190 protein-coding genes, 1 tRNA gene, 3 pseudogenes and 1 riboswitch (2 of these 195 only partly in view) are annotated in these 230,686 nt (G+C 61.7%); of the genes and pseudogenes, 66 read left to right on the forward strand and 128 right to left on the reverse strand.

All coding sequences use genetic code 11. The features are described from left to right. The 3 genes from ABC383_RS05185 to ABC383_RS05195 form a co-directional block, all read left to right on the forward strand. On the forward strand, window positions 1–840 hold the 3' portion of the coding sequence (locus ABC383_RS05185; protein WP_413012304.1) for an alpha/beta hydrolase. Its footprint begins 72 nt before the window's first position; 840 of the gene's 912 nt are visible here — the last part of the coding sequence; the start codon falls outside the window, past its left edge; the stop codon is at window positions 838–840. Between the two features lie 124 nt (window positions 841–964). Beyond that, on the forward strand, window positions 965–1,321 hold the full coding sequence (locus tag ABC383_RS05190) for an FKBP-type peptidyl-prolyl cis-trans isomerase (protein WP_413012305.1): 357 nt from the start codon (window positions 965–967) through the stop codon (window positions 1,319–1,321). Further along, window positions 1,321–1,503 (forward strand): hypothetical protein, encoded by a 183-nt coding sequence (locus tag ABC383_RS05195; protein WP_413012306.1) that lies wholly within the window; start codon window positions 1,321–1,323, stop codon window positions 1,501–1,503. Before ABC383_RS05190 ends, ABC383_RS05195 begins: the two co-directional genes overlap by 1 nt. A gap of 59 nt (window positions 1,504–1,562) precedes the next feature. On the opposite strand, the gene ABC383_RS05200 is transcribed toward ABC383_RS05195, so the two are convergent. The 3 genes from ABC383_RS05200 to ABC383_RS05210 are packed head-to-tail and all read right to left on the reverse strand — an operon-like array spanning window position 1,563 to window position 4,246. Further along, window positions 1,563–1,841 (reverse strand): polyhydroxyalkanoic acid system family protein, encoded by a 279-nt coding sequence (locus tag ABC383_RS05200; RefSeq protein WP_413012307.1) that lies wholly within the window; start codon window positions 1,839–1,841, stop codon window positions 1,563–1,565. 2 nt (window positions 1,842–1,843) lie between these two features. After that, window positions 1,844–2,827 carry a 2-hydroxyacid dehydrogenase gene (locus tag ABC383_RS05205; protein ID WP_413012308.1) on the reverse strand — a complete coding sequence of 328 codons (984 nt, stop codon included), beginning with the start codon at window positions 2,825–2,827 and terminating at the stop codon, window positions 1,844–1,846. A gap of 6 nt (window positions 2,828–2,833) precedes the next feature. Beyond that, window positions 2,834–4,246, reverse strand: a complete 1,413-nt coding sequence (locus tag ABC383_RS05210) for a sodium:proton antiporter (protein WP_413012309.1) — start codon at window positions 4,244–4,246, stop codon at window positions 2,834–2,836. A gap of 287 nt (window positions 4,247–4,533) precedes the next feature. Here ABC383_RS05210 and fdxA point away from each other — a divergent pair, with 287 nt between their 5' ends. The 6 genes from fdxA to ABC383_RS05240 all read left to right on the forward strand — a co-directional run bounded on the left by fdxA (window position 4,534) and on the right by ABC383_RS05240 (window position 9,649). After that, entirely contained in the window at window positions 4,534–4,857 is a 324-nt protein-coding gene (gene fdxA / locus ABC383_RS05215) for a ferredoxin FdxA (RefSeq protein WP_194711304.1), read from the forward strand. 139 nt (window positions 4,858–4,996) lie between these two features. Beyond that, a complete protein-coding gene (locus ABC383_RS05220) occupies window positions 4,997–6,094 on the forward strand; it encodes an NAD(P)/FAD-dependent oxidoreductase (RefSeq protein WP_413012310.1) in 1,098 nt (365 codons plus the stop codon). Between the two features lie 408 nt (window positions 6,095–6,502). Beyond that, the gene (locus ABC383_RS05225) at window positions 6,503–7,732 is read left to right on the forward strand and encodes a polyhydroxyalkanoate depolymerase (protein ID WP_413012311.1); all 1,230 of its coding nucleotides are present in this window, start codon (window positions 6,503–6,505) and stop codon (window positions 7,730–7,732) included. A gap of 104 nt (window positions 7,733–7,836) precedes the next feature. Further along, window positions 7,837–8,529 carry an electron transport complex subunit RsxB gene (gene rsxB, locus ABC383_RS05230; RefSeq protein ID WP_413012312.1) on the forward strand — a complete coding sequence of 231 codons (693 nt, stop codon included), beginning with the start codon at window positions 7,837–7,839 and terminating at the stop codon, window positions 8,527–8,529. Beyond that, entirely contained in the window at window positions 8,526–9,176 is a 651-nt protein-coding gene (gene nth, locus ABC383_RS05235; RefSeq protein WP_413012313.1) for an endonuclease III, read from the forward strand. The genes rsxB and nth overlap by 4 nt, the downstream gene beginning before the upstream one ends. A gap of 41 nt (window positions 9,177–9,217) precedes the next feature. After that, window positions 9,218–9,649 carry a DUF1841 family protein gene (locus ABC383_RS05240; RefSeq protein WP_413012314.1) on the forward strand — a complete coding sequence of 144 codons (432 nt, stop codon included), beginning with the start codon at window positions 9,218–9,220 and terminating at the stop codon, window positions 9,647–9,649. A 95-nt stretch (window positions 9,650–9,744) separates the two neighbouring features. On the opposite strand, the gene ABC383_RS05245 is transcribed toward ABC383_RS05240, so the two are convergent. Together ABC383_RS05245 and ABC383_RS05250 are read right to left on the reverse strand one after the other, a co-directional pair. After that, the gene (locus ABC383_RS05245; RefSeq protein WP_413012315.1) at window positions 9,745–10,095 is read right to left on the reverse strand and encodes a c-type cytochrome; all 351 of its coding nucleotides are present in this window, start codon (window positions 10,093–10,095) and stop codon (window positions 9,745–9,747) included. Between the two features lie 10 nt (window positions 10,096–10,105). Beyond that, the gene (locus ABC383_RS05250; protein ID WP_194711399.1) at window positions 10,106–10,426 is read right to left on the reverse strand and encodes a c-type cytochrome; all 321 of its coding nucleotides are present in this window, start codon (window positions 10,424–10,426) and stop codon (window positions 10,106–10,108) included. 457 nt (window positions 10,427–10,883) lie between these two features. Here ABC383_RS05250 and ABC383_RS05255 point away from each other — a divergent pair, with 457 nt between their 5' ends. From ABC383_RS05255 to ABC383_RS05265, 3 genes are all read left to right on the forward strand, one after another. Beyond that, window positions 10,884–11,837, forward strand: coding sequence for an MFS transporter (locus tag ABC383_RS05255; protein ID WP_413012316.1), 954 nt, complete (start codon window positions 10,884–10,886; stop codon window positions 11,835–11,837). Then, on the forward strand, window positions 11,824–12,024 hold the full coding sequence (locus tag ABC383_RS05260; RefSeq protein WP_413012317.1) for a YbfB/YjiJ family MFS transporter: 201 nt from the start codon (window positions 11,824–11,826) through the stop codon (window positions 12,022–12,024). The genes ABC383_RS05255 and ABC383_RS05260 overlap by 14 nt, the downstream gene beginning before the upstream one ends. An 84-nt stretch (window positions 12,025–12,108) precedes the next feature. After that, complete coding sequence (locus tag ABC383_RS05265) at window positions 12,109–12,486, forward strand: hypothetical protein (RefSeq protein WP_413012318.1); 378 nt, start codon at window positions 12,109–12,111, stop codon at window positions 12,484–12,486. Between the two features lie 98 nt (window positions 12,487–12,584). Here ABC383_RS05265 and ABC383_RS05270 read toward each other — a convergent pair whose 3' ends face one another. Further along, the gene (locus ABC383_RS05270; RefSeq protein WP_413012319.1) at window positions 12,585–14,702 is read right to left on the reverse strand and encodes a preprotein translocase subunit TatB; all 2,118 of its coding nucleotides are present in this window, start codon (window positions 14,700–14,702) and stop codon (window positions 12,585–12,587) included. A 176-nt stretch (window positions 14,703–14,878) separates the two neighbouring features. Here ABC383_RS05270 and ABC383_RS05275 point away from each other — a divergent pair, with 176 nt between their 5' ends. The 8 genes from ABC383_RS05275 to parC all read left to right on the forward strand — a co-directional run bounded on the left by ABC383_RS05275 (window position 14,879) and on the right by parC (window position 28,130). Beyond that, complete coding sequence (locus tag ABC383_RS05275) at window positions 14,879–15,733, forward strand: AAA family ATPase (RefSeq protein ID WP_194711313.1); 855 nt, start codon at window positions 14,879–14,881, stop codon at window positions 15,731–15,733. Between the two features lie 7 nt (window positions 15,734–15,740). Further along, window positions 15,741–16,325: a GNAT family N-acetyltransferase gene (locus ABC383_RS05280; protein WP_413012320.1), complete on the forward strand. Its 585-nt coding sequence runs from the start codon at window positions 15,741–15,743 to the stop codon at window positions 16,323–16,325. 6 nt (window positions 16,326–16,331) lie between these two features. Further along, window positions 16,332–17,501: a vWA domain-containing protein gene (locus ABC383_RS05285; protein WP_194711315.1), complete on the forward strand. Its 1,170-nt coding sequence runs from the start codon at window positions 16,332–16,334 to the stop codon at window positions 17,499–17,501. Window positions 17,502–17,983: 482 nt separating this feature from the next. After that, window positions 17,984–20,293: a glutamate cyclase domain-containing protein gene (locus ABC383_RS05290; RefSeq protein ID WP_413012321.1), complete on the forward strand. Its 2,310-nt coding sequence runs from the start codon at window positions 17,984–17,986 to the stop codon at window positions 20,291–20,293. 191 nt (window positions 20,294–20,484) lie between these two features. Further along, window positions 20,485–22,749 carry a glutamate cyclase domain-containing protein gene (locus ABC383_RS05295; protein ID WP_413012322.1) on the forward strand — a complete coding sequence of 755 codons (2,265 nt, stop codon included), beginning with the start codon at window positions 20,485–20,487 and terminating at the stop codon, window positions 22,747–22,749. Between the two features lie 305 nt (window positions 22,750–23,054). Continuing rightward, window positions 23,055–25,043: a DNA topoisomerase IV subunit B gene (locus ABC383_RS05300; RefSeq protein ID WP_413012323.1), complete on the forward strand. Its 1,989-nt coding sequence runs from the start codon at window positions 23,055–23,057 to the stop codon at window positions 25,041–25,043. Beyond that, the gene (locus ABC383_RS05305) at window positions 25,043–25,810 is read left to right on the forward strand and encodes a lytic transglycosylase domain-containing protein (RefSeq protein WP_413012324.1); all 768 of its coding nucleotides are present in this window, start codon (window positions 25,043–25,045) and stop codon (window positions 25,808–25,810) included. Before ABC383_RS05300 ends, ABC383_RS05305 begins: the two co-directional genes overlap by 1 nt. Before the next feature lie 13 nt (window positions 25,811–25,823). Next, on the forward strand, window positions 25,824–28,130 hold the full coding sequence (parC, locus tag ABC383_RS05310) for a DNA topoisomerase IV subunit A (protein WP_413012325.1): 2,307 nt from the start codon (window positions 25,824–25,826) through the stop codon (window positions 28,128–28,130). A 254-nt stretch (window positions 28,131–28,384) separates the two neighbouring features. On the opposite strand, the gene ABC383_RS05315 is transcribed toward parC, so the two are convergent. From ABC383_RS05315 to ABC383_RS05330, 4 genes are all read right to left on the reverse strand, one after another. Continuing rightward, window positions 28,385–30,022, reverse strand: a complete 1,638-nt coding sequence (locus ABC383_RS05315; protein WP_413012326.1) for a hypothetical protein — start codon at window positions 30,020–30,022, stop codon at window positions 28,385–28,387. Window positions 30,023–30,146: 124 nt separating this feature from the next. Then, window positions 30,147–30,581 carry a hypothetical protein gene (locus ABC383_RS05320; RefSeq protein WP_413012327.1) on the reverse strand — a complete coding sequence of 145 codons (435 nt, stop codon included), beginning with the start codon at window positions 30,579–30,581 and terminating at the stop codon, window positions 30,147–30,149. Between the two features lie 653 nt (window positions 30,582–31,234). Then, window positions 31,235–32,428 carry an aminotransferase-like domain-containing protein gene (locus ABC383_RS05325; RefSeq protein ID WP_413012328.1) on the reverse strand — a complete coding sequence of 398 codons (1,194 nt, stop codon included), beginning with the start codon at window positions 32,426–32,428 and terminating at the stop codon, window positions 31,235–31,237. Window positions 32,429–32,463: 35 nt separating this feature from the next. Continuing rightward, the gene (locus ABC383_RS05330; protein WP_413012329.1) at window positions 32,464–32,922 is read right to left on the reverse strand and encodes a RidA family protein; all 459 of its coding nucleotides are present in this window, start codon (window positions 32,920–32,922) and stop codon (window positions 32,464–32,466) included. Window positions 32,923–33,165: 243 nt separating this feature from the next. Here ABC383_RS05330 and htpG point away from each other — a divergent pair, with 243 nt between their 5' ends. Both htpG and ABC383_RS05340 read left to right on the forward strand, forming a co-directional pair. Next, on the forward strand, window positions 33,166–35,079 hold the full coding sequence (gene htpG / locus ABC383_RS05335; RefSeq protein WP_413012330.1) for a molecular chaperone HtpG: 1,914 nt from the start codon (window positions 33,166–33,168) through the stop codon (window positions 35,077–35,079). Between the two features lie 243 nt (window positions 35,080–35,322). Then, window positions 35,323–35,715, forward strand: coding sequence for a GFA family protein (locus tag ABC383_RS05340; RefSeq protein ID WP_413012331.1), 393 nt, complete (start codon window positions 35,323–35,325; stop codon window positions 35,713–35,715). Between the two features lie 234 nt (window positions 35,716–35,949). Here ABC383_RS05340 and ABC383_RS05345 read toward each other — a convergent pair whose 3' ends face one another. Then, window positions 35,950–36,981 carry a 2-dehydropantoate 2-reductase gene (locus tag ABC383_RS05345; protein WP_413012332.1) on the reverse strand — a complete coding sequence of 344 codons (1,032 nt, stop codon included), beginning with the start codon at window positions 36,979–36,981 and terminating at the stop codon, window positions 35,950–35,952. Between the two features lie 215 nt (window positions 36,982–37,196). On the opposite strand from ABC383_RS05345, the gene ABC383_RS05350 reads away from it, so the two are divergent. From ABC383_RS05350 to ABC383_RS05375, 6 genes are all read left to right on the forward strand, one after another. Then, on the forward strand, window positions 37,197–37,631 hold the full coding sequence (locus tag ABC383_RS05350) for a DUF29 domain-containing protein (RefSeq protein WP_413012333.1): 435 nt from the start codon (window positions 37,197–37,199) through the stop codon (window positions 37,629–37,631). A gap of 104 nt (window positions 37,632–37,735) precedes the next feature. Beyond that, window positions 37,736–38,950, forward strand: coding sequence for an MFS transporter (locus ABC383_RS05355; protein WP_413012334.1), 1,215 nt, complete (start codon window positions 37,736–37,738; stop codon window positions 38,948–38,950). Between the two features lie 7 nt (window positions 38,951–38,957). Then, complete coding sequence (locus ABC383_RS05360; protein ID WP_413016244.1) at window positions 38,958–39,431, forward strand: DNA-deoxyinosine glycosylase; 474 nt, start codon at window positions 38,958–38,960, stop codon at window positions 39,429–39,431. A 6-nt stretch (window positions 39,432–39,437) separates the two neighbouring features. Further along, window positions 39,438–40,256, forward strand: a complete 819-nt coding sequence (locus ABC383_RS05365; protein ID WP_413012335.1) for a spermine/spermidine synthase domain-containing protein — start codon at window positions 39,438–39,440, stop codon at window positions 40,254–40,256. Continuing rightward, window positions 40,253–42,061 (forward strand): type IV pilus assembly ATPase TfpB, encoded by a 1,809-nt coding sequence (gene tfpB / locus ABC383_RS05370; protein ID WP_413012336.1) that lies wholly within the window; start codon window positions 40,253–40,255, stop codon window positions 42,059–42,061. Before ABC383_RS05365 ends, tfpB begins: the two co-directional genes overlap by 4 nt. 109 nt (window positions 42,062–42,170) lie before the next feature. After that, window positions 42,171–43,580, forward strand: a complete 1,410-nt coding sequence (locus ABC383_RS05375) for a sensor domain-containing diguanylate cyclase (protein WP_413012337.1) — start codon at window positions 42,171–42,173, stop codon at window positions 43,578–43,580. A 32-nt stretch (window positions 43,581–43,612) separates the two neighbouring features. Here ABC383_RS05375 and ABC383_RS05380 read toward each other — a convergent pair whose 3' ends face one another. Continuing rightward, a complete protein-coding gene (locus ABC383_RS05380) occupies window positions 43,613–44,659 on the reverse strand; it encodes a phospholipase A (protein WP_413012338.1) in 1,047 nt (348 codons plus the stop codon). Between the two features lie 166 nt (window positions 44,660–44,825). Next, window positions 44,826–45,863 (reverse strand): SDR family oxidoreductase, encoded by a 1,038-nt coding sequence (locus tag ABC383_RS05385; RefSeq protein WP_413012339.1) that lies wholly within the window; start codon window positions 45,861–45,863, stop codon window positions 44,826–44,828. Between the two features lie 229 nt (window positions 45,864–46,092). Here ABC383_RS05385 and ABC383_RS05390 point away from each other — a divergent pair, with 229 nt between their 5' ends. After that, window positions 46,093–48,267: an FUSC family membrane protein gene (locus tag ABC383_RS05390; protein ID WP_413012340.1), complete on the forward strand. Its 2,175-nt coding sequence runs from the start codon at window positions 46,093–46,095 to the stop codon at window positions 48,265–48,267. A 953-nt stretch (window positions 48,268–49,220) separates the two neighbouring features. On the opposite strand, the gene ABC383_RS05395 is transcribed toward ABC383_RS05390, so the two are convergent. From ABC383_RS05395 to ABC383_RS05430, 8 genes are all read right to left on the reverse strand, one after another. Further along, window positions 49,221–52,067, reverse strand: a complete 2,847-nt coding sequence (locus tag ABC383_RS05395) for a hybrid sensor histidine kinase/response regulator (protein ID WP_413012341.1) — start codon at window positions 52,065–52,067, stop codon at window positions 49,221–49,223. Between the two features lie 2 nt (window positions 52,068–52,069). After that, complete coding sequence (locus ABC383_RS05400) at window positions 52,070–53,272, reverse strand: ABC transporter substrate-binding protein (RefSeq protein ID WP_413012342.1); 1,203 nt, start codon at window positions 53,270–53,272, stop codon at window positions 52,070–52,072. A 142-nt stretch (window positions 53,273–53,414) separates the two neighbouring features. Continuing rightward, on the reverse strand, window positions 53,415–55,121 hold the full coding sequence (locus tag ABC383_RS05405) for a methyl-accepting chemotaxis protein (protein ID WP_413012343.1): 1,707 nt from the start codon (window positions 55,119–55,121) through the stop codon (window positions 53,415–53,417). A gap of 111 nt (window positions 55,122–55,232) precedes the next feature. Next, the gene (locus ABC383_RS05410; RefSeq protein ID WP_413012344.1) at window positions 55,233–56,513 is read right to left on the reverse strand and encodes an amidohydrolase family protein; all 1,281 of its coding nucleotides are present in this window, start codon (window positions 56,511–56,513) and stop codon (window positions 55,233–55,235) included. 38 nt (window positions 56,514–56,551) lie between these two features. Continuing rightward, window positions 56,552–57,175 carry a TetR/AcrR family transcriptional regulator gene (locus ABC383_RS05415; protein ID WP_413012345.1) on the reverse strand — a complete coding sequence of 208 codons (624 nt, stop codon included), beginning with the start codon at window positions 57,173–57,175 and terminating at the stop codon, window positions 56,552–56,554. Window positions 57,176–57,199: 24 nt separating this feature from the next. Then, the gene (gene upp, locus ABC383_RS05420; protein ID WP_194711343.1) at window positions 57,200–57,832 is read right to left on the reverse strand and encodes a uracil phosphoribosyltransferase; all 633 of its coding nucleotides are present in this window, start codon (window positions 57,830–57,832) and stop codon (window positions 57,200–57,202) included. A 17-nt stretch (window positions 57,833–57,849) separates the two neighbouring features. Continuing rightward, window positions 57,850–59,052: a URC4/urg3 family protein gene (locus tag ABC383_RS05425; protein WP_413012346.1), complete on the reverse strand. Its 1,203-nt coding sequence runs from the start codon at window positions 59,050–59,052 to the stop codon at window positions 57,850–57,852. Next, a complete protein-coding gene (locus tag ABC383_RS05430) occupies window positions 59,049–60,293 on the reverse strand; it encodes a GTP cyclohydrolase II (protein ID WP_413012347.1) in 1,245 nt (414 codons plus the stop codon). Before ABC383_RS05430 ends, ABC383_RS05425 begins: the two co-directional genes overlap by 4 nt. A 264-nt stretch (window positions 60,294–60,557) precedes the next feature. Here ABC383_RS05430 and ABC383_RS05435 point away from each other — a divergent pair, with 264 nt between their 5' ends. Further along, entirely contained in the window at window positions 60,558–61,580 is a 1,023-nt protein-coding gene (locus ABC383_RS05435) for a GGDEF domain-containing protein (RefSeq protein WP_413012348.1), read from the forward strand. On the opposite strand, the gene ABC383_RS05440 is transcribed toward ABC383_RS05435, so the two are convergent. The 11 genes from ABC383_RS05440 to ABC383_RS05490 all read right to left on the reverse strand — a co-directional run bounded on the left by ABC383_RS05440 (window position 61,565) and on the right by ABC383_RS05490 (window position 78,686). Then, window positions 61,565–63,436: a TonB-dependent receptor domain-containing protein gene (locus tag ABC383_RS05440; RefSeq protein WP_413012349.1), complete on the reverse strand. Its 1,872-nt coding sequence runs from the start codon at window positions 63,434–63,436 to the stop codon at window positions 61,565–61,567. The two genes, ABC383_RS05435 and ABC383_RS05440, sit on opposite strands and share 16 nt — an antisense overlap. Window positions 63,437–63,555: 119 nt before the next feature. Further along, window positions 63,556–63,810, reverse strand: a riboswitch (cobalamin riboswitch). Between the two features lie 43 nt (window positions 63,811–63,853). Continuing rightward, entirely contained in the window at window positions 63,854–64,681 is an 828-nt protein-coding gene (locus tag ABC383_RS05445) for an IclR family transcriptional regulator (protein ID WP_413012350.1), read from the reverse strand. Window positions 64,682–64,898: 217 nt separating this feature from the next. Further along, the gene (gene typA / locus ABC383_RS05450; RefSeq protein WP_413012351.1) at window positions 64,899–66,734 is read right to left on the reverse strand and encodes a translational GTPase TypA; all 1,836 of its coding nucleotides are present in this window, start codon (window positions 66,732–66,734) and stop codon (window positions 64,899–64,901) included. 139 nt (window positions 66,735–66,873) lie between these two features. Next, a complete protein-coding gene (gene truB, locus ABC383_RS05455) occupies window positions 66,874–67,800 on the reverse strand; it encodes a tRNA pseudouridine(55) synthase TruB (protein ID WP_413012352.1) in 927 nt (308 codons plus the stop codon). After that, window positions 67,790–68,179, reverse strand: a complete 390-nt coding sequence (rbfA, locus tag ABC383_RS05460; RefSeq protein ID WP_413012353.1) for a 30S ribosome-binding factor RbfA — start codon at window positions 68,177–68,179, stop codon at window positions 67,790–67,792. The genes truB and rbfA overlap by 11 nt, the downstream gene beginning before the upstream one ends. Window positions 68,180–68,415: 236 nt before the next feature. Beyond that, on the reverse strand, window positions 68,416–71,283 hold the full coding sequence (gene infB / locus ABC383_RS05465; RefSeq protein WP_413012354.1) for a translation initiation factor IF-2: 2,868 nt from the start codon (window positions 71,281–71,283) through the stop codon (window positions 68,416–68,418). A 46-nt stretch (window positions 71,284–71,329) separates the two neighbouring features. Beyond that, a complete protein-coding gene (gene nusA, locus ABC383_RS05470) occupies window positions 71,330–72,889 on the reverse strand; it encodes a transcription termination factor NusA (protein ID WP_413012355.1) in 1,560 nt (519 codons plus the stop codon). Beyond that, the gene (gene rimP, locus ABC383_RS05475; RefSeq protein WP_413016246.1) at window positions 72,886–73,371 is read right to left on the reverse strand and encodes a ribosome maturation factor RimP; all 486 of its coding nucleotides are present in this window, start codon (window positions 73,369–73,371) and stop codon (window positions 72,886–72,888) included. Before rimP ends, nusA begins: the two co-directional genes overlap by 4 nt. A 274-nt stretch (window positions 73,372–73,645) precedes the next feature. Then, window positions 73,646–75,061: a 23S rRNA pseudouridine(2605) synthase RluB gene (rluB, locus tag ABC383_RS05480; protein WP_413012356.1), complete on the reverse strand. Its 1,416-nt coding sequence runs from the start codon at window positions 75,059–75,061 to the stop codon at window positions 73,646–73,648. Window positions 75,062–75,086: 25 nt separating this feature from the next. Continuing rightward, window positions 75,087–75,800, reverse strand: coding sequence for an SMC-Scp complex subunit ScpB (gene scpB / locus ABC383_RS05485; RefSeq protein WP_413012357.1), 714 nt, complete (start codon window positions 75,798–75,800; stop codon window positions 75,087–75,089). Window positions 75,801–76,106: 306 nt separating this feature from the next. Further along, window positions 76,107–78,686, reverse strand: a complete 2,580-nt coding sequence (locus tag ABC383_RS05490; RefSeq protein ID WP_413012358.1) for a bifunctional diguanylate cyclase/phosphodiesterase — start codon at window positions 78,684–78,686, stop codon at window positions 76,107–76,109. 34 nt (window positions 78,687–78,720) lie between these two features. On the opposite strand from ABC383_RS05490, the gene ABC383_RS05495 reads away from it, so the two are divergent. After that, window positions 78,721–78,876, forward strand: coding sequence for a hypothetical protein (locus ABC383_RS05495; RefSeq protein ID WP_413012359.1), 156 nt, complete (start codon window positions 78,721–78,723; stop codon window positions 78,874–78,876). Window positions 78,877–79,117: 241 nt separating this feature from the next. On the opposite strand, the gene ABC383_RS05500 is transcribed toward ABC383_RS05495, so the two are convergent. Next, a complete protein-coding gene (locus ABC383_RS05500) occupies window positions 79,118–80,170 on the reverse strand; it encodes a DMT family transporter (RefSeq protein WP_413012360.1) in 1,053 nt (350 codons plus the stop codon). A 229-nt stretch (window positions 80,171–80,399) separates the two neighbouring features. On the opposite strand from ABC383_RS05500, the gene ABC383_RS05505 reads away from it, so the two are divergent. Next, window positions 80,400–80,789, forward strand: coding sequence for a YkvA family protein (locus ABC383_RS05505; protein WP_413012361.1), 390 nt, complete (start codon window positions 80,400–80,402; stop codon window positions 80,787–80,789). Window positions 80,790–80,848: 59 nt separating this feature from the next. On the opposite strand, the gene ABC383_RS05510 is transcribed toward ABC383_RS05505, so the two are convergent. Next, a tRNA-Met gene (locus ABC383_RS05510) sits at window positions 80,849–80,925 on the reverse strand. 104 nt (window positions 80,926–81,029) lie between these two features. On the opposite strand from ABC383_RS05510, the gene ABC383_RS05515 reads away from it, so the two are divergent. After that, complete coding sequence (locus tag ABC383_RS05515; protein WP_413012362.1) at window positions 81,030–81,602, forward strand: NUDIX hydrolase; 573 nt, start codon at window positions 81,030–81,032, stop codon at window positions 81,600–81,602. A gap of 27 nt (window positions 81,603–81,629) precedes the next feature. On the opposite strand, the gene ABC383_RS05520 is transcribed toward ABC383_RS05515, so the two are convergent. Beyond that, window positions 81,630–82,832: an ammonium transporter gene (locus ABC383_RS05520; RefSeq protein WP_413012363.1), complete on the reverse strand. Its 1,203-nt coding sequence runs from the start codon at window positions 82,830–82,832 to the stop codon at window positions 81,630–81,632. A 181-nt stretch (window positions 82,833–83,013) separates the two neighbouring features. Between ABC383_RS05520 and aat the strand changes: the two genes are divergently transcribed. From aat to ABC383_RS05540, 4 genes are all read left to right on the forward strand, one after another. Beyond that, on the forward strand, window positions 83,014–83,748 hold the full coding sequence (aat, locus tag ABC383_RS05525) for a leucyl/phenylalanyl-tRNA--protein transferase (RefSeq protein ID WP_413012364.1): 735 nt from the start codon (window positions 83,014–83,016) through the stop codon (window positions 83,746–83,748). A 68-nt stretch (window positions 83,749–83,816) separates the two neighbouring features. Next, window positions 83,817–84,545, forward strand: coding sequence for an arginyltransferase (locus ABC383_RS05530; RefSeq protein ID WP_413012365.1), 729 nt, complete (start codon window positions 83,817–83,819; stop codon window positions 84,543–84,545). 53 nt (window positions 84,546–84,598) lie between these two features. Further along, entirely contained in the window at window positions 84,599–85,642 is a 1,044-nt protein-coding gene (locus tag ABC383_RS05535) for a quinone-dependent dihydroorotate dehydrogenase (RefSeq protein WP_413012366.1), read from the forward strand. Window positions 85,643–86,342: 700 nt separating this feature from the next. After that, window positions 86,343–86,729 (forward strand): hypothetical protein, encoded by a 387-nt coding sequence (locus ABC383_RS05540; RefSeq protein ID WP_413012367.1) that lies wholly within the window; start codon window positions 86,343–86,345, stop codon window positions 86,727–86,729. Here the strand turns inward: ABC383_RS05540 and ABC383_RS05545 are convergent. The 11 genes from ABC383_RS05545 to ABC383_RS05595 all read right to left on the reverse strand — a co-directional run bounded on the left by ABC383_RS05545 (window position 86,701) and on the right by ABC383_RS05595 (window position 97,983). Next, entirely contained in the window at window positions 86,701–87,639 is a 939-nt protein-coding gene (locus tag ABC383_RS05545) for a CysB family HTH-type transcriptional regulator (RefSeq protein WP_413012368.1), read from the reverse strand. The genes ABC383_RS05540 and ABC383_RS05545 overlap by 29 nt on opposite strands. An 18-nt stretch (window positions 87,640–87,657) precedes the next feature. Continuing rightward, window positions 87,658–88,731, reverse strand: coding sequence for a sulfate/molybdate ABC transporter ATP-binding protein (locus ABC383_RS05550; protein ID WP_413012369.1), 1,074 nt, complete (start codon window positions 88,729–88,731; stop codon window positions 87,658–87,660). Window positions 88,732–88,736: 5 nt separating this feature from the next. Continuing rightward, window positions 88,737–89,633, reverse strand: coding sequence for a sulfate ABC transporter permease subunit CysW (gene cysW / locus ABC383_RS05555; protein ID WP_413012370.1), 897 nt, complete (start codon window positions 89,631–89,633; stop codon window positions 88,737–88,739). Then, complete coding sequence (cysT, locus tag ABC383_RS05560) at window positions 89,633–90,445, reverse strand: sulfate ABC transporter permease subunit CysT (protein WP_413012371.1); 813 nt, start codon at window positions 90,443–90,445, stop codon at window positions 89,633–89,635. Before cysT ends, cysW begins: the two co-directional genes overlap by 1 nt. A 268-nt stretch (window positions 90,446–90,713) precedes the next feature. Further along, a complete protein-coding gene (locus ABC383_RS05565; protein WP_413012372.1) occupies window positions 90,714–91,586 on the reverse strand; it encodes an ABC transporter permease in 873 nt (290 codons plus the stop codon). Further along, entirely contained in the window at window positions 91,583–92,440 is an 858-nt protein-coding gene (locus ABC383_RS05570; protein WP_413012373.1) for an ABC transporter ATP-binding protein, read from the reverse strand. Before ABC383_RS05570 ends, ABC383_RS05565 begins: the two co-directional genes overlap by 4 nt. Next, the gene (locus ABC383_RS05575; RefSeq protein WP_413012374.1) at window positions 92,440–93,480 is read right to left on the reverse strand and encodes an ABC transporter substrate-binding protein; all 1,041 of its coding nucleotides are present in this window, start codon (window positions 93,478–93,480) and stop codon (window positions 92,440–92,442) included. The genes ABC383_RS05570 and ABC383_RS05575 overlap by 1 nt, the downstream gene beginning before the upstream one ends. 32 nt (window positions 93,481–93,512) lie before the next feature. After that, window positions 93,513–94,406: a TauD/TfdA dioxygenase family protein gene (locus tag ABC383_RS05580; RefSeq protein WP_413012375.1), complete on the reverse strand. Its 894-nt coding sequence runs from the start codon at window positions 94,404–94,406 to the stop codon at window positions 93,513–93,515. 224 nt (window positions 94,407–94,630) lie between these two features. Beyond that, window positions 94,631–95,506 carry an EAL domain-containing protein gene (locus ABC383_RS05585; RefSeq protein WP_413012376.1) on the reverse strand — a complete coding sequence of 292 codons (876 nt, stop codon included), beginning with the start codon at window positions 95,504–95,506 and terminating at the stop codon, window positions 94,631–94,633. Between the two features lie 62 nt (window positions 95,507–95,568). After that, window positions 95,569–96,576 (reverse strand): sulfate ABC transporter substrate-binding protein, encoded by a 1,008-nt coding sequence (locus ABC383_RS05590; RefSeq protein ID WP_413012377.1) that lies wholly within the window; start codon window positions 96,574–96,576, stop codon window positions 95,569–95,571. A 150-nt stretch (window positions 96,577–96,726) separates the two neighbouring features. Beyond that, complete coding sequence (locus ABC383_RS05595; RefSeq protein WP_413012378.1) at window positions 96,727–97,983, reverse strand: MFS transporter; 1,257 nt, start codon at window positions 97,981–97,983, stop codon at window positions 96,727–96,729. Between the two features lie 699 nt (window positions 97,984–98,682). Between ABC383_RS05595 and ABC383_RS05600 the strand changes: the two genes are divergently transcribed. Further along, a complete protein-coding gene (locus ABC383_RS05600) occupies window positions 98,683–100,062 on the forward strand; it encodes an IS701 family transposase (protein ID WP_413012379.1) in 1,380 nt (459 codons plus the stop codon). A 322-nt stretch (window positions 100,063–100,384) separates the two neighbouring features. Next, window positions 100,385–101,437, forward strand: a complete 1,053-nt coding sequence (locus ABC383_RS05605; protein WP_413012380.1) for a sulfate ABC transporter substrate-binding protein — start codon at window positions 100,385–100,387, stop codon at window positions 101,435–101,437. Window positions 101,438–101,534: 97 nt separating this feature from the next. Here the strand turns inward: ABC383_RS05605 and cheA are convergent, their stop codons facing one another. The 12 genes and pseudogenes from cheA to ABC383_RS05665 all read right to left on the reverse strand — a co-directional run bounded on the left by cheA (window position 101,535) and on the right by ABC383_RS05665 (window position 115,123). Next, entirely contained in the window at window positions 101,535–103,532 is a 1,998-nt protein-coding gene (cheA, locus tag ABC383_RS05610; protein ID WP_413012381.1) for a chemotaxis protein CheA, read from the reverse strand. Between the two features lie 51 nt (window positions 103,533–103,583). Continuing rightward, entirely contained in the window at window positions 103,584–103,949 is a 366-nt protein-coding gene (locus tag ABC383_RS05615) for a response regulator (RefSeq protein ID WP_413012382.1), read from the reverse strand. A gap of 66 nt (window positions 103,950–104,015) precedes the next feature. Beyond that, complete coding sequence (locus tag ABC383_RS05620) at window positions 104,016–104,543, reverse strand: chemotaxis protein (RefSeq protein WP_413012383.1); 528 nt, start codon at window positions 104,541–104,543, stop codon at window positions 104,016–104,018. Between the two features lie 282 nt (window positions 104,544–104,825). Then, window positions 104,826–105,764: pseudogene (gene motB, locus ABC383_RS05625) on the reverse strand (flagellar motor protein MotB); the annotation flags it as partial. 24 nt (window positions 105,765–105,788) lie between these two features. Continuing rightward, window positions 105,789–106,649: a flagellar motor stator protein MotA gene (gene motA / locus ABC383_RS05630; RefSeq protein WP_413012384.1), complete on the reverse strand. Its 861-nt coding sequence runs from the start codon at window positions 106,647–106,649 to the stop codon at window positions 105,789–105,791. Window positions 106,650–106,825: 176 nt separating this feature from the next. After that, window positions 106,826–107,608, reverse strand: a complete 783-nt coding sequence (locus ABC383_RS05635) for a class I SAM-dependent methyltransferase (protein ID WP_413012385.1) — start codon at window positions 107,606–107,608, stop codon at window positions 106,826–106,828. A 13-nt stretch (window positions 107,609–107,621) separates the two neighbouring features. After that, complete coding sequence (gene flhC, locus ABC383_RS05640; protein WP_413012386.1) at window positions 107,622–108,167, reverse strand: flagellar transcriptional regulator FlhC; 546 nt, start codon at window positions 108,165–108,167, stop codon at window positions 107,622–107,624. 33 nt (window positions 108,168–108,200) lie between these two features. Beyond that, window positions 108,201–108,518, reverse strand: coding sequence for a flagellar transcriptional regulator FlhD (gene flhD, locus ABC383_RS05645; RefSeq protein WP_413012387.1), 318 nt, complete (start codon window positions 108,516–108,518; stop codon window positions 108,201–108,203). A 479-nt stretch (window positions 108,519–108,997) separates the two neighbouring features. Continuing rightward, window positions 108,998–110,182 (reverse strand): hybrid sensor histidine kinase/response regulator, encoded by a 1,185-nt coding sequence (locus ABC383_RS05650; RefSeq protein WP_413012388.1) that lies wholly within the window; start codon window positions 110,180–110,182, stop codon window positions 108,998–109,000. Beyond that, window positions 110,182–110,778: a chemotaxis protein CheB gene (locus ABC383_RS05655; protein WP_413012389.1), complete on the reverse strand. Its 597-nt coding sequence runs from the start codon at window positions 110,776–110,778 to the stop codon at window positions 110,182–110,184. The genes ABC383_RS05650 and ABC383_RS05655 overlap by 1 nt, the downstream gene beginning before the upstream one ends. Before the next feature lie 11 nt (window positions 110,779–110,789). Continuing rightward, entirely contained in the window at window positions 110,790–111,608 is an 819-nt protein-coding gene (locus tag ABC383_RS05660; RefSeq protein ID WP_413012390.1) for a CheR family methyltransferase, read from the reverse strand. Next, entirely contained in the window at window positions 111,605–115,123 is a 3,519-nt protein-coding gene (locus ABC383_RS05665) for a response regulator (protein ID WP_413012391.1), read from the reverse strand. The genes ABC383_RS05660 and ABC383_RS05665 overlap by 4 nt, the downstream gene beginning before the upstream one ends. Window positions 115,124–115,170: 47 nt before the next feature. On the opposite strand from ABC383_RS05665, the gene ABC383_RS05670 reads away from it, so the two are divergent. Further along, a complete protein-coding gene (locus ABC383_RS05670; protein WP_413012392.1) occupies window positions 115,171–115,518 on the forward strand; it encodes a hypothetical protein in 348 nt (115 codons plus the stop codon). A 522-nt stretch (window positions 115,519–116,040) separates the two neighbouring features. Further along, on the forward strand, window positions 116,041–116,259 hold the full coding sequence (locus tag ABC383_RS05675; RefSeq protein ID WP_413012393.1) for a hypothetical protein: 219 nt from the start codon (window positions 116,041–116,043) through the stop codon (window positions 116,257–116,259). Window positions 116,260–116,320: 61 nt separating this feature from the next. Here the strand turns inward: ABC383_RS05675 and ABC383_RS05680 are convergent, their stop codons facing one another. The 3 genes from ABC383_RS05680 to lptF are packed head-to-tail and all read right to left on the reverse strand — an operon-like array spanning window position 116,321 to window position 118,980. Further along, window positions 116,321–116,707, reverse strand: a complete 387-nt coding sequence (locus ABC383_RS05680; RefSeq protein WP_413012394.1) for a sirohydrochlorin chelatase — start codon at window positions 116,705–116,707, stop codon at window positions 116,321–116,323. After that, entirely contained in the window at window positions 116,708–117,856 is a 1,149-nt protein-coding gene (gene lptG, locus ABC383_RS05685) for an LPS export ABC transporter permease LptG (RefSeq protein ID WP_413012395.1), read from the reverse strand. Continuing rightward, entirely contained in the window at window positions 117,853–118,980 is a 1,128-nt protein-coding gene (lptF, locus tag ABC383_RS05690) for an LPS export ABC transporter permease LptF (RefSeq protein WP_413012396.1), read from the reverse strand. Before lptF ends, lptG begins: the two co-directional genes overlap by 4 nt. A 37-nt stretch (window positions 118,981–119,017) precedes the next feature. On the opposite strand from lptF, the gene ABC383_RS05695 reads away from it, so the two are divergent. Together ABC383_RS05695 and xth are read left to right on the forward strand one after the other, a co-directional pair. Next, window positions 119,018–120,529 (forward strand): leucyl aminopeptidase, encoded by a 1,512-nt coding sequence (locus ABC383_RS05695; protein WP_413012397.1) that lies wholly within the window; start codon window positions 119,018–119,020, stop codon window positions 120,527–120,529. An 88-nt stretch (window positions 120,530–120,617) separates the two neighbouring features. Then, on the forward strand, window positions 120,618–121,382 hold the full coding sequence (gene xth / locus ABC383_RS05700) for an exodeoxyribonuclease III (protein WP_413012398.1): 765 nt from the start codon (window positions 120,618–120,620) through the stop codon (window positions 121,380–121,382). 45 nt (window positions 121,383–121,427) lie between these two features. On the opposite strand, the gene ABC383_RS05705 is transcribed toward xth, so the two are convergent. Then, window positions 121,428–121,925: a pyridoxamine 5'-phosphate oxidase family protein gene (locus ABC383_RS05705; protein WP_413012399.1), complete on the reverse strand. Its 498-nt coding sequence runs from the start codon at window positions 121,923–121,925 to the stop codon at window positions 121,428–121,430. Between the two features lie 214 nt (window positions 121,926–122,139). Between ABC383_RS05705 and ABC383_RS05710 the strand changes: the two genes are divergently transcribed. Then, the gene (locus ABC383_RS05710; RefSeq protein ID WP_413012400.1) at window positions 122,140–122,835 is read left to right on the forward strand and encodes a dienelactone hydrolase family protein; all 696 of its coding nucleotides are present in this window, start codon (window positions 122,140–122,142) and stop codon (window positions 122,833–122,835) included. 109 nt (window positions 122,836–122,944) lie between these two features. Here ABC383_RS05710 and ABC383_RS05715 read toward each other — a convergent pair whose 3' ends face one another. From ABC383_RS05715 to ABC383_RS05730, 4 genes are all read right to left on the reverse strand, one after another. Continuing rightward, window positions 122,945–123,118 (reverse strand): hypothetical protein, encoded by a 174-nt coding sequence (locus tag ABC383_RS05715; protein ID WP_194712210.1) that lies wholly within the window; start codon window positions 123,116–123,118, stop codon window positions 122,945–122,947. Window positions 123,119–123,181: 63 nt separating this feature from the next. After that, window positions 123,182–123,496 (reverse strand): ElaB/YgaM/YqjD family protein, encoded by a 315-nt coding sequence (locus ABC383_RS05720; RefSeq protein ID WP_413012401.1) that lies wholly within the window; start codon window positions 123,494–123,496, stop codon window positions 123,182–123,184. A gap of 218 nt (window positions 123,497–123,714) precedes the next feature. Continuing rightward, window positions 123,715–123,975 carry a hypothetical protein gene (locus ABC383_RS05725; protein WP_413012402.1) on the reverse strand — a complete coding sequence of 87 codons (261 nt, stop codon included), beginning with the start codon at window positions 123,973–123,975 and terminating at the stop codon, window positions 123,715–123,717. Window positions 123,976–123,999: 24 nt separating this feature from the next. Next, entirely contained in the window at window positions 124,000–125,241 is a 1,242-nt protein-coding gene (locus tag ABC383_RS05730; protein ID WP_413012403.1) for a polyhydroxyalkanoate depolymerase, read from the reverse strand. 133 nt (window positions 125,242–125,374) lie between these two features. Between ABC383_RS05730 and ABC383_RS05735 the strand changes: the two genes are divergently transcribed. Next, window positions 125,375–126,031 carry a glutathione S-transferase family protein gene (locus ABC383_RS05735; protein ID WP_413012404.1) on the forward strand — a complete coding sequence of 219 codons (657 nt, stop codon included), beginning with the start codon at window positions 125,375–125,377 and terminating at the stop codon, window positions 126,029–126,031. Between the two features lie 71 nt (window positions 126,032–126,102). On the opposite strand, the gene ABC383_RS05740 is transcribed toward ABC383_RS05735, so the two are convergent. The 15 genes and pseudogenes from ABC383_RS05740 to ABC383_RS05810 all read right to left on the reverse strand — a co-directional run bounded on the left by ABC383_RS05740 (window position 126,103) and on the right by ABC383_RS05810 (window position 146,471). Continuing rightward, window positions 126,103–127,659, reverse strand: coding sequence for an amidohydrolase family protein (locus tag ABC383_RS05740; protein WP_413012405.1), 1,557 nt, complete (start codon window positions 127,657–127,659; stop codon window positions 126,103–126,105). Window positions 127,660–127,709: 50 nt separating this feature from the next. Beyond that, window positions 127,710–128,150: a CesT family type III secretion system chaperone gene (locus ABC383_RS05745; RefSeq protein WP_413012406.1), complete on the reverse strand. Its 441-nt coding sequence runs from the start codon at window positions 128,148–128,150 to the stop codon at window positions 127,710–127,712. A gap of 269 nt (window positions 128,151–128,419) precedes the next feature. Further along, window positions 128,420–128,779 carry an Hpt domain-containing protein gene (locus ABC383_RS05750; RefSeq protein WP_413012407.1) on the reverse strand — a complete coding sequence of 120 codons (360 nt, stop codon included), beginning with the start codon at window positions 128,777–128,779 and terminating at the stop codon, window positions 128,420–128,422. 11 nt (window positions 128,780–128,790) lie between these two features. After that, window positions 128,791–130,617: a chemotaxis protein CheA gene (locus ABC383_RS05755; RefSeq protein WP_413012408.1), complete on the reverse strand. Its 1,827-nt coding sequence runs from the start codon at window positions 130,615–130,617 to the stop codon at window positions 128,791–128,793. Further along, window positions 130,617–131,369 (reverse strand): protein phosphatase CheZ, encoded by a 753-nt coding sequence (locus tag ABC383_RS05760; protein WP_413012409.1) that lies wholly within the window; start codon window positions 131,367–131,369, stop codon window positions 130,617–130,619. Before ABC383_RS05760 ends, ABC383_RS05755 begins: the two co-directional genes overlap by 1 nt. Before the next feature lie 423 nt (window positions 131,370–131,792). After that, the gene (locus ABC383_RS05765) at window positions 131,793–134,948 is read right to left on the reverse strand and encodes an error-prone DNA polymerase (protein WP_413012410.1); all 3,156 of its coding nucleotides are present in this window, start codon (window positions 134,946–134,948) and stop codon (window positions 131,793–131,795) included. Continuing rightward, the gene (locus ABC383_RS05770) at window positions 134,945–136,393 is read right to left on the reverse strand and encodes a Y-family DNA polymerase (RefSeq protein ID WP_413012411.1); all 1,449 of its coding nucleotides are present in this window, start codon (window positions 136,391–136,393) and stop codon (window positions 134,945–134,947) included. Before ABC383_RS05770 ends, ABC383_RS05765 begins: the two co-directional genes overlap by 4 nt. Then, entirely contained in the window at window positions 136,344–137,075 is a 732-nt protein-coding gene (gene imuA, locus ABC383_RS05775; protein WP_413016248.1) for a translesion DNA synthesis-associated protein ImuA, read from the reverse strand. The genes ABC383_RS05770 and imuA overlap by 50 nt, the downstream gene beginning before the upstream one ends. Before the next feature lie 197 nt (window positions 137,076–137,272). Next, the gene (locus tag ABC383_RS05780; protein WP_413012412.1) at window positions 137,273–138,622 is read right to left on the reverse strand and encodes a hypothetical protein; all 1,350 of its coding nucleotides are present in this window, start codon (window positions 138,620–138,622) and stop codon (window positions 137,273–137,275) included. A 115-nt stretch (window positions 138,623–138,737) separates the two neighbouring features. Further along, the gene (locus tag ABC383_RS05785) at window positions 138,738–139,190 is read right to left on the reverse strand and encodes a hypothetical protein (RefSeq protein WP_413012413.1); all 453 of its coding nucleotides are present in this window, start codon (window positions 139,188–139,190) and stop codon (window positions 138,738–138,740) included. A 99-nt stretch (window positions 139,191–139,289) separates the two neighbouring features. Beyond that, on the reverse strand, window positions 139,290–139,754 hold the full coding sequence (locus tag ABC383_RS05790; protein WP_413012414.1) for a type III secretion system chaperone: 465 nt from the start codon (window positions 139,752–139,754) through the stop codon (window positions 139,290–139,292). Window positions 139,755–139,821: 67 nt separating this feature from the next. Further along, a complete protein-coding gene (locus ABC383_RS05795; RefSeq protein ID WP_413012415.1) occupies window positions 139,822–140,364 on the reverse strand; it encodes a hypothetical protein in 543 nt (180 codons plus the stop codon). Window positions 140,365–140,502: 138 nt separating this feature from the next. Beyond that, window positions 140,503–143,577: pseudogene (locus tag ABC383_RS05800) on the reverse strand (response regulator); the annotation flags it as partial. 305 nt (window positions 143,578–143,882) lie between these two features. After that, entirely contained in the window at window positions 143,883–145,715 is a 1,833-nt protein-coding gene (locus ABC383_RS05805) for a putative bifunctional diguanylate cyclase/phosphodiesterase (RefSeq protein ID WP_413012417.1), read from the reverse strand. Between the two features lie 159 nt (window positions 145,716–145,874). Then, complete coding sequence (locus ABC383_RS05810) at window positions 145,875–146,471, reverse strand: DUF924 family protein (protein ID WP_413012418.1); 597 nt, start codon at window positions 146,469–146,471, stop codon at window positions 145,875–145,877. 295 nt (window positions 146,472–146,766) lie between these two features. On the opposite strand from ABC383_RS05810, the gene cls reads away from it, so the two are divergent. Next, window positions 146,767–148,128 (forward strand): cardiolipin synthase, encoded by a 1,362-nt coding sequence (cls, locus tag ABC383_RS05815; RefSeq protein ID WP_413012419.1) that lies wholly within the window; start codon window positions 146,767–146,769, stop codon window positions 148,126–148,128. Between the two features lie 17 nt (window positions 148,129–148,145). Here the strand turns inward: cls and serA are convergent, their stop codons facing one another. Further along, window positions 148,146–149,342: a phosphoglycerate dehydrogenase gene (serA, locus tag ABC383_RS05820; RefSeq protein ID WP_413012420.1), complete on the reverse strand. Its 1,197-nt coding sequence runs from the start codon at window positions 149,340–149,342 to the stop codon at window positions 148,146–148,148. An 87-nt stretch (window positions 149,343–149,429) separates the two neighbouring features. Between serA and ABC383_RS05825 the strand changes: the two genes are divergently transcribed. Next, entirely contained in the window at window positions 149,430–150,212 is a 783-nt protein-coding gene (locus tag ABC383_RS05825) for a ferredoxin--NADP reductase (RefSeq protein ID WP_413012421.1), read from the forward strand. 962 nt (window positions 150,213–151,174) lie between these two features. Here the strand turns inward: ABC383_RS05825 and ABC383_RS05830 are convergent. The 9 genes from ABC383_RS05830 to ABC383_RS05870 form a co-directional block, all read right to left on the reverse strand. Next, window positions 151,175–153,253 (reverse strand): 3-hydroxyacyl-CoA dehydrogenase NAD-binding domain-containing protein, encoded by a 2,079-nt coding sequence (locus tag ABC383_RS05830; RefSeq protein ID WP_413012422.1) that lies wholly within the window; start codon window positions 153,251–153,253, stop codon window positions 151,175–151,177. Between the two features lie 209 nt (window positions 153,254–153,462). Next, window positions 153,463–154,707, reverse strand: a complete 1,245-nt coding sequence (locus tag ABC383_RS05835; RefSeq protein ID WP_413012423.1) for a branched-chain amino acid ABC transporter substrate-binding protein — start codon at window positions 154,705–154,707, stop codon at window positions 153,463–153,465. 117 nt (window positions 154,708–154,824) lie between these two features. Next, window positions 154,825–155,529 carry an ABC transporter ATP-binding protein gene (locus ABC383_RS05840; RefSeq protein WP_413012424.1) on the reverse strand — a complete coding sequence of 235 codons (705 nt, stop codon included), beginning with the start codon at window positions 155,527–155,529 and terminating at the stop codon, window positions 154,825–154,827. After that, a complete protein-coding gene (locus ABC383_RS05845; RefSeq protein WP_413012425.1) occupies window positions 155,526–156,293 on the reverse strand; it encodes an ABC transporter ATP-binding protein in 768 nt (255 codons plus the stop codon). Before ABC383_RS05845 ends, ABC383_RS05840 begins: the two co-directional genes overlap by 4 nt. After that, entirely contained in the window at window positions 156,290–157,597 is a 1,308-nt protein-coding gene (locus ABC383_RS05850) for a branched-chain amino acid ABC transporter permease (RefSeq protein ID WP_413012426.1), read from the reverse strand. Before ABC383_RS05850 ends, ABC383_RS05845 begins: the two co-directional genes overlap by 4 nt. An 8-nt stretch (window positions 157,598–157,605) precedes the next feature. Continuing rightward, window positions 157,606–158,553 (reverse strand): branched-chain amino acid ABC transporter permease, encoded by a 948-nt coding sequence (locus tag ABC383_RS05855; protein WP_413012427.1) that lies wholly within the window; start codon window positions 158,551–158,553, stop codon window positions 157,606–157,608. A gap of 344 nt (window positions 158,554–158,897) precedes the next feature. After that, window positions 158,898–160,550, reverse strand: a complete 1,653-nt coding sequence (locus ABC383_RS05860) for a 3-(methylthio)propionyl-CoA ligase (protein WP_413012428.1) — start codon at window positions 160,548–160,550, stop codon at window positions 158,898–158,900. Window positions 160,551–160,660: 110 nt separating this feature from the next. Then, on the reverse strand, window positions 160,661–161,257 hold the full coding sequence (locus tag ABC383_RS05865) for an HD domain-containing protein (RefSeq protein ID WP_413012429.1): 597 nt from the start codon (window positions 161,255–161,257) through the stop codon (window positions 160,661–160,663). 9 nt (window positions 161,258–161,266) lie between these two features. After that, a complete protein-coding gene (locus ABC383_RS05870; RefSeq protein ID WP_413012430.1) occupies window positions 161,267–162,043 on the reverse strand; it encodes a class II aldolase/adducin family protein in 777 nt (258 codons plus the stop codon). Between the two features lie 130 nt (window positions 162,044–162,173). On the opposite strand from ABC383_RS05870, the gene ABC383_RS05875 reads away from it, so the two are divergent. From ABC383_RS05875 to ABC383_RS05900, 6 genes are read left to right on the forward strand one after another with little or no spacing between them, the layout of a single operon-like run. After that, complete coding sequence (locus ABC383_RS05875; protein ID WP_413012431.1) at window positions 162,174–162,992, forward strand: Crp/Fnr family transcriptional regulator; 819 nt, start codon at window positions 162,174–162,176, stop codon at window positions 162,990–162,992. After that, window positions 162,976–164,481 carry a protein adenylyltransferase SelO gene (locus ABC383_RS05880; protein WP_413012432.1) on the forward strand — a complete coding sequence of 502 codons (1,506 nt, stop codon included), beginning with the start codon at window positions 162,976–162,978 and terminating at the stop codon, window positions 164,479–164,481. The genes ABC383_RS05875 and ABC383_RS05880 overlap by 17 nt, the downstream gene beginning before the upstream one ends. A gap of 21 nt (window positions 164,482–164,502) precedes the next feature. Beyond that, entirely contained in the window at window positions 164,503–164,919 is a 417-nt protein-coding gene (gene msrB / locus ABC383_RS05885; protein ID WP_413012433.1) for a peptide-methionine (R)-S-oxide reductase MsrB, read from the forward strand. Further along, window positions 164,916–165,536, forward strand: a complete 621-nt coding sequence (locus tag ABC383_RS05890) for a septation protein A (protein WP_413012434.1) — start codon at window positions 164,916–164,918, stop codon at window positions 165,534–165,536. The genes msrB and ABC383_RS05890 overlap by 4 nt, the downstream gene beginning before the upstream one ends. Then, a complete protein-coding gene (locus ABC383_RS05895; RefSeq protein WP_413012435.1) occupies window positions 165,533–165,811 on the forward strand; it encodes a BolA family protein in 279 nt (92 codons plus the stop codon). Before ABC383_RS05890 ends, ABC383_RS05895 begins: the two co-directional genes overlap by 4 nt. 58 nt (window positions 165,812–165,869) lie before the next feature. After that, window positions 165,870–166,646, forward strand: coding sequence for a peptidylprolyl isomerase (locus tag ABC383_RS05900; protein WP_413012436.1), 777 nt, complete (start codon window positions 165,870–165,872; stop codon window positions 166,644–166,646). 196 nt (window positions 166,647–166,842) lie between these two features. On the opposite strand, the gene ABC383_RS05905 is transcribed toward ABC383_RS05900, so the two are convergent. Continuing rightward, entirely contained in the window at window positions 166,843–168,066 is a 1,224-nt protein-coding gene (locus tag ABC383_RS05905) for an MFS transporter (RefSeq protein ID WP_413016249.1), read from the reverse strand. A gap of 109 nt (window positions 168,067–168,175) precedes the next feature. Here ABC383_RS05905 and ABC383_RS05910 point away from each other — a divergent pair, with 109 nt between their 5' ends. Together ABC383_RS05910 and ABC383_RS05915 are read left to right on the forward strand one after the other, a co-directional pair. Beyond that, on the forward strand, window positions 168,176–169,108 hold the full coding sequence (locus ABC383_RS05910; protein ID WP_413012437.1) for a LysR family transcriptional regulator: 933 nt from the start codon (window positions 168,176–168,178) through the stop codon (window positions 169,106–169,108). 359 nt (window positions 169,109–169,467) lie between these two features. Next, window positions 169,468–170,286, forward strand: coding sequence for an ankyrin repeat domain-containing protein (locus tag ABC383_RS05915; RefSeq protein WP_413012438.1), 819 nt, complete (start codon window positions 169,468–169,470; stop codon window positions 170,284–170,286). Here the strand turns inward: ABC383_RS05915 and purL are convergent. Continuing rightward, a complete protein-coding gene (gene purL / locus ABC383_RS05920; RefSeq protein WP_413012439.1) occupies window positions 170,283–174,305 on the reverse strand; it encodes a phosphoribosylformylglycinamidine synthase in 4,023 nt (1,340 codons plus the stop codon). The two genes, ABC383_RS05915 and purL, sit on opposite strands and share 4 nt — an antisense overlap. Before the next feature lie 406 nt (window positions 174,306–174,711). Between purL and ABC383_RS05925 the strand changes: the two genes are divergently transcribed. Both ABC383_RS05925 and ABC383_RS05930 read left to right on the forward strand, forming a co-directional pair. Further along, window positions 174,712–175,110 (forward strand): antitoxin Xre-like helix-turn-helix domain-containing protein, encoded by a 399-nt coding sequence (locus tag ABC383_RS05925; protein WP_413012440.1) that lies wholly within the window; start codon window positions 174,712–174,714, stop codon window positions 175,108–175,110. Continuing rightward, complete coding sequence (locus ABC383_RS05930; RefSeq protein WP_413012441.1) at window positions 175,082–175,819, forward strand: RES family NAD+ phosphorylase; 738 nt, start codon at window positions 175,082–175,084, stop codon at window positions 175,817–175,819. The genes ABC383_RS05925 and ABC383_RS05930 overlap by 29 nt, the downstream gene beginning before the upstream one ends. A 32-nt stretch (window positions 175,820–175,851) precedes the next feature. Here the strand turns inward: ABC383_RS05930 and ABC383_RS05935 are convergent, their stop codons facing one another. Beyond that, window positions 175,852–176,709 (reverse strand): SDR family oxidoreductase, encoded by an 858-nt coding sequence (locus tag ABC383_RS05935; protein ID WP_413012442.1) that lies wholly within the window; start codon window positions 176,707–176,709, stop codon window positions 175,852–175,854. A 208-nt stretch (window positions 176,710–176,917) separates the two neighbouring features. Between ABC383_RS05935 and ABC383_RS05940 the strand changes: the two genes are divergently transcribed. After that, on the forward strand, window positions 176,918–178,189 hold the full coding sequence (locus tag ABC383_RS05940; protein WP_413012443.1) for a cytochrome P450: 1,272 nt from the start codon (window positions 176,918–176,920) through the stop codon (window positions 178,187–178,189). A 32-nt stretch (window positions 178,190–178,221) separates the two neighbouring features. Here the strand turns inward: ABC383_RS05940 and ABC383_RS05945 are convergent, their stop codons facing one another. The 6 genes from ABC383_RS05945 to ABC383_RS05970 form a co-directional block, all read right to left on the reverse strand. Further along, window positions 178,222–179,535, reverse strand: a complete 1,314-nt coding sequence (locus ABC383_RS05945) for an MFS transporter (protein ID WP_413012444.1) — start codon at window positions 179,533–179,535, stop codon at window positions 178,222–178,224. A 296-nt stretch (window positions 179,536–179,831) separates the two neighbouring features. Further along, window positions 179,832–180,773: a hypothetical protein gene (locus ABC383_RS05950; protein WP_413012445.1), complete on the reverse strand. Its 942-nt coding sequence runs from the start codon at window positions 180,771–180,773 to the stop codon at window positions 179,832–179,834. 149 nt (window positions 180,774–180,922) lie between these two features. Then, window positions 180,923–182,359: an efflux transporter outer membrane subunit gene (locus tag ABC383_RS05955; RefSeq protein ID WP_413012446.1), complete on the reverse strand. Its 1,437-nt coding sequence runs from the start codon at window positions 182,357–182,359 to the stop codon at window positions 180,923–180,925. 5 nt (window positions 182,360–182,364) lie between these two features. Then, window positions 182,365–185,688 carry an efflux RND transporter permease subunit gene (locus ABC383_RS05960; RefSeq protein WP_413012447.1) on the reverse strand — a complete coding sequence of 1,108 codons (3,324 nt, stop codon included), beginning with the start codon at window positions 185,686–185,688 and terminating at the stop codon, window positions 182,365–182,367. Continuing rightward, window positions 185,685–188,792 (reverse strand): efflux RND transporter permease subunit, encoded by a 3,108-nt coding sequence (locus ABC383_RS05965; protein WP_413012448.1) that lies wholly within the window; start codon window positions 188,790–188,792, stop codon window positions 185,685–185,687. The genes ABC383_RS05960 and ABC383_RS05965 overlap by 4 nt, the downstream gene beginning before the upstream one ends. A 25-nt stretch (window positions 188,793–188,817) precedes the next feature. After that, entirely contained in the window at window positions 188,818–190,206 is a 1,389-nt protein-coding gene (locus tag ABC383_RS05970; RefSeq protein WP_413012449.1) for an efflux RND transporter periplasmic adaptor subunit, read from the reverse strand. A 288-nt stretch (window positions 190,207–190,494) separates the two neighbouring features. Between ABC383_RS05970 and ABC383_RS05975 the strand changes: the two genes are divergently transcribed. Next, the gene (locus ABC383_RS05975; protein WP_413012450.1) at window positions 190,495–191,028 is read left to right on the forward strand and encodes a DUF3617 domain-containing protein; all 534 of its coding nucleotides are present in this window, start codon (window positions 190,495–190,497) and stop codon (window positions 191,026–191,028) included. A 6-nt stretch (window positions 191,029–191,034) separates the two neighbouring features. Here the strand turns inward: ABC383_RS05975 and ABC383_RS05980 are convergent. Further along, a pseudogene (locus ABC383_RS05980) lies at window positions 191,035–191,481 on the reverse strand (SPFH domain-containing protein); the annotation flags it as partial. Between the two features lie 677 nt (window positions 191,482–192,158). Between ABC383_RS05980 and ABC383_RS05985 the strand changes: the two are divergent. Then, window positions 192,159–192,449 (forward strand): H-NS histone family protein, encoded by a 291-nt coding sequence (locus tag ABC383_RS05985; RefSeq protein ID WP_413012451.1) that lies wholly within the window; start codon window positions 192,159–192,161, stop codon window positions 192,447–192,449. A 161-nt stretch (window positions 192,450–192,610) separates the two neighbouring features. Here ABC383_RS05985 and ABC383_RS05990 read toward each other — a convergent pair whose 3' ends face one another. The 15 genes from ABC383_RS05990 to ABC383_RS06060 form a co-directional block, all read right to left on the reverse strand. Further along, complete coding sequence (locus ABC383_RS05990; protein ID WP_413012452.1) at window positions 192,611–193,141, reverse strand: Pycsar system effector family protein; 531 nt, start codon at window positions 193,139–193,141, stop codon at window positions 192,611–192,613. Between the two features lie 55 nt (window positions 193,142–193,196). Next, window positions 193,197–194,129 (reverse strand): TIR domain-containing protein, encoded by a 933-nt coding sequence (locus ABC383_RS05995; RefSeq protein ID WP_413012453.1) that lies wholly within the window; start codon window positions 194,127–194,129, stop codon window positions 193,197–193,199. Window positions 194,130–194,181: 52 nt separating this feature from the next. Continuing rightward, a complete protein-coding gene (locus tag ABC383_RS06000; protein WP_413012454.1) occupies window positions 194,182–194,697 on the reverse strand; it encodes a M67 family metallopeptidase in 516 nt (171 codons plus the stop codon). Beyond that, the gene (locus tag ABC383_RS06005; RefSeq protein WP_413012455.1) at window positions 194,694–196,397 is read right to left on the reverse strand and encodes a ThiF family adenylyltransferase; all 1,704 of its coding nucleotides are present in this window, start codon (window positions 196,395–196,397) and stop codon (window positions 194,694–194,696) included. The genes ABC383_RS06000 and ABC383_RS06005 overlap by 4 nt, the downstream gene beginning before the upstream one ends. Next, window positions 196,394–197,953, reverse strand: a complete 1,560-nt coding sequence (locus tag ABC383_RS06010) for an adenylate/guanylate cyclase domain-containing protein (RefSeq protein ID WP_413012456.1) — start codon at window positions 197,951–197,953, stop codon at window positions 196,394–196,396. Before ABC383_RS06010 ends, ABC383_RS06005 begins: the two co-directional genes overlap by 4 nt. A gap of 933 nt (window positions 197,954–198,886) precedes the next feature. After that, the gene (locus ABC383_RS06015) at window positions 198,887–200,113 is read right to left on the reverse strand and encodes a sodium:proton exchanger (RefSeq protein ID WP_413012457.1); all 1,227 of its coding nucleotides are present in this window, start codon (window positions 200,111–200,113) and stop codon (window positions 198,887–198,889) included. 74 nt (window positions 200,114–200,187) lie between these two features. Further along, window positions 200,188–200,685: a DUF6328 family protein gene (locus ABC383_RS06020; RefSeq protein WP_413012458.1), complete on the reverse strand. Its 498-nt coding sequence runs from the start codon at window positions 200,683–200,685 to the stop codon at window positions 200,188–200,190. Window positions 200,686–200,998: 313 nt separating this feature from the next. Then, window positions 200,999–201,328 carry a P-II family nitrogen regulator gene (locus ABC383_RS06025; RefSeq protein ID WP_413012459.1) on the reverse strand — a complete coding sequence of 110 codons (330 nt, stop codon included), beginning with the start codon at window positions 201,326–201,328 and terminating at the stop codon, window positions 200,999–201,001. Between the two features lie 84 nt (window positions 201,329–201,412). After that, complete coding sequence (locus tag ABC383_RS06030) at window positions 201,413–201,775, reverse strand: hypothetical protein (protein ID WP_413012460.1); 363 nt, start codon at window positions 201,773–201,775, stop codon at window positions 201,413–201,415. A gap of 192 nt (window positions 201,776–201,967) precedes the next feature. Further along, window positions 201,968–205,108, reverse strand: coding sequence for an efflux RND transporter permease subunit (locus tag ABC383_RS06035; protein WP_413012461.1), 3,141 nt, complete (start codon window positions 205,106–205,108; stop codon window positions 201,968–201,970). Window positions 205,109–205,119: 11 nt separating this feature from the next. After that, a complete protein-coding gene (locus ABC383_RS06040) occupies window positions 205,120–206,355 on the reverse strand; it encodes an efflux RND transporter periplasmic adaptor subunit (protein WP_413012462.1) in 1,236 nt (411 codons plus the stop codon). Window positions 206,356–206,367: 12 nt separating this feature from the next. Then, complete coding sequence (locus ABC383_RS06045) at window positions 206,368–207,693, reverse strand: TolC family protein (protein ID WP_413012463.1); 1,326 nt, start codon at window positions 207,691–207,693, stop codon at window positions 206,368–206,370. Window positions 207,694–207,774: 81 nt separating this feature from the next. After that, window positions 207,775–208,116, reverse strand: coding sequence for a hypothetical protein (locus ABC383_RS06050; protein WP_413012464.1), 342 nt, complete (start codon window positions 208,114–208,116; stop codon window positions 207,775–207,777). Window positions 208,117–208,170: 54 nt separating this feature from the next. Further along, on the reverse strand, window positions 208,171–210,111 hold the full coding sequence (locus ABC383_RS06055; RefSeq protein WP_413012465.1) for an FTR1 family protein: 1,941 nt from the start codon (window positions 210,109–210,111) through the stop codon (window positions 208,171–208,173). 260 nt (window positions 210,112–210,371) lie between these two features. Beyond that, complete coding sequence (locus ABC383_RS06060; protein WP_413012466.1) at window positions 210,372–212,798, reverse strand: heavy metal translocating P-type ATPase; 2,427 nt, start codon at window positions 212,796–212,798, stop codon at window positions 210,372–210,374. Window positions 212,799–212,896: 98 nt separating this feature from the next. On the opposite strand from ABC383_RS06060, the gene cadR reads away from it, so the two are divergent. Then, window positions 212,897–213,334 (forward strand): Cd(II)/Pb(II)-responsive transcriptional regulator, encoded by a 438-nt coding sequence (gene cadR / locus ABC383_RS06065; RefSeq protein WP_413012467.1) that lies wholly within the window; start codon window positions 212,897–212,899, stop codon window positions 213,332–213,334. Window positions 213,335–213,357: 23 nt separating this feature from the next. Here cadR and nadE read toward each other — a convergent pair whose 3' ends face one another. The 9 genes from nadE to ABC383_RS06110 form a co-directional block, all read right to left on the reverse strand. After that, entirely contained in the window at window positions 213,358–214,284 is a 927-nt protein-coding gene (gene nadE / locus ABC383_RS06070; RefSeq protein WP_413012468.1) for an NAD(+) synthase, read from the reverse strand. A gap of 765 nt (window positions 214,285–215,049) precedes the next feature. Next, on the reverse strand, window positions 215,050–215,331 hold the full coding sequence (locus tag ABC383_RS06075; RefSeq protein ID WP_413012469.1) for a hypothetical protein: 282 nt from the start codon (window positions 215,329–215,331) through the stop codon (window positions 215,050–215,052). Window positions 215,332–215,849: 518 nt separating this feature from the next. Continuing rightward, a complete protein-coding gene (locus tag ABC383_RS06080; RefSeq protein WP_413012470.1) occupies window positions 215,850–216,194 on the reverse strand; it encodes a MerR family transcriptional regulator in 345 nt (114 codons plus the stop codon). Window positions 216,195–216,218: 24 nt separating this feature from the next. Beyond that, window positions 216,219–216,575, reverse strand: a complete 357-nt coding sequence (locus ABC383_RS06085) for a copper-binding protein (protein ID WP_413012471.1) — start codon at window positions 216,573–216,575, stop codon at window positions 216,219–216,221. A gap of 23 nt (window positions 216,576–216,598) precedes the next feature. Then, window positions 216,599–217,105: a cupredoxin domain-containing protein gene (locus ABC383_RS06090; protein WP_413012472.1), complete on the reverse strand. Its 507-nt coding sequence runs from the start codon at window positions 217,103–217,105 to the stop codon at window positions 216,599–216,601. A 61-nt stretch (window positions 217,106–217,166) separates the two neighbouring features. Continuing rightward, a complete protein-coding gene (locus ABC383_RS06095) occupies window positions 217,167–218,555 on the reverse strand; it encodes a multicopper oxidase family protein (protein WP_413016251.1) in 1,389 nt (462 codons plus the stop codon). Window positions 218,556–218,584: 29 nt separating this feature from the next. Further along, on the reverse strand, window positions 218,585–219,994 hold the full coding sequence (locus tag ABC383_RS06100) for a TolC family protein (protein WP_413012473.1): 1,410 nt from the start codon (window positions 219,992–219,994) through the stop codon (window positions 218,585–218,587). Then, the gene (locus ABC383_RS06105) at window positions 219,991–220,398 is read right to left on the reverse strand and encodes a hypothetical protein (RefSeq protein WP_413012474.1); all 408 of its coding nucleotides are present in this window, start codon (window positions 220,396–220,398) and stop codon (window positions 219,991–219,993) included. The genes ABC383_RS06100 and ABC383_RS06105 overlap by 4 nt, the downstream gene beginning before the upstream one ends. Window positions 220,399–220,514: 116 nt before the next feature. Beyond that, on the reverse strand, window positions 220,515–220,970 hold the full coding sequence (locus ABC383_RS06110; RefSeq protein ID WP_413012475.1) for a hypothetical protein: 456 nt from the start codon (window positions 220,968–220,970) through the stop codon (window positions 220,515–220,517). A gap of 206 nt (window positions 220,971–221,176) precedes the next feature. Between ABC383_RS06110 and ABC383_RS06115 the strand changes: the two genes are divergently transcribed. The 3 genes from ABC383_RS06115 (at window position 221,177) to ABC383_RS06125 (ending at window position 224,664) form a co-directional block, all read left to right on the forward strand. Beyond that, window positions 221,177–223,867 carry a heavy metal translocating P-type ATPase gene (locus ABC383_RS06115; RefSeq protein ID WP_413012476.1) on the forward strand — a complete coding sequence of 897 codons (2,691 nt, stop codon included), beginning with the start codon at window positions 221,177–221,179 and terminating at the stop codon, window positions 223,865–223,867. A 129-nt stretch (window positions 223,868–223,996) separates the two neighbouring features. Next, window positions 223,997–224,425 (forward strand): helix-turn-helix domain-containing protein, encoded by a 429-nt coding sequence (locus ABC383_RS06120; protein ID WP_413012477.1) that lies wholly within the window; start codon window positions 223,997–223,999, stop codon window positions 224,423–224,425. Next, window positions 224,422–224,664: a hypothetical protein gene (locus ABC383_RS06125; RefSeq protein ID WP_413012478.1), complete on the forward strand. Its 243-nt coding sequence runs from the start codon at window positions 224,422–224,424 to the stop codon at window positions 224,662–224,664. The genes ABC383_RS06120 and ABC383_RS06125 overlap by 4 nt, the downstream gene beginning before the upstream one ends. Window positions 224,665–224,795: 131 nt before the next feature. On the opposite strand, the gene ABC383_RS06130 is transcribed toward ABC383_RS06125, so the two are convergent. Beyond that, entirely contained in the window at window positions 224,796–226,070 is a 1,275-nt protein-coding gene (locus ABC383_RS06130) for a type II restriction endonuclease (protein ID WP_413012479.1), read from the reverse strand. Between the two features lie 148 nt (window positions 226,071–226,218). On the opposite strand from ABC383_RS06130, the gene ABC383_RS06135 reads away from it, so the two are divergent. Next, a complete protein-coding gene (locus tag ABC383_RS06135; protein ID WP_413016253.1) occupies window positions 226,219–228,267 on the forward strand; it encodes a copper resistance system multicopper oxidase in 2,049 nt (682 codons plus the stop codon). Window positions 228,268–228,689: 422 nt separating this feature from the next. Continuing rightward, entirely contained in the window at window positions 228,690–229,595 is a 906-nt protein-coding gene (locus tag ABC383_RS06140; RefSeq protein ID WP_413012480.1) for a copper resistance protein B, read from the forward strand. Window positions 229,596–229,814: 219 nt separating this feature from the next. On the opposite strand, the gene arsH is transcribed toward ABC383_RS06140, so the two are convergent. Beyond that, window positions 229,815–230,531, reverse strand: coding sequence for an arsenical resistance protein ArsH (gene arsH, locus ABC383_RS06145; protein WP_413012481.1), 717 nt, complete (start codon window positions 230,529–230,531; stop codon window positions 229,815–229,817). A 9-nt stretch (window positions 230,532–230,540) separates the two neighbouring features. Then, window positions 230,541–230,686, reverse strand: partial view of an ACR3 family arsenite efflux transporter gene (gene arsB, locus ABC383_RS06150; RefSeq protein ID WP_413012482.1) — the 3' portion only. It continues 925 nt past the right edge of the window; only the last 146 of its 1,071 coding nucleotides appear in the window; its start codon lies beyond the right edge, outside the window; the stop codon is at window positions 230,541–230,543.

The following is a 230,686-nucleotide window of genomic DNA, read 5'->3' on the forward strand; positions in this document are numbered from 1 at the left end:
CTGGCCCTTAGCGTGCCGCTTGGCTTTGCCGGTTGCGGCCAGCTGGTGCAGAAGGAGCGCGAGCTGCTGTTTCGGGTTGTACCGGGCACCGCCAGCTGGTATGGCGGCATGCCGGACGGCGTGGTGGAAACCGACCTGCCGGTGGCCGCCGGGCGCAGCGGCGATGCCGGCGAGCATATCAATGCCTGGTGGTGGCCGGCGGCCAGTCCGGATGCGCCGGCGGTGCTGTACCTGCACGGCGCGCGCTGGAACCTGACCGGCCAGCTGTTTCGCATCGAACAACTGCATGATTTCGGCTTTTCCGTGCTCGCCATCGATTACCGCGGCTTCGGCAAGAGCAGCGGCGAATTGCCGTCGGAAGAAACGGTGTATGAAGACGCCCGGCTCGCATGGCAGCATCTGAAGACATTGCAGCCGGATCCGAAGAAGCGGCTGATCTATGGTCATTCGCTCGGCGGCGCGATCGCGATCGATCTTGCATCGCAGCCAGGCCAGCAGCAACAGGCGCGCGGCCTGATCGTGGAATCCACATTCACCACGCTGGCCGACATCGCGAAGTCGCTCAGCTATCCCTGGCTGCCGCTGCAGCTCCTGCTGTCGCAGAAATTCGATGCGGTCGACAAGATTGCGCAGGTCGGCATGCCGGTGCTGATCGTCCATGGCACCAGCGACCGCTATGTGCCGTCCCACTTCAGCGAGAAGCTGTATGCAGCGGCGCCGCAGCGCAAGAAGCTGCTGCTGGTGGAAGGCGGCACCCACAACAACAGCATGCGCATCGGCGAGTCTGCCTACCGGCGCGCCTTCAGGGAATTGTTTGGCCTGGACCCGGCTCCTGCATAGGGGGATGCGCAGGCAGGCAGCCCTTGACGCGTCGCCGTGCTTGCGCAGTGTTACAGCCCCGCCCGCTTCCCGGCCCTGCTACAATCCCGCACCCCCTTTTATCCCTGACAGCAAAGGTACATCCATGTCCACAGTCATGACAGCTTCCGGGCTGCAATATGAAGATATCCAGGCCGGCACCGGCGAAGAAGCCACCGCGGGCCAGTACGTCACCGTCCACTACACCGGCTGGCTGCAGAATGCAGACGGCAGCGCCGGCAAGAAATTCGACTCCAGCAAGGATCGCAACGATCCCTTCCAGTTTCCGCTGGGCGCCGGCAACGTGATCAAGGGCTGGGACCAGGGCGTGCAGGGCATGAAGGTTGGCGGCGTACGCAAGCTGATCATCCCGGCGTCGCTTGGTTACGGCGCGCGTGGCGCCGGCGGCGTGATTCCGCCGAACGCAACCCTGATCTTCGAAGTCGAGCTGCTGGGCGTCTGATGTCCCGCCTTGTCGCTCTCGTGGCTTGTGCGCTGCTGCTTTCCGCTTGCAGCGTGATATCGACCACGGCATCGGTCGGCGCTGCCGCGGTCTCGGTTGCCGGCACCGCGGTCAACGTCGGCATCGGTGTAGGCAGCGCGGCAGTGAGCGCGGTCGGTGCGGTGGCAGGCGCCGCCTTCTAAATCGCCGACCCGCCTCATCACGGCGCCGGCTGCCCATGCGCAGCCGGCGCCGTGTCATTTCAGGCGCCGAAAACCTTCTGCATCTTGCGCGCCAGCTTTTCCTGCACCATGGGCGCGAAGGCCTTCATCATCAGACCCAGCGTAATGTCGAGCCGGGCGTCCTTTTCGTTCACCACCAGCGTGCCGTCGACGCCGCTGCGTTCGAAACGCAGCACCGGCCCTTCCCAACGGCATTCCATGCCAAAGTCGGCCGCCACCTTGTCGGCCACTTCCTGCGCCGCCGCGCGGGCTTGTTCGGGTTGCATGTTGTGGGCCTGGACGATGCTGATATCCGCCATGGTCATTTTCCTTTCGTGGCTTCGGGATTCAAGAGATTGGGTGGCACGGCGCCCGTGAGCGCCGCGATCAGGTTGTCAGCAGCGCAGTTGGCCATGGCCAGCCGTGTCGCGACCGACGCGCTGGCGATGTGCGGCGTGAGCACCACGTTGGTCAGTGTCAAAAAATCCGGGTTGAGTGCCGGCTCGTTCTCGTACACATCCAGGCCGGCCGCGGCAATGCGGCGCTCGCGCAGCGCGCGGATCAGCGCGGCATCGTCGACGATGCCGCCCCGCGCAATATTGACCAGCACGGCCGTCGGCTTCATCAGCGCGATTTCCGCTTCGCCTATGGTGTGATGCAGCGCCGGGCTGTAGGGCAGCACCAGCACCACGTGGTCGGCCTCGCGCAGCAATTCCTCGCGGCCGACATAACGCGCATGGTTGGCCTGCGCCTCCAGTTCCGGCGCCAGGCGCGAGCGGTTGTGGTAGATCACCTGCATGCCAAAGCCGGTCGAGCGGCGTGCAATCGCCTGCCCGATCCGGCCCATGCCGATGATGCCCAGCGTGGCGCCATGCAGATCGGCGCCGACAAAGCTGTCGTAGCGCCATTTCTGCCATTTCCCGTCACGCAGCCACTGCTCGGCTTCGGTGATGCGGCGGGCCGCGGCCATCAGCAGCGCCCAGCCGAAATCGGCCGTGGTTTCATTGAGCACGTCGGGCGTGTTGGTCACGACCACGCCGGCGCGGCTGGCGGCGTCGACGTCGATATTGTTATAGCCGACCGCCATGTTGCAGACCGCCTTCAACTGCGGGCAGGATGCCAGCAGCGCCTGGTCGACCCTTTCGCTCAGCGTGGAGAACATGCCGTCCTTGCCCTGCAGCCGGGACGCCAGTTCGTCGGCGGTGTAGACCTTGTCTTCCTGGTTGTCTTCCACATCGAAATGCTGGCGCAGCCGTTCGATCACCTCGGGGAAGACTGCGCGTGCGACGAGTATGCTGGGTTTCATGGTGGCTTATCCGCGAAAGAAAATGAATGTCATCAGGATGAACAGCGGGATCAGGATCGCGCAAGACCATCCCATGTAGCCGAAGAAGGATGGCATCCTGATGCCGCGCTCCTCGGCGATGGCCTTGACCATCATGTTCGGCGCATTGCCGATATAGCTGTTGGCGCCCATGAATACGGCGCCGCAGGAAATCGCCGCCAGCGTCGAGGCGAAGGTGGTCATCAGATGCTGCGGGTCGCCGCCGGCGGTGTTGAAGAACACCAGGTAGGTAGGCGCATTGTCGAGGAAGGAAGACAGCAGCCCGGTGGCCCAGAAGTACATGCTGTCGATCGGCTGCCCCGAAGCACCTGTCACGGCCTGCACCACGGCGCCGAACGCGCCCGCCTCGCCGGCGCGCAGCATGGCGATGACCGGAATGATGGTGATGAAGATGCCGGCAAAGAGCTTGCCCACTTCCAGTATCGGCCCCCAGGAAAACTCGTTGCCGGCACGGGCAGCCGCCGGCGTGACGGCGAGGGAAACCAGAATCACCACCACCAGCGCGATGTCACGCATCAGGTTTTGCAGCGCCACCGGCGTTCCCATGACGTCGAACTCGATGCCAGGCTTCCAGAAGCCGCTCATCAGCACCAGCGCCACCACCACGCCGAGCAGGATGAAGTTGACTTTACCCTCGAACCAGATGCCGCTGTCAGGCGTTGGATCGACTGGCAGGACCTCCTCGCGCCTGTGGAAGTAATAGCTGTCGAGCACATAGAAGATCACCAGCAGCGCCACGCACAGGAAAGCGGTCTCGGGAAAGATATTCCTGAAGGTCCAGAAAAAATCCACGCCTTTGAGGAAGCCGAGAAACAGCGGCGGGTCACCCAGGGGCGTGAGCGAGCCGCCGGCGTTGGCGACCAGGAAAATGAAGAACACCACGATATGCGCCGCATGCTTGCGGTTGTCATTGGCGCGGATCAGCGGCCGTATCATCAGCATGGCCGCGCCGGTGGTTCCCATGAAGCTGGCCAGCACGGTGCCGATCGCCAGTATCGCGGTGTTGAGCCGCGGCGTGCCGTGCAAGTTGCCGCGCACGCAAATGCCGCCGGCCACCACGAACAGCGCGGTGATCAGGATGATGAAGGGAATGAATTCAGCCAGGAAGGCATGCACGGCGCCCGCCACCGCAGTGGACGGGCCGAGGAAGACTGCGCAGGGCAGCAGGAAGGCCAGCGACCACGCGGCGGCCAGCTTGCCGAAATGGCGATGCCAGAATTGCGGCACCAGCAAGGGACACAGCGCGATCGACAGCAGCAGGCCGGCGAAGGGAAGGCCCCACCATCCGGATAAACTGGCGCCGTTCAGGTCTGCCGCCGACGCAACCGCCGGCGCCAACAGCATGAAAAGGACCACGCCGACGCTGGTTTTGTTTTGCATTTATTCTCCCCGTCTTTTAAAAAGCGCGGCCATTCTAGCTTGGAAAGGCTGATGCACGACAGGCAATGGCACAAGCGCAATAACGCCGCGCAGGCGGATCGCCAAAGCGGACGGTATTTGCTTATGCCAATTCCGTATAACCGCGGTTTGTGAGAAAGCCTGATTTGTCTTAAAATACAAGGCTTTCCCAAGGGTTATGCCTTCTCTCGCCGCCGATTTCAGCGTTATTCGCCTCGGAGCCGTTTGCATAAACCCGGCACTTCCGCTTTTTTACAGATAGGACTGTTATGACCCACGTTGTGACCGAATCCTGCATCCGCTGCCGTTATACGGACTGCGTTGATGTATGCCCGGTAGATTGCTTCCGCGAAGGCCCGAATTTCCTCGCGATCGACCCGGATGAATGCATTGACTGCGCCGTGTGCGTCGCCGAATGCCCGGTCAATGCGATCTATGCCGAGGAAGACGTCCCGGCGGACCAGCAGCAATTCATCAAGCTCAATGTCGACCTGGCGCGCAAGTGGCCGTCCATCACCAAGACCAAGCCGGCGCTCCCGGAAGCCGAGGAATTCAAGGACGTCGCCGACAAGCTGAAGTATCTGGAGCACTGAGGCCGGCAAGACCTGCGCCCCGCGCTTGATAGCGCCACGCAACGCCCGCCCTTCGCCGCCGGCCTGGCCGGCGCGCCCGCTACTGCGGCTCGGTCCGCCCTACTAGCCTATTCACAAGAAACAGGAATCTGACAGTCGTATGGAAAACACCGCTGACTCATCCACCTCCAGCCAGAATGCCGCGCAGGCCGTGCCGCGCGAGCCGATCGAAGCCGATGCCGTCATCATCGGCGCCGGCCCGGTCGGGCTGTTCCAGGTGTTCGAACTTGGCCTGCTCGAAATCAAGGCGCATGTAATCGATTCGCTCACTGCGGTGGGCGGCCAGTGCGTGGAGCTGTATCCCGACAAGCCTATCTACGACATCCCGGCCGTGCCCGTCTGCACCGGTCAGGAACTGACCGACAACCTGCTCAAGCAGATCGAGCCGTTCGAGCCGACCTTCCATCTGGGCCAGGAAGTCACCGTGGTCGAGCGGCGCGACGACCATCGCTTCAATGTCGAGACCACCGCCGGCACCCGCTTCATCACCAAGACGATCTTCATCGCTGCTGGCGTGGGTTCCTTCCAGCCGCGCACACTGAAGGTGGAAGGCATCGAGCAGTTCGACAATTCCCAGTTGTTCTACCGCGTCCGCGATCCGGCCAAGTTCGAAGGCAAGAACCTCGTAATCTGCGGCGGCGGCGACTCCGCGCTGGACTGGGCGCTCAACCTGGCCGGCAAGGCCGAGTCGGTCGTGCTGCTGCACCGCCGCGACGAATTCCGCGCTGCGCCAGCCTCCGTCGCGAAGATGAAGGACATGTGCGAAAACTATGAAATGCAGTTGCTCATAGGCCAGGTTACCGGCTACGAAACCGAAGGCGACAAGCTGGCCGGCATCAAGGTCACCGGCGCCGACGGCGTTACGCGCCGCCTGCCGCTGGACCACCTGCTGGTGTTCTTCGGCCTGTCGCCGAAGCTCGGACCGATCGCGGAATGGGGTCTGGACATCGAGCGCAAGCAACTGAAGGTCGGCACCGAGCGGTTTGAAACCAATGTGCCGGGCATCTTCGCGGTGGGCGACATCAATACCTATCCGGGCAAGAAGAAGCTGATCCTGTCCGGCTTCCATGAAGCGGCCCTGGCGGCATTTGCTGCTGCGCCCTACATCTTCCCGGAAAAGAAAATTCACATGCAGTACACGACGACGTCGCCGAAGCTGCATAAAATCCTGGGCGTCGAGACGCCGGTATTCGACTGACAAGCTTCTCGACGAAAACTGCGTTTTACATGCGACACCCCACGCCATGCGTGGGGTGTTTCTTTTTTGCGACGGCAAACGATGGCGTTTTGTAGTGCATCAACAAATGACGGACAGTTGGAATTATCTTATGACTAGTCGTTAAACGCACAGCGTGGTGTCGAAAATTTGCGAACGGACGTGCGCCAACGAACCTAAGGATGCCAGTTAAATTGATTACGATGCACTCAGGATAGTGAATCCTAAACGTAACTGGTGCATTGGTTACATATTGCCAATGCAATGCAGCCAATTGCCGCCATATTAGAAGCAGGCGAAATATATTACATACTAGCCGGGTTATTGGTTATGATGCGCCTAGGAAATAGACGAAGTAAACATCGTCTAGTAGCGCCGGAAAGGGACACCATGCTTTATCAATTCCATGAAATAAACCGCACCCTGCTCAATCCGCTGGTTCAGTGGGCTGAAGCGACATCCAAACTGTTCAGCAATCCGGTGTCGCCACTCGCGCATACCCCGTTCTCGCAGCGGATAGCAGCTGGCTACGAACTGATGTACCGGCTCGGCAAGGATTATGAAAAGCCGCCCTTCGGCATTACCACCACGGTAGTGAACGGCAAGGAAGTGCCGATCCTGGAACAGGTCGCGGTCAATAAGCCGTTCTGCCGGCTGCTGCATTTCAAGAAGGATTTCCCGGCCGGTGGCGCTGTGGAGCAGCCGACAGTATTGCTGGTCGCGCCCCTGTCCGGCCATCACTCCACGCTGCTGCGCGAAACCGTGCGCGAGCTTGTGAAGCAGCATGACGTCTATATCACCGACTGGACCGATGCGCGCATGGTGCCGGTATCGGAAGGCCCGTTCCACCTGCACGACTATATCTACTACGTGCAGGACTTCATCCGCACGCTGGGGCCGGAAGTGCATGTGATTTCGGTCTGCCAGCCTACGGTGCCGGTACTGGCCGCCATTGCCCTGATGGCTACGGCCAAGGACCCCAGCCTGCCAAAGACCATGACCATGATGGGCGGTCCGATCGATCCGCGCCGCTCCCCGACCGAGGTCAACAACCTGGCAACCGAAAAGCCGTTCTCCTGGTTCGAGAACAATGTGATCTATTCGGTGCCGCCCACTTACCCGGCGTTCGGCCGCAAGGTCTATCCCGGCTTCCTGCAGCATGCCGGCTTCGTTGCAATGAACCCGCAGCGTCATGCGCAAAGCCACTGGGACTTCTACATGCATCTGCGCGCCGGCGACCATGATTCGGCCGAGGAGCACCGCAAGTTCTACGATGAATACAATGCCGTGCTCGACATGCCGGCGGAGTATTACCTCGAAACCATCAAGACGGTTTTCCAGGACCACTGCCTGCCGCGCGGCGTGTGGGAAGTCGAGGGCAAGCTGGTTCGTCCGCAGGACATCGAGTCGGTTGCGCTGTTCACGATCGAAGGCGAGCTCGACGATATTTCGGGCTCGGGCCAGACCGAAGCGGCGCATGATCTGTGCAGCAGCATTCCGGCCGGGAAGAAGCAGCACTTCGTGGCGCCGAAATGCGGCCATTACGGCATTTTCTCTGGCCGCCGCTGGCGCGAGATGGTTGCTCCCAAGATCGCTGACTTCATCCGCGCGCACGCCTGAACAAGGTTTGCCCGACCAGGCCGCCCGCTTTACACCGGGCGGCTTTTTCATTTGTGGCAGCCGATGTTGTCCGGGATAATGGCGGGATGCCCGAAACACACACCATGAATCCCTCAGCAAGCATGCTCGCGGACCAGCTCGAAGACCTGCTGCCGCAAACCCAGTGCACCAAATGCGGCTATCCGGACTGCCGCGCCTATGCGGTTGCCATCGCCAATGGCGAAGCGCTTTACAACCAGTGTCCGCCGGGTGGCGCGCAGGGCGTCGCGCGGCTGGCCACGCTGCTGGGCAAGCCTGTCATCCCGCTGAACCCGGTCAATGGGAACGAACGTCCTCGCCCGGTCGCCGTGATCGATGAATCCCTGTGCATAGGCTGCACTCTCTGCATACAGGCCTGCCCGGTCGACGCCATCGTCGGCGCGGCCAAGCAGATGCACACCGTATTGCCGCAGCTATGCACCGGCTGCGACCTGTGCGTGCCGCCCTGCCCGGTCGACTGCATCGCCATGGTCGAGGTCACGCCCGGCCGCACCGGCTGGGATGCCTGGTCGCAGCCGGACGCCGATGCGGCGCGGACGCGTTATGCGGCGCGCGGCGAGCGCCTGCAACGGGAACGCGAGGAAAACGATGCGCGGCTGGCCGCCAAGGCCGCCGCCAAGCTGCGCGAGGTGGAAGCGCAATCCGCCGCCACGCCGGATGAACAGGCCGAGCAGCAACGCAAGAAGGCCATCATCGCGGCAGCCATCGAGCGGGCCCGCATCAAGAAGGAAGAGATGGCCGCGCGGAGCAAGGCATGAACAATCTGAAACGCTATGCAATTTTCAGCCGCTTCCAGCATGCGAACCCGCACCCTACCACCGAGCTGGAGTACACCACGCCATTCGAACTGCTGATCGCGGTGATCCTGTCGGCGCAGGCGACCGATGTCTCGGTCAACAAGGCGATGCGCAAGCTGTTTCCCGTTGCGAATACGCCGGCGCAGATCCATGCGCTCGGCGTGGATGGACTGATCCCCTACATCCAAACCATCGGCCTGTACCGCAACAAGGCGAAGAACGTGATCGAGACCTGCCGCATGCTGGTCGAACTCCACGGCGGCGAAGTGCCGCGCAACCGCGAAGCGCTGGAGGCATTGCCGGGCGTGGGCCGCAAGACCGCGAACGTCATTCTCAACACGGCCTTCGGCGAGATTGCAATCGCGGTGGACACCCATATATTCCGGGTATCCAACCGCACAGGCATCGCCCCAGGCAAGAATGTGGACGAAGTCGAGAAGAAGCTGATGAAGTTCGTGCCGCCCGAATTCCGGATGGACGCCCATCACTGGCTGATCCTGCACGGCCGCTACACCTGCATGGCGCGCAATCCGCAATGCTGGAACTGCATGATCGCCGACCTGTGCGAGTACAAGATGAAGACACCGCGTCCCGACAAGGCTGTCTGATTCGCGCTGACCTTCAACCGCTGACCACTACAGGCAAACCCATGTTCAATCCTTCGCAGCACGATGTCCGCCGGTTCTTTTGCGAGGCTTACCGCAAGGACGGCGCCAGGGAAATCCTTACGCCGCTGGAGGCCGTCGCCCGCGACTGGATCGTCCAGCATCCGGAATACGCCGGCGACCTGGGCGACCTGGAACAGGCCCTCGCGTCCGACTACGGCGTCGAGCGCGGGCAGGCCAATCCCTTCCTGCACCTGTCCATGCACCTGTCGATTGCGGAGCAGATTTCCGTCGACCAGCCGCCAGGCATACGCGAAGCGGCGCGCGCGCTGACCCAGCGCCTGGGTTCGGAGCATGAGGCGCATCATGAAATCATGGAGTGCCTGGGGCAGATGATCTGGAATTCCCAGCGCAACGGCCTGCCGCCGGATGGTGCCGCTTACCTGGAATGCGTGCGGCAACGCGCGGGACGCTAGAGCGCTCTGCTCTTCAAGACGTGCCGACGACGCACCATAAATAAAAAAGCCACCTTGCGGTGGCCTTGTTTCATCTGTGATGCAGGCAGTGCTTGTTACTTTCGCAGCACCAGCGAGCCCGGCAGGCTGTTCAGGTATGCCGCGATATTGGTGATGTCCTGGCGCGACAATGGCTTGGCCTGGGCCGCCATGATCGCATTGCCGCGGCCGTTGGCGCCATCGGCGCCGCGCTGGTAAGCCACCAGCGCATGCTCGAGGTAATCGCGGTGCTGGCCAGCCAGCTTCGGATAACCGGGGTCGATCGGCGTGTTGTAGTCCTTGCCGTGGCAGGAGGCGCAGTTGTACTTCTCGGTGGCAGCCTTGCCGGCGGAGATGTCGCCGGCTGCATGCGCCGACAGCGACAGCGCGGACAACGCGATGAAGGAGGATATGGCGAATGATTTCATCGTGGCTCCCTTATTTCTGCTGCGCGTAATAGGCAGCGACGTCGGCGATGTCCTGGTCCGACAGGCTGGCGGCGATGCCGCGCATGGTGGGATGCTTGCGCTCGCCTTTCTTGTACGCGTTGAGCGCATTCTCGATGTACTTTGCCGACTGGCCGCCCAGCATGGGCACCTGGTACACCTCGGGGAACGATGCCTTGTAGCCTGGAATGCCGTGGCAACCGATACAGTTTGCAACCTTGTTTTCTGCCGTTGTCGTACTGCCTTTCGCGTCCGCGGCTGCGGCGATCTGGGCAATACCCGCAAGCGCGAGAAATGCTAGTAGTTTTTTCATGGTAGCTGGGTAGTTAACGCGAAACTGGCCGGCGCTGGAGAAAATATCCTTGCTTCGACGCACCGAGATGGATAACAAAATGTTGCCTGTCATGCCAAAACCGCTCGATTCTACCCGAAGAGTTTGGCAGCGTCCACGCTGTATCAACATGGTGCGCCGCAGGAAAAAGCCATGGCGCGACGGGCGCAAACCGGCTGGCGGCACATGTCTCTCATGCGCTGTCGTGCCCATGCGCCAGCGCTGAAACGGCGACTGCCAACCTCCCCCGGCCGACCTCTCCTATAATGGCCGGCATAAAAACGACATCATGGAGACAGCTGCATGCAGCCACCCATACCGCCACGCCCCGCAGGGCCGCGGTCCTCACCGCTTGCCCCGCCATACTTCCACCGCACTGCCAGGCCAGACCCGGGGCACCAGAAACAAAGGGAGCAATGGGAGCAATGGGAGCAACGGCATGGCGCCTGAACAGGCCGGCACACGATCCGCCATCATGAACAGCAATGACGGCATCAGCCGCCGCGGCTGGGCAATGATTGCCGCCGGGGCGCTGGTGATCATGGTGGTCGTGGTGTTTGCGCGGCTGGCTTATGGCTTCATTCTTCCCTTCATGCGCGCCGCGCTGGGTCTGAGCTATCAGCAGGCCGGCACCCTGGGCACGGCCAGCGCACTGGGCTACCTGGTGCTGATCATGGTGGCCGGCATGGCGGCCGCGCGCTGGGGCGGCCGCGCCGCCGTCCTGTGCGGCGTGGCAATGACGGCAGCCGGCTTCAGCGGCCTGGCGCTGGCTTCGGACTACCGCGTGCTGATCGGGCTGATGGCGCTGCTGGGCTTCGGCACCGCATTCAGCTATACCCCGGTAATCTCCCTGCTGGCCGGCTGGTTTCCGCAACGCCGCGGCGCCGTGATCGGCATTGCCAACAGCGGCGTCGGCCTCGGCCTGCTGATCACGGGCGCCCTGGTGCCCTACCTGAATACCGCGCTGGGCGAGAACGGCTGGCGCATGGCATGGGCTCTGTTTGCCGCCACTGCGCTGATGGCGCTGACGGCGGCGTTTTTCCTGCTGCGCAACCCGGCCTCCGCCAGCGCCGCCGGCAAGCAGCAGGTCGACAAGGCCCGCGTATTCCGCGACCGCCATGTGATTACCGTCGGCCTGCTGTACGGCGTGGTCGGCATCACTTACATCGTGCAGGCGGTGTTCATGTACAGCTTCGCGCTGGAAGCGGGCTTGTCCGCGCTGACCGCCGGCAAGCTGGCCGCGGCCAGCGGCATCCTGTCGATCTTTGCAAGCCCTTGCTGGGGCTGGCTGTCGGACCGCTACGGCCGCCCGGCTGTGCTGCGCATCTGCGTCAGCCTGACGCTTGTTCAGCGCCATCCTCGCCGCCTCCACGGAAACGGTGGCGCCGCATGAGGCGCCGCTGGCAGTGAGCTTCGTGACCCTGTTCTATGCGGTCGGCCAGTTTGCCGGCCCGGCGGCGGCCGGCCTGCTGATCGAGCATGCGGGCGGATTCCGGGCCGCCTTTGCCGCGACCTGCATGGTGCTGGCAGCGGGGGTCGTGCTGACGCTGCGGCTGGGCAGGAGAGAAGCGCGGCCATGATGCGCGCCATCAACCGCCAGGGCGGAATTTTACGGTTGCGCTGTGGCTCCAACCGGTGCTCATGCACAGATCAAGGAGAGGACCATGGCAATCAGCACCGCGCAATTGGAACAGATGACAGAAAGGCTGCAGGCGCTCAAGTCGTATCTTGCGCGCCGTGAGCAGTCGCCCGACGCGTCGATGGACATGAACGACCCGGCGGTGGAAATGGCGGCCGCCTGCGAATTTCCGCTGCCCGGCAAGCTGACCGGCCGCACGCTGGCGGAGGAAGTCGAGCGCAAGATCGCCAACGTCGACGTGCTGATGGCGCGCGCCCGTGAGCACGAGGCGCTGCCGCCGGAAATGCGCGCCGCCGCCGACCAGGAGAATCCATTGATGGTGGAAGACTACAAGGACGGCGGCGTTGCGGACGAGGCTAGCAACACCGATGACGCCAGCGACGTCGAGGACGGGAAGGCATAGTACCGACATAGCCAGCAGCCCAAGCCAGCCTGCGCCATGCACTGCATGAAGCCTGAAGCGATCAGGCGGCCAGGCTATCCGGCGAGCGGTGCAGGCCCTCAGCGCCGGCCGGTTTTGCGTTCTTCCTCATCGCGCTGCCCGGGCAAATCCGGCTTCGGCGCATCGGCTTGATGCCGGTCCGGCAGCAGATACGATCCGGGCGATGCCAGCAAGCGCCGCAGCACGGCGCCCGATACCCGCCGCCTGACCGCCGCCGGCACTGCGCGCGCATGCAATGCCAGGCCGAACGCGCAGGCGAATGCGACCGCCACATTCATCAGCCCCGACACAACGACCCCGGCTGCAGCCAGCCAGAACGCAGGCTCCGTCAATGCAGGCCAGCCCAGGCTGGCCACGGCCGCTGCGAGCGCTGCCGCATCCAGGGTGACATGCCGCACCTGGAATGGCAGGCCGAAGAAGGTTGCGAAAGCCGGAGCCAGCCCGAGCAGGGTCGCCAGTGCCAGGCTGCCCGCGATATCGGCCACGTGCCGTTCCAGCCAGCCTGCAAGCCGTTGCGTCCTGCCCGGTCCCAGCGCGTAGACCAGGCGGCGCTGGTGGGCCAGCGCATCGCGCAACCGGTGCAGCGCGAACCAGTTGTCGGCAAACCCCGACGCCAGTCCGGCCAGCCACAACAGCACGCCGGTACCAGCCGCATACAGCGGCGCCGGGCCGACCAGGCTGAGCCGCTCGATCAGGGCGCCCGCCCGTGCCATGGACATCAGCGGCGCACCGCTCAGGTAGCCGACGCCAGCAGCAAGCAGCAGCATGCCAGGCACCACAGCGGTGAGATTGCCGAGCACGCCGGCGGCTTGCGCACGCAGCAGGCGCGCCACCTGCGCCAACAGGCCACGCAAGCCTTCCACCGTGTCCAGCGCGCCCATTCTGGCGCCGAGCGCCGGCGTGGTGACGGCTGGCTGGCGCGCCCCGAACTGGCCGCCGCAGGCCGAGATGGCCAGCAGCCAGACGCCTAGCGGAATCGCAACCGACATCCCGCCAAGGAAACCGTCGAAGCCTGTCAGCGCGCCCGGCACGCCCTGCTGCAGCAGCACCAGCAAGGCCAGCAGCGCGCCGCCTGCAGCGCCTGATCGCCATGCCGCACGATACTGGCCGGCATTCTCGACCATGTAGCGCTCGCCATGCCTGCCTTGCCGCTCGACGATCTTGCGGCCCACCAGTGACAGGCTGCGGCTCGCCAGGCCGGTTACGGAAGGCCTATGGCCGTGCTGCGCGCATAGCAGGTCGGCCAGCATGGCCAGCAGCGCGGCGCCGCCCTGCCCGCCCTGCACGGCGCCGCGCAGCGCAATCAGGCTGGCCATGCGGTCGAGCTGCGAACGCATGCGCTCGACCTGGGACACCAGCGATACCGACACGCCGTGTTCATCGAGCTCGGCATAGATGCTGTCGGTCTGCGCGCGGCAGACCGCGATCAGCATGCGCACGCTGCGCAGCGCCGCTTCATCCTGTCCGGGCGCATGCAGATAACGTTCGAGTTCGCGCCGCAGCGCCATGAAAGGCGTGGCCTGAATTGGCATGCGCGGCGGCAGGCGGCGCCTGAATTCCGGGCCGGTGCCGGCTGCGATGACGGCCGTGGCCAGGTGCTGCATGGCCTCGTCGATCTGCTGCAGGTAGCCGTGGGAGATCGCGTCGTCGGCGATCAGGCGCCACAGGCGGGAAGCCGTCGCCGGGTCCAGTTCCCGTAGCAATAGCGCATCGGCCGGGCGGGGAAACATCGCGCACAGCAGCGCGCCCATGTCATGCCGTGCCGGCGGCCGCGGCAGCAGCATCTGCATACTGCGCGACGCCAGCTCGGCCAGCACGGCCGGCTCGCGCTGCATGCCGGTCTCGGCAAACAGCTCCGGACCGATCGCCTCGCGCAGGGTTTTCTGGATGGCCGTCTGCACCAGACGGCGCACGTCGCGGTGGCTGTCCAGCCAGTCCAGCAGGAACACCAGCCGGCCGTGGCCGTCGCCGTCGCGCAGCAGGCGGCGGCTGTCATGCCGCAGCCACTCGGCCACGTCGATCATCCAGTTGGCGCGCTCGCTCCAGCCGGCGAACGGATTGGCCCGCCGCATCAGCTGTTCCACCTGCACTGCGCGCCGCACACTGCGGTGACGCGAGGACGTGCCGCGGCGCAGCCTGCGCCATACAGCCCAGGCCCGCAATACAAACATCTTCATCAAACTCCCTGGTATTTCATGCAGCAGGAAGGCATGGCATCCGTTTCGGACCATGCCGGCAATAGCAGACCGATGCGCTCAACTGATGCGCACAGCGAGCGTTCGGTTGCCGGATACCTGCCAACTGTTTCTCGCTTATACTCGTCCCTATCTTTTTTTCATGACGACGAGACATCATGCGACCAGACACACGGTTCAAAGGTTCCCAGAACTATGTAGCCACCGACGACCTGAAACTTGCAGTCAATGCGGCCATGACGCTGCAGCGTCCGCTGCTGATCAAGGGCGAGCCCGGCACCGGCAAGACCATGCTGGCCGAGGAAGTGGCCGCCGCGCTGGACATGCCGCTGATGCAATGGCATATCAAGTCCACCACCAAGGCGCAGCAGGGTCTGTATGAGTACGACGCCGTGTCGCGGCTGCGCGATTCGCAGTTGGGCGACGAGCGCGTCAAGGACATCCATAACTACATCGTCAAGGGCGTCTTGTGGCAGGCCTTCACCGCCAACGAGCGCGTGGTGCTCTTGATCGACGAGATCGACAAGGCCGACATCGAGTTCCCCAACGACCTGCTGCGCGAACTCGACCGCATGGAATTCTATGTCTATGAAACCCGCGAGATGGTGCAGGCCAAGCACAGGCCGCTGGTAATCATCACTTCCAACAACGAGAAGGAACTGCCGGACGCCTTCCTGCGCCGCTGCTTCTTCCATTACATCAAGTTCCCGGACAAGGACACGATGGCCGAGATCGTCGAGGTGCATTTTCCGGACCTGAAGAAGGAACTGCTGGCCAAGGCGCTGGAGACCTTCTACGAAGTGCGCGACGTTGCCGGCCTGAAGAAGAAGCCATCCACCTCCGAATTGCTGGACTGGCTCAAGCTGCTGCTGGCCGAAGACATTCCACCGGAGGCATTGCGCGCCAAGGACCCGAAGAGCGCCGTGCCGCCGCTGCATGGCGCGCTGCTGAAGAACGAGCAGGACGTGCACCTGTTCGAGCGCCTGGTCTTCATGTCGCGCAACAACCGCTGAGGCAGGCATGGTTTTCATCGAGCCGGCGACGCTGTCGGGCCGTTACGTGCGGCTGGAGCCGCTGGCCATGAGCCACCACGACGCGCTCGTGGAAGCGGCGTCCGACGGCGAACTCTGGAAGCTCTGGTACACCTCGGTGCCGGCGCCGCAAGCCATGCGCGCCTGGATCGAGACGGCGCTCGCCATGCGCCGCCAGCATGCGCTGCCCTTCATCATCCGCGACACGCGCGATGAGACCATCGTCGGCAGCACCCGCTACTTCAATGTCGACCCGCATAACCGGCGGCTCGAGATCGGCCATACCTGGCATGCGAAGCGGGCGCAGCGCACCGGCATCAATACCGAGGCCAAGCTGCTGTTGCTGGGCCATGCCTTCGAAGCGCTGCAATGCATCGCAGTGGAGTTCCGCACCCACTGGATGAATCAACAATCGCGCGAAGCGATTGCGCGGCTGGGCGCGAAGCAGGATGGCGTGCTGCGGCAGCACCAGCGCATGGCCGACGGCAGCCTGCGCGACACCGTGGTGTTTTCCATCATTGACGCTGAGTGGCCGACCGTGAAGCGCCATTTGCACTACAAACTCGAACGGTAGGACACCATGCTGATCGATTTCTTTTTTACCCTCAAAGACGCCAAGATCCCCGTCTCCATCAAGGAATACCTGATCCTGATGGAGGCCATGCAGAAGCAGGTCATTGCGCCATCGCTGGACGAGTTCTATTACCTCTCGCGCATGACGCTGGTCAAGGACGAGGCGCATTACGACAAGTTCGACAAGGCCTTCGGCATGTACTTCAAGGGCGTCGACACCCTGTTCGAGAAGCATCCGGAAATCCCGCTGGACTGGCTGATGAAGCGCATCGAGCGCGAGCTCACGCCCGAGCAGCGCGCGGCCATCGAGAAGTTCGGCTATGACAAGCTGATGGATCGCTTAAAGGAACTGCTGGCCGAACAGAAGGAACGCCATGAAGGCGGCAACAAGTGGATAGGTACCGGCGGCACCTCGCCTTTCGGCAACGGCGGCGAGAACCCGGAAGGCATACGCATCGGCGGCGAAGGCGGCAAGCGCAGCGCTGTCAAGGTCTGGGAGTCGCGCGCCTTCCGCGATTACGACAGCGAACGCGAACTCGGCACCCGCAACATCAAGGTCGCATTGCGCCGCCTGCGCAAGTTCGCGCGCGAAGGCGCGGAGGAAGAACTGGCGCTGGACGACACGATACGCGCCACCGCCAACAATGCCGGCTATCTCGACATCAAGATGCAGCCCGAGCGCAAGAACAACATCAAGGTACTGATGCTGCTGGATGTCGGCGGCACGATGGACGATCACATCACCCGCACCGAGGAACTGTTCTCGGCGTCCAAGACCGAGTTCAAGAACATGGAGTTCTACTACTTTCACAACTGCGTCTACGACTACCTGTGGAAGAACAACCGGCGCCGCCATGCGGAACGTTTCCCGACCTGGGACGTGCTGCGCAAGTACACGCCGGACACCAAGCTGATCTTCGTCGGCGACGCCACCATGAGCCCGTATGAGATCCTGCAGCCGGGCGGCTCGGTGGAGTACAACAACGAGGAAGCCGGCGCCGAATGGCTGCAGCGCTTCACCCACATGTTTCCGAAGTTCATCTGGCTCAACCCGGAGCCGGAAGGCCTGTGGCAATACCGGCAATCGATCGCCGTGATCAGGCAGATTATGAATAACCGGATGTTTCCGCTGACCATCGATGGGCTTGAACGCGGCATGCGGCTGCTGAGCAAGTAAGGCAACAACCGCTCCCGCGCCGCCACGCCGGCCGGGAGCGCCCCCCTCTTTCAACGCGCGCATTCACTGCTCCGCACGCGCTTCCAGACTGAACTATCTTTTTTATTGCGGCACTACCGTGTCCATGTCGCCATGCTGGCGTATCGCAAGTGGAGCAATGAACTCTTGATGATGCGCAATAAGCTGCGGCATCGCCATGCCAAGGGCCAGCATTCCGCTATTCGATAACAGCACCGCTCAGCGGCCAATGCGCAAGGCTGGCTTGTGTTCAGGTGCAGCCTAGTGCAAGCGACGTCGCGTGCTGCAAGAGGAAGCGGTGGCTGGACGCCCACCAGACGCGGCATCAGATGCGTGAGCAACGCCTGCCTGCCGCGATACGCATCACAGGCTAGGCAGCGCTGACGAGCGCCTGGTGCAACACGAGCGCTTGCGGCATGGAGGCAAATTACGAATGCAGAAAACAACGACTTCCGGGAGCCATCATGTTAAAGACCATTGCTGCTAGAGCCGCCCAGCCCAGGCTGACTTACCACGGAAACTGCCTTGCGGCCAAGCTGCGCAACGGCCGTTTCTCGGTCAGGGCGCGCGGCGCGCCGTCCGCCTTTCCCGACTGGCGCGAACTGCGAAGTTCCGTGCCGCATCGTGCGTACTGGCGCAGCACTTTCGTCTCGTCGACGGCTGTTGCGGATTCAAGCGACAGCAGGAATAAGCAAGGGTCCATTAAGCTGGAGAAGGAGGACTTGAGGCGAATTGAAGAAAAAAAGGACATCTTTCCGCCGCCGGTTTTTGACGGAGAGGCATTGAACAAGAGATACCTGAACAAAGCGCCGGCGCAAAAACTGGTGAAAAGCTTTTCGAAGCTCATGACAGCGCCACAATCCCACAAACTCCACATCGTATCCGAGCAGTCTCTCTCCAGGCACTTGCTCGCCAGCGTCGACGCCCTGGCAGATGCCGACAAGGTGATGATCTTCTGCGGCAGAAACACCACGGAAGGCAAGCTGACGGCGGAGAGTGCGGTCAGTGCTGCGATCGCCGCCTATGCACTCCACCTTTGCTACAAGACCCCTATCATCGTTTGCGACGAACCGAACAGGCGGCTGATAGAAATGCTTTTGACCGCCAGGCATCCGGAATTTGGCCCATATGTGCGATACGTGCCCATTACGGAAGTCAATGGCCAACTGGTGAGGCGACTGCACAAGGAATTCAACCGGCATGCGCCCGACCTCTCGCTTTACATTGATGTACCAGGGCGCAATGGTGCCGGTGATTACCTGGATGCAGACGGCAGCAGCATCAGTCTGCTCAATGTCGCGCTCGACCAGGCCCTCAACATGCAGAACCTGATGAAGATTCCCTCGATTGCCATCTGCGGCAGCAGTGTCAATGCGGGTTTCCCGGCATTGAATTCGCTTGACGAACCGGAAGATTCCGCAGCGGTAATTCATGCCACCCACGCCCTGGTCGTACCCGATGTGGTGCAAGGCACGCTGGGGCTAATGGAGCTGCTCTGCAGCGCTTGCCTGGATTCGCAAGCCTACCAGCCCGACTGGCTTGCCACCGCCCTCGACACGGCAGTGACGATAACCGAAAACGGGGTATTCAAAGCGCCAGTACCACGGTCCGGCGCCCTTCAGCAAAGCACATGGACGCCGAAAGCCCATACGCCCATCACGAATGAGCACCCGACGCTTCGACAACTCTCTGCCTTCCACAAACTGACGGGGGGCCGGCGGATCACATGGACGGAATCGATAGAGAAGTCAAAGCTGGAGGGGCCCAAAGTCCGTCATGCCGTACTTTACGACTCCAGCGACGGCGTCCTGATTGCCGCCAATGACTTCATTCGTTATATCAGGGCGCGTTCCAATTTCGTCCTCAAGGTCGACGCCGTAGCCGACCATGCCAAGGCCTCCTACGGAAAGCATAGTCATGAACGCCTTTTTGAAATCGTGGTGGATGGCGTTGCCTTCTCTGCAAAACTCAAGGCGGACGTCATTGTCATGGTCTGCAACACTGCCTGCACGGTCGATCTCCACCTGGTGACGAAGGCGGTGAAGAACTGGCTGGAAGGCCACGGCATCCACGGCTACCAGGTTCACATCATCGATCTGGTCAAAACCGTCGCCGCAGCGGTGGTTGAACTCGGAGGATCAAAGCCGACGCTGCTCACGACCGAAGCCACCAGCGAGAGTGGCGCCTATCCCCGTGCGATCAACGTGGCTGCAGAAAATGCCGGAACGGACTTGCCCGAGATCACGGTCATCGGTTGCGGCAACAGGAATGCACGCCCCAACAAGGATCTGGCTCACCTGGTGAACAAACTGGCGCACCTGAAAGACAAGACAAGCATTGCTTATACCGAGTTGGAACGCGAAGTGGAACGCTATGTCGACCTCATCCCGTTGGATTCCACATCGGTCTGGCTTTGCTGCACGCACTTCCCGGCACTGCTAGAACTTTTCAGAAAGCATCTCAACAGGCGCCTCAAGGATGCGGGGCTGCCCGAGGACAGCATTCCTATCAGGGACCCGCTAGTTGCACAGGCTGAAGCAACCATCCGTTTCCTCGAGGAACAGCAACCGGTCGAAAACAAGGACTACCGGGCTATTCAGAATTTGCGCGTACTGACCACTGGGATCAAGGAAGAAGTGGCCGCTTCAACGCGCGTCCATATCGGAAAAGAGGGTGTGCCCCTGTTCACAGTCAACTTTCCGAACGTAACCATCCTGCCCGCTCCTTCGCCCAGAACACGGCCAACGCCGAAGGATGATCGAGGGGAAAACTGATGCCCACTGTGGACTTACCCATCGGGGTTCTGGCATTGACGCAGACGGCGGTTGCGACTGCGCCTATTCGTGCAACGGCTGTACGACGTTTTTTCAGCAAGGTGAATTCGCTTGTCCGCTGTTGCGTCATTCGACTGACGGCGCGGGCACATTACATGAACGCAGCACAACGCTAGATTCGAGGAATGCATATGCTAAGGACCATCATTGCAAGAGGCATCCATCCCATCCCGGCCTGCCGGAACCACTATCCGTCAACGATGCCGACTGCCGCCAGATTCCTGGCGCGGCCACGTAGCATTCCATCCGCCTTCACTGACCGGCGTGAGCTGGCGTCACCGGCTCCGAGACGCCAATTTCATTCAAGCTCATTAATCTATTCCGATACGCCAAAGGTTGATCTTGGCGAGGAAATACGAACCGCGATCCTGGAAAGGGGCGAAACATACCCACCGCCGGAAGCAAGCGACCACGAGCTTCCCAAAAAATACAAAAAGTCCGCCCAGACTTTGATCGAAGGGGTGGGAGAGCAACTTCTATCACGCCCTTTCCCTGTCGGGAAAGCGCACTTGAAGAAAGAGTGCGAAGCGTTACTGAAGAAGAATTTCTTGCCGATCTTTCACAGGATAGCGAATGCGGAAAAGGTGATGATATTTTGTGGCCGTAACACGGCCGAAGGAAAACTGACGGTTGAAGGTCCTGTCAGCGCAGCGATCGCGGCCTATACCCTTTACAAATGCCATAAGGTCGCGATCATCGTGAGCGACGAACCGAACAAGCGATTGATACAACTGCTGCTGACCGCACTCGACGAGAAATGCGGGAAATTTATGACCTACCTTCCCATCAATCAGGTCAACGGCACCCTGCTTTCCACCTTGTTCAGGCAGGTCACCAGCCGCAAGCCAGACGTGACCTTGTACATCGATATACCCGGACGCAATAGGGATGGTGATTATCTTGACGAGATGGGACGTCCGATTGCGCTATCGAATGTCGCATTTGATCAGGCTCTGAATCTCCAGAATGCGCAGAAAATGGAAGCCATCGCGCTCTGCAGCGGGATCAATAGCGCTGGCTATCCGGCGAATGAATCAGTGGCGAATTTCAGTCAGAAGGATGATGACCTTCGTACCACCGTGTCGGCGAGCCACTCACTGGTTCTGCCGGATGTCATTGCCGGAACGCTGTCGCTGATGGAACTGGTCAGCACGGCGTGCACAGATCTTGAAGCCTGTAGCACCGCGCAGGTGCAGCGGTTGCTCTCCATCGCTGCCGAAAAGATTGAAGACATGAAACTGCAAGCGCCTGTATTGCGCAAGATGAGCAAGCCACGCCCTCCCTGGCAGGCAGCCGCGCCTGCCAGGATCGCTGAGGACCATCCCACACTTCAGATCCTCAAATCGATCCATGATGTGATCGATGCCAGCCATGTGATGTGGCCGGCCTCGCTCGAGAAAATCAAGTTTTACGGCCCTGAAATCCGCCATGTAACCCTGTTTGATTCGAGCGATGGCGTTCTGATCGCAACGGAAGATTTTCTGGACTATATGAGGGCCCGTTCGAATTTTCATGTCAAGGTTCAGGCCGTGGCTGATCACGAGAAGCGCCCTTACGGCAGATTTTTACCCGACGAATTATTCAGCGTCGTCGTCAACGGGCTTGCCTTCTGTGCGTCTCTCCAGGGAGACGCAATCGTCATGGTGTGCAACACCGCCTGCACCGTAGGGCTGGATCGCGTCAAGGCTGTCGTTGAAAAATGGCTCGTCGAAATGGATTTGCATTACAAGGTTGAGATCATCGATCTGATAGCAACCGTGGCAGGTGCAATCCTCGATGAAGGCGGCGCCCGCCCCGTACTGCTTGCCACGCAGGCCACGGCTGAATCCCATGCCTATCCCCGGGCGATCGAGATCTTGGCCGAAAAGCAGGGAAAGGTAGCGCCTCTCGTCACGGTAATCGGGTGTGGCAACAGGGATAAAAGGCCCCAGGATGACTGGGCAACGTTTGTCAACAACGGCGCCCATGATCCCAACCATCCTGACCATGAGGCTTTTTTATTTGCGGTCAAAACCTACGCCTACCAAATTCCGCTGAACGCTAGTTCAATCTGGCTATGCTGCACTCACTTTCCTATCTTGGCAAAATTCCTCAGAAAATATTTGAACGAACGTCTGGTTGCCATTGGCATGGAGCCGGACTGCATACTGATCGTTGACCCCCTGTCCTATCAGGCGGACGCAACGATTGTTCACCTGAGTAAGAAGAAATCCACCAAGAGCAAGGATTATGCCTCCCTGCGCAATCTTGAAGTAGTGACAACTGGATCGCATAAGGAGGTCAGTGAGTCAGTAAAAAGATATTTCAAACATGAAAAGCCGCTGATATTTGAAGTTGCATTCCCCCACATATCGATCGACCAAGGAAAGGCTCCTCCTCCTTCACTGGGAACTTGAACCACAAGGCAACCCGACGCACGGGTTGCCGATTGCTTCTCCCAACCTTTTCGCCGGCCTTTCCAATCATCTAGCGTTGGTAAATTCATTTGCTTGCCTTCCTCCTTCGCACGTCATACACAACATACAACAGTTTTACTGTATAAAAGCACAGTCTTTTTGCTATAATTCCATTCTGGTACAACGCCGCAGCAAATTCGAAGTTCGCCCCAAGCCTTGTATTTCATTAGAATGCAGGCATTTTGCACCGGCAAGTCCAGTTCGCCGGACCCGGCGCTTCCCTGTCTTTCACTGCTTCCCACCGAATGGCAACCAAAAAGAACCAAATTTCCGACTACAGCGAATCATCGATCCGCGTCCTCAAAGGCCTGGAGCCGGTCAAGCAACGGCCCGGCATGTACACCCGCACCGAGAACCCGCTGCACATCATCCAGGAAGTCATCGACAACGCCTCCGACGAAGCGCTCGGCGGGCATTGCCGCAACATCGTGGTGACATTGCGTGCCGATGGCGGCATCAGCGTCGATGACGACGGTCGCGGCATTCCGGTCGGCCTGCATCCCGAGGAAAAGGTGCCAACGGTCGAGATCGTGTTCACCCGGCTGCATGCCGGCGGCAAGTTCGACAAGGGCAGCGGCGGCGCGTATGCGTTCTCCGGCGGTCTGCATGGCGTTGGCGTATCGGTCACGAATGCGCTGTCGTCGCGCCTGGAAATCACGGTCTGGCGCGAGGGCAAGGTCCATCAGCTCGCCTTTGCCGACGGCGACCTGGTCGAGCCACTGACCTCCCGTTCACCGACCCGCGAAGACAAGAAATCCGGCACCCGCGTCACCGCCTGGCCCAATCCCCAGTATTTCGACTCTTCCGCGATTCCGCAGGCCGAGCTGCAGCGCCTGCTGCGCTCCAAGGCGGTGCTGCTGCCTGGCGTGAAAGTCACGCTGGTTCACGAGCGCACCGGCGAGAACCAGACCTGGCAATACGACCAAGGCCTGCGCGGCTACCTGACCGAATCGCTGGCACAGGGCTCGAATGCGGAACTGGTGATCCCGCTGTTCGAGGGCGAGCAATACGCCGGCCGCGATGCCGAGGGCTTTGCCGAAGGCGAAGGCGCGGCCTGGGTGGTGGCCTGGACCGAGGACGGCAACGTGATGCGCGAGTCCTATGTGAACCTGATCCCGACGCCGGCCGGCGGCACCCATGAGTCTGGCCTGCGCGAAGGCCTGTTCGGCGCCGTGAAGAACTTCGTCGAGATGCATGCGCTGCTGCCCAAGGGCGTGAAGCTGCTGCCGGAAGACGTGTTCGCCCGCACCTCCTTCGTGCTGTCAGCCAAGGTGCTGGACCCGCAGTTCCAGGGCCAGATCAAGGAGCGCCTGAATTCGCGCGACGCGGTGCGCCTGGTGGCGGGCTTTTGCCGGCCGCCGCTGGAATTGTGGCTGAACCAGCATGTGGACTACGGCAGGAAGCTGGCCGAGCTGGTGATCCGCCAGGCCCAGACCCGGCTGCGCTCGGCGCAGAAAGTGGAAAAGAAGAAGTCCTCCGGCGTGGCGGTGTTGCCGGGCAAGCTGACCGATTGCGAGTCGAGCGACGTCTCCCGCAACGAGCTGTTCCTGGTCGAGGGCGACTCGGCCGGCGGCTCGGCCAAGATGGGCCGCGACAAGGAATTCCAGGCCATCCTGCCGCTGCGCGGCAAGGTGCTCAACGCCTGGGAGACCGAGCGCGACAGGCTGTTCGCCAACAACGAGATCCATGACATCGCCGTGGCGATCGGCGTCGACCCGCACGGCAAGCATGACAACCCCGACCTGTCCGGGCTGCGCTATGGCCGCATCTGCATCCTGTCAGACGCCGACGTCGACGGCGCCCACATCCAAGTGCTGCTGCTGACGCTGTTCTTCCGCCATTTCCCCAAGCTGATCGACCGCGGCCATATCTGCGTTGCGCGGCCACCGCTGTACCGGGTGGATGCGCCGGCGCGCGGCAAGAAGCCGGTGCAGAAGCTGTATGCGCTGGACGACGGCGAGCTGACGGCGATCGAGGACAAGCTGCGCAAGGACGGCATCAAGGAGGGCGGCTGGGCGATTTCACGCTTCAAGGGCCTGGGCGAGATGAATGCCGAACAGCTGTGGGAAACCACGATGAACCCGGACACCCGGCGCCTGCTGCCGGTGTCGCTGGGCGACTTCGACCTGGAGGCTTCGGAAGCACGCTTCAACATGCTCATGGGCAAAGGCGAGGCGTCGGCCCGCCGGCTCTGGCTGGAAGAGCATGGCAACGAAGCCGAGGCCGATATCTGATGCGATGGGTCGCGCTGCTCTGCGGAATGGCGCTGGCCTGCGCGACACAGCTCGCGCGGGCCGACATCTACGGTTATATCGATGCCGACGGCAATGCCCACTTCGCTACCGACAAGCTCGATGAGCGCTACCAGCTGTTCATGCGCGGCGACGGCGCGTTCGATTCGCGCGAACTGACCGCGCCGGCGCCGCAGGCCGTGCCGGCCGATGGCTTGCAGCGCTACCTGTCGCAGCATCCCAACCTGAAGCGCTTCGAGCCGCTGCTGGCGCAGGCGGCGCATGAGTTTGCGGTGGAGCTTCCGCTATTGAAGGCGGTGATGGCGGCCGAGTCGGGCTTCAATCCCGACGCGGTGTCGCCCAGGGGCGCAATCGGCCTGATGCAGGTCATGCCCGCCACTGCCGAACGCTATGGCCTGCAGGGCGACCAGCGCAAGAGCCTCACCGAGAAGCTGTTTGACCCGAAGACCAATATCCGCCTGGCGGCGCGTTACCTGCGCGACCTGATGCGCCTGTTTCCCGACCAGCTGGCGCTGGTGCTGGCGTCCTATAACGCCGGCGAGGGCGCGGTGCAGAAGTACCGCAACAGCATTCCGCCTTACCCGGAAACCCGTAATTACGTGAAGCTGGTGACCCAGTTCTACCAGCTCTACAACCCGGTGCCCGCTGCGCCCGCCAAGGCCGACCAGCCTGCCGGCGCAGGCAACCGGGTCACCCTGACCCTGCCTGGCCGCGGCAACCTGCCGACCCGGCCGGCAAACAATCAATAAGCCTGACAACGACATGACTGAACAAGCCAATCTGTTTGAAGCCGCGCCCGCCAATGACGGCGAATCGCTGACCCTGGCCACCTTTGCCGAGCGCGCCTATCTCGACTACGCGGTATCGGTGGTCAAGGGCCGCGCCCTGCCCGATGTCTGCGACGGCCAGAAGCCGGTGCAGCGCCGCATCCTGTATGCGATGCACGAGCTGGGCCTGTCGGCCGCGGCCAAGCCGCGCAAGTCGGCCGCGGTGGTCGGCGATGTGCTGGGCAAGCTGCATCCGCACGGCGACCAGTCGGTCTACGACGCGCTGGTGCGCATGGCGCAGGACTTCTCGTTGCGCTACCCGCTGATCGACGGCCAGGGCAACTTCGGCTCGCGCGACGGCGACGGCGCGGCGGCGATGCGCTACACAGAGGCGCGCCTGACGCCGATCTCGCGCCTGCTGCTCGATGAAATCAACATGGGCACGGTGGACTTCCAGCCCAACTATGACGGCTCGACCGAGGAGCCGCGCCTGCTGCCGGCGCGTCTGCCCTTCCTGCTGCTGAACGGCGCCTCCGGCATCGCGGTCGGCATGGCAACCGAAGTGCCTTCCCACAACCTGCGCGAAGTCGCGCAGGCCGCGGTGGCGCTGATCCGCAATCCCAAGCTGACCCATGCGGAGCTGATGGCCATCATCCCGGGTCCGGACTATCCGGGCGGCGGCCAGATCATCACCTCGCCGGCGCAGATCGCCGACATCTATGCCAGCGGTCGCGGCAGCCTGAAGGTGCGGGCGCGTTGGAAGATTGAGGACCTGGCGCGCGGCCAGTGGCAGGCGGTGGTGACCGAACTGCCGCCAGGGTGCTCGACGCAGCGGGTGCTGGAGGAAATCGAGGAGATGACCAACCCCAAGGTCAAGCTGGGCAAGAAGGCGCTGCTGCCGGAACAGCTGGCAATGAAGCAGACCTTGCTGTCGCTGCTCGACACGGTGCGCGACGAGTCCGGCCGCGACGCGCCGGTGCGCCTGGTGTTCGAACCCAAGAGCAAGAACCAGGACCAGACCGAGTTCATGCACACGCTGCTGGCGCACACCTCGCTGGAATCCGGCGCGGCGATCAACCTGGTGATGATAGGCGGCGACGGCCGGCCGCGGCAGAAGTCGCTGATGCAGATCCTGAACGAATGGATCGCGTTCCGCTTCACCACCATCACCCGCCGCACCAATTTCCGCCTGCAGAAGGTGGACGACCGCATCCACATCCTGGAAGGCCGGGAAGCGGTGCTGCTCAATATCGATGAAGTCATCCGCATCATCCGCCAGTCGGACGAACCCAAGCCAGCATTGATGGACGCGTTCCGGCTCTCGGAACGCCAGGCCGACGACATCCTTGAAATCCGGCTGCGCCAGCTGGCGCGCCTGGAAGCGATCAAGATCCAGCAGGAACTGGCCGAGCTGCGCAAGGAAAAATCCACGCTGCAGGACCTGCTGGAAAACCCGTCGTCGATGAAGCGCCTGGTGATCCGCGAGATCGAAGCCGACGGCAAGGCCTTTGGCGACACCCGCCGCACGCTGATCGAGGAAGCCGAGCGCGCAACCGCCGAGCAGAAACTGGTCGACGAGCCGGTGACGGTGATCATCTCCCAGCGCGGCTGGGTGCGCGCCCGCGGCGGCCACGGCCATGATGCAGGCCAGTTCACCTTCAAGGCCGGCGACGCGCTGTACGCCGCCTATGAATGCCGCACGGTGGACCACCTGGTGGCGCTGGGCTCGAACGGCCGCTCCTACTCGGTGCCGGTGGCGGCGCTACCCGGCGCCCGCGGCGACGGCGTGCCGGTCACGACGCTGGTCGACGTGGCCAGCGGCAGCCGTTTGCTGCATTATTACGCCGGCCCGGCCGACACGCCGCTGCTGCTGGCGTCCACCGCCGGCTTCGGCTTTGCCGCCAAGGCCGGCGACCTGGTCAGCCGCAACCGCAACGGCAAGGCCTTCATGACGCTGGAAGCCGGCGACGAGCCGCTGACGCCGAAAATCATCGCCGACAAGGCCAGCGCAATTGCCTGCCTGTCCGAGAAGGGACGCCTGCTGGTATTTGGCCTGGATGAAGTCAAGACATTGACCGGCGGCCGCGGCGTCATCCTGATGGAACTGGAGCCCAAGGAAAAGCTGCTGGCGGCGCAACCCATCAGCCAGCGCGGCGTCGTCGTGACCGGCATCGGCCGCGGCGGCAAGGCGCAGGAACTGGCGCTGTCGGCCAGCGGGCTGGCGCCGCATATCGGCAAGCGGGCAAGGAAGGGAAAGGCGCTGGAATCGAAGATCAAGGCGGCTGGCCTGCTGGCGCAGTAACAGCGATACCGATTCATCGCGTGCCGGACGAGACAGGGAAATCTTCTCGTCTGGAGGCGCGAGTGGAGCGTCAATAGCCAAGCTATTGACGACGATCCCAGCGCGGCCAGGCCGGAAGAAAACGCCGTTTCATGGCGCGTTATGGTCCGGGCCTGGGTCTGGGCTTGGGCTCGGCCTTGGGCATGCTCCAGCGCCTGGACGGCCCGTGAGGATGTTGCGACCGGCCTGACATGAGGCCAGCCACTTCTTCACGCTCAGCTATCGGCCCCGTCAGGCTGCACTGCCTTTTCTTCAGGCATGGCGGACTGTGGTTGAACCCGGCGATCGGCGCGAAAATAGCCCCGCTCGAGCTTCTTGAACAACGCTGCGTCCCGGTTTTCATAGGCATGATCCAGCAAGGCCTCGGCATACGATGAATACCGCTCCTTGTCCCGGCACATTACAGCAAGTAACGATTCGAACACTGCGGGATAGTCCCTGGCCAACAACACCGGCAGACATGGAAACAATGCCGTCTCACAGAGGGCGTCGAGTACCACCGCTGCGGAATGATCACCTGCCATCCAGTCAATCTGCGACAGCCACGCCAAGACCACATCTTGCCTGGCGCCTTGCTCTATGCCGGAAGCAAGCAGTTGCGCTGGTGTGGCGGACGGGTAATACATCCCAAGTATGCCTATTGCGAGCGACGGGCTGGTTTGCAAGGCCAATGCGAGGCACTGTTTCAGCAACGCCGGCTTGTCGGCGGGGTCGACCGCCGGAAGCAGATGCATGAATAAGGCCTCTTGGTCGTGCATGGTCGCCCACCGCAATCCTTCGGCCAGTAGATGCGCCCGGCCATGCAGAACGTTGGCTAGATTAAACCTGCACGAGCCCCCTTGGGAACACAGGCTGGCAATACTTTCAAGAAGGCGGTTCAGGTTGGTCGTGTCGCCTTGTCCAGCTTCCAGAATATCCATCTCCCGGCAGATCGTAACGGAGTGTACGACGCGCTGGTAGATCTGCGCGCCGCTGGTGCCTGAGCATTCTTTCATGCGAAGCAGTGAAGGATAGTGCGCCAGAAGTTCGTCCATCGCCTCCAATTCGCAGCGCTCGGCGCGTGCGGCAAAAACGTTTTCCAGCTTGGTCTCTTGTCGCTGTGCTTGCGCACCTTGGACTACTGGCGCGCGCATCGCGCGAGCCAGAGCACGCAAGTCCTTGCGTGCTCCCACGATGCGTGCTCCATTGCTGCCTTCCAGGCTGGCGATCAGGTGCTCTTGCCGTGCCTGCGCCGACGTGCGAGGCGCACCGACCACAAGCGCGCGCTTGAACCTGCCACCCACACAGGCAAACGTGTCGCCCGTCACGCCCAACATGCGCGCTGCAATGTACTCCGGTTCCAGATAAGCAGGCTGGCCCCTGACCTCGCCTATATATGCGCACAGATCCTTGATCGCGTTGATGATATTGTGATCCGTACCCCCCTTTCGGCAAGAATGCGTCATCGTTGGTCCAGTGTTCCATATTGGTCTTTCCGGGTCATAGTGATCCCGCATCTTTCCACTCTGAACCCAGGCGGCATGAATAGTGCCTTTCCAGGAAGGCCGCAATGGGCCGTAATCAGTCCTGGGGGGCGTACGCAGCGCGCAGATCAAATCCAGGGCAGGTATCCCTACCCCCTCCTCGGAGACCTGCACTACCTGACCGTTAATGCTTGCGAAGCAGGCCACAACCTGGGTTTGCGGCCCCAACGAATTGTTGAGATACAAGTCCTCCACGACGTTGTTGTGCTGTGCATAGTCGCTGGCAGTTTCAATCACTACGTACTTCAGTTCAGCCTTGATTGCCGCGTCTTTGATTGCCTCCAGTTCTTCACTGCACCGTCCCGGCCCCCACAAAAGCACGAGGTCCATTGGTTGGGAGTCACTCTCCCGCACCATGCAAGGTGCCGGCTGCTCGGTGGCTTCGGCACCCTGTGTGGCGCCGCTTGAATAACAGTGGCTTCCGGGTCCCAGTGTCCTTAAAGAATAAACGCTGCTAACTAACATAGTCATACCTTGCTGATAAGTCGAAAGAAATGCCTTGGAAATCGTTGACTGCATGCGCCAGGGCACGAATGGAAAAACTTGCGCGGCAGCCCGCCCGGGTCAGTCCTGCCAGGAGGCAGCGGCCAGCCGCACAGAAACGGCCATCGAGCGAGACCGCTGCTTGAAGAAAGTTTGTTCGGTCGTCTGCATGCGGCCCGTGTCGCGCAACGCGCAGGCCGCAGCGTCCAGTCCGGGCCAGTGCGGCATTGAGCTGCCCAACAAAAAGGAGCGCGAAACCTTGCTCTACGAAGCGAACCCTTGCAGCGGCGCGCCAGGCAGACAGGGGCTTGCCGCCCGCCGTTAGGGCTTGCCAGAAAGCGGCAGTGGCCAGCGCGGCAAAGTCGGCACCGAAGCCGATGCGTGCGGCCGGTTCAACCGGCGTCATGCCATCCGAACGGATCGTAGAATCGGCGTTCTCGCTTGCCACAACCCTGACCAATGCCAGTGACTTGACTCCGACGGCATGATGCGAGGCAGTCTTGCCCTTGCGATCGGGCTGGATTCACGTCGGCGCCCTGCGCTGTTCTCTCGCGCACACCACGGCGAAGATGTGCAGTTGCTTAGGGGCGGGAGGTTTCGGTGGCGCGGCTATGGAACTGGTGGGAAAGGAATCACGACACGCGTCGTGTTTGAATGCGGTTGCTGCAAATGCCATTGGATCAGCTTAGTAAATCAATCGGAAAAAGCGCGTGCGCTCGGGATGCTCAGCTTCCTGTCAGCAGCGACACACGTACTGTGCGTTTCGCAGCATTGAGCTGATGACCGCCCTTCGTAACCGTTTTCAATTCATTTGTTCGCTGATAGCCCTAAATTTTTACGATCGACGGTCTACAGAAGAACTGGCGAGAATCCTTGCTGGGCTTGGTGCGGGACTTGCCTTCCGGAATCGTTGCTACAGCTGCTTGTCGCAGCCAAAGGCAACGGACGTCAATAGCCGAGGCGAAAAGTGCGATGGCCGCAGCTCCGCCTGGGCCCTGAGCCGCGCGAAAAAAAACGGCGGCCGTTTCACCGGCCGCCGTTCAGTGAAGTCGATGCTGGTCAGCTGCGCGCCGCGATCAGCCTTGCCAGCTTCTGCACGCCGATGCGGATCTGCTCCGGCGGCACCGTCACGAAACTCAGGCGCATCGTGTTCGAGGCCGGCGTGTTGGCATAGAAAGGCGCGCCCGGCACGAAGGCGACGTTTTCCGCGACCGCCGCCTCCAGCAGCTCCATGCTGTTGATATGCGCCGGCAGCGTCACCCAGATGAACATGCCGCCTTGCGGGCGGGTCCAGGTGGCGCTGGCCGGGAAGAATTCCTGCAGCGCGTCCAGCATGGCCTGGCACTGGTCGGCGTAGAGCTGGCGTATGGTCGGGATATGCTCGGAGAGGAAACCGTCCTTGACCACTTCATGCACCACCATCTGGGTCAGCTGCGCGGTATGCAGGTCGGTTGCCTGCTTGGCCTGCTCCAGCTTGCGCGCCAGCGGCACCGGCGCCACCGCATAACCAAGGCGGATGCCGGGGGTCAGCACCTTGGAGAACGAACCCATGTAGACCACGCCGCCGGGGTTCATGTTGAGCAGCTTGGGCAGCGGCTCGCCGTTATAGCTCAGGGCGCCGTAGGGGTCGTCCTCGATCAGCGGGATGCCCAGGCGCGCGCAGGTTTCCACCAGCGCCACGCGGCGCTCCATCGTCATGCTGCGGCCGGTCGGGTTCTGGAAGTTGGGCAGCGAGTACAGGAGGCGCGCGCCCTGCCCGACCGCCTCCAGGTCGGCCGGCACCAGGCCGTCGTCGTCGGTGGCCACCGACACGAACTGCGGCCGGTACACCGAGAAGGCCTGCAGCGCGCCCAGGTAGCTGGGTGTTTCCACCAATACCTTGCTGCCTTCGTCGACCAGCACCTTGCCCAGCAGGTCCAGGCCCTGCTGCGAGCCCGACAGCATCAGCACCTGTTCCGGTACGATCTTCGAGTCAGGCGTGGACAGCGAGTCGGCGATCCATTCCCGCAGCGGCGCATAGCCGTCGCTCGGGCCGTACTGCAGGGCCACGCGGCCGGCGCGGGTCAGTACCGCGTCGTAGGCCTCGCGCATGCGCTCGACCGGGAAGGTCAGAGGCGACGGCAAGCCGCCGGCGAAGGAAATGATTTCCGGGCGCATCGTGATTTTCAGGATTTCACGGATGGCGGAGCTTTGCAGCTGCTCGGCGCGTTGCGAGAACTGCCACTGGATGGGGTTGGGGTTTTCGATTTTCATGCTGGGAAAAGTGGTGTGCCGGTTGCGGTGCGTAGTCAGGCCAGTTCGGCGATCAGTTCGATTTCAACACAGGCGCCGAGCGGGATCTGCGCCACGCCGAAGGCGGAACGGGCATGGCGGCCGGCGTCGCCAAAGACCTCGACCAGCAGCTCGGAAGCGCCGTTCGTCACCAGGTGCTGCTCGGTGAAGTCAGGCGTGGAATTGACCAGGCTCATTACCTTGACGATGCGCCGCACCCGGCCGAGATCGCCGCCGCAGGCTGCCTTCAGGGTGGAGAGCAGGTCGATGGCCACCAGACGCGCCGCCTGTTTGCCCTCTTCGGTGCCGAGGTCGCGGCCGAGCTGGCCTACCCAGGGCTTGCCATCTTTCTTGGCGATATGGCCGGACAGAAAAACCTGGTTGCCGCTTTGCGCATACATGACGTAAGCCGCGGCGGGCGCGGCGGCGGCGGGCAAAGTGATGCCAAGGGCAAGCAGTTTTTCGTCTATCGACATGGAGGACTCCGGAAAAGATGGGAAACGGACGCACCGAACAATGGCATGCGCCGGGGAAACCCGCAATTTTACTCCTAAGCCCGGCCGGGGGGCGGCCGGCTCGTTGAAATTGCAGGCTTGAAATGCCCGGCGGCCAGCCCCATATCCGCGACACCTTGCAATATCAGCCACATATTCTGGCAATCGCTGGCGCCGGGCACTGCGGGTGCGCCGGCACATGTTCAATCCACCTCCGAGGAAAAAATGGCCGTATCCGAAAAGCAAACCCTGGGCTTTCAGGCAGAAGTCAAGCAGCTGCTGCAGCTGATGATCCATTCCCTGTACTCCAACAAGGAAATCTTTCTGCGGGAGCTGATTTCCAATGCTTCCGACGCCGCCGACAAGCTGCGTTTTGAAGCCATCAACAATGGCGCGCTGTTCGAGGACGATCCCGACCTGAAGATACGCGTGGACTTCGACAAGGAAGCCCGCACCATCACCATCTCCGACAACGGCATCGGCATGAGCCGCGACGACGCGGTGGAACACCTGGGCACGATCGCGAAATCCGGCACCAAGGAATTCTTCTCGAAACTCTCCGGCGACCAGCAGAAGGATGCGGCCCTGATCGGCCAGTTCGGCGTGGGCTTCTACTCCGCCTTCATCGTCGCCGACCGCATCACCGTCGAATCGCGCCGCGCCGGCCTGCCGGCTTCGGAAGGCGTGCGCTGGGAATCCGGCGGCGAAGGCGACTTCACCGTGGAAGCGATCGACAAGCCAAGCCGCGGCACCGACATCATCCTGCACCTGCGCGAAGGCGAGGACGACTTCCTGTCGTCGTGGAAGATCAAGTCCATCATCCGCAAGTACTCCGACCATATCTCCCTGCCGATCCAGATGAAGAAGGAAGAGTGGAACGAGGAAAAGAAGGAGATGGTGGTCACCGACGAACCCGAGACCATCAACCAGGCCAGCGCGCTGTGGGCGCGCAACCGCGCCGACATCACGCCCGAGCAGTACACCGAGTTCTACAAGCATGTGTCGCACGACTTCCAGGACCCGCTGACCTTTACCCATAACCGGGTGGAGGGCCGCAGCGAATATACCCAGCTGCTGTATATCCCGTCCAAGGCGCCGTTCGACCTGTGGGACCGCAACAAGCGCGGCGGCATCAAGCTGTATGTCAAGCGCGTGTTCATCATGGACGACGCCGAGCAGCTGATGCCGGTCTACCTGCGCTTCGTCAAGGGCGTGATCGACTCGGCCGACCTGCCGCTGAATGTCTCGCGCGAGATCCTGCAGGAGTCGCGCGACGTGAAGGTGATCCGCGAAGGCTCGACCAAGCGGGTGCTGGGCATGCTGGAAGAGCTGGCCAACAGCGACGAGCAGGAGCAGAAGGACAAATACACCACCTTCTGGACCGAGTTCGGCCAGGTGCTGAAGGAAGGCATCGGCGAGGACAGCAACAACAAGGAGCGCATCGCCAAGCTGCTGCGCTTTGCCTCCACCCAGAACGACGGCGACGCCCAGACCGTGTCGTTTGCCGACTACGTGTCGCGCATGAAGGAAGGCCAGGACAAGATCTACTACGTCACCGCCGAAACCTATGCCGCCGCGAAGAACAGCCCGCACCTGGAGATCTTCCGCAAGAAGGGCGTGGAAGTGCTGCTGCTGACCGACCGCGTGGATGAGTGGATGCTGTCCTTCCTGCAGGACTTCGACGGCAAGGAACTGGTGTCGGTGGCCAAGGGCGACCTCGACCTCGGCAAGCTGGAAGACGAGACCGAGAAGAAGCAGCATGAGGAAACCGAGGCCCAGTACAAGGACCTGGTCGAAAAGATGAAGACCGCGCTGGCCGACAAGGCCAAGGAAGTGCGCGTGACCTTCCGCCTGACCGACTCCCCGGCCTGCCTGGTGGCCGACGAGAACGAACTGTCGGGCAACCTGCTGCGCATGCTGAAGGCGGCCGGCCAGAACGCGCCGGAATCCAAGCCCATCCTGGAGATCAACCCCGACCATCCGCTGGTGCAGCGCCTGAAGTACGAAGAAGGCAAGTTCGACGACTGGGCCAACATCCTGTTCGACCAAGCCGCGCTGGCGGAAGGCGGCACGCTGACTGATCCGGCCGGGTTCGTGAAGCGGCTCAATGAGATGCTGCTGGGGATGGCTACACGGTAAATGCACAGGCCGCGGGCTCGTACCGCGATCCCATTGCCAATCAACGAGACCGGCCATTGCGCCGGTCTTTTTTTCGTCGATTGAAAATCGGCCGGCGCCCATGGCGTGGCCATCGACCCACCCTGGCACGCCAGCTTGGGGAATGAACGGGAGGCAGATCAGCGTTACCTTGTGGTTGGTGCAACGCAATGCCGGTTCGCTTGATCGCGGAATTCAACGGGCATCATCGGGAGAAATGAAAACATGATCGGCAAGCACTCTGGTTCATGCCTGTGCGGCGCAGTACGCTTTGAAGTGGAAGGCGATTTTGAAAAGTTTTTTCTTTGTCACTGTGAGCACTGTCGCAAGGACATCGGCTCGGCTCACGCCGCAAACTTGTTTTCTTCGGTCGCACGCTTGAGATGGATTGCTGGTGAAGACGAGACGACATTATTCACTCTGCCCTCGACCAGACACAGCAAATGCTTCTGTTCTGTTTGCGGGTCGGCGCTGCCAACCCTGCAGATGGAAGGCCAAATGCTGGTTGTTCCGGCCGGCAGTCTTGATAGCGAAGTCTTGCTCAGGCCAGACGTCCATCTGTTTGGTTCCAGCCGCGCTAACTGGGACAAGGAATTGGAAAAAATACCGATGCTGTAGCTGCATCCTCCGTATTTCATCGAACAGCTACTTCAGCAAGCATTCGCCCAGCCAGTTTCGTCAGTATTGCTTGCCGTACTCCGTTAGGGCACCACATAAAAGTATGACCCGGGATGATGGTGCTGGCACCAAATCAATTCGCAAAAATCTGGCACATAGCGGTCGCCGCCTTTAAGCCGGCCCAGACAATACGGGCAGTCAGGCAAGAGGAGCGGCGACGCCAGAACCATTTTGTCAGGCGCTCCTGCTCAGGGCCGCCAGCAGCTTGGGCCCCGCCATCGCCTGACCATTCCCTTGCTCCATTGCATGCACCAAATCCACGATCTTCCGGTTGGCAGGCGCATCTCGCCCCACGCTGCCCGCCAGCGCAACCACGGCGCCATTCAGATAGTCAATCTCGGTGCGCCGACCGGCCTGCAAATCCTCCCACATCGAAGAGCGCGCCTCCGGATCGATGCGCAGCGAGGCCGATGCCAGCCGCTTGTACAGCCAGTTCGGCAGCCGCAGCAGCTTGGGCAGTCTGGCCGGGGCCACCTTGGCCACCTGGGCCGGCGCGATGCCGGCGGCCCGCAGCACACCCAACGCCTCATCCATCAGCAGCGCCAGGCAGCGGCGGTAGCTGCGTTGCGAGAGCTGGGCCTTCAGCGGCAGGCCGGACAGGGCGTTGATCCCATTATTCAGGTTCAGCAGCAGCTTGCCCCACTGTACCGAGACGAAGTCAGCCCGCTGCAGCAGCGGCAGGCCGGCTGCCTCGAACGCGGCAAGCCATGGCGCCAATGCAGGCGACGCTTCCACCATCAGGCTGCCTTCGGTGCCGCGATGGAAGCGGCCATCCCCCGTCTGCACCACGTTGAACGGCACCATGCCGGCCAGCACCTGGCGGCCCGGCAAGGCGCGCCGCAATACGTCTGCATTGCCGATGCCGTTCTGCAGGCTGACCACGACCGCACCGGCTGCAGCATGGGTCGCCAGTGCCTGCGCTGCGGCTGCGGTGTCGGCGCTCTTCACCGTCACCAGGATCAGGCCTGCACCGGCCAGCGCCGCCGGATCCTCGCTGTAACGCACCCGCTCGGCTGGCACCTCAAGGCGGCGGCCATCCATGTCGCTGATGGCCAGCCCATGCCGGGCAATCCGTTCGCCTACCCGGGCACGGCCGATCAGCACTACGTCGGCGCCGCCGGCCATCAGGGCGCCGCCGACGAAGGCGCCGATGGAGCCTGCGCCGAAGATGGCGATGGTGGAAGGAGTTTCATTTTCCGCTGTCATGGATGGCACCGGAAATACCAATACGGACGCTGAAAAGGCATCATTGCTGTCTCTTGGCATTGTTGTTTTAGTAAAAGGCAAAATTATAGCTGGCATGCATGGCCCGTCAGGATAGCGCATCCCCCACGCCACTTTTCCGGATCGCTGCATCCTTCCAGCCGTACAATGCTGTCTTTCCCACGTCGATGGCGCGGTCGCACTCCGGAGAATGGCAGATGAAAACTTCCTATGACAAAGACATCGTGGCCTGGTCGCAGGAACAGGCACAGCTACTTCGCTCCGGCAGATTGTCCGAACTGGACGCGCAGCATGTTGCCGAGGAAATCGAAGACGTGGGCAAAAGTGAACAGCGGGAACTGGCAAGCCGAATGGCAATTCTGCTATGCCATTTGCTGAAGTGGGTCCATCAGCCTGATTACCGGGGCGCCAGCTGGGAAGCCACCATCCAAACGCAGCGCAACAGCATCGAACGTCGATTGAGGAAAACACCCAGCCTGCAGAGCTGCTTGGCTGACAGCGACTGGTGGGCGGATGCCTGGGATGACGCCATTGCCCTGGCCGCATCGGAGACCGGCATCAGTTACCGGCGCTTTCCTGCCGAATGTCCGTGGAATGCCGAAGAGGTGCTGTCGCGGGAGTTTTTCGGCTGATCTCCAGCCGCGCATCGGGTTCGCTGCACACGATGGCGATCTGGGCGATGACAAGCAGCCTGTGCGCCGTGCCGGTATCATTGGCCACTTTGCCCGGCTCCCCGATGAAACCCCCTGCTCCGCCCGCCAGCCTGTCTTCCTCCGAACGGGCAATTCATGCGCCCGCCTGGCTGCCCACCCTGTTCGCCGTCGCCTGCGGCCTGATCGTCGCCAACCTGTATTACGCGCAGCCGCTGGTCGGCCCGATCGCCGCCGAACTCGGCCTGTCGCCCGGCCTGGCCGGCCTGCTGGTGACGCTGACCCAGATCGGCTATGGACTAGGCCTGCTGTTCATCGTGCCGCTCGGCGACATCCTGGAAAACCGCCGGCTGGTGCTGACCCTGATCGCTGCCTGCGCGGTGTCGCTGGCCGCAACCGCGCTGGTGCGCAATGCGCCGCTGTTCCTGGCCGCCGCGGCGGCGATCGGCTTTACCTCGGTCACGGTGCAGATCCTGGTGCCGTGGTCGGCCCACTTGGCCACCGAGGCCAATCGCGGCCGGGTAGTGGGCAATGTAATGAGCGGCCTGATCATCGGCATCATGATGGCGCGGCCGGTGTCGAGCTTCGTCGCGTCGCTCTGGGGCTGGCATGCGATCTACGGCCTCTCGGCCGGACTGATGGCGGCGCTCGCCGCGCTGCTGCTGTTCATCCTGCCGCGCCGCCAGCCGGATGCGAACCTGCATTATGGCCAGCTGCTGGCCTCGCTCTGGCAGTTGGCCCGCAGCCAGCCGGTGCTGCGGCGCCGAGCCTTTTACCAGGCCTGCCTGTTCGGCGCCTTCAGCCTGTTCTGGACCACCGCGCCGCTGCTGCTGACCGGCCCGGCCTTTGGCCTGAGCCAGCGCGGCGTGGCGCTGTTTGCGCTGGCCGGCGTGGCTGGCGCGATCGCGGCGCCGATCAGCGGTCGCCTGGCCGACCGCGGCCATGGCCGCATGATGAGCACGGTCGCCATGCTGATGGTGGCGGCCGGCTTCCTGATCAGCCTCGTGGCACAGGACGGCTCCACGCTGGCGCTGGCCCTGCTGACCCTGGCCGCCATCGTGCTCGACTTCGGCGTAACGGCCAACCTGGTCACCAGCCAGCGCGTGATCTTTGCGCTCGGCGCCGAGTTCCGCAACCGCCTCAACGGCCTGTTCATGGCAACCTTCTTCATGGGCGGCGCAGCCAGTTCGGCCATCGGCGCCTGGGCCTATGCGCACGGCGGCTGGTCGCTGGCATGCTGGATCGGCCTGGCGCTGCCGGCGGCCGCCTTGGTCTTCTTCCTCAGTGAACGTCATGGCTGACTCTCCGCTGCTGACTGGCCTGGCCCCGGTGATCGATCCTGACATCCATACCCTGGTCCTGGGCAGCTTCCCCGGCGCCGCCTCGCTGCGCGCCGAACGGTATTACGCCCATCCACGCAACCAGTTCTGGAAGCTGCTGGGCGCGGTGCTGGGCGAGCCGCTGTACGACCTGCCCTACGACGAGCGCCTGCAAAGGCTGCTGGCGCGCCATGTCGGCCTGTGGGATGCGCTGGCCGCCTGCGAACGGCTCGGCAGCCTGGATGCGGCCATCCGCCGGCCGCAGGCCAATGACCACCTGCTGCTCAGGGAACTGTGCCCTCGGTTGCGCCGCGTCTGCTTCAACGGCAAGACCTCAGGCAGCTATGCGCCGCTGTATGCCGACGCCGGCTATGAAACCGTGGTGCTGCCGTCGAGCTCGCCGGCGAATGCCCGGCTGTCCTTCGACGACAAGCTTGCGCAGTGGCAGGCCATCAACCGATAATCCCGCATGCTTATCAAACGTAAATCCATCGAAAAAGAAGAGTCGCTGCGCCGTCCCGGCCCCGCCACCGCCCGTCCACCCCGCAAGCCGAAATACGCCCCGGTCACGCTGTCGGAAGAGGATGGGGTGCGCTTCCTGCACTTCGGCACCGAATGGGTCCAGGGCGCGATGCGCCTGCGCAAGCCCGACTGGATCGAGCTGGAATATGCCCAGCAGATGATGGCCTGGATGCTGTTCATCAGCGAGCCGCAGCACATTGCGCAACTGGGCCTGGGCACCGGCGCGCTGACCAAGTTCAGCTACCGCCAGTTTCCGCAGGCGCGGGTGACGGCGGTGGAGCTGAACCCGTCGGTGATCGCGATCTGCGAATCGATGTTCAAGCTGCCGCCGCAGGACGAGCGCCTGGCCGTGCTGGAAATGGACGCCGGCGAATTCGTCGCCGACCCGGCCCGGCGCGGCACGCTGGACGCGCTGCAGATCGACCTCTACGACGCCACCGCCCGCGGCCCGGTGCTCGACACCGCGGAATTCTATGCCGACTGCGCCGCCTGCCTCGCGCCCGGCGGCATCGCCACCGTCAACCTGTTCGGCGACCATCCGAGCTACGCCAAAAACCTCAAGGCGATGCGGCATGCCTTCGCCGACGTGATTGCGCTGCCCGAAGTTCACGACGGCAACGTGGTGGCGCTGGGCTTTCGCGACAAGCCGGCGCTCGACTTCCCGCTGCTGTATGAACGCGCCGCGGCGATCCGTGCCGCGACCAAGCTGCCAGCCCGCTCATGGGTCAATGGCATCAAGGCTTCCCGCCCCGCGCAGGGCGCATGAGCAGCCAGCCGCCCAAGCTGCTCGACCTGCACCAGCTCTTCACCTGGCTGGTGACCGACCGCACGGTGGCGCAAGCCGATGCCCGCGCCGCCTACAGCCAGGCCCAGGCATTGCAGAAGGCCAGCGCCATGGCCATGCATCCGCTGGTGGCGGTGGCGCAGGTGAAGCTGCAGTCGGCGCAGCCGCCGCACCGGCCGCTGACGCTGGACTGGCTGACCGAGTGGCTGGCGGCCCGCAGCGGCCTGCCGTTCTACCGCATCGATCCGCTGAAAATCGATTTCACCCGCGTCGCCGACGTAATGTCGGCCGCCTATGCCGCCCAGTTCGGCATCCTGCCGGTGGACATGACGGCCAGCGTGCTGACCGTGGCCACGGCCGATCCGCTGCGCACCGAATGGGTGGCCGAGATTTCCCGGCTCAGCCGGCGCGAGGTGCGGCTGGTGGTGTCCAGTCCGCTCGACATTGCCCAGTACACGGCGCAGTTCTTCGCGCTGGCCAAGTCGATCAAGGGCGCCAGTCGCCAGGGCGGACAGGACCTGGCCCTGCGCAGCAATTTCGAGCAGCTGGTCGAACTCGGCCGCGGCAACCGCCAGGTCGACGCCAACGACCAGCACATCATCAACATCGTCGACTGGCTCTGGCAGTACGCCTTCGAGCAGCGCGCCTCCGACATCCACCTCGAACCCAAGCGCGATGCCGGCCTGGTGCGCTTTCGCATCGACGGCGTGCTGCACCAGGTCTACCAGGTGCCGCCGCAGGTGCTGCTGGCCATGACGTCGCGCATCAAGCTGCTGGGCCGGATGGACGTGGTGGAGAAGCGCCGGCCGCAGGACGGCCGGGTCAAGACCCGCACCGCCGGCGGACAGGAAATCGAGCTGCGGCTGGCCACCCTGCCCACGGCCTTCGGCGAAAAGCTGGTGATGCGCATCTTCGACCCCGAGGTGGTGGTCAAGACGCTGGCGGAACTGGGCTTTCCGGCGGCCGACGCCCGGCGCTGGGACCTGCTGACCGCGCGCGCCAACGGCATCCTGCTGGTGACCGGCCCCACCGGTTCCGGCAAGACCAGCACCCTCTACACCACGCTGAAAGTCCTGGCGACCCCGGAAGTCAATGTCTGCACGGTGGAAGACCCGATCGAGATGGTGGAGCCGGCCTTCAACCAGATGCAGGTCCAGAACGGCATCGACCTGTCCTTCGCCGACGGCGTGCGCGCGCTGATGCGGCAGGACCCGGACATCATCATGGTGGGCGAGATCCGCGACCTTGCCACCGCCGAGATGGCGATCCAGGCCGCGCTGACCGGGCATCTGGTGCTGTCGACGCTGCACACCAACGACGCGCCCTCGGCCGTGATGCGGCTGCTGGAACTGGGCGTGCCGCACTATCTGCTGGAAGCCACGCTGGCCGGCATCCTGGCGCAGCGCCTGGTGCGGGTGCTCTGCCCTTACTGCAAGAGCGATGACGGCGTGCTGACCGACGAGGTCTGGCGCAGCCTTGCCCATGGCGAGGCGCTGGCCAGGCCGCAGCGGGTGTACCGCCCCGTGGGTTGCCCGGAGTGCCGCCAGACCGGCTTTCGCGGCCGCACCGGCCTGTACGAGTTGCTGTCGGTGACGCCGGCATTCTCCCGGCTGATCACCGCCAGCACCGAAACCCGCCTGCTCAGGACGCAGGCCATGCAGGACGGCATGACGCCGCTGCGGGTGGCCGGCGCGCGCAAGGTCGCCGAAGGGGTGACCACGGCGGAAGAAGTGCTGAAGGTGACGGCGGCACTGTTGCAGGACGGAGAACCACACGGGTCGGCCTGATATTTCCTTAATGCAATATGCTAAAATACTTGCTCGCGAACAAAACCCCCGCCTCATTGTGAACCCCGAGATCGCCCGGCGCCTTAAACTTTGCTCCACCCTGCCCAGCTTGCCCGCGATCGCCCTCCAGGTCATCGAACTGGCCAATTCCCCGGCCACCCACATGGGACAGCTGTGCGACGTGCTGGCACGCGACCCGGCGCTCACGGCAAAACTGCTGAAAGTGGCCAATTCCGCCTTTTACCAGAGCCGCCGCAAGCCCTCGAACGTGCGCGAGGCGGTGGGGCTGATGGGCGTGCGCGCGGCTATCATGATTGCCCTCTCGTTTTCGCTGGCAAGTTCCTTCCGCGGCCAGTCCGGCGCCGCGCTGGACATGACGACGTTCTGGCGGCGCGCCCTGCTGTGCGCCATGGCGGCGCGGGCGCTGGGCGCGCGGCGCGGCATGAGCAACCTGGACGACCTGTTTGCCGCCGCCCTCTTGCAGGATGTCGGCATCCTGGCGTTCGCCAGCATGATGCCCGATGAATATGCGCCCATCCATGCGGCCGCCGCCAGCAACGACGACCTGCTGCGCGCCGAGCGCGAAGCCTTCGGCTGCGGCCATGACGAGGCCGGCCACTGGCTGCTGTCGCGCTGGCAGCTGCCGCCCTACCTGGCGCAGGCCTGCCTGGCCAGCCATGGCCACCAGCCCGAGCTGTCGTCTGACATGCATGCCTGCATCGCCCTTTCCGGGCCGGTCGCCGACCTGGTGATGCATTCCGGCAATGCCGTCGTGGCAACCCGCGCCGCCAGCGCCGCGCAGCGCCTTGGCCTGGACGCCGCGGCGGTGTCGGATGCGCTGGGAAGACTGACGGCGGCGGTGCCCGCGTTCGAAGAGCTGTTCGACATGCGCCTTCTGCGGCCGTCGGAGGCGGCCGCGATGCTGGCCCATGCGCAGGAACTGCTCGCATCGCACCAGATCCACGAGATGCGCGAGATGGAAGCCCGCGCCCAGCGCGACGCGCTTACCGGCGCCCACAACCGCCGCTATTTCGAGGAAGCGGTGCGGCGGGAATTCGAGCTGTCCTCGCGCCATGGCTGGCCGCTGACCATCGCCCTGCTCGACCTCGACCATTTCAAGCAGATCAACGACACCTATGGCCACCAGGCCGGCGACCAGATGCTCATTTCGATGGTGCGCGCGGTCATGAGCGAACTGCGGCAGGAAGACCTGTTTGCCCGCTACGGCGGCGAGGAATTCGCCCTGGTGCTGCCCGGCACGCCGCTGGCGGCGGCCGGCAAGCTGCTGCTGCGGTTGAAGAAAGTGATCGGCGGCCTGATGGTGCGCCATGAACAGCACCTGGTTACCGCCACCGCATCATTCGGCATGGCGGCCCACATGGATGAAGAACAGCGCTTCGACAGCCATGAAACCCTGATCCGGGCGGTCGATGAAGCGCTGTATGCGGCCAAGCATGCCGGCCGCGACCGGGTGGCCCAGCGCGAGCACGACGGCGCCGGCTTCCGCTTCTACCAGTAGCCATCCGGCAGGCCGGTTGCGCCAGGAGCCCGTCACAGCGCGATCATCACGCCCAGTCCCAGCGACTGCTGCGCATGGTTGTAGTCGATCAGGCTTTGCCCATAGCCCGAGAACAGTTGCACGTAGCCTTTCAGTCCAGGCGCCAGCGGGAAGGCCCAGCCGGCTTCCAGCATGCCGTGCCGCGTCGAGAAATTACGCCGCGCCGTCAGCGACAGCTCGTGGCCGTTGCGGCGCCACTGCACGCTGAGGTCGCCGCGGCCCATGTAGTCGAGGATGTCGGGATTGTCGTCATCCCGGCCCTCCGGCAGCCGTTTCCAGATGCGGGTGGTCATGGACAGCGCGCCATGCTCCAGGCCGGCCTGGGCATACACCCGGTTCCAGCTGCGCGAACGGTCGCCGGACTGGCCGTTGGACTGGTGCGCGACTCCCAGATTGAGGAAGCGCAGGCGCAGGTCGCCGATGCCCACATTGACCGGCAGCACCGCCATCAGCTCGGGCTGGTAGTTGGTCTCCCGGAACGGGCGCGACGCCGCGCCATTGAAGGCCTGCCAGTAGCTCTGCTGCGTGTAGCCAAACCAGAGATCAGCCGAACTGCCCGCGGCGCGCTCGACCAGCTTGGTCTTGAAGCCCAGCTGATAACGCAGTTCGACGTGGTCGATGCCGGCCGGCGAATTTGCCGACAGTGGGTTGTTGGGGCCGAAGGGGGCGCTGTTGGGCCTGGAGGTGAGTTGCGCCACCAGGTAGTTCGGATGATGCGGCCGGAACCGGAACGTGCCCTGCTTGTCGGCTTCATCCAGTTCCCAGTGCTCCGACAGGTAACTGGCAGCGCCGCCGGCCCCAGGCGACGCCGACGATGCCACGGCGGGCGACGATGCCGCCGGCGCCGATGCGGCAGGGAGCGGATTGGCGGCGCCGGGCGGCGGCGCGGCGCGGCCGCTCAGCCTGTCGTAGCAGGTCAGGCGCGACAGGTCATTGTCCAGCGAGGCGCAGGAAGCCAGCGCCTCGCTGTCGACGGCCTGGGCGGTGTGGGTGGCTAGCAGGAACAGAAGGCAGCAGGCGGAACGCGGGATCGGAATCATCGAGACACACATGGCAAGCGGCGGTCCGCCTGCGTTAAGGGAAATAGAACGACATGGCGAGCCGCGCCGCCTTGAGCCGCGCGACCCGCCATGTCGCTGATGAGTGGCCGGTATCAATGCCAGCCTGCCACTGCCGGTCCAGCCCGGCCCGGCAGTGGCAGGCGCCTTAGCGCGCCAGGCCGAAGCCGCGGCGCGGCCGCGAGCGGCTTTGCCACAGGGCCAGCAGCGCCAGTCCCGCACCCAGGGCCACCGCCGTCGTCTTCGGATGCAAGGTGGCGCTGGTGTAAGGCGCGGTTTCGAACACGATGCCCTTGTGGCCCTGCCGTTCGCGGCCGTCGCGGCCGGGCACCGGCGAATACAAACTGTTGTCGTCACGGTCGCCGGCCGGCGTCTGTGAGCGCTGCTGCTTGAACATCAGCCGCTTCATCAGCGCATCCAGCACCGCCGGCGCATGGTGCGCGGTGGAGGACGTCAGCTTGGAGGCCGCGCCGACATAGATGTCGCGATGCGGCGTCTGCGCCGCTTCCAGGATCGCATTGGCCACCAGGTCTGGCGCATAGATCGGCGGCGGCAGCTTGGGCTCGACGTCCATGTAGTTCTTGGCATGCGGCACGAACATGGTGTCGATCGCGGCCGGCTTGATCAGCGTCACCGAGACCGGCGCGCCTTCTTCCATCAGCTCGATGCGCAGCGAATCGGTGAACCCCTTGACCGCATGCTTGGACGCCGAATACATGCCCTGCAGCGGCACCGCGGTATCGGACAGTTCGCTGCCCAGGTTGATCAGCGCGCCGCCCTTGGTCTTCAGGTGTTCCACCGCCACCAGCGAGCCATGCACCACGCCCCAGAAGTTGGTGTCGAACAGGCGGCGCTGGTCTTCCCGCGAGACTTCCTCGTTGCGGCCGAAGATGGACACGCCGGCATTGTTGACCCAGGTGTCGAAGCCGCCGAAATGCTCGATGGCCGTGCGCGCCGCGGCCCGTACTTCGTCTTCCTTGCCGACGTCGGCCACGACGTGAATCACTTCCGCGCCCAGCGCGCGCAGGTCGCCGGCAATGGTTTCCAGGGCTTCGCCGTTGCGCGCCACCAGCACCAGCCGGGCGCCGCGCTCGGCCGCCATGCGGGCCGTGGTGAGACCGATGCCGCTGGAAGCGCCGGTGATGACGATGACTTGCTCGGCCAATGGTTTGAGTTGCGTTTTCATGCGCCTGTCCTCTTATTCACGTTTGAATGGCGGGCATGCGCCCGGGGCGAATCAGACCGCCATGCTGCCAGAACCGGGGCTGCCGCAGGAATCAGCAAAGCGCTCAAATCCCTGTCGGCGCATTCCTACCGCGCCGGCTTGCCGGCAGGCAGCGCAACGCCCGGTGCTGCGTCCGGATAAGGAGGGTGGTTGCGCCGCCGCCAGCCCGTGCCGGCGCAGGCTATGATGCATGACCGGCCAACCTCCCCGCCTTTCCATGCACTATGCGCTGACGCCCCGCACCTTCCTCTACAGCCATTACTTCGCCACCGGGCTGCGCGCGGCCACCGGCGTGATCGGCCTGACCCTGCTGGCGCTTGCCGCCAGCGACCTGCGCACCGCGATGACGGTCTGCATCGGCGCGCTGTGCACCAGCCTGATGGACCTGCCCGGCCCGCTGCGCCACAAGTTCAACGAGATGCTGGCCAGCGTGCTGCTGGGCACGGTGCTGACGCTGGTCATCAGCCTGTGCGCGCCGCTGCCCTGGCTGCTGTTCATCGTGGTGGCCCTGGTCAGTTTTCTCGCCAGCATGATGCTCGCCTTCGGCCGGCGCGGCATGCCCCTGCAGTTCGCCGCGCTGTTTTCGATGACGCTGGCCATGCAGAACATCCTGACGCCCATCCAGTCGCTGGCCCACGCCGGGCTGTTCATGGCCGGCGGCCTGGCCTACCTGTGGTATGCGATCGGCCTGGCCTGGCTGCTGCGCCGGCGCATCAAGGAACAGGTGCTGGCCGAGGCCCTGTACGAGCTGGCGCAGTATGTCGACATCAAGGCCGGTTTCTACGACATCCATACCGACCTCGATGCGCAGCTGGTGGCCCTGATCCGGCGCCAGGTGGTGCTGGCCGAGCGCCAGCAGGCCGCGCGCGACCTGATCCTGCGCGGCCGGCGCAGCGCCTCCGACCAGGTGCTGGTGCAGGTTCATTACGCGATGCTGGACCTGTATGAACTGGTGCTGGCGACCCAGACCGACTACGCGCTGCTGCGGCGCCAGTTTGCCGACAGCGAGGTGCTGACCTGGATGCGCGACCTGGTCGCCAAGGCCGCGCGCGACATCGAATCGGTTGCCTACGCGGTGACCCGCCATCGCGGCTCGCTGCAGAAGGTCAGCTATACGCCGGAACTGCGAGCGCTGGACGAGGCGATCAGCCGCATGGAAGGCCAGCCAGGCGTGAGCAAGGAAGCCCTGGACCTGCTGCGCTCGGCCTACAGCCGCATCAGCGGCATGGTCGGCATGGTCGCCCAGCTGCATCGCGCCACCACGCCGCAGGCCGACAGCCTGGAACTGGTGCCGTCGGTGGACATGACGCCCTTCCTCACACAGCAGAAATACGAACTCGGCGTGCTGCGCGACAACCTGCGCATGGATTCGCCGATCTTCCGCTTCTCGCTGCGGGTGCTGCTGGCGGTGCTGGTAGGCCTGGTGGTGGCCGGCCACCTGCCCTATGCCTCGCATGGCTACTGGATCGTGCTGACCATTGCCGTGATCCTGAAACCGAGCTACAGCATGACCCGTCAGCGCCGCCGCGACCGCCTGATCGGCACGCTGGTGGGTTGCGCCCTGACGTTGATGATCCTGCACGTCACCCGCTCGCCGGCGGTGCTATTGGCCTGCCTGTTCATCGCCACTGCCGCCGGGCCGACCTTCGTGACCATCAAGTACCGCTACACGGCGGTGGCCGCCAGCATGCAGATCCTGCTGCAGATCAGCCTGCTGCTGCCCGAAAGCGGCCATGTGGTCGGCGAGCGCTTGGTCGACACCGTGCTGGGCGCGGTCATCGCCACCGTCTTCAGCTTCGTGCTGCCGAACTGGGAATACCGCTCGCTGGCGCGCCTCTTGCGTGGCGTGCTGCAGGCCAGCAGCGCCTACCTCGCCGCCAGCCGCGAACTGCTGCAGGAGCGCGCCGAAAACGATTTCGTCTATCGCCTGAGGAGAAAGCAGTTCATGGACAGCCTGGCCGCGCTGTCGGCGGCGCTGCTGCGCATGCAGGACGAGCCGCCCAGCAAGCGCCGCGCGGTGGAGGAGATACACCAGTTCGTGCTGAAGAATTACCTGGTGGCTTCCCAGATCGCCGCGATCCGGCTGCTGCTGCGCAACCACGCCGAGGCGCTGCCGCGCGAGGCCGTCAACGACTGGCTGGAACAGGCCTGCGACCAAGCCTGCCGCATGCTGGCGCAGGCCCGGCAGGCGCTGGACTCCGGCCTGCCGCCGGACCAAGCCCCGCCCGGCCCGCCCGAGGTCCATTCCGACGACGCCTGGAGCGGATGGCAAGCCCTGCAGCGCCGCACCCGCCTGCTCGACGACGATGTGCGCCAGATCGCGTTTCAGGCTGGCATGATCGCGCGGATGCTGAGGACGGTGTAGGTTGATCGGCTGCCGCTGATGGGGGCAGTGGCTATCCGGTGCTGGTAGGGGTGCCGTCGCCGTTGCTTTTGACTTACGCGTAGCGACAGTTGCCGTTGCAGTGGCTTTTGAAGTTGCCGTTGCAGTTGGTTTTTGAAGTTGCCGTTGCAGTTGGTTTTTGAAGTTGCCGTTGCAGTTGGTTTTAAGTCCCGTTGAGCGCGCCGTGACGTCGGTGCATGGAGCGGGAAAAGGTGCGGCGTCTGTCTGAGCCAAGCGCAGCTTGGCGAGTTTAGCCGCGCCCCGCTCCATGCATCGACGGCACGGGGACCCTCGCGCAGCGAGGGCGCGATCACCGGGTCGCCTTTTCTTGCCTACTTCTTTTGGCGAAGCAAAAGAAGTAGGTCGCCTGCCGGGGCGAACTCCCGGCCTGGTCATGACGATAGTGGGGTCGTGTTGTTTCATCCGCCGTAAAGACGTCACTGCGAAGCAGCAGTTGCTTTTGAAGTTTGAAGTTTGAAGTTTCAATACGAACGTCAACATCAACACCGACAGTGCTGCCCGGGCGTTGCCGGGTGACGCAAGGCGGCTGCACTGCCGTGGAGACAAGCCGGGAGTCCGTCCCGGCGGCCGGGTCACTTTTTTGCTTCGCCAAAAAAGTAACCAAAAAAGGCGACCCGATGATCGCGCCCCCGCTGCGCGGGGGTGCCCGTGTCAGCGGTACCCGGAGCGGGGCGCGGCTAAACTCGCCAAGCAAAGCTTGGCTCAGACAGACGCCGCACCTTTTTCCGCTCCGGGCACCGCTGACACGGCGCGCTCAACGGGACTTCACTGCCACTTCAAAAGCAACTGCAACGGCAACGGCAACGGCAATTGCAACTGCAACTGCAACCGCAATCGCAATCGCAACCGCAACTGCCCGGCCGCCGCCTAGCCCAAGGGCTACCCGACTGCCCCACGCACATTGCGAGCCCCCCCTACTGCGACACCGAACCACGCTGCCCCGCCAGCAGCCGGATCAGGTTTTCCGATTCGATCGGCTTGACCAGATGGTGGTCGAAGCCGGAAGCATGCGCCCGTTCGCGGTCTTCCTTCTGGCCATAGCCGGTGACGGCCACGATCAGCTTGTCGGCGGTCTCCGGCCGCGTGCGCAGGCGGCGCGCGACTTCGTAGCCGTCCATGCCGGGCAGGCCGATGTCGAGCACGATCGCGTCGGGGCGGAATGACTGGGCGGTGGCCAGGCCGGACGCGCCGTCATAGGCCACTTCGACATCGCTGCCGTTCAGGCGCAGCATCATGGCCAGGGCATCGACCGCGTCGCGGTTGTCGTCCACCACTAGGATGCGGCGGGCCAGCGTCGGCAGGCTGGCCGGCGCTGCGGCCGGCGCCGGCGACACGGCGGCGCGCGCCAGCGGCAGCCGCACCACGAACTCGCTGCCGAGCCGCTCGCCGGCGCTGCGCGCCTCGACCGTGCCGCCATGCAGCTCGGTCAGGCGCTTGACCACCGACAGGCCAATGCCCAGGCCGCCCAGCGAGCGGTCCAGCGAGCGCTCGGCCTGCAGGAAGAGATTGAACACATGCGGCAGGATCTGCGGCGACATGCCCACGCCGTTGTCGGCCACCCCGATCGTCAGCCAGCCGCCCTGCTGTTCCAGGCTGACGGTGATGCGGCCGCCGGCCTCGGTGTACTTGGCGGCATTGTTGATCAGGTTGCCGATCACCTGCGTGAGCCGGGTCGAGTCGCCGCGCAGCACTGGCAGCGAGCCCTGCGACAAGCCTTGGGTAATCAGCTGATGGCCGCGCGCCTCCAGCAGCGGCCGGTTCATTTCAATGGCGCGCTGGACCATGGCCACCGGATCGACCTCCTCGTCGCGCAGCACGATCTTGCCGGTGGAAATCCGCGACACATCCATCAGGTCGTCCACCAGCCGCGCCAGGTGCCGTGCCTGCCGGTCGATCACTTCGCGCGCCTTCTGCACCTGCGGCGGCGCATCCGGCGCCATCAGTTCCATGATCTTCACCGCGCTGCTGATGGGCGCCAGCGGGTTGCGCAGCTCATGCGCCAGCATGGCGAGGAATTCATCCTTGCGCTGGTCGGCCAGGCGCAGAGCAAGCTCGGCCCGCTTGCGCTCGCTGACATCGAGCGCGATGCCGCTGCTGCTGCGCGGCGCATCGCTGTCGGCCTTGCCGCGCACCTCGATCCAGCGGCACTCGCCGGGCGCCGTGTCGGGCAGCTCGATCTCGCAGCGGTAAGAGTCGCCGCGCGACAGCGCATCTTCCGCAATGGCGCGCAACCGTGCCTGATCGGCCGCCGGCAGGAAGCGCCAGTTGTCCATCTCGTCGTTGTCCTGCCTGGCCTGTTCCCACACCGGACCGAATACCGACGGCGCGTTTTCCGAGAACCGGGTGACGCCGCTGTCGAGGTTCCAGCGCCATGCGGCCATGTTGGCGGCCAGCAGGCTTTCCCGCAGCCGCTCCTCGCTCTGGCGCATGGCCTGTTGCGCCTGCTCCAGCGGCGACAGGTCGGTGTTGGTGCCGAACCATTGCACCAGCCTGCCGCCGGCGTCGCGCAGCGGCGCGAGCTGGGTGAAGAAGCGCCGCAGGCTTCCGTCCGCGCCGCGCATCGCAAAGGTCAGGGCGAAGGGCTCGCCGGACGCGATGCCGGCCTGCCACTGGCCGTCGATGGCCGGCAGCTCCGCCGGGTCGGCGACCTGGCGCCAGCCGTTGTCCGCCGCCTGCTCCGCGGTCAGTCCGGTATAGGCGTACCAGCGGTCGTTGTACCACTCGACCCGGCCGTGCGCGTCGGCGATCCAGGCAAGCTGCGGGATGGTGTCGGCCAGCTGATGAAACTTCTCGTTCTCGTTGCGCAGTAGAGCATGCTGTTCATGCAGCCGGTCCAGCATGTGGTTGATCGACACCGCCAGGCTGGCCACCTCGCGGCTGCCGCGCGCCTCGACACGGCCCATGCCGAATCCGTCGCGCACTACGCTGCTGGAAAACTGTTCCAGCCGCCGCAGGTCGCGGGTCAGCGCCAGCGCCAGGCGCGAGCCCAGCAGCAATACCGCCGTCGTCAGGGCCAGCACCACCACCAGGATCAGGGCGTAATGCGGCAGCAGCGCGCCATAGTCGGCTGGCGGCATGTCGCTGCGCACGAGGTAAAGACCGAGGCCGCTCAACAGCGGCGGCATTTCAAGGCGGCGCAGGTCGGCGGCGACGACTCCATCCGGCGGGCCGGGCATGATCGCCAGGCCGGCATCGTGCTCGACATCGGCCAGGCGCAGCTTGTAGAGCAGCGCGCCTTCCGGCGTGCGGGTGCGGGAATAGCGCAGCAGGTGCACCACCAGCAGTTCCGGCCCGCCCGCGCCGTCCTGGGTGGCGGCGGCATCCTGCCCGGCAGCCATCTGGCGCCGCAGCCAGGCCAGTTCATCGGGGGAAAAGCGGGCGCCGGCGCTTTCCGCGATCAGCGCGCCCTCGAAGTCGCTGAGCATCAGGTGCACCGGCACGCCATTGATCTGGCGGGCGCCGTTCAGGTAGGGCTTGAGATAGGTCTCGCGGCCGGCGCTGTCGACCAGCGCATTGGCCAGGATCGCGCTTTGCGACAGTTCTTCCAGCCGCACCGCGATGCCGCTGAGCAGGCCGCGCGCGCTGCTGGCGTGGAAGTCCATTTCCTTCGCATGCAGCGCCGCCAGGCCCCTGGCATGCTGCTGGGCCACCAGCGCCCAGGAAGCCAGCAGCGTCAGCAGCAGCGCAGCGGCGGCCAGCGCGGCGGAGGAAAACGCAAAGCGCCGCGCCAGGCTGCCGGCCGCGAGTCCGTTGAACAGCATGCCTACTTCCCGGCCGGAACCAGCGTGCCGTCAGCCCGGAAGCGGGCCATCAGCAGCTGTTCCGGGCCCAGGGCCTCGTGCCGGTCCTTGGTGAAAGGCGGCTGATAAAGGCGCACCAGGCCGCGATAGCTACCCAGCCGCTCCAGCGCATCGCGCACCGCCGGCCGCTCGGTACTACCGGCCTTCGCGATGGCGCGCGCCAGCAGGTGCATCGCATCGTAGGCATGGGCCACGCCAACCGGCGCCCGGATATCGTCGATGCGCCGTATCGGCGAGACGGCCGCAAGGGCCTTCATGAAGCCGTCCAGCGTCCTGGGGTCGGCCTGGAAGAAGCTGAAGGTCTGGATCACGGTGAAGTCCACCTGCTGCAGCGCCGGCCCCGCCTGGCCGACGAAGTCGCCGCCGGTCACGCCCCAATGGCTGATGACGGGCAGGCGCTGCGCCGGCGGCAGCGCGGCGATTTCCCTGACCAGGATGGCCGCCTCGTCATCATTGGCCACCAGCACGATGGCCTGGGCGCCGGCGTCGCGCAGGCGCTGGTAGCCGGGCATGAGCGTGCTGTCGCGCCAGTTGTACCAGGCCGTTCCCACGATACGGGCGCGCGCCTTGCCGGCGCCCGCATGCAGCATCGCCGCGGTTTCATTGCTGCGGCCCCAGGAGGTATTGGTCAGCAGCAGGCCGATGCGGTTGTAGCCGCGCCGCTCCGCGCTTTTGAGCATGTACGGCATGGCCAGGCTGTCGCGCAGCGACACCCGGAACATGTAGTTGGGATCGGTGCCGTTGTCGATGATTGCGTCGGCGGAAGACCAGACCGCCAGGAAGGGCAGCCGCGCCTCCGCCAGCGTGGGCAACTGCTCGATCAGCACCGGGGAAAAGCGCCCGCCGAACACGGCTACCAGGTCCGGCATGGCCGCCAGTTCGCGGATATTGCGGATGCCGCGGGCAGGGATGGAGCGATGGTCGCGCATGACCAGCTCCAGCTTGCGGCCGTCCAGCACGCCGCCGGCGGCATTGATCTCGGTGATCGCCGTGCGCATGCCCAGTTCGATCGCCTGGGCGGAAATGCTGTTGTCCAGGCCGAACTCGGCGTCCAGGCCGACCAGCACCGGCCCGCCGGCGCCGTATGCCGGCCAGGCGAGCAGCAGGGAAGAGAGAGCAAGGACGCGCAACAGTCGCGCCAGCATTGCCAGGTAAGAAACGCACATAGGCCAATCCGCAATCCGGAATGGCATTCTATGTGAAATGTTTTTTGGCGATATACGAAACACTCAAGCTATCTGGCAAGGCTGGCTGCAGGATGGAAGGAAACCGGCGCTGCGCGACGCAGCGCCGCGACGCGCAGGCGCATCAGAATTCTTCCCAGTCGCCGCCGGCAGCCGGCGCGCTCACCGGCGCGGGCAGGCGCGGCTCGCTGCGGGCGGCCCGTGCCGGCGCTGACTGGCCGGCAGGCGCGACAGCGACGGCCACATTCGGCGAAGCGACGGCCACATGCGGCGACGCCACGGCCTGGCCGCCGTGCATGCGGAACACCTGCACCGCCGTCAGCAGATGCTGCGCCTGTTCCTGCAGCGCGCCGGCTGCCGCGGCGGCCTGCTCGACCAGCGCGGCATTCTGCTGGGTCACCTGGTCCATCTGGGTAATGGCCTGGTTGACCTGGCCTATGCCGGCGCTCTGCTCGGCGCTGGCGGAACTGATCTCGCCCATCATGTCGGTGACGCGGCGCACGCTGGCCACCACTTCCTCCATCGTGGCGCCGGCCTGCTGCGCCAGCTTGGTGCCGCCTTCGACCTGGCTGACCGAATCGGTGATCAGCGTCTTGATCTCGCGCGCGGCCGAGGCGCTCTTCTGCGCCAGGCTGCGCACCTCGGTGGCCACCACCGCGAAACCGCGCCCGTGTTCGCCGGCGCGGGCCGCTTCCACCGCGGCGTTGAGCGCCAGGATGTTGGTCTGGAAGGCAATGCCGTCGATCACGCCGATGATGTCGGCAATGCGGTGCGACGCGGCATTGATGGCGCCCATGGTCTGCATCACATCGGACACCACCGCGCCGCCGCGGGCGGCGACGTCGGAGGCGGCCAGGGCCAGCTGGTTGGCCTGGCGCGCATTGTCCTCGTTCTGGCGCACGGTGGAGTTGAGTTCATCCATCGCCGAGGCGGTTTCCTCCAGCGAGGAAGCCTGCTGCTCGGTGCGCGAGGACAGGTCGAGGTTGCCCGACGCGATCTGGCTGGAGGCCGACACGATGGTGTCGGTGCCGGTGCGCACCCGGCCGACGATGTCGACCAGGCTGTCGTTCATCCGCTTCAATGCCTGCATCAGCTTGCCGGTCTCGTCGTTGGCGCGCACTGGGATGTCCTGGGTCAGGTCGCCGGAAGCCACGGCGCTGGCGATGCGCACCGCTTCATCGAGCGGGCCGGTAATGGCGCGCACCAGGCGCACGCCGATGAAGATGGCCAGCAGCATGCCCAGCACCACGGCCGCCGAGCAGGTGTTGCGCACCCAGACATAAATGGTCTGGCTGCGCTCGAAATCGGCCTTTGCGCCGTCGGACTGCAGCCTGATCAGCGCATCGATCGCCGTCTGCGTTGGCAGCAGCAAGGTCGATACCGGGCCGTGCAGCAGTTCGATCGCATGGCCCGTGTCCTCACCGCGCACCGCCTGCACCGCCGGCACCAGGCCTTCGTCGAGATAGGTCTTGCGCGCCGCGGCGAACTGGTCGGCCAGCTTCTGCTCCTCCGGCTTCTTCGGGGTCTTCGCATAGGCTGTCCACAGCGCATCGGCCTCCTTGCGGTTGGCTTCCAATGTGGACATCAGGCCGCCGACCTTGGACGAATCGGCCGTCATCGCCCTTGCCAGCAGGATCTGGTTGCGGTTCATCAGGCTTGCCACGCCATTGATTTCGCCGATGGCCACCAGGCGTTCGCGGTACAGCATCTCCATGTCGTCATTGGCAAACTTCAGGCTGACGATGCCGATCACGCCGCCGACGACGAGTTGCAGGCACAGGAAGGAAAGGACGAAGATCAGGCGGCTCTTGATGGTGATGTTCTGAAGCATGGATATCGGTGGAAATTGGTATCGGACACCGACAATAACGACTTGAAAGTATGAAACTTGAGGCAACGCCGTCATTTGACGCCCCCGGGGCCGGCGCCCTCGGCGCTGCCGTCAGGGCGGCCCGGGCTGAAAGCTGGTGACGCCGGGCCGGCCGGGCAAGTCCAGCCGCGTCACCGCCGGCGCGCTGCTCGCAATCACCTTGCCGCCCCGCAGCACCGCCAGCCGCGTTGCCCGCAGCCGGATCGCTTCGACCGGATCGCGCGCCTGCAGCAGCACGAGGTCGGCGCGGCAGCCCGGCGCCACGCCGTAGCCTTCCAGGCCGAGTATCGATGCGGGCGTCGATGTCACCGCCGCAAAGCACTGCTTCATCGCCTCCTGCCCGGTCATCTGCGCCACGTGCAGGCCCATGTGGGCCACTTCCAGCATGTCGCCGCTGCCCAGGCCATACCACGGGTCCATCACGCAGTCGTGGCCGAACGCCACCGGCACGCCGGCCGCCAGGAGTTCCGGCACCCGGGTCATGCCGCGCCGCTTGGGATAGCTGTCATGGCGGCCCTGCAGGGTGATGTTGATCAGCGGATTGGCGATGGCGGCCACGCCCGCTTCCCGTATCAGCGGCAACAGCTTGGAGACGTAATAGTTGTCCATCGAGTGCATCGAGGTCAGATGCGAGCCGGTCACCCTGCCCTGCATGCCCAGCCGCTGCGCATGGTGGGCCAGGGTTTCGATATGGCGCGACAGCGGGTCGTCGGTTTCGTCGCAATGCATGTCGACCATCAGGCCGCGCTCCGAAGCCAGCTCGCACAGCAGGCGCACCGACTCCGCGCCGTCGGCCATGGTGCGCTCGAAATGCGGTATGCCGCCAACCACCTCCACGCCCATGTCCAGCGCCCGCAGCAGGTTGTTCATCGCATTCGGCGAGCGCAGCAGGCCGTCCTGCGGGAAGGCCACCAGCTGCAGGTCCAGATAGGGCCGCACCCTTTCCTTCACATGCAGCAGGGCTTCCACCGCCAGCAGCCGGTCGTCGCAGATGTCGACATGGCTGCGTATGGCCAGCAGTCCCCTGGCCACCGCCCAGTCGCAATAGGCCAGCGCCCGCTCCACCAGCGCCTCCTGCGCCAGCGCCGGCTTCAGTTCGCCCCACAGCGCAATGCCTTCCAGCAGCGTGCCGGACTGGTTCACCCGCGGCAGGCCATACGACAGGGTGGAATCCATATGGAAATGCGCGTCGACGAAGGGCGCCGTCACCAGCTGGCCGGCCGCGTCCATGGTCTGCCCTGCATCGGCCCGCAGATTGGCTTCCAGCGCAACGATGCGGCCGTCGCGTATGCCGATGTCAAGTTGCTTGCGGCCGTCGGCCAGGGTGCAGTTCGTGATCAGCAGGTCCAGCATGCTTGCTCCTTGTTGTTTCCTGGTGTTCCCTGGTGTTTCTACGCCAGCCCGCAGCCGCGCAGCAGCAGGGTTTTGAGATGCCGGGTCGCCGCGCCGATCTGCGGCGCATCCAGCTGTCCCACGTCCAGCACGGCGCACACCTGGGCTTCGAAGTCGGCATAGGTCTGGGTCGCGGCCCAGATCGTGAAGAACAGATGGCGCGGATCGACCAGCGCCATCCTGCCGTCGGCAATCCAGCGCTCGATCACGGCCGCCTTGCGCGCCACCAGCGCGCGCAGTTCGCCGCGCAGGATGTCGCCGATCTCGGTGGCGCCGTGCAGCACCTCGTTGGCGAATACCCGCGAGGCGTCCGGATGGGTGGCGGTGAGGCGCATCTTGGCCTCGATATAGTCCGACAGCGCAATGGCGGGATCGTTATCCTCGCGGATGCTGTCGGTCGGCGCCAGCCACAGCGCCAGGATGTGGGTCAGCACCGCCCGGTAGATCTCGCGCTTGGTGCCGAAGTAGTAGTGCAGGTTGGATTTCGGGACGCCGGCGCGTTCCGCAATCTCGGCCATGGTGGCGCCTGCATAGCCGGCGCGGGCAAACACCTGCTCGGCCGCCTGCAGGATGTCGGCCTCGTTGGCAAGGCGTATGCGGCCCTTGCCTCTGGGCTCGGCCACCGCGCCTTCCATGCCGCACGGTCCTTAGCGGGTGCCGAACATGCGGTCGCCGGCGTCGCCCAGGCCCGGCACGATATAGCCGTGCTCGTTCAGGCGCTCGTCCAGCGCGGCCGCCACCACCGGCACATCCGGATGGGCGGCGCGCAATGCGGCCAGTCCCTCGGGCGACGCCAGCAGACAGACATACTTGATGCTGGTGGCGCCGCTTTCCTTCAGGCGGCTCAGCGCGGCAATGGCCGAGTTGCCGGTGGCCAGCATCGGATCGACCACGATCACCAGGCGCGCGCCGATGTCGTCCGGCATCTTGAAGTAGTACTCCACCGGCTCCAGCGTCTCCGGGTCGCGGTACAGGCCGATATGACCGATGCGGGCCGCCGGCAGCACGTCCAGCATGCCGTCGAGCATGCCGTTGCCGGCGCGCAGGATGGACACCAGGCACAGCTTCTTGCCGCTGATGATGGGCGATTCGATCGTGGCCAGCGGCGTGTTGATGGTGATCATCTCGGTCGGCAGGTCGCGCGTGACTTCATAGGCCAGCATCTGGCTGATCTCGCGCAGCAGGCGGCGGAAGTTGTCGGTGGTGGTGTTCTCGCTGCGCATGAAGGTCAGCTTGTGCTGGATCAGCGGATGCGTGATCAGGGTGAAGTCCGGATTCATCGGATGTCCTTTAAAGGTTAAAACACGGTGCCGTCGCTATCGATTCGCACCGGCGGTCCGCCGCCCGGGCGGCGCTCGGCGGCGATGCGGCGTCCAGCCGCCCAGGTGCCGCCTTCCAGGATGCGCGCCAGCGGAAACTGCGCCGCCGTCATGCCCAGTTCGGCGCGCACTGCCTCGGCAAGCCGGTCCAGCGCGATCACGGTGAGCGCCCGCCATTCCACCACCGCCGGCTCGTCCACGGACAGAAGGCGGCTGGTGAAGGATGGGTCGCGGGGCGTGATTATGCCAAAGTCCAGCAGCAGTCCGCCATTGCGGTATTCCGGCAGGCCGGTCAGCTGGTCCAGGCCGGTCACCACAAGGCCCGCCTCCTCCAGCGGCTCCAGCAGCGAATAGGTCAGCCACTGGGTCAGCTTGTGGAACGGCACCAGGCCGTCGTCGGTGCCGGGATGGCGCCAGCAGTCGCCGAGATTGACGCCGTCCTGCGTCAGCCGTCCCGGCCACACCGGCCCGAGCACATCGAGCAGCAGCTTCAGCACCGCGCCCGCCTCGACGCGGCCGTTGTCGGCGCGTGCGGCAATGCTGTCGTACAGATTGCCCAGCCGCGCCGGACTGCCGAAGAGGCCGGGCGCAGCGGCCATCACCTCGCCCAGACGGCGCAGCAGGCCGGCCCGCCCTTCCAGGCCCACCAGCGGATTGCCTGGCCCCACCTGGAACGCCCGCGCCAGCGCCGCCGCGTCGAAGCGGGCCAGGGCTGCGGCATCGGTGCGCAGCGGCTGCGCGGCATCGTCCGACAGAGCGCCGCCGGCAAACAGCGCCAGGCTGGCCACGCCCAGGCCTTCCGAGCGCGCCAGCCGCATGCCGTTGGCGGCGTCGTCGTAGTGCCAGTCGGGCCCGGCGCCGGCATCGAGCAGCACGCTCGGTATCACCAGGTCGATGCGCACCCGGGCGCGTTCCGCGGCGTCCATCGGCGCGCTGTCGGCCAGCGCGCGCCAGCGGTCGACGCCGCCGGCCTCGAAATGCCGCCAGCGGCTGTGGTAAGGCACGTTCAGGTCGGGATAGCGCTGGCGTATGGTGTCGGCGACATAGGCCGCTGCCTGCGGCAGTTGCTCCAGATGCCAGCGGAAATGCGGCGCGGCGTCGCGCTCGGCCAGCCGCATGATCTGCGCGCAGTGGCTGCGCACCGCCTGCGCGCAGAGCAGGGAGGAAGCGGCAGCGCTCATTCGGCCAGCCCCCTGCCCTTGGGCACGGCCAGCTCCTCGATGCTGACCGGCGCAATCGTCGAGAAATAGCCGGCCGCCACCTTGGCATCCATTTCCACGCGGGCGTCGGCCGGGATCAGCTCGTCCGGAATCGGAACCCGCTCCACCACCTCGATGCCCTGCTCCACCAGCGCGCCATGCTTCATGTTGCTCATCGACGCCCAGCGGTCGATGCGCTTGATGCCCAGCCAGTGGAACACGTCCGGCATCAGTTCCTGGAAGCGCATGTCCTGCACGCCGGCCACGCATTCGGTGCGGGTGAAATAGGTCTCGGCGCGGTCGCCGCCAACCTGGCGCTTGCGGGCGTTGTAGACCAGGAACTTGGTCACCTCGCCCAGCGCCCGGCCTTCCTTGCGGTTGTAGATCACCAGCCCGACGCCGCCCTGCTGCGCCATCTCGATGCAGACCTCGATGCCATGGGCCAGGTAGGGGCGGCAGGTGCAGATGTCGGAGCCGAACACGTCCGAGCCGTTGCATTCGTCGTGCACCCGGCAGGCGACCCGGGTTTCCGGCTTGCCCAGTTGCTCGATATCGCCGAAGCAGTACAGCGTCATGCCGCCGATCGGCGGCAGGAACACCTTCAGGTCCGGCCGCGTGACCAGTTCCGGGAACATGCCGCCGGTCTGCTCGAACAGGTTGCGGCGCAAGGCGCTTTCCTTGATGCCGAAGCGCTCCGCCAGGCCCGGCAGGTACCAGACCGGGTCGATCGCCGCCTTGGTGACGCGGGCGTCGCCATTGGCGAACAGGATCTCGCCATCGGGCTTTAAGCGGCCGGCGTCGATGGCTGCACGCAACTCGGGCATGTTGATATGGGCCTTGGTGATGGCGATGGTCGGGCGGACATCGAGTCCGGCGGCGATTTCCTTTCCGAATGCGCTGGCCACCATGTGGCCGTAGGGATCGAGCGAGACGATCTTGCCGGCATCGGCCCACTGCGGATGGGGGCCGACCGCCTCGGCCGGCGTGGTGTCGGTGAAGTCGGGCCGGTGGTCGCGGTTGAGGTTGCCGGAGGCCACCGCCAGCGCCCGGTAGATCGCATAGGCGCCGGAATGGGTGCCGATGGCATTGCGGTATTGGCCGGCGCTGACGCTGGCGACGATGGGTCCGCGCTCCTGCGGCGTGGCCGCGCCCCAGCGGACAGGATGGGCGGCCTTGTCGCCTCGGCCGGGTGTATGCGACGTCAAAACAATATGGGCGGACATGCTAGCGACTCCTCGATGAGTGTGGCCGTATAACGAACATAAATCCTGACTGCACGGTCAAGTTTATTCCTGTTAGCAGTTTGTGTGCCTGGAAAAATTCGCCGGAAAACAGCGCAGTGTTGACCCACCGCAGGCCGGCTGCGGGTTCAAACGCACCCTCCGGGGGAGCCGATGCGTTAAGGTGAGTCATGGCGGTGCACGACGCCCCAGCAGGAACGATGACCGGAGACCGCGGCGCCACCCGCAGCGCCGCAAGGAGTTGCGATGAAAGTACCGATCGATGCAATGCTTCCCTACGCCTCGCTGCAGGAATCCCTGCCCGCCCTGCTGGGCTGCCTGCGGCTGGTGGTGCCGATGCGGCTGTGGATGGTGGGACGGCTGGCTGGCAGTTCCTGGACCGTGATCCAGGCGGACGACACGCAGGACCGCGTCCGGGCGGGCGACAGCTTTCCCTGGCCCGACACCCTGTGCATCCGGGTGCTGGAGCATTACGGATGCTGCTTCGCCGAAGACGCCGCCGCCAACCCGGTGCTGGCCGACGCACCCGTCAGAAGCGCGATCCCGATCGGCGCCTATATCGGCTACCCGATGCTGTCATGGCGGGGGGAGTTGCTGGGCACCATCTGCGGCGTCCACCCCGAGCCGATGCCGCCTTTCAGCGCTGCCCAGCGCCAGCTGGTCAAGACCATCTCCCGGACCATCAATACCCTGGTCGCCCATTCCTTCAAGCTCGACGACCAGCGCTCGGCGCCGGCCCGGGTCAGGCCGCCGGCCAACATCGACCACCTGACCGGCCTGCCCAACCAGCACGGCTGGCAGGTATTGCTGGAGGAAGAGGAAGCGGCGCTGAAGCAGGAAGGCGCGGATGCGATGGCAATGATGGTGGAACTGAACGAACCGGAAAACAGCGCCGACGGCGCCGGCTCGGTCGACTGGGACAATACCCTGAACCGGGTTGCCCACCTGCTCAAGAGCCATGTGCGCGAGCAGGATGGCCTGGCCAGGGTCGGCCCGGCCCGCTTCGCCCTGCTGCTGCGCGGCGTGAACGTGCGGCAGGGTGACCATGCCGCCGAAAAGATCGGGCAGGCGCTGGCCGACGCCGGCATCCGCGCCGGCCTCGGCCATGCGATGCGCCTGGCCAGCGGCTCGCTGGCCAATGCGGTGCGGATCGCCGACATCCGGATGTACAACGCCAAGCTGGGCGCGGCCGGCGTGCCGGGCGCGCCCGCCGCGCAAACCGCGCAGATGCCTGGCGAAGGCGATTCAGGCCATCAGCGCAAGGTGTAGCGCACGCCGACGAACACGTTGGAACCGGCGGTGGCATAGCCGCTTGCCAGCTCGTAGTTCTTGTCGAGGACATTGTTCCAGCGGCCGTACACCGACCAGTCGCGGCCGAGCTGGTAGCTGGCATACAGGTTCAGCAGGCCATAGCCGGCCAGCGCGGTGGTGTTGGCGCCATCGTCATAGCGACGGCTGGCGAAACGGGTTTCCACGCCGCCGGAGAGCGCGCCGGTCGCATACTCCAGCGCCACGGTGCCATGCCGCTTTGCGCGGCGCGGCAACAGCAGGTCGGTGGTTTCGTCCCGCGGGTTCTGGAAGTCCAGCGAGCCGCGCAGCGTGTAAGGGCCGAAGCGGGTGGATGCGCCCAGGGTCACGCCGGTCAGCAGGGCCTGATTGACGTTGTAGGCGCAGCCGAAGGGGTAGTTGTCCGGTGAGACCGGGCACTCGGCGGCATAGACGATCAGGTCTGACACGCGGTTACGGTAAAACACCGCGCTGAAACGGTCGCCGCCCTTCTCGTAATACACCCCTGCTTCCACGTTGCGGCCGCGTTCGGGACGGTTGGTCGGCACGCCATAGTTGGGAAAGTACAGCTCGTTGTAGGTCGGCGCCCGGAAACTGGTGCCGGCGCTGGCATTGACGCGCAGCGCATCCGTGATCCGGTAGCCGTAGCCGAGGTTGCCGGTGGTTTTCGAACCGTACTGCGAGCTGTCGTCGTTGCGCAGGCTGGCGCTGGCCAGGTGGGCGCCGCGGCGCATCTGGTAGCTGGCCGCAATCGCATTCGTGGCGCGGCTGTCGGCACTGAAGTTGCTCGAGTCGACATGCTCGATACGGCGCTCCAGCAGGACCTGCGCGAGGTCGCTGCCGATGGTGATGTCGTTCTGCCAGGTCAATGCATCCTGCCTGGTCCTGGCCGTATCGATGCCGTACGCGGAAATGTCCCTGGCCTTGTCCAGGCCGCTGGAGAAGCGCAGCAGGCTGGTCCAGTTCGGCAGCAGCTGGTTGCGGCTGTAGACCGAATAGGCGCCGATGCGGCTGATCGACCGGTCGTTGACGTCGGACGGACCGGCATCGTATTCGCCTTCCAGCCGGCTGTGCAGGAAGGTCAGGCCGATCTCGTGGCCTTTTGCCAGGTCCATGCCCAGCTGGCCGCTGGCGCTTTCGCGGGTATAGCCATCCTTGTCCGGATTGAAGGAAAAACTTTGTGGCCGGGTTGCGGAAAAACCGTCTGCCCGTTCACGCGCCACATTGACCGAATACCTGACGGCATGCTCGCCGCCGGTGGCGCCGGACAGGCCGGCTTCGAGGCTGCGGGTGCCGTAACTACCGAGACCAGCGCCAACGGTCAGGCTCGGGGCTCGTTCGCCTCTTTTCGTGAAGATCTGCACCACGCCGCCCACCGCGTCGGCGCCATACATCGTCGACAGCGGACCATAGACAATCTCGATCCGGTCTATCTGCGACAGCGGCAGCGCCGACCAGGTGGCGCCGCCCAGGGTGGACGACCCGACGCGCACGCCGTCGACCAGCACCACGTTCTGGCTATTGCCGGCGCCGCGCAGGAATACCGAGGCGGCAGTGCCCGGTCCGCCGTTGCGCGACACCTCCAGTCCGCGCTGCTGCTGCAGCAAATCGACCAGGCTGGTCTGGCCGGAAGCGGCGATCTGCTCTGCGGTGATGACGACATTGTCGGTCAGCACATCGCGCACAGGCTGTGGCGTGCGGTTGGCAGTCACCTGCACCGCCGGCAATGCGCCGTCGGTCTGCTGGGCCAGGGTGGACAGGGGAAATGCAGCGGCAATGGCGGCTGCAAGAAGCGGCGCGTGGATGAAGCCCACGTCCGGAGAACGAGTCGAAGTCATGGTTGGATAGCGAAAGGGCAACCGGCCTGCTTCCCCGCGGGCCGGATGGAACGGAAGACAGGGCCGTGGCCTGCGAGACGGAAGGACAGTGCTCGCCTTCAGCCTTGCAGTCGCATGGACTGCTTCCACCTGCTCTGGCCGGTATCCGGGCTGGCAAGACAGACCTTTCACCTTCCCATGCAATGGAGCGCTGGCGACAGCGCTCCGGCACAGTGGTATTTGAAAAGGCCGGCCGCATTGCTGCGGCGCTTGCTTTACCGTTGCGGGGGCAGCACACGCTGGACGCGCGCCGTGAAAGGACGGCGCGGACTTCGTGTTTCCCGTTTAACTGCGGACATGGGCATGTCCGCGGGCACCAGAACGGCGCAATTGTACGGAGATGACGGACTTAGGGCAATTGAAAGACCAAACCGGCAATCAGCGCACCGCGCTCATTTCCAGCCGATGCGCCAATGCCAGAAGCCGCGGCCGCACTTCATTGAGCAGGAATTCCCGCGACAGCGTGGTCGACGGCCCGCCGCAGTTGATAGCCATCGCCGAATTGCCGCTGACAGGACGAAAGCCCACAGCAATGCCGTTCACGTCTTTCTGCCAGTCGCCAAAGGACGTGGCGCAGCCAAACTCCCGGTCGTCCGCCAGGGCTTTTTCCAGGCCGGTGACGACATTGGCATAGGCCTGGTCATCCAGCTCGCGGGCGCGGTCCAGGATCTCTTCCCGCTCCTGCTCGCTGGCCCGCGCCATGTAGGCGCGGCCGATCGCGGATGTGGCCAGCGGAATGCGGGAACCCACCTGCAGCGTCAGCGCCAGCGCAGCGGTGCTGTGCGACACCTCGACGTAAATCATCGACAGCTTGTCGCGCACCGCAATGGCGACGGTGGCGCCGGAGAACTCGGCCAGCTCATGCATCAGCGGCCGGGCCAGCTGGCGCACGTCCATCCGCGCCAGGGTGGCGCTGCCGAGCGCCAGCGTGGCATTGCCCAGCGCGAAGCGGCCGCCGTCGGGCAGCTGCACCAGGTAGCCAAGCTTGGTCAGGGTATAGGTAATGCGGGTGATGGTGGATTTCGGAAGGCCGCAGCGCTCGGCGATCTGCTGGTTCGACAGCGACCTGTCGCCCGAACGGAAGCAGGAAAGTACTTCCAGGCCGCGCGCCAGTGCGGTGATGTAGTAGCGGTCTTCGCCGGCGCGGGCGCTGTCGTCCGCCGGGTCGAGGCTGTCGTCGGTCACGGGAAGTGAGGAAGTGCTCATGATCTTGATAGGCCGCATCGCACGAACGGGGCGCGGCTCGTTTCGGAATTGATAGGCTGACGTTAGCACATTCAACGGCTTAGTGAAACACTGTTTCATTGCGCGGCACCAGCCGACCGCCCTGCCGGGATGGCATCAAGAAAAAGCCCGCGAAAACCGGGCTGCATGCATCCGGTATGTCGCGGGCTCTAGCCGGAAATGCATCCGGCCGGCGTTCTTACGCTGCTTCGCGCGATGCCTTCTTGCGCTCGTGTTCCTTCAGGTAGCGCTTGCGCAGGCGGATGCTCTTGGGCGTAATTTCGACCAGTTCGTCGTCCTCGATGAATTCCACCGCGTATTCCAGCGACAGCTGGACCGGCGGCACCAGGCGCACTGCTTCGTCGGTGCCGGAGGCGCGCACGTTGGTCAGCTGCTTGCCCTTGATCGGATTGACCACCAGGTCATTGTCGCGGGAGTGGATGCCGATGATCATGCCCTCGTACACCGGGTCGTTGTGAACCACGAACATGCGGCCGCGATCCTGCAGCTTCCACAGCGCATAGGCCACGGCGGCGCCGTCGTCCTGCGAGATCAGCACGCCGTTGCGACGACCGACCATCTCGCCCTTGGAGCTGTCGACTGCTGCGTATTCGTCGAAGATGTGGCTCATCAGGCCGGTGCCGCGGGTCAGGGTCATGAATTCGCCCTGGAAGCCGATCAGGCCACGTGCCGGGATCTTGTATTCCAGTCGGACACGGCCCTTGCCGTCCGGCTGCATGTCCTGCAGGTCGCCACGGCGGCGGCCCAGTTCTTCCATCACGCCACCCTGGTGGGTTTCCTCGACGTCCACCGACAGCAGCTCGAACGGCTCGTGGCGCACGCCGTCCACCATCTTGAACACCACGCGCGGACGCGACACGGCCAGCTCGTAGCCTTCGCGGCGCATGTTCTCGATCAGGATGGTCAGGTGCAGTTCGCCGCGGCCCGAGACTTCGAACACGGTGTCGTCATCGGTCGGCGAAACGCGCAGCGCGACGTTGGCCTTCAGTTCACGGTCCAGGCGGTCGCGCAGCTGGCGGCTGGTGACGAACTTGCCTTCGCGGCCGGCCAGCGGCGAGCTGTTGACCATGAAGTTCATGGTCAGCGTCGGCTCGTCGACCTTCAGCATCGGCAGCGCATCCGGGGTGTCCGGCGCGCAGACGGTGGTGCCGATGCCCAGTTCCTCGATACCGTTGATCAGCACGATGTCGCCGGCGACGGCTTCATCGACCAGCACCCGCTCCAGGCCCTTGAAGTTCAGCACCTGGTTGATGCGCGCCTTCTGCGGCGTGCTGTCCGGGCCGTTCATGATGATCACGTCCTGCAGCGCCTTGACGCGGCCGCGGGTGATGCGGCCGATGCCGATCTTGCCCACGTAGGAGGAATAGTCGAGCGAGGAAATCTGCAGCTGCAGCGGGCCGTCCGGATCGTCGTCGCGCACGGGAACGTGCTGCAGCACGGCGTCGAACAGCGGCTTCATGTCGCCTTCGCGCACTTCGGAATCGAGGCTGGCGTAACCGTTCAGGGCCGAAGCGAACACGACCGGGAAGTCGAGCTGCTCTTCGGTCGCGCCCAGCTTGTCGAACAGTTCGAAGGTGGCGTTGATCACCCAGTCAGGACGGGCGCCCGGACGGTCGATCTTGTTGACCACGACGATGGGCTTCAAACCCAGGGCCAGCGCCTTGCGGGTCACGAAACGGGTCTGCGGCATCGGGCCTTCGACCGCGTCCACCAGCAGCAGCACGCTGTCGACCATGGACAGCACGCGCTCGACCTCGCCGCCGAAATCGGCGTGGCCCGGGGTGTCGACGATGTTGATATGGGTGTCGTTGTACTCGACCGCGCAGTTCTTGGCCAGAATCGTAATGCCGCGTTCTTTTTCGAGGTCGTTGGAGTCCATCACGCGCGCATCAACATGCTGGTTCTCGCGGAAGGTGCCGGACTGGCGAAGCAGCTGGTCAACCAGCGTGGTTTTGCCGTGATCGACGTGGGCGATGATGGCGATGTTGCGTATTGCGCGTTTGATATTTGACATGATCTCTTGTCTGCGAATGTGGCGGAATTACGGAAGACGCGCATTGTATCATGCTGCGACGCACGAAACTCCGGAAAAATCCCTTTATTTCAACGAGTTGCCGACGCAAGGGGAAAGTCTGCAACAGGATATCGGTGCCTTATCCGGCGAGCACCAGCCGTTCCGGCGCGAGCACGCCGTATTCCATCAGTTGCGCAACGCCCAGCAGGCGGGCGTCGCTCTGGCGGTACACCTTGACCCGGCCCGCCGGCGGCAGGGCCCCGATGCCCGACTGGCCCAGCGCCAGGCGCTGGCCATGCAGGAAGCGGCGGGCCAGATCGTCGTCCAGGTTCAGTAACGGGAAACTCGACAGCAGCGCGTCGACCGGCGCCAGTGCGGCGGCACGCTGCGGCTCGTCCAGCGCGCCCAGCTGGTCCAGCGTCATCGCGCCTTCCAGCGTGAGGCGTCCGACCGCGGTGCGGCGCAGGGTTTTCAGGTGGGCGCCGCAGCCGAGCGCCGCGCCGATGTCCTCGCCCAGCACCCGGATGTAGGTTCCCTTGCTGCAGGTTACTGAAAGCCGCAGCAGCGGCGCTTCATAGGACAGCAACGCCAGCGAATGGATGACCACCTGGCGCGCTTCGCGTTCTAGCGTGATGCCGGCGCGGGCATATTCATACAGGGGCCGACCGTCGCGCTTCAATGCCGAATGCATCGGCGGAACCTGGGCGATCGGGCCGCGGAATTGCGCCAGCACGGCTTCGATCTGCGCCGATGTCACATCGACCTCGGCCGTGGCGATCACTTCGCCTTCGGTGTCGCCGGTGTCGGTGCGCACGCCCAGATGCACCGTGGTCTCATAGGTCTTGTCGGCTTCCAGCAAATCCTGCGAGAACTTGGTGGCTTCGCCGAAGCACAACGGCAGCAGGCCGGTGGCGAACGGGTCCAGCGTGCCGGTATGGCCTGCCTTTTCGGCATTGAGCAGGCGCTTGGCGCGCACCAGCGCGTCGTTGGACGACAGGCCTTCCGGCTTGTCCAGCAATAAGACGCCGTGCACCGGCACCCGCTTCCTGCGTGCCTCAGTCTTCATCCGCGTCCAGCGCACGGCTTGCATTGGCTTCGTCGATCAGCTTGGACAGCGCGGCGCCGCGCGCGGTCGAGTGGTCATGGACGAAATGCAGTTCCGGCAGGGTGTGGATGGTCAGGCGCTTGCCCAGCGTGAGCCGGATATAGCCGGCCGCCTTGGACAGGCCCTGGACGGTGTTCTTCACGACTTCCGGATCGTCCGCCAGCGTGGTGAAGAACACCTTGGCATGCGCGTAATCGGGGGTCAGCTGGACTTCGGTAATCGTGATCATGCCGACCCGCGGGTCTTTCAGCTCATAGGCAATGATTTCGGCCAGGTCGCGTTGGATCTGGTCGGCCACGCGCAATCCGCGGGCCGGTATGGTTTTGCTGTGTTTGGCCATGATGATGGATGTTGGTGATTGATGGATGGCGCGGGAAAACAAGGCGCGCCGTTGCAGCCTGGGCGGCTCGCAGCCTGGAGGACGGGCGTCCAGGCTGGACTGGCATGTTGCCGGGCGGCGTCTTCGCCGAACCCTCGCCGCAGCAGTGCGGGCGCGTCGCTATCCAGCAAAAAAATCGGGACCCGGCGATGCACATCGTACACCGCGGAATCCCGACGGGTCTTGACGCTCTCGCCTTACAGCGTGCGCGCCACTTCCTGCACTTCGTACAGCTCGAGCTGGTCGCCTTCCTTGATGTCGTTGAAGTTCTTCAGCGTCAGGCCGCACTCGAAGCCCGACTTGACTTCCTTGACGTCATCCTTGAAGCGCTTCAGCGAATCGAGTTCGCCGGTCCAGACCACGACGTTGTTGCGCAGCAGGCGGGCCGACGCGCCACGGCGGGCAATGCCCTCGAGCACATAGCAACCTGCAATCGCGCCAACCTTGCTGACCATGATGACCTGACGGATCTCGACCAGGCCGATATTGTTCTCGCGCTTCTCCGGCGCCAGCATGCCCGACATTGCCGCCTTGATCTCGTCCACCGCATCGTAAATGATGTTGTAGTAACGGATGTCGACGCCGTTGGCTTCGGCCAGCTTGCGGGCCTGGGCATCGGCCCGGGTGTTGAAGCCGATGATGACCGCCTTGGACGCCACCGCCAGGTTGACGTCGGACTCGGTGATGCCACCGACGCCCGCATGCACCACCTGCACCCGCACTTCGCTGGTGGAGAGCTTCTGCATCGAGTGCACCAGCGCTTCCTGCGAACCCTGGACGTCGGTCTTGATGATCATCGGCAGCGACTTGACTTCGCCTTCGGCCATCTGCTCGAACATGTTTTCCAGCTTGGCTGCCTGCTGCTTGGCCAGCTTCACGTCGCGGAACTTGCCCTGGCGGAACAGGCCGATTTCGCGCGCCTTGCGCTCGTCGGTCATGACCATGACTTCCTCGCCGGCATTCGGCACCTCGGTCAGGCCCTGGATTTCCACCGGCAGGGACGGACCAGCCTCGGAAATCGACTTGCCATTCTCGTCCAGCATTGCACGGACGCGGCCGTAGGCCGAACCTGCCAGCACGACGTCGCCGCGCTTCAGGGTGCCCGACTGCACCAGGATGGTGGCCACCGGGCCGCGGCCCTTGTCCAGCTTGGCTTCGATCACCAGGCCGCGCGCCGGCGCATCCACCGGCGCCTTCAGTTCCAGAACCTCGGCCTGCAACAGTACCTGCTCCAGAAGGTCGTCCACGCCCTGGCCGGTCTTGGCCGACACCGGCACGAACGGCGAATCGCCGCCGTATTCTTCCGGCACCACCTGCTCGGCGACCAGTTCCTGGGTCACGCGGTCGAGGTTGCCGCCCGGCTTGTCGATCTTGTTGATCGCCACCACCAGCGGCACGCCGGCTGCCTTCGCATGGGCGATCGCTTCCTTGGTCTGCGGCATCACGCCGTCGTCCGCCGCCACCACCAGGATGACGATGTCGGTCGCCTTGGCGCCGCGGGCACGCATGGCGGTGAACGCCTCGTGGCCCGGGGTGTCGAGGAAGGTGATCATGCCGCGCGGCGTCTGCACATGGTAGGCGCCGATGTGCTGGGTAATGCCGCCAGCCTCGCCGGATGCCACCTTGGCGCGACGGATATAGTCGAGCAGCGAGGTCTTGCCGTGGTCGACGTGACCCATCACGGTCACGACCGGCGCACGATCGAGCTGCTCGGCGTCGGCATGCTCGGCGCCGTCCTGCAGCAGGGCTTCAGGGTCGTCCAGCTTGGCCGCATGGGCGGTGTGGCCCATTTCCTCGACCAGAATCATCGCGGTTTCCTGGTCCAGCACCTGGTTGATGGTGACCATCTGGCCCAGCTTCATCAGGTGCTTGATGACCTCGGATGCCTTGACCGCCATCTTGTGAGCCAGTTCGGCCACGGTGATGGTTTCCGGCACGCTGATGTCCTTGACCACGGCTTCGGTCGGCACCTGGAAGTTGCTTTCGCGGTCTTCCGAATGGCCGCCGCGGCGACCGCCGCGCGGACCGGAACGCCAGCCGTCGCGACCACCGCCGCCGGTCGGGGCGCCACGGGTCTTGAGACCGGTGCCGCGCTTCTTGGCGTCGTCCTGCCAGGTCGACGACACATTGGCCGACTTGATGGACTTCTTGTCCGGCGTTGCGGCCGGCTTCTTGTCATCCTTCTTGACCTCGGCCTTCTTGTCGGCCGGCTTGTGCAGCGTGCCTTCCTGCGGCTTGGCCTTGGCAACCGGCGCGGGCGCCGGCTCCGGCGCCTTGATCACGCGGCGCGGCGCATTCATCATCGCCTTGATCTGCGCGACTTCGTCGGCCACCGCCTTGCGGGCGCGCTCGACGGCGGCAGCGCGCTCGGCGGCTTCCTTGGCTTCCTGTTCGCGCTTCTTGCTTGCTTCCTCTTCGGCAGCGCGCTTGGCTTCCTCGGCGGCGGGATCGGGCTTGGGCGGAGCGGCAGGCGCCTTGGCCTGCGTGGCCTCGACCTGGGCGGCAGCACGCCGGGCATTGGCTTCAGCCGCGGCCTTTTCGGCGGCAGCCTTCTGCGCAGCGCGCGCCTCGGCCTCTTCCTGGGCAAGGCGTTCCGCTTCCAGCGCGGCCAGGCGTTCCTGGCGCTCGCGCAGTTCGGCCTGCTGGCGCGCAGCCTGCTCGGCCGCCTGACGGCGCGCCTCTTCCTCGCGGCGGGCGACTTCGGCCGGGTCCACGGCCGGCGCGGCAGCCTGCGGCGCCGGCGCTTCTTCCGCGACCGGTTCGGCACGCTGGACGAAAGTACGCTTCTTGCGCACTTCCACCTGGATCGTGCGCGACTTGCCAGTGGCGTCAGCCTGCTTGATCTCGGTGGTTTCCTTGCGGGTCAGGGTGATCTTCTTCTTTTCGCTATCCGGCGCCACACCATGCGCGCGACGCAGATGACCGAGAAGCTTGTCCTTGTCTTCCTTGGAAAGCTGGTCGGAGGTCGAGCTTTTCTCGACGCCGGCTGCGCGCAGTTGGGTCAGCAGCAGGTCGGCCGGCATTTTGAGCTCGGTGGCAAATTGGGCTACGTTGGTACTCGCCATTCAGTCCTCTTTTCTATGTGACGCGGTGGATGATGTGGGAACCGGCTTACTTGACAGCTGCCAGGCTCCACGCCTTGGCCTGCAGGGCCTTGGCGCGATCGTCGTACTTCAAGTCGATCAGCTTCATCTCCTCATCGCTCACATCTTCGAATGCATTGTCTATCAGCTGGCGCGCGCGGTCTGCCGGCAGCGCCAGTATTGCCCCAAATTCATCGTAGGCCAGCGCCGAGAACTGCTCCAGCGTCTTCACGCCAGACAGTCCCAGCTTGCCCGCGGTGACGCGGTCCATGCCGTCCAGGCCGACCAGGCCCTCTTCCATGCCTTCCAGGCCTTCCTCGGAAGCGATCGCCTCGGTCACCAGCGCGTCGCGGGCACGATTGCGCAGCTCGTTGACGGTATCTTCATCGAACGACTCGATTTCCAGCATCTCGGTGATCGGCACATAGGCGATCTCTTCCAGGCTGGAGAAACCTTCGCTGGCCAGGATGTCGGCGACTTCCTGGTCGACGTCGAGCTTGTCCATGAACAGCGCGCGCACCGCGGCGGTTTCCTGGGCAGCCTTGTCGGCCGATTCCTCGGCCGTCATGATGTTGATCTGCCAGCCGGTCAGTTCGGCGGCGAGGCGCACGTTCTGGCCGCCGCGACCGATGGCGATTGCCAGGTTTTCCTCGTCGACCACCACGTCCATTGCATGCTTTTCCTCGTCCACCATGATGGACGATACATTGGCCGGCGCCAGCGCGCCGATGACGAACTGGGCCGGGTCTTCCGACCACAGCACGATGTCGACGCGCTCGCCGCCCAGCTCGCCGGTCACCGCCTGAACGCGCGAACCGCGCATGCCGACGCAGGTGCCGATGGGGTCGATCCGCTTGTCATTGGTGAACACCGCGATCTTGGCGCGCACGCCGGGGTCGCGTGCTGCCGACTTGATCTCCAGCAGGCCCTGCTCGATCTCGGGCACTTCCAGCTCGAACAGCTTCATGATGAATTCAGGCGCGGTGCGCGAGAGGATCACCTGCGGGCCGCGGGCATTGCGCTCGATGCGCTGGATATAGGCGCGGACACGGTCGCCGATACGCAGATTCTCCTTCGGGATCATCTGGTCGCGCGGCAGCCGCGCCTCGATCTTGCCGGACTCGACGATGGCATCGCCGCGCTCCATGCGCTTGATGGTGCCGGTCACCAGCGCGTCGCCGCGCTCCAGGAAGTCGGCCAGGATCTGCTCGCGCTCGGCGTCGCGGATGCGCTGCAGAACCACCTGCTTGGTGTCCTGCGCAAAACGGCGGCCGAACTCGACCGATTCAATCGGCTCTTCGATGAAGTCGTCGACCTCGATATCGGAAATCTGGTCCTTGGCTTCGAACAGCAGGATTTCCTGGTCGGGCAGCTGCAGGCCGGCCTCGTCGGGCACCACGTGCCAGCGGCGGAAGGTTTCGAATTCGCCATTGTCGCGGTCGATCGAGACGCGGATATCGACGTCGCCTTCGTAGCGCTTCTTGGTAGCCTGCGCAAGCGCATGCTCCAGCGCGCCGAAAACGACTTCCTTATCCACGTTCTTTTCGCGCGCCAGCGCGTCAACCAACAATAAAATCTCGCGACTCATGCTTTGCGACTCCTAAAATCCACTTTTGGCACCAGGCGTGCCTTGTCCACATCGGCGATCGTAAATTCCAGGATCGCCGGGCCGTCTTTTCCTTCAAATTCAAGCTTGAGCTGGTCGCCTTCGGGCGCCTGCAGGATGCCCTGGAAGGACTTCCTGTTGGCCGCGCCCGGCATCGGCATGCGCAACTTCACCAACGCCTCCTGCCCTGCGAAGCGGCGGTAATCCCCCAGCTTCTTCAGCGGCCGGTCCAGCCCGGGCGACGATACTTCCAGACGCTCGTAATTGGCGTTCTCGACCGTCAGCACATGCAGCAGCTGGTGCGTCACCTTTTCGCAGTCCTCCACCGTGATGAAGCCACGGTCGGCTTCCTCTTCGGTGAAGTCGATGAACACACGCAGCAGGCCACGGCCGGCCTGCCCGAAATCGACAAGGTCATAACCCATGCCGACGACGGTTTTTTCTATCAGTTGCAGCAATTGCAAGGCGTTTCTCCGATGTTTGCTGACCAGCCGCCGCAAGCGATGCACAATCGTTTGCCAAAAAAAAATGGGCATCTGCCCATCTTTCTTATCGTTCAAGCCACGTTCAGCTGCTTTGCGATTGTTGCAACGATGTTGCTTACCCACCGTGCAATACTGCCTGCGTCGCGGCGACCTTCGTTAACTATCGAATTATACTGGATTAAAGAACGCGCTGCAATACCAAATGCCGCGGCGCGTCGGACGACGCGCCGCGGCCCATGCCCGCAATCGGTGTTTAACCCTTGGGGCGACGGCGCGGCGCGCCCTGGGCGCCGCCCATCGGGCCGCCGCGGCCCTGGCCTGTCGGACGCGGCCCGCGCCCGAAGCCCTGGTCGATGCCTCGGCCCTGGCCGGCGCCGACGTTGCGGCGCTGCTGGTTTGCGCCGGGAAAGCCCAGCGCCGTCTGCAATGGATCGGGCTGGCGCGGACGCTGCCCCGGCTGGCCCCGACGCTGCTGCGGATTGTTGTCGAACGGATTGACGCTCGCCGCGCGCGGCTGCCGCTCAGGGCGGCCCTGCGGCGCGGCACGCTCGCCGGACGGCTTTTCCATGCCGATCATCGCCATCAGGCCGCGCACATCATGCTCATCCATCTCTTCCCAGCGGCCACGCTTGAGGCCGCGCGGAAGCGTCATCGAACCGTAACGGGTGCGGATCAGGCGCGACACCGTCAGGCCGACCGCCTCGAACATGCGCCGCACTTCCCGGTTGCGGCCTTCACCGATGGTGACCCGGTACCACTTGTTGACGCCTTCGCCGCCGCCGTCGGCAATCTTGGAGAACTGCGCCAGGCCGTCTTCCAGCTCGACGCCGGCCAGCAGCTTCTGGCGCATGCCTTCTTCCAGTTCGCCCAGGGTGCGCACCGCGTACTCGCGGTCGATGCCGTAACGCGGATGCATCAGCCGGTTGGCGATGTCGCCGGACGTGGTGAACAGCAGCAGGCCTTCGGTATTGAAGTCCAGCCGGCCCACCGCCAGCCACTTCGCCGCCTTCATGGTCGGCAGGCGGTCGAACACCGAAGGACGCCCTTCGGGATCGCTGGTGCTGACGATTTCGCCAGCCGGCTTGTGGTACACCAGCACGCGCGGCGGCTTCTTGCTGACCCGGCGCTGCAGCAGCTTGCCATTGATGCGCACCTGGTCTGTCGGCAGGATGCGCTGGCCGATATGCGCCGGCTCGCCATTGACGGACACCCGTCCGGCGACGATCAGCTCTTCCATGTCGCGACGCGACCCCAGGCCGACCTCGGCCAATACCTTGTGCAGCTTGGGTGCATCGTCTTCCGCGGTCAGGTCGCGCCGGACGGCCTTGGCCGGAGCGCGGCCGCCGCGCGCGTCGTCGGCCGCGCTGTCGAATGCTTCCGAGGTCACGAAGGAAAACACGTCGTCTGCGTCGCCGGCGCCGCCGCGTGGCGCGCGGCCGGGCTTGCCGCCGTTGCGAGCGGACGCACCCTCGGCGCCCGGCTTCTGCCTGCCGTTCTGACGGTTCTGGCCAGCGCGTGGCGCCCCCGCCGCCGGCTCGCCCTGACGCCCGTCCTCGCGGGAGCCGGGACGGCTGCGGCGCAGCGGGCGCGGCGTGCGCGGGCCGCGGCCGGCGCCATCAGCGTCACTGCCCGGGCTGGTCTGCCGCTCGCGGGCGGAATCGTCAGCCATGTCGGCCGGTTGCTTGTCTTTGGGGTTAGGCGAGGTCATTTGTCGGTTCTTGGTTTTGCTGACCGGGCGCGGCGTCTTCCGTGGTTTCGGACGCGTGGCCTGGGAGTGAAAGTGGAATATCGGCGTCCGCGGCACTGGCATGCGGCGGCGCTGCGGGAGGAAGGCCGGCGGCCCCGGGCACCGGGGTCATCAGGCTGGCGAGGTCGGGGTTGCTCATCGCCTGCAACGGGGGCAACTGGTCCAGCGAAGCCAGTCCGAGGTCATCCAGAAACTGCCTCGTGGTGGCCAACAGGGCCGGACGGCCGGGTACGTCCCGATGGCCAATCGCCTCGATCCAGCCACGGTCTTCCAGCATCTTGATGATCTGCGAATTGACGGTCACGCCACGGATTTCTTCAATGTCGCCCCGCGTCACCGGTTGACGGTAGGCGATGATTGCCAGGGTTTCCATCGTGGCCCGCGAATAGCGCGGCGGCTTTTCCGGGTTCAGCCGCTCGAGGAACACCTTCATCTCCGGCCGGCTCTGGAAGCGCCAGCCGGAAGCCAGCCCCACCAGCTCGATGCCCTTGCCGCGCCAGTCATGGCGCAACTCTTCCAGCATCAGCTTGATTGTATCGGCACCCGCCGCCTCGGAACCGTCGTCGGACACATACAATTTTTTGAGATCGTAGATCGACAAGGGTTCGTTGGTGCAAAGCAATGCGGTTTCGAGGACTTTCTTGGCCTCAGCGGTATTCATGTGCAATTCATCTACGGCAATTCAGTCGCAATTTGCAGAGATCAAAAGTCAGCAGCGGTCGAAAGACGCGCGGCGAACCCTTCGTGAACTGTTGCTGCCGCTCCCGGGCGCCCGCTTGTTGGAAGAGAATCGTCGTGGGCCGGGAGGTGCAAATCGGGCAAGGCTAACCGGGACGACCTGTGGTTTTTGGTCCGGGCCGTGCCGCATGGGGTCTGCGACCGGGCCTGTCCGGTCGGCGGATTATAGAGGAAATGCGTGGCAGTGTCATAAAAAATGCCGGCTCCGGCCAATAACGCCCGCCCCGGCTTATTCGGCGGCCACCAGCTTCAGGTCCGCGCGCACCGGCGGAAACAGGCAGTCCTTTCGCATCAGCGCCGGCATCTCTGCCGCCGGCACGGGGCGCGACACATAGAAGCCCTGCACCTCGTCGCAGCCCATCGCCTGCAACGCACGCAGCTGGCCCACGCTTTCCACGCCCTCGGCCACCACCCGCATGCCCAGCGCATGGGCCATCACCACGATGGCGTTGAACAGCACGTTCGCGCCCGGCTCGTTGCGCAACTGCGACGTGAAGGCACGGTCGATCTTGAGCACGTCCATTTCCAGGCGCTGCAACTGCGACAGCGAGGAATAGCCGGTGCCGAAGTCGTCGATCAGGAGCTTGATGCCGAGCTGCCGTATCGCCGCCAGTTGTCCCGACACTAGGTCGCCGCCGCCCAGCATGCTGGACTCGGTGATCTCGATCTCGATCAGCCCGGCGTCGACCCGGTAGCGCTTCATGCAGGCCACCAGCAGCGGTCGCAGATGGCCTTCATCGAACTGCAGCGCGGACACATTGATCGATACCGGCGGCACCGCCAGGCCGAGTTCGCGCCAGGACGCAATCTGGGCGATGGTCTTTTCAATCACGGTCGAACCGATCTCGCGTATCAGGCCGGTATCCTCGGCGATCTGGATGAACTCCTCGGGCGCGAGCATGCCGCGCTCCGGATGCATCCAGCGCACTAGGGCTTCCATGCCGCACAATGCGCCGCTCTGCGTATTGACGCGGGGCTGGAAGAACATGATGAACTGATCCTGCTCGATCGCGCGCCGCAAGGCTTGCTCCTTGCCGAGGCGGCGCATCAGGGTGTCGGACAGGCCGGGCTCGTAGAACGAGAAGCGGCCCTTGCCTTCGGCCTTGGCTGCGTACAGCGCAAGATCGGCATGCTTGAGCAGCGTGTCGCGATCGGCGCCATCGCGCGGATACATGGACACGCCCACCGACGCCTGCACGACATGCACGCCCTGCCCCGGGACCTCGAACGGCTCCTGCAGCGCCTTGATCACCAGCCGCGTCACGCGCGAGACGTCGTCGCTGCCCTGGACGTTCTGCAGCACCACGGTGAATTCATCGCCGCCCAGGCGCACCACGTGGTCGCTTGCCCGCACCAGCGACTTCAGGCGCGCCGAAGCCTGCTTCAGCAGCAGGTCGCCCATGCCATGGCCGAGGGAGTCGTTAATGTGGCGAAAATCGTCGAGGTCCACGAACAGCAGCGCCATGCTGCTGTTGCTTGCGATGCAGCCGGAAATAGCCTGCGGCATGAATTCCATCAGCCAGTGCCGGTTGGGCAAGCCGGTCAGCGGATCGGTATTGGCGAGGTGGCTCAACGCCTGCTCCTGGGTGCGGCGCTCGGTGATGTCGCGTACGGTCATGGCGATTGCGGAACCGGAGCGCACCAGGCGGCGCGACAGCCAGCGCGCACCCAGCGGACCATGCGCCGAGGCCAGCATTTCATCCTCGTAATAGCCGGTTTCCATTGCCACGCCGAAGACCGACAGCAACTGCTGCGCATGGCTGCCGGAATAAAGCTGCAGAAAGCGCCTGCCGACCAGGTCGCGCTTGGCCCAGCCCACCAGTTCCGCACCGCGCTCGTTGCAGTCCTCGATCACGAAGTCGCACAGGCTGCCGTCACGGGCGTAGAGGGCCCGCACCGTGTAGAAGCCCTCCTCGGCACGGTCCACCGCCAGGCTGTAGGTCTTGCTCAGTTCCGCCCGCCGGCGCTCGCGCCGTGCCCGGCGCAGCGACAGGCGCAGGCCGGCGCCGGCGCCGGCAAGCAGCAACAGCGTTCCCGCCAGCGCCCAGCCGTAATGACGCTGCGCGGCCTGCTGGTGGACGGCCAGCACAGCGCTCTCGGACAAACCTGCCACGACCGTCAGGCCGCCCTGGGCCAGGCGCTGCCAGGCGACGATGCGGCGTGTCGCGTCGTCGAATTCGTCGGCAGGCAGCACCGCGATGCCGGCGCCATCCTCGAAAGCCTGGGCGCGCGTCAGCGGGGACTGCGCAACGCCCGGCCTGCTATAGGCACTGCTCAGCAATACCTGGCCAGTGCTATCGAGGAGCGACACAAAATCGTGGCCGCCGAGGCCGGTCTCGGCGCCAAAATCCACCAGGAAGGAGGGATCGGCCACGAACATCACCAGGCCATCGAAGCCGCCGTCGCCCGCATCGAGCCGTCGCGACAGCAACAGGCCGGCCGACGACAGCGCGCCGTCGGGAACACGGCTCACCAGCAGGCCTTCGCCGCGGCTTTCCCTGTGTTTCAGGAAGAAGCCGGTTTGCGCGACATCCTCCAGCACCGGGCCGCTCGACGCCAGCAATTTGCCGGTACTGTCGGCCACGCCGGCCGCCCGCAGTCCGAGCGACGGGCGCACGCTGCGGCGCAGCCGGCGTTCGAGCAGTTGCGGTTGGTGCAGTTCCTCCCAGTCGTATTGCAGACCCAGGGCCGCCTGGTCGGCCTGTTCAAGCGAGTGACTTAATTGCCGGGCGTAGGTTTTTGACAGGGCGGCCGCCTTTTGCCTGGCGTTGCCGAGCAGCGCGGACTTCTCGTCATCCAGATGGATCAAGGTGATTTTCCAGAGCAGCGCGATCAGGCACAACGTGGAAATTGCCCAGATGGCGCAGATCCGTACCGAACGCGAGCGCCGCGCGTGCCTGATTGCTTTGCTTAACCGTTCGGAAGGCATTTCCATGAGCGTACGCGGAGACGAAATGATGACAATAATTCAACAAAGCAATGTTTGTGCCGGGAAATAAATTTGTTTTAGATCAATTGCTTGCCAGATGCATGTGAGAATGGCCTTACCTGATGTAAAGATTTCCGACAGACGAAATTTCTATACGGAATTTTTTGAACCCGCCGCCCGATGTAATGTGAGCCGGCCCGGAATCTGAAGTAAGTAAGCAGGCAGCGGCATGCCCTGCTGGTCCGGGCAGGTGCGGTCAGCCCGCCACTCGTCGCCGGGAGGCTTTCTCAAGCTGTGATGCACTGGATTGCTCAGTGCCGGTGCTGATGATGGATGTCAGGCACATGGGCATGGCTATGGGTTAGCGGCTCGTGATCGTGGGCATGCGTGTGGGGCTCGCTGCCATCCCAGGCGAAATCATGCTGGTGCTGGTGATGCTCGTCATGCACATGCGCATGGCCGTGCCGCATGGCTGTGTGCGCATGCCTGTGCGCATGTCTTTCAGTCAGGTGAAGCCAGATGCCGGCCGCCATCAGCACGCTGGCGACCCAGAAGCCCGAGCCCGGAGCCTCCCGCAACATCAACAGGGAAATAGCCGCGCCGACGAAGGGCGCCGCGGAAAAATAGGCGCCGGTGCGGGCTGCGCCGAGATTGCGCAGGGCGAGTACGAAAAAGACAAGACTCAGGCCATAGCCGCAAAAGCCAATCACGGCGGCGCTCAGCAGGCCGCCCAATGCCGGCAATGACGCGCCCAGCGACATTGCAATGGCCAGGTTGACCACGCCTGCCACCAGGCCCTTGACGCCGGCGATCTGCACTGCGTCGCTTGCCGAAATCTTGCGGGTCAAATTGTTATCGATGGCCCAGCAGAGGCAAGCGGCGACGATTGCCAGCGCGCCCCAGGGAACGCCGAACGCCGGGCGCTGTTCCCAGCCGAGCACTACGCCGCCCGCCACGATCAGCACCATGCCGAGGAAAATGCGGCGATCGAAGTTTTCCCTGAATACGAACCAGGCCAGCATCGAGGTCAGCACCCCTTCCATGTTCAGCAGCAGCGACGCGGCCGACGCCGGCGTGCGACTCAAGCCCAGCATCAGCAGCACCGGCCCGGCAATGCCGCCAAACAGAATGGCCCCGGCAAGCCATCGCAGATCGGCGCGCGACAGCCGGGCGCTGGCAGCCTGGCCGGAACCCGGGCCGAACGCACGCAGGCAAAACCATGCCAGCAGGCCAATGCCGCTGCCCAGATACAGCAGCGCAGCCAGCATTACCGGCGAGATGGCGCCGACCAGCGTTTTTGCAAAGGGCGTGCTGGCGCCGAAGCTGACGGCGGCCAGGAAGGCATAGACAACACCGGTGGGCATGGTGATCACTCTGTGAGACAGGAATCAGGAAGCAGGTACATGGGCGCTTTCGGGGACGTGGACAGACCGATGGACGCAAACAGGCCATCAGGGTAACGCGGAATTCAGCGCATCCTGCCCGGGAGGAGCAGGCCCTCCGTTTTGCTGCAAACATCTTCAAATTTTCAGGGACGACAACCGATCCGGATATCGCCTATGCTATCGGCAAAAAACAAGGGGACGAGTCATCATGGCAATCAGCGAATCCATCCGGGCATGGGCCAGGCGCATCAAGCGCGATGCGGTGATGCTGTGGTTTGCGCGCCGGCATCGGGATACGCCGTTTCTGGCCAAAGCCCTGTGCGTATTTACCGTCGCCTATGCGCTGAGCCCGATCGACCTGATCCCGGACTTCGTGCCAGTGCTGGGTTATGTAGACGATGCGCTGCTGCTGCCCTCGCTGATCTGGCTGGCGGTGCGCATGCTGCCCGCCCATGTGATCGAGCAATGCCGCGCCCAGGCGGAGGAATGGATGGCCAGGGAAAAGGCCAAGCCCAAAAGCTATGCCGGCGCGATAGCGATCGTGGTCATCTGGCTTGGCGCCCTGTATCTGTGCTGGTGGTGGTATCAGGCGCGCTGAAACAATGCGCCGCGAATAAAACGAAAGGCCCGCGTTTGCGGGCCTTTCGACATGAAACCTGGTTGCGGGGGCAGGATTTGAACCTACGACCTTCGGGTTATGAGCCCGACGAGCTGCCAGACTGCTCCACCCCGCGTCTGAAGGCACTCATTATATACAGCGTTGGCGTGAATTGCAAACCGATGACGCCGTCGGCAGCAGTGTTACACTCTTCGCCTGATCATGACTACCCTGCCACCCATGAAATTCTGTTCGGAATGCGCCCATCCTGTCACCCAGACAATTCCCCAGGACGACAACCGGCTGCGCGATGTATGCACCCAATGCGGCACCATTCACTATCAGAATCCCAAGATGGTGATCGGCTCCGTGCCATTATGGAAAACGGACGGCGAAACCAAGGTATTGCTGTGCCGGCGCGCGATTGAGCCGCGCTATGGCTACTGGACGCTGCCGGCCGGTTTCATGGAAAACGCCGAAACTACATCGGAAGCCGCTGCCCGCGAAACCGAGGAAGAAGCCGGCGCCCGGATTGAACTGCACCAGCTTTTTTCGCTGCTCAACGTGCCGCATGTGCACCAGGTTCACATGTTCTATCTCGCCACCCTGCTCGACCTGGACTACCAGGCAGGCGTGGAAAGCCTGGAAGTAAAGCTGTTTTCCGAGAGCGAGATTCCGTGGGACGAGATTGCCTTTCCCACCATCAGCCAGACCCTGCGTTTCCTGTTCGAGGACCTCGCCCGCATCCGCACTGGCGAAGGCGAGTTCCGTTTTCACACCCGCGACATCACCAGGCCGATGCGCCAGCCCTGAGAAGGCGGCGGCGCATCGGCCGGCAGATCACCAGTTGGTTTCCCGCTCCGGCGATGCCGAAATGCGGTGGATGGACAGGTCGGCGCCGTTGAATTCCTCTTCCGCGTCCAGACGCAGGCCGACCAGTTTCTTCAGCAGGCCGTAAATCGCAAAGCTGCCCGCCAGCGCAATGATTACGCCCAGCAGCGTACCCGCCACCTGCGAAAGCAGCGAGACGCCGCCCAGGCCGCCCAGGCTCTTGGCGCCGAAGATGCCGGCGGCAATGCCGCCCCAGGCGCCGCACAGGCCATGCAGGGGCCATACGCCCAGCACATCGTCGATCTTCCATTTGTTCTGGGTCAGGGTGAACATCCACACAAAGATCGCGCCCGCCAGGCCGCCGGTGGCTAGCGCGCCGAGCGGATGCATCAGGTCGGAGCCGGCGCAGACGGCCACCAGCCCGGCCAGGGGACCATTGTGTGCGAAACCCGGATCGTTCTTGCCCAGCATGACCGCCACCAGTGTGCCGCCGACCATGGCCATCAGGGAGTTGATCGCGACCAGGCCGTTGATCTTGTCCAGTGTCTGCGCGCTCATCACGTTGAAGCCGAACCAGCCGACGGTCAGTATCCACGCGCCCAGCGCCAGGAAGGGAATGCTCGACGGCGGGTGGGCCGCGATCGCGCCCTCCTTGGTGTAGCGTCCGCGCCGCGCGCCCAGCAGCAGCACCGCCGGCAGCGCAGCCCAACCGCCGAAAGCATGCACCACCACCGAGCCGGCGAAGTCATGAAATTCGGCGCCGAACAGCGCGTTCAGGCCCGCCTGTATGCCGAAGCGCTGGTTCCAGGCGATGCCCTCGAAAAACGGATAGACCAGGCCGACAAGCAATGCGGTGGCAATCGACTGCGGATGGAAACGCGCCCGCTCCGCAATGCCGCCGGAAATGATCGCGGGAATCGCCGCGGCAAAGGTCAAAAGGAAAAAGAACTTGACCAGGTCGAAGCCGCTGCGCTGGATCAGCGTATCGGCGCCGACGAAAAAGCTGACGCCGTAGGCCACGCCGTACCCGACGAAGAAATAGGCAATCGTCGAAATCGCGAAATCGACTAAGATTTTGACCAGCGCATTGACCTGGTTCTTGCGCCGGACGGTTCCCAGTTCAAGAAAGGCGAAGCCGGCGTGCATGGCCAGGATCATGATTGCGCCGAGCAGGATAAACAGCGTGTCGGCGCTATGCTTCAAGGGTTCCATCCAAAACTCCCAATTTAAGTGCAGAATAAAAATTTGACTGCCGGAAAAAGCAATTTTCATTCCCAAATTGGTGCATAAGATAAACCATTGAATTGATTCATTTTTAAAAACTGCAAAAAAAACGGGCAGACAGGACGCACCATGTTAGTGCTTCATGACGGTGCAAAAAATGCGAGGCAAGATGATCCCCTGGTTAGATAGCAACAGCCCCTTTCCCGATGTTTCCACCGCGCTGACCGAGGCCGACGGCGCCGCCGGACTGCTTGCAGCAGGCGCGGACCTGTCGCCTTGGCGGCTGCTCCAGGCTTATCAGCGCGGCATTTTTCCCTGGTATTCGGAGGGGCAGCCCATCCTGTGGTGGAGCACCGATCCGCGCATGGTGCTTCGCACGGACCACTTCAAGCTATCCGCAAGCCTGAAAAAAACCCTGCGCCGCATCGCCAGGAGCCGGGCCGACGGCGGTCCGTGGCAGGTGAAGTTCGATTCCGCATTCGAGGCCGTGGTGCGGGCCTGTGCCGCGCCGCGCCGGGATGGCGCAGGCACCTGGATATCGGAAGACATCGTCCAGGGCTATACCGGCCTGCACCGTTTGGGATATGCGCATTCCTCCGAACTCTGGCATGACGGCAGGCTGGTCGGCGGCGCCTATGGCATCTGCATAGGACGGATGTTTTACGGCGAATCGATGTTTGCGCGCGAAACCGATGCTTCCAAGGTGGCGCTGGCCTATCTTGTCCATTTCCTGAAACTCCATGGCGTGACCATGGTCGATTGTCAGCAGGAGACCGGGCACCTTGCCTCGCTGGGCGCCGCGCCCATCCCGCGCGCTGCATTCCTCGCCCATTTGCGGCAGGCGGTCAAGCTGCCGCCCATCACCGACTGGCAGCCGGTGGATCCTGTGCAAGCTCCAACCTGAAACTTTTGCTTCAGGCCAGTGGCCGGTGTACATTAGGCCGTCAATTTGTTGTCAAACCGGTATGCACGATGACGCATCTTAAAGACCTTCCCTTTTCCACCCTGCAGTTCTACGCGACCGCGCCCTATCCATGCAGCTACCTGGAACAAAGGCAGGCGCGATCGCAGGTTGCAACCCCTTCCCACCTGATCAACGCCGACGTCTATTCCGAACTGGTCAAGAACGGCTTCCGGCGCAGCGGCATCTTCACCTACCGCCCTTATTGCGACGGCTGCCAGGCCTGTACGCCGGTGCGGGTGCATGCCTGGCACTTCCAGCCGAATCGCAGCCAGCGCCGTGCGTGGAACCGGCACGGCCACCTGAACGCACTGATCACCAACCTGGCCTATGTTCACGAGCATTACGACCTCTACCTGCGCTACCAGTCGGCCCGGCATGCCGGCGGCGGCATGGACCAGGACAGCCGCGATCAATATGCGCAGTTCCTGCTGCAGAGCAAGGTCAACACCCGGCTGGTGGAATTCCGCGAACCGGACGGCAAGCTGGTCATGGTCAGCATCATCGACGTGCTCGATGACGGACTGTCCTCGGTCTACACTTTCTACGATCCGGACATGCCGGGCGCCAGCTTCGGCACCTACAACGTCCTGTGGCAGATCGCCCAGGCGCGCACGCTGGGCATCCCCTATGTCTACCTCGGCTACTGGATAGAAAAGAGCCCGAAGATGGCCTACAAGATCAATTTCAGGCCGATCGAGGCCTTGCGCGGCGGCGCCTGGTCGGAGATGGAGGTCTGATCGGCCGTGCGACCCGGCTACAATAGCGGCTGCGCAATTTTCCCCTCCCGATCGTGTCCGACAAATTTCTCTACGCCCTCGCCCGCCCGCTGCTGTTCTCCCTGGACCCCGAAGAAGCCCACAACCTGACCCTGCCGGCGCTGCGCCGCGCGGCCGGCCTCGGCATGACCCGGCTGCTGCGCCGTCCGCGGCCCGATCCGCGCACCGTGATGGGCATCACCTTTCCCAACCCGGTCGGCCTGGCTGCCGGCCTGGACAAGGATGGCGCCTATATCGACGGCCTGGCGGCGCTGGGCTTTGGCTTCATTGAAATCGGCACGGTCACGCCGCGAGCGCAGCCCGGCAATCCCAGGCCGCGCATGTTCCGGCTGCCCGAGGCCAACGCCATCATCAACCGCATGGGCTTCAACAACGGCGGCGTCGACGCCTTCGTGCGCAATGTGCAGGCGTCGAGGTTCTACCGCAACCGCGAAGGGGTGCTGGGCCTGAACATCGGCAAGAACGCCGATACGCCGATCGAGCGGGCCGCCGACGATTACCTGATCTGCCTGGAAAAGGTCTATCCGTATGCCAGCTACGTGACGGTCAACATCTCCTCGCCCAACACCAAGAACCTGCGCCAGCTGCAGGGCGCTTCCGAACTCGACGCGCTGCTGTCGACATTGAAGGACGCCCAGCAGCGTCTGGCCGACCAGCACAAGCGCTATGTGCCGATCGCGCTGAAGATCGCGCCGGACGTGGATGGCGAACAGGTGAAGAACATTGCCGACGCGCTGCTGCGTCACCGTTTCGACGCGGTGATCGCCACCAACACCACCATCACGCGGGACGCGGTGAAGGGCATGGCGCACGCCGAGGAAGCGGGTGGCCTGTCTGGCGCACCGGTGTTCGAAGCGTCGAACCAGGTGATCCGGGCTCTGAAGGCCGAGCTCGGGGATACGGTGCCCATCATCGGCGTCGGCGGCATCCTCTCGGGCGCCGATGCGCGCGCCAAGGTGGAGGCCGGCGCCAAGCTGGTTCAGTTGTACAGCGGGCTGATCTACCGTGGTCCGGCGCTGATTCGGGAATGCGCCGACGCGTTACGTGGGCGGGGATGATGTGATGGCTGGAGCGCATGGCGCTGGGTTTGATACTGGGTTTGCGGAGCTTGCGTGAGCGATGATGCTTGGCTTGTGCCTGCATCAGTGCATGGCGGCCTGATGGGGATATGAGCGGGCCTTGATTGGCGGTTGGGTGAATGCGATTCGCGGATTGTGCCGCAACCACGTTGCCGTTGCCGTTGCCGTTGCCGTTGCCGTTGCTTCTGCTTTTGAAGTTGCCGTTGCTTTTAAGTCCCGTTGAGCGCGCCGTGACGTCGGTGCGTGGAGCGGGAAAAGGTGCGGCGTCTGTCTGAGTCAAGCGCAGCTTGGCGAGTTTAGCCGCGCCCCGCTCCATGCATCGACGGCACGGGGACCCTCGCGCAGCGAGGGCGCGATCACCGGGTCGCCTTTTCTTGCCTACTTCTTTTGGCGAAGCAAAAGAAGTAGGTCGCCTGCCGGGGCGAACTCCCGGCCTGGTCATGACGATAGTGCTTTCGCGTTGTTTCACCCGGCGGAACGACGTCACTGCGAAGCAGCAGTTGCAGTTGCCTTTAGGAGTGCGCTGCGATCACTGCTAAAGGCAACACCGACAGTGCTGCCCGAACGTTGCCGGGTGACGCAAGACGGCTGCACTTCCGTGGAGACAAGCCGGGAATCCGTCCCGGCGGCCGGGTCACTTTTTTGCTTCGCCAAAAAAGTAACCAAAAAAGGCGACCCGATGATCGCGCCCCGCTGCGCGGGGTGCCCGTGTCAGCGGTACCCGGAGCGGGGCGCGGCTAAACTCGCTCCGCTGCGCGGCGCTCAGACAGACGCCGCACCTTTTCCCGCTCCGGGCACCGCTGACACGGCGCGCTCAACGGGACTTCACTGCAACGGCAACTTCAAAAGCCACTGCGACGGCAACTGCAGCGGCCACTTCAAAGACAACGGCAACCTCAAAGACAACGGCAACGTCGAAGACAACGGCAACGTCGAAGACAACGGCAACGTCGAAGACAACGGCAACGTCGAAGGCAACTGTCGCCGCGCAGACATCAAAAGCAACTGCGCCTGCAACCTCGCCCCCTCTCCTCCCGCTACAAATCTACCCGCCCCGACCCGCTAAGCGCGGTATCGATATCCACACGCGTCAACTCCGGCGCGAACTGCAGGATGAAGTCATACGTATAAGACCGCAGATAAGCCGCCCGACGCACCGCCAGCCGCGTCACGTTCGGCGCGAACAGGTGACTGGAGTCGATAGGCTGCAGACCTGGATGCCGGCTGTGCTCCACCGCCATCGAAGCCACGATGCCCACGCCCATGCCCAGCGCGACATACTGCTGGATCACGTCCGAGTCCATCGCGGTCAGCACGATGTCGGTGGCGATGCCGGCTTCGCGGAAGGCGTCGTCGATGTGGCTGCGGCCGGTGAAGCCCACGTCATAGGTGATCAGCGGATACTCAGCGAGCTGGGCCAACGTCAGCTGCGGCGTTGCCAGCAGCGGATGGCCGTCCGGCACCACCACCATGTGGTGCCAGCGGTAGCAGGGAAAGGACACCAGATCGTCGAACTGGCTCAGGCCCTCGGTGGCGATGCCGATGTCGGCCTTGCCCGACAGCACCCACTCGGCAATGTGCTCGGGCGAACTCTGCTGCAACGCCACCCGCACTTCCGGAAAGCGCGCCCGGAAGCTCTGCACCGCCTGCGGCAGCACGTAGCGGGCCTGGGTATGGGTGGTGGCGATGGCCAGCGTGCCGCTCTTGACGCCCGAATATTCCTGGCCGGCCTGCTGCAGGTTTTCCGCTTCCAATAGCAGCCGGTCGATGATGCGCAGGATGTCGCGTCCCGGATTGGTGAGGCCAGTCAGGCGCTTGCCGTTGCGCTCGAAAATCTCCACGCCCAGCTCTTCCTCCAGTTCGCGGATCTGGCGCGACACGCCCGGCTGCGAGGTGAAGAGCGCGTTGGCCACTTCGGTCAGGTTGAAGCCACGCCGCGTGGCTTCACGTATGGAACGCAGCTGCTGAAAGTTCATCTCCGTTCCCCTGCCCGTCTACACGGCCTCGTCGACAAAGATGCGCAGCCGCTTGGGCCGCACTACCAGCCGGTCGCCTTCCTGCACTCCCAGCTCGGCATAGCGCTCGCTGGGCACCACCGCTTCCAGCAGGTCGCCATTGTCCGCGCGCTCCAGGTCGAGCTGGGCCAGCGGACCGATCGCGTGGGCACGCTTGAGCCGCACCACGATGCCGTCGGTCTCCACGTCCGGCAGGTAGCGGTCGATCTCGATGTCATGCGGCCGCACGAAGCCAGTGCCCTTGGCGTCGCGCGCGCCGCCGTGTTCGGGCGCGTCGAAGCTCACGCCCTCGGACTCCAGAACGCCTTCATGCACGCGGCCATGGAACAGGTTGACATTCCCCAGGAAGCCATAGACGAAGGGCGAAGCCGGGTTGTTGTACACCTCGGCCGGCGCGCCGATCTGCTCGATATTGCCCTTGTTCATCAGCACGATGCGGTCGGCCACTTCCAGCGCCTCCTCCTGGTCATGGGTGACGAAGATGCTGGTGACATGCAGCTCGTCATGCAGGCGCCGCAGCCAGCGCCGCAGCTCCTTCCTGACCTTTGCGTCCAGCGCGCCGAATGGTTCGTCGAGCAGCAGCACCTTCGGCTCGACTGCCAGCGCGCGGGCCAGCGCGATGCGCTGGCGCTGGCCGCCGGAGAGCTGCGGCGGATAGCGGTCGGCCAGCCAGTCCAGCTGCACCAGCTCCAGCAGCTGATGCACGCGCGACCGGATCTGCGCTTCGGACGGCCGCTCGGAGCGCGGCTTGACGCGCAGGCCGAAGGCGATGTTCTCGAACACCGTCATGTGCTTGAACAGCGCATAGTGCTGGAACACGAAACCGACCTGACGCTCGCGTACATGGCGGTCCGAGGCATCTTCATTGTCCAGCAGCACCTGGCCGGTATCGGGACGCTCCAGGCCGGCGATGATACGCAGCAGCGTGGTCTTGCCGCAGCCGGACGGCCCCAGGAGCGCGGTCAGTTCGCCGGGCTGGAAGCTCAGCGAGATATTGTTGAGCGCCACGAAATTACCAAAGCGCTTGTTGATGTTTCTGACTTCAATGGCCACGTTGATTACTCCTGATCCGGTTGCGACGTCGCGTGATGCAGCCGCCATTCAATAAAGCTCTTCAGCGCCAACGTCACCAGCGCCAGGAAGGCCAGCAGCGAAGCGATCGCAAACGCCGCGGCGAAGTTGTATTCGTTGTAGAGAATCTCGACCTGCAGGGGAATCGTATTCGTCTGGCCGCGGATATGGCCAGACACGACCGATACCGCGCCGAACTCGCCCATCGCGCGGGCATTACAGAGAATCACGCCGTACAGCAAACCCCACTTGATATTGGGCAGGGTCACGTGCCAGAAGGTGCGAAAGCCCGATGCGCCCAGCACCAGCGCGGCTTCCTCTTCCTCGCTGCCCTGCGACTGCATCAGCGGTATCAGTTCGCGCGCAACGAAGGGAAAGGTGATGAAGACCGTGGCCAGCACGATGCCCGGCACGGCGAACAGGATCTTGATGTCATGCGCCTGCAGCCATTCGCCAAACCAGCCCTGGGCGCCGAACAGCAGCACATAGATCAGGCCCGAGATCACCGGCGACACCGAGAACGGCAGGTCGATCAGGGTCAGCAACAGGCTCTTGCCGCGGAAATCGAACTTGGCGATGGCCCAGGAGGCGGCCACGCCGAACACCAGGTTGAGCGGCACCGCGATGCCGGCCGCGATCAGCGTGAGCTTGATGGCCGCTATCGCATCCGGCTCGGTGACGGAGGTCAGGTAGACTTCCCAGCCCTTCTTGAAGGCTTCGAAGAAAACCGCCACCAGCGGCACGAACAGGAACAGCGTCATGAAAGCCAGCGCAACCGTGACCAGCAGCGCCTTGACCCAGAACGGCTCGGAGATGCCGGACGGCGCGTAGGCGGGTTCGATGCGCGACGAGGAAGCGGCGACGGGAGTGGCAACGGCGGACATCAGATTTTCTCCGGCTGGCCGCGCTTGCGGGTCCAGGCTTGCAGCATGTTGATGGTCAGGAGCATCAGGAAGGACACCAGCAGCATCACGACGGCGATCGCGGTGGCGCCGGCATAGTCGTACTGCTCCAGCTTGGTGATGATGAACAGCGGCGTGATCTCCGACACCATCGGCATGTTGCCAGCGATGAAGATGACCGAGCCGAATTCGCCGGTAGCGCGGGCAAAGGCCAGCGCGAAGCCGGTCAGCAGCGCCGGCAGGACGGTCGGGAAGATCACGCGGGAAAAGGTTTGCCAGGGATTGGCGCCCAGGCTGGCGGCGGCTTCCTCCAGCTCGCGTTCGACATCTTCCAGCACCGGCTGCACCGTGCGCACGACAAAGGGCAGGCCGATGAAGGTCAGCGCCACCACCACGCCCAGCGGCGTGAACGCGACCTTGATGCCCAGAGGCTCAAGGTAGCGACCGATCCAGCCGTTGGTGGAATACAGCGCGGTCAGCGCAATGCCCGCCACCGCGGTGGGCAGCGCGAACGGCAGGTCAACCATCGCGTCGATGATACGCTTGCCGGGAAAGCGGTAGCGCACCAGCACCCAGGCGACGATGCCGCCAAACAGCACGTTCAGCGCGGCGGCGATCAGCGATGCGCCAAAGGTCAGCCGGTAGGAAGCCATCACGCGGTCGGACGTCACTGCGCTCCAGAACGCTTCCCAGGTCATGGTGAAGGTCTTGAAGAAGACTGCCGACAAGGGGATCAGAACGATCAGGCTGAGATAGAACACCGTGAAGCCCAGCGACAGCCCAAATCCCGGCATGACCCGGAAACTGCCGCGGGCGCGGGGTGGCAATGTTGATATGGCAGCTTGCATTTTGCTTATAACCGAGGCGATTAACAGGCCGGCATAATCGCATTGAATTGTTATAAAGCAAAATATTTTATTTGCATTCCTATAGAAGGAAATCGCATAAGCGGGCCGTTAAACGAACAAACCCGGCTATATGCGCCGGGTACGCTCCTCAGAAAAGGCAGTATCGAGCGGCAAGGAGCGACGTCACGGACAACGCGACGTCGCATCTGCCTGCCTAGCGCTGCATTCCCCAGCGCAGCACGGTCACCCTTTCCAGGGTGCGGAACACCAGGTTTTCCACCACCAGGCCGATCAGTATCACCAGCGCCAGGCCGGCGAAAACCTTGTCGGTGTAGAGCTCGTTGCGGTTCTGGAATATGTACCAGCCCAGCCCGCCCTTTCCCGAGGTGGCGCCGAACACCAGCTCGGCGGCGATCAGCGTGCGCCAGGCGAATGCCCAGCCTATCTTCAAGCCGGACAGGATGGATGGCAGCGCAGCCGGCACCAGCACCTGCAGCACCAGACGCAGCCCGCCCAGTCCGTAGTTGCGGCCCGCCATGCGCAGCGTCTCCGGCACGCCGCGAAAGCCCGCGTAAGTGTTGAGCGCCAGCGGCCACAGCACCGAATGCACGATCACGAAGATCAGGCTGCCGCGTCCCAGGCCGAACCACAGCAGCGCCAGCGGCAGCAGCGCGATGGCGGGCAGCGGATTGAACATCGAGGTCAGCGTCTCCAGCAGGTCGCGGCCGATGCGGGTCGACACCGCCAGCGCGGTCAGCACGAAGGCCAGCGCAATGCCGGCCAGGTAGCCCTGCAGCAGCACCGACAGCGACACCGCCACATGGGCAAGCAGTTCGCCATTGGCAAGCCCCTGCCACAATGCCGCGGCGGTCTGCGTGAAGGTCGGCAGCAGCAGGTCATTGTCCTGCCAGCGGCCCAGGCCTTCCCAGAGCAGCGCCAGCAGCGCCAGCACCAGGCCCTTGCGCAGCCAGGACTGGCCGGCGATGCGCGAGGCCAGCGGCGCCGTCCTTGCCAGCGTTCCGCCCCGCACGGCCGCGGTGTCCCGTTCGTATTCCGCCCGTATCGGCGGTTCGAGCAGCATGGTCATGATGCGTAACTCCTTTGCAATGGCGGCGGGGCATGCTGGTCCCCCTGTTCAAACAGCAGGTGATGAATGCGCTGGGTCGCGTTCTGGAAGTCCGCGCCGCCGGCGCTGTGCAGGCCGAACTGGTGGCTGTTGATCTCGGCCCGCACCCGGCCCGGGTGCGGCGACAGCAGCAGGATGCGGTTGCCCACCACCAGCGCCTCCTCGATCGAGTGGGTGACGAACAGCAGCGTGAAGCGCAGCTCTTCCCATAGCTGCTGCAGCTCCTCCTGCATCTTGCGCCGGGTCAGCGCGTCCAGCGCGGCGAAGGGTTCGTCCATCAGCAGGATGTCGGGCTGCATGGCCAGCGCCCGCGCAATCGCCACCCGCTGCTTCATGCCGCCCGACAGCGTATGCGGGAAGGCATCGGCGAAGAAGGACAGGCCGACCTTGTCTATCCAGTGCAGCGCCCGCTGCTCCGCCTCGCGCCGGCCGAGGCGCCCGCTGGCAAGCAGCGGAAACATCACGTTCTGCCTGACCGTCTTCCATGGCGGCAGCTGGTCGAACTCCTGGAACACCACTACCCTGTCCGGCCCCGGCCCGCGTACCGGCTTGCCGGCCAGCTCGATGCCGCCGCCTGCCGGCGCGATGAAGCCGGCAGCGGCCTTGAGCAGCGAGGACTTGCCGCAGCCCGAAGGACCGAGCAGCACGAAGCGGTCGCCGCGATGGACATCGAAACTGACCTTGTCGGTGGCGCGCACGATGCGGCTGCCGCTGGCAAATTCCAGCGACACGTCACGCATGCGCAGCAGCGGCTCCGGCAGCCCCGAAGGATCGCCGCCCACGATCTGCAGCAGCTGTTGTTCGCGCGGGCTCATCAGCTGCCTCCGCTGGTTACAGGGTCGTCGAAGAAGTAATCCTTCCAGCTCGTGGGCTGCTGCCTGATCGCGCCGACGCGGTGCAGGAATTGCGCCAGTCCCAGGGTGTTCTCGGGCGCCACCTTGAACTGGATCTGCGGATTGCTGATGATGGACAGCAGCAGCTTGCGGTCCAGGCCGCTCTTGTTGCGCTTCAGGTAGATGTCCGCGGCCGCTTCCGGATTGGCGCTGACGAACCGGGCCGCCTCGGCCAGCGCGGCGGTGAAGGCGCGGTAGGTCTTCGGGTTCTCGTTGCGGAATTTTTCGGTGGCGTACAGCACGGTGGCCGAGCTGGGGCCGCCCTGGACGTCATAGGAATTGAGCACGATATGGGCATTCCTGTTGCCGGCCAGTTCCTGGTCCTGGAAAGGCGGATTGCCGAAGTGCGCATTGATCTCGGTGCCGCCGGCGATTACCGCCGCGGTCGCATCGGGATGCGGCACGGCCTGGGTCAGGCGGTCGAGCCGCTTGAATTCCCTGTCGCCGAATTGCTTCGCGGCGGCCATCTGCAGGATGCGCGCCTGCACTGAGACCGTTACCGCGGGCAGCGCGATGCGGTCCTTGTCGGTGAAGTCGGCGATGGTTTTGACCGCAGGGTTATTGCTGACGAGGTAATAGGGAAAGTTGCCCAGCGAGGCAACGCCCTTGACGTTCTGCCTGCCGCGGGTGCGGTCCCAGATCGTCAGCAGCGGGCCGACGCCTGCGCCGGCAATGTCGATTGCGCCGGATAGCAGCGCGTCATTGACCGCCGCGCCGCCGGAGAGCTGACTGAACTCGACCTTGATCTCGAGCCCGTCGTTCCTGCCATGCTTCTCTACCAGCTTCTGGTCCTGCACGACATTGAGCAGCAGGTAGACGACGCCGAACTGCTCGGCGATGCGGATGCGGCCTTCGGCCTGCGCCGGCGCGGCCGTTGCCAGCGCGGCGCCGATCAGGCCGGCAAGTCCGAGCTTGCGTATGAATGCGCCGCGACCGGCGGCGCGCAATTGCGATGATTTCATGTTGATTCCTTGATGCGGATGGTTTGACGCACTCAGAACGGCGTGTCGCCTTCGATGGTGGTGCGGTAGAGGGTGCGTGCCTGGTCCTCCGGACAGCCGGCCGCCAGGTGCATTACGGAGCGGTTGTCCCAGAACACCATGTCATTGGGCTGCCAGCGCTGGCGGTACACATGTTCCGGCCGCACGCTGTGGGCAAACAGTTCATCCAGCAGCGCCCGGCTTTCCCCTTCCGGCAAACCGATGATGCGGGTCGTGAAATGCTCGCTGACGAACAGCGCGCGGCGGCCGGTCTCGGGATGGATGCGCACCACCGGATGACGCACCGGCGGCACTTCGGCCTTCTGTGCGTCGGTCAGATCGGGGCGCCATGGATTGCGTCGCTGCAGCTGCGCGTACTGCGCCAGGTAATCATGTTCGGCCGCCCTGCCCTCGACCGCCTTCTTCAGCGCGGCCGGCAGCGTGTCGTAAGCCAGATGCATGTTGGCGAACAGGGTGTCGCCGCCGTCGGCCGGCAATTGCCGGGCATGCAGCATCGAGCCCAGGCTGGGCCTTTCCTTGTAGGACAGGTCGGAATGCCAGTAGTGGCCGGCATCGCCCAGGCCTATGGGCTTGCCGTCCTGCTTCACATTCGACACCACCAGGATTTCGGGATGGCCCTGCAACTGGAACTGCCGCAGCACATGGACCTGCAGCGGGCCGAAGCGCCGGCTGAATGCGATCTGCTGGGCCGGCGTGATGTGCTGCCGGCGAAAGACCAGCACATGATGATCGAGATGGGCCTGATGGATGCGGCGAAACAGGGTGTCGTCCAGCGGACGCGCCAGGTCCAGGCCAAGCACCTCCGCACCCAGCGGCGCGTCGAAGGGATGGATAAGCACGTCAGATGATGCGGCGGCAGCGATGGGTTCAAGCGTAGATGTCTGCATTGCTTTTCTTCATTCATCGAATAGGGAGAAGACAGTCTAGTTCTCCGCTTCCAGTTGCCAAACGAATGATATTGACTATCCATATGCGGTTTGCGCAGCCTGCGGCGACAGCGAACCGGTATGGAAACCGGGATGGCCTTGCGCCGCGCGGTTGCGCAGGGCAAGGCATGTGATGCCTCGTCCATGTCGCAAGCGCACGGCCGTTGAATGCCTGTTGTGGTGGTTTATCGCATGCCGGGGATGGGCACGTGGCGCGTCGCAGGTTGATCGCAAACGACGGGCGCACCAGCGCATGGCGGTTCCTGCGCATGCAGCAGGGACTGAGGCTGGTCCCATAGCCGGCCCTGCACCAGCCTGGGCATGCCCAGGCTGCGCAGGCCAAGCAAGGCATCGGAAACGGCCTGCCTGTCCACCCGCTTGAACACCAGGCAGATGCCCTGCGCGGCGCAGGCCTGCGCCAGTTCCTGCACCGGCGCGGTATCGGCAAGCGCCCTTGCGTCAACCTTGATCGCATCGGGCCGCATCAGCTGCAGCATGCGCAAGCCCTCCGCCGCATCGGCCACATTCAGCGCAACGCGGAAGCCGCTGCGCTGGTAATTGTCGGCCACATACTGCAGCAGGAAGCGGTGGCTGGACCTGGCCTGCGGCAGCTGCAGCACGATGCGCCGCAGCGGCAGCCCGAGGCTTTCCAGCACCCGCCGGAACACCATGCCGTGGTTGTTGCTCACCGCGGCCAGCAGCCGCTCATGCACGCTCAGATACAGGTCCTCCGCGTCCGCACCCGGCTGGCGAAAGAAGTTTACCGCGTGCAGCATGCGGCACAGCCGGTCGAGTTCGATCGATTCCTCGTCGCTGGCCGCACCTTCCAGCAGACGCCAGACGGACAGGCCGGGCTTGCCATCGGCGGCGCTGCGGACGAATGCTTCATGGGCCAGCACCTGGCCGGAATCCAGCACGCGCAGCGGCTGGAACACGCTGGTGAGCGTACAGTTGAAATAGCGTCCCCGTGCCTGATGGACGGCATCGAGCCAGATGCGATGGTCCGGCACCGGTGCCCGCGGCAGGCGGGCAAGGTAATCGTCGAGCGCAGTATGGGACATGGCTGCTTCCTTCATGCGGCAAAATTCATATCGCCGATGGCTGAGGGCTGGGGGCTGAAGGCTTACTTCTTGCCCGGCTGGTAAATCTGGTCGAACACGCCGCCATCGGCGAAGTGCGCCTTTTGCGCATGCTGCCAGTCGCCCGCCACTTCGGCCAGCGTGAACAGCTTGAGCTTGGGGAACTGGGCCGCATACTTGGCCGCCGCCTTCTCGGTGGCGGGACGATAGTAATTCCTGGCGATGATGTCCTGCGCTTCGTCGGTGTAGAGGAATTGCAGGTAGGCTTCGGCCACCTTGCGGGTATTGTGCTTGTCGACATTCTTGTCCACCACGGCCACCGGCGGCTCGGCCAGGATGCTGGTCGAGGGCGCGACGATCTCCACCTTGTCCGGACCCAGTTCCTTGATGGCGAGGATGGCTTCATTTTCCCAGGCGATCAGCACGTCGCCGATGCCGCGTTCAACGAAGGTGGTGGTGGCGCCGCGCGCGCCCGAGTCCAGCACCGGCACATTGCGGTACAGCTTGCCGAGAAAGTCGCGGGCGCCGGCTTCGTTGCCGCCAGGCTGCTTCAGCGCATAGCCCCAGGCCGCAAGGTGATTCCAGCGCGCGCCGCCCGAAGTCTTGGGATTGGGTGTGATGACTGCCGTGCCCGGCTTGACCAGGTCGTTCCAGTCCTTGATGTTCTTCGGATTGCCTTTCCTGACCAGGAACACGATGGTGGAGGTATAGGGCGAGGCGTTGTGCGGCAGGCGCTTCTGCCAGTCGGGCGCGAGCAGCTTGCGCTCGCCGATGGCGTCGATGTCATAGCCCAGCGCCAGCGTCACCACGTCTGCTTCCAGGCCGTCGATCACGGAGCGCGCCTGCTTGCCGGAGCCGCCATGCGACTGCCGGATCTTCACATCGTCGCCGGTCTTGGCCTTCCATTGCGCGGCGAAGGACTTGTTGATGTCCTGGTAGAGCTCGCGGGTCGGGTCGTAGGAGACGTTGAGCAGGTTGACCTCCGCCGCCTGCAGGGCTGGCGCGGCCAGCGACAGGGCAAGGGCGAGGGACAGAAGCGACTTGTACAGCATGGTGTGATCTCCGAAAGCGTGTTGTCTGGAGAACGCAGATTACTGTTCGCTTGTCTCTGCACCAACGAATCGTTTTGCACGCGCTTATCACTTCGGATCATAAGGACAATTTTGCGCTTGCATATGCGCTGGCCGCATAAGCCGGCTCGGTCAGTGTGTGTCGGCAGGCGACGTGGCCGCCCTGGGAAAGCGGTCCATGGTGCGCAGCGTCGGGAAGCGCCACATCCACAGGGCCGTGACGCCCAGCGTCATTGCGCCGCCCAGCAATACCGCCGGGACCAGGCCGAACCAGCCGGCGGTGATGCCGGATTCGAATTCCCCGAGCTCATTGGATGCGCCGATGAAAACCGAGCTGACCGCGCTGACGCGACCCCGGATGCTGTCCGGCGTCTCCAGCTGCACCAGCAGGTGCCGGACATACACGCTGACCATATCGCCCGCGCCCATCAGCGCCAGCGCGGCCAGCGATAGCGGCAGAATGGAAGACTGCCCCAGCACCAGGGTGCCAACGCCGAACAGCGCGACGCCACCGAACATCCAGAGGCCGACCCGACGGGTGATCGGGAAGAAGCCCAGCAGCACCGAGGTCAGCGCCGCGCCCACGCCGGGCGCCATGCGCAGCAGGCCGAGCGCGGTCGGACCGGCATGCAGCACATCGCGCGCCAGCGCCGGCAGCAGCGCGGTGGCGCCGCCGAACAGCACGGCGAACAGATCCAGCGAAATCGCTCCCAGGATCACCGGACGCGCCCGGACAAAGCGCAGTCCTTCCAGCAGGCTGTGCCAGGACACCGGCTCGCGACCTCCGGACTGCTGGGTGAGTGTCCGGGTCATGGCCATGAGGATCACCGCCAGCGACAGCAGGCCGGCCACGATCGCATACACCACCTTGGCGCCGGCCAGGTACAACAGCCCGCCCAGCACCGGACCGGCGATGACTGCGACGTGGAAGGTTGACGAACTCAGCGCCACCGCGCGGCCGAAGCTGGCTGGCGGCACCAGATTGATCAGGATCGCCTGCGTGGCCGGCATCATGAAGGCACGAGCGCTGCCATACAGCACCAGTACCGCGAAGATGGGCCAGACCGCGCTGATGCCGCTGAAAGTCAGCATGAACAGCAGCGCGCCGCACAGCAGTTGCACGAGCATGCAGATCAGGATGATGCGGCGACGCTCATAGCGGTCCGCCACATGGCCGGCCAGCAGAATCAGCAGCAGGAACGGCGCAAACTGCGCCAGCCCGATCAGGCCAAGGTCCACCAGGCTGCCGGTCAGGTCATAGACCTGCCAGCCTATCGCCACGCTCTGCATCTGCACCGCCAGCGTGCCGAGCACGCGTGCCATCAGATAGAAAAGGAAATTGCGTTGACTTAGGGGATTGGGCGCCGGGAGGCTGGGGGAGACGGACATGCGGGGCTTTGAGGTTGGGTCGAGGAAGGCTCGGGAGTATACAGGGAAGGTCCACCTTCTCCGGTGGCCATGGTTGCGGTTGAAGCACGCGCAGCGACAGTTGCAGTTGCAGTTGCAGTTGCAGTTGCAGTTGCAGTTGCAGTTGCAGTTGCTTTTGAAGTGGCCGTGGCCGTGGCCGTGGCCGTTGTCGTTGCCGTTGCCGTTGCAGTGAAGTCCCGTTGAGCGCGCCGTGTCAGCGGTGCCCGGAGCGGGAAAAGGTGCGGCGTCTGTCTGAGTCAAGCGCAGCTTGGCGAGTTTAGCCGCGCCCCGCTCCGGGTACCGCTGACACGGGAACCCCGCGCAGCGGGGCGCGATCATCGGGTCGCCTTTTTTGGTTACTTTTTTGGCGAAGCAAAAAAGTGACCCGGCCGCCGGGACGGACTCCCGGCTTGTGTCAACGGCAGTGCAGCCGCCTTGCGTCACCCGGCAACGCCCGGGCAGCACTGTCGGTGTTGTTGTTGACGTTCGTATTGAAACTTCAAACGTCAAAAGCAACTGCTGCTTCGCAGTGACGTCTTTCCGGCGGGTGAAACAACACGACCTCACTGTCGTCATGACCAGGCCGGGTGTTCGCCCCGGCAGGCGACCTACTTCTTTTGCTTCGCCAAAAGCTGGACTTTGTCCATTTTTCCACAGCGGGTAAGCCCGAAGAGTTCTACCATGAAGCACCGACTCCGCAACGAGAGGTGCATCATGCCATCGTTCCCCGAGCTTACCGATTGCAGTTTAGTATTCCGTCCCCTGTTTTCCAAGCGGGTATGGCACTCCGTTCAGATCCTGATCAAGGGGGCCATCCTTGCTGTGGGTTCGCGCACCGTGACGGCCATCCTGCGCGTCATGGGCCTGTCTGAAGACCAACAGTTCCAACGCTTCCATCGGGTGCTCAATCGCAACACATGGTCGACCCTGCAGGCAAGCCGGCGTTTGCTCATGGCACTCATCGACGCCTTCGCTCCCTTGGGCCCTCTGGTCATGGCGCTGGACGATACCATCGAGCGCCGGCGCGGCGCCAGGATTGCCGCTCGTGGCATCTACCGCGACCCGGTCTGGTCCAGCCACAGCAATGTCGTCAAGACCAGCGGCCTGCGATGGCTTTGCCTGATGCTGGTGGTGCCCATTCCCTGGGCACAGCGTCATTGGGCCTTGCCCTTCTGTTGCGCTCTGACGCCCTCGGCGCGCTACTACGCCAACCGCCGTCGCCAGCCGGTCACGCTGACGGACCGAGCCCGTCAGATGCTGCGCCAGGTGCATCGCTGGCTGCCCGATCGGCGCATCGTGGTTGTGGCCGACAACAGCTTCTCGGTGCTTCATCTGCTTGCCGCGGTGCGGCGCGACGTGACCATGGTCACGCGCCTGCGACTCGATGCAGCCTTGTACGAACCGGCGCCTGCGCGGGTGCCCGGCACGCGCGGGCGGCCACGGCTCGTCGGCCATGCACTGCCGAAGTTGCAGCAGGTGCTGGATGCCGCAGATACGCAATGGAAAGCCATCACGCTGGCTTATTGGTACGGGCACACGCACAAGCGGCTTGACGTGGCCACCGGCACCGCCCTGTGGTACCACGGTGGCGCGCCGGCAGTGCCCCTGCGCTGGGTGCTGGTACGCGACCCTATGAAGCAACTCAAGACCCAGGCCTTTCTCTGCACCGACCAGAAGGCCAGTGCGCCGCAGATCCTGAACTGGTTCGTCAAGCGCTGGCAGATCGAAGTGACCTTCGAAGAAGCACGTGCCCATCTGGGCGTGCAAACCCAGCGGCAATGGTCTGACCGCGCCATTGCCCGGGCTACGCCCGCCATCCTGGGCCTGTACTCGGTGGTGACGTTGCTGGCAAGTCAACTGCTGACATCACAAGTCATCACGGTTCGTCAGGCAGCCTGGTATCGCAAGGAGTGCGCCACCTTCTCCGACACCATTGCCATGGTACGGCGATGGCTGTGGCAAGCCGATCATTTAGCGATCTCTGAAAAACCACCAGACATGATAAAAATCCCGACGGATTTGTTTCTGCGCCTGACTGATACGCTCAGTTACGCCGCTTGAATGGACAAAGTCCAGCAAAAAAAGTAACCAAAAAAAGGCGACCCGGTGATCGCGCCCTCGCTGCGCGAGGGTCCCCGTGCCGTCGATGCATGGAGCGGGGCGCGGCTAAACTCGCCAAGCTGCGCTTGACTCAGACAGACGCCGCACCTTTTCCCGCTCCACGCACCGACGTCACGGCGCGCTCAACGGGACTTAAAAGCAACGGCAACTTCAAAAGCCACTGCAACGGCAACTACAACTGCAACTCCCCCGCGCGACAAGCGCCATCACCCTCTCCCAATTTTTGGCACAATACCCGCCTTCATTCATTTTGGGAGAGACCATGTCCATCACCACAAGCGCGCCACGGAGCGCACCGCTGTTCGGAAAGCTGCGCAGTGCGCTCGGCGGCATCGCCGGCGTTGCAGCCGTCACGCTGGCGCTCGGCGTGACAGCGCCGGCCCGCGCCGACACCACGCTGCTCAACGTGTCCTACGACGTGGCACGCGAACTGTTCAAGGACATCAACCCCTTGTTCATCGCCGACTGGAAACAGAAAACCGGTGAAACCATCACCATCAACCAGTCGCATGGCGGCTCTTCCAAGCAGGCGCGCTCGGTGGCCGATGGCCTGGAGGCATCGGTGGTGACGATGAATCAGGCCAATGACATCGACATGCTGGCCAAGCGCGGCCTGGTGGCGGCGGATTGGAACAAAAAGTTTCCGAACAATGCCGCGCCGTTCTATTCGACCATGGTCTATCTGGTCCGGAAAGGCAACCCGAAAGGCATCAAGGACTGGGACGACCTGGCCAAGCCGGACGTGAAGGTGGTGATCCCCAATCCCAAGACCGCCGGCAACGGCCGCTACACCTATCTGGCGGCATGGGGCTCGGTGCTGCAGAAAGGCGGCAATGAAGCGCAGGCGCGCGAACTGGTCGGCAAGATCTTCAAGAACGTGCCGGTGCTGGACTCGGGCGGACGCGCCGCCACCACCACCTTCACCCAGCGTGAAATCGGTGACGTGCTGGTGACCTTTGAAAACGAGGTGCAACTGGTGAAGAAGGAAATGGGCCAGAACTTCGATATCGTCTACCCGGCTTCCTCGATCCTGGCAGAGTCGCCGGTGGCGGTGGTGGACAAGGTGGTGGATCGCAAGGGCATCCGCAAGCAGGCAACCGGCTATCTGCAATACCTCTACACCGAGCCGGCCCAGGAAGTGATCGCGCAGCATTTCTTCCGTCCCCGCTCGGAAGCGGTGCTGAAGAAGCACAGCGCCTCGTTCAAGCCGGTGAAGCTGTTTACCGTGGATGACGTCTTCGGCGGCTGGGATGCCGCGCAGAAGAAGCATTTCGACGACGGCGGCGAGTTCGACAAGATCTACCAGAAGAAGTAAGACCGGTCCCGTCAAGCGACGGGTTCGGACTGATACCAGACCTGCCGTAAGCCGGTGCCGGGCGCCCTGCCCGCACCGGCTTTTTGCTGCCCAGGCGTCAGGCGAAGTCCGCCTGCTCCATCGCCTGCCGCTTTCCATAGCCGCGCAGCAGCATGGCCACATCGAGGATCAGCGACACGCCGCCATCGCCCAGTATGGTGGCGCCCGAGATGCCTGCCACCTTGCGGTAGTTCGATTCCAGGTTCTTCACCACCACCTGCTGCTGGCCTACCAGTTCGTCCAGCAGCAGCGCGGCGCGGGTGCCTTCCGATTCCAGTATCACCAGGATGCCCTCGGCCGGATCGGTGCAGCGGGCATCGATGCCGAATAGCGCATGCAGCGCAATCAGCGGAAGATACTCGCCACGCACTTTCACCACCCGGCCCTGGCCGGCGATGTCCTTCACGTCCTGCCGTGCCGGCTGCAGCGACTCCACCACGTAGCCCAGCGGCAGGATATAGATTTCGTCGCCGACCCGCACCGACATGCCGTCCAGGATGGCCAGCGTCAGCGGCAGCGAGATCGAGATCGTGGTGCCGAAGCCGCGCGCGCTGCGGATGTCGACCACCCCGCCCATGGCGGTGATATTGCGCTTGACCACGTCCATGCCGACGCCGCGGCCGGAAACGTCGGTCACTTCCTCGGCGGTGGAAAAGCCGGGCGCGAAGATCAGCTGCCAGACATCCGCATCGGGCATGTCGTCCGACACCGGCAGGCCGTTCTGGCGCGCCTTGGCCAGGATCCGCTCGCGATTCAGGCCGCCGCCGTCATCGCTGACCTCGATCACGATATTGCCGCCCTGGTGCGCCGCGGACAGCGACAGCTTGCCGGTTTCCAGCTTGCCCGCGGCGGCACGCACGGCCGGCGTCTCGATGCCGTGGTCGACGCTGTTGCGCACTAGGTGGGTCAGCGGATCGATGATGCGTTCGATCAGGCCCTTGTCGAGCTCGGTGGCGGCGCCATAGGTGATGAAGTCGACCTTCTTGCCCAGCTTGACCGCCAGGTCGCGCACCATGCGCGGGAAGCGCGAGAACACATAGTCCATCGGCATCATGCGGATCGACATTACCGCTTCCTGCAGGTCGCGGGTGTTGCGGGTCAGCTGCGAGACGCCCGACAGCAGCCGTTCATGCTGCATCGGATCGAGCGCGGCGCAGCGCTGCTCGATCATGGCCTGGGTGATCACCAGCTCGCCCACCAGGTTGATCAGCTGGTCCACCTTTTCGACCGAAACCCGGATCGACGACGACTCCAGGCTGGCGGCCTTTTCGGCATTGGCCGCGCGCACCGCCGGCAGCTCGGCATGGGCGCTCACCTGCGGCGCATCGTCGATGGCCGGCGCCGGCTCGGGCAGCGGCTCGAAGAAACCATAGCTGCCGTCGGGCGCGGTATAGCCCTGCGCCTCCTCCTCGGTAACGTTCACGTCCGATGGATTGATGATGAAGGAACAGATCGCCAGCACGTCGTCCACGCTTTCGGCCGTGTCGAGGAGCAGCAGCGCGCCGCCCGCGGGCAGGGTTTCCTCGCTCAGGCTGCCCATCAGCGCCAGCTCGGTCGCCAGCGCATCGATGTCTTCCCGCTTCAGCGGCGGCAGCCCCAGGCGCAGGCGGCGGCCGGCGCTGCCGGCATTCGGTTCGGCGCTGGCCTGCGGCGCGGCGCAGGTGGCCGTTGCGCCGGACAAAGCTTCGAGCCGCGCCCGCACCGCCTGCACCGCTTCCTGGTCCACCGCGGCGCCATGCCGGTGGCCGTCGAGCTGCATCTTCAGCACATCCTTGGCGGCGAAGAAGGCGTCCACATGGGCCGGGCTGATCGCCATTTCGCCGCGCCGCAGCCGGTCCAGCAGCGACTCCAGCACATGGGTCACCTCGGTCATGTCGGTCTGGCCGAAGGTGGCGGCGCCGCCCTTGATGGAATGGGCGGTACGGAAGATGGCGGCCAGCTGCTCCATGTCCGGCGCGGCGGTATCAAGCGCCAGCAGCAGGCGTTCCATCTCGGCCAGCAGCTCCTCGGCCTCTTCAAAAAACACCAGGAAGAACTGGCTGATATCGATGCTCATGCTGCAACCCTCATGCAATGAACCAATGGACAATGCGGCTTGGCGCCATGGTCAACCGATGACCTTGCGCACCACTTCGGTCAGGCGATTCGGATCGAAGGGCTTGACCAGCCAGCCGGTGGCGCCGGCGGTGCGGCCCTTGTTCTTCATCTCGTCGCTGGACTCGGTGGTCAGCATCAGGATCGGCACCCGGCTGTATGCCGGCAGCGCGCGCAGCGAACGGATCAGGGTCAGGCCGTCCATGTTCGGCATGTTCTGATCGGTCAGCACCAGATCGAAGTGCTTCTGCTTCGCCTTGTCCAGGCCGTCGCGGCCATCGACCGCTTCGGTGACCTGATAGCCCGCGGCCTTCAGGGTGAATACCAGCATCTGACGCAGTGAGCCCGAGTCGTCCACTGCCAGGATTGTCTTCGCCATCGTGATTCTCGCTTCGCTTGTTGTCTTGTTCAGTATCTTGTTGCTCGTTTGGCTGGCTGTCCGGACTCAGAACAGCGTGATGTCGCCGCTTTCCATGTGATGCTGCTCGACGCTGCGCATGAGCTGGCCGTCGAGCTCGCGGCTCTGCATGGCCAGCGTTTCGCGCAGCCGCCCCATCTGCGCCAGGTCGCCGGCGGCCAGCTCGCGCGCGCCGGCTGCCATGCCGGCCAGGATGCTGCGCAGGCCGGCAACACGGCGGCCCGCATGGGTGATCAGCTGGCTGGTCATGTCCTCGAACTGCAGGGCCGTGACCATCGCCCGGACCTGCTGCTCGATGTCGGCGCCGGCCGCATGCAGGCGCGCGCAGTCGGCCGCACCTGCGCCGCGCTGCAGCGCCTGCGCGGCGTCGCCCTGCTCGGCCACCGCCGCGTGCAGCGCGCTGAAGCCGGCCGAGAGGCGCTCTATCGCTTCGGTCAGCAGCAGCCGGGTCTGCGCCAGGTCGGCCTGGACTTCCTCGAGATGCGACATGCCTTCCGTGCTGACATCTGTCAGCAGGCGGCCGAGCTCGCGTACTTCGGCATCCTGAATCGTCATTGAACGTCCACCTTGGTTTGCCACATCAGACACCTAATACTTGATCGCGCCGCCAGCTTCCCGCCGCGCCGTGACCGATGCCGCGGCCGCGCTTGCCTGCGCCGCCACCGTCGCGGCGTTTGGCGGCGTGGCCGGTGCAGGTGCTGGTGCCGGCGCTGCAACGGGGGCAGGAATTGGTGCGGGTGCGGGTGCTTGTGCAGGTGCAGGTGCAGGTGCAGGTGCAGGCGCGGGCATGCCGGCCGTAACCAACGCACCTGCCGGCACCGGCGCCGGTTCCGGGACGGCCGGCGCGATGCCTGCGCCCTGGTGCAGCGCTGGCTCGGCCTGCTTTTCCTCGCTGATATTGAGGGCGCTGCCGCCGTCGCGGGCGGCGCTTTCCTCGGCCTTCTTGTTCATCACGATGATGGAGATGCGGCGGTTGATCGGGTTCAGCGGATTCTGCTGGTCCATCAGCACCGCGGACGACAGGCCCACCACCCGCACCACCTTGCCGTCTTCCATGCCGCCGGCGATCAGCTCGCGGCGCGAGGCGTTGGCCCGGTCGGCCGACAGTTCCCAGTTGCTGTAGCCCTTGTCGCCAGTGGAATACGGCGTGGCGTCGGTGTGGCCGGACAGGCTGATCTTGTTGGGCATGTCGTTGAGCACCCGACCGATCTCGCGCAGGATCTCGCGGGTATAGGGCTGCAGCTCGGCCTTGGCGCTGGCAAACATCGGGCGGTTCTGGGCATCGACGATCTGGATGCGCAGGCCTTCGGTGGTGATGTCCATCAGCAGCTGCTTCTTGAACTGCTTGAGCGTCTGATTGGCCTCGATGGCGGCTTCGATGCGCGACTTGAGTCCCTTGAGCTTGTCGGCTTCGATGCGCTCCAGTTCCTGCTGCATGCCCTTCAGGTCATAGCTTTTCTTGGCCGGCGGGTCTTCGCCCTTCTTGACCTGGCCTTCCTTGCGGGTCAGGTCGCGGCCGCCGCCCTGGATCACGCTGGAACTGTCGCCGGCGCCCGAGCCGCCGGCCATGGCGACCTTCAGCGGCGTCGAGAAATATTCCGCGATGCCCTGCAGGTCGCCCTTGGCGGTGGAGCCGAGCAGCCACATCAGCAGAAAGAAGGCCATCATCGCGGTGACGAAGTCGGCATACGCGATCTTCCAGGCGCCGCCATGATGGCCGCCAGCCACTTTCTTGATGCGCTTGACTACGATGGGGCGCAGGTTGTCGTCAGCCATATTCCGGGTTTTCCGCTTCTATCCTTATTTCGACTTGGCCTGCTTGATGTGCTCTTCCAGTTCCTTGAACGACGGACGCTCGGTGGAGAACAGCACCTTGCGGCCGAACTCGATCGCCAGCGCCGGCGCATAGCCGTTCAGGCTGGCCAGCAGGGTCACTTTCACGCACTGGTACATCTTGGTCGACTCGGTCAGCTTCTGCTCCAGGAGGCCGGCCAGCGGGCCGACGAAGCCGTAGGCCAGCAGGATGCCGAGGAAGGTGCCGACCAGCGCATGCGCGATCAGGATGCCCAGTTCGGCCGGCGGCAGGCCCACCGATTCCATCGTCTGCACCACGCCCATCACCGCCGCCACGATGCCGAAGGCCGGCAGGCCGTCGCCCAGCTTGGCGATGCAGTGGGCCGGCACTTCGCCTTCGTGGTGATGGGTCTCGATCTCGTTGTCCATCAGGTTTTCGATCTGGAACGCGTCCATGTTCCCCGACACCATCAGGCGCAGGTAGTCGGTGATGAATTCGATCATGTGGTGGTCGGCCAGGATGCCGGGATACTTGGTGAAGATCGGGCTTTCCTCGGGCGCGTCGACGTCGCCCTCGATCGACATCAGGCCTTCCTTCCTGACCTTGTTCAGGATCTCCGACAGCAGGGCCATCAGTTCCAGGTACAGGGTCTTGGTGTAGCGCGAACCCTTGAACACGCTGGGCAAGGCCTTGAAGGTCGCCTTGATGGCCTTGGAATCATTGCCGACGAAGAAGGCGCCCACCGCGGCGCCGCCGATCATCAGCACTTCCAGCGGCTGCCAGAGCGCGGCAAGATGGCCGCCGGCCATGGCGAAGCCGCCGAATACCGAGGCCATCACGACTACATAACCAATCAGGACTAACACGTCTTTTCACACTCCGCTTGTTGCGCGCCGCGCCTGCCGCGAGACGGCGTTCGATTTATCAGGGAAACAACCGGAGGCGCCTTCCGTCGTCGCAACAGTCGATCCGGGACGCCTCTGCATGCGGTAACGGCATGGGCGCGAAAAACTTGAGAAGAGGAAATATTGTGATTGTCTTTTTACATGGTCCAGCCATACAGCAACGGTCCACCCGGACGGGTTGGCCTCTTGATCTGCGGCGCCGCGCCCGGCACGATGAACTCATGCGACAGCAAGAGCGTACCCGGCCGCATCTCGGCGCGCGCCTTGGACCACAGCTGCGGCATTGCCGCCGGCGACAGATAGGCAAACACGACGTCGTAATCGGCAAAGTCGAGCGCCTGGTAGTCGCCGCGCAGGAAGCGGCATCTGGCGCCGGCACGCTTGCGCAAGCGGCTCGCCAGCCAGGGCAGCGGCGCCAGCTCGATGCCTTCGACCTGGCAGTCGGGACGGCGCGCCGCGATATCCAGCACCAGCCCGCCCAGGCCGCTGCCGATGTCGATGATGCGCAAAGGCCGCTTTGGCAGTTCCATTGCCACCGCATCCCAGGCCGCGCTGCCCGACGCATAGAACGGCACCTGGGTGCGGAAGGTCGACCAGTACAGCGCCAGCATGGCAAGGAAGATGGCCAGGAACAGCCAGGGCGGCAATTGCAGCGCCTGCAGCGCCAGCGCCGCCGGCAGGAAGAGGAAATGCATCAGGTGCCACCATGGCGCCTGCCCGCGCCAGCGCGACAGCATCGCGGCCAGCGCGCCCTGCAGGAAGGCGGCGGCAAGCGGCGCAAGCGCAATGCCCGAGCGGCCCAGCAGCAGCCATCCCAGGCCGGCCAGGCCGAGCGCCGCGAACTGGATCAGGAGCGCCTGCACCGACGGCAGGCGCAGCAGGCGCCGTGACTGCGGCTGGGGCGCGGAGGAAACAGCCATCAGGCCGTGCCGGTCAGGCGGCGGCCAGCGCGTCGTCGCGCGCCTTCTTGGTCTTGCCGGCGCGCGAAGGCATGTGGCACAGGCCGCAAGCATAGCCGTGGTTGAGGTCGAAGCTGTGGGTGACGAAGTCGCCGCCGCATTCGCAGCATTTGGCGGTGGTCAGCATCTGGCTGTCGAAGAAGCGCACCAGGGTCCAGGCGCGGGTCAGCGACAGCAGCGGCTCCTCGCCCGGCTGCGCCGGCATCTGCTCAAGATAAAGCTGGTAGGCCTTCATCACCGCCTCGATGCCGGAAAGCCCGGCATACTGGGTCATGTAGCGGTGGATGTTGATGAACAGCGAGGAATGGATGTTGGGCTGCCAGGTGATGAACCAGTCGGTGGAAAACGGCAGCATGCCCTTGGGCGGCGATACGCCCTTCAGTTCCTTGTAGAGCTTCAGCAGCCGCTCGCGCGACAGCGAGGTTTCCAGTTCCAGCAACTGCAGCCGGGCGCCCAGCTTGATCAGTTCGATCGCCAGACCGATTTCCTTTGCTTCCGATACCAGACTCTTGTTTGCCATGTCCTCGTCTCCTGAAAGTGGGCGTCGTTGCGATCAGTTGATTTCTTCGACCGGCTGGCCTGCCATCAGGATGGCGGCGTGGGTCTGGGACAGCGAACGATCCTTGCTGTGCGAGGTCAGCATGCCGAGGATGGCGGTGTCGTCGAAGCGGAAGCGGGCCAGCATCAGGTTGGCGCTGGCCAGCTTGAGCAGCTGCGCATTGCTCAGGGTTTCGAGCAGCGAGGCGATTTCGGCGCTGATGCCAAGACGGTAGATGGCGCAAGCCTTGTCGGCGCGGATCATCTGCTGCGCCAGCATCAGGTAGTTCAGATTTGCGTCGCGAATCTCAGCCATCATGTCATTGGTATTCATTGCCGTTCTCCTGTCCGTTTTGCCGGTTGCCCGGTTGCTTTGCCGATGGACGAAGTATGTGCGCAATGATTCCTATGGGAAATAAGCTGGAATCTGTATTTCTAGTGAGAACTATTCTGGCGAGGCTGTAGGCTTTTGTCTTACAAGACGCCAGCGCCACCCTCCCCGCACCGGGGAAACGGTGCAGGGAACGGCGTCTTGCAAGGGAGAAAGTGCGGGAACGGCCCCAAGGCGGGTTGGCAGTATCGGCTGCAACGGACGGGCGATTCGCTTTCTTTCTGTTGTTTTTGTGCTGCTGTGTTGCTCTTGTAGCCATTTACGGCAGCGGTTTGGCCAAATTTAGGGTCCGCGTGAAAATTTTTTCAATTTTTTTTGCGGGGCCCTTCGGCCTTGGCTACAGAGAGAGTAACGGCGGCGCAGGCAGGGAATTTAGGGGCAATGTGAATATTTTTTAACGCCCTTCCCGGTCACCCTCAAGCCTAGCCCTGCGGCAGGTCCAGCCTGAAGATCGAGCCCTCGCCCGGCGCGCTGTGGACGCTGATCTTCCCGCCATGCGCTTCGACCAGCTGGCGGGTGATGTACAGGCCCAGCCCCAGGCCGTCGGCCGACTTGCCGCCGCCGCCGCGCTCGAACTGCTGGAAGATGCGCTGCTGGTCCTGCTCCGAGATGCCGATGCCGTGGTCGCGCACTTCGATGCGTGCGCCTTCCGGCGTGGCGCTCAGGCCCACCTCGACCGGCTTGCCGCCGCCATAGCGCAGGGCATTGGTGAGCAGATTGACGACCACCTGCTCGATGCGGAATTCATCCCACCGGCCCTCCACCGGCTGCGGCGCATGCAGCGTGATGCAGCTGCCCACGGCCAGGGCCTGCTGTTCGAGGTCGTCGATCACGCGCCGCAGCAGGCCGGCCAGCTCGACCTGCGCCGGCCGCACCGACAGCGTGCCGCTGCGGATGCGCGAGACATCCAGCATGTCGTCGATCAGCCGCACCATGTTGCGTATCTGCCTGTCGTCGCGCGCCACCATCTTGCCGAGCTGCTCCGGCGTGAAGGCGGCCAGATTGCCGCGCTCGATCTGCATCCTGCGCAACTGGGTTTCGAGGAACAGCGTGTTCAGGGGCGTGCGCAGCTCATGCGCCACCACCGACATGAAGTCGTCGCGCATCTTGACGGCGCGCTCCAGGTCCAGCTGGGCCGCATTGAGCTTTTCCAGCAGCGCCTGCTGCTCGCGCCGGCTCTGCTCCAGGGCTTCCACCTGGCGCCCCATCGCGCTGCGCTGTCGGTACATGTCGACGAACACAGCGACCTTGCTCCTGACCGCATAGCCGTCCAGCGGCTTGTGCAGGAAATCGACCGCGCCGGCCTCGTAGCCCTTGAACGCATGATTGAGTTCACGCCCGGCGGCGCTGACGAAGACGATCGGGATACGCCGCGTGCGGCCGGTGCTGCGCATCAGCTCGGCCAGCTCGAAGCCATTCATGCCGGGCATCTGCACGTCCAGGATGGCCAGCGCAAATTCATGCTCCAGCAGCAGGGTCAGCGCCGCTTCGCCGGAGGCGGCCGGGTACACCACCAGGTCGTCGCGCCGGATCAGCGCTTCGAGCGCGATCAGGTTTTCCGGCAGATCGTCGACGATCAGGATATTGGCGCTCTCAAAGGTGTCCATCAGTGCTTGTCCAGTTCAAGTAGCAGCGCATGGATGCCGGCCAGTCCGAGGACATGATCGGGCGTGCGGCGGGCGATGGCGGCCTGCGGCATGGTCGAGACCGCCGCTTCGTCCGGGTCCTGCACGATGGTCAGGCCGCCCTGCTCGCCGATGCGGGCCAGGCCGTCGGCGCCGTCATCGTTGGCGCCGGTCAGGAGGATGCCGGCCAGCCGCTGGCCCCAGACGTCGGCCGCGGACTCCATCATCACGTCGATCGACGGCCGCGAATAATGCACCGGCGGGTCGCAGCTGAGCGACAGGCTCAGGTCGTGCTCGACCAGCACATGGTAGCCGCCGGGCGCCACATACAGCGTGCCGGGCTGGATCTGCTCCTTGTCGGCGGCTTCCCGCACCGGCAGGTTCATGCGCGCGCCCAGCACTTCGGCAAGGCGGCTGTCGCCATGGCTGGGCAGGTGCAGCACCGCCAGCAGCGGCAGGCGGTAGCCGGAAGGCAGCTGCGTCAGGATGGCCAACAGCGCCTCCAGGCCACCGGCGGACGCGCCGATCACCACGGCGTCGATGCCGCGCCCTGCCAGGTCGAATGCCGGGGTCGCCATTGCCGCGCCGTTCACAGCTTGCGGTACAGGCGCTCGCGCCTGTCCAGGGTTTCGAAACGCTCCTTGCAGGCGGAAAAATCCATGCTCTCCTTGGCGCCCAGCCCGAGAAAGCCGCGGTGGCACAGCGATGCATGGAACAGTCCCAACGCCCGGTCCTGCAGCTTGCGGTTGAAATAGATCAGCACATTGCGGCAGGACACGAGGTGGGTCTCGGAAAACACGTTGTCGGTCGCCAGGCTGTGGTCGGCGAAGGTCACGTTGGCCGACAGGGAGCGGTCGAGCAGCGCCGCGTCGTAAGCGGCTGTGTAGTAGTCCGACAGCTGGCGCTTGCCGCCCGACCTCTGGTAATTGTCGGCATAGCGCTCCATCGCCGCCAGCGGGAAGATGCCGCGCCGCGCCTTCTCCAGCGATGCCGGGTTGATGTCGGTGCCGTAGATCAGCGAGCGCTCCAGCAGGCCTTCCTCGTGCAGCAGGATGGCCAGCGAATAGACTTCCTCGCCGGTGCTGCAGCCCGCCACCCAGACCTTGATCGACGGATAGGTCTGCAGCAGCGGCACCACGTCGCGGCGCAGCGCGAGGTAGTAGGACGGGTCGCGGAACATCTCCGAGACCGGAATCGTCAGGAACTGCAGCAGTTCGTGGAATACCGCCGGCTCGTGCAGCACCCGCGACTGCAGCGCCGAGATGGTGCTGCAGCCGAATTCAGGCAACGCATGCAGCACGCGGCGCTTGTGGGAAGCGCCGGAATAGTCGCGGAAGTCGTGGCCATAGCGCAGATAGATCGCCTCGGCCAGCAGCTTCAGTTCGATTTCGGTGGCGTCGCGCTTCATGACGGCAGTCGCTCCAGGTTGGGCAGCCACACCCGCAGCAGCGAGAACAGCCGGTCCAGGTCGATCGGCTTGGCGAGGTAGTCGCTGGCGCCGGCCCTGAGGCACTGCTCATGGTCGTCGCGCATGGCCTTGGCGGTGACGGCGATGATGGGCAGCTTGGCGAAGCGGGCATCGGTACGGATGCGGCGCGTCGCTTCCAGCCCGTCCATCACCGGCATCATCACATCCATCAGCACCAGGTCGACGTCCGGCGCGGCATCGAGCTTGGCGATGGCCTCCTCGCCGTTGCGGGCGATCTCCACCGCCAGCCCCTTTTGCTCCAGCGCGCTGGTCAGCGCAAAGATGTTGCGCACGTCGTCGTCGACCAGCAGGATGCGCCGTCCCTGGAACACATGGTCGCGGCTGCGCGCCGACTTCAGCATCGCCTGGCGTTCCACCGACAGTTCCGACTCCACCTTGTGCAGGAACAGCGTGACTTCATCGAGCAGCCGTTCCGGCGAACGGGCGCCCTTGATGATGATGGAGCGCGAATACTTCAGCAGGTCGGCCTCTTCCTCGCGCGTGAGATTGCGGCCGGTGTAGACGATCACGGGCGGGAATGGCTGCAGGCCCTGCTCCGACATGCGCCGCAGCAGCTCGCGGCCCTGCATGTCGGGCAGCTTCAGGTCAATGATCATGCAGTCGAACTGGATCTGCACCAGCCGGGCCAGCGCCTCGGCGCCGGTGGCCACCGCGGTGATCTCCACGTCCTCGTCGCTGATCAGGTGGGTCACGCTGTCGCGCTGGCGCGCATCGTCCTCCACCAGCAGGATGCGCTTCATCTTGCGGGTATAGCGCTCCTCCAGCCGCTGGAACACTTCCCTCAGTTCCTCGCGCGAGGCCGGCTTCTGCGCATAGCCGATCGCGCCCATGTGCAGCGCCGCCTCGCTGCGGTCCTCGGACGACACCACATGCACCGGGATGTGGCGGGTGGCCGGGTCTTCCTTCAATTGCTGCAGCAGCGACAGGCCGGGCCGGTCGGGCAGGCGCATGTCGAGCAGCACGGCGCTGGGCAGGAATTGCCGCGCCAGCTGCAGCCCTTCGTCCGCGCCCTGCGCGACTAGGCAGCGATAGCCCATTTCGCGGGCGAGGTCGTACAGGATGCCGGCAAAGGCCGGCTCGTCCTCCACCACCAGCACGGCGCGGCGCTCGTCGGGCGCGGCGGCGCGGTCATCCGGGAAGGGTTGTGCGGGCAGCGCGGCAACCGACTGCGACGGTGCGGCCGCCGGTGCGGGCGCGGGCGCCGCGGGCCGCATGCGCTCGACCTTGGGCGACGCAACGGCGGGTACGGGCCGCGGCGCCTGGGCGGCCTGCGGCTCAGCCTGCTCCGGCTGCGCGATACGCCGCGGCAGCGTCAGCGTAAAGGTGCTGCCCTGTCCCGGCGCGCTGCTGACGGCAATCTCCCCGCCCAGCAGGCCAGCCAGTTCGCGCGAGATCGACAGCCCCAGGCCGGTGCCGCCATAGCGCCTACTGGTGCCGCCGTCGGCCTGGCGGAAGGCCTCGAAGATGGCATCCTGCTGCTCGGGCGCGATGCCGATGCCCGAGTCCTTCACCGCGAACACGATGCGTTCGCCCGGCAGCGTCGACAGCGCCAGGGTGACGCTGCCATGCTCGGTGAACTTGATCGCGTTCGACAGCAGGTTCTTCAGGATCTGTTCCAGCCGCATGCGGTCGGTATAGAGCGGCGTGGCGCCGACATCCTGCTGCTGCACGCGGAAGGCCAGGCGCTTTTCCTCGGCCAGCGGCAGGAAGGTGCGTTCAAGGCTGCTGACCAGTTCGTCCACCGTGATCGCTTCCGGCTGCAGCGACATCTGGCCCGCCTCCACCTTGGAGATATCGAGGATGTCATTGATCAGGGACAGCAAGTCGTTGCCGGAGGCATAGATCGACTCGGCGAACTTGATCTGCTCGGCATTGAGATTGCCTGCCTTGTTCTCCGAGAGCAGCTTGGCCAGGATCAGCGAACTGTTCAACGGCGTGCGCAGTTCATGCGACATATTGGCCAGGAATTCAGACTTGTAGCGGCTGGCCCGCTGCAAGTCATCGGCACGCGCTTCCAGCGCTTCCTGCGCCTGCTGCAGCGCATGGTTCTTCTGGTCCAGCGACACTGCCTGCTCGTTCAGGCGCACATTGGTCTGTTCCAGCTCGGCCTGCTGGTTTTCCAGGCTGGCCTGCGATTCCCGCAGCAGCCGCGACTGCTCTTCCAGGCCTTCGTTGGCGGTGCGCAGTTCTTCCTGCTGCACCTGCAGTTCCTCGTTGAGCTGCTGGGTGTCGGCCAGCGCCGCCTGCAGCCGCTGGCGGTACAGCGCGGCCTCGATTGCGGCGCCTACTGCCGGCGCGATGAGTTCGAGCAATTCAAGATCGCGCGTCTCGACCTTCCGCGCAAAACCCAGTTCCATCACGCCATTGACCACGCCGCCTTCCTGGATCGGCGCCAGCAGCAGCGTCACCGGCGAGCCGCTGCCCAGGCCGGAGCTGATCTTCAGATAGTCCTCGGGCACGCTGTCGAGCCGTATCACCCGCTTGGCCAATGCCGCCTGCCCCACCAGGCCCTCGCCAGCCCCAATGAGCTGCGGCGCCGCTTCGCTTTCCTTTGAAAAACCGTAGGAAGCGCTGCGACGCAGGGCATTGCCCGGCTCGCGCACGTACAGCGCGCCGACCGACATGCCGAGATATTCAGCCAGGAAATCGAGCACGCCGCGCGCCAGCGGCGCCACCGCCGGCTGCCCGACGATGCGTTCGGCCAGCCGTGTCTGTCCGGCGCGCAGCCAGGCCTGATGTTCCAGCAGCCGGCCATGTTCGCCCTGGTGCGCCAGCGCGGCGTTATAGCTTTCCGACAGCCGCAGCAGTTCGCGCCGGCCGAACAGGGCCAGCCCGCCCGCCAGCAGCAGCGACAGCACCAGATACACCGTCACGGTAATGGCGGTCACCCGCCGCGCCTCCTCGCCGCGCGCCTGGCGCCGCTCTTCCTCGATCTTCAGGAAGGCATCGAACTCGCGCCGCAACTGGTCGAACTCCTGCTTGCCGCGTCCGCTCATGACCAGGCGCAGCCAGTCTCCGTTGGCGCGGCGCTGGCTCAGCACTTCCTCGACGAACACGGTCCACTGGGCATGCAGCGACTTGATCAGCCTGACACGCTCCACCTGTTGCCCATCCTCGGCAACGAGCTGTTCCAGCGCCTCAAGCTGTACCTGCATGCGCGGCTTGCCGAGGCGGTAGGGTTCCAGAAAGCTTTCATTGCCGGACAGCAGAAAGCCGCGCATCCCGGTCTCCTGATCCACCGCCAGCTTCGCCGCCGCATGGGTCTCGGCAATGATGCGATCGCTGCGCTCGACCTGGTTCATGGTCGACAGCAGATAGGCAATCAACGCAACGAAGCCCAGCACGCTGATCACACCGACGATCAGCGGGAGCGCTATGTTGCGATACAGAATGCGACGAAAACCATGCGGATCGACCGCGGGGACAGCAGACATCGTTGCCTTTTGGGTGCGGATGAAAGCCGGAAGTTTACCTGAAAGGCTTGTTTTTCAAGGCTGCAACTGCAGGGGGAATTGTCCAGTTCGACATGGAGGCGGGTGGTGGGGAGCGGCGCATCTTCCAGAGGAAGGCGGAAGTTGCGGGTGGATCTGCGGGCGTGGGGACAATCGCTGTTGAATTGGCCGTTGCGGTTGCTGTTGTCTTTGACGTACGCGCAGCGACCGTTGCCGTTGCAGTTGCAGTTGCAGTTGCCGTTGCCGTTGCCGTTGCCGTTGCCGTTGCCGTTGCCGTTGCCGTTGCCGTTGCCGTTGCAGTTGCAGTTGCAGTTGCAGTTGCAGTTGCAGTTGCAGTTGCAGTTGCAGTTAGGGTCCCCGTCTGTGTACCGCCGTGACGGCGATGCCCGGAGCGGGAAAAGGTGCGGCGTCTGTCTGAGCGCCGCGCAGCGGAGCGAGTTTAGCCGCGCCCCGCTCCGGGTATCGACGGCACGGGAACCCCGCGCAGCGGGGCGGCACAGTCGGGGTCGCCTTTTTTGGTTACTTTTTTGGCGAAGCAAAAAAGTGACTCGCCCGCCGGGGCGAACACCCGGCCTGGTCATGATGCGAGGACATGCGCATTGGGTCACCCGGCATAAAGACGTCGCTGCGAAGCAGCAGTTGCTTTTGACGTTAAGCCATGTTCAACGAACACGTCAAAGACAACAACGAAAGTGCTGCCCGGGCGTTGCCGGGTGACGCAAGGCGGCTGCACTGCCGTGGAGACAAGCCGGGAGTCCGTCCCGGCGGCCGGGTCACTTTTTTTGCTTCGCCAAAAAAAGTAACCAAAAAAAGGCGACCCGGTGATCGCGCCCCGCTGCGCGGGGTTCCCGTGTCAGCGGTACCCGGAGCGGAGCGCGGCTAAACTCGCCAAGCTGCGCTTGACTCAGACAGACGCCGCACCTTTTCCCGCTCCGGGCACCGCTGACACGGCGCGCTCAACGGGACTTCACTTCAACGGCAACGGCCACTTCAAAAGCAACGGCAACTTCAAAGGCAACTACAACTGTCGCTGCGCGTACTTCAAAAACAACGGCAACGGCAACGGCAACGGTCGCTGCGCGTACGTCAACGGCAACCGCAGACCCTGCCGCCCTTGAAACCACTCCCACTTCTGACTTTGCGCAAAAGGCTTCCCCTACCCAAAGCCACCCTGCCCCCCTAGCCCGCCCCGCTCGGTGACGCGGCTGCCGCCACGCAGTAGCGCGCAATCGCCCCCAGCACTTCGCTGTCTTCCCCCACCGCAGCAGCCACGCTGATTTCCAGTCCCGGATGATTGCTGCGCAGTTCATCGATCAGCAGCGGCAGGTCACGCAGCACATGGCCGCCCTGCCCCAGAAAAACCGGCACCACCGACAGCCTGGTGCAGCCCTCGCCGGCCAGCCTGGCCACGACTTCCGGCAAGCGCGGCGACATCAGCTCCAGGAAAGCCAGCGACACGTCGGTGTCGGGCAACTGGCTGCGGGCGATGTCGCGCAGCTTCTCGAACGGCGCTGCCCAGCGAGGATCACGTGCGCCGTGGGCAAACAGAACCAGTGCATTTTTCATTTAACGCCTTTCAATCCACTTCAGGGTCAGCAATGCGGCAAGCAGGAACAGCACGCTGGGCAATACCGCGGTGGCAAATGGTGGCCAGGTATTGAGCATGCCGATATGCGAGAACAACCGGTTGATCAGCTGGAAGCTCACGCCGATCATGATGCCGGCGAAGATCTTCAGGCTGACGCCGCCTGCCCGGAAATGCAGATAGGCAAAAGGCAGCGCCACTGCCATCATCACGAACACGGCAAAGGGATAGCTCAGCTTGCGCCAGTAGGCAATCTCATAACGCTCGGTGCGCTGCTTGTTCTCTGCCAGGTGCTTGCTGTATAGCGCCAGGTCGGCGGCGGACATGCGCTCCGGATCGGCAAAAAGCACCGAAAGAATCGACGGCGTGATTTCGGACACCAGCGGCATCACCTCGCGCTTCGTGGTCGACACCGCGGTGCTCAGGTCGAGCACACGCGTGCCGTTACGGGTCGCAGCCTGGGGAAAACGGCTTTCGGTGACCTTCTGCATGGTCCAGGTGTTGTTGCCGGAATAATCCGCGCGGTCGGCAATGATGTAATTGACCAGGTGGAAGCCACGGTCGAATTCATAGACACGCAGATTCAGCAGCTCGCCGGTGGGCCGCATTTCCCGCACGTTCAGGAAGCGGGTGCCGATTACATTGCCGGATACGCCCTTGTCGCGTATGACGTCCTTGGCCCATAGGCCGGAACGAAATTCCTGCGATACCGCGGCGCCCTTGAAGCCCAGCTTGAGCTTCTGCCCAAGCTCAGTCGACTTGGGCGCCACGTACTCGCCGAAGACGAAGGTCAGCAGCGCGAACAGCACGCCTATCTTGGCCAGCATGGCCGCCGCCTGGCGCGTGGACAGCCCGGACACCCGCATGATGGTGAATTCGGAACGGGAAGCCAGCTGGGCCAGCACGTAGATGGTGCCGATCAGCGCGGCAATCGGCATCAGTTCATAGGCGTAACCGGGCATGCCCATCAGCACGAACAGGAAGGCATGCTGCAGCTTGTAGCCGCCGGTGCCGACCGACTGCAACTCGCTCATCACGTCGAAGAAGGCAAACAGCGCCAGGAAGGCCGCCAGCACGAAGACGCTGGCGCGTATGATCTCGCCGGCCAGATAACGTTGCAGTATCTTCATGCGGCGCGCCTGTAGAAAACCATGCGCTTGAAGGCGTTCCAGTAGGCCAGCGGATGATGGCGGCTATTCATCAGGATGCGCCAGGAGAAGAAAAACGCCACCAGCAGCGCACCGAGCAGATGCAGCGGCCACCAGCTCACCATCAGCGCCAGCTTGCCCTGGGCCACCCCGGCCTGCATCACGCTGACCATGTTGCTGTAGACGATGAAGACCAGAAGCGCCAGCAGCAGGTTGGCCGAACGGCCGCCGCGCGGATTGACGAAGCCCAGCGGAATCGCCAGCAGCATCAGCACCACGCCCATGATGGGCAGGGCGATGCGCCACAGGATCTCACCGCGGTTCTGGTTGGTGGGATTGGCGATCAGGTCGCCCAGCGGCAGCGCACGCGCCGAACTGTCGCCTGCGTCCACCTGGCTGCTGTTGGCGATCAGCACGCCGTAGCGCTCGAACTGCATCAGCTGGAATTCCGGCTCCGAAGGCGTGCCATCGTAGCGGCGGCCATCATTGAGCACCAGGAACTTGTCGCCATTGGCATCGATTTCGGTACGCCCCTCGGCCGCCACGATCACGCTGGACTTACCGTTGCGCATGCTGCTGATGAAGACATTCTTCACATTGCTCACATCATCGGCCACGCCTTCGACAAAGAACACCCGGTCCGCCGAGGAAGACTCCTGGAAGCGCCCGGGCGACACCCGTGAGATATCCTCGCGCTGCTCGAAGCGCTTGCGGAATTCGGTGCTCTGGCGATTGGCCCAGGGCGTGACCGCCAGGCTCAGCGTCGCCACCACCAGCACCAGCGGCAGCGCCACGGTCAGCACTGGCCTTATCCAGGCGGTCAGGCTCATGCCGGACGCGAACCAAACCACCATCTCGGAATCCTGGTAGGTGCGGGTCAGCACCAGCAGTACGGAAATGAAGCCGGTCAAAATCAGGATCACGGGCAGATAGTTCAGCGCCGCGAATCCGAGCAGAGCCACCACATCCTGGGACGCAACCTTGCCGCCGGCAGCCTGACCAAGGATGCGAATGAGCATGACGGTGATGGTGATCGAGAACAGGGTGGTGAAGACGGCGCCGGCGGAGCTGATCAGTTCGCGACGTAGAGCGCGTTGAAAAATCATTCGATACTATAATTGCGTGGACTAAAAAGGAGCATCCATGGACTTTAGCATAAAAACATTCGACGCCAGGACCAGCCTGGCACAAGCAAAAACCGGCGTCATGGTAGTCGGGGTTTTCGAAAACAAGGTGCTGACGGCCGCTGCCGCCGGACTTGACGGCGACGGTGCCATCAGCGCCGCCGTCAAGTCCGGCGACATCACCGGCAAGCCTGGCAGCACGCTGCTCTTGCGCGGCCTGGCCGGCATTGCAGCCGAGCGGGTGCTGCTGGTTGGCCTGGGCAAGGAGGCGCCGGTCGCGCCCAAGGACTTCAACAGCGCATGCCAGGCCATCGCGCGGACCCTGGCGACCGTGGGCGCGGCCGATACGCTGATCTCGCTGCCCTGCGACCAGGTGCGTGAACGCGAGGCCGGCTGGGCAATCCAGGCGCTGGTGCTGGCGCTGCGCGAGTCGCGTTACCGCTTCGACGAAATGAAGAGCAAGAAGGAACCGGTCCCGGCCGGCGTGAAGAAGGCTGCGCTGGTGCTCGACGCCGCTGCCGCCGCATCGGCGCGCGCAGTGCTGGCCCAGGCAGTGGCGCTGGCCAACGGCATTGAACTGACCAAGGACCTGGGCAACCTGCCGCCGAACGTCTGCACGCCGACCTATCTGGCCAACACCGCCAAGAAGCTGGCCAAGCAGTTCGGCTTCGGCGTCGAGGTGCTGGACCGCAAGCAGATGGAAGCGCTGAAGATGGGCAGCTTCCTGTCGGTGACCAACGGCACCATGGAGCCGCCGAAATTCATCGTGCTGAAGCACCTGGGCGGCAAGACGCGGGAAGCGCCCACGGTCCTGGTCGGCAAGGGAGTCACCTTCGACTCCGGCGGCATTTCGATCAAGCCCGGCGCGGCCATGGATGAAATGAAGTACGACATGTGCGGCGCCGCCTCGGTGCTGGGCACCTTCCGCGCCATCGGCGAGATGAACCTGAAGCTCAACGTGATCGGCGTGATTCCCGCCACCGAGAACATGCCGTCGGGCACCGCGACCCGTCCGGGCGACATCGTCACCTCGATGTCCGGCCAGACCATCGAGATCCTCAACACCGACGCCGAAGGCCGCCTGATCCTTTGCGACGCGCTGACCTATGTCGAACGCTTCAAGCCGGCGGTGGTAGTGGACATCGCAACGCTCACCGGCGCCTGCATCACGGCACTGGGCCATCACAATGCCGGCCTGTTCACCCGCCACGATGACGTCCACGATGCGCTCGCCGACGCGCTGATCGCCGCCGGCAAGCTCAGCGACGATACCGCATGGCGCATGCCGATCGAGGACAGCTACCAGGAGCAGTTGAAATCCAACTTCGCCGACATGGCCAACATCGGCGGCGCCCCTGGCGGCAGCATCACCGCTGCCTGCTTCCTGGAGCGCTACACCAAGGCCTATACCTGGGCGCACCTGGATATCGCCGGCACCGCGTGGAAGAGCGGCCCGGCCAAAGGCGCCACCGGCCGCCCGGTACCGATGCTGACCACCTTCCTGATCAACCGGGCGCAAGCGGCACGCTGATCGCGCCGATAACAGGCTCCAGGCCAGCGCCGGCACCTCCAGAGGAGGTCCGGCGCGTTTTATTTCAATGCAAGGAATGGGAACGACAATGAAACTCGCTACCTGGAACGTGAATTCCCTGAAGGTGCGTCTGCCGCAGGTGCTGCAGTGGCTGGCCGACAGCCCGGTCGACGTGCTGTGCCTGCAGGAGACCAAGCTGACCGACGACAAGTTTCCCGTCGCCGAGATCGAAGCGGCAGGCTATTCGGTTGCCTACACGGGCCAGAAAACCTATAACGGCGTGGCCATCCTGTCGCGCCACCCGATGACCGATGTGGTCAGGAACAATCCGCTGTTCCCCGACGAGCAGCAGCGCATCATCGCCGCCACGATCGAAGGCATGCGCATTGTCTGCGCCTACGTGCCCAACGGCCAGTCGGTCGGCTCGGACAAGTACGAGTACAAGCTGCGCTGGCTGCTGGCCCTGCGCGAATGGCTGGCCTCGGAGCTGGCGGCGCATCCGCAGCTGGCGCTGCTGGGCGACTACAACATCGCGCCGGCCGACGGCGATGTGCACGACCCGGCCGCATGGGCCGGCTCGGTGCTGGTGTCGGAACCGGAACGCGCGGCCTTCCGCAGCCTGTGCGAACTGCAGCTGGCGGATGCCTTCCGCCTGTTCGATCAGCCCGACAAGGTGTTCAGCTGGTGGGACTACCGGCAGATGGCCTTTCGCCGCAACATGGGCCTGCGCATCGACCATATCCTGCTGTCGCCGCCGTTGGCCGGCCGCTGCACAGGCTGCATGATCGACAAGGCGCCGCGCAAGTGGGACCAGCCGTCCGACCATACGCCGGTGATTGCCACGCTGGACTGATACGCGCAAGCAGGGCGGCCTGCCCTGCCTGCGGCTGTGACAACGTTACAGCGTGATCTTCTTGTGCTCGCCGAGGTCGCGCGGCGCCTTGCCGGTCAGGGCCGACTTGGCCAGTGCGTACAGCTGGGTCATCTTGCTGGAATGGGTGTCCCAGTATTCGGCGCTGTCGATATGCACCTTGATCAGCGACAGATGCGGATCCTCTTTTCCGCCATCGAACCAGGCCGCCACCAGCGGGCTCCAGAGCTCGTCGATCTTGGCGCGGTCGCGGGTCAGTTCGGCATGGCCGGCGATGGACACATACAGACTGTCGTCGGGGTCGGAGAAACTCACGTTGATGCGCGGATGTTCGGTGAGATGGCGCACGAAGTCGGTGACATCGGAGGTGAAGAACCAGAGATTGCCCTGGTCGTCCACCTGCTGGCAGGTCATGGGCCGGGAGGACAGCTTGCCGTCCGGATCCAGCGTGGTGAACATGCCGAATTTCACATCCTTGATCTTGTCCTGCAGGTCTTGCAGCTGAGTAGTAGCGGCATGGCTCATGGTGCATCCTCTTCTATTGGAAAGTGCCGTGGCGGTTGCCTTGGGCATGGCGCACCATGCTAGGCAGGCGCGGTGCAGGTGTCGGTGCGCCAACTCACATAGGCCGGGGCCAACAGCATGGCGGCATGGCTGACATGCCGTTTTGATAGCGGCTACAATGAGCCGCGCCTGACGCAGGCCATCACACCCCCTCATCATTACCCTAGGAGCAAGCATGAATTCACGCTGGATCGACATCGACACCAACAACGGCAATGCGTTTCGCGGCTACCTCTCGCTGCCGCCCAAGGGCAGCGGTCCGGCCATCGTGCTGATCCAGGAAATCTGGGGCGTCAACAGCCACATCCGCGCCGTGGCCGACCAGTACGCGCTGGACGGCTACGTGGTGCTGGCGCCGGACGTGTTCTGGCGCTTGAAGCCGGGCGTCGATCTGACCTATGACGACGCCGGCTCGGCCCAGGCTTTCGACTACATGAAGAAGCTGGACTTCCCGATGGCGGTTCAGGACCTGACCCAGGCCGTCAACCTGTTGCGCGGCATGCCGGAAGTCACCGGTGGCGTGGCGTCGCTGGGCTTTTGCATGGGCGGACTGCTGTCCTATCTGTGCGCCGCCAATGCCGGCGTCGACGCCGCAGTGTGCTACTACGGCGGCGGCATCGACGGCCAGCTCAACCAGGCCAGCAAGGTCACCTGCCCCATCCTCTTCCATTTCGCGGAGAAGGACCATTACATTACCAAGAGCGCCGTCGATGCGGTCAAGGCCGCTTTCGGCAACGCGAAGAATGCCGTGATCGAAACCTATCCGGATGTGGACCATGGCTTCAATTGCTGGGAAAGGCCTTCCTACGATCAGAAGGCTTCCGCGGTGGCGCATGGCATGTCGCTGTCTTTCCTCGGCAAGGTGCTCTGAGGACGAAAGCTGCACGCCAGGGCCGCGCTGACAAATGAAAAGGGCAAGGCCATGAAGGTCTTGCCCTGTCGGGAATGCGGGCAGATGCCGCCTGCCCTGCGGTTTCGGGTCAGCCCGGGAACAGCTCGTCGTCCAGGCCCAGATGCCGGCGGTCGCGCGCTTCTTCCAGCGCATGGCGTCCGACGATGCGCTTGCGCATGATTTCCGCATGCTGCTGCGGCGTCATCGGCGGCATTTTCATCAGGTCTTCCAGACGCGCTGCATTCTCTTCGTTATTTCTCATTATTCCGTCCCCAGATGAAACGCGTACGCCGGCATGCGGTGCCGGCGCCGTACTGCAAGCTGCCTAGCGCTTGGTGATCATTGGGGTCAGCAGCGCCCCGATCACCAGTGCCACGCCAGCCGAAATGGCAATGGTCTTCCATGGATTCTCATGCACATAGTCGTCGGCGGTGCTGGCCAGTTCGCGGCCGGTCTTCATCGCCGTGTCCTGCATGTCGCGGGCGCCCGTCAGCGCATTGTCCAGCAGACGCATGCCTTCGGAGCGCAGCGCTGCAGCCTTGTCGGACGACGCGGTGGAGGCAGCCTTGAACAGGTCCTGCGCATCCGATACCAGGGATTTGAGTTCGCTGCTTGCTTTATCGGCGTAATTGTCGACCATCTTCTAGCTCCTTTGTTGTGGGTGAGGTGCCGTCGGTGCTCCGGCGGCGCATTGCTGATTTATAAATGAATGCGCCGTGGGAGTCGGTACGCTGCCGAACATACCATGCCGCCGGGTTCGATCCGATGCATGCAGTAAGGCAACGCGACTTTGTTGCGAACGCCCATAGGTTAGCTTGTCAACAACCCGCCGTCCAGCACCAATCCACCCCTCCTGCCTCAGACATGCGCTGCGACATGGCATGCCTGCAATACCGGCGGCAGCGTGGCGTCGTTGCGCAGGCAGGCGCTGGCGGCGCATGCAACGCGCCGCTTGAGCACGATATAGGCGTCGATCCGGTCCAGACGCGGGTCCATGCCCTGCGACAGCATGTACAGCGCTTCCTCGGACAGCGCGCAGCGGTGGACCTGCCCGTCCACCTTCACGGTAAAGATGGTGCAGGTCCGTGACTCCCTGACTTCCGCTTGTGTGACATTCATGCCCGTCTCCCGTGAGAAATCCTGCTAATCCGTGCCGTAAATCATTTCCCGCACAATCGGATAGGTCTGCTGCGTCCAGCGCCGTCCACTGAAGACGCCGTAGTGGCCAACGCCGGCCTGCATATGATGCGATTTCAGAAATGCCGGAATGCCGCTGCACAGGTCATGCGCGGCCATGGTCTGGCCGAGCGCGCAGATGTCGTCGCGTTCGCCCTCGACCGTTAGCAGCGCGGTGCGCCGTATCGCTTCCGGCCGCACCAGCCTTCCTTCGAAGCGCAGTTCGCCGCAGGCCAGCGCCGCATGCTGAAAGATGTCGCGTATGGTTTCCAGGTAGAACTCGGCCGGCAGGTCCAGCACCGCGAAATATTCCGCATAGAAGGCACGCGTGGCCGCCGCTCTTTCCAGCTCGCCATTGGCCAGGTCGCGGTATAGCCCGCGAAAGGCTTCCATGTGGCGCTCCAGGTTCATGCTCATGAAGGCCGTCAACTGCATGAAGCCGGGATAGACTTCGCGGCCGGCGCCGCGGTGGCGCTGCGGCACGGTGCCTATCATGTTGCGCTCGAACCAGCTGTAGGGCTTGCTGGTGGCGAGCCGGTTGACTTCGGTGGGGCTGATGCGCACATCCACCGGGCCGGCCATCAGCGTCAGGCTGCGCGGCGTGGCCGGATGGCCGTCCTCGGCCATGATGGCCGTGGCGGCCAGGGCCGGCACGCAGGGCTGGCAGACCGCCAGCATGTGCGCGCCCTCCCCCAGCACGCCAAGGAATTCGATCAGGTAGCGGGTGTACTGGTCCAGCCCGAAAGCGCCAGCCGACAGCGGCACGTCGCGCCCGTTGTGCCAGTCGGTGATATAGACATCATGCTCGGGCAGCATGGTGCGCACGGTGTCGCGCAGCAGGGTTGCGAAGTGGCCTGACATGGGCGCCACCAGCAGCACACGCGGCTGGGGCTCGCTTTCCGGCTGGCCATCGGCGCCTTCCTTGGCAAAGCGCAGCAGCGTGCAAAAGGGCAGCACGTGGATCGCCTCTTCATGCACCAGAACCTCGCGCGCCGCCGAGCCGCTGCCCAGCATGGTGCGCTCGATCCCGAAAGCGGGGCGGCTGTGGGTGACCTGCGCGCTGGCGAACACGGCGCAGGCGGCGGCGATGCGGCGTGCCGCAGGCAATTCGGCCAGCCATGGCTGATGCATTGCCTGGGCCGTGGCCTCGGTGTAGAGACGCAGATGGGCCATCAGGTCAGCCTGCGCCTGCCATACTTGGTACTTCATGCGCGCTCCGTGACTGTGCTGGGACACGCATGCAGCTAGCAAGGAGCGCGCCATTGGCCAAAACCACGGGCATTGGCTCTGGCATGCGGCTTGCGTGATTTTCGCCCAGCCCAATCAACCCAAGGATGGCGACATGCAAGCAGCCACGCTTACCATCACCAGCAAGAACTACTCATCATGGTCCATGCGCGGCTGGCTGCTTGCCAGGCTGTCCGGCCTGCCGTTCGAGGAGATCATGATTCCGTCCGACGATCCGGCCACGCGCGCGGAAATCCTGCTGCTGGCGCCGTCCGTGCTGGTGCCCTGCCTGCGCCACGAAGGCATTACCGTATGGGACACGCTTGCCATCGGTGAATACCTCAATGAGATCAGGCCCAGCGCCCGCCTGCTGCCGACGGAGCGCAAGGCGCGCGCCCACTGCCGCGCCATCTGCGGCGAAATGCATTCGGGCTTTGCGGCGCTGCGCTCGGCACTGCCGATGAACCTGAAGGCCAACTACAGCGGCTTCCGGGTATGGGCGCGCGCCCAGGCCGACATCGACCGCATTGCCGTTATCTGGCGCGAGTGCATCAACACCTACGGCGGCCCCTATCTGTTCGGCCGGAAGGTCTGCATGGCAGATGCGATGTTTGCGCCGGTGGTCACGCGCTTCCTGACCTATGGCGTGGAACTCGATGCCGTATGCCGCGGCTATTGCGACACCGTCATGGCGCTCGAACCGGTGCGGGAGTGGGTGAATGCGGCGCTGGCGGAGCCGGAAGAGATCAACGAACTGGAGGCGGAATTCTGACGCACTTCAATGGCTGGCAGGATACGCAGGCAGCCATGCCAGCCCTGGCTGGCGTCGGCATCAGCGGCAGTTCAATGACGCAGCGCGCCCGGGGAGGCGTGCGGCTGCGCGTTCAATGAAAACTGCGCTTCCCTGGGCGTGGACTGCGCTTCTTCGGCATCATGATCGCGCCTGGTGTCTGCGTTGATGGTTGTGGTTGTAGTTGTGGTTCCGGAGGTTCTGGTTGTTGTTGTGGTAGTGGTAGTGGTGGCGGTGGCGGTGGCGGTGGCGGTGGCGGTGGCGGTGGCGGTCGGCACCCCTGCAGGCAGGGAAGATGGGGTTGCGGCATGGCGCAACTGGCTGGCATCGCGCAAAGCGGAAGCCAGGAAAAATTTTTCGTACGCGCGCACCCGCTCGCGCGCATCGACAAACAGGCGCTGATAATTACCTTGCAATAGTTTCAGGCGCACCGCATCCGTCAGGCTCATCAGCAAGCCGTTATAGCTGGCATAGGTCTTGTTCCAGGCGTCCCGGTCCTTCGGCGCCAGCGCATCGGAGCCAAACAGGAAGCGTTCGGAATGATCCGTGATGAGCGACACCCATTCGGCCTGCGTCTGCGGCGACTGCGTCAGCCGCTCGGCGACCACGCTCCATGAGAGATCGATATGAACATGCTTCATCCTGCTGTCCTCGAGCAGCTGGCGCAGCGTTGCGGTATGTCCGGCAGGCGCATTGACAAAGCGGCCCAGCCCGCCGCCATGCGCCCAGACGATGTTGGTTTGCGACACGCAAGGATCGCAGAACAGGCGCCTGATGCCTTCGAGATAGATCGGTGACGCATTGTTCTCCTGGCCCGGCAGATCGACATCACAATGCAGCACGACTGGCATGCCGATGGTTCCACAGGTCTGCAATAGCTTGATCAGGGCGCCTGCATTGCTGCCCAGGTTGGCCTGGCGCTTGCCTGCAAACAGGTCCTGCACCACTTCCTTGTGCACCGTGATCTCGCCGACCCCGGTAAACACGCCGGGGTGCTCGGTCAGCTTCTGCAGCAGGTAGGTGCTGCTATGCATGTCGCCGAGGTGCAGTCCGGTAATCATGGGATCGAAGCGATGCCGCTCGGCGGCGGTCAATGTCGAGTAATGCATTGCGGTGGTCGCATCCACGCCGGTATTCACATAGAGCTCGGTGGCGGCACGGGCTTCATCCATATCCTTGCTGGTAAGCGCGCGCTTCGCCATCATGTGGCCGGGCAAATAGTAATGCGGACCGCAGTGCTGCTGCCCTTCGCAGGGATTCCATTCCGGATCGGGCTGGCTGGACAGCACGTTGGTGGGAATTGGCATCAGGGTGGCGTACCTGATGCCCAGCGCATCCATTTCAGCAATCAGGCTTTTGGGCTTGCAGCCTTGCTGGATGTAATTGGTCGGATGGAAATGGCAGTCGCTGTAATTCCATCGCCCCCTGTCCGCGCTAACCGGCAGGTCGGATTGCGCCGGCATGGCCAGTGGCTGATGCGCTGGGCTTGAACGAAAGCGCTGGGAAAGACTGGGGCATGACGACGACAGGTTGCGCGCCGGGCTGGCCGATGGCGTCCGGTCGGAAAGTTGTCGGTCGGTGTTGAGAACGGCATTGAATGAAGGAATCATTGTTTTCTCGTCGTTAAAATTAGGAAGGCGATGGACTATGTCGCCATGGCTCATGCAATCTGCAGGCAGCACATCTCCATGCGCGGCAATGGCCGCGGCGGCATCGGCAGCGCGCAGCGCCAGTGGCGCGCATGCTCGGCCACAAACGCCAGCGTGCCGGCCAGCGAGGCTGCGCTTGCACCGGCGACTTTCATGCGTTCCATGTAGACGATGCCGCCGGTTGCAGGCGATACCCCGAACTGCGGCCCGTCATGCTGAAAGCCGGTGTAATTGCGCTGCAGCAGCGCGGCATAGACCATGGCGGGGTCCTGTTCCGGCCGGCCGCAGTCGCCCTGCAGCAGCAGGCTTTCGGTATTGGCCAGCCAATCCCGCGTAATGGTGAACACCACGCCATCGACGGCAAACGGGCCGCTGTGCATCAGATGCTGCGCGTCGCGCATGTTGACCAGTCTGCAGAGGTCTTCGATCAGGTGCTTGAATTGCCTGCTCATTGTGCTATTGCTCCTTGGCTGTTGTCGGGCACACCGGGAATGGGGCATTCCAGCGATATGGTCTGGCGCGGTGAGTGGCTAAGCATCCGCACCGATCGCAGCGCCTTGACATGGATACAATTGCGCGCGATCAAACAGCCGGCGGACCGGACACGCGGCCGTCGGAAAAGGAAGCGGCAATGCAAAAGGCAGCGGGACCATGCAGATGGTCCCGCTGCCTTTGAATCAACCGTGTTTGGAGGAGAGCCGGCCTGCGGCCGGCGCGGCGGTCAGAGCGTACGCAGGAAATCGTCCATGTCGTCGCGCACCTGCGCCAGCAGGTCGGCCAGGCGTGCCAGCTGTTCGGGGCTGCAGGGGGTAGCCCGCTTGATGCCGGCCTGCTCGATTTCCACCAGCAAGGCCATCAGCTCGGCCGCGCCCACGGTGCCGATCGTGCCCTTGAGGGAATGGGCTTCCATGGCCATGTCACGGCAGGCGCCGGCCGCCGCATGGCGGGCAATGTCATCGTAGCGGGCCAGGGTTTCGCCACGGAACACCTGCGCCAGGTCGATGAAGATGTCGCGTTCGTTATCGACCGACTGCAGCAGCAGCCACGGCTGGGAGCACCGGTAGGAATGTGGCGGTGTCATCGTCTCGTCTCTCAGGCTTCCTGGGTGGCGCCAGCCAGCAGGAAGGCCAGGCCAACCACCAGCACCAGTTCGCCTTCGGCGGAGCGGGCGGTGCCGGTAATGCCCGGCACCGACAAGGCCGTCAGCGGCTTGATCACCAGGTCGGCGGTGCCGTCGACCGCGCCGACCGACAGCACATAGGGGCTGGGCGCGGCAACCACGATGCCGACCCGTTCCTCGGCCGGCTCGTAGCCCAGCGACGCCGCCAGCGAACGCACCGGCAAGGTCTGGCCCTGGTCGCGCAGCACCGGCGCGCCGCCCACATGCATGAATTGCTCCGGCAGTTCCACGACCCGCTCCACCAGTGCCAGCGGCATGCCCAGCGCAGCGCCAGCCGCTGTCACCAGCATGGTGGGAACGATAGACAGCTCGATCGGCAGGCGGATCGAGAAGCGGGTGCCGCTGCCCAGTTCCGAATCGATGCTGATGGCGCCGCGATGCTTTTCCACTGCCGTCTTGACCACGTCCATGCCCACGCCGCGCCCGGAAACGCTGGAGGCGACTTCCTTGGTCGAGAAGCCTGGCAGAAAGACCAGCTGATAGGCTTCGCTGGCGGACAGGTTGGCCGATTCGGCGATCAGGCCGTTGGCGATCGCCTTGGCGCGCAGGCGCTGCGGGTCCATGCCGCGGCCATCGTCGGAAATGACGATCATCACGCTGTTGGCTTCCTGCCAGGCCTTGAGCAGGATGCGGGCGCGCGGCGACTTGCCGGCGGCGATGCGATCCTCATGGCTTTCGATGCCGTGGTCCAGCGAATTGCGCAGCATGTGGACCAGCGGGTCGTACAGGCTGTCGACCACCACGCGGTCAACCTCGGTATCGGCGCCTTCGATCACCAGTTCGACTTCCTTGCCCAGGTCGCGCGCCAGTTCGCGCACCAGGCGCGGGAATTTCTGGAACAGCCGGCCGACCGGCTGCATCCTTGTGGCCAGGGTGGCGCGCTGCAGCTCGGTGGCATAGCGCGATGCCCGGCCCAGGGTTTCCGCCAGGGTCGACATCAGGGTGGCGGCATGGCCGTCGAACTTGAACTGCTGCAGCTTTTCCAGCAATACGCTGGCCTGGTTGGCTGCCTGCACCGACTCGCCCGCTACTTCCAGCAGCGCGTCGAGCTTGACCGCATCGACCCGGATGCTGTCCTCGGGCGTGCGGGTTTCGGAAGTGGCGTTGCGCCGGTCGACGCCATCCCAGCCAGCGACCTGGCCATGGGCCGGCGCAGTTGCAGGAGCGGCATTGACTTCGCCCGTGCCTGCCGGCGCCGTGGGCGCGGACGAGGTGGCGATGCGCATGTGCTCGGGCACCACGGCGTTGTACATCCCGACCCAGTCGACCCGTCCGGCCTCATCGGCCTGGACGCTGCCACCGGCATGCTTGTCGCTCACCGGCGCGGCTGCGGCAGCCACAGTTGCGATCGGCTGGCGGCCTTCGATGGCGTCGTTCAGGATACGGTTCAATGCCTCCGGCATCGGCGCCAGGCTTTCAGGCGCAGCGCCGTTGTGCAGCTGATTGAGCAGGTCGGCAACGAAACCGCTGGCCTGCAGCGCTGCCTCGATCGCCAGCGGCGTCACCGCGGTCTTGCCGGTGCGCAGCGCGTCGAACAGGTTTTCCGTCAGATGGCAGGCCGAGACCATGCCGGTCAGGTTCATGAAACCGGCGCCGCCCTTGATCGTATGGAACGAGCGGAACACGGCGTTCAGGGTGTCCGGGTCGTTCGGCCGGCGCTCCAGCTGCAGCAGTCTTTCTTCGACGTCGACGGCCAGTTCCAGCGCCTCGACCACGAAGTCCTTGAGCATGTCGTCCATCAGAATCCCAGATCGGCGAGTAAGTCATCCACATCGGTTTGCGCCAGCGCCGAGGTGGGCACGTCCGGGCCTGCCAGCAGGTCCACCACCTTTTCCTTTTCGCGGCTGGACTGCGGCGCATTATCGATCAGCAGCTGGGCCAGTTCGCGCTCCAGCTTCTGGGTGATGGTCACCACTTTCTTGATGATCTGCCCGGTGATGTCCTGGAAGTCCTGCGCCATCATGATTTCCATCAGGCGCGCCTTTTCCGCTTCGCCATTGTTGGCCACGGTGCCGGCAAAGCGGCGCGAGTCCTGCGCCAGCAGCTTGAATTCATCCAGCCCCAGCTTGCCGTCAAACAGCTGGTCCCAGCGGCCTTCGACATCCTTTGCGGTCTGGATCAGCGCATCCTGCACCGGCATGGCTTCATCGATGGAATTGAGCACCTTGTTGGCGGCCTGCTCGGTAAGCGTCGCGATATATTCCAGGCGGCCGGCGGCATCGGTGACTTCGGTGGCGATGTCGGAAAGGCTGCGATCGTAGCCGAGTTCGCGCAGCGAGTCATGCAGCTGGCGCACGATATGGCCCAGGCGATCGAACATCGGCGAGTTAGCGGAAGCATGCTCCTGGACTGATTCGGCTCCGGTTGCAGGCACGGCCGCCGCTGCCGCAGGTGCGGGCTCGGCTGCCACAGCCTTGGGCTCAGCCACTACCGCATGCTGCGCCGCTATTTCGTCAAACAGCGCGTCCAGGTCTTCCGTCAGGTCATTCATGTGTGGCTTTCCTTGTCGATTCTTTCGTGCGTGCCGCCGCTGCGGCCGTTGTGCTCTTGTTGATTCTTTTTGCTCTTGTTTGCGCTTCCCTGCGCTTGTCACCGGTCTGTCCTGGGCCATATTGAAGGAGTGGTTTCCTGGCCAGCCAGAGGTCATTTCCTTTGGTTTACGGCGCGGATCGGAAAAGATTTAGACGCCGGCCGCAAAACTTAATTGCATATAGGAAATTTATTTGAATTATACAGAATAGTTCCGCAAGGAAAATTTTGACAGGGAATTTAGCTGTATCAGCGCCCTTCCCGTAATGACGCATATGGCAGGAAAAAGGGCCGTGCATGCCACAGATCAGGCTGGCGAGCATACTGCAGGTCGCCCGGACATGGTCCGGGTGCGGGCGACCGGATTAGCGGCCAGGTTCATGGCTCAGGCGAAATCCCTGCTATGGGTGTTGAGCTTCCCCAGCCATGCCGACAGGTCCACCAGCCGCTTGGCCACCAGGTGCTGCACACCCTGCTCGCTCTGCCAGATGCCATAGACGCCCAATAGAGAAGCGCCCAGCAGTTCACGCCGCTGCTGGTCCACCAGCGTGGGCCAGACAATCACATTGACCAGGCCGGTTTCATCCTCCAGCGTGACGAACATGGTGCCATGGGCGGTTTCCGGCCGCTGGCGCACGGTGACGATGCCGCAGCCGCGGGCAAACTGGCCGTTTGCATAGGTATGCAGCACATCGGCCGGCATGAAGCGCTTCTCCAGCAGCTTCGCGCGCAGCAAGGCCACCGGATGCCGGCCCAGCGTCAGGCCCAGGCTGCGGTAGTCGCCCAGGATGTCCTGCCCTTCCGACGGCGGCGCCAGCGCGGGCATTGGTTCGGCCACCGCCGCCTGGCGCAGCAGGCCCTTGTCCGGCGCACCTGCCACGGCTTGCCACAGCGCCTGGCGCCGGTGGCCGGACAGGGCTGACAGCGCATTGGCTGCGGCCAGCGCCTGCAATTCCGTGCGTTCCAGCCGCGCCCGCAGCCCCAGGTCATGCAGGTCGGCAAAGGGACGAATCGCGCGCGCCTCCTCGATGCGCCAGCCGGCCTCGCGGCTCAGGCCGCGTACCAGATTCAGGCCCAGACGCACTGACGGCCGCGTCCGCCCGTTATGGTCGAGGCTGGCATCCCAGCCGCTTTCCATCACATCGACCGGATGCACCTTCACGCCATGCCGGCGCGCATCCTGCACCAGTTGCGACGGCGAATAGAAACCCATGGGCTGGCTGTTGAGCAGCGCCGCCAGAAAGGCTTCCGGCTCGTGGCACTTGAGCCAGGAACTGACATAGGCCAGCAGCGCAAAGCTGGCCGCATGGCTTTCCGGGAAGCCATACTCGGCGAATCCCTGTATCTGGCGGAAGATCGCATCGGCAAATTCCTGGGTGTAGCCGCGTTCGAGCATGCCGGCAATCAGCTTGCCCTCGAATTTCTCCAGCCCGCCCTTGCGCTTCCAGGCCGCCATCGCCCGCCGCAGCTGGTCGGCCTCGCCAGCCGAAAAGCCGCCGGCCAGCATCGCGATCTGCATCACCTGTTCCTGGAAAATCGGCACGCCCAGGGTGCGCGACAGCGCCTGCTCCATGGCCGGACTCGGATACTCGACCGGCTCCAGGCCCTGCCGGCGGCGCAGATAGGGATGGATCATCCCGCCCTGTATCGGACCCGGCCGGATAATGGCGACTTCGATCACCAGGTCGTAGAAGGTGCGCGGCTTCATGCGGGGCAGCATCGTCATCTGCGCCCGGCTTTCGATCTGGAACACGCCGACGGTGTCGGCCCGGCTGATCATGCGGTAGGTATCCGGATCTTCGGACGGAATGTCCTGCAGCTCGAAAGGCTCGCCGCGGCGCTCGGCCGCCAGGTCGAGCGCGCGCCGGATCACCGACAGCATGCCCAGCGCCAGGATGTCGACCTTCAGCAGACCCAGCGCATCCAGGTCGTCCTTGTCCCATTGCACCACGCTGCGCCTGGCCATGGCGGCATTCTCGATCGGCACCAGGCGCGACAGGCGGCCACGCGAAATCACGAAGCCGCCCGGATGCTGCGACAAGTGGCGCGGAAAGCCCATCAGCTGCTCGGCCATGGTCCACCACTGCTGCGCCAGCGTGGCTTCCGGGTCCAGGCCGCATTCGGTGAAGCGCGCCGCTAGCCCGGTCTTGCCATCCCACCAGCGATGCGACTTGGCGATCTGGTCCACCACGCCGGCATCCACGCCAAGCGCCTTGCCGACATCCCGCAGCACGCTGCGTGGCCGGTAGCTGATCACCACGCCGGTCAGCGCCGCGCGCAGGCGGCCATACTTGTTATAGATGTACTGGATGACTTGCTCGCGCTCCTGATGTTCGAAATCGACATCGATGTCGGGCGGCTCATTGCGTTCCTTCGAAATGAACCGTTCGAACAGCAGGTTGCCGCGGGCCGGATCGACTTCGGTGATGCCCAGGCAGTAACAGACCGCGGAATTGGCCGCCGAACCGCGTCCCTGGCACAGGATGCGACGGCTGCGCGCAAACCGCACGATGTCATAGACCGTCAGAAAATACGGTTCATAGGACATATAGGCGATCAGCGCCAGTTCATGCTCGATCTGGCTCTGCACTTCCGCCGGCACGCCGGCCGGAAACCGGGCATGGGCGCCGATCCAGGTTTCCTGGCGCAGGTAAGTGGCCGCGGTATGGCCGGGCGGCACCAGTTCATCGGGATACTCATAACGCAGTTCATCCAGCGAAAAGGTACAGCGACGCGCCAGCCGCACGGTTTCCGCCAGCGCCTCCTCGGGATACAGATTGGCCAGCCGCAGCCGTGCGCGCATGTGCTGTTCGGCATTCTGTGCCAGCGCATAGCCGCATTCGGCCACCGGCTTACCCAGGCGAATAGCGGTCAGCACATCCTGCAAGGGTTTTCTTGAACGCACATGCATGCAGACATCGCCCGTTGCCGCCAGCGCCATGCCGTATTCGGCCGCCACTGCCTGAAGCTGGGCCCGATGTATTTCATCCCGGCCCTGGTGCAGCAGCGTCAGCGCCAGCGTGGCCCGCGCGCCGAAGGTCTCGCGCATCCACTGCGCCTGCCGCGCCAATGTGGCGGCCTCCACGCCATAAGCTGGCGCCAGCAGCAATTCGCAATCCGGCAGGCCGCGCAAATGGGCCAGCTTTTCCTGCGGCGCGGCCAGGTCGTCCGGATGCAGCAGATAACTTCCCTTTTCTACCCGCGTACGGGCCAGCGTAATCAGTTCGCACAGATTGCCGTAGCCCTCCCGGTTCTTCGCTAGCGCGATCAGCCGCATATCGCCCACTTTCAGCTGGCTGCCGATCAGCAGATGGAAATCATGCTTCTTCGCTTCCACATGGGCGCGCACGACACCGGAGAGCGAACATTCATCCGTTATCGCCAGGGCGCGGTAGCCCAGCTGCACTGCCCGCGCCACCAGCTCCTCCGGATGGGAAGCACCGCGCAGAAAGCTGAAGTTGGACGCGCACTGCAATTCGGCATAGTCCGGCAAAGGCATGCTGCCGGCCTGGAGCGGCAATTCAGCCTGCGCCCTGCTCATGCGAACAAGCCATGCAGAAACCAGCGCCACTCTTCCCCCAGCCGCTCCCGGTAAATCCAGTAGCAGGCCTGGTCTTCCCCCTGCGCCATGAAATAGTCACGGACCGCACAATTGGCATCCCACCAACCGCTTTCTATGCGCTCCGGCGAGGTCAGCAATTTCAGCGGGGAGCCATAAAATGGTCGGTGATCGCGCACCAGTAAGGGTAAGGGCTTTTCCAGCAACCAGAACGGACGCTCCACATCGGGCGGCGCCAGCGGCGCGTTCGCTGATGGGCCTGCAGGCAGCCAATGATTTCGGATTTCAGGGCGGTAGTCAGCTATCGGCGCTGACATCAATACATTTTCCTTGCCAAGCCGAGCGGTCAACAGCTCAATCAGCCGGTGATAATCTGCCACATTGCCACCTGGCTCGGGAAACAGCGACTCGGTCGGTGGCGCCATGGCTTGCAGACGGCTTGCCACCAGCCGAAGTGCGATCACAGGCCCAGTCAGTTCCAGGCGTCCCAGCCGTTCCTTCAGCAGCCGCACCAGGTGATCCTCGCGCCATGCGGCTTCCGCCAGCGTGATTTCAAGCGCGCTTGGCGCCACCGCCTGCCGGCCGCGCTCATGCTCCAGTAAAAGCACGAAGCACGACACGGCTAGTTGCCGCGCATTCAGCCATCCCACCATCTGCAGCACCAGCCGGCGGGCGGCAAACAATACCGCCTCCGCCTGCTCTACCCGCTCCGGCAATTCAAGCCGGGTATCGAACTGCTGCGGCGCCTCCACCCAGTCATACAGTTCGGGCGCTTCACCGTATGCCTTATCCAATTGTTCGATCAACGTCGCCCCACAGCGACGCTGCAAGCCGGCGCGCGGCAAGCCACGCAACTGGCCCAGGGTCGTGCATCCGATGCCCTCCAGCCAGTCGGCATGCGGCTTCGTGGCCGGCAGCAGCAAGGTCGGCAAGGCATTGAGCCGGCGCGCCATGCCAGGCTGGCGAATGCTGCGGCGCAACCTGATCTGGGCGGCGTGAGCGAACAGCAAGGCGGCCTGTGCGGTAGGCGCCATCCCGAGCCTGGCCGAATAACCCATCTGCAACACACTGCCCCGCACCCGGCGGCACAAGGCAAGACGGCCACCGAAGGCGGCCAGGCTGGCGCTGACATCCAGCACCAGGCTGGCCGCATCCACCAGGGCCACTTCGGGCGTGTATTGCAGCAGGCTCAGCGCCACACCATCCAGCGCACTGCGTTCGCGCTCGCTGTCACGCTGATGCAGCCTGGCATCCGGGGCCAGGGCAGTCACGCCGCCGCTGCGCATGCCGGGACGAATGCCTGCCTGGCGGGCATATTCGCACAAGGCAATCACCTGGCCATGCTCGACCACCACGTTCGGCGTCAGATCCAATGCATCAGACCAGCGCAGGCGAAATACTTCGAGTGGCAACAAGGGCAAGTGCATGCCTATCCATAGACGCATGATGGGAACGGGTCGATGTGAGGGAAAGCGCGGCCTCTGGCCTGAGCGCCAGGTAAACAGGCCGGTCGACTACCGGGCCGCGTCGCTTGATGATGTCGATGGCGATGCCGGCCGGCGCCGGCCGCAGTCCAAGTCGCAAGGGCGCCGGCGACGCATGTTCGGCTGCCGACAGCGGACGCAGCACCCAGAACATGGTGGTCGACCCCTGGGCCGCCAGATGCAGACGGCGCAGCGCTTCGGTACGGATCTGTGGCTGCCAGAACAGCAAGGCACCGCAACTGCCATTGCGCAATATCTGCTCCGCGCTCCAGAGCGCATCCGCGGTGCTGGCCGTTTTGAGCCACAGAAAGCGGTCAGCGGGCAGTCCCCAATGCGACCAGGCCGCTGCCTGCGGCAAATGCGGTGGCTGCACCATGACAATACGGCGCTGCTTGCCTATCGCACACAATGCCGGCTTCAGCAGGCGCATCTCGCCTATGCCTGCCTGCTGAAGCAATAGTTCGATCAGCGTAGAGGAAGGCCAACCACCATTAGGCAATTCCCGGTCCAGACCTGCATAGCCGGTAGGGGTGACAGCGGCCTGACATGAACCCATCTGGTTGGCCCGCCAGACGGAATGGGCAATATTCCTGTCGAGCGCAGCGGTGACTGCGGCAGCCGACATGGTGCGTGAGGTTGACCCGGACATGAGCAACTCCTGGTGATGTCATGATGCACGTACGCACAGGCGTGCTTTTACTGTACAAATATACAGTATAACTCATGTCAGTTCAGCAGCATTCACCCAGGAAACACTAATAACTTTTGTACGAAATCAAATACCCGTGCGGATGGAACCCGTTCCGCAGGGATATGGCAGCGTCATGCGTCGGCTTCCCCTTCTTCGCTTATTGCTATCGGCATCACATCGACGGTGATGATGGTCTGCGATATGGACTTGCCTATGCTGGCCAGATAGAGCATGTCCTGTAAGGTCTGTTGACGTCTGGCAGTGGCCGGCGTGTCCTGCCTGCTCCCTACTCTGCTCATTTTTTTTGTCTTTCCCACTACAGGAGACGCATCGGCATCGTGCTTGGCTGCGCTGGAATGCATTCCGCGCGGTTGCGCTACACGGCTTTTCGCGGAGGCACGCATGGAACGGCCGTCATTGGCATTACATGCCACGAGGACAGGCCGGCTGGGGCTGTCGGGCGGTCGCGGAATAGGCACGGTCGCTGCCTGGCGTCCCGCCTGCAAGGAAGGCGCATGACTGGCATGCCCGAGCGGCAACGGAGAAAACTCTGGCTGCAGACTGGCCGGAGAAGGACTGACAGGAGATCGCGGACTTCTTGGCTTGCGCGCACGCCTGGCTTGCGCCTGTTTTTCCGGCTGCAAACCGTTAACCAGCCAGTCAACCGCGGCAACCCATTCAAAGCTGTGCTCATTGATCAGGCCATTTTTTCTCGCCATTCGCCAGCGGTCGATGAAGAGGTACAGCAAATCGCCTTTCATCGCGGCGTGCAGATCGTCGAAAAGCCTGTTCTTGTCGCCGTTTTGAAGGTTTCTCTCTTCAGCAAGGAAATTGGACGCAACCGCCCTGAACAGGGTAATGCAGCACAAGATTTTTTCACTATCCTGACTCTGGTCCTGCTGCTGCAACAGCAGGGGCAGGCTTTCCCCCGTCCCGGCAAGCGTGCAAAAATCATGAAGCCGGACACGATATTCATTATGGGTAGCGGCCAGACCGACGGCGCCGGTCTTGAGCAGGCCGGAAGATTTGACGGGTTTGACCGGAGAATGCAGAAACGAGCGTTTCCTGCCGCCGCTGGCGAGAAGCGTGATATCGCTGAAGACCTGGGATACCTTAATGTCATGCCGGCCTGGACGGGCAGCTCTTTGCTGCAGCCTCCGCACTGCCAAACGGCCTGGCGATCCCATCCGTTTCAGTCGTTCAGGGGTGAGATTATCTGCTGCATGAAGCAGCGCGCTTTTCACGACTGCACGTTCGCTGTCAATCTCGCCACGGGAAAAAATCCGCCTGATGATGGCATCCGAACGAGGTTGTATATACAGGCTGAAATTGGCAACCTGACGAACGCCGCGCAGCCTGTCGCCATCCGCCGCGCCGGCTACCAGATCCTGAAGATGACTGCACTTGATCTCGTCATCCTGAATGCGGAGTGTGACTTTTTTTTCGGTGGCATTGAGAATAGGAATGTTATGGCTGATCATCGGGCGCTCCGGCAGGCAGTGAGCGACTGGCCGACGCTGTTAGCCTACCTTCAATGCCGCTGGCCAGCCGCATGGAGCGGCTGTGTAACCCGGATGAAAAGCTGGTTCAGCTGACTCACACCATCGACGGACGATTACGCCAACCGTTTTGCTCAAGCAGCGAGCGCATTTCGCCCGCCTGGTCGGACAAGGATTCCGGCGCGCCATTTGAAGCGAACAGGGCACCCGTTCCATTGACATCATTGAATTGCAAAGCCGTGCTTTGCACCACATTCGCTGCGCCATCCTTTGCCTGGTCTTCCTGGAACAAGTTCAGGCTCTCCGGGTCCACAGGCTTGTCAGACACGTTACGCCTGAAAAGGAATTTCTCTATGTTCGACAATGAAAAGCTGTCCGGCCGCGTAATGACCAGATTTGCAGTGGGTGCCGCCGGTACTATCTTCCCGGCCGGATCGTCCGGTTGACTATCCTGCTTCTTCTCCAAATCAACATCGTATTCCCGCAACTTCACCTCACGCCAGGGCATTGCCTCCTCGGCTTTCTTGATCAAATAATTAAAACTGGACATGATGTGCTTCCTCAAGTGAAGAAATCGAAAAGAAAGTGACTGCACAAAAACTGGTCAGCGGTCTTGAGACAGGCGCGCAGCCCTTCTTTCAGTAACGGTTCAAACGAAGCTGCTCAGCCCTGGCAGCGCTCGCAAGGCACTCGAATCAGCGACCCCTGTTTGAGCAATGTAACTACGCCAGGCCTGGGCAACCTGGGAACACCTGCGTAGTTCTTCTTGAAATTTTTTCAGTTCAGGCTCTGTACTGCGCCATTCGCACAAAAGCGTCGCGCCACCTTCAGGACCGCCCAACGCCATGGTCAGACCGGCGTTTTCCTGCCACAGCAGGTTGTATGCGAGCATTAACTGGCAAACCTCAAGGCGTCGTTCCGGGGCAGGCATGCCCAGTTCCGTCGAGAGAACCAGTCGATCGGGGTCAGCCGCATATTCGATGAACAGGATGGACATATCATCCAGTTGAAGCGCCCAGCTATCTTCTCCATGCTGCACCACGGCATCGATATCAGGCGTTTGCGGACCAATTTCCTGCATGATCAACTGGACTGTGTCACGGTATGCTGGCATGGCGCTCCTGGCTGGTCAAAAAATTCCGGCCGGTGGCCGCGGACGAGCCATGTGTGCAAATCAGGCGCTAATCGGTTCCAGCATCTTCAAGCTTGCCGTGCACTTTTCCTGACCCTGGGAGCAGGAACAATTTGTCGATGAGATGTTCGATCGCTTGTACCTGGTCCGGCATCAACCCTGACGGAGATGGGTCGTCACACTCGCCGTCAGGGTGTGAAAAATAGTGTTGGCGGTGTCCTGGCAAGGAAGGGCCAGGCACGGGATTCATGGTTTTTCTGTAAATCCTGGACAGGATTGTTAGCGGCGGTGATAGCCATCCAATGCGCGCGCCATAATCGCCCTCAAATTGCTCTTCAACATTGCGCAGCCATTCAACAGCACCCGGCATGCCGGCTACCTGCTGCAGGACGACGTCAACAGCTACCCGTGCCGCCAGGCGCTCACGCAGCGGGATAGCGTTGGCACCCGCGGCGCCTGCGTCGGCTGCATACAGCATTACCACGCCTTCTTCCCGAGGCACGCCACCAAGCATGCTGTCGGGCGGCGAGGATTGAATAAAAAGCGCCAGTTCCTCTACTGTCGTACAGGTAGTTACAGCCAGTTGCCCCATTCGCTCCCCTCACTCATCTACTGCAAGCGTTTTGCCAAGCACAGCCAACGTAAGAAAAATCGGAAGGTATTTGTACAACCACTTATTTTGTGCGATATATGAAAATCAGTGCATTTAACGCACTAACCGGGTGTTATTTTATACGTTTAACCACTTTCTCATCATCGAAATTAGTTGATTAATTTCAACAGGTTTGGTGATGTAGTCGGAAGCCCCGGCCGCGAGACACTTCTCCCGGTCGCCTTTCATCGCCTTGGCAGTCAGGGTAATGATCGGAAGATTTCCGAAGCGCTCGATACGACGGATCGCGCGCGTGGTGTCATACCCGTCCATCTCGGGCATCATCACGTCCATCAGCACGATGTCCACCGTTGCGCCGCTCTCCAGTAGTTCAATGCCTTCCCTGCCGTTTTCGGCAAACAGCACGCTCATCCGGTGGCGCTCCAGCACGGAACTGAGCGCAAAGATATTGCGCAGATCATCATCGATGATCAGCACCTGCCGACCGGCCAGACCGGGTGTCTCGTCACTCTGGTCGATGCCGGCCGCAATCGGCTGGTCTGGTGCAGCATCGCTATCCTGCCGCAGGTCCAACAGGCGGTAGGTAGCGTCCAGCAGGCGTGCTGGCGAGCGCGCATCCTTGATGACGACTGCCTTTACCAAAGGCTGCAATCGCGCCGCCTGTTCTTCATCGACCTCGGTTGCGGTATGGATAACGACAGGCAAGGCGCGCAGGCGCTCTTCCCTGGCGATCATGTCCAGCAGATCATAGCCATCGATATCGGGAAGATTGAGATCGAATACCATGCAGTCGAACGGCGCCGCCTGAAGCGCCTGCAAGGCCTGGCTGCCGCTTTCCACCGCCACCACCCGAATGCCTGGCTGGCTCATCAGCGCGCAGATAGCGTCACGCTGCGTTGCGTCATCTTCAACGATCAGTACGCTGGGCCTGGCATCCATCAGAATGGCTTCCTTTGGCGGTACGTCCGGCACACCCACCGCTGCGGGAACGTCATTGGACTGGATCACCAATGCGGGCCCCTGCATCAGTCTTTGCGGCAGATAAAGAGTGAATGTGCTGCCGGCCCCCACTTCGCTGCGGACCTGGATTTCGCCGTCAAGCAGGCGGGCCAGTTCGCGGCTGATCGACAGCCCAAGGCCGGTGCCGCCATACTTGCGCGCGGTGCTGCCGTCAGCCTGCTGGAATGCCTCGAAGATCAGCTGCAGCTTGTCGGCGGCAATACCGACCCCGGTATCGCTCACCGAGAACGCCAGCACCGCATCCGCCCGCGACAAACCCGCATGGCCTGGCGTCCAGCCCGATCGGGCGTAATCCACCGACAGCGTCACCTTGCCCCTGCTGGTGAACTTGAAGGCATTGGCCAGCAGGTTCTTCAGTATCTGCTGCAGCCGGACGATATCGGTGGCGATGGTTGGCTGCAGGCCGGCAGCCAGGTCGACCGAAAACGCCAGATGCTTCACGTCGGCCATGTGGCCAAAGGTGCGCTCGACATAGGTGCGCAGGTCCGCCAGTGGATACTGCGCCATTTCCAGGGTCACTGTTCCCGACTCGATCTTGGAGAGGTCGAGAATATCGTTGATCAGGGTCAGCAGATCGCTGCCCGATGCGTGGATGGTCCGGGCAAATTCCACCTGGCGCGGCATCAGGTTGCCCTCCGGGTTCTCGGCCAGCTGCTGCGCCAGGATCAGCAGGCTGTTCAACGGCGTACGCAACTCATGCGACATGTTGGCCAGGAACTCGGACTTGTACTTCGATGACAGCGCCAGTTGCGTGGCCTTGTCTTCCAGCGCCAGCTTGGCCTGCTCCACCTCGCGGTTTTTGCGCTCGACCTCGATGTTCTGCTCCGACAGCAGCCGCGCCTTTTCCGCAAGCTCCATATTGGTCTGCTGCAGTTCCTGCGCCAGCGACTGCGACTGGCTCAGCAGGCTTTCGGTGCGGCTGTTGGCCTCGATGGTGTGCAGCACCACGCCGATCGATTCCATTAACTGGTCAAGGAAGGAAAGATGGGTGTCGGTAAAGCGTTCCAGCGACCCGATCTCGATGACCGCCTTCACCTGCTGCTCGAACAGAATGGGCAGCACGACGATGCTGGCTGGCGGCGCCGCGCCCAGCCCCGAGGAGACCTGCACATAATCGCGTGGCACCTGCTTGAGCCAGATGCGGTTCTTCTCCAGCGCGCATTGCCCCACCAGTCCCTCACCCAGCGCCAGCGTAGCCGCCATGCCATCGGCGGCGCGGCAGCCATAGCCGGCGATCAGGTGCAGCCGCGCATCGCGGCCCTGGTCGTCGAGCAGATAGAACACGCCGTGATGGGATGACACCAGCGGCGCCAGTTCGGACAGGATCAACGCGCTCATCGTGCCCAGGTCGCGCTGGCCCTGCAGCAGGCGGGTGAAGCGGGTCAGATTGGTCTTGAGCCAGTCCTGGCGGGCATTTTTCTGCGTGGTCTCCTTCAGGTTGCGGATCATCTCGTTGATGTTGTCCTTCAGGTGCGAGACCTCGCCGCGTGCCCGCACCTGGATCGAGCGCGACAGGTCGCCGCGGGTGACCGCGGTGGCGACATCCGTGATCGCGCGCACCTGCGTGGTCAGGTTGGCCGCCAGCTGGTTGACGTTCTCGGTCAGGTCTTTCCAGGTGCCGGACGCGCCCGGCACGCTGGCTTGGCCGCCGAGCCTGCCGTCGGTGCCGACCTCGCGCGCCACCCGGGTGACCTCGGCGGCAAAGGCGCTCAGCTGGTCCACCATCACATTGATGGTGTCCTTCAGTTCCAGGATCTCGCCCTTCACATCCACGGTGATCTTCTTGGACAGATCACCGCGCGCCACCGCGGTGGTGACCGCGGCGATGTTGCGCACCTGCCCGGTCAGATTGGATGCCATCGAATTGACGTTGTCCGTCACATCCTTCCAGATGCCGCTCATGCCGCGCACCTGCGCCTGGCCGCCAAGACGCCCTTCGGTGCCGACCTCGCGCGCCACCCGGCTGACCTCGGACGCAAAGGCGTCGAGCTGGTCCACCATCACATTGATGATGTTTTTCAGCTGAAGCATGTCGCCGCGCACGTCGGCCGTGATTTTCTTTGACAGGTCGCCGTTGGCCACCGCGCCGATGACGACCGCCATTTCCGTGGTGGGACGCGCGAGGTCGTCAATCAGGTCATTGACCGCCTGTACGGTGTCGGCCCAGCCGCCCATCGCGGGCGGCATGGGAGAGCGCTGGGTCAGACGGCCTTCCTGGCCGACCGCCTTGCTCACCCGGCCTATGCTCTCGGCCATCCACTGGTTCATCGCAATGATGTCGTTGAACGCATCCGCGATCTTGCCATGCATGCCGGCGCCGTCAACCGGAAGGCGCACCGTGAAGTCCCCGCGCCGGAAAGCCATCAGCGCCTGGAGCAACTGTGCCTGATCGGCTTCGGGTGAGGTGATTGGCAGAATCGGTTCAGCGCTCATGTCATTCATCGTTTCTCGTCAAGCGCAGCACCGTGAAAGGACGGTCATGCGCTGCTGGTCTGGGACATCTGCCGCAGCAGGAACTCCGGCGGCAATGGTTTGCTGTAGTAATAGCCCTGATATTCGTCACAACCAAGGGACTTCAAAAGCGCCAGCTGCTCCGGCGTCTCCACGCCTTCGGCCACCACCCGCAATGCCAGCGCGCGCGCCATGTTGACCACGGCAGCGACAATGGCAGTGTCGCCGGCGCTCTTGCCGAGGTCGCGCACGAAGGACTGGTCAATCTTGAGAATGTCGATCGGCAGCGCCTTGAGCACCGACAGCGAAGAGTACCCCGAGCCAAAATCATCGATCGCGATGGTGATGCCGCCCTCGCTCATCTCGCGCAGCATGGTGCTGGCCCGCTCGAGATCGCGCATCAGCATCGATTCGGTGATTTCCAGCTGCAGAAGACGGGGCGACAGCCCATGCTCGCGCAGCAGGCCAAGCACATGGGCTGGCAGGTCTGCATCGATCTGCGGCAACGCGATATTGATGGAAACCGGCAGTTTGGCCATGGCCGGGCACGCCTGCCAGGCATGCACCTGGGCACAGGCGGTCTGAACCACCCAGCGGCCTATCGGCGCCAGCATGCCGCCGTCGGAGGCCTGCTGCAGAAACTGCGCGCCATGCACCAGCCCCAGGCGCGGATGGCGCCAGCGCAGCAGCGCCTCGAAGCCGACCACCCTGGAAGCCATGATGTCGACCTTGGGCTGAAAATGAAGCTCGAATTCATCGCGCTCCAGCGCACGCTGCAATTCCTGCTCAAGCAGGACACGCTCCTGCACGCGGGCGTTGAGTTCTTCGTGAAAGAACTGGATGCTGCCGCGGTCCTGCTGCTTGGCGTGATACATCGCCATGTCGGCATGCTTCATCAAAATTTGCACCGAGTCGCCATCCTGCGGATACAGGCTGATGCCGATGCTGACCGACGTCTTCAGCGCATGCAGGCCGACCTCGCATGGCGGCGTATTGGCCTGCACGATCTTGCGCGCCACAGCGGCGGCGTCGGGATAGTCGGGAAGGCCTTCCATCAGCACCACGAATTCATCGCCACCCAGGCGCGCCACGACGTCGGATTCACGCACCGCGCCGGATATCCGGGCCGCCACCTGGATCAGCAAGGCATCGCCCACATCGTGACCGAGCGTGTCATTGATGGTCTTGAAACGGTCCATGTCGAGGAACAGCACCGCCAGGCCCCGGCTGGTCCGGTTGGCGCGGACGATGGCCTGCTCCAGCCTTTCCATCAGGGAGCGCCGGTTATACAGGCCGGTCAGGGGATCGCGCGTGGCCAGTCCGTGGGCGCGCTCTTCCGCCTGCCGCCGCTCCACGATCTCGGCCTGCAGCGCCGCATTGATCTGCTTCAGGTCCTTCATGCGCTGCACCTGAAGGTCACGATTGAGTTCCGCCAGTTCCTCGGCCTGCCGCTGCAGCAGCAGGTTCTTCTTGGCCAGTTCGACGAAGACCGCCACCTTGTTCTGCAACACCTGCGGAATGATGGGGGTGAACAGATAGTCGACCGCGCCCTTCTGGTAGCCCTTCAGCCTATGCATTTCATCGGCGTAATGGGCAGTCACAAAGATGATGGGCACTGCCGCCGACCGCGGATGCGAATGGATGATCTGCGCAGTCTCGAAGCCATCCATGCCGGGCATGCTGACATCGAGCAGGATGACGGCGAAATGCTGTTGCAGCACATGGCGCAAGGCTTCCTCGCCTGACTGCGCAGTCACCACGTCGAAATCGGACTCGCCCTGCTTGCGCAGCAGGACGCTTTCCAGTGCCAGCAGACTGGGTGGATGATCATTGACGAGCAGGATTTTGGGCTTGACCACGGCACTCTCTTCTCTTGTCGGATAACCTCAGGCGTAACCCCGGCATTGCGCTGCCACGGTCGGGCGCATCAAGCCATTTTGCTTTAGCGCCCACCAGAAGACTTGATGCGACGCAACGCAATGATGTTTTCAGGAAACCCGAAGCGCGTCGCTGCTCTCTCAGAACGACGAACCCGGCTCTGCCAAAAATGCCGTTTCCTCGGGTGAGGACTGCCGGCCCAACAGGGCATTGCGATGGGGGAACCGTCCGAAGCGTTCAATGACGTGCCGGTGTCTCAGCGCATACGTCAGAAAGCCGCGGTACTGCTCCATCACGGGCTGCGGCACGGCCTGGAACAGCGCCGTAAACAACCTTACCGCATGGTCCTGATCGGGCATCGATTCCGAATGCTCCAGTGGGAGATAGAAAAACACCCGCTCGATCGGCTTCAATGCCTTGTCGTCGCCACGCTCCAGCCCCGCCAGGCACAACTGCCGCGCCTGCGGGTCGGAAGCGAATGCGCCCGGCGTGCCGCGAAAGATATTGCGCGGAAGCTGGTCGGTGAGCAGGATCAGCGCCAGGCGTCCCTGTGGACTGTCATTCCATAATTCCAGTTGGCCCGAGCGCGCCGCTGTGACCAGGCTGCCGAAACGCTCGGTCAGTTCGGCATCAATTGCGGCATCCTTGCCCCACCATAACTTCGCCTGGCGCTGTCCGGACTCGTCATTGGCCACGCCGCCGAACCAGTAATCGTGTAGGGATTGCGCTGTTTCCATAGGAGTCTTCTTATTGCAAAACCGCATTCTAGCGACGAACCAGGGCGATGACACTCCCTAAAGTAGGGTAAGCCCCTGATAGCCAGCCCGGCCCATCGGAACAAGCCGTCAACTCTTGCGCAAAACCGATTCTGCGGAGAATTGCCGATGCTATTCTCTATTCCGTCTGGAAATGTTTCCAATCTGGGATCAGCGACAAGTTATTCGGCACGGGGAAAACATGCATAGCGGCACGCGGCACGATATACAAGACACAGTGGGGAACAAGGCATCGTCCAGGTTCATCGCAATGCGCATGCTCGGCCTGCTGAGCGCCATCATGCTTAGTGTTGGCATGGCAGCCTGCGCCAGCCTGCCGGACGTACGCGATCTGTCGAGCCAGCTTGAGCCCGCCAGCACGCCCACCGTCGCCACGCCCAAGGGCACGCTGCCGCCTGCGAAAGCGGAGTCTCTGCTCGGCCAACGCCTGCGCAATGCCAAGAAAACCGACCTCACGGCCCTGGCCGCTCTGGAAGAAGCCGCCACCGGCAGCCCGCTCGTTGCGGGCAACAAGACCACGCTGCTGTTCGACGGCCCGGCCACCATCAAGGCCATGATGGCCGCCATCGCCAATGCGAAAGACCACGTCAATTTCGAGACTTACATTTTCGATGAGGACGAACTGGGCCTGAAATTTGCCGATCTGCTGATAGAAAAGCAGCGCGCCGGCGTACAGGTCAACATCATTTATGACAGCATCGGCACGCTCGGCGTATCGAAAGAATTCTTTCAGCGCCTGCGGGACGCCGGCATCAACCTCACTGAATTCAACCCGGTCAATCCCCTGAAGCGTTTTGGCAACTGGCGCATCAACAATCGCGACCACAGAAAGATTCTGATCATCGACGGCAAGGTCGGCTTCGCCGGCGGCGTCAACATCGCCGAAGACTATTCGCACAGCTCATTATTCCGCTCGCGCTCCAGCGCCGAGCTGGGCTGGCGCGACACCCACATGCAGATAGAAGGTCCGGCGGTGGCCAATCTGCAATGGCTGTTCATGGACACCTGGGCCAGGCAGAACAAGAGTCCTCTGCCCGATCTCGACTATTTCCCGGCATTGACTGCAGTGGGCGACAAGGTGGTGCGCATCGTCGCCAGCCGTCCGGGCGGCGACTTCGAGATCTACAAGGCATTCACCCTGGCACTGCAGGAAGCCAAGACATCGATCCACATGACCAATGCCTACTTCGCGCCCGACCAGAATATCCTGGACACGCTGCTGTCAGCGGCGCGGCGCGGCGTGGATGTGAGGATCATCTTCCCCAGCCAGTCAGACGCGGGCATCGTGTATTACGCAGGCCGCTCGTTTTATACCGAACTGCTGCAGGCTGGCGTGCGCATCTATGAATTGAAGGGCTCGGTGCTGCATGCCAAGACCACAGTGGTGGATGGCGCCTGGTCGACGGTGGGCTCGTCGAACTTCGACATCCGCAGCTTTCTGCATAACAGCGAGATCAACGTGATCGTGCTGGACGCGGCATTCGGCGCCAGCATGGAAAGCGCGTTCCAGGAAGACATCCGCAACTCCAAGGAAATCACGCTGGATGAATGGGAACGGCGTCCCACCGCCGAACGGGTCAAGGAATGGGGTGCGCGCCGGCTGGCCTACTACCTGTAAGCCAGCCATGCTGCCGCCTATACCAGGTGGCAGCGTATCGTCGCGCTTTCGCCGCACAGCTTCTTCATCAGTGCCGGGTCGATGGGCGCATCCACGTCGGTGACTGCGTAGCCCAATGCGCCGCGCGTTTGCAGATGCTGGGCGACGATGTTGAGCCCGCTCTCGGCGAACAGCGCATTCATCCGGGCGATCACGCCGGGCTCGTTGCGATGCACATTCAGGATGCGGCTGGCCACTTCCTTCTGCTGGTGCGCAATTTCCGGGAAATTGACGGCCGAACGCGTGGTGCCGGCCGACAGGTAACGGGCCAGCTTGTCCGACACTTCACGCCCGATATTCTCCTGCGCCTCCTCGGTACTGCCGCCAATGTGCGGGGTCAGGATCACATTCTCCAGTCCACGCAGCGGCGTGATGAACTCTTCCTTCTCGCTCTTGGGCTCGACCGGATAGACATCCAGCGCCGCGCCGCCGAGCTTGCCGCCGCGGATGGCCGCATTCAGCGCATCGATATCGACCACACCGCCGCGCGAGGCGTTGATCAGCACCGCGGACGGCCGCATCAGCGCAATGCGGTCCGCATTGAGCAGGTTCGTGGTGCCGGCGCCGCCTGGCACATGCAGGGTGACCACGTCGGCCTGGCTCAGCAGTTCTTCCAATGGCATCGGCCTTGCATTGCCGAGGGGCAGCTTGCTCTCAGGGTCGTAATAGCAGACGCGCATGCCGACGCTCTCCGCCAGGATGCCCACCTGCGCGCCGATGTTGCCGTAGCCAATGATGCCCAGCAGCTTGTTGCGCACCTCGTAGGCGCCGGTGGCGCTCTTGTCCCAGACGCCGCGGTGCGCGCGGGCATTCTTTTCCGGAATCCGGCGCAGCAGAAGGATGGCCTGGGCAATCACCAGTTCCGCCACCGAGCGGGTATTGGAATACGGCGCGTTGAATACCGGTATGCCCATGGTGGCCGCGGTATTGAGGTCCACCTGGTTGGTGCCGATGCAGAAGCAGCCTATGGTGCGCAGCTTGGGCAAGGCATGCAGCACGTCCTCGGTCAGGTGGGTGTTGGAGCGGATGCCGACGGCATCGGCGTCGGACAGCGTGTCGATCAGCTCGGCGCCCGACAGCGCGCGCGGCACCTGGACGATGTTGGTGAAACCTTGCGCCTGCAGATTATCAACAGCGCTCTGATGAATCTTTTCCAGCAATACGATCTTGTTCATGGAGCCTTCCCTTCAATAAGCTGAAGGGCATTTTATGGCAGAATCGGCAATCACAAGGGGCAAGCACATTTTTTAGAGGTTTCATCAATGACGACAGAGTCCCTGGCCAGCGACAAGGCAACCCGCATTCACATCACCCGACTGCAACGCTGGACCGACAAGCTGATCACCTTCCGCACCACCCGACCCGCCGGCTATGAATTCGTGCCCGGCCAGTATGCAAGGCTGGGTTTGCACAACGGCGGCGTGATGATATGGCGCGCCTACTCGCTCACTTCCGCGCCAAACGAGGATGAACTCGAGTTCTACGGCATCATCGTCGAGGGCGGCCAGTTCACCAGCATGCTCGATCGCCTCAAGGAAGGCGATGAGCTCTGGCTGGACCGGCAGGTGTTCGGCTTCATGACGCCAGGCCGCTTTGCCGACGGCGAGGACTTATGGATGCTTGCCACCGGCACCGGCATCGGTCCTTTCATATCCATATTGCGCGACGACCAGGCATGGCGACGCTGGCGCAGGATAGTGCTGGTGCATGGCGTGCGACATCAGGATGAATTCGCCTACGCCGATGAGCTGAAGGCGCTGCGGGCGTCTCATGCCGGCATAGAGGGCATGGCTGCATTAACCCTGCTGCGGGCAGTAAGCCGCGACGATCCCGGTCAATGCCTTCACGGCCGCATCACCACCTTGCTGGCATCAGGCGCGCTTGAACAGGCGGCCGGCATGCCGCTCACTGTGGAGCAGTCGCGCATCATGCTGTGCGGGAATCCGGCCATGATCGAAGAGACGCGCAAGATGCTGCACGAGCGTGGCATGCGGCCGGTGCGGCGGATGAATCCGGGCCAGTTCGTGACGGAAAATTATTGGTAAGGCGATGCTATTCCCGACGAATAATTGAAGGCCAATTGTGGCTGTTGCAGTGGCATCTGCGGTTGCTTTTGACGTACGCGCAGCGACCGTTGCAGTTGCAGTGGCCGTCGCCGTTGCAGTGGCCGTTGCCGTTGCAGTGGCCGTTGCCGTTGCAGTGGCCGCTGCTTTTGAAGTGGCAGTGAAGTCCCGTTGAGCGCGCCGTGTCAGCGGTGCCCGGAGCGGGAAAAGGTGCGGCGTCTGTCTGAGCCAAGCGCAGCTTGGCGAGTTTAGCCGCGCCCCGCTCCGGGTACCGCTGGCACGGGCACCCCGCGCAGCGGGGCGCGCTCATCGGGTCGCCTTTTTTGGTTACTTTTTTGGCGAAGCAAAAAAGTAACCCGGCCGCCGGGACGGACTCCCGGCTTGTCTCCACGGTAGTGCAGCCGCATTGCGTCACCCGGCAACGCCCGGGCAGCACTGTCGGTGTTGACGTTTAACGTGTTCGTTGAACATGGCTTAACGTCCAAAGCAACTGCTGCTTCGCAGTGACGTCTTTACGCTTGGTGAAACAAGCCGACTGCACTGTCGTCATGACCAGGCCGGGAGTTCGCCCCGGCAGGCAACCTACTTCTTTTGCTTCGCCAAAAGAAGTAGGCAAGAAAAGGCGACCCGGTGATCGCGCCCTCGCTGCGCGAGGGTTCCCGTGCCGTCGATGCATGGAGCGGGGCGCGGCTAAACTCGCTCCGCTGCGCGGCGCTCAAACAGACGCCGCACCTTTTCCCGCTCCATGCACCGACGACACGGCGCGCTCAACGGGACTTAAAAGCAACGGCAACTTCAGAGGCCACTGCAACGGCAACCGCAACCGCAACCGCAACCTGCCATAACCCATCGCCAAAAACCAGATAAAAAAGCGCAACCTTCCTGCCTGGAAGGCTGCGCTTTCGTCAGCCAGACGCACTGCGCCTGGGAACGGATGCACTGGCTTAGTTGAAGGTCTTGCCCTCTGCCGCCAGGCGGGCCAGCAACGGCGCCGGCGTCCATGCCTTGCCATGATTGCCCTTGGCGAACTTCTCCATCGCCATCACGACATTGGGCAGGCCCACGGTGTCGGCGTAGAACATCGGGCCGCCGCGGAAGACCGGGAAGCCGTAGCCAGCCAGATAGACCATGTCGATGTCGGAAGCACGCTGGGCAATGCCTTCTTCCAGGATGCGCGCACCTTCATTGACCAGCGCATAGACCAGGCGCTCGACGATCTCTTCGTCGCTGATCTTGCGGCGCTCGATGCCGAGGTCGGCCGAATGCTTGACGATCATGTCATTGACCATCTGCGACGGATAAGGCTTGCGGTCGCCTGCCTTGTAGTCGTACCAGCCGGCGCTGGTCTTCTGGCCAAAACGCCCCATCTCGCACAGCAGATCGGCGGTCTTCGAATAGGTAACTTCTGGCTTTTCAACATAACGGCGCTTGCGGATGTACCAGCCGATATCGTTGCCCGCCAGGTCGCCCATACGGAACGGTCCCATCGCAAAGCCGAATTTCTCGACTGCCTTGTCCACCTGCTCCGGCAGCGCGCCCTCTTCCAGCAGGAAACCAGCCTGGCGGCTGTACTGCTCGATCATGCGGTTGCCGATGAAGCCGTCGCACACGCCGGAAACCACGCCGATCTTCTTGATCTTCTTGGACAGCGCCATCGAGGTTGCCAGCACGTCCTTGCCAGTCTTTTCGCCGCGAACGATTTCCAGCAGCTTCATCACATTGGCCGGGCTGAAGAAGTGCAGGCCGATCACGTCCTGCGGACGCTTGGTGAAGGAAGCGATCTTGTCCACGTCGAGGGTGGAGGTGTTGGACGCCAGGATGGCGCCCTGCTTCATCACTTCATCGAGCTTCTTGAACACGGTTTCCTTCACGCCCATGTCCTCGAACACCGCTTCCACAACGATGTCGCACTGGCCGATCTCTTCATAGGACAGGGTGCCGGTGATCAGGCCGACGCGCTGGTCGAACTTCTCCTGGGTCAGCTTGCCCTTCTTCATCGTGTTTTCGTAGTTCTTGCGTATCGTCGCCAGGCCCTTGTCCAGCGCTTCCTGCTTCATCTCGAGGATCTTGACCGGGATGCCGGCATTGGCGAAGTTCATCGCGATGCCGCCGCCCATGGTGCCGGCGCCGATCACGGCAGCCGACTTGATCTCGCGCTTGGGCGTGTCTTCCGGCACGTCCGGGATCTTGCTGGCGGCGCGCTCGGCGAAGAAGGCATGACGCAGCGCCTTGGACTCATTGGTCTGCACCAGTTCAAGGAACAGTTCGCGCTCGGTCTTCAGGCCTTCATCGAATTTCTGCGTGACCGCGGCGGCAACGGCTTCGACGCACTTCAGCGGCGCCGGGAACGGGCCGGCCATGGCCTTGACCGTATTGCGGGAGAACTGCAGGAAGCCTTCGTAATTCGGGTAATCGATCCTGATGTCGCGCACCTTGGGCAGCGGACGCACATCGGCGACCTTGTTGGCAAACGCAATTGCGCCCTGCATCAGGTCGCCGTCGATCATCTGGTCGAACAGCTTGGTCTTGGCCAGCTTTTCCGAAGGCACCGGCGTGCCGGAGACGATCATGTTCAGTGCCATTTCCAGGCCCACCACGCGCGGCAGGCGCTGGGTGCCGCCTGCGCCCGGCAGGATGCCCAGCTTGACTTCCGGCAGCGCGATCTGCGCGCCCGATACCGCAACGCGGTAATGGCAGCCCAATGCCAGTTCCAGGCCGCCGCCCATCGCAACGCTGTGAATTGCGGCAACCACAGGCTTGTCGGCGTTTTCGATCGTGCGGATCACGGTATGCAGCGTCGGCTCGGCCATGGCCGCAGGCGTGTTGAATTCCTTGATGTCGGCGCCGCCGGAGAAAGCCTTGCCGGCGCCGGTGATGACCACCGCCTTGACCGCGGCGTCATTGAGCGCCTTGTTGACGCCATCGACGATGCCCTTGCGGGTCGACAATCCAAGGCCATTGACGGGAGGGTTGGCAAGGGTAATGACGGCAACAGCGCCATTGACTTGATATTCGGCAGTCATGTCTCTTCCTTTTAAATTGATGAAGCCTGTGTTGATCCTGTGTTGCGGTGTAGTCATGCGGCGCTGGCACAGGCATTCCAGGGCCAGGCCAGCATGAATGGGCATGCCAAAAACACAGTGCCAAACTATACCGCAGAAAAGAACGATCGTATTATTTCAATTGAAAAAAAAGCGACGCCGGCAGGGGTGCCGGCGCCGCCCTGCCCGCCTTACTGCATCGCGGGACGCTTCATCTGGCACGAGGTGGGCTGGGCCGCGACGAAGGCATCCACCTTCTGGTCGGTGCGCCAGCCATAGCCGGTGTTTTCCTGATCGTATTTCACATCCTTGCCATTGACCTTGACCCAGGTCGCGATGTAGAGCGGCTGCTGCAACTGGTGGTCGGCCTTGCGCATTTCGACTTCGCCGTTGAGGCTCTTCAGTTTCATGCCTTCCATGGCGAACGCCGCCTTGACCGGGTCGGTGGTCTTGGCTTCATTGAAAGCCTTGGCCAGCATCGCGATGCCAGTGTAAGTGGCCATTGCGTAGTAGTCGTCGTTGTACTTCTTCTTGAAGTTCTCGACGATTTCCTTGCCGACATAGCCTTCATTGTTGACGTTCCAGTAGCCCACATACTTGACGCGGTCGGCGCCGGCGGCGCCCATCGCGGTCGGCACGCCGGTGGTCGAGCCGTAGTAGGTATAGAAGTCGGCCTTCAGGTCGGCATCCTTGGCAGCCTTGATCAGCAGCGCCAGGTCCGCGCCCCAGTTGCCGGTCACCACCGTGTCGGCGCCGGACGCCTTGATCTTGGCGATGTAGGGCGAGAAGTCCTTCACCTGGCCGATGGGATGGAGGTCGTCGCCGACGATCTGGATATCGGGGCGCTTGCGTTTCAGATAGTCCTTCGCCGCGCGGGTGACCTGGTGGCCGAAGGAGTAGTTCTGGCCGATGATATAGACCTTCTTGATCTCCGGCTTCTTGGCCATGAAGCTGGTCATTGCTTCCATCTTCATGTCGGAATTGGCGTCGATGCGGAACTGCCAGAAGCTGCACTTGCTGTTGGTCAGGTCGGGGTCGACCGCGGCGTAATTGATGTACACCACTTCCTTGCCGGGATTGCGTTCATTGTGCTTGTTGATCGCGTCCAGCAAGGCGGCGGCGGCGGCCGAGCCATTGCCCTGGGTCACATAGCGGTAGCCCTGGTCGATCGCGCTCTTCAACTGCGACAGCGACTCCTGCGGGCTGGCCTTGTTGTCGAAGCCAACCACCTCGAAGGTATGGGCACCGGCCCATTTTTCCTTGTTGGCGATGTCGGCGATCATTTGCCAGCTGTTGAGAATGCCCTGGCCGACCGGCGCGAACGGCCCGGACAGCGGGTCGATGAAAGCAATCTTGACCTTGTCTGCCAGTGCCGCGGACGGCAGGCAGGCAGCGACGAGCGAAGCGATGACAAGCGAGCGAAGTTTGATAGCCATTTTTGTCTCCGTATAAGAATTAATGGACTGCACTGACTTCTGATAACGCACGGTAACGCACTTTGATTCTAGCGACTTCCCGACTAAACCCAAACCTGTTTCATTGCCTCCTGTTCGTCAGACTTCCAGCCATTCGCGGCGCACCGTCGCATTGGCGCGCAGATCCGCCGGCGTGCCCTCGAACACGATGGAGCCATGCCCCATCACATAGACCCGCTGCGAGATTTCAAGCGCGATCGCCAGCTTCTGCTCCACCAGCAGCACCGAGATGCCGCGATCCTTCAGGGTGTTGAGATACTGCGCCACCAGGTCGACGATCTTCGGCGCAAGCCCCTCTGTGGGCTCGTCGATCATGATCAGGTCAGGGTCGCCCATCAGGGTCCGGCACAGCGTCAGCATCTGCTGCTCGCCGCCTGACAGCACGCCGGCAGCCGTATGCTGGCGCTCCTTCAGGCGGGGGAACATCTCGTACATGTCCGCCAGCGACCAGCGTGACTTCCTGCCCTTCTTCTCGCCCAGCAGCAGGTTCTGCTCCACCGTCAGGGTCGGGAAGATGTCGCGGTTCTCGGGCACATAGCCCAGGCCCTTGTAGGCGATCCGGAAGGCCTTCTCGCCGATGATTTCCTCGCCCTTGAAGCGGATCGAACCGGTCGCCTGCACCTGCCCCATGGCCGCCTTCACGGTAGTGGAGCGCCCCACGCCGTTGCGGCCCAGGAGGCTGACGATCTCGCCCTCGCCCACGGTCAGGTCAACGCCATGCAGCACATGGCTCTTGCCGTAATAGGCATGCAGATCCTTGATTTCCAGCATCGCCTTGCTCATGCATGTTCCTCCGCCGGCGCATGGCCGCCCAAATAAGCTTCCTGTACCCGGGCGTTGCCGCGGATGTTGGCCGGCGTGTCGCAGGCGATCACTTCGCCATAGACCACGACGGCGATCTTGTCGGCCAGGCCGAATACCACGCTCATGTCATGCTCCACCATCAGCAGCGTCTTGCCCTCGGTGACCCGGCGGATCAGTTCCACCGCATGGTCAGACTCGGAGCGGCTCATGCCCGCGGTCGGCTCGTCGAGCAGGATCACATCGGCGCCGCCGGCAATCGTGATGCCGATTTCCAGCGCGCGCTGCTCGGCATAGGTCAAAAGGCCTGCGGCGGTGTTGCGCCGGCGGCGCAGGCCGATCTGCTCCAGCACCGCTTCGGCCCGTTCATGAGCGTCGCGCAGGCCGTTGAGCCGGTGCCAGAAGGAATACTTGTAGCCGAGCGACCAGAGCACCGCGCAGCGCAGGTTCTCGTACACCGTCAGGCGATGGAAGATGTTGGTGATCTGGAAGCTGCGCGACAGGCCGCAGCGGTTGATCTCGAACGGCTTCATGCCGACGATGCTGCGGCCGTTGAGCAGGATGTCGCCGGCGCTGACGCCAAAGCGGCCGGAGATCAGGTTGAACAGCGTGGACTTGCCGGCGCCATTCGGGCCGATGATGGCGTAACGCTCGCCCTTGGGCACCTGCAACGTGGTGCCACGGATGATTTCGGACTTGCCGAAACTCTTGCGCACGTCTTTCAGTTCGACGGAATAAGCGCTCATGCATGCTCCTTGCGGATCAGTTCTTCGATTTCCAGGTTGGCCTGATCCCAGGCCTGCCGGAAGGCCGGACGGCCGCGCCAGAACATCAGCGCGCCAACTGCGACCAGTGCCAGCGCGATCAGCCAGCCGGTGACGCCCGCGGCATCCACTTCGGTGCCGAACAAACGCATCACGGTGCCGTTGGCCGACTCCAGCGTCAGGTGATACAGCATCTCGATGATCATCACGCCGCCGATGCAGGCAAGCAGCGTGGCCGCGACCATCAACAGCAGCCGCGGCGCCACCATGCCGAAGCGCTTGTAGACCATCAGCCGCAGATTCATCATCAGGATGCTGGCAATGCCGCCAGGCGCATACATCACGATCACGATGAAGAACACGCCGAGATACAGCTGCCAGGCCTTGGTGAAGTCTGACAGCAGCACGGTCAGGAACACGCCCACCACCGCGCCGATCAGCGGGCCGAAGAAGAAGCCCACGCCGCCGATGAAGGTAAACAGCAGGATGGCGCCGGAACGCACGGCGCTGACATTTTCCGCGGTGACGATCTCGAAGTTGATGGCTGACAGGCCGCCGGAGATGCCGGCGAAGAAAGCAGACAGGATCAGCGTCAGGTAGCGCACCCACTGGGTGTTGTAGCCAATGAATTCCACCCGCTCCGGATTGTCGCGCACCGCATTGATGATGCGGCCCAGCGGCGTCTGGGTGAAGGCGAACATGCCCACCGTGCTGATGAAGAGCCAGAACGCGATCAGGTAGTAGACCTGGATCTGCGGGCCGTAGCTGATGCCGAACACCTTCTCACCCATCACCCGGTTGGTCGAAATGCCGCCCTCGCCGCCGAAGAAGTCGGGAAACATCAGCGAGCAGGCGAACACCAGCTCAACGATGCCCAGCGTGATCATCGAGAAGGTGGTGCCGGACTTCTTGGTCGTGACATAGCCGAACAGCACGCCAAACAGCATGCCGAAGATGCCGCCCACCAGCGGGATCAATGACACCGGTATCGGCAGGGTGCCGCCGCTGGCCAGGTTCATCGCATGGATGGCGAAGTAGGCGCCCAGGCCCGAATACACGGCATGACCGAAGGACAGCATGCCGCCCTGGCCCAGCAGCATGTTGTAGGACAGGCCGAAGATCATCACAGTGCCCATCTGGCACAGGATGGAAAGCGAGGCGCCCTTGTTGAAGATCAGCGGCGCCACCACCAGCAGGATGGCGAACAGGCTCCATACCAGCCAGCGGCCCAGGTTGATCGGCGCAAAGCGCATCGACGTCGTCGTGACGGAAGTGGTGTTGCTCATGATCGTGCTCATCCTTCCCTCGTCCCCATGAGACCTTTCGGCCGGAATATCAGTATCAGCACCAGCAGCAGGTAAGGCAGGATGGGCGCCGTCTGCGCGATGGTCAGGTTCAGCACCGAGAAGCCGGGCGTGCCGGGGCCGATGCTCAGCCCCAGCCCTGAGAACAGCGTGACCAGCGAGTAGTCCAGGGCCACCGCGAAGGTCTGCAGCAGGCCGATCAATAGCGATGCCACCAGCGCACCCACCAGCGAGCCCATGCCGCCGACCACCACCACCACGAAGATGATGCTGCCCACCGTGGCCGCCATGCCCGGCTCGGTGACGAAGGCATTGCCGCCGATGACGCCGGCCAGGCCCGCCAGGGCGCAGCCGCCGCCGAACACCAGCATGAACACGCGCGGCACATTGTGGCCCAGCGCCTCCACCGCATCGGGATGCGTGAGCGCCGCCTGGATCACCAGGCCGATGCGGGTGCGCGTGAGCAGCAGGTAGATCGCTACCAGCATCAGCAGCGCGATGAACATCATGAAGCCGCGATACATCGGGAAGGTCGTGGTGTAGAGGGTGAACAGCGGTCCGTCCATTTCGGCGGGGATCGGATAGCGCACCGCGGCGCGGCCCCAGATCAGCTGCACCAGCTCGACGATCACATAGGACAGGCCAAAGGTGAACAGCAGTTCGGGTATGTGGCCGTACTTGTGCACGGTGCGCAGTCCATAGCGCTCCACCACGGCGCCCACCACGCCCACCAGCAGTGGCGCGATCACCAGCGCCGGCCAGAAGCCGATCGTGGCGCTGATGGTATAGGCGAAATAAGCGCCCAGCATGTAGAAGCTGGCGTGCGCGAAATTGAGCACGCCCATCATGCTGAAGATCAGGGTCAGGCCCGATGACAGCATGAACAGCAGCAGGCCGTAGGCAAGCCCGTTAAGCAAGGTAATTAGCGTGAATTCCATCCGACTTCCCCTTGATGCAGATACATACAACGAGGTCCGGCGCGTGCGCGTTACGGCGCAACATGGCGTGATGTGCCTTGCGACGATGCAAAACGCCATCGCCGGGATCTCGGGTTGATGGCAAGCCGGCGAATGAATTGCGCGCCGGCCGCCGCTGGATCAGGCCGCCAGTGCCGCCGCTGGTGCGGCGATGCGGATGTGGGCAGGACAGGGAGGGCTGTGTGCGGGCGTAGCGCCGCTGATGCGTGCAGTCATGCTGTCTCTTCCTTATAGGTATTTTGTGTTTTGACTATATCGGCGCGAATGCCGCCTGTAAAGCCGCATTCGCGCCTGACCGGCGTTATTCAGGCACCAGGCAAAACATGGTCGCGGAAGCTTTCGCGGATGCGGTTCTTCAGCACCTTGCCGGTGGCGCCGATGGGCAGCGCATCGATGAAGGCGACATCGTCCGGCGTCCACCACTTGGCGATCTTGCCTTCGTAGAAGGCCAGCAGTTCCTCGCGGCTGATGTCCATGCCAGGCCGCTTCACCACCACCAGCAACGGACGTTCATCCCACTTCGGATGGAACACGCCGATGCATGCCGCCTGCAGCACCGCCGGGTGCGACATCGCGATGTTCTCGAGGTCGATGGTGCCGATCCACTCGCCGCCGGACTTGATCACGTCCTTGCTGCGGTCGGTGATCTGCATATAGCCTTCCGGGTCGATGGTGGCGACGTCGCCGGTCGGGAACCAGCCATCTTCCAGCACGTCGCCGCCCTCGCCCTTGAAGTAGGACTGAATCACCCATGGGCCCCTGACCAGCAGGTTGCCGTAGGTCTTGCCATCCCAGGGCAGCTCGCGGCCGGCATCGTCGACGATCTTCATGTCCACGCCGAAGATCACATGGCCCTGGCTCTCCAGCTTGGCTTCCTTGGCTTCTTCCGGCAAGTCCATGTGCTGCGCCTGCAGGGTGGCGGCGGTGCCCAGCGGCGACATTTCCGTCATGCCCCAGGCATGCACCACTTCGATATCGTACTTGTGGCGCAGCGTCTTCATCATGGCCGGCGGGCAGGCCGAGCCGCCGATCACGGTGCGCTTGAAGCTGGAGAAAGCGAGATTGTTCTGCGCCACGTAATTGAGCAGGCCCAGCCATACCGTGGGCACGCCGGCCGAGAAGGTCACCTTCTCCGACTCGAACAGCTCATAGAGCGACTTGCCGTCCAGCGCCGGGCCGGGAAACACCATCTTGGCGCCGGTCAGCGGCACCGAGTACGGCAGGCCCCATGCATTCACATGGAACATTGGCACCACTGGCAGCACCGCATCGCGTCCGGATACATTCAATGCATCCGGCATGGTCGAGGCATAGGAATGCAGCATGGTCGAACGGTGGGAGTACAGCGCGCCCTTGGGATTGCCGGTCGTGCCCGAGGTGTAGCACAGGCTGGAGGCGGAGTTTTCGTCGAACAACGGCCATTCATAGTCATCGGAATTATTCTCGATGAGGTCTTCGTAGCACATCAGGTTCGGGATGGCGCTTTGCGCCGGCATGCGGTCGCGGTCGCACAACAGGATATAGCCCTTGATGGTCTTGCAGTGCTGCGCCACTGACTCGATCAGCGGCAGGAAGGTCAGCTCGAACAGCAGGTACTGGTCTTCCGCATGGTTGGTGATGTAGGCGATCTGGTCGGGGTGCAGGCGCGGGTTCAGGGTATGCAGCACGGCGCCGGAGCCGGATACAGCATAGTAGGCCTCGAGGTGCCGGTAGCCGTTCCAGGCCATGGTGGCCACCCGGTCGCCCATGCCGACGCCGAACCCCTTCAACGCATTGGCCAGCTTGCGCGAACGGGTGTGGCAGTCGTGATAGGTATAACGATGGATATCGCCTTCGACCCGCCGAGACACGATCTCGTTCTTTCCAAAATACCGGTCTGCGTGCTTGATGATGCTGGAGATGAGCAGCGGCTGGCTCATCATCTGCCCCATCAGGGGGCTGCGGGGATACTCCGACATCTGGTCTCCTGGGCTGTTGTAAATGGTGTCACGGATTCTGGTACGACCGTACTAAAACCGTCAATCACTTTCGATGCTGCGACGCATCAACCCCAGCCCAGGCAGCTATTTCATTCGACAGCAGCCCGATAAATCGAGTTTTTCGGCTTTGCCATCACGCGCCGCAACATGGGCTCGAAAAAGCTCAGCGGCAAGGTGTCATAGTCCGGATCGAAGGCCGGCGCGTCGTACTTCTCGCAGAACTCCAGCGTCCGGTCATACAGCGGCTGGCCGGCGAACTGGTCGCGCAGGTTGCGGTCCAGACCGAGATGGTGAAAGAAGTAATAGCCCTGGAAGACGCCGTGTTTTTCCACCATCGCCAGGTTCTCCGGACTGACGAACGGCTTCAGTATCGCCGCGGCAATGTCGGGATGGTTGAAGCTGCCAAGCGTGTCGCCGATATCGTGCAGCAACGCGCAGATCACGTATTCCTCGTCCTTGCCGTCGCGGTGGGCGCGGGTGGCCGTCTGCAGGCTGTGCGTGAGGCGATCCACCGGAAAGCCGCCGCAGTCGCCGTCGAGCAGGCGCAGATGCGCCATCACGCGGTCCGGCAACACGGCGGAGTAATCCCTGAACTCGCGGGAGATGATGGCCCAGTCGGCGGCGGTGCCGTCCTGCATGTCGCGGAAGGTGGCGCGCGCTTCCAGTTCGTCCTTGGTGTGTTCCATGTCGTCTCCTCAATCGCGCCAGGAGGTGTCGACCCGGTCCAGCCGGCGCAGCAGCCCCGGCCATGCCAGCATGCCGCCCTGGGATTTGGTGGCCACCTTGGACTGCCGCATCGCGCCGTCGATTTTGGCTTGCGGGATCATGGTCAGCTCGCCGCCGCCGGCCTGGGCGCGGATCTGGATGTTGCAGGCCGCCTCAAAAATGTACATGTTCAGGAAGGCGTCGGCGATGGTCTTGCCGACAGTCAGAAGGCCGTGGTTGCGCAACATCAAGTAGGTGTTGCGGCCCAGGTCCTCCACCAGGCGCGGCTTTTCCTCTTCGTTCAATGCCACGCCCTCGTAGCCGTGATAGCCCAGGCTGGACAGCACGAAGATCGATTGCTGCGACAGCGGCAGCACGCCGTTCTTCTGGGCCGACACCGCCACGCCGTTCAGGCTGTGGGTATGCAGCACGCACAGCGCGTCATGCCGGACCGCATGCACCGCCGAGTGGATGGTGAAACCGGCCGGATTGACCGGGTAAGGCGAATCGTCCAGCTTGTTGCCGTGGATATCGATCTTCACCAGCGAAGAAGCGGTGATCTCGTCGAACATTAGGCCGTAGGGATTGATCAGGAACTGGTCTTCGGTGCCGGGCACGCGCGCAGTGATGTGGGTAAACACCAGGTCGCTCCAGCCAAAGTCCGCCACCAGGCGATAGCAGGCGGCCAGGTCCTGGCGGACTTGCCATTCCTCCGCCGAGACGCGCTCGCGCAAGGAAGGAAAGCTCAGGGTTTCGGGTGCGTTCATATCGGTCTCTCTCATGTCTGTCAAAATACGGGCGCCGCCGCCGGCCGCGCGCTTCGGTTGTTCTTCGAACCGTGGCCGACAAGTATCGGCGCAGTACAGGTGCCCAGACTGTCAACTCTTTAACATTTGCATGCCCTCACCCGCCAAATCCGATATCGACAAGGCCGACCTGCTGCGCGAGTCCTGGCTGGCCGACCTGCCAGACGATGTCATCAACGAAGCCGCCCGCTGCGGCTCGCTGCGGCTCTACGCCGACGCCGAGCTGGTGCATGCCCGCGGCGACGCCTGCGATGGCTTCTACACCATCGCCAGCGGATCGGTGCGCTTCACCCGGGCTACCGCGGACGGCCATACCACCACCATCGCCGTGATGGAGCGACCCAACTGGTTCGGCGAGATCTCGATGTTCGACGGCCTGCCGCGCACGCATGACGGCCATGCCGCTGGCCCGACCGTCCTGCTGTATCACGCCCGCACCGATTTCCACCGGCTGCTGATGCGGCACCCGGCAATCTATGAGCGCTTCGCCCGCATGCTGGCGCTGCGCCTGCGGGCAACCTTCGACCTGGTCGAAGAGGCGGCCGTGGCGCCGCTGGCGCAGCGCCTGGCGCGCCGGCTGCTGGAACTGGCGCAGCTGCAGCCGTCGGCCATGTCGGCCGCCGTGATTCCCCGCGGGCGGGAAGTGCCGCTGACCCAGGAGGAACTGGGCCATCTGCTGGGCAAGTCGCGCCAGAGCATTGCCAAGCAGCTGCGGCTATGGGAGCAGGAAGGCCTGGTGCAGACCAAATACGGACGGGTGTTCATCGAGGACCCGCAGGCCCTTACCCGTATTGCCTATCCGGATGGCCGCATGGGCCGCCGGGCACGAAAGGCGGCGCAGGCGGTCTCACCTTCAGCAAGCGACGCCGATGTCGCGCACAACAGGACACTCAATGACAGCAAATACTGAATCAGCCACGAAACCCACTATCGACCAGCTGCCGCTGGAACATTCCTACGCCGCCCTGCCGCCCGCCTTTTATACCCGGCTTCAACCTACGCCGCTCAGCAAGCCCTATATGGTGTGCGGCAGTGCGTCGGCGGCTGCGTTGATCGGCCTGGACCCGGCCGAGTTCAACAGGCAGGAATTCATCGACGTGTTCAGCGGCAACAGCGTCCTGCCGCAATCGCAGCCGCTGGCGGCGGTCTACTCGGGCCACCAGTTCGGCGTCTGGGCCGGGCAATTGGGCGATGGCCGCGCCATCCTGCTGGGCGAAGCCGCCGCGCCCGGCTCGCCGCCGCCGGGCCGGCTGGAACTGCAGTTGAAAGGCGCCGGCATGACGCCCTATTCACGGATGGGCGACGGCCGCGCGGTGCTGCGCTCCTCGATCCGTGAATTCCTCTGTTCCGAGGCCATGGCGGCGCTCGGCGTGCCGACCTCGCGCTCGCTGTGCGTCACCGGCTCCGACCAGCGCGTCATGCGGGAAACGCCGGAAACCGCCGCGGTGGCCACCCGGATGGCGCCCAGCTTCGTGCGTTTCGGCTCCTTCGAGCACTGGTTCTACCAGGGCCGGCACGACGACCTCAAGATCCTGGCCGACTATGTGATCGACCGCTGCTATCCCGAATTGCGCGACCATGCGCAGCCCTACCATGCCCTGCTCGGCGAAGTCACACGGCGCACCGCGGAGATGATCGCCGGCTGGCAGGCAGTCGGCTTCATGCATGGCGTGATGAACACCGACAACATGTCCATCCTCGGCCTGACCCTGGACTACGGCCCGTTCGGCTTCATGGAAGCCTTCAATCCCAAACACATCTGCAACCATACCGACCAGCAGGGTCGCTACGCCTACACCATGCAGCCGCAGATCGGCCACTGGAATTGCTATGCGCTCGGCCAGGCGCTGCTGCCGTTGATCGGCGATGTCGAGGAGACCAAAGCGGCGCTGTCGGTCTACGAACCGGCCTTCAAGGCAAGGATGGATGCGCTGCTGCATGCCAAGCTGGGCCTTGGGACGGTCGAGGAAAGCGATAGCGCCCTGTTCGACAGGATGTTTTCCATCATGGCCGACAGCCACGTGGACTTCACACTGTTCTTTCGCCATCTCGGCGATCTGCACAGGGACAATGCGTCAGGTGACGAAGCCGTACGGGACTTGTTCATCGATCGCGCCGCTTTCGATGACTGGGCAGTACAATACCGCGCAAGGTTGCTCAGAGAAAATAGTAACGATGTGCAACGGCGCCTTGCAATGCATCGCGTCAACCCCAAATATGTGCTTCGAAACTATTTGGCCCAGGTGGCAATCGAAAAGGCCCAGATCAAGGACTTTTCGGAAGTCGCGAGACTGCTGGCGGTGCTGGAACGGCCGTTTGACGAGCAGCCTGAAAACGAACAGTATGCGGCGCTGCCGCCCGACTGGGCCAGCGAACTGGAAGTCAGCTGTTCTTCCTGAAACAGGAAAGCGAGAGAGACCATGACCGAGAAAGTCAGGAAAACCGATGCCGAATGGCGTCAGATGCTGGACCCGATGGAATACCAGGTCACGCGCCACGCGGCCACCGAACGCGCCTTCACCGGCCGCTATTGGGATCATCATGAGCATGGCGTCTACACCTGCGTCTGCTGCGGCACGCCGCTGTTTGAATCCGATGCGAAGTTTGAGTCCGGCTGCGGCTGGCCCAGCTACTTCCGTCCGCTGAACCCGGAAAACGTCACCGAGAAGATCGACCGCAGCCACGGCATGGTGCGCACGGAAATCCTGTGCAATGTCTGCGACGCCCATCTCGGCCATGTCTTTCCCGACGGCCCGCCGCCCACCGGGCTGCGCTACTGCATCAACTCCGCCTCGCTGCGGTTCGATCCCACACCGGAACAGGGGCCTGGCCGATGAAGTTTCTGTTTGACATGTTCCCGGTCATCCTGTTCTTCGGGGTGTTCAAATGGGGCGAAGGCCATGCCGACGCCGCCCAGGCCATGGTGGGCCAGTATCTATCCGGGCTGGTATCCGGCGGCAGCGTCGGGCCGGAGCAGGCGCCCATCCTGCTGGCTACCGCGGTGGCCATCATCGCCACCATCGCGCAGATCGCCTATCTGCTGATCCGCGGCCGCAAGGTCGACGGCATGCTCTGGGTGTCGCTGGCCATCATCGTGGTGTTTGGCGGCGCCACCATCTATTTCCATAACGAGGCCTTCATCAAGTGGAAGCCGACCGTGCTGTACTGGGTGTTTGCGGTGGTGCTGATCGGCGCCCAGGTCACGATGGGCAAAAACCTGATCCGCCTGATGATGAAGGCGCAGATCGACCTGCCCGACCCGGTATGGACCAGGCTGAACCTGGCCTGGGCCGGCTTTTTCGCTGCGATGGGCGCGCTCAACCTGTATATCGCGTTCAACTTTCCGACATCGGTCTGGGTCAACTTCAAGCTGTTCGGCTTCATGGGCCTGATGATCGCCTTCGTAGTCGCGCAGACCATGTTCCTGTCCAAGTACATCAAGGATCCGGGATGAACCGCATCGACCGCATGACCGCCTTGCTGCAGGCTTCCCTGGCGCCGCTGGAATGCCGGATCGAGGACGATTCGGCGCTGCATGCCGGCCATGCCGGCGCCGCCTCGGGCGGTGGACATTACCGGCTGCGTCTCGTATCCTCGCGCTTTGAAGGTCAGTCAAGAATTATGCGTCACCGGCTGGTGTATGATGCGCTGCAAGAAATGATGCAGCAGGAAATCCATGCGCTCGCCATCACCGCCCTGACACCCGCCGAAGCCGGCGCGGCACTGTAGCCGCCCTTTCGTTACGTATCAATCCCGCAATATTATTTCCCCAACTCAAGGAACAGACATGACCTTAAAACCCGCTCGCCTGCTCGTCTTTCTTCTCGCAACTGCCGCAGTGCCTGCAATGGCCCAGAACCTCGCAGTTGTCAATGGCAAGCCGGTACCTTCGTCCCGCGCGGACGCCATGATCAAGCAGATGGCAGCGCAGGGCCAGCAGGACTCGCCGCAGCTGCGCGCGATGGTCAAGGAAGAACTGGTCAACCGCGAAATCCTGATGCAGGAAGCCGACAAGCTGGGCCTGTCGTCCTCGCCGGAAGTGAAGAACCAGATGGAAATGGCCCGCCAGTCCATCGTCATTCGCGCGCTGGTCGCCGACTATGTGAAGAAGAACCCGGTCAGCGAAGCCGACATGAAGGCCGAATATGACAAGTTCAAGGCTCAGGCCGGCGACAAGGAATACCATGCCCGCCACATCCTGGTGGAAAAGGAAGAGGACGCCAAGGCCATCATCGCCAAGCTGAAGGCGGGCGCCAAGTTCGAAGACCTGGCCAAGCAATCCAAGGACACCGGTTCCGCAGCCAATGGCGGCGACCTCGACTGGGCGCCGCCGAGCGCTTTCGTCAAGCCGTTCTCCGACGCCATGACCTCGCTGCAGAAGGGCCAGATCACCGAGACCCCGGTGCAGACCCAGTTCGGCTACCACGTGATCAAGCTGGAAGATTCCCGTGCGGCCAAGGTGCCGTCGTTCGAGGAAGTCAAGCCACAGATCGCCGAGTCGCTGCAGCAGCAGAAGCTCCAGGCATATCAGCAGGAACTGAAGAAGAAGGCAAAGATCCAGTAAAACGCGCTTCGCTTCAGCGGCAAAATCGACAAGCCCCGTCCTTTATCAGGACGGGGCTTTTTTTATCGACCTGCAGGCAATGGATGCGCCGTTGCGGGTAGCACGGGGCGCTCACATTCATGACAGCAGGATGCTGTCCGGCCCTGCCTTGCCTACCCAGGTCGTGGAAAAACCTGCGGATCGCTGCGCACCACCGCTATGCCGTGGGCGCGTTTTTGCGCAGGCCCTGCGCCAGCTTGGCGATGATCGGCGAGGCCAATGCTGCCAGTGCCGCAATCGCCGCCGAGACATAGCCCACATTGCCGATGCCCCAGGCCGTGATGCTGACGCCGCCGATCACGGCGCCGAGTGCGATGCCGCCGTTTGCCGCCGACACATTGATCGTGCCTGCCAGGGCCTGGGAACCGGACGCGGCCTTCATCACGCGGATCTGGCAGATCGGATACAGGGCAGTATTCGCAATGCCCCAGACGCACAGCGCGATGGCAAAGCCGAAGCCGAATCCGGCCAATGCCGTGCTCGCAGCCATGCCCAACGCAAGCACGATGCTGAAGACAGCCGTGGTTGCAAGCGGCTTTTTGTCCACACAGAGTCCTCCAAGCCAGTTCCCGAACAGGCCGACGGCGCCGAATCCCATCAGCCACCAGCCGACACGTGCGGGTTCGATCCCTGCAGACTTCTCCAGCATCTCGGCCAGATAGGTATAACCGGTGAACATGGCGGTGAAGACCAAGATAGACAACAGCACATTTGCGACGAAAAACGGGCTTTTGAATATCCTGGCCTGTTCCCTCATGGCGACAGGATGCGCTGCCCGCACCGTCGGCATGCTGATCGCCATGAGGACCGCTACGGCGAGCGACAGCACAGCCAGCAGCGCGAACGCGCCGCGCCAGCCGAACGCATCCGAAGCAAGGGTGCCAAGGGGAATGCCGAACAGCATCGCGGCGGAGATGCCCAGGTAGACCACCGACACGGCGCGTCCGCTCTTGCCCGGCCCGGCGATCTGCGCTGCCGTCTCGCTTGCCGTTCCCCAGAAAACCGGAAGCGCAAGAGCGGGGACCAGGCGCGCCACGGCGAGTACCCAGATATTGGGCGCTACCGCCGCCAGGCCGTTCGCAGCGGCAAACAAGGCCAGGATGGCGATGAACAGGCGCTTGCGGTCAAAGGCAGCGAGCCAGGCCGTCAGAAACGGGCCGCACAGCATCACGACGACGGCGAACAGGGTCACCAGCTGGCCGGCGGTGGCGGCTGAAATGCCCAGGTCGCGTGCGAGCGCCGGCAGGAGCCCGACGATCAGGAATTCCGTGGTGACGATGACGAACGCCGCCACGGCAAGAATGGCGATCGACAGGGAAGCGCCCTTTACCGGCGCAAAGGCGGATGGCGCGTCGGCACTGCGAGAATGGATAGTAGACATCAGATTTTGCTCTAGGAAACACGAACGCCATGATATAAGAGACGGAAATTCCGCTGTTGGATGTAAAATCCTCTTCTTCATAGAATTAAAATCCACAATTAGGCGAAACATGACCCCTGCTGACCGCCTGAAGGGCCTGGAAACGTTCGTTGCAGTGGCAGAGGCCGGTAGCTTTACCGCTGCGGCCAAGCGCCTGAACCTGACTAATTCCGCAGTCGGCAAGGCCATCGCCCGGCTGGAGGCCCGGCTGAACCGGCAGCTTTTCGATAGAACCACACGCCGGCTGGAGATGACGGATGCCGGCGAGGTTTTCTACAAGACCTGCATACGCGTGCTCGAGGAACTGGAACTGGCGGAACGCACGCTGTCGGCAGAGCAGATTGCGCCATCGGGTCGTCTGCGCATCGATTTCCCGGCGACATTCGGCCGGCTGCGCGGCATGCCGGCGTTATTGGACTTTGCAAGAGCGTATCCGGACGTCACCCCGAATGTGTCGTTCACCGACAGGTTCGTCGATCTGATCGAAGATGGGCTGGACGTTGTCGTCAGGATAGGCGGAGCCGATTCGTGGCCGCCGACCCTCGGCTACCGCTATCTGGGAAACGAGGAGCTGATTTTCTGTGCGTCCCCGGCTTACCTGTCGGAACACGGCGAGCCAACGTCAATCAAGGCGCTGCTCGGTCATCATGCCGTGCTGTATGGACGGGCGGATGGCAGCACCGGTCCGTGGCTGATCAGGGACGGAAGCCAGCCCGTGGCGCGGCAGCAGGTCGACGGCCGGATCGTGCTGGGCCACGCCGAAGCGCAGGTCGCTTCGGTCGAGGCGGGTTTCGGCATTGCCCAGCTTGCGACGTGGCTGGTAGAGCGACAGATCCGCGAGGGCACGCTGGTCAAGATCCTGCCGGACCTTGCGACGCAGGGAGCGCCCCTGCATATCGTCTGGCAGCGCAGCCGGCAACATTCGCCGAAGGTGCAGGCGCTCATCGCCCACTTTGCCGCCTCGCTCAGAATCGGGCCGGATGGTGGAGACGCGCAAGGCTAGGAGTCCGGCACCCTTGCCTGTCCGTGCCATCTTCTACCGGCTGGTCAAGGGCCTTGCGGCGCTGGCGTTCTGTCTGAAGCGCTCCCGACTCTCCGACATATGCGATTGAAAGCCTCGGCGTGGCGTTCAGCCGGAAACCGGCCCCGTAACGATTGTGCGATTGGCAAACCGTTCTCAATCCCGGCCGATTGTCGGCAAACCACCGGTCCTGCCCGTTCCTGGTGCAGCGGGAACGGGTAGTCCTGCTTTCATCGCTTCATGCAAACCAGTAAAGTCCTTTTTATTTGCACCGCTCCCTTTAGCGCGTCACCCAGTTTCCGTTAACGATGACATCTGCTTCCCGCTTTCACTGGACAGCCATGAACGACGCGCATATCACCGCAACCCTGCACAGCCTCTACTGGCGCGCCGGCGGCCGCAAGCATGCTTCTACGGTCAACATGCTGCGACGCATCGTCGACGACGGCAGCCACCTGCACCGGCAGAAGGCCTTCCCGGCCGACTTTGAAGCCGTCGTACTTGCGCTGCTTGCCGACGGGAGTGCCGGGTGGGACGAAGAATTGCCGCTGGACCTGCTGGAACTGGCCTGCGAGGCCGGCTTCCCCGAAGTGGCGGCAAGGTTGCTGAAAAGCGGACTGGCACTGAGCAGCGAGAGCGCCGCATTGTGCATGGCCACGGCAATCGCATCCGGACAGGCGGCGCTGCTTGATGCGCTGCTGGACGCCGGCGTGTCGCCGCATGCTGCAGACGACGCCGGAATCCCGGTGTTCAGCCATGCGATTGCCGCTGGCAACGGCGCCATCATCGAGCGCCTGATGGCGGCCGGCGCCGGCCCCGACCAGCAGGGCCACGCGCTGGCCGCAGCCGCCATCAGCGGCGACGCCGGCCTGTTACGGCTCTGCCTGGCGCCGGGCGCATCGCAGCAGGCGCTCGACGAGGCGTTCGCGCTGGCTGCCGCGGCGGCGCAGCCCGACGCCATGGCAATGCTGCTGGAAGCCGGCGCCTGCGCCGGACCGGCCTTGCGCCAGGCGCAACAAGGCGGCGACGAGGACCGTACGCTGCTGATCCGCTCCCTGCTGTTCGCCCAGGGCCGCTATGACCAGCTGCTATCGCCCGAAGAGATCAGCGCGGCGGCACTCGCCCTGCAGCCGCCAGCCGCCGTCGACAAAACGCCTTAGCCGACCCACACCCGCGCATTGCGGAACATGCGCATCCACGGGGTGTGTTCACCCCAGCCATCCGGATGCCAGGACTGCTGCACCGTGCGGAATACCCGCTCCGCATGCGGCATCAGCACCGTGAAGCGGCCGTCGGGCGTGGTCACGGACGTGATGCCCTGGGGCGAGCCGTTCGGGTTGTACGGATAAGCCTCGGTATGCGCGCCCTTGTTGTCGACGAAGCGCATCGCCACCAGGGCGTCATTGACGCTGCCTGTCTGCGAGAAATCCGCATGGCCTTCGCCATGGGCGACCGCGATCGGCGCCTGGGTGCCGGCCATGCCCTGGAAGAAGATCGACGGCGAATCGGCCACTTCCACCATCGCGAAACGCGCCTCGAACTGTTCGGAACGGTTGCGGGTGAACTTCGGCCAGGCATGGGCGCCGGGGATGATGGACTTCAGGTTGCTCATCATCTGGCAGCCGTTGCAGATACCCAGCGCAAAGGTGTCGTCGCGGTTGAAGAAGGCGGAGAACTGCTCGGCCAGCTGCATGTTGAACAGGATGGTCTTGGCCCAGCCCTCGCCCGCGCCCAGCACGTCGCCGTAGGAAAAGCCGCCGACCGCGATCGCGCCCTTGAAGTCGGCCAGGCGGGCGCGTCCGGCGATCAGGTCGCTCATGTGCACGTCCACGGCGTCGAAGCCGGCCTTGTGCATCACGTAGGCGGTCTCGATGTGGGAATTGACGCCCTGCTCGCGCAGGATGGCCACCCGCGGCCGGGCGCCGGTGCCGATGAAGGGCGCGGCCACGTCCTGCTCCATGTCGAAGCTGACCTTGGGCGTGATGCCGGGATCGGCCGCGTCGTTGATGCGCTCGTACTCGGCGTCGGCGCAGGCCGGGTTGTCGCGCAGGCGGGCGATGCGCCAGCTGGTTTCGCTCCACAGCTTCTGCAGCGCCATGCGCGGCTGCTTGTAGATCACCTTGGCGTCGCGGGTGAATTCGATGTCGTCGCGCGGATTGGTCTTGCCGATGATGTGGCTGATCGCGCCCAGGCCGAACTCGCGCAGCACGTTCATCACGTCTGACTTCTGCTCGGCGCGCACCTGCAGCACCGCGCCCAGTTCCTCGGAGAACAGCGCGCGCAGCGTCAGCTCGTTGCGGCGCTCGCCGACCTGGGTTGCCCAGTTCTTGGAGTCGCCCCAGTCGGAGGCATGCTCGCCTTCCATGGTCAGGATGTCGAGGTTGACCGACACGCCGGTGCGGCCGGCAAAGGCCATCTCGCACAGCGTGGTGTAGAGGCCGCCGTCGGAGCGGTCGTGGTAGGCCAGCAGCCGGCCTTCGTCGTTCAGGCGCTGGACGGCGCCGAAGAAGGCCTTCAGCTGCTCGGGGCTATCGACGTCGGGCACCTGGTTGCCGATCTGCTGCATCACCTGCGCCAGCACCGAGCCGCCCATGCGGTTGCGGCCGGCGCCGAGGTCGATCAGGATCAGCGCGGTGTCGCCCAGGTCGGTGCGCAGTTGTGGCGTCAACGACTTGCGCACGTCGGTCACGCGGGCAAAGGCGGAGACGATCAGCGAGACCGGCGAAGTCACCGCCTTGGCCTGGCCGTCGGCTTCCTTCCAGGTGGTGCGCATGGACAGCGAATCCTTGCCGACCGGGATGCTGATGCCCAGCGCCGGGCACAACTCCATGCCGACCGCCTTCACAGTGTCGAACAGCGCAGCATCCTGGCCGGGCTGGCCGCAGGCCGCCATCCAGTTGGCCGACAGCTTCACGTCCGACAGCGCGGCGATCGGCGCGGCGGCGATATTGGTGATGGCTTCTCCGACCGCCATGCGGCCGGAAGCCGGCGCGTCGATCACGGCCAGCGGCGTGCGCTCGCCCATCGCCATCGCCTCGCCGACATGGCCTTCGAAGCTCATGGTGGTGACCGCGCAATCGGCCACCGGCACCTGCCACGGGCCGACCATCTGGTCGCGCACGGTAGTGGCGCCGACGGTACGGTCGCCGATGGTGATCAGGAAGGACTTGTCGCCGACGGTGGGCTGGCGCAGCACGCGCTCGGCCACTTCCTCCAGCACCATGCCGGTCAGGTCGACCGGCGGCAGTTCGACGGCGACGCGGCTGACGTCGCGGTGCATCTTGGGCGGCTTGCCGAGCAGCACATCCATCGGCATGTCGACCGGGTCGTTATCGTTCTGCGGATCGATCACCTTGAGCTGGCGTTCCTCGGTGGCGTGGCCGACCACGGCGAACGGGCAGCGTTCACGCTCGCACAGGTACTGGAACAGCGCCAGGTTTTCCGGGGCGATCGCCAGCACGTAGCGCTCCTGCGACTCATTGCTCCAGATTTCCTTGGGCGCCATGCCGCTCTCTTCCAGCGGCACGCGGCGCAAGTCGAAGATGGCGCCGCGCCGGGCGTCATTGGTGATTTCCGGGAAGGCGTTGGACAGGCCGCCGGCGCCGACGTCGTGGATCGACAGGATGGGGTTGTCGCCGCCCATGGCCCAGCAGGCGTTGATGACTTCCTGTGCGCGCCGCTCCATTTCCGGATTGCCGCGCTGCACCGAGTCGAAATCGAGGTCGGCGGTGTTGCTGCCGGTAGCCATCGAGGAAGCGGCGCTGCCGCCCATGCCGATGCGCATGCCCGGGCCGCCCAGCTGCACCAGCAGGCTGCCGACCGGCAGTTCTTCCTTCTTCGTATGCTGCGCGGTGATGTTGCCGATGCCGCCGGCGATCATGATCGGCTTGTGATAGCCGTACACGGTGCCGCCGACATTCTGCTCATAGCTGCGGAAGTAACCGCCCAGGTTGGGCCGGCCGAATTCATTGTTGAAGGCTGCGCCGCCGAGCGGCCCGTCGACCATGATCTGCAGCGGCGACACGATGCGCTCGGGCTTGCCGTAGATGCCGCCCTGTGCGTGGGCGTCGCGGCTGGCCGCCAGCTGCGCCACGTCACGCGCGTTTTCCCAGGGCTGCACCGCATGGGTCAGCATCAGGTTGGACACGGTAAAGCCCGTCAGGCCGGCCTTGGGCTTGGCGCCGCGGCCGGTGGCGCCTTCATCGCGGATTTCGCCGCCGGCGCCGGTGGAAGCGCCCGGGAAGGGAGAAATCGCGGTCGGGTGGTTGTGGGTCTCCACCTTCATCAGGATATGGGTCAGCTCCTCGCTGGCCTGGTAGACATTGCCCTCCTTCGCGCCGCGCGGATAGAAGCGCTGCACCTGCGCGCCTTCGATCACCGAGGAATTGTCGCTGTAGGCAACGATGGTGCCCTGCGGATTCAACTGGTGGGTGTTGCGGATCATCGCAAACAGCGACTTGTCCTGGCGCTCGCCGTCGATGGTCCAGTCGGCATTGAAGATCTTGTGCCGGCAATGCTCGCTGTTGGCCTGCGCAAACATCATCAGCTCGACGTCGGTCGGATTGCGCCTGGCCTGGGTGAATGCCTGCAGCAGGTAATCGATCTCGTCATCCGACATCGCCAGGCCCAGTTCGGCATTGGCCGTCACCAGCGCCGCCTTGCCGCCTTCCAGCACATCGACGAAGGCCAACGGCTTGGCGGCCAGTTCGCGGAACAGGCCAGCGGCATCGTCGGCGCTGCGCAACACCATTTCCGTCATGCGGTCGTGCAGCGCGGCGGCAACCGGCCCGACGCTGCCGTCAGCCAGGCGGCGCGCCCCGCCCAGGAGGCCGGATTTCACCGTCACGCGGTACGCCACACCGCGCTCGATGCGGTGGATATGGCTCATGCCGCAGTTGTGCGCAATGTCGGTGGCCTTGCTGGCCCAGGGCGAGATCGTGCCGAAACGCGGGATCACGACGAACAGGTCGCCCTCCTGCTGGTCGCCGGCCGGCTCGCCATAGGTCAGCAAGGCGCCAAGCCGCGCCTCGTCATCGCCGGACAACGCGTTGGCGGCGTCGATGAAATGCAGGTAGCGGGCGGAGACGCCGGTAATGGCGGCATCGATGCCTTGGAGCTGGGTCAGCAAACGTTGGGTGCGAAAGGCGGACAGGGCATTGGAGCCCGGCAGAATCAGCATGGCGAGAAGAGAGTTGATGCACCGCGGCTAGGAGCCTGCGCGGCAGAAGGGTCGGCGGCTGCAACGCGCGAGAAAACGGTCCAGTTCGGTATCACCACCTGCGCCCAGGGGTCCACCCTGGGCTTGTTGGTACTACCAAACTGTCCTCGTTTTTCGCACGTTTCGCTTCGCCGCCTTCTGCCGCGCAGGCTCCTAGTGTGTTTCATCCGCCGTGCGGGTTGCGTCGGGAAAACGCGATTATAACCTGCCGCATCGGCCAGCCGATCCGGCATCGGCACAGGACGCGGCTGCGCTGCACGGAAGTGGCCATGCGCCGCTGTCGAATTTCGATGGACAAGCCGAGCGAATGGTGTTAGTTTCCACTGCAATTAAGAAGCTTAAAATTTTCTCTGGAAAGGCCTTTCTCATGAACGCCTATGCTTCTCACTCTCCCGCGTCGATTACCGGCCTACAGCCCGATCCCGCTTCCACCCTCAGCAAGGCCGTACGCAACGTCGCCAGCCTGCTGGAACTGCGACAAAACTCCCTCGCCCGAATACTTGGCATCAGCGCCGCCACGGCTTCGCGGCTGTGCGCCGGCAGCTATCAACTCAGCCCCGAACGCGGCAAGGAATGGGAACTGGCGCTGCTGCTGGTCAGGCTGTTCCGCTCGCTCGACGCGATGCTGGGCCACGGCGCCGACGCCCGCACCTGGCTCAATTCCGACAACCTGGCGCTGGCCAGCAAGCCGCTGGCCCTGATGGAAAGCGCCGAAGGACTGGTTCGCGTGCTGCACTATGTCGACGCCCACCGTGGCCGGATCTGACGACCTGGCCAGCCACGCCGCCAGCCTGAAACTGGCGATATGGCGGGCGGTGGAAGCGCAGCACCAGGTTTCCACCATGGTGCTGGTGGACACGCTGGACGAGCAGGCGCTGCTGGAAAGCCTGCTGGATGCGTCCAAGCCGCCGCTGCCGGACGCCATGCGCAGTTTGCACTGGCTATTGTTCACCCCGTTCCGCTACCCGCCGCTGCCCTCCGGCTCGCGCTTTCGCGGTCCGGCCGAGCCCGGCGTGTTCTACGGCGCCGATGAAAAACGCACTGCCTGCGCCGAACTGGGCTACTGGCGCTGGCGCTTCCTCAACGACAGCCCGGCGCTGGACGCCATCGGCCCGGTAGCCCAGACCCTGTTCCTGACGCCGGTGGCGGGACAGGGCATCGACCTCAGGCTGCCGCCTTTCGACGCGATGCGCGCTGCCTGGATGCACCCGACCGACTATGCCGCCTGCCAGGCGCTGGCGCGCCAGGCCAGGGACGCCGGGCTGCAGCTGATCCGTTATGCCTCCGTGCGCGACCCCGAATCCGGCGGTTGCGCCGCGCTGCTGTCCCATACAGGCTTTGCCGCCGACAAGCCTTCGGCAAATGAAGCATGGACGCTCGTGGTGTCGCGCGAGCATGTACTCTGGCGCCAGACCTCGGTGTTCGAGAACCAGGCATTCGAATTCAGCGCCGCTGCATGGCGCGTCGGGGCCTGACGCAGCGCCGGCAACCTGTACGACGTACTGCTCTAGCCGTTGATCACCTCGCCGCCATTCGGATGCAGCACCTGGCCGGTCATGTAACTGCCGCCATCGGAGGCCAGGAACACGTAGGCGGGCGCCACTTCCTCCGGCTGGCCTGGCCGCTTCAGCGGCACGGTGTCGCCAAAGCTCTCCACCTTCTTCTCGTCGAAGGTGGAGGGAATCAGCGGCGTCCAGATCGGTCCAGGCGCGACGCCGTTCACATGGATGCCCTTCTCCACCAGGCCCTGCGACAGCGAACGGGTGAAGGCAACGATGGCGCCCTTGGTCGAGGCATAGTCCAGCAGCTGCGGGCTGCCCCGGTAGGCCGTGACCGAGGTGGTATTGATGATGCGCGCGCCTTCCTTCAGGTGCGGCAGCGCTGCCTTGACCATGAAGAACATCGAAAAGATGTTGGTGCGGAAGGTGCGTTCCAGCTGCTCGGCGCTGATGTCGGTGATGGCAGGCTGAGGATGCTGCTCGGCGGCATTGTTGACCAGTATGTCGAGATGGCCCAGTTCATCCACCACGCGCCGCACCGCATCCTGGCAGAACGACTCGTCGCCGACGTCGCCGGCGATCAGCAGGCACCTGCGGCCCGCGTCTTCCACCAGCTTGCGGGTTTCGGCCGCATCCTGGTGCTCGTTCAGATAGAGCACCGCGACATCCGCGCCCTCCCTGGCGTAAGCCGCCGCCACGGCGCGGCCTATGCCGCTGTCGGCGCCGGTGATCAGCGCCACCTTGCCATCGAGCTTGCCGCTGCCGCGATAGCCGGGGGGAATGGTATTGGGCTGGGGCGACATCTGTTTCTGGGAACCCGGCTGCTGCTCCTGATGCTGCGCCGGTACGCTATCTGGTTCGTCCATGACTGGCTCCTTGCTGTGTGTGGGCCACCGGCGCTGACGCCGGCCTCTTGCGCAAAGCATAGAAGGTGCGGGCCGTTCGATCTGTCGGACAATGCTCCAAATCGAAGTAGGACAATGGCGAGCCCTCGTGCCCAACGGGCAATAAGGGCGAACTAGCGCCTGGCATCCGGCTCTAATCAGCCTGTCAATATTGATGCGGAGCCATAACATGCCAACGACTACCGACGTCGCCCGCGCTGCCATTCCCAGGGAACCCGGCATCGACCATACCCTGGCGCTGCTCAAGGAAGGCTACCGCTTCATCGGCGAGCGCTGCCAGGCCTATGGCAGCGATGTCTTTGAAACCCGACTGATGATGAGCCGGGTGTTCTGCGTCAGCGGCGAGGACGCCGCCAGGATGTTCTATGTGCCGGACCGCTTCACCCGCCGCGGCGCCCTGCCGCCGAATGCGCTGACGCTGCTGCAGGACTACGGCAGCGCGATCATGCTGGACGGGGCGGCGCACCGCCATCGCAAGCGCCTCTTCATGTCGCTGATGCAGCGGCAGTCGATCGAGCACATGACGCGCCTTGCCACCGAGCAGTGGCGCGCCCGCATGGATGCCTGGGAAGGCATGAAGCAGGTGGTGCTGCATGATGAAGTGGAAGGCATATTGTGCCGCGCCGCATGCGCCTGGGCCGGCGTCGAACTGGGCGCCGGGGAAGCGCGGGAGCGCACCATGGAATTCGCGGCAATGATCGACGGCGCCGGCTCGGTCGGCGCGCGTAATGCGCGCGGCCAGATGTTGCGGGCACAGACCGAGCGCTGGGCGCGGGGCCTGATCGAAGGCGTGCGTGACGGCAGTCTCGACGTAACGAACGACTGCGCGCTGACCATCATTGCACGGCACCAGGATGAAAATGGGAAAGCGTTGCCCGTGAACGTGGCGGCGGTGGAACTGATCAACCTGCTGCGGCCCACCGTGGCGGTGGCCCGCTACATCACCTTCGCCGCGCTGGCCCTGCACCAGAATCCGCAGTACCGCGACAGCCTGGCCGCAGGCGACGACGACAGGCTGCAGTGCTTTGCCCAGGAAGTGCGGCGCTTCTATCCGTTCTTCCCGATGGTGGGCGGTCGCGCGCTGCAGCCTTTCGAATGGCGCGGCCATCTGTTCCTGCCGGGCGACTGGGTATTGCTGGACCTGTATGGCACCAATCACGACCCGGCCCTGTGGCCCAGGCCGAATGCCTTCAGGCCGGAACGCTTCGAGCACTGGGACGGCAATGCCTACACCCTGATTCCGCAGGGCGGCGGCGAGCATGACAGCGGGCACCGATGCGCCGGGGAATTCCTGACCATTGCGCTGATCAAGAGCCTGACACGGGAACTGGCCGCGATGCGCTACGTGGTGCCGCGCCAGAACATGTGGATCGACCTGGGCCGCCTGCCGGCGTTGCCGGCCAGCCGCTTCATCATGAGCAATGTGCAGCCGGCCTACTGAAGTGCAAGCCGGCTGCGTGGGAGGTCACTGCATCAGCGATTGACCAGGCTGCGCGGCTGCAGCAGCGCCAGCAGCGCGCCGAGGAACAGCGCCGCCGACACCACGTACATGCCGGCATTGGTGCTGTGCGTGACGTCCTTCATCCAGCCGATGATGGACGGGCTGACGAAGCCGGCCAGGTTGCCCACCGAGTTGATCAGCGCAATGCCGGCCGCGGCCGCGGTGCCGCCGAGGATGGCGCTCGGGTAGGTCCAGAACACCGGCATGGTGGCCAGCAGGCCGGCCGTGCCGAGCGACAGCGCCGCCATGGCCAGCATCACGTTGTCGCCAAAGATGGTGGCCAGCAGCAGGCCCAGTCCGCCCAGCGCGCTGGCGACGGCGAAGTGCCAGCGCCGCTCGCGGTTGCGGTCGGCGCTCTTGGCGTTGAACAGCATCGCCACCACGGCGCAGCCGTAGGGAATCGCGGTCAGCATGCCGACATCGAGCGCGTCTTTCACGCCGGCCGCCTTGATCAGCGTCGGCAGATAGAAGCCGACGCCATACAGGCCCATCATGCAGCAGAAGTAGATGGCCGCCATCAGCCAGACGCGGCCATTGCCGAACACGCCCGACAGGCCATGGTCGGCCTTGCCGCCGCTGTCGCCGGCGATGTTTTCTTCCAGCAGCCGCTTTTCCTCGGCATTGAGCCAGGAGGCGCCGGCGATGCTGTTGGGCAGGTAGAAGATGGTGATAACGCCCAAGATCAGCGACGGCACCGCTTCGATCACGAACAGCCATTGCCAGCCGGCCAGGCCATTCGCGCCGTGGAAGGCATTCAGGATCCAGCCCGACAGCGGTCCGCCGATCACGCCGGCGATCGGGATGCCGATCATGAACAGCGCATTCATGCGGCTGCGGCGCTGCGCCGGGAACCAGTAGGTCAGGTACAGCACGATGCCGGGAAAGAAGCCGGCTTCAGCCACGCCCAGGAAGAAGCGCAGCACATAGAACATGGTCGGGCTGCTCACATACATCATCGCGCCGGACAGGATGGCCCAGGTGATCATGATGCGGCCGATCCAGACCCTGGCGCCCACCTTGTGCATGATGATGTTGCTCGGCACTTCAAAGAAGAAGTAGCCAATGAAGAAGATGCCGGCGCCGAGGCCGTAGACGGTTTCGCTGAATTGCAGGTCGTTGAGCATCTGCAGCTTGGCGAAGCCGACATTGACGCGGTCGAGATAGGCCGCGACATAGCAGATGAACAGGAAAGGCAGCAGGCGCCAGGTGACCTTGGCATAGGTCGCGGCTTCCAGCTGCTGGCGCGCGGACGTGGCAGCGCCGTAGGGTAGCGTGGTGGTGTTCATGGGTTTTCAGGGGAAGGGAGAGGAAAGAAATCGCGCTGCCGTGCGGGCGGCAGTCATGTAAAACAAGAGCGTGATTGTTACATCGACATCAACAGCGGGAGGTGAATGTTTTTTGTCGAACGATGCGGGTTTGCAGGAGATTGCCGAATAAATTTCATCTGAAGCGCCGGACACGGGAGAGACCGCGCTTCTTAATACCGCTTAATCTGGAAACTGGTATCCATGACGTCAAACTGGATATTGGTCTCGTCAAAAGACGCCACTCCCGTATAACACTTCATCCTGACGTCCAGGTATTACTTTGCCGCCTCAAGGTATATACCGGCAAAGGTGCCGCGAACCAGCTCTTCCATTCTTTTGCAGACAAAACTTTCAAACGCAGCGAGTTCAGATTCTTTCACGGATGTAGAACTGCGATACCTTTGCTCGCATTCAGGATCGACGTTGATTGCGGGATTGTGGCTAGCGGGATCGAAGGGTTGCGGCGGTGTCACCGTGTTGGCATATTCCTCTCCGTACTTGGAAACGCTGCGTGACAGCGGAGTAATCCGACCGCTTGCATTTAGATTAGGGTCGAATTTCTTGCCAATCGAACGATTGGTGGACGAATCACCTGGCCTCAGATTAAATGGGCTGGAATTCAACATTTTGGTTAGGAGACTCTTGTTTTTTGCTTTTTGCTTTACAAAAAAATAGAGCCTGTCATCGCCCGCTTTCCATGTGCCAAAGTCGCGCGACGGTATGGTCAACGTCTTGATCAAATCCTCAATTACGGAAGAGTTGATAGCATTCCCGTCAATTGCCTCATGTATATCCTGGAAAGACATCCTGTGAGCCAAGTCGGATTCTTCCAACCTATTCTGCAAATCGACGTCGCCTGCTTCTTTGGCGTAGTCGCTAATGATTTTTTTAAAGGGTGAATAGAACTGGCCATTTTCCTTTCTTGGCGATTTGAAGCCAGTCGAAGGCTTTACCGTCGAGGGCTTTACACCGGCTATCGATGATTTGCCTGCAGCCGACGACTTCACAAGGTGATTGTCCGTTGATTGAGAATTTTTTGCCGGCGCAAAAACACTTGTGGCCGCATCCTTCGCGGGCCGGGAGGCAACCTTGGGCTTAACGGAGATGGACAACCTGCTCCGCGCTACCCCTATGTCATCTTCTGCCTTTTTGGTGGCGACAGACGTTCGAAGCGAACTCGGAAATTTAGCCTGTGCATCGCACGACGTAAGCTGCATGATGAACTCCTCCTTGTTTCGTGTTGGAAAGCCGGTTTGGAAATGCAGGGAACTTGGGCCTTGAAAGGGCTGGCGTAAGTAACAGCACGCCCCGCTCGGTTCTCGCTTCCCTGATCGGCAGACCCGCCAGAAAACAGGCTCCTAATCAATCAGGGATTACCCGTCCACCCCCCGCCCAGCGCCTGGATCAGCGCCACCGCCACGATCTGCCGGTCCGCCTGCAACTGCGCCAGCGTGCGCCGCGCCTGCAGCGCGGTGGTCTGGGCGGTGACGACTTCCGTGTAGCTCACCTGCCCGGCCCGGTAGCGGTTCAGCACCTGCTGCTCCGCTTGGTCCGCCGCGCTGGACGCGGCGCGGCGCAGTTCGAGCTGCTGCGCCAGCACGCGGCTGGCGGCGAGCTGGTCTTCCACCCCCTGAAATGCCACCAGCACGGTCTGCCGGTATTGCGCCGCGGTGCGCTCATGCGCGGCGCGGGCGCTGGCCACCTGGGCGCTGACGGCGCCGGCGTCGAAGACGCGCTGCGCCAGCGACAGCCCGAGCGACCAGGCCGCGGCCGATGCGTTGAACAGGTCACCGACCCGGCTGGCGCCGTAGCCGTAGGACGCGGAGAGGCCGATGCCGGGAAAATAACCGGCGCGGGCGACGCCGATGGCGGCGTTGGCGGCAGCCACCCGGCGCTCGGCGGCCGCGATGTCCGGACGCCGCTGCAGCAGGGTTGAAGGCAGCACCAGGGGAATGTCCGGCACCGTCGGCTGCCAGGCCGCCGGCGGCAAACTGAATTCGGCGGGCGTTTTACCGAGCAACACTGCGATCGCATGTTCCAGCTGCGCACGCTGCCGCTGCAGCGCCACTAGGTCGGCGCGGGCGGTGGCGAGCTGCGTCTGCGACTGGAACAGGTCGGTTTTCGGCGCCACGCCGGCGTCGTAGCGATTCTGCGTGATCTGCAGCACCCGCTCGTAGCCCGCGATGGTGGCCTGCAGCAGCTCGGCCTGGATGTCGGTCTCGCGCAGGTTCAGGTAATTGGCCGCCAGCTCGCCCTGCGCCGACAGCGTGGCCAGCGCCAGGTCGGCGGCGCTGGCCTCGGCCTGGGCGGCGGCATTCTGCACGCCGCCGCGCAGCCTGCCCCACAGGTCGGGCTCCCAGCTGCCGCCTAGGCTGACCTGGTAACTGTTGCCCAGCCGCGCGCCCTGTGCGCCGGACACCGTGCTGCGCGAGCTGCTGCGGTCGGCGCCAGCGTCCAGCGACACGGCCGGGAACAGCGCCGCGCGCTGTCCCGCCACCAGCGCCCTTGCCTGCGCATAGGCGGCGCCGGCGGCCGCCACGTTCTGGTTCGACACCTGCACCGAGGCCGCGAGGTCATTCAACACCGGGTCGTTGAACACGGTCCACCAGGCGCCACGCGGCGCGTCGTCCGCGGGCGCGGCCGGCACCCAGTCGCCCGCCTCCTTGAAACCGGCGGGCAGATCGATGGCCGGCGCTTCGTAGGCCGGCGCCAGCGCGCAGCCGCCGAGAACGGCGCACAGGGCCGCGGCCAGCAGGCGTCGCGGTGGAACAGACAGGGAATGGACGGACAGGGATAGGCGCATGGTGTTCAGGTCGATTGCGGTTCGGCGGTGCGGGCCAGCGCCCGCTCGCCCGGGCTGCGACGGCGCAGCTTGTCGAGCAGGATATAGACCACCGGCGTGGTCAGCAGCGTCAGCAGCTGGCTGGCGATCAGGCCGCCGATGATGGCGATGCCCAGAGGCCGGCGTAGCTCGGCGCCTTCGCCGAAGCCGATGGCCAGCGGCAGCGCGCCCAGCGCGGCGGCCATGGTGGTCATCAGGATCGGACGGAAGCGCAGCAGGCAGGCCTCGCGCACCGCCTCCAGCGCCGACAGGCCGCGGGCGCGCTCGGCTTCCAGCGCGAAGTCGATGATCATGATCGCGTTCTTCTTCACGATGCCGATCAGCAGGAAGATGCCGATCAGCGCGATGATGGAAAAGTCCATGTCGAACAGCAGCAGCGCAATGATGGCGCCGACGCCGGCCGAGGGCAGCGTCGACAGCACCGTGACCGGATGCACCAGGCTTTCATACAGCACGCCCAGCACGATATAGATCACGATCAGCGCGGCGGCGATCAGCATGGGCTGCTGGTCCTGGCTTTCCTGGAAGCCGCGCGCGGTGCCTTCGAAGCTGCCGCGCACATTGATCGGCATGCCGATGTCGGCCTCGGCCTGGCGCACCGCCGCCTGGGCCTGGGTCAGGCTCGCGCCTTCGGCCAGGTTGTAGGAAATGGTGGTCGCCAGCTCCGCATCCTGGTGGCTGATCGAGGTGGCCGTGGCGCGCTCGCTGAAGCTGGCGAAGGCCGACAGCGGCACCATGGTGGTCGGCGCGGTGCTGATCGCCTGGCCGCTGGCGGCATCGCGCAGGCCCGGGTTGACGGCGGTGCTGGTGCCGGTGGTCGTGGTCGATGTGGCGGCTGTAGTGGCTGTGCCCGTCCCGGCGCCAGCCGTGGCGCTGGCGCCGGCAACCGTTGTCGTCGCCAGGGCGCTTGCCACGCTGGTGCCGGCGGCCAGGCCAGTGGTGGGCGTGGTGGCGGCGACGCCACGGGCGGGCACATACACATCGCGCAGCGACTCCGGGCTGCTTGCATAGGCCGGCGCCACTTCCATGATCACCCGGTACTGGTTCAGCTCGTCGTAGATGGTTGACACCTGGCGCTGGCCGAAGCTGTTGTACAGCGCATTGTTGACATCGCGCGAATTCACGCCCAGCCGCGAGGCGCTGTCGCGGTCCACGCTGACGAAGGTCTCGACGCCGTTCTCTTCCTGGTCAGTGTCGATGTCGATCAGCGCGGGCTGGCTGCGCATCGCATCGGCGAGCCGGCTGGACCAGCGCTTCAGGTCGGCGATGTTGTCGCTCTTTAAGGTGTACTGGTAAGTGGAATTGCTGGAACGACCGCCCATGCGCAGGTCCTGCACCGGGTTCAGGAAGATGCGCACGCCGGTCACCTGCGCCAGTTGCGGCCGCAGCCGGGCAATCACTGCCTGGCCGCGGTCGGTGCGCTGGTCCGCGGGCTTCAAGGCGATATACATGAAGCCGCCGCCAGCGCGGCTGCCGCCGGTGAAGCCGACCACGGTGTCCACCGCCGGGTCGCGCCGGATGATGTCGACCACGCGGCGCAGCTTTTCCTGCATCGCCTCGAAGGAAATGCTCTGGTCGGCGCGGATGCCGGCGGCGATCTGCCCGGTGTCCTGCGTCGGAAAGAAGCCCTTGGGCGCGGCCTTGAACAGGTAGACGTTCATGCCCACCACCGCCACCAGGATGAACAGCACCAGCCAGCGGCTGGCCAGCGCCCAGTCCAGGCTGTGCTCGTAGGCGCGCTGGGTCAGCGCAAAGCCGCGCTCGAAGAAGCGCGACAGCCGTCCGGGCGGCTTGTGCTCCACGCCGGGCCTGAGCAGCCAGGCGCACATCATCGGCGTGGTGGTCAGGGAGATCAGCAGCGAGATCATCACCGCCGCCGACAGCGTGACGGCGAACTCGCGGAACAGGCGGCCGACCTGGCCGCCCATGAACAGCAGCGGTATGAACACCGCCACCAGCGACAGGCTGATCGACAGCACCGTGAAGCCGACCTCGCGCGCGCCCAGCAGCGCCGCCTTGAAGCGGTCCATGCCGGCCTCGATATGGCGGCTGGTATTTTCCAGCACCACGATGGCGTCGTCGACCACGAAGCCGGTCGCCACCGTCAATGCCATCAGCGACAGATTGTTGAGCGAGAAGCCCAGCGCATACATCACGCCGAAGGTGCCCAGCAGCGACACCACCGTGGCCACCGCCGGGATGATGGTGGCGCGCAGGCTGCGCAGGAACACGCTGACCACCAGCACCACCAGCACGATGGAAATGATCAGCGTCATCTCGATCTCGTGCAGCGAGGACCGGATCGACAAGGTGCGGTCGGATGCCACCTGCAGCCTGATGTCGGGCGGCAGCTGCGCCTGCAGCGACGGGATCAGCGCGCGCACGCTGTCGACGGTCTTGATCACATTCGCGCCGGGCTGGCGGGTGATGATCACCACCACCGCCGGCTGGCCGTTGAACAGGCCCAGCGTGCGCTTGTTCTCCTGGCCGTCATACACCCTCGCCACGTCCGACAGCCGGATCGCCGCGCCATTGCGCCAGGCCACCACCAGGCCGCGGTAATCGACGGCGGTGCGGCCCCCGCCGGCAGAGGATCGGGTATAGATCTGCAGACGCCGGTCGTCGCCCTCGATCGCGCCCTTGGGCCGGTTGGCATTGCTGGCCTGGATCGCCGCGCGCACGTCTTCCATGCTCACGCCGTAGCGGTTCAGCGCGAACGGCAGCAACTCCACCCGCACCGCCGGCAGCGAGCCGCCGCCCAGTTCCACATCGCCCACGCCTTCCACCTGCGCCAGGCGCTGCTGCACGATGTTGGAGACTTCGTCATACACCTGCCCCGGCGTGCGGCTGCTCGATGTCAGCGCCATGATCATCACCGGCGCATCCGACGGATTGATCTTGCGGTAGGTCGGATTGCTGCGCAGCGTAGCCGGCAGGTCGACCCGCGAGGCATTGATCGCGGCCTGCACCTCGCGCGCGGCGGCATCGATCTTGCGCGACAGGTCGAACTGCAGGTTGATGCGGGTCGAGCCATTGCCGCTGGTGGATGTCATCTCGTTGACGCCGGCGATCACGCCCAGCCTGCGCTCCAGCGGCGTGGCGACGCTGGTGGCCATGGTGTCCGGGCTGGCGCCGGGCAGCGTGGCCGACACCGAGATCGACGGAAAATCCACCTGCGGCAGCGGCGACACCGGCAGCACCAGGAAGGCCGCGATGCCGGCCAGCGCGAGGCCAATGGTCAGCAGCACGGTGGCGATGGGCCTCCGGACGAAAGGCGCCGACAGGTTCACGCGCCCGCCTCTTCCGCCGCCTGGCCGCGCTGGCCGCGCCCGCCGCGCAGACGCTGGCCGAGCCGGTCGAACGCCAGGTAGATCACCGGCGTGGTGTAGAGCGTGAGCATCTGGCTCACGATCAGGCCGCCGAAGATGGACAGGCCGAGCGGCCGCCGCAATTCCGCGCCCTCGCCCCAGCCCAGCATCAGCGGCACTGCGGCGAACAGCGCCGCCAGCGTCGTCATCAGGATGGGCCGAAAGCGCAGCAGCGCGGCCTGGTGGATCGCCTCGCGCGGCGCCATGCCCTCGTTGCGCTCGGCATCGATGGCGAAGTCGATCATCATGATCGCGTTCTTCTTCACGATGCCGATCAGGAGGATGATGCCGATGATGCCGATCACGCCGAGGTCTTCGCCGCTGATCATCAGCGCCAGCAGCGCACCCACGCCGGCCGAAGGCAGCGTCGACAGGATGGTCAGCGGATGCACATAGCTTTCGTACAGCACGCCCAGCACGATATAGACGCACACCACCGCAGCCAGGATCAGCCACAGCTGGTTGGTCAGCGAGGCCTGATAGGCGCCGGCCGCGCCGAGGAAGGTCATCGATACGCTGGCCGGCATGTTGATCTCCTGCGCGGCGCGGCGGATGGCGTCGACCGAGCGGCCCAGCGACACGCCGGGCGCGGTGTCGAAGCCCAGCGTGGTGGCCGGATACTGCGCCACATGGGTCACCTGCAGCGGCGCCGGCTGCTCGCTGATGCGGGCGATCGCCGACAGCGGCGTGGGCTTGCCGGCGCTGGTGCGCAGCTGCAGCCCGCCCAGCGTCTGCGGCGTGGCCAGGCCCTGCTGCTGCGCTTCCAGGATCACGCGGTACTGGTTGGTCTCGGTGAAGATGGTGGAGACGATGCGCTGGCCGAAGGCGCTGTACAGCGCCTCGTCGACCGCGGCCGCGGTGATGCCCAGCCGGGACGCGGTATCGCGGTCGATCTCGACCACCGCCGCCAGGCCCGATGCGCCGGCGTCCGACACCACGTTGCGCACCTGCGGCACCTCCTGCAGCCGGCGCGCCAGCTTGCCCGCCCACTCGTTCACGGTGGCGCTGCGCGCGCCTTCCAGCGACAGCCGGTACTGGGTCGGGCCGCTCTCGGCGTCGATGGTCAGGTCCTGCGTCGGCTGCAGGTACAGCGTCACGCCAGCCACGCGCCCGACCCGCTCGCGCAGCCGGCCCATGATGTCGGCCAGCTTGCCGTCGCGCTGGTCCTTCAAGTTGATCAGCATGCGGCCGGTATGCAGCATGGTGTTGTTGGCGGCGTCCACGCCAACGAAGGAACTCAGGTTTTCCACCGCTGGATCTTCGAGGATGGCTTGCGCCGCAGCCTGCTGCAGCTCGGTCATGCGCTGGTAGGACACCGACTGCGCCGCCTCCACCCGCGCCTGCAGCTGGCCGGTGTCCTGGGTCGGGAACAGGCCCTTCGGGATCAGGATGTAGAGCAGCACCGTCAGCGCCAGCGTGGCCAGCGCCACCAGCAGCGTCAGGGACTGGCGCGCCAGCACCCATTGCAGCGAGCGGTCGTAACGCACCATCACCCGGTCATACACGCGCTGAAGGCGGCCGGCAGGCTGTGGGTGCGCCGCATCGGCATGGCCCTTGAGCCAGCGGCCCGACATCATCGGCACCAGCGTCAAGGACACCACGGCCGAGATCAGGATGGTGATGGCCAGCGTGATGGCGAATTCGCGGAACAGCCGGCCGACCACGTCTCCCATGAACAGCAGCGGAATCAGCACCGCGATCAAGGAGACCGTCAGCGAGATGATAGTGAAGCCGATCTGCGCCGCGCCTTTTAACGCCGCCGCCATCGGCGTCTCGCCCTCCTCGATATAGCGGGCGATGTTCTCGATCATCACGATCGCATCGTCGACCACGAAGCCGGTGGCGATCGTCAATGCCATCAGCGACAGGTTGTTGAGACTGTAGCCCAGCAGATACATCACGCCGCAGGCGCCGATCAGCGAGATCGGCACCGCCAGGCTGGCGATCACGGTGGCGCGCAGGTCGTGCAGGAAGGCGAAGATCACCAGCACCACCAGCACCACCGCCAGCAGCAGCTCGATCTCCACGTGGCGCACCGAGGCGCGGATGCCGGTGGTGCGGTCCGACAGCACATCCACCCGCAGCGACGCCGGCAGGCCGGCCTGCAATTCCGGCAGGCGGGCCTTGATCGCGTCCACGGTGGCGATCACGTTGGCGCCCGGCTGGCGCTGCACGTTCAGGATGATGGCGGGCTTCATGTTGGCCCAGGCGGCCAGCTTCACGTTCTCGGCGCTGTCGACCACCTTCGCCACCTCCGACAGCCGCACCGGCGCGCCGTTGCGATAGGCAATGATCAGCGCCGAATAATCCTGCGCCGTCACCAGCTGGTCATTGGCATTGATGGTGAAGGAACGGGTCGGGCCGTCGAAGCTGCCCTTGGCGCTGTTGGCATTGGCCGCGCTGATCGCATTGCGCAGGCTGTCCAGGCCGAGGCCATAGGATGCCAGCGCCTGGCTGTCGGCCTGGATGCGCACCGCCGGCCGCTGGCCGCCTGACAGCGACACCAGGCCAACACCGGATACTTGGCTGATCTTCAGGGCCAGCCGGGTGTTGACCAGGTTCTGCACCTCGGTCAACGGCAGGGTGTCGGAGGTGATGGCCAGCGTCAGCACCGGCGCGTCGGCCGGGTTGACCTTGGCGTAGACCGGCGGCGCCGGCAGGTCGGCCGGCAGCAGCGAGGAGCCGGCATTGATTGCGGCCTGCACTTCCTGTTCGGCCACGTCGAGCTTCTCGCCGAGGTCGAACTGCAGGGTGATCACCGACACGCCCGCGGCGCTGGTGGAGCTCATGCGCTGCAGGCCGGACATCTGGCCGAACTGGCGTTCCAGCGGCGCGGTGACGGTCTGGCTCATCACTTCGGGGCTGGCGCCCGGATACAAAGTCTGGACCTGGATCGTCGGGAAATCCACCTGCGGCAGCGCCGACAGCGGCAGGAAGCGAAAGCCCATGAAGCCGGCCAGCACGATGGCCAGCATCAGCAGCGAGGTCGCAACCGGGCGCTGGATGAAGGGTGTCGAAGGGCTCATGCCTGGTGCATCCTCGAAGCGGGCATCAGCGCGGGGCGGCTGGCGCAGCCGGCGCCGTGGCCGGCGCGGGGGTGCTTGCCGGCGTGCCTGGCCGCGCGCCCTCATGGGCCGCTGCCGGCGCCGCGCCTTCCGGTGCCGCGCCGCCATTGGCGCCGCGGCGGCGCTCGCCCTGGCGACGTCCGCCGCCGCCCGCGCCCGGCCGCTCGCCCGGCAGCGATACCTTGTCGCCGTCCTTGAGCCGGTCGGCGCCTTCGGTGATGACCCGCTCGCCCGCTTCCAGGCCGCTGACGATCTGCACCCGGTCCGCCGTGGCCTGGCCGCGCTGCACCTTGCGCTGCGCGACCGTGCGCTCCTTCTGGTTCAGCACATAGACATAGTCGCCGTTGCTGCTGTGGCGCAGCGCATTGACCGGCACCACGATCGCACCGGAAAGGGTGCGCAGCATCATCTTCACATTCACGAACTGGCTGGGAAACAGCGCGCCATCCTGGTTGTCGAAACGGGCCTTGGCGCGCACCGTGCCGGTCTGGGTGTCGACCTGGTTGTCGAGCGCGCGGAAGCGGCCTGTGCCCAGCACCGTGGCGCGGCTGCGGTCGAGCGCGCTGACCTGCATCGCGCCTGCCTGGCGCAGTCCCTCCTGCACTTCAGGCACCCGGTCCTGGGGAATGGCGAACTGCACATCGATCGGCGAAACCTGGGTGATCACGGCGATGCCGTTGGCATCGTTGGGGCCGATCACATTGCCCACGTCGACGCTGCGCAGGCCGACCCGGCCGCTGATCGGCGCCACCACCTTGCTGTAGCCGAGATTGAGCTTGGCGGTGCCTTCGGCGGCGCGGTCGGCCAGCACCGTGCCTTCCAGCTGGCGCACCAGCGCGGCCTGTGTATCGACCTCCTGGCGCGCAATCGAGTCCTGCGCCAGCAGCGTGCGGTAACGCTGCAGCGTCAGCTTCGCATTCTCCAGCTGCGCCTCGTCGCGCTGGCGCTGGCCGGTGGCCTGCATCAGCGCCATCTCGAACTGGCTGGGATCGATCACGGCCATCACCTGTCCCGCCTTCACGAGCTGGCCTTCGGTGAACAGGATCTCGCGAAACACGCCCGATACCTGCGGCCGGACGGTGACGGTGGCGGCCGACGTGACCGTGCCGATCGCTTCCAGCGTTACCGGCAGGTCGACCTGCTCGGCCGTTCCCACGCCAACCGTGGTGGTAGGCGCGCCGCGCCCCCCTGCACCGCCCGGCCCGCCGGCGCCTGGCCCGCCTTCCGGCTTGGGACGCGTCAGATGCCAGACCAGCCAGCCAAGCGCAAGCAGGGCCGCGATGGCGATGACGGTGCCGAGCAGGCGGCTGCGAGGCTTGCGTGGAACGGTTGTGGTGGTTGTGCTGCGAGGCGTGTCGTTGACTCGTGAATCCATTAACTGTCCTTGGTATGCGGCGCCCTGGCTGCGGCGAGCGGATCAGATACTAGCATGGTGATGTATCGGGTTTGTATCGCGTGCGTAACAAGCCGGCACAAGCGCGGCGGCGCCGAGCCGGCCAGCGAAAAGGCGGAACTTGCATCGCCGGCGCGCCTCTCAAAACGGTGGCGCCCGCCCCGCCCCGGCGTGCCCGGCCAGGGCGGATAATCGCCCGCAGGCGTCGGGCTGATGACCGTCATGCCACGCCCCTCCCCATTCACCGTCACCAAGCAGCAGGAGCCAAACTTGTTTCGCATTCCATCCATGATCGTCAGCACGCTATTGATTGCCGCCACGGCGCAGGCAGCACCTTCGGGAGAAGTCGCTCCCCGCCCTGGGCTGTGGGAAGTCAGCGCCACTTCCGCCCTGCTGGGGCTGGTGCCGCAGATTCCGGCCGACCAGATGGCAAGGCTGCGCGGACTGGCGCGCCAGCACGGCTTCGACATGCCGAAGATAGAAAACGGCGCGGCCAGTTCGCGCATCTGCATCACGCCGGAAATGGCGGCGCAGAACACCATGCCCGATCTGTACCAGCAGCAGTCGGGCTGCACCAGCCGCAATGCAGTGCGCGACGGCGCGCGCTATGCAATGGATGTGCGCTGCGATGGACCACGGGTGCGCGGCGCCGGCCGCGCCGAAGGCATGCTGGAAAGTCCGGAGCGCTTCAGCGGCACGTCCAGCTTCGACGGCACGGTAGATGGCACGCCGGTCAGGGAACAGGCCCAGACCAGCGGCCGCTGGATTGCGGCCAGTTGCAACGGCCTGCCGCCGCCACGCTGAGCGGCGTCAGAGCTTGGGCTGAGACTTCACCACCTGCAGCGCGCTGGCGATCATGCTGCTCATATTGCCCAGGTCGCCGGGCACGATCAGGCTGTTGTTGGTCTTGGCCAGCTTGGCAAAGGCATCGACGTACTGCTCGGCGACTTTCAGGCTGACCGCATCCTGGCCACCCGGTTCGCGGATCGCCGCGCCGGTCTGGCGCAGGGCTTCGGCGGTAGCGTTGGCAATCGCCACGATGGCTGCCGCCTCGCCTTCGGCGCGGTTGATGGCGGCCTGCTTGTCCCCTTCGGAACGGGCAATCGCCGCCTCGCGCTCGCCGGTGGCGATATTGATCTGTTCCTGCTTGCGGCCTTCCGACGCCGCGATCAGCGCCCGCTTTTCCCGTTCGGCCGTGATCTGCGCCTGCATCGCATGCAGGATCTCCTTCGGCGGCGTCAGGTCCTTGATCTCGTAGTTATGGCTTGTGACTGCATCGTACTGTGTGAACGAACGAAATAACACTTTTATATTCAATGAGTTATATAACACAGCAAGATAGTAGTAACCAAAGCGTTTTGATAGGCACCGAAATCGTTGCACAAGCTTACACAACCGTGGACAACCTGAAAATTTTCTTCTAGAACCAACTAAAAGCACCTTAGAACATTCCAATTTGCAATATTATCCGAGGCGAACCATTCTTGGTCTTACTGTTTTCGAAACCAGTCCCTCTTCGTGACCAAGAACTAAACTGTGGTCCGAGTAAAAACTTATCCCTTTAGCTACCGTTGCGACGGAACAAGAACGCCTGTCTGCGTGAAATGCACTATAGCTAACGAGCCATTGCTTATATCGAGATTTATGAAATTCCCTGACATGGTTCACTTTAGTAACCTATGTGTCGGATGCCCACCGTATCCTATGCCCAAGCCACTTACCTTCGGTCCGAAGTCACAGCATTTTTTCGCAGTGTATTGGACATAAGATCGCATTGTTTTTATGCATTTTTTATTTGCGTTGATGATCCCAAATTTAGAAGCCCTATAAATCCATAGCAGTGAGATGGTTGTATATAGTCTATTTATGCGATAAGCTTAACAAACATTGCTACATTGAAAATGTTGTTTTGCGACCAAAATAGGAGAATCACTATGGCTACATACAAAGAACTACAAGAAGAAATTGCGAACCTTCGAAAGCAAGCCGAAGAAGTTCGTACTAATGAAATTAGCTCTGTGATCGCCGATATCAAAGAGAAAATGGAAATGTACGGCATAACGGTCGACGACCTTGCGTCTTCAAAAGCATTCAAAAAGGTAAAGAACAAGTCTCAGGCATCTGCAAAGTATTCAGATCCTGAAACAGGGGCCACTTGGTCTGGCCGAGGACGACAACCAAAATGGCTGATTGGGAAAAACAAAGAACAGTATCTGGCTCAATAGCGCTTTGTTATAGAAGTGCAAATAGCTCCACACGCCCGAATGCAGGGCGCTTTACACGACTGCCGGGCGAGAACACTGCAAATTCGAAATGCGAGAATCAAGAAGTTTTTCGCAAACTTTTTATCTAGCGCTTACTCAAAAAGGCATGGCTTAAGACATCGTCAATAAATCATTTTGGTGACTAAAGTGGTTCCACCAAATGCCACAGCTAATATTGTAACTACGATAGAGCGAGATACTAGGCGTTCCTTTTTTCGTATTATGATTGATATTGCGAAATGCTGCTCTAACGCCTCCTGAGCAAAGTCCGCAGAGTCCATTTTTGCCGAGTCTGCCTCCAACTGTGCGAAGTTGCCTGGACCATACTCATCCGCGACATAACCATAAAAACTGACAGGTTTGTATTTCGATGTCCAGCGTATTCTTTTACCACTCAGTATCGACACCCCGCCACGTGGAAATATAACCACTATTGCGGACACCAACCCTAGCAACGACAAAATTGCCGCAATTACACCAAATCCCTTCACCGGTCCGACTTGTTCGAAGACTTTTATTCCTGCTGACAGGAAGGCAAGCATCGCTCCATTTAAGGCCGATATGAAAGCAGCTTTTGCGTCCATTACCGCCGTCCACCTGCGACTAATATCGGCGAACGCCGTGTAGGTTTTCATGCGATCGCCGATATCCATTTGATGCACTTTCAACTCATTTAACGCAATACACTTTTAGCTCCGGACGATTTGGCTACTTCGCCTCAACTAGCGAGGCCCTAACACCAAGTTTCTGAATAAGGGCAGAAATTTTGTCTATCGTGGGACCGAGTGCAACCGCCAAATCCGATCCCGCTTTCGAGACTGTGTAGTCAATTGGTGTCAGCCCCTTAAAGTCTGATGGCAATTTTATATCCTCTCCACGTGGGACTAGAAGAAGAGTACGAGCCCTTCCCAGTCTTGACATAAAAAATCCAAGCTCAAAGATTACATTGTCCCGAGGCGTGACCTGACTTTTTCCTCGGGAAGATAAGAGGTCATCAGGTTGGGCTAAAGCAATCCCGAAATCCGCCAAATTGACTTGCTCTTCGAGCGATTCCAAAGGATATGCGCCGGTTGAGAAAATCATATCGTCGCTCCATAAGATCACGTCAGCGTCATCGTGTTCTAGACCGATTCGGATAGCCTTGGCGACTTTTAGTGCCTCGGCTGAGCAAATAATAAATACGCGGGGTCGCTTGTTCACCCGATTGACAAAACGGTTACGCTGTTCAAGTCGGCCTGATAGCTCAATTGCAAGAAGGTGCCAGATATCTGGATACAGTTTTCCTACGTCACCAAGGGCGCTATGCGCAATTTTCCAAGCCACAGTTGTGTCTACGGCTTCAATAGTGGCAGCCCTACAAATCTGCGAGTTGATAGCGGACATCTCGCCTACGGTGACGTTCGCCTCACGTGGATAGAGACGCACACCATTCACGATCACTTGTGTTTTTCCAGCAAGCAGGAAGTACATATGCCGATCGGTTCCACCCTGTTCAATAAGACGTTCACCAGGCGCGTACTCAATCAGTTCTCCACTCGCTGCGATGGCTTCCGCAATATCTAAACGGCCAAATATAATTTTCTGTCGTGCCAAAGACTCGACCAAATCATGTTTGTTTTCAAATCTCGATTTCAATGTCATTTTTACCTCGGTGATTCGTCTGTAACCAATTTTTTATGAGCAGCACATCAATTTAGACGCCTTCATCTCTGCCAGTTCCAATTTCTGTGAGCATAGTGTTATTATGACAATGCTGCACAAGGACATTTTGAACAGAGCCATCGCGCATATGTGCGGAGGCATGCAGTTGTAATTTGCTTCGGCTGTCAAGCCTAACTATAATCAGGATTACAAATTGACCACTTTGTGTGGGATCTTGTGCAATAGCTGCCATTTGGGATAGATCCGTTCCACTAGGTATTGCAGGAAACGATGGATGAGAATGCCACTCTCCCAAATAGTTGTATCTTTGATAGTCGTGCCCAGTTTTATCAAAAAAACTCTTTAGGAATTTCTGGTGAGTTTTAGTGGTACGAGTGAAGCATACGCTTGTACCACCGTTTTTTTGAACCGAAAAATCCACAACTTCAAATACATTATCTGCAATATGTTCGCCTGCTAAAACACCGCCAATTTCCTGGTGCCGAGCATCGCGCAGTGCTGCCTCAAACTTTTCTAAAGCGCTTTTTCCGAGCGTAAGGACGATCAATTTTTATTTTCCAACAACGCAAGCAGAGTGCTGAATGCTTGCTGGTCTTCATGCGCAGCGACAGTCGGATTTTCTGCACTAGCTGCAGGGGTGTGAAGCTCAATGGGATATACGTCGAATGGCTGGGAGAACAGCCACTGTGGCGCAAGGCCGATCAAATAAGCGGAGCACGGAAAAATTGAAGGCGAACGAGCCAAGAGAAGATCGATCCCGTAACGTGCGAGGTGCGCAGCGATTACCGAAACGTCAGCATCGTCAGCGACAAATACCGTTTCGCCGTCCTGTATCGAATAATCTTTTGGCACAGTTGGAGCATTAACGCCTTGATCGTCACACCACTGGAGAATTTGGGCTCTTGCCAATTGCGGCTCAGGATCCAGCTTCGGCCGAGAACGAGCGATTAGCCCGCCAAACCCGCCACCGAAAACTTCAGCCCAAATCATGGGTTTATTCTTACTGACCGCGACAGACGAACCATAGTTGAAGGCCTTGCTGCTCGCAGACGTATCAATAATCAAATCGCAACCACCCAAAGCGGACAACGTTCCATCCGCAGTTGAACCTGCCTCTTGACCACCTAGCTTCTGCCGGCGAACGTCAACAGTCGCCTCGGCATTCACCAGGTTGATTCGATGCTTCAACGCGTCGACTTTATGGTCTCCTACTGAACGCCAATCTAGGTCGTTGCGCACTACGTTTTCCGGCGCAAAAATATCGTCATCGACCAGGACGAAACCGCCAACTCCAGAGCGAGCCAACATCGTAGCGACCTTTGTCCCTATTGATCCGCATCCGATTATCGCGACCTTTTTCGCTGCCAGACTTGCATAGTTTTCTGCAAGCCTAGTGCCGGGAGTCGGTGGTACCGTTCCAAACTCGAAAACGCTATTTTTCTCATGCATCAGTCGGAATAATCTTTTGCTGGAAGGCGTACAGACTAAAACCAGTTCCAATGAAGTGAGTTTTTCGACGGAGCGCTCTAAAAGTTCTGGAGCAACTTGACCCAAAAAAGATGTTATATCTTCAACACAAATTTCTATGTCTTGATCAAGGCGCGCAAGGGAGCCGGAGAAGGTAAAACTGTTTGCACTCAGGACTTCCGGAATACTAAGGTCCTTCCAGAGCGAAATTTCTCCGTCTAAAAGTTCATTCAGGTAAATCCGCCATTCAGACTTTCCGCCAATATCGGTAAACTTGGCCTTTGCCAGCCTTGGTAATGTTGGAAGAGCGTCTTCAAAGGCCGTCGTGTAAAAAAATCTGGTTTTTTTATATCTGAGCTTTTGTCCCAGCGTGACCTCATGCTGGTCTGAGACGACCCCTCTTGCTTCAGTGGCGGGCACATAGGCTTCGCCCAAAAGCAGGCGATGGGCGCTCTCCAGCATGTTGGCCCCTGTAATGCTTTGGACCCAATTATCGGATCGATACTCCAGACAAAGCTCTCCACCGATATATTGGTGACTTGACCACTGCTCTTCGACCTGCGGTATAACCGACGGTGGAGAAAACGGAAAATTTTGGCTGTAGCATAAAGTAACGGGATAGTTGCGCCCCTGGACCGTAATATCTCCATCTGCACATAAACGAAAAACGTCGTCGAACCGCCACTGATGCAGGGAGAACCAGTCGTTTTCAACATCCAGGGCTGTGACCGCATCGGTCTCGGCGCGGTATCTTGCGACGTTTTGGATAGCCCAAATCATGCAAAACCTGCTGGCTTCGTTGGCCCAGCAGCATATTGCGGGAAACCGACGACAGGCGCTGCCGCTGCTGTACGAATTAAACTTTGAGGTACTGACCGCAACGCTTTGGACGCTTTTGCGTCGGCATCCTGGCTTGCTGCGAGTTCATCAACGGCGACTGCATATGTGAGGTACGCCCGTTTGCGCTTTTCACCAAGTAGTTTCTTCACAGGCTCTGATGCCGCAGCAAAGGCGGTTCTGCCCAGTTCTGTTTCAGCACCATCGCAGTTCAACTGCGCAGTTTCTGAAGCGAGTACCGCCCTACTGACGCAGCACCGAATCTTTTCTCCCTTGATTCCCAGCCTTGTTACAGCGACCGGCCCATATTCCAGCCCAATGGCGATACCGAGTCCATCGACGCTCTTATTGCTATTCGACAATATTTTCAGTGAAAGATCAAAACTGCTGCGGATCGCACCTGCACAGAGAACAGCATTGGTGATAGTTTGCTTGATTTCAGTCTGTGCTGCCGTGCCCTCAACGAGAATGCCGTGAACGCAATCGCCGATAAAACGGATTTTCCGGCCTGCGAAATCACTGGAAAGGACCGCATCCATTTCACTGCGCAGGACATGGAGAACACGCACAACATCCTTGGCACTGAAGTCGTTGCTTATATGATTGGCCACATAGCCGGTAAAACCATCAATGTCTGCGTAAATAGATATAGCATCCTGGCGACGAGAATTTGCCGGCGTCAAAACTTCAAGGTCCAAGTTGCTATACGGCGGGGTGTGTGCAGTGAACTCAAACACGCCGATTGGAGACTCCGCAAGGTCTTTTTTCCAGTCTTTGATGATTTCATCGCAGGTAACGTCCAGCGATGCCACTTCTTCGCTATTCCAAATTTGCGGTGGAGTAAGCGCAGTGAGCGTATCATCTTTTACCGTGTCAAAACCAGCAGTGTCCCGTGCTGTATTCGTTAGGTAAATACCATCAAGCTCATGGCCGGATGCCAGCTTTGCTGCCAAATTGGCCGCAGGTCCAAGAAATAGCGGCTCTCTGTGACCACGACGACCATTGTTCACAGCCAAGGTGATCCCTGAATCGATGCCGATCCGAATTTCGGCTGCCGGGATAGGATCTTCACTTTCTTCGCCGGTATTTTGAAGGACATTGGCGATCAAACTAGCGATCGCCACCGCTTTATGGATTCGTTCAGCTTCATCGCCATATGGCTTTACGACCACCGCATGGAGGCGCTGATTATGAAAATCCACGTGAATTGCGCCTACCCGGTTCAGAATGCGGTGTACGGCGCGGAAATGAAGATTCAAAAACCGCAACGTACGACGGTGACACGTAATGCCTTCAACTGCGGTCACGTCGAGCATGTCGTCGACATTCAATATTTCCACATAGATATGGACGCCGTCTACGCGGTATGCACAGTTTCGTCCCAGGTTGGACAGGTCCGTGTCTCGCACATATTCTTTGACCTCAACATTTGCGACTTCTGCAAGCCGTGCTTTAATCCGCTTTTCTGCGGTGTCTTGTCGCCATGTTCGAGCAACCATGCTTAATCATTCCTTCCTATCCGATTTGGGGCTCATCCTCTACAGGAATCCGGTAGAGAACATGCCATAAAAGAACGTACCGTAACGTTCTACTATACAAGCGCCAGTGATACTCAGTTCGTTGATGCAGACATTATAAAATACTACAGGTAGTAGTCAATGACTTATCTACAACTATCTATAGTGCTTTCTTTTTGGAACCAAAGGCGCTGGCATAGGAAAGAAGGACTCGATTACGAACGCGGCAACGTGAAACCGTAATGCACATTTCACTCCAGTCCACGAGAACGTTTTAGTAGATTTTTTATCAATTACTCCCCGGTACGCTCATTCTTTGCATAAATTGCAAAAGCACTTAAACATACAAGGCTAAAGAAGGAAGCTGATGAGTGGGTACGCCAAATTCCCATGTTGAAGAGTATAGAAAGGCGGCGAAGCTCGGGTGCGAGTCGAGATAGCCGACACGAGCATTCGTCTTCCTAAAATTCAGTTTCAATTAGTGCTTCAGCCAAGAAATCTGCTTATGCACCAACAACACAAGCGTTAGGTTCTAAAAAAATATTACAAAGTTAGTCATAGCGGCACTGATCATCCGCGCATTATGGCTCGGCACTATCAACGTACCGGTACTCGAAGGTATTTTCAATGTTGCAACGTGTATCTGACTGATCATGAAGCGTTGAGGTCAAACGTCACAGCGGTAAGTTTTCCCTTCTGGATCAATCGATCCTCGCTACGCGTTCATCGTGCTGGCAAGCTGATCAATTGGAATGCCATCGTGCTGGACGCTTAGACGCGACGGTACGTCCAGACATTGTCATCCGCCTTTGCGACCCGCCCGGTAGTAAGCTTGCTCTATCTATTACACTCTAGCAGCAAAGTTAGCGGCACACCAAAGTAGCTCTAACTATTTTCCCGCAAAGTTAAATCAAATTAATCGCGTTTGACCACAACAAACCATTTCATCGCTGCCTTTAACGTCGGGATACCGGTTAGCAAGATTGGGAGGGAAAGCAAAAGATATAGCCATGCTAATGTAGTCAACGAAGCAATAACACGGCTTTCATTATTCTGATGAATAAATGCGACCACAACTTGTACGACGAATAATCCCGCGAGGATCAAACCGGACAGCCAATGAAAGCGCAATCGAATCAGCAACGAGATTGCAAACACCGATTGCGCTGCAGTCAAGAAAAATTCTTCATGCTGCCTGGGATCCAGCGGCAAGGATAAGGGGTGCCCCGCTCCAATCGTCATCGCCACTGGAAGCATGCCAATCAATAATGTCCATTGGTTAATCTTGTCGCTAATCATTGTTGTCAATCCTTTTGTCGCATTCCCGTATACCACAAAAAGAATAGCAATCGTAATGGTAGGCGCTTCGCTCGCTAACGGCGCAAGCCATTGGATCAACAGGAATTCATTCACACCCAGTTGTCGGCCAGATGCCACGATCGCTTCGGCAAACGGCTCAGCGCAGAAGAGGATAATCACGCTGGCGGTCACTGCTAGGGATGCGATCCATATCCAGCGTATGCTGGGCCTTAATTGGGTAAGAATACCTGCTGGGCCAGGTTCGGCCGTCTCGCCATCGTCTTCCTCACGTTCTGACGTTCTCCCGGCTTGCCACAGGTAAGTGCCAAATATGGTAAACAGGACTGCAAAGTCCCATAAGTGGATCCGGTTGGTCAGCAGGATAATGAAGGCATAAGCACTGGCCAAAAAAAGAAAGCCAATTTCCACGAGATTTACCGGAGCCAATACAATGGCTTTCTCACGGGTGCGCCACCAATGTAGGATTACCATGATTGGCCAAGCAATCCCGACCAACAGGCGGTTAGCTCCGGTCATATTGGCTGCTGCGTAATGGACATATTGCGACTCGGGGGCCCGACCTGCCTGGAACGCATAATACATATCGACCGCATATTCCGGGAGAACCGTAATAAGTGCAACGATGGCCAGGATCAAGCCTTGAGACAAGTCACGCTCGGCCGCTTCGGCGCTCCAGGAGAGCATAAACCCTGCTGCCAGAACCGCCACCCCGAAAAAAGCCAATTCGTTTAAGCTAGAGGTATGCCAACCAGCAAGACGAATTACCATTGCCGGGAGCGCGCCGAGTACAGCCAGCACGACGAGAAAATAAAAACGACTCATATCTACCTCGCCCCTATGCGTCAAAACGGTCGGTGACTCGCTTACTTGCTTAGTGTTGAAAATATGCGCTGTGCTTAAAGAATGCGCTTGGTCGACGTTGCATGATGCGACAAGCGTCGGCGGGCATAAATTGGCCATATCCACCACATCGCGCCAATGAACGTCGCCATAGTTACCGCTACGGTAATTCCCATGCGTTGCCCAAAGACTTCAGACATGACCAGATTCGCACTCAAGACAAGGGCGAGCGTTAGACATATCGTGCCAGCTACCATTTGCCGAGTCGCGCTGTTTTTAAACCTCTGCCTGTCGAGGAGCGGACGCATCAAACGATGCTGAATTGCCGGACCAGTAAAGAGAATCAGGCTGGAGATAGAGCAGAAAAAGGTCACCATAAATACGATTTTTTCAAACTGGATTATTTGGCCGAATCCCGAATTGAACGGCAACGTAATCAGAAACGCAGTCAATAGTTGAGCGCCCGGCAATAAAATTCGCAACTCAACCAACATATCACTTAGATCTATATCGGCGTTTGTGCCTTCTGTTTTAACCGTAAAGTCGTCATCCATGCCGCCTCCTAGTATTTGATTGAGAGATGCAATGCTTTTATGATTGTGGAACCAATGTCTTTCCCATTCCCGCGCACCTTTCCGGGTAAAAATGACTGCCCTACCTGTTCCATTCGAATCCAAGCTTTTAACAAGAAAAGCGAAATATGGCTTCGTTGTAAACACCGATTTCAATAACTATCGCTTGCCGCCCTCCTACAAATGTCATACACACTTCGTGCAAAATTCGATAGCCCTATTTGTAGCATATTCAGAAAAGTCTAACCTGCATGGTTCTGTTCGCCTAATTATTAGAAGCACCCATTCGTCGCATCTAGCTCAATGGCATTGCGCTTCGAATATCGCTAATGAAGATCCACCCAGGACTTGGATGTGCGGCTTGAATAATGATTTGCTGAAGTTGAACTGCAAGATGGTCGTCGCAAATCAACTCCAACTTCATTTCTGCCACGACGGGCTCGGCCAATCCGACCGAATAATGCTGTTGAGCCCGATTTCTGTCAGTGTGGAGCCGCTGTACTGGAGAAACGGTAACGTTATAACAGCCGACTCCGGTGCTCAGATCGCAAAGCCCAGAATTACGCAATGCTTCTGTCACAGTGCCGACTCGATGCGGATGCATAAACGCGCTGATCTGCTTCATGTTTATCTCCTTAAGAAACATGCCACGCCACCATGCCCTCACCCCTGCAAAGCCGAGGCTTCGACACCGACAGCGCCAACGATGTCAGTGACGCCGCTTTAGGATCTGCACTACTTGCGGTACAGCCCCTTTCTCACACTTTACTGATGACAATTGAACTTCGTCACCCACCTCAACTTTCAAGGGCTCAGGGACAAAAGCGCTTGTAATACGATGCCCTTTTTCTGTTGGAAGGTTAATATCGGCATACTCTCCGGCGACGATCTCAGATTGCGAGAGCGTGTACAAACATGAGGGAGGTCGCATTTTCAATTCTCTCGATGTGTAAATGTGATTGATGGTGCCGCTGTTAATATTTCCTGCAGCCGGACTTCCAGGCGTCGAACAACCGTTCAGAACCAGCAGACCGGAAAAGCACATTGAAAAAATGGAATAAACAGTCTTCATAAATGTCTCCCTTAGTCATTAACGTACTTTAATTACCTGATGAACATTGAAAGCGGTAGCTTGGGATGAAGAAATGCAGGCAAGTCGCCAACCGCGACATGCCCTTTGCATTTCCATTATTTATCGGTTTTCTTCATTTCCCTGGTACCACTTTCAGATCGGAAGGCGCAAATCCTCCAATTATTCGACGCGTTAATGGATTTCATTCAGTTTGTCCTGATTTTCAGAATGCAATTTGGCCGGAGTACCAGATGGTGGCATTCCCGCCTTCTTCTCTTCCACCCATTCGTACAGCAGTGGCAACAGCAACAGCGTTAGTACGGTTGAGGTAAATAGGCCGCCAACCACAACGGTCGCAAGCGGACGTTGTGTCTCAGCACCGACACCAGTTGACAGCAGCATTGGTACCAAGCCAAAGATGGCAATCGAAGCAGTCATCAATACCGGGCGCAGTCGTAATGCGGCCCCTTGCACGACAGCTTCGCGAATCGACAAACCGCGTTCTCGCTGCTCATTGAGGAAAGTAACAAGCACGATGCCATTTAACATTGCGACGCCAAATACTGCGATAAAACCAATGGCGGATGGCACGGACAGATATTGACCGGTAATAAAGAGACCGATTACACCACCAATCGTCGCAAACGGGACATTGCCAATAATGAGCGTGGCATAGGTGAGGGAGTTGAAGGCGGTATACAGCAGGATAAAAATCAGGCCAATCGTTAATGGCACAATGACGGCCAGTTTCGCCATTGCTCTTTGCTGGTTTTCGAAGGCCCCGCCCCACTGCAGCACATAATCTTCCGGCAGTTTGACTTGTTGCGTGATCTTTGCCTGGGCTTCTTTCACAAAGCTATCGACATCCCGCCCTTTGACGTCCATCTGGATGACCGCATAACGCTGCAACTGCTCACGTCTCACGAAGGAATAGCCCTCGCCTGTCTCGATGGTCGCCACGCTTGACAGCGGCACGAGCGCCCCTGCCTCGGTACGGACCGGAATGGTGCTGATACTTTGCGCGCTGTTACGGAACTCGCGGGATAGCCACACCTGGATATCGAAGCGCCGGGTTCCTTCAATGACAGTGGAAACTGCCTTGCCCCCGATGCCAGCCTGCACGACGTCTAGAATCTCATCAACATTGATGCCGTAACGGGCAGCAGCATCACGGTTGACATTGATGACCAATTGCGGCTTGCCCTTGTTCGCTTCAAGCGATAGATCGGTCACTCCGGGAACTTTTTCCAGTACCTCTTTCGTCTGCTGCGATAGACGGTCGAGCATCGTGAAATCTTCACCATATATTTTCAGTGCCAACGTTGCACGCACCCCAGAAATCAATTCTTCCACGCGCATTTGAATGGGCTGAGTGGCACTGATGACTGAGGAAGGCGCTGTCTGTTCCAGAGCCTCCTGCATCTCTCTGGACAGGGCTGGAATGCTGATTTTCTCTGCCCACTGCTGCTCCGGCTTCAAATTGACCAGCATTTCCATATAGTTAACATCCGCCGTATCACCTTTTTCCGCGCGTCCGATCATAGCGATAGCCGATTCTGTCTGCGGGAACCGCTTCAATGCCTGCTCCAATTGCTTGGATAGATGGATTGACTCGACGAGGGATGTCGACGGTATGCTGGTAACCCGGAACATAATGCTGCCTTCCTGCAGGGTCGGCATGAATTCCTTGCCAAGGAAGGGTATCAATGCGATTGAACCTGCCAATGTCACCAGAGCGCAGGTAATCACCAGCTTTTTCCTTCCAAGGGCACGCTCCAGCAGTGGCAGATACCACTTCTTCGCATAGCGCACCAGCAACGTATCTTTTTCTTCCTTCGGCTTGAGAATCAAGGAGGAGAGCACCGGCACCAAGGTCATGGTAAGGACAAGCGATCCGAGCATTGCGAACGTGATGGTCAGTGCCATGGGCTTGAACATCTTTCCTTCCAGTCCGGTGAGCGAAAACAGGGGGAGAAACACCACGACGATGATCAGGATCGCAAACGCGACCGGGTTCATGACTTCGCGTGCCGCTTCCAGAATGACATGCGTCTTATTCACGGCTTGTCCGGCACGATGGGATAGCAGGCGAAAGCTGTTTTCCACCATTACCACAGCGCCATCGACCATCATGCCGATCCCAACTGCCAGACCAGCCAGCGACATCAGGTTCGCCGACAAGCCCCATTGTTTCATCAGAATAAAGCTGATGAGCATGGCCATCGGCAAGGCGACGATAACTACCAGTGCAGACCGTATTTCACCCAGAAACAAGAAGAGGATGATTGCAACCAGGATCGATCCCTCCAGTAGCGCGCGTTCTGCGGTGCCAACGGCTTTTTCCACCAAGTTGGTACGGTCGTAGACTGGATGAATTGTCACGCCTTTGGGTAGGGACTGCTGAATGACTTTTAACTTCTCCTTGACCCCATCGACGACATTTTTGGCATTCTCGCCGATACGTTGCAGCGCCATGCCGAGCACCACTTCCTGCCCATCCTTGGTTACTGCACCGGTACGTAACGATGGCCCTTCCTTGACATCGGCAAGGTCACGCACATATACCGGCGTACCTCCATGTGTTGTCACTACCATGTTGCCAATGTCCCTGGCATTTGCAACCAGGCCCAATCCGCGCACTAGATATTGCTCTTGGCCGATGTTAATGTATTGACCACCAACTTGGCGATTATTGGCTGCCAGCGTCTCCATCAACGTCTTGAGACTGATACCGTACTTGATCAATTGATTGGGATTGATCAAGACCTGATACTGTTTTTCATCACCGCCCCACGACATCACGTCATCTACGCCCGGTACGCTGCGCAGCCTCAGGCGCACATTCCATTCCTGCAGCGTGCGAATATCCATGATCGACATCTTTTGGTCGGCCGATTCCAGCGTGTACCAAAAGACCTGTCCCAGTCCAGAACTGTTGGGGCCGAGGGTAGGTTCACCATACCCTTGCGGAATGCGTTCTTTGGCCTCCTGCAGTTTTTCACCAACCAGGCGGCGGGCGAAATAGATATCGACATCGTCCTTGAAATTGACGCTGACATACGACAGGCCAAACAGGGATATTGAACGGATTTCTTGCACGCCTGCCAGCCCTGCCATGCTGGTTTCAACTGGCGCGGTCAACAGCTTTTCCACGTCTTCAGCAGCCAGTCCTGGGGACTCGGTGTAGATGTTCACCTGTACCGGTGTCACATCGGGAAAGGCGTCCACAGGCAACTCCCGCCAAGCCTTCGCCCCTGCGATCACAATGATGGCGAACGCCACCAATACCAGCAGCTTATAGCGCAATGAAATATCGATAATTTTTTCTAGCACGATGGCATTCCTTAATCCGTGTCGCCAATTTGCGACTTGAGCATCTTGGCTTTCAATGCGTACGCGCCGTGCGTGACAACCGTCTCGCCCGGCTTGATGCCGGACCTGATCACCACCTGGCCATGCAGCTTGTCCCCTAATTCGATGGGCCTTGCCTCGAACCCTTCGCCCTCCAGCACGAATGCGGTAGGCTGCCCTTGGATCAGCACGATGCCGTCCTCGGGAAGTAGTGGGGCCTTGGCAGAGCCCCCAGTAGCGATCGACGCCGTAGCGAACATGCCAAGCTTGAGCCGGCCATCCCGGTTGGAGATTTCCACGCGTGCCTTGATGGTACGAGAGTCCTTATCGATCACATTGCTGATATACGTGACCTTGCCTTGAAACATCTCACTGGGGTACGCCGCCAACGTGATGGTGGCCATGGAGCCCACGTTGACTTTGCTAAGGTCTTTTTCGTAGAGATTGGCATCGATCCAGACCGTGGAAACGTCCGCGACACTGAACAGCGAGCGATCTGGTTGCGCCAACTCACCCAGTACCGCAGCCTTTTCAATCACGGTTCCCGAAAATGGGGCAACCAATGGAAAAATGGATGCGCTACCGTCAGACGATGCATTGTCTCCGATACCGAGTGCCTGGCGCTTGTCCTGTGCCGCACGCAATACCGCTTTTGCCTTCTCGTAATCTGCCTTGGCCCGCAAATACTCTTTTTGCGGGATGATCTGGTCGGCAAACAGTTTTTCCGCCCGATCCAATGCTGCCTTGGCGAGCGCATGCTCGCTTAGTGACTGCGCATAGGCGGATTGCGCTTCACCGACCTCGATGCTGTCAATCAATGCCAAAGATTGACCAGATTTAACCTTGTCGCCGAGGTTGGCCATTACCCGAATCACCTTGCCAGCCACGCGTGGCGCGATGTGTGCGTATTTGTCCTGGTTGGGACCGATCGTCGCCGTCACTGCAATCTGTTCCTGAACGGCTCGCTCTTCTAGCGGAGCCGTCGTAATGCCAGCCGCTTGTTGCGCCTCAGCAGACAACACCAGTTTTCCAGCCTCATGCTCTTCTTTTTTTTCAGGTCGTTTTTCCTTGCCGGCAGCCGTGGAAGACGCGCCTGCCTTTTTTTGAGGCGACGACTGCTGCGCCGCATCCTTACCGCAAGCACTTAGCGCTGTTGCGAGTGCCACGACGGCGGCGGCACGCCAATGGGAGCGAAATAATGAAGTCATTTTTGTTAATACTGTTTCCATGTTAGGGATCCCTTAATGCGCTGCATTGGTATCGGGCCAGCCAGCAGCGAGGTCCAGGGCAATGCGGGTAGCACGCATCTCCGTAAGGGCGTCGATCAAGTCGCGCCGGCCATCCAGGACCTGTCGATTAACCAACAGGAGTTGAACCAAACTGATTTCGCCGGCCTGCAAACTCTTGGTAGATAGACGCTGGTTTTCTTCCAACGCCGGCAACACCGTCTGCTGCAGCGCGGCGATCCGTGCATTCAGACTTCGCATGCGCTGCCAAAGCGCCATGATGTCGGCGCGCGTATTGCGTTGCCCGGTTTGTTGCTCGATTTGCGCTTGGGTTAATTCGGTGCTTGCCCTTCCGATATTGCCGGCATTTTGTCGAAACAAGGGTAACGGTAACGAGACCGTTAGCCGTGTAAGGTGTTCAGGCGCTTCGGCGCTTCCCTCCTTGGCCCTTGCCAGCCCGAGCGTGATATCGGGATAGCGGGCTGCGCGCTCCAATGACAGGCGGTTTTGCGCCGCTTGCTCGCGAAGCGCGAGCGCGCGCAAAAAAGGGCGATTCGCCGAGGCAGCCAGTAGCTGTTCGAGCGTGTAGGGTGGCACCGTAACATCCAACGCGCCAACAACCTGAGGCAAAGAAGGGGGTGATAGCTGCAATGCCGCAGCCAACTCTGCTCGCGCCTGAATGAGTTGCTCGCCCAAAGCGGCAATTTGGTTTTGAGAACGTACCGCTTCCACCGTGGCCAGGTTTCCATCCAGTTTGCTGTCTTCGCCAGCGGCTACCCGCTTTGCCACTGCGCGTGCCGTATCCTCGATGATTTTCAGCGATTGGCGTTCAGTCGCGATACGCTCCTGCAAAGACAGCACTTGTACGAAACGCCGCTCGACATCAAAACGAACTTCACGCCGCGTATCTTCAATCGTGGCTTCCAGTGCTCGCATTTGTAGGTGTGCGGCTTGACGGCGATACCCCTGCTGGCCAGCGACTTCGAAAGTCTGCGAAACGCCGACTCCCCAATCACGCTGTGTTTCACCCGGAACGCCTGCTTGGGAAATCACTCGGCGGGCATGCTCCGCAGAGACTTCCGGGTTGTTCCATAACAGTCCACGGGTATCGTTGACATCCCCAGTCGCAGCAGCACGTTGTGCCAATACTCGTTGCAATTGTGGGTTCGCGGTCTCGGCCACGGCAAAAGCCTGGTCTAGTGTCAAAGGTCTTTCGGTTGCCAGGACACTTGGATTCTTATTGTCAGAAACGTCAGAAAAACGGTTGCCAATCTCCCCGGCCAGTGACCAGGAAGGGATGGCAACTAATGCCGCGACGAGCGGCAACAAAACGACTTGCATCGAATTCTCCGATAAAACAATGGAAACTTCGGCGAGAGGTCGTCGTACGCTTGTGCGCTAATGAAGAACGCTCCCGCCAGCTTAGCTGACGGTGCGCCATTTGGGCCGGGTTGGCCCATCGGGGATATGGGATTGGTAACGGATGGTGGGCGAAAGCCCTTTGCTCAGCACGCTGGTCAGCATTCCAACCGGCGCTAGCTTTTCCCTGGATAGCACAACTGGCAAATGGCACAAGCCGTGACAATGGCAACCAATCACCATCTTGCCATCCGGCTGTGAATCCTCCGAGAACACCTGGGCTGGCAAGTCGCTATGAGCGCTTTCTACATTTTCCTGCTGCCCGTACAAAAGGCTATCGATTGCCGCCCAGGATATCTGGCATGGCAACAGAAACAGCAGAAAAATGACCAGTAGACGTTTCATTAATAAATCATATCACCATAAGAACTTTGCAAATCGCGCTCCCGCAACACGGCTTTAGCGCTGTGCCTTCTTCTGCGTGCGCAGGTTCATTTTGACACTCACCAATATAACAACCAGCAACAGTGCTTGAGCGCTCAAGGTTTGTACCGAAGGATAAATGCCGAGCAAGTCGATCTTTGGCATAGCAACGGGAGTCATGTCAAAGACTCCAACTTTTTGCAGAGCCGCAACGCCCTTTCCAATTAACACGAATGCCAGGATGGCGACCAAGGCAGAACTGGCAGCAAAGAACTGGCTGATAGGCAAACGGGCGGAAGAACGCAGCAGGATGATGGCAATGCCCGCCAACGCAGCAATGCCGCAGGCCAGTCCGGCCAACATGTACACACCGTTGCCGCCAGTCCAAAGGGCAGCATAAAACAGGATAGTTTCAAACACTTCCCGATAGACCGTCACAAAGGAAAGCAAGAACAGCATCATTGCCGATTGCCGATTCAGTGCAGCGGACAGCTTTTCCTTGACATAGGCTTGCCAGCGTCCAGCCATACTTTTCTGGTGCATCCAGATACCGACGGCCAAGAGCACCACCGCTGCAAAGATGGCGGAAAAGCCCTCGGTCATTTCACGACTGGCTCCGCTGAGATCAACGAAATAAGTCGCAATGGCCCAGGTAACGCCACCACCTGCAAGAGCGGCTATCCAGCCGGCATGCACATACGGCAGCACGTCCTTACGTTCAGCTTTTTTCAGGAAAGCGACTATGGCAACGACCACCAGCAGCGCCTCCAGACCTTCACGCAGCAAAATGGTGAACGCTCCCAGAAAGGTGGATAACGGATCGTCGGTCGTGCTGCCTAGGACGGCTTGCGCTTCGGTCAGCATGGCTTGCAAGCGCTTTTCCATGTCACGGGCTTGGCTGAGATTCCCCTTTCCAACGATCGCACGGTACGTGCCCATGGACTTTTCAAGAGATTCAAATAATCTCTGGTCTTTGGCCGCCAAGGCTGGCTCGGCAATTTCGAAGCCATCCAGATACGCCGATAATGCCAGCCGGGATGCATCGGCAGTATTCCCCTGCTCCAGCGCCTTAAGGCTCTCGACTAGCCTGCTCTTGGCTAGCGCCAGGCTATCCGTATCCGAGGCTATCACGGCCTGCGGGTGGCTTCTCAAGTAAGCCAGCAGGGAGCGCGCTGTATTTGGCGGCATCTGTTTGGCCCACGTCACTTCGGTGGCTTGAGTTAACGCGCTCAAGTTCGGTATGGCCTTGTGCAAGGCGCTATCAGAATTCCACAAGGTCTGTCCGTCCTGGCGTTCTGCATCTGTATACGACAGCGTCGAGGCAAAGAAGGCAATCGCCCAGCGGTCCTCTTCCGATAAATTCGAAAAGGCTGGCATGCCAGTCCCCTGCACGCCATGGGTAATGATTTGTTGCAGCGAAAATACGCTGCGATTCTGCGCCCTCTCATGATCGCTCAGGGCAATCGGCGGCGGATTTAAACTCGCTGCCACCGGCCCATCGCCATGCCCCTGCGCCCCGTGACAGGATGCGCATTCTTGTTGGAACAGCTTGGCACCTTGGCGCAAGTCTGGCACTTTCGCGGGAGACAATGGAACCGGATAGGCGCTGAGTAAGCTGCTTGCCAACGTGTGTGCCTGATTGGCGACCTTGGCGAACTCTTCCTTATTTTCGATAAGTCGGCGCAACGTGCCGGCCTCCTGGAGTAAGTGCTGCTGCGCCGGAATAGGTGGAAGCTCGGCAAGCTGGCGTTCAGCATTTTGCGCAAACTCTTGCATTTCCCCATACTCATCCTTGCTGACGACCTGCCCGCCTTGCACTGCCTTGCCATAGTCGACAGCCAGATAATCGAGCACCTGCCAGATCTGTTTGGCTTTGTCTTGGGTCGCTGACTCCTGCGCCCTTACCGTTGCAGCAAGGAAAAGGGCCCAGAGCAACGCAATCAGGGTAACGTGGAAAGTTTTGGCAACGGGCCGCATAATGAAGAATGAAGCAACTGATAATGAGAATTATTATATTTTATAATCAAGCACAGAAGTTGTGCCCTGCACGCGCCGCATGGTGCGCTAGCAAGCAACTAAGCGCACCCGGCACTTCGACACCCACCCGGACACGGACACACTAATCACCTACCCATTTTGCGGTGAGACGCCTAGCGCGGGAGGCTTGAAGTTCGGCAGGTCTCCCGGAGGAACGCAATGTCCTCCGCAAGGCCGGTCATGCCATAGCGTTTTTCCATTCATTTGCGCGCTAACCGCAATCCGTTGAAGACCACGATCAGACTTGCTCCCATGTCGGCAAAGACTGCCATCCACATGGTCGCTTGGCCAGTGAAGGTCAGTACCAGGAAGACTGCCTTGATGCCAAGGGCAAGCACGATGTTTTCTTTGAGAATGGCCGCCGTGCGGCGCGAAAGACGCACAAACGATGCTACTTTACGCAGGTCATCATCCATCAGTGCCACATCGGCTGTTTCGATCGCCGTGTCTGTTCCGGCGGCACCCATGGCAAAGCCAATATCGGCCTGAGCCAGCGCCGGCGCATCGTTAATGCCGTCACCAACCATGCCAATAACTGCGCCATCCTTTGCAATTTGTTCAATAACTCGCAACTTATCTTCCGGAAGTTGATTGCCACGCGCATCATCAATATCGACCTCTTTTGCGATGGCCTGAGCCGTATGCTCGTTGTCCCCGGTAAGCATCATGGTTTTGACGCCAAGCCTGTGCAGTTCGGCGATGGCGTCTCGGCTCGTATCTCGCACCGTATCGGCCACGCCAAAGATGGCCAGGACCCGTTCCGACGTGCCAAGCATAACGACCGTGTTTCCTTGCCGCTCCAGTGCTTCGATCTCGGTCGTGATTTCCACGGTTAACTGGCCTCGCTCCTGTGCGAGTCGCCGATTGCCCAACCAGTAGGACTGTCCGGCAATTGTGCCTTCGGTCCCCCGTCCGAGTAGTGCTTGAAACTGCTCGACATCACCATGCCGTGCCCCCTGCGTCTCTGCATATACTGCTACGGCATGCGACACCGGATGATCGGACCGCCCAGCCAGACTTGCGGCAAGATCCAGCGGCGGAGTCACGCCCTGCGCGGAAGATGGCAGTGGCAGGTATTGCGTCACGCTAGGTCTGCCATAGGTGAGCGTCCCGGTCTTGTCCAGCGCCAGCCAGGTTAGTTTGCGTCCTTGTTCAAGATAGACACCACCCTTGACCAAGATCCCCTTGCGAGCCGCCGCCGCAAGGCCGCTCACAATCGTCACTGGCGTGGAAATGACCAGGGCGCATGGGCACGCTACAACCAACAAGACCAGTGCCTTGTAGATCCAGTCGTGCCACGCCTGCCCCAAGGCGATCGGCGGCACAACAGCCACCAGAAGCGCCGCCACAAAAACAGTGGGCGTGTAGTAGCGCGCAAACTGGTCCACGAACCGCTGTGTTGGCGCACGGGTACCCTGCGCTTCTTCAACCGCATGGATGATACGGGCCAGGGTCGTGTTACTGGCCAGTGCTGTCACCTCGAACTCGAAAGACCCGGCTTCATTGATTGTTCCGGCGAAAACCATATCGTTGATGGTTTTCTCAACCGGCACGCTCTCTCCTGTAATCGGTGCCTGATTAACGGTTGAATGCCCTGCTGCGACTTTGCCGTCCAGCGGAATCCTTTCTCCTGGCCTGACGCGAACGCGAGCGCCGACAGGCACTGCGCTCGCCGCCATGTCGCTCCAGGTACCGTCTGCTTGACGCACCGTGGCAGTTTCCGGGGCCATATCCATGAGCCCCCGGATGGCATGGCGAGCGCGGTCAAGCGACTTTTGCTCGATCAGTTCTGCCAGCGCAAACAAAAACATCACCATCGCGGCTTCTGGCCACTGACCGATGGCCATGGCCCCGGTCACGGCAATGGACATGAGCGCATTCATATTCAGGTTGCCATGCCTGAGCGCAATCCACCCCTTTTTATAGGTCTCCAGGCCGCCAGTCGCGATCGCCAACACGGCAAGGGCAATGACTGGAAACGACATCTCATTACCCGTGCCGAATGCAATCGCTTCGGAAAGAACCGAAGACATGCCTGCGATCGCCATGAGCCACCATCGCGACCGCGATACCGCCGGCCGCTTTGCCTCATCTTCCTGGGCTACCTGCTGCGCATCCCGCACGGCATGCATACCGATGGCGCTCAGTGCTGTCTCGATGGTCGTCGCGTCCGGCAGGGTGTGGCTAACGGCTAGTCGGCGCTGCATCAAATTGAAATCCAACTTGGTTACGCCAGGCAAATTCAGCAGCTTGTTACGGATCAGAGCTTCTTCCGTCGGACAATCCATGTTCTCGATATGGAATACCGTCTGACGCTCGATACCAATGTCAGGTGCGCCCTCGATCACCGGTTGCATGTTCAGCGAACTAATGGCGGCAACGATTGGTTCTGAATCCGGCAACGTGTGTTTCACCGTTAGCCGGCGCTGCATCAGGTTGAACGCCAGATCCTGAACTCCCGGCATGGATGCCAGCTTATGCCGAATCAGCGTCTCTTCTGTCGGACAATCCATCTTGTCGATACGCAGCGTCAGTACCGTCCCGGATCGGTGATCCTTTACGGCTGGGATCACTACTGACGAACCTCCGCTGCAGCCGCAACCATTGTTTTTTGAGCAAGAGTCCATGATGACTTGATAAAAGCTTGAAAGGGGTTTCGATATCTGCTATTAAAAACCCTGAAGCCACTAGAGGGTCAAGTGAAAAATTAAAATTTGGAGAAAATATGCAAGAAACCTTAAAAATTGGTGAACTGGCCAAGCGGACAGATTGCCCTGTCGAAACTATTCGATTTTATGAACAAGAAAACTTGCTGCCAGCACCAGCAAGGACCGCGTCCAACTATCGCGTATATGGCGATGCCCATGTAGAGCAACTGATATTTATTCGACATTGTCGGGCACTGGATATGACACTCGACGAGATTCGACGCTTATTACACATCCGAAATGCCCCCAATGATAATTGTGATGAAGTCAACATGTTGCTCGACCGGCATATCAGGCAAATAGCAGAGCGAATTTCGGAACTGCAGTCTTTACAGAAGCAGATAGGGAAATTGCGTAGTATGTGCAATTCATTTCGCACATCAAAAGACTGTGGGATCCTCCAGTCCTTGGCCACCACCATGGAGGTATACAGCGAGAAACCTTTTGAGCAGTAAGGCCCATAAAGTTAAAGCTGTGGTCATAACATATGGTCGCTAACACCTGAATACCCATGCCTAAGAGGAAAAACAGGGAGCATTCGTTTGTGTTGCGTCTTCAAGTATTGCGCGACAATCAGTTTTTCGTACTCTACAGGTATATCCATTCCTTCTAGATAATCGTCAATTACGTCATACGTGACGCCATAAGCTTTTTCGTCAGGTTTTCCCGGATCAAGATCTTCAAGGTCCGCAGTTGGCACTTTCATGACCAGCACTTCTGGTATTCCCATGTAGCGAGCCAATTCGCGAACCTGACGCTTGTTTAGACCGGACAACGGAGCAACATCACAGGCACCATCGCCGAACTTCGTAAAAAAACCCATCAAAGCTTCCGCTGCGTGATCAGTACCAAGAACTAAGCCATTGGACTCCCCTGCAATTGCATATTGCACGACCATCCGCTGGCGTGCCTTAATATTACCCTTTACAAAGTCAATCGTAGCCGCAATTTCCGCTGCCCACCCGGAAGGTGGCGTGGGCCCGAACTGCTCGGAAATAATCGCATCAGTCGCCGTGGCAATATTAGCAGTACGCATTTCATCCGGCTGAATAGTGGTTAATGCGAACTGAGCTTCTCTCTCATCCCTTTGTTGACCATAAGGCAAACGCATAGCAATGAATCGGCAATCGTAACCTTCACTGCGCAACGCCGTGCATGCCCGCTGCGCCAGCATTCCGCAGGTAGTCGAATCAACGCCACCGCTAATGCCGAGTACATAACTATTACAGCCAGATTTTTTTAAATAATCCGCCAGAAAAATAACGCGGCGCGCGACCTCAGTCTTTGCATCGAATGCCTCTGCCATGCCGAGTGCATGTCGCACACCATTCTGAAAACTTTTGTCCATAAACAGCCTCCCGTCGTTGTCAATATTTCCAATAAAAGCCGCTATTTTCAAATTCAATTTTTCAAAGCCATTAAGTCTATTTTAACAAAATAGGGAAGTCTTGCAGGCTGGGGCAAACGATAGGGAAAAGTGAAACGGCTCCCAGCGACGAAGCCTAGTCGCGACCAATATGCGCTGTTTAGAACTCCTTGGCGAACGTACCATGGGTGCGCAACTTCGAACACCAAGTAGCTTAGTTACATATACGCGCTGCCATATTGAACTGCTGTACGCGTCTCGGCCCTCCTACTAAAGCTCCTGTGCTATGTGTATAGAGAGGCAAATTCTGTTTTCGCCTTATTTTTGCAAAAATCCCTCCATATACGAAAAAGAAAGCAAAATACCACTTTAATAAGCTAAGGCAAAAAGAAAATTTGTAACCTGAATAGGTTGGATTCAAAATAATATCGTAAAACATATCAAACTCTTTCTGCTGGTGGTACAGCTCGCCATCGTCTCCTTTAGTGTTTTTGCACATAGAGAAGCGTTAGACAGTAGCGGTTGCCACACCAAACCAAACGTGAAACTGGCGAGCATTACTGTAACAGGGATAGTAGTTTTACAGAAAATACCCAGTCTCGTGCAACCAACGAAGGCCGCCGACTGGCTTCGACCCTTTCCCTAGTGCGATCCTACGATGACATGTGCCAAGTTAGACCTGGCGGTGGACGCTATCGAATCATTGACGGGCGGAAAAGATATGGCTGCCAATGCCCATAACAGAATCAAGTGCGATGAGGTAACCAACAGGAAATTTAGTGAACAATGGACAACGGGTTGTTCTTATATAACGCCGAACGCTACATTTTCGAGACGGCATTCGAGGCACGTGATGCCATTGAGGGTGAAATTGAGTAAATTGGTTGCAAAACTTACCTTTGCCCCATAGCGGATGAGGACCGGACACAGCGCAAGCTTGTTATCCCTTTCGGCCGAAATACCGGTTACGTTTTGTTGTTTTCCTTTAAAAGCAAAACGCCAAACCATGTAACCGCTCCTCGCCATCAAATGCAGGACGATTTTCTTCGCGGGAATACGGCCTTGCCATAACTTATAGCCTGACATTCGGTTATAAATTTTTAAGTATCGAGGCTGGATATGTAATCAACGTCCTCTTGGGAGAAATTGGCCAGCGAAGGCATAGATGTCCCGAGTTTTCGGTCACTACGAAATAAAATAAAGATTCAATGCAAATTTCGACTTAAAACATTATATCGTCGACCGGGACATTATAATTACCGCAACCGCTTCTTTTTGCGGCTCCAGCACTTTTTGCTTTCCTAAGCCTTTAAAGCTTTTTCCTATCTATGCTACTCCTCACGAGACAGTATGTGCAGTAGCCACCTATATTAATACGACTGCTATTGCAGCCAATTCCATGAACGAACACCACTCGGTCGGTCTGTCTCACATATCAGTCAAATCCGCATGATTTCTCATTGCACTGACAATAGAATTTGCCTAGCCAGGTGCAGGTTGACTTGATCACTGAGTAAAGGCTCTATTCATTTTTAAGATGAAGCGATGGGTTCGCAATGAATAGTCACGGGCAAAATCATTGGCGACACTTCCAAGTTTGATTACTAACGTTTTGAACTTAGAAGAATATCTCGCAAAACTGTCAAAGCGCCAATCTTTTCATTTATTGAATTTAATGTCGCTTCCAGTTCCCGAACGTCTTCCTTGGTTTGGGCGTCCCGCGATGCACGAAGCTTTATGAGCTTTTGGATTTCAGGTAACGAAAATCCAAGACTTTTTGCCACCCGTATGAAGCGGATCGCGTCAACTGCCTCATAAGGAAAATGACGAAATCCGCTTGATCCACGAGGGGGCTTTGAAATCAAGCCCTGCCGCTCGTAAAACCGTATCGTCTCTACGTTGACCGACGCTAAACGGGCCAATTGAGAGATGGTCAGGGTTTGATCCATGATGGAAGCGGCAAGGCTTATTGGTTAGTTGGCGGTTTCCAACTTCGTCACAGCCAAAGCACCATCAACCTTCTCAGCCATGAAGTTGATCTTGTCGCCCGCTTTCACCTGCTCCAACATGGAAGCATCCTTGACCCTAAAAACCATGGTCATGCCAGGCATGTCCAGGTTGACAAGAGGACCATGCTTGATGGTGATTTTGCCGGCGTCCTTATCGACTTTCTTCACTTCACCAGCAGCCAACGATTGTGCATCGCTGCTGGATTTGGATGCTGCTTGCATGTTGCCGTGCGCAGAATGATCCTCTGCTGCACTTGCAACCAGCGGGAATGGGAGAGCAAGAGCCATCAATACTGCTGCGACGTTTGATTTGATTTTCATGATCTATCCTCAGTAAATTTAGATTACTTGACTGCTACTTGGCCTTTCATACCTGCCTCATAGTGGCCTGGCTGAAGGCATGCAAAATCAACCTTCCCAGACTTGGTGAACTGCCAAATGATCTCGCCGGACTTGCCTGGGTCAACGGTGACCGCATTTTCATCGGCGTGCTCCATTTCCGGCATCTTGCGCATCATCGCCGCGTGTTCCTGAAGCTCTGCAATCGAACCGATGACCATTTCGTGTTTTAGCTTGCCGGAATTCTTCACAATGAAACGAACGGTTTCGCCCTGCTTTACCGAAATGGACTCTGGGTTGAATCGCATTGCATCAACCATATCCACCGTGACGGTGCGCGATGCCTTTGCAGCATCACCGGGTTTGCCAGCAGCGGAGTCGTGCCCGCCTTTTTGTCCTTCAGTATGCGCATGGCTACCGTGACCTTCTTTGTCATGTCCCGGTCCGGCATAGGCTGCCCCACCAAACGCCAGCACAGCAAACGAGCACGCTACGAGTAAAGCTGATTTCATATTTATTACCTCTTCATGTTGTTGTAAGTAGATCTACACACGGTATTTCGCGTGCACGACTTCAGTGACCGCTATGGCCATTTCCTTTTCTTACTTGCAGAACCGTTTCACCTGGCTTCGCTGCCGATCGCTTGGTTTCCGGTGCGGAGGGTGCCTCCGGCATAGCTGAGGCATCGCCCTTCCATTCGTAGGCGACCGTTCCCGCTGGATGCTTGTACCAACCTGGGTCCTTGTAGTCATTCCGAGCAAGGCCGCTGCGCACCTTTACGGTCGTGAACATGCCGCCCATTTCCAGTCCGCCGAAGGGACCGGTACCCGTCATCATCGGCAATGTGTTATCGGGTAGCGGCATCTCCATTTCGCCCATCGAACCTCCACGTTCTCCCATCACCATGTAGTCAGGAACCAGCTTATTAATTTTGCCTAAAACATTTCGCTGATCCACCCCAATCATTGTCGGAACGTCATGTCCCATGGCGTTCATGGTGTGATGAGACTTATGGCAGTGGAATGCCCAATCACCAAGGTCAGTTGCATCGAATTCAATTGCGCGCATTTGCCCAACCGCGATATCAGCAGTAACTTCTGGCCAGCGTGATGCCGGAGGCGTCCATCCACCGTCTGTGCCCGTCACAACGAATTCATGACCGTGCAAATGAATTGGGTGGTTAGTCATCGTCAGATTTCCAACCCGAATACGGACACGATCATTTAATCCTACGACCATCGGATCAATTCCAGGGAATACACGGCTGTTAAATGTCCAAAGATTGAAGTCCAGCATCGTGGCGGTCTTGGGAGTGAAGCTGCCTGGCTCGATATCAAACGCACTCAAGAGGAAACAAAAGTCGCGGTCCACGCGGTGCTGGCTGATATCTTTCGGATGCGTTACCCAAAACCCCATCATCCCCATTGCCATTTGCGTCATTTCATCAGCATGCGGGTGGTACATGAATGTGCCCGGCCGCTTTGCGATGAATTCATAGACAAACGTCTTACCGGGTGGAATACCAGGCTGGTTCAAGCCTGTTACACCGTCCATGCCGTTCGGCAGACGCTGGCCATGCCAATGGACGCTGGTATGCTCGGGGAGCTTGTTGGTGACGAAGATACGTACACGGTCGCCCTCGACAACCTCAATGGTGGGACCGGGCGACTGGCCGTTGTAGCCCCATAGATTCGCTTTCATTCCCGGCGCGAATTCACGTACGATTGGCTCAGCGACCAAGTGAAACTCTTTCACGCCATTGTTCATCCGCCACGGCAGAGTCCAACCATTCAGCGTTACAACGGGGTTGTAAGGACGACCATTTGGCGGCGCAAGCGGAGCCTGGGTAGTTGCCTTATCCATCAATGGTGCTTCAGGCAAGGAAGCAGCACCGACGCGGCTCACTACGCCAGCGCCAACAAGCGCAGCCCCTGCTCCAAAAAAATCTCTGCGTGAGACCATCTTGTTACTCTCTTTCATTCAAAATTAGTTCAGTCAGCAGTGGCAGACGCCGATTTGCTTTCACCCATAGTGGCCCCCTCGACAGAGCGACCTGTCTGAGCCATTTGGAGTGCAGAATCAGAAATCCAAAAATCGCGTAAGGCATCGATCGAGGCATTGACGCTTCGGACCTGCGACCGCGCATCAGCTAAGAGCGTGAATACGCTGGTCAGCATTCCGTTGTAGCGCAGCATTTGTTCATCTGATATCCGCTTCTTGAGCGGAACGACTTCGTCCCGATAGTGCCTTGCAACGTCATAGGAAGTGCGATAGGCGGCATATGCTGTACGCACTTCAGACTGCGCATCAATAGCTAATGCACTTGCACGGTTGACCGCCTGCATGTACATCGCTTCAGCACGCGCAATACGCGCACCTCCAAAATCGAACAGCGGAATGAGCAGTTCGATTTCGTAACCAGTTTCTCGCGGTCCGCCATCGCTAAAGGAGTTGCGCAGATAACCCACATCAAGTACGTTGACGAACCTTGTTGCTTTAGTGAGGCTCAAAGAATCTGCCAATCCGCTGAGTTCCCGCCGAGCCATCAGCACATCCAATCGGTTCTGCAGGGCTTGTGCTTCTATATCACCCCCGCTCTTCACCTCTTTAGGCAAAGCTGGCAGACGATCTGGAAGCTGAAACTTGGCTTGCGGTCCGGACAGGCCCATCAGGCGTGTGAGCTTCTCACGTTCGATTACATGCGTCTGCGTTGCGCGGGCGAGGTCGGTCGTAACATCGGCGTAAAACGCTTGCTCCCTGGCCAAGTCGAGCCGACTCCAGTTTCCGACTTCAACCATCTTTCGTGCCAAGTCAACAGTGGCCTCTGCAGACAGCTTTACCTGCTGCATATACTTGACGGTTTCCTGCGCCGCAATGGCTGAAAAATATGCCCGCCTAGTGTCATCGGCTATCTGAAGTACATCTCCGGCTGTTCGCAGTTGAGCCTGCTCGAAGCGCCGACGCTCAATACGGGTCGCTATGGGCATCGTGAGCAGACTGACTACGGGAACCATAAGGCGGCGTTCAATTTCGATTTCGTCGCCACGCTTTAAGCGACCGAATGAAAACCCTGGATTCGGTAACCGTCCTGCTTGTACCAAGTCAGCTTCTGCAATACCAAGGTCAGCATATGCGGCCTGCAAATTCTTATTATTTAGGAGTGCAATAGTTACAGCATCATCAACGGTCAGTTGCTTAGCGAGGATCGGCCTTATGGTAGTGTCAACAGCGCCTTCCGGCGAATTCGCGTTTGGTCGCTGGACCTCTTTCCCGATTCGTTCCTTGGTCAATGTGCTGACGTTCGAGAAACCGCCGTCCTGAGAAAATGAAGCACAACCTCCAAGAAACACCACGGATGCTGCCAATGCAATCGGCCTTACGCTCTTACTAAACATTTTCATTGATTTTCCTTCCCTTGCATGTTGTGCATGCCTTTCATGTCACCGTGATTCATCCCGCTCATGCTGCGCATTGCGCTGCCTTCTTTGCTCGACTCCCCGGCCGTTGGCGTGCGCGTTTTCGGCTCCTCTTTTTTCATCGTGCTCATGTCGTGGCCGGGCATGCTCGACATATCGTGGCCAGCATGTCCTGACGTCTCTGCAACTTGTTCGTTGGCCTTCTTCCATGAAGTCAGTTCGAAATCTTGATAGCCTTTGTAGTCGGAAAACACCGATTGGTACTGAACAGACGGAACTGTTACTTGTGTCGTAGGCAGATCACTTCGCCCCTCCTGAGCCGATGCAGAAAAAGACATGGCGGCCAGCCACGCAAAGGCTGCGCAACTCATAACGCGAGTTGAAAACATAATGACTCCAGAAATCGTATTAATTAAGCTGGCAAGATCCGAACGGATAAGCGAGCGTTACATCAGGTGAAATCAGCGGCGCAATTGCGCTGCAAGGCCCAGCGTGGATGCTGGACTCAGAGGAGGGAGAACAACGGCGGTCGTTGGGGCGTGCCTGGTATATGGCCAGTAAACTGAGATGGATAGAACGAACCAACTGTCAGCCCTGGTGGCTCAAGCGTTGGCATTTCATTCAAGGGTTCTGGTACTACTGCCATACCAAAACAGGAAGCCGCACAGTGGCTGCACTTGGCAGTTTTGTCTACCTTCGCACCAGGAGAATGCCCCATTTCTACGCTCGCGCCACCAGTGGCACTGTCATGATGAAGGGCGGTGGACTGCACTTTCACGACCACATGATCCGCCCCAATGTCGAGTGCTTTGGCGACCCGTGCACTCGAATGATGCGTTTGATTAAGGGCAGACATCATTTGATTCGACCCGCAGCAAAGCATGGTCGCCGCAGCAAAGCCTTGGACAGGCAGTGCCAGCGCGATGAACCACACTAATGCATATTTGAGGAATCGAGTCATGTTGCTTAGTATAAATCAGCTTTCCCGGTTAATTTCCGTAATGAAGCAAGTTGCGTTGCTTTTTCAATTTTTCTTAGTATAAATCTTCGCGAATGACGGTCCATTAACGTTCACATTACAAATTTGTAATGAATCGACCCTGGCAAACCCGCGAGAATAACAACTAGGCAAGGTCAACTGGACAAAGCAACGTAAAGGAACCGATTATGGATGAGTCGAAGAAAAACGTTCAAGACCAAGAGAGCTTGAATGCTGATCGAGTCCTTCACAGCGCCTCCTCGGTCGAAAAGGGAATCGGACATACGCACCACGCTACCCCATCGGCAAATTCAGCTTCTAACACTAGTTATCCCCACCATTCGGATGCACAGTCAGCTAGCCAGAGTATGTCGGTGCTGGCGAAAGATCCCGTATGTGGAATGCCCGTTGCTCCTTCATCTGAAAAGCAAGCAGATCATCAAGGGCAAGCTTATTATTTTTGTAGTGCCCGTTGTTTGTCCCGGTTTCAATCGAACCCTGCTGCTTATGTTGAAGGCAAACCCGGTATAGCAGCGCACAAGGGGCATGACCATCACGTTGTGCATTCAACCACAGTAGAGAAGCCATATACCGACCCGGTTTGTGGAATGAAGGTGGCCGCAAACCCAGCAAGAATGATCGGCCATGAACTTGAACATTACTATTTCTGTAGTGAACGGTGCATGGAAAAATTCCGAGCGAATCCGGCACAATATCTCACTGATAAGACTCCTGCCGCACCTGCTGAGCGGCGATCTGATGTTCGCAAGGTTCTCTATACCTGCCCGATGCACCCTCAGATTCAGCAGATCGGTCCTGGCACCTGCCCTATATGCGGCATGGCGCTGGAACCAATGGACGCAACGGCTGAAGAGGATACGAGTGAACTGGAGGATATGACCAGTCGGTTTTGGATTAGCCTTGCTCTGACCGTGCCGCTGCTTCTCGTAACGATGAGCGAATTTATTCCGGGAGCAAACGTGCCGGGACGTATTGGCGTCGACCGCTATAACTGGCTACAGGCCATACTGGCAACGCCGGTCGTGCTATGGGGCGGATGGCCTTTTTTTGTCCGGGGCTGGGCCTCTTTCAAAACATGGAATCTCAACATGTTCAGCTTGATCGCCTTGGGTACCGGCGCTGCGTTCGCATTCAGTGTGTTTGCGCTATTGTTTCCAGCCGCGCTTCCCGAAGCATTCAAGATGCATGGCGTGGTTCCGCTTTACTTCGAGGCAGCCGCCGTTATTGTCACCTTGGTTTTGATGGGCCAAGTTCTTGAACTTCGCGCAAGGTCAAGGACCAACAGTGCAGTCAAGTCGCTACTGGAACTGGCTCCCAACACAGCACTTCGCGTCAGGCCGGATGGGACAGAAGAAGATGTCCATCTCGACAAAGTGATATTGGGAGACATTCTGCGGGTAAAACCTGGTGGAAAAATTCCGGTAGACGGAGAGATCACTGACGGCCATTCCAACGTCGATGAGTCCATGATCAGCGGTGAACCAGTGCCTGTTGAGAAGCGACCTGGGGATAAGGTGACGGCCGGCACAGTCAATCAAACTGGCACGTTCCTCATGAAAGCGCAAAAGATTGGCTCCGACACATTGCTTTCTCGCATTATTCAGATGGTCAACGAGGCAGGCCGATCCCGAGCCCCTATACAGAAGCTCGCCGACCAAGTTTCTGGGTGGTTTGTACCGGCCGTAATTGCGATCGCCGTAGTCGCGTTCATTGTGTGGGCTGTCTACGGTCCATCGCCGGCACTCGCCCATGGTTTGGTTGCCGCCGTTTCCGTATTGATCATTGCCTGCCCCTGCGCCCTTGGATTGGCGACCCCTATTTCCATCATGGTTGGTGTCGGCCGGGGTGCTACGGAAGGCGTTCTGATCAAAGATGCAGAAGCACTTGAGCTTATGGAGAAGGTCGATACTTTGGTGGTTGACAAGACGGGCACGCTTACTGAGGGAAAACCAAAGGTTCAGAAAGTCATAGCAACCGCCAATTTCAATGAAACAGACGTGTTGAGTTATGCAGCGAGCTTAGATGCATTGAGTGAACATCCTCTGGCGGTAGCAATCGTGCTCCACGCAAAAGAGCTAGCTACCACTATCAAGGCGGTGGAAGAATTTGAGTCCGTCACGGGCAAAGGGGTACAGGGCAAAATCGACGGACGACGCGTTCTTCTTGGCAATGCCAAAATGATGGCGGCCGAGGGAATCGATGTGGGTCCAGTCGACATGCAAGTTCAGCAACTGAGGGAATTGGCTCAGACGGTGGTGTTTCTAGGGATTGACGGCCAGCTTGCCGGACTTGTAAGTGTTGCAGATCCCATCAAGGCGACAACGCGCGAAGCGATTGAGCGACTACATCGTGCTGGGTTGCGAATCGTTGTCCTCACTGGTGACAATGCGACCACAGCAGCCGCTGTTGCCAAGCAGCTTGGGTTGGATGATTTTAAAGCCGATGTATTGCCAGAAGACAAACTGAACTATTTGAAAGCTCTGCAGCAGGAGGGACGAATTGTTGCGATGGCTGGCGACGGCGTGAATGATGCACCTGCACTGGCCCAAGCGAACGTAGGCATTGCAATGGGCACTGGCACCGATGTGGCTATGAACAGTGCCAGAATTGTGCTTGTGAAGGGCGACCTGCGCGGCATTGCGAACGCAAGGCTGCTCAGCCAGGACACCATGAAAAACATTCGGCAAAACCTGTTCTTTGCCTTTGTTTACAACTTCCTCGGCGTACCGGTTGCAGCAGGGATTTTGTATCCGTGGTTTGGGATACTGCTGAGTCCGATGATCGCTAGCGCTGCCATGGCACTCAGTTCGGTGTCGGTCATCGGGAACGCATTACGTCTCAGGAACCGCGTCGTCTAGTGGTAATGAAAACGCCTCTGTAGTGTTGCTGCAAAGTACAATTCATGCCCATGTACACGCCTGGCGGGACAGGGGGTACTATTGAGTTCATCAAGCGCTCGAAACGCCTTGATGGAGCTAACTATGTCCATGCATTCACTGCTCGATCCTTGCAACCGCCCTCTTGGTGGCGGCTACGAAGAGGCCATTCGTCAAGGGAAACTACTTGTGCAGCAACTTTGGTCAGGCCGTGAGATGCTCACCACTGAAGAAGCGGCAAAACTGCTCGGGGTCACGAAGCAGACAATCTATCGACGTAAGAACGCAAGAAAGTTACTTGGCTTAGCTGCAGATACGACGGCATACCGTTATCCAAGTTGGCAATTTGATTCAGATGTTATGCCTTGCGTTCCTGATGTTATAAAAAAATTAAAATCCTACAGCGCTTGGGGTGTCTATTTGTTTTTTACGCAAAAAGAACCACTTCTTGGAGGTGAATCTCCTCTACAAGCCATTAAACGCAAAAAATGTGACGAAGTAATAAGAGTCGCCGAAATCCTGGGAAAGGAAAATGAGTGAAATTGCGTTTCGCAACTTATAAAGCAGTTTCCCACAATGCGCCAGCCAACCCAATTACCCCGTCTTTACTTCCCGAAAAGCCTCGCCTATTTATCGGCCGACACTTGATTAAGCATCCCTATGAAAGACAGGTCGAAGGGTATCAAAGGATTTTTAAAAATGCCAATTTTTTATTTAACACGGCCATTTTAACTGTGCAAGACATTGACGTAATCACCGATTATTTTTGCTTCAGTTAAAAAAGTAACATATATTGCCATATATGAATTTTTCACAAAATTTTTTGACACAACACCAAAGTCCCAAACAGCGACATTTGCATCAAACTATTGCGCAGATGTTTTAACTCAATATGGCATGAACGATATATTTACGCTGCGACCCTGTGCGAATCAAGTGCAGATGATATTGCAATCACACCCTTTAAACCGCTCCCAAATCGACCGATTGCTTCTCTATTTGATTTGAGATTATCGTAGCCAAGATACCGTACATCGAGATCGGCGACCCGTGAAAACGCGGGCCTAGCGAACTGAGCACGAACATCTTTCTCTCTGGCGTCAGGAGCAACAAGGAAGAATGAAGCATTTCCATGTTCTGGGAAGCCGAGCGCTAAATCGAGCATCCGAACAATGCCTGAATAGATACTGGTGCTGTGCTCAACCTCAAAGGCGGCTGCAATCTTGCCTTCTTCTTTAGATAACCAAAGAACATCGATCAACGAAATGAGACTGGCACCCTGGTTCTGTTGCAATGCCAACGGCAACTCGGCCAAACAGCCCTGACCAAGGCGCTCACCCTGATAGGTCCTGCCTTTGTCGTTGTTAGCAATCCAGACGTCATAGCCAAGATTCATCCCCAAGTCCCTTAACCATCCCTGAATCTCGGTGTGGGTATGGTCATTTTCACGAGCCAAAGCGAGCGCCTTCTGGCTTGCGGCATTCTCAGCTCTAATTGCTGCCAAGTCGCTTTCCCAGTCAAGCCGCCCATCTGCGTTTGCAGTCACCCCATATCGACCGTTTCCAATGTCAAACAAAAGGCCGGCGAGTGCACCGTAGTCGTTTGACAATAGTTGCCGATACGCATCGTTCAAAGTGCGCATGCCCTGCCGCATTGCCAGATACTCATCCCATTTGCCGAGTTTGACGTTCGCACCCGTCAGCAAGTTATAGCCTTTGATAATTGCGGTGTTCGTCGGTGGCACAACTGTAGGGTGAAGAAAATAAAGCAGGTTCGCGCTTGCCGGCCCCAAGCCTTTAATTTTTCTGCCGTCTATTTCGCGAATCGCAGCGACAATTTCCTCTTCGCTTTGACAGCAAAGGCAAACATCTAAAAATCTACCGAATGCAACTTGATTTGCGCGGTCTTCATAAATATCTGGAATACGAAGCTTTGGTTTCCAAAGAAAAGCGTGATCCGCACCTTTGAATATCTGTCTTTGCTCTGCAATGGAATGAACAACTGTTTCAAGGGAAGAGTCTCGATATGCGTTCCCAAATTTGTCTTCTCGAATCTCTTGTACAACCGCCTGGAGGCCTCGGCGAATAGAACGAAAGTTTTTTAAACGTTCTTCCCACAGAAACCAGGATTGATATGTACCGCCGATGTCTGCCTTCCAAGCCTGTATAAGACTCCAATGTTTCATTCTTGAATTTCCCTCAAAATCGCCGCTTTTTAAATCAGGTTTTTGCGTCTGCTCAAAGACTTGCCGGCATTATACAAGCGATACGCCACCATTTTAATTCTCCTCTGCTATCTTTTTGAAGCAAGTTGCATGGTTAAATTTCCAACGCATGGACGTCGTTTCGACCGGATTAGCTATTGGGGGATATGTGTACAGATCAGGAAAGCCAAGCGCCGACAAAGATGTCAATTTTCGTCGTCGCCGGTTTGTTCAAGGAATAGCTTCAGGGGGTGTAATGGCCGCATTGGGCGCTTGGAGCCTGCCGAATGCCGCATACGCTGCACCCAATCAGCAAAGTATTCTCGAAGGGACTAGTTTCGATTTAACCATTGCTAATACTCTGGTGAACTTCACCGGAAAAGAGCGAACCGCAACGACGGTCAATGGACTTTTTCCGGGACCGACGCTGCGAATGAAGGAAGGAACATCAGTAACCATCAAGGTGACCAATCGTTTGGATGAGCCAACGTCCATCCACTGGCACGGGCTTCTTTTACCGTTTGATATGGATGGCGTCCCTGGGATCAGTTTTCCTGGAATCGAGCCAGGTGAAACGTTTGTTTATCGCTTCAAGGTTCAGCAAAGTGGCACGTATTGGTATCACAGTCACAGCAAATTTCAAGAACAAACGGGTTTATTCGGCGGAATTATTATTGACCCGGCGGGTAGTGATCCAATTCGCTCCGACCGAAATTATGTTTTGATGCTCAACGATTGGACAGATCAAAATCCAGAGTGGGTATTCCGGCGACTTAAACAGGAATCGGACTTTTTCAATTACCAGATGCCGACCGCTGGAGACTTCTTCCGAGATGTGTCAACCATGGGTTTTTCCCAGGCGACGCAGAAGTGGAAAATGTGGAACCAGATGCGCATGAACCCGACAGACCTCGGCGATGTATCTGGTGCGACATTCACTTATCTCGCCAACGGCATGCCACCCAACGCCAACTGGACAGCGCTGGCAGAACCGGGCCAAACCATTCGGCTACGTATCATCAACGGCGCAGCGACCACGATATTTGACGTGCGAATTCCTGGACTGAAAATGACCGTAGTTTCTGCGGATGGACAGGATGTGGAGCCGGTCGAAGTGGATGAATTTCGTATCTCCGTAGCAGAGACGTATGACGTGCTCGTGAAGATGCCGGATTCCCGTGCCTACACGATATTTGCTCAGTCGATTGATCGATCTGGCTTTACACGAGCAACTTTGGCACCTCGCATAGGAATGAGTGCACCGGTTCCGGATATGGACCCTAAAACGTGGCTTTCCATGGTGGATATGGGTATGGGCGACATGGAAGGAATGGCTGGCCATGATATGTCTTCTATGAGCGGGCAAACAAAAACCCCTCAGGGCAGCATGCAAGGACACGACATGTCCGCCATGAAGGGAGGCGCGCAAACGCCTCAACTGGGCATGCAGGGTCATGATATGTCTGCGATGAAAGACCATGACATGTCTTCCATGAAGGGAAGCACGCAACCCCCCCAAGCAGGCATGGAAGGTCACGATATGTCCTCGATGAAGGGCCATGACATGTCTTCCATGAAAGGCGGCGCTCGGGCTTCTCAAGCGGGCATGCAAGGCCATGATATGTCCGCCATGAAGAGCAGTGCGCAAGGAATGCAGGGTCATGACATGTCGTCTGCTCTCCCAACCGGTCCTTCGGTGGATTCTCGTGCAATGGCTCCATCTAAATCGCTTAGCGATCCGGGACCAAGGTTACGTGACAACGGGCGCAGAGTTTTGACGTACGCAGACCTTCGAACTGTAGGTGGGATGACAGATAAACGACCACCCAGCAGGGAAATTACGTTGCGATTGACCGGAAATATGAAACGGTTTATCTGGGGATTTGACGGCAAGAAGTTTTCGGAGGCGGAGCCGGTGTATTTCAATTATGGAGAACGCCTGCGTATTACGTTAATTAACGATTCGATGATGAACCACCCGATTCATCTTCATGGAATGTTCAGTGATATTGAGAACGAAGAGGGTCAATTCCAAGTTCGCAAACACACTGTGAACGCTCAGCCGGGTAAGCAAATAAGTTTTCGGGTAACAGCAGACGCACCGGGGCAATGGGCGTTTCACTGTCACCTTTTATATCATATGGAGGCAGGCATGTTTCGAATGGTGGTAGTGCGATGAAGGCCCCATTTCGGCGTTTTTCCTTACGCTGCGCAAAGTCGAAGGTAGTAGGATCGGCGTTCCTGTGTGGGGTGTTATCAGTATCCGCACACGGTCAGACTCCCATGCAGGGGATGGACCACAGCACCATGCCTGGAATGCAGCAGACTCCAAATCAACCGAGCCCAGCTACACCCTCTACTGCTCTGCCTTCCTCGACCATGCCAGGTATGGACCATAGCAATATGCCGGGTATGCAGCAGACTCCGAGCCAACCGAGCCCTGTTGCGCCTTCTACCGCTTCGCCTTCCCCTGCCATGCCGGGAATGGATCACAGCACTATGCCTGGCATGCAGCCCCCGCCAGGCCAACCGCCATCTACTCCTCCCGTTCCTCCTGCTCCGTCGTCAATGCCAGGTATGGATCATGGAAACATGCCGGGCATGGACCATAGCAATATGCCGGGCATGAAGACGCCACCGCCACAACCGAGACCTGCATCGCCCTCCACTACAACGCCATCGTCTTCAATGCCAGGAATGAATCACGGGAACATGCCGGGCATGGATCACGGTTCAATGCCCGGCATGCAACATGATATGGGCCAGTCAAAATCGACAGCGCCGCAGAGCGAGATGCAACGTACGTCTCCTGTTTTGCCATATCCAAGAAACCCTGATGGCTCTATCCCAATACCAGGGAAAGGTATGGCAATGTCCGACGACGCCGTTATTTATATGGCACTTTTGGACCGCCTTGAATATGCGAAAAGCAAGGACGATCACGGGTGGATCTGGGATGGCCAGTTCTGGGTCGGGAAAGACTACAACAGGCTTTGGATTAAGACAGAAGGTGAGCGCACTTCCGGCCAATCGAATGGCCGATTGGAAGCATTATGGTCCAAACCGGTGGCTGCCTTCTGGGACCTCCAGGCTGGGGTGCGTCATGACTTTGGAGCGGAAAAGAGCCGTCAGTGGGCCGCGTTCGGCGTACAGGGAATTTCTCCGTATTGGTTTAACGTGGAGGCTGCTGCCTATGTCGGTCCGTCAGGGAGAACAGCAGTACGAGGAAAAGCCGAGTACACCATTCGCTTGAGCCAAGTGCTCTTGTTGACGCCGGAAATTGAAGCGAACGCGTATGGCAAGGCAGATAAGGAACGCGGAATAGGAAGTGGACTGTCGGACGTTGAACTCAGTTTGCGTCTACGATATGAAATTCGAAGGGAAATCGCACCCTACATCGGAATAAACTGGGGTCGGAAGATTGGGCAAACTGCTGACCTTGCACGTCAAGCGGGAGAATCCCCTATCGAACGCCAAGTAGTCGCGGGTGTGCGTCTATGGTTTTAAAGTGTAATGACTTAGAATTCATCTGACAGCAAGTGTCAAATTTGATCGAAATTTCGACCTGTCTAATAGTCTGAGTTCGGCCAAGAGCAGAAATCGAACCGCGCCATTTCAGATGGCTGCTTTAGGCTAGTTATCAGACGGGCATATTGAATACAACCGTCTACTGCGTAAAATTTAACATTTGCATGAAATGCAAAGCAAAATGCCTGTATCGTAAGGTCAGATGGACCGTTGATTTACCCGTTTTGAAAGTTCTTCCGCACTTTCCTTGCGCTCGCTGTAGCGATCCACCAAGTAGGGTGCGATATCGCGGGTCAGCAACGTGAACTTGTAGAGTTCTTCCATCACATCGACGACACGGTCATAGTAGGCCGATGGCTTCATCCGGTCGTTTTCGTCAAACTCCATAAATGCCTTGGCGACGGAGGACTGGTTAGGGATGGTGATCATGCGCATCCACCTGCCTAGCACGCGCATCTGGTTCAACGCATTGAAGGACTGCGAGCCGCCGGAAACTTCCATCACTGCCAGTGTTTTCCCTTGGGTTGGCCGGACAGCGCCGATGGAGAGTGGGATCCAGTCGATCTGCGCCTTCATAATGCCCGTCATCGCCCCATGGCGCTCAGGGGAACACCAGACCATGCCTTCGGCCCACTGCGCCAGCCTGCGCAATTCCTGGACTTTCGGATGGCTGTCGGGCGCATCGTCCGGCAGCGGCAGGCCGCTGGGATCGAATATCTCGACGTCGCCTCCCATCGCCTCGAGCAGGCGGGCAGCCTCTTGAGTCAGTAAGCGGCTGAAAGACTGTGGCCGCAACGACCCGTAAAGCAGAAGAAATCGCGGCGCGTGCGTTGAAGTTGCGACCCCGGCGAAGTCCGACCGCGCTGGGACGACAAACAGGTCTTTTGTGAGGTTCGGCAGGTTATCAGGTGACATAGGCATAAGTTAGGCTTTGGCTTCGTACCAGTGCTGCGATCGGTTCACAACCGCGACTACCAACAGCATCACTGGCACTTCGATGAGGACGCCGACCACAGTCGCAAGCGCTGCGCCGGACTGAAATCCAAATAGGCTGATGGCAGTCGCCACCG

Source organism: Noviherbaspirillum phoenicis, from assembly GCF_047237965.1.
Lineage (GTDB): Bacteria > Pseudomonadota > Gammaproteobacteria > Burkholderiales > Burkholderiaceae_D > Noviherbaspirillum_A.

What these genes read in the sequence shown, in the direction of transcription:
- ABC383_RS05830 (WP_413012422.1), bottom strand. Translation starts at nt 153,253, where the DNA reads ATGACTGCCGAATATCAAGTCAATGGCGCTGTTGCCGTCATTACCCTT.
- nth (WP_413012313.1), top strand. Translation starts at nt 8,526, where the DNA reads ATGAACAATCTGAAACGCTATGCAATTTTCAGCCGCTTCCAGCATGCG.
- htpG (WP_413012330.1), top strand. Translation starts at nt 33,166, where the DNA reads ATGGCCGTATCCGAAAAGCAAACCCTGGGCTTTCAGGCAGAAGTCAAG.
- ABC383_RS05270 (WP_413012319.1), bottom strand. Translation starts at nt 14,702, where the DNA reads ATGAAGATGTTTGTATTGCGGGCCTGGGCTGTATGGCGCAGGCTGCGC.
- ABC383_RS05305 (WP_413012324.1), top strand. Translation starts at nt 25,043, where the DNA reads ATGCGATGGGTCGCGCTGCTCTGCGGAATGGCGCTGGCCTGCGCGACA.
- upp (WP_194711343.1), bottom strand. Translation starts at nt 57,832, where the DNA reads ATGAATCCGGACTTCACCCTGATCACGCATCCGCTGATCCAGCACAAG.
- ABC383_RS06025 (WP_413012459.1), bottom strand. Translation starts at nt 201,328, where the DNA reads ATGAAGCAGATCAGCGCGTTTATGCATCCGCATCGAGTCGGCACTGTG.
- ABC383_RS05880 (WP_413012432.1), top strand. Translation starts at nt 162,976, where the DNA reads ATGACAGCAAATACTGAATCAGCCACGAAACCCACTATCGACCAGCTG.
- ABC383_RS05570 (WP_413012373.1), bottom strand. Translation starts at nt 92,440, where the DNA reads ATGAGCCCGCGCGAACAACAGCTGCTGCAGATCGTGGGCGGCGATCCT.
- ABC383_RS05600 (WP_413012379.1), top strand. Translation starts at nt 98,683, where the DNA reads ATGAAGCACCGACTCCGCAACGAGAGGTGCATCATGCCATCGTTCCCC.
- cls (WP_413012419.1), top strand. Translation starts at nt 146,767, where the DNA reads ATGCTCGGCCTGCTGAGCGCCATCATGCTTAGTGTTGGCATGGCAGCC.
- ABC383_RS05540 (WP_413012367.1), top strand. Translation starts at nt 86,343, where the DNA reads ATGATCGCGCCCCGCTGCGCGGGGTGCCCGTGTCAGCGGTACCCGGAG.
- ABC383_RS05900 (WP_413012436.1), top strand. Translation starts at nt 165,870, where the DNA reads ATGACCTTAAAACCCGCTCGCCTGCTCGTCTTTCTTCTCGCAACTGCC.
- ABC383_RS05565 (WP_413012372.1), bottom strand. Translation starts at nt 91,586, where the DNA reads ATGACCATGCTGCTCGAACCGCCGATACGGGCGGAATACGAACGGGAC.
- ABC383_RS05200 (WP_413012307.1), bottom strand. Translation starts at nt 1,841, where the DNA reads ATGGCGGATATCAGCATCGTCCAGGCCCACAACATGCAACCCGAACAA.
- ABC383_RS05655 (WP_413012389.1), bottom strand. Translation starts at nt 110,778, where the DNA reads ATGGCGACCCCGGCATTCGACCTGGCAGGGCGCGGCATCGACGCCGTG.
- ABC383_RS06040 (WP_413012462.1), bottom strand. Translation starts at nt 206,355, where the DNA reads ATGGAAACAGTATTAACAAAAATGACTTCATTATTTCGCTCCCATTGG.
- parC (WP_413012325.1), top strand. Translation starts at nt 25,824, where the DNA reads ATGACTGAACAAGCCAATCTGTTTGAAGCCGCGCCCGCCAATGACGGC.
- ABC383_RS05985 (WP_413012451.1), top strand. Translation starts at nt 192,159, where the DNA reads ATGGCTACATACAAAGAACTACAAGAAGAAATTGCGAACCTTCGAAAG.
- ABC383_RS05240 (WP_413012314.1), top strand. Translation starts at nt 9,218, where the DNA reads ATGTTCAATCCTTCGCAGCACGATGTCCGCCGGTTCTTTTGCGAGGCT.
- ABC383_RS06055 (WP_413012465.1), bottom strand. Translation starts at nt 210,111, where the DNA reads ATGCGGCCCGTTGCCAAAACTTTCCACGTTACCCTGATTGCGTTGCTC.
- ABC383_RS05365 (WP_413012335.1), top strand. Translation starts at nt 39,438, where the DNA reads ATGCTTATCAAACGTAAATCCATCGAAAAAGAAGAGTCGCTGCGCCGT.
- ABC383_RS05860 (WP_413012428.1), bottom strand. Translation starts at nt 160,550, where the DNA reads ATGTCGGAGTATCCCCGCAGCCCCCTGATGGGGCAGATGATGAGCCAG.
- ABC383_RS05945 (WP_413012444.1), bottom strand. Translation starts at nt 179,535, where the DNA reads ATGAACACCACCACGCTACCCTACGGCGCTGCCACGTCCGCGCGCCAG.
- arsH (WP_413012481.1), bottom strand. Translation starts at nt 230,531, where the DNA reads ATGTCACCTGATAACCTGCCGAACCTCACAAAAGACCTGTTTGTCGTC.
- ABC383_RS05265 (WP_413012318.1), top strand. Translation starts at nt 12,109, where the DNA reads ATGGCAATCAGCACCGCGCAATTGGAACAGATGACAGAAAGGCTGCAG.
- ABC383_RS05245 (WP_413012315.1), bottom strand. Translation starts at nt 10,095, where the DNA reads ATGAAATCATTCGCCATATCCTCCTTCATCGCGTTGTCCGCGCTGTCG.
- ABC383_RS05730 (WP_413012403.1), bottom strand. Translation starts at nt 125,241, where the DNA reads ATGAAGTACCAAGTATGGCAGGCGCAGGCTGACCTGATGGCCCATCTG.
- ABC383_RS05395 (WP_413012341.1), bottom strand. Translation starts at nt 52,067, where the DNA reads ATGCTGTTCAACGGACTCGCGGCCGGCAGCCTGGCGCGGCGCTTTGCG.
- ABC383_RS05780 (WP_413012412.1), bottom strand. Translation starts at nt 138,622, where the DNA reads ATGATCAGCCATAACATTCCTATTCTCAATGCCACCGAAAAAAAAGTC.
- ABC383_RS06045 (WP_413012463.1), bottom strand. Translation starts at nt 207,693, where the DNA reads ATGCAAGTCGTTTTGTTGCCGCTCGTCGCGGCATTAGTTGCCATCCCT.
- ABC383_RS05905 (WP_413016249.1), bottom strand. Translation starts at nt 168,066, where the DNA reads ATGTCTACTATCCATTCTCGCAGTGCCGACGCGCCATCCGCCTTTGCG.
- cadR (WP_413012467.1), top strand. Translation starts at nt 212,897, where the DNA reads ATGCAAGAAACCTTAAAAATTGGTGAACTGGCCAAGCGGACAGATTGC.
- ABC383_RS05505 (WP_413012361.1), top strand. Translation starts at nt 80,400, where the DNA reads ATGGCAATCAGCGAATCCATCCGGGCATGGGCCAGGCGCATCAAGCGC.
- ABC383_RS05755 (WP_413012408.1), bottom strand. Translation starts at nt 130,617, where the DNA reads ATGGACGACATGCTCAAGGACTTCGTGGTCGAGGCGCTGGAACTGGCC.
- ABC383_RS06020 (WP_413012458.1), bottom strand. Translation starts at nt 200,685, where the DNA reads ATGGATGACGACTTTACGGTTAAAACAGAAGGCACAAACGCCGATATA.
- ABC383_RS05710 (WP_413012400.1), top strand. Translation starts at nt 122,140, where the DNA reads ATGAATTCACGCTGGATCGACATCGACACCAACAACGGCAATGCGTTT.
- ABC383_RS05785 (WP_413012413.1), bottom strand. Translation starts at nt 139,190, where the DNA reads ATGTCCAGTTTTAATTATTTGATCAAGAAAGCCGAGGAGGCAATGCCC.
- ABC383_RS05595 (WP_413012378.1), bottom strand. Translation starts at nt 97,983, where the DNA reads ATGTCCGTCTCCCCCAGCCTCCCGGCGCCCAATCCCCTAAGTCAACGC.
- ABC383_RS05440 (WP_413012349.1), bottom strand. Translation starts at nt 63,436, where the DNA reads ATGACTTCGACTCGTTCTCCGGACGTGGGCTTCATCCACGCGCCGCTT.
- purL (WP_413012439.1), bottom strand. Translation starts at nt 174,305, where the DNA reads ATGCTGATTCTGCCGGGCTCCAATGCCCTGTCCGCCTTTCGCACCCAA.
- rluB (WP_413012356.1), bottom strand. Translation starts at nt 75,061, where the DNA reads ATGGCTGACGATTCCGCCCGCGAGCGGCAGACCAGCCCGGGCAGTGAC.
- ABC383_RS05320 (WP_413012327.1), bottom strand. Translation starts at nt 30,581, where the DNA reads ATGACGCCGGTTGAACCGGCCGCACGCATCGGCTTCGGTGCCGACTTT.
- ABC383_RS05990 (WP_413012452.1), bottom strand. Translation starts at nt 193,141, where the DNA reads ATGGATATCGGCGATCGCATGAAAACCTACACGGCGTTCGCCGATATT.
- ABC383_RS05740 (WP_413012405.1), bottom strand. Translation starts at nt 127,659, where the DNA reads ATGATTCCTTCATTCAATGCCGTTCTCAACACCGACCGACAACTTTCC.
- ABC383_RS05890 (WP_413012434.1), top strand. Translation starts at nt 164,916, where the DNA reads ATGAAGTTTCTGTTTGACATGTTCCCGGTCATCCTGTTCTTCGGGGTG.
- ABC383_RS05915 (WP_413012438.1), top strand. Translation starts at nt 169,468, where the DNA reads ATGAACGACGCGCATATCACCGCAACCCTGCACAGCCTCTACTGGCGC.
- ABC383_RS05840 (WP_413012424.1), bottom strand. Translation starts at nt 155,529, where the DNA reads ATGAGCAAGGCGATGCTGGAAATCAAGGATCTGCATGCCTATTACGGC.
- ABC383_RS05290 (WP_413012321.1), top strand. Translation starts at nt 17,984, where the DNA reads ATGTTAAAGACCATTGCTGCTAGAGCCGCCCAGCCCAGGCTGACTTAC.
- ABC383_RS05955 (WP_413012446.1), bottom strand. Translation starts at nt 182,359, where the DNA reads ATGCGCCTATCCCTGTCCGTCCATTCCCTGTCTGTTCCACCGCGACGC.
- ABC383_RS05515 (WP_413012362.1), top strand. Translation starts at nt 81,030, where the DNA reads ATGAAATTCTGTTCGGAATGCGCCCATCCTGTCACCCAGACAATTCCC.
- ABC383_RS06140 (WP_413012480.1), top strand. Translation starts at nt 228,690, where the DNA reads ATGGACCATAGCAATATGCCGGGCATGAAGACGCCACCGCCACAACCG.
- ABC383_RS05760 (WP_413012409.1), bottom strand. Translation starts at nt 131,369, where the DNA reads ATGAATGACCTGACGGAAGACCTGGACGCGCTGTTTGACGAAATAGCG.
- ABC383_RS05965 (WP_413012448.1), bottom strand. Translation starts at nt 188,792, where the DNA reads ATGAGCCCTTCGACACCCTTCATCCAGCGCCCGGTTGCGACCTCGCTG.
- ABC383_RS05190 (WP_413012305.1), top strand. Translation starts at nt 965, where the DNA reads ATGTCCACAGTCATGACAGCTTCCGGGCTGCAATATGAAGATATCCAG.
- ABC383_RS05280 (WP_413012320.1), top strand. Translation starts at nt 15,741, where the DNA reads ATGGTTTTCATCGAGCCGGCGACGCTGTCGGGCCGTTACGTGCGGCTG.
- ABC383_RS05590 (WP_413012377.1), bottom strand. Translation starts at nt 96,576, where the DNA reads ATGCTGTACAAGTCGCTTCTGTCCCTCGCCCTTGCCCTGTCGCTGGCC.
- flhC (WP_413012386.1), bottom strand. Translation starts at nt 108,167, where the DNA reads ATGGCAAACAAGAGTCTGGTATCGGAAGCAAAGGAAATCGGTCTGGCG.
- ABC383_RS05615 (WP_413012382.1), bottom strand. Translation starts at nt 103,949, where the DNA reads ATGGCGAAGACAATCCTGGCAGTGGACGACTCGGGCTCACTGCGTCAG.
- ABC383_RS06095 (WP_413016251.1), bottom strand. Translation starts at nt 218,555, where the DNA reads ATGGTCTCACGCAGAGATTTTTTTGGAGCAGGGGCTGCGCTTGTTGGC.
- ABC383_RS06100 (WP_413012473.1), bottom strand. Translation starts at nt 219,994, where the DNA reads ATGAAAATGTTTAGTAAGAGCGTAAGGCCGATTGCATTGGCAGCATCC.
- ABC383_RS05585 (WP_413012376.1), bottom strand. Translation starts at nt 95,506, where the DNA reads ATGTCCCATACTGCGCTCGACGATTACCTTGCCCGCCTGCCGCGGGCA.
- ABC383_RS06075 (WP_413012469.1), bottom strand. Translation starts at nt 215,331, where the DNA reads ATGTCAGGCTATAAGTTATGGCAAGGCCGTATTCCCGCGAAGAAAATC.
- ABC383_RS05770 (WP_413012411.1), bottom strand. Translation starts at nt 136,393, where the DNA reads ATGCACTTGCCCTTGTTGCCACTCGAAGTATTTCGCCTGCGCTGGTCT.
- ABC383_RS05520 (WP_413012363.1), bottom strand. Translation starts at nt 82,832, where the DNA reads ATGGAACCCTTGAAGCATAGCGCCGACACGCTGTTTATCCTGCTCGGC.
- ABC383_RS05715 (WP_194712210.1), bottom strand. Translation starts at nt 123,118, where the DNA reads ATGAGAAATAACGAAGAGAATGCAGCGCGTCTGGAAGACCTGATGAAA.
- ABC383_RS05680 (WP_413012394.1), bottom strand. Translation starts at nt 116,707, where the DNA reads ATGAAAAATGCACTGGTTCTGTTTGCCCACGGCGCACGTGATCCTCGC.
- ABC383_RS05765 (WP_413012410.1), bottom strand. Translation starts at nt 134,948, where the DNA reads ATGAGCAGGGCGCAGGCTGAATTGCCGCTCCAGGCCGGCAGCATGCCT.
- ABC383_RS05300 (WP_413012323.1), top strand. Translation starts at nt 23,055, where the DNA reads ATGGCAACCAAAAAGAACCAAATTTCCGACTACAGCGAATCATCGATC.
- ABC383_RS05405 (WP_413012343.1), bottom strand. Translation starts at nt 55,121, where the DNA reads ATGCTTCAGAACATCACCATCAAGAGCCGCCTGATCTTCGTCCTTTCC.
- ABC383_RS05580 (WP_413012375.1), bottom strand. Translation starts at nt 94,406, where the DNA reads ATGCAGACATCTACGCTTGAACCCATCGCTGCCGCCGCATCATCTGAC.
- msrB (WP_413012433.1), top strand. Translation starts at nt 164,503, where the DNA reads ATGACCGAGAAAGTCAGGAAAACCGATGCCGAATGGCGTCAGATGCTG.
- ABC383_RS05225 (WP_413012311.1), top strand. Translation starts at nt 6,503, where the DNA reads ATGCTTTATCAATTCCATGAAATAAACCGCACCCTGCTCAATCCGCTG.
- ABC383_RS05790 (WP_413012414.1), bottom strand. Translation starts at nt 139,754, where the DNA reads ATGCCAGCATACCGTGACACAGTCCAGTTGATCATGCAGGAAATTGGT.
- ABC383_RS05725 (WP_413012402.1), bottom strand. Translation starts at nt 123,975, where the DNA reads ATGAATGTCACACAAGCGGAAGTCAGGGAGTCACGGACCTGCACCATC.
- tfpB (WP_413012336.1), top strand. Translation starts at nt 40,253, where the DNA reads ATGAGCAGCCAGCCGCCCAAGCTGCTCGACCTGCACCAGCTCTTCACC.
- ABC383_RS05340 (WP_413012331.1), top strand. Translation starts at nt 35,323, where the DNA reads ATGATCGGCAAGCACTCTGGTTCATGCCTGTGCGGCGCAGTACGCTTT.
- ABC383_RS05315 (WP_413012326.1), bottom strand. Translation starts at nt 30,022, where the DNA reads ATGGACCTCGTGCTTTTGTGGGGGCCGGGACGGTGCAGTGAAGAACTG.
- ABC383_RS06135 (WP_413016253.1), top strand. Translation starts at nt 226,219, where the DNA reads ATGGACGTCGTTTCGACCGGATTAGCTATTGGGGGATATGTGTACAGA.
- ABC383_RS06010 (WP_413012456.1), bottom strand. Translation starts at nt 197,953, where the DNA reads ATGGTTGCTCGAACATGGCGACAAGACACCGCAGAAAAGCGGATTAAA.
- ABC383_RS05665 (WP_413012391.1), bottom strand. Translation starts at nt 115,123, where the DNA reads ATGTCTGCTGTCCCCGCGGTCGATCCGCATGGTTTTCGTCGCATTCTG.
- ABC383_RS06060 (WP_413012466.1), bottom strand. Translation starts at nt 212,798, where the DNA reads ATGGACTCTTGCTCAAAAAACAATGGTTGCGGCTGCAGCGGAGGTTCG.
- lptG (WP_413012395.1), bottom strand. Translation starts at nt 117,856, where the DNA reads ATGAAGATACTGCAACGTTATCTGGCCGGCGAGATCATACGCGCCAGC.
- ABC383_RS05325 (WP_413012328.1), bottom strand. Translation starts at nt 32,428, where the DNA reads ATGAAAATCGAAAACCCCAACCCCATCCAGTGGCAGTTCTCGCAACGC.
- scpB (WP_413012357.1), bottom strand. Translation starts at nt 75,800, where the DNA reads ATGAATACCGCTGAGGCCAAGAAAGTCCTCGAAACCGCATTGCTTTGC.
- ABC383_RS06085 (WP_413012471.1), bottom strand. Translation starts at nt 216,575, where the DNA reads ATGAAAATCAAATCAAACGTCGCAGCAGTATTGATGGCTCTTGCTCTC.
- ABC383_RS05835 (WP_413012423.1), bottom strand. Translation starts at nt 154,707, where the DNA reads ATGGCTATCAAACTTCGCTCGCTTGTCATCGCTTCGCTCGTCGCTGCC.
- ABC383_RS05635 (WP_413012385.1), bottom strand. Translation starts at nt 107,608, where the DNA reads ATGGCTGTTTCCTCCGCGCCCCAGCCGCAGTCACGGCGCCTGCTGCGC.
- ABC383_RS05195 (WP_413012306.1), top strand. Translation starts at nt 1,321, where the DNA reads ATGTCCCGCCTTGTCGCTCTCGTGGCTTGTGCGCTGCTGCTTTCCGCT.
- ABC383_RS05950 (WP_413012445.1), bottom strand. Translation starts at nt 180,773, where the DNA reads ATGCAGCTTACGTCGTGCGATGCACAGGCTAAATTTCCGAGTTCGCTT.
- ABC383_RS05205 (WP_413012308.1), bottom strand. Translation starts at nt 2,827, where the DNA reads ATGAAACCCAGCATACTCGTCGCACGCGCAGTCTTCCCCGAGGTGATC.
- ABC383_RS05350 (WP_413012333.1), top strand. Translation starts at nt 37,197, where the DNA reads ATGAAAACTTCCTATGACAAAGACATCGTGGCCTGGTCGCAGGAACAG.
- rbfA (WP_413012353.1), bottom strand. Translation starts at nt 68,179, where the DNA reads ATGGCCAAACACAGCAAAACCATACCGGCCCGCGGATTGCGCGTGGCC.
- aat (WP_413012364.1), top strand. Translation starts at nt 83,014, where the DNA reads ATGATCCCCTGGTTAGATAGCAACAGCCCCTTTCCCGATGTTTCCACC.
- ABC383_RS05545 (WP_413012368.1), bottom strand. Translation starts at nt 87,639, where the DNA reads ATGAACTTTCAGCAGCTGCGTTCCATACGTGAAGCCACGCGGCGTGGC.
- ABC383_RS05825 (WP_413012421.1), top strand. Translation starts at nt 149,430, where the DNA reads ATGACGACAGAGTCCCTGGCCAGCGACAAGGCAACCCGCATTCACATC.
- ABC383_RS05870 (WP_413012430.1), bottom strand. Translation starts at nt 162,043, where the DNA reads ATGAACGCACCCGAAACCCTGAGCTTTCCTTCCTTGCGCGAGCGCGTC.
- ABC383_RS05285 (WP_194711315.1), top strand. Translation starts at nt 16,332, where the DNA reads ATGCTGATCGATTTCTTTTTTACCCTCAAAGACGCCAAGATCCCCGTC.
- ABC383_RS05855 (WP_413012427.1), bottom strand. Translation starts at nt 158,553, where the DNA reads ATGGAATTCACGCTAATTACCTTGCTTAACGGGCTTGCCTACGGCCTG.
- ABC383_RS05910 (WP_413012437.1), top strand. Translation starts at nt 168,176, where the DNA reads ATGACCCCTGCTGACCGCCTGAAGGGCCTGGAAACGTTCGTTGCAGTG.
- ABC383_RS05650 (WP_413012388.1), bottom strand. Translation starts at nt 110,182, where the DNA reads ATGGACACCTTTGAGAGCGCCAATATCCTGATCGTCGACGATCTGCCG.
- ABC383_RS06005 (WP_413012455.1), bottom strand. Translation starts at nt 196,397, where the DNA reads ATGATTTGGGCTATCCAAAACGTCGCAAGATACCGCGCCGAGACCGAT.
- typA (WP_413012351.1), bottom strand. Translation starts at nt 66,734, where the DNA reads ATGTCAAATATCAAACGCGCAATACGCAACATCGCCATCATCGCCCAC.
- ABC383_RS05410 (WP_413012344.1), bottom strand. Translation starts at nt 56,513, where the DNA reads ATGCTGGACCTGCTGATCACGAACTGCACCCTGGCCGACGGCCGCAAG.
- ABC383_RS05295 (WP_413012322.1), top strand. Translation starts at nt 20,485, where the DNA reads ATGCTAAGGACCATCATTGCAAGAGGCATCCATCCCATCCCGGCCTGC.
- infB (WP_413012354.1), bottom strand. Translation starts at nt 71,283, where the DNA reads ATGGCGAGTACCAACGTAGCCCAATTTGCCACCGAGCTCAAAATGCCG.
- ABC383_RS05530 (WP_413012365.1), top strand. Translation starts at nt 83,817, where the DNA reads ATGACGCATCTTAAAGACCTTCCCTTTTCCACCCTGCAGTTCTACGCG.
- nusA (WP_413012355.1), bottom strand. Translation starts at nt 72,889, where the DNA reads ATGAGTCGCGAGATTTTATTGTTGGTTGACGCGCTGGCGCGCGAAAAG.
- ABC383_RS05865 (WP_413012429.1), bottom strand. Translation starts at nt 161,257, where the DNA reads ATGGAACACACCAAGGACGAACTGGAAGCGCGCGCCACCTTCCGCGAC.
- ABC383_RS05995 (WP_413012453.1), bottom strand. Translation starts at nt 194,129, where the DNA reads ATGACATTGAAATCGAGATTTGAAAACAAACATGATTTGGTCGAGTCT.
- cysT (WP_413012371.1), bottom strand. Translation starts at nt 90,445, where the DNA reads ATGCCGGGATTTGGGCTGTCGCTGGGCTTCACGGTGTTCTATCTCAGC.
- serA (WP_413012420.1), bottom strand. Translation starts at nt 149,342, where the DNA reads ATGAACAAGATCGTATTGCTGGAAAAGATTCATCAGAGCGCTGTTGAT.
- ABC383_RS05795 (WP_413012415.1), bottom strand. Translation starts at nt 140,364, where the DNA reads ATGGGGCAACTGGCTGTAACTACCTGTACGACAGTAGAGGAACTGGCG.
- ABC383_RS05435 (WP_413012348.1), top strand. Translation starts at nt 60,558, where the DNA reads ATGAAAGTACCGATCGATGCAATGCTTCCCTACGCCTCGCTGCAGGAA.
- imuA (WP_413016248.1), bottom strand. Translation starts at nt 137,075, where the DNA reads ATGTCGGCTGCCGCAGTCACCGCTGCGCTCGACAGGAATATTGCCCAT.
- ABC383_RS05390 (WP_413012340.1), top strand. Translation starts at nt 46,093, where the DNA reads ATGACCGGCCAACCTCCCCGCCTTTCCATGCACTATGCGCTGACGCCC.
- ABC383_RS05210 (WP_413012309.1), bottom strand. Translation starts at nt 4,246, where the DNA reads ATGCAAAACAAAACCAGCGTCGGCGTGGTCCTTTTCATGCTGTTGGCG.
- ABC383_RS05355 (WP_413012334.1), top strand. Translation starts at nt 37,736, where the DNA reads ATGAAACCCCCTGCTCCGCCCGCCAGCCTGTCTTCCTCCGAACGGGCA.
- ABC383_RS05620 (WP_413012383.1), bottom strand. Translation starts at nt 104,543, where the DNA reads ATGACGATTCAGGATGCCGAAGTACGCGAGCTCGGCCGCCTGCTGACA.
- ABC383_RS06110 (WP_413012475.1), bottom strand. Translation starts at nt 220,970, where the DNA reads ATGACTCGATTCCTCAAATATGCATTAGTGTGGTTCATCGCGCTGGCA.
- ABC383_RS05275 (WP_194711313.1), top strand. Translation starts at nt 14,879, where the DNA reads ATGCGACCAGACACACGGTTCAAAGGTTCCCAGAACTATGTAGCCACC.
- ABC383_RS05345 (WP_413012332.1), bottom strand. Translation starts at nt 36,981, where the DNA reads ATGACAGCGGAAAATGAAACTCCTTCCACCATCGCCATCTTCGGCGCA.
- ABC383_RS05380 (WP_413012338.1), bottom strand. Translation starts at nt 44,659, where the DNA reads ATGATTCCGATCCCGCGTTCCGCCTGCTGCCTTCTGTTCCTGCTAGCC.
- ABC383_RS05930 (WP_413012441.1), top strand. Translation starts at nt 175,082, where the DNA reads ATGTCGACGCCCACCGTGGCCGGATCTGACGACCTGGCCAGCCACGCC.
- ABC383_RS06030 (WP_413012460.1), bottom strand. Translation starts at nt 201,775, where the DNA reads ATGAAGACTGTTTATTCCATTTTTTCAATGTGCTTTTCCGGTCTGCTG.
- ABC383_RS06120 (WP_413012477.1), top strand. Translation starts at nt 223,997, where the DNA reads ATGCATTCACTGCTCGATCCTTGCAACCGCCCTCTTGGTGGCGGCTAC.
- ABC383_RS06105 (WP_413012474.1), bottom strand. Translation starts at nt 220,398, where the DNA reads ATGTTTTCAACTCGCGTTATGAGTTGCGCAGCCTTTGCGTGGCTGGCC.
- ABC383_RS06090 (WP_413012472.1), bottom strand. Translation starts at nt 217,105, where the DNA reads ATGAAATCAGCTTTACTCGTAGCGTGCTCGTTTGCTGTGCTGGCGTTT.
- ABC383_RS05745 (WP_413012406.1), bottom strand. Translation starts at nt 128,150, where the DNA reads ATGAGCAGGCAATTCAAGCACCTGATCGAAGACCTCTGCAGACTGGTC.
- ABC383_RS05660 (WP_413012390.1), bottom strand. Translation starts at nt 111,608, where the DNA reads ATGAAGCGCGACGCCACCGAAATCGAACTGAAGCTGCTGGCCGAGGCG.
- ABC383_RS05720 (WP_413012401.1), bottom strand. Translation starts at nt 123,496, where the DNA reads ATGGTCGACAATTACGCCGATAAAGCAAGCAGCGAACTCAAATCCCTG.
- ABC383_RS06050 (WP_413012464.1), bottom strand. Translation starts at nt 208,116, where the DNA reads ATGAAACGTCTACTGGTCATTTTTCTGCTGTTTCTGTTGCCATGCCAG.
- ABC383_RS06115 (WP_413012476.1), top strand. Translation starts at nt 221,177, where the DNA reads ATGGATGAGTCGAAGAAAAACGTTCAAGACCAAGAGAGCTTGAATGCT.
- ABC383_RS06130 (WP_413012479.1), bottom strand. Translation starts at nt 226,070, where the DNA reads ATGAAACATTGGAGTCTTATACAGGCTTGGAAGGCAGACATCGGCGGT.
- ABC383_RS05385 (WP_413012339.1), bottom strand. Translation starts at nt 45,863, where the DNA reads ATGAAAACGCAACTCAAACCATTGGCCGAGCAAGTCATCGTCATCACC.
- rsxB (WP_413012312.1), top strand. Translation starts at nt 7,837, where the DNA reads ATGAATCCCTCAGCAAGCATGCTCGCGGACCAGCTCGAAGACCTGCTG.
- ABC383_RS05850 (WP_413012426.1), bottom strand. Translation starts at nt 157,597, where the DNA reads ATGAGCAACACCACTTCCGTCACGACGACGTCGATGCGCTTTGCGCCG.
- ABC383_RS05935 (WP_413012442.1), bottom strand. Translation starts at nt 176,709, where the DNA reads ATGGACGAACCAGATAGCGTACCGGCGCAGCATCAGGAGCAGCAGCCG.
- flhD (WP_413012387.1), bottom strand. Translation starts at nt 108,518, where the DNA reads ATGAATACCAATGACATGATGGCTGAGATTCGCGACGCAAATCTGAAC.
- ABC383_RS05400 (WP_413012342.1), bottom strand. Translation starts at nt 53,272, where the DNA reads ATGTGCGTTTCTTACCTGGCAATGCTGGCGCGACTGTTGCGCGTCCTT.
- truB (WP_413012352.1), bottom strand. Translation starts at nt 67,800, where the DNA reads ATGAAGACTGAGGCACGCAGGAAGCGGGTGCCGGTGCACGGCGTCTTA.
- xth (WP_413012398.1), top strand. Translation starts at nt 120,618, where the DNA reads ATGAAACTCGCTACCTGGAACGTGAATTCCCTGAAGGTGCGTCTGCCG.
- ABC383_RS05430 (WP_413012347.1), bottom strand. Translation starts at nt 60,293, where the DNA reads ATGTCCGCCCATATTGTTTTGACGTCGCATACACCCGGCCGAGGCGAC.
- ABC383_RS05940 (WP_413012443.1), top strand. Translation starts at nt 176,918, where the DNA reads ATGCCAACGACTACCGACGTCGCCCGCGCTGCCATTCCCAGGGAACCC.
- ABC383_RS05605 (WP_413012380.1), top strand. Translation starts at nt 100,385, where the DNA reads ATGTCCATCACCACAAGCGCGCCACGGAGCGCACCGCTGTTCGGAAAG.
- ABC383_RS05695 (WP_413012397.1), top strand. Translation starts at nt 119,018, where the DNA reads ATGGACTTTAGCATAAAAACATTCGACGCCAGGACCAGCCTGGCACAA.
- ABC383_RS06080 (WP_413012470.1), bottom strand. Translation starts at nt 216,194, where the DNA reads ATGGATCAAACCCTGACCATCTCTCAATTGGCCCGTTTAGCGTCGGTC.
- ABC383_RS05500 (WP_413012360.1), bottom strand. Translation starts at nt 80,170, where the DNA reads ATGCCCACCGGTGTTGTCTATGCCTTCCTGGCCGCCGTCAGCTTCGGC.
- ABC383_RS05810 (WP_413012418.1), bottom strand. Translation starts at nt 146,471, where the DNA reads ATGGAAACAGCGCAATCCCTACACGATTACTGGTTCGGCGGCGTGGCC.
- ABC383_RS05875 (WP_413012431.1), top strand. Translation starts at nt 162,174, where the DNA reads ATGCCCTCACCCGCCAAATCCGATATCGACAAGGCCGACCTGCTGCGC.
- ABC383_RS05970 (WP_413012449.1), bottom strand. Translation starts at nt 190,206, where the DNA reads ATGGATTCACGAGTCAACGACACGCCTCGCAGCACAACCACCACAACC.
- ABC383_RS05575 (WP_413012374.1), bottom strand. Translation starts at nt 93,480, where the DNA reads ATGAAATCATCGCAATTGCGCGCCGCCGGTCGCGGCGCATTCATACGC.
- ABC383_RS05705 (WP_413012399.1), bottom strand. Translation starts at nt 121,925, where the DNA reads ATGAGCCATGCCGCTACTACTCAGCTGCAAGACCTGCAGGACAAGATC.
- ABC383_RS05445 (WP_413012350.1), bottom strand. Translation starts at nt 64,681, where the DNA reads ATGAGCACTTCCTCACTTCCCGTGACCGACGACAGCCTCGACCCGGCG.
- ABC383_RS05735 (WP_413012404.1), top strand. Translation starts at nt 125,375, where the DNA reads ATGCAAGCAGCCACGCTTACCATCACCAGCAAGAACTACTCATCATGG.
- ABC383_RS05330 (WP_413012329.1), bottom strand. Translation starts at nt 32,922, where the DNA reads ATGTCGATAGACGAAAAACTGCTTGCCCTTGGCATCACTTTGCCCGCC.
- ABC383_RS05750 (WP_413012407.1), bottom strand. Translation starts at nt 128,779, where the DNA reads ATGACACCGCCACATTCCTACCGGTGCTCCCAGCCGTGGCTGCTGCTG.
- ABC383_RS05895 (WP_413012435.1), top strand. Translation starts at nt 165,533, where the DNA reads ATGAACCGCATCGACCGCATGACCGCCTTGCTGCAGGCTTCCCTGGCG.
- cysW (WP_413012370.1), bottom strand. Translation starts at nt 89,633, where the DNA reads ATGTCCGCCGTTGCCACTCCCGTCGCCGCTTCCTCGTCGCGCATCGAA.
- ABC383_RS05250 (WP_194711399.1), bottom strand. Translation starts at nt 10,426, where the DNA reads ATGAAAAAACTACTAGCATTTCTCGCGCTTGCGGGTATTGCCCAGATC.
- ABC383_RS05845 (WP_413012425.1), bottom strand. Translation starts at nt 156,293, where the DNA reads ATGAGCGCTTATTCCGTCGAACTGAAAGACGTGCGCAAGAGTTTCGGC.
- ABC383_RS05220 (WP_413012310.1), top strand. Translation starts at nt 4,997, where the DNA reads ATGGAAAACACCGCTGACTCATCCACCTCCAGCCAGAATGCCGCGCAG.
- ABC383_RS05925 (WP_413012440.1), top strand. Translation starts at nt 174,712, where the DNA reads ATGAACGCCTATGCTTCTCACTCTCCCGCGTCGATTACCGGCCTACAG.
- fdxA (WP_194711304.1), top strand. Translation starts at nt 4,534, where the DNA reads ATGACCCACGTTGTGACCGAATCCTGCATCCGCTGCCGTTATACGGAC.
- ABC383_RS05425 (WP_413012346.1), bottom strand. Translation starts at nt 59,052, where the DNA reads ATGAGCGCTGCCGCTTCCTCCCTGCTCTGCGCGCAGGCGGTGCGCAGC.
- lptF (WP_413012396.1), bottom strand. Translation starts at nt 118,980, where the DNA reads ATGATTTTTCAACGCGCTCTACGTCGCGAACTGATCAGCTCCGCCGGC.
- cheA (WP_413012381.1), bottom strand. Translation starts at nt 103,532, where the DNA reads ATGAGCATCGATATCAGCCAGTTCTTCCTGGTGTTTTTTGAAGAGGCC.
- ABC383_RS05255 (WP_413012316.1), top strand. Translation starts at nt 10,884, where the DNA reads ATGGCGCCTGAACAGGCCGGCACACGATCCGCCATCATGAACAGCAAT.
- ABC383_RS06015 (WP_413012457.1), bottom strand. Translation starts at nt 200,113, where the DNA reads ATGAGTCGTTTTTATTTTCTCGTCGTGCTGGCTGTACTCGGCGCGCTC.